The organism is Streptomyces sp. GDS52, assembly GCF_052246875.1.
Lineage (GTDB): Bacteria > Actinomycetota > Actinomycetes > Streptomycetales > Streptomycetaceae > Streptomyces > Streptomyces cathayae.
On sequence record NZ_CM125966.1, the window covers coordinates 5,347,645 to 5,574,170 of the forward strand.

At 71.8% G+C, this 226,526-nt stretch carries 204 protein-coding genes, 4 pseudogenes and 1 riboswitch (2 of these 209 only partly in view); of the genes and pseudogenes, 122 read left to right on the forward strand and 86 right to left on the reverse strand.

Going from position 1 to position 226,526, the window contains the following annotated elements:
* The 3 genes from ACTWJ9_RS24390 to ACTWJ9_RS24400 form a co-directional block, all read left to right on the forward strand.
* Positions 1–599 carry the 3' end of a LuxR C-terminal-related transcriptional regulator gene (locus ACTWJ9_RS24390; RefSeq protein ID WP_443294781.1) on the forward strand. Its footprint begins 2,161 nt before the window's first position, so 599 of the gene's 2,760 nt are visible here — the last part of the coding sequence; its start codon lies beyond the left edge, outside the window; the stop codon is at positions 597–599.
* A gap of 371 nt (positions 600–970) precedes the next feature.
* On the forward strand, positions 971–1,813 hold the full coding sequence (locus ACTWJ9_RS24395) for a PAS domain-containing protein (RefSeq protein ID WP_387037675.1): 843 nt from the start codon (positions 971–973) through the stop codon (positions 1,811–1,813).
* 27 nt (positions 1,814–1,840) lie between these two features.
* Positions 1,841–2,620 carry a response regulator transcription factor gene (locus ACTWJ9_RS24400; protein ID WP_387037673.1) on the forward strand — a complete coding sequence of 260 codons (780 nt, stop codon included), beginning with the start codon at positions 1,841–1,843 and terminating at the stop codon, positions 2,618–2,620.
* 97 nt (positions 2,621–2,717) lie between these two features.
* Here ACTWJ9_RS24400 and ACTWJ9_RS24405 read toward each other — a convergent pair whose 3' ends face one another.
* A complete protein-coding gene (locus ACTWJ9_RS24405; protein WP_279336400.1) occupies positions 2,718–3,173 on the reverse strand; it encodes a VOC family protein in 456 nt (151 codons plus the stop codon).
* A 297-nt stretch (positions 3,174–3,470) separates the two neighbouring features.
* Here ACTWJ9_RS24405 and ACTWJ9_RS24410 point away from each other — a divergent pair, with 297 nt between their 5' ends.
* Positions 3,471–6,473: a bifunctional [glutamine synthetase] adenylyltransferase/[glutamine synthetase]-adenylyl-L-tyrosine phosphorylase gene (locus tag ACTWJ9_RS24410; protein ID WP_443294782.1), complete on the forward strand. Its 3,003-nt coding sequence runs from the start codon at positions 3,471–3,473 to the stop codon at positions 6,471–6,473.
* Here ACTWJ9_RS24410 and ACTWJ9_RS24415 read toward each other — a convergent pair.
* Both ACTWJ9_RS24415 and ACTWJ9_RS24420 read right to left on the reverse strand, forming a co-directional pair.
* A complete protein-coding gene (locus ACTWJ9_RS24415; RefSeq protein ID WP_443294783.1) occupies positions 6,470–7,480 on the reverse strand; it encodes a phosphatase PAP2 family protein in 1,011 nt (336 codons plus the stop codon). The two genes, ACTWJ9_RS24410 and ACTWJ9_RS24415, sit on opposite strands and share 4 nt — an antisense overlap.
* 131 nt (positions 7,481–7,611) lie before the next feature.
* Positions 7,612–8,646: a LacI family DNA-binding transcriptional regulator gene (locus tag ACTWJ9_RS24420; protein ID WP_279336403.1), complete on the reverse strand. Its 1,035-nt coding sequence runs from the start codon at positions 8,644–8,646 to the stop codon at positions 7,612–7,614.
* A 489-nt stretch (positions 8,647–9,135) separates the two neighbouring features.
* Here ACTWJ9_RS24420 and ACTWJ9_RS24425 point away from each other — a divergent pair, with 489 nt between their 5' ends.
* The 4 genes from ACTWJ9_RS24425 to ACTWJ9_RS24440 all read left to right on the forward strand — a co-directional run bounded on the left by ACTWJ9_RS24425 (position 9,136) and on the right by ACTWJ9_RS24440 (position 14,288).
* Positions 9,136–10,407, forward strand: a complete 1,272-nt coding sequence (locus ACTWJ9_RS24425; RefSeq protein ID WP_279336404.1) for an extracellular solute-binding protein — start codon at positions 9,136–9,138, stop codon at positions 10,405–10,407.
* Positions 10,408–10,503: 96 nt separating this feature from the next.
* Positions 10,504–11,508: a carbohydrate ABC transporter permease gene (locus tag ACTWJ9_RS24430; protein ID WP_279336405.1), complete on the forward strand. Its 1,005-nt coding sequence runs from the start codon at positions 10,504–10,506 to the stop codon at positions 11,506–11,508.
* 13 nt (positions 11,509–11,521) lie between these two features.
* Positions 11,522–12,433, forward strand: coding sequence for a sugar ABC transporter permease (locus ACTWJ9_RS24435; protein WP_443294784.1), 912 nt, complete (start codon positions 11,522–11,524; stop codon positions 12,431–12,433).
* A 148-nt stretch (positions 12,434–12,581) separates the two neighbouring features.
* Entirely contained in the window at positions 12,582–14,288 is a 1,707-nt protein-coding gene (locus ACTWJ9_RS24440; RefSeq protein ID WP_443294785.1) for a glycoside hydrolase family 13 protein, read from the forward strand.
* 74 nt (positions 14,289–14,362) lie between these two features.
* On the opposite strand, the gene ACTWJ9_RS24445 is transcribed toward ACTWJ9_RS24440, so the two are convergent.
* Positions 14,363–14,647, reverse strand: a complete 285-nt coding sequence (locus tag ACTWJ9_RS24445; protein WP_279336408.1) for a hypothetical protein — start codon at positions 14,645–14,647, stop codon at positions 14,363–14,365.
* A gap of 118 nt (positions 14,648–14,765) precedes the next feature.
* On the opposite strand from ACTWJ9_RS24445, the gene ACTWJ9_RS24450 reads away from it, so the two are divergent.
* On the forward strand, positions 14,766–15,614 hold the full coding sequence (locus tag ACTWJ9_RS24450; protein WP_443294786.1) for a Scr1 family TA system antitoxin-like transcriptional regulator: 849 nt from the start codon (positions 14,766–14,768) through the stop codon (positions 15,612–15,614).
* Positions 15,590–15,796: a DUF397 domain-containing protein gene (locus tag ACTWJ9_RS24455; RefSeq protein WP_443294787.1), complete on the forward strand. Its 207-nt coding sequence runs from the start codon at positions 15,590–15,592 to the stop codon at positions 15,794–15,796. Before ACTWJ9_RS24450 ends, ACTWJ9_RS24455 begins: the two co-directional genes overlap by 25 nt.
* 86 nt (positions 15,797–15,882) lie before the next feature.
* Here ACTWJ9_RS24455 and ACTWJ9_RS24460 read toward each other — a convergent pair whose 3' ends face one another.
* The 3 genes from ACTWJ9_RS24460 to ACTWJ9_RS24470 all read right to left on the reverse strand — a co-directional run bounded on the left by ACTWJ9_RS24460 (position 15,883) and on the right by ACTWJ9_RS24470 (position 17,693).
* Positions 15,883–16,359, reverse strand: coding sequence for a hypothetical protein (locus ACTWJ9_RS24460; protein ID WP_279336411.1), 477 nt, complete (start codon positions 16,357–16,359; stop codon positions 15,883–15,885).
* A gap of 148 nt (positions 16,360–16,507) precedes the next feature.
* On the reverse strand, positions 16,508–17,110 hold the full coding sequence (locus ACTWJ9_RS24465) for a hypothetical protein (protein WP_279336412.1): 603 nt from the start codon (positions 17,108–17,110) through the stop codon (positions 16,508–16,510).
* Positions 17,111–17,276: 166 nt separating this feature from the next.
* A complete protein-coding gene (locus ACTWJ9_RS24470) occupies positions 17,277–17,693 on the reverse strand; it encodes a hypothetical protein (protein WP_279336413.1) in 417 nt (138 codons plus the stop codon).
* Positions 17,694–18,022: 329 nt separating this feature from the next.
* Here ACTWJ9_RS24470 and ACTWJ9_RS24475 point away from each other — a divergent pair, with 329 nt between their 5' ends.
* The 5 genes from ACTWJ9_RS24475 (at position 18,023) to ACTWJ9_RS24495 (ending at position 27,722) form a co-directional block, all read left to right on the forward strand.
* Complete coding sequence (locus ACTWJ9_RS24475; RefSeq protein WP_279336414.1) at positions 18,023–19,399, forward strand: AAA family ATPase; 1,377 nt, start codon at positions 18,023–18,025, stop codon at positions 19,397–19,399.
* A 44-nt stretch (positions 19,400–19,443) separates the two neighbouring features.
* A complete protein-coding gene (locus tag ACTWJ9_RS24480; protein WP_279336415.1) occupies positions 19,444–20,136 on the forward strand; it encodes an HNH endonuclease in 693 nt (230 codons plus the stop codon).
* A 180-nt stretch (positions 20,137–20,316) separates the two neighbouring features.
* Positions 20,317–21,690: an alpha-amylase gene (locus ACTWJ9_RS24485; protein WP_279336416.1), complete on the forward strand. Its 1,374-nt coding sequence runs from the start codon at positions 20,317–20,319 to the stop codon at positions 21,688–21,690.
* Between the two features lie 204 nt (positions 21,691–21,894).
* Complete coding sequence (gene pulA / locus ACTWJ9_RS24490; protein ID WP_443294788.1) at positions 21,895–27,306, forward strand: pullulanase-type alpha-1,6-glucosidase; 5,412 nt, start codon at positions 21,895–21,897, stop codon at positions 27,304–27,306.
* Between the two features lie 53 nt (positions 27,307–27,359).
* Positions 27,360–27,722 (forward strand): 5-carboxymethyl-2-hydroxymuconate Delta-isomerase, encoded by a 363-nt coding sequence (locus tag ACTWJ9_RS24495; RefSeq protein WP_279336418.1) that lies wholly within the window; start codon positions 27,360–27,362, stop codon positions 27,720–27,722.
* 54 nt (positions 27,723–27,776) lie between these two features.
* Here ACTWJ9_RS24495 and ACTWJ9_RS24500 read toward each other — a convergent pair whose 3' ends face one another.
* Together ACTWJ9_RS24500 and ACTWJ9_RS24505 are read right to left on the reverse strand one after the other, a co-directional pair.
* Positions 27,777–28,472 (reverse strand): TetR/AcrR family transcriptional regulator, encoded by a 696-nt coding sequence (locus ACTWJ9_RS24500; RefSeq protein WP_279336419.1) that lies wholly within the window; start codon positions 28,470–28,472, stop codon positions 27,777–27,779.
* A 64-nt stretch (positions 28,473–28,536) separates the two neighbouring features.
* Positions 28,537–30,516 carry a hypothetical protein gene (locus ACTWJ9_RS24505; protein ID WP_279336420.1) on the reverse strand — a complete coding sequence of 660 codons (1,980 nt, stop codon included), beginning with the start codon at positions 30,514–30,516 and terminating at the stop codon, positions 28,537–28,539.
* A gap of 169 nt (positions 30,517–30,685) precedes the next feature.
* Between ACTWJ9_RS24505 and ACTWJ9_RS24510 the strand changes: the two genes are divergently transcribed.
* Positions 30,686–31,129: a hypothetical protein gene (locus ACTWJ9_RS24510; RefSeq protein WP_279336421.1), complete on the forward strand. Its 444-nt coding sequence runs from the start codon at positions 30,686–30,688 to the stop codon at positions 31,127–31,129.
* A 99-nt stretch (positions 31,130–31,228) separates the two neighbouring features.
* On the opposite strand, the gene ACTWJ9_RS24515 is transcribed toward ACTWJ9_RS24510, so the two are convergent.
* The 6 genes from ACTWJ9_RS24515 to ACTWJ9_RS24540 form a co-directional block, all read right to left on the reverse strand.
* The gene (locus ACTWJ9_RS24515) at positions 31,229–32,794 is read right to left on the reverse strand and encodes a DUF1996 domain-containing protein (protein ID WP_279336422.1); all 1,566 of its coding nucleotides are present in this window, start codon (positions 32,792–32,794) and stop codon (positions 31,229–31,231) included.
* A 347-nt stretch (positions 32,795–33,141) separates the two neighbouring features.
* Positions 33,142–33,795: a response regulator gene (locus ACTWJ9_RS24520; RefSeq protein WP_443294790.1), complete on the reverse strand. Its 654-nt coding sequence runs from the start codon at positions 33,793–33,795 to the stop codon at positions 33,142–33,144.
* Entirely contained in the window at positions 33,780–35,051 is a 1,272-nt protein-coding gene (locus ACTWJ9_RS24525) for a sensor histidine kinase (RefSeq protein ID WP_279336424.1), read from the reverse strand. The genes ACTWJ9_RS24520 and ACTWJ9_RS24525 overlap by 16 nt, the downstream gene beginning before the upstream one ends.
* Before the next feature lie 97 nt (positions 35,052–35,148).
* Positions 35,149–36,168 carry an SDR family oxidoreductase gene (locus tag ACTWJ9_RS24530; RefSeq protein WP_387040524.1) on the reverse strand — a complete coding sequence of 340 codons (1,020 nt, stop codon included), beginning with the start codon at positions 36,166–36,168 and terminating at the stop codon, positions 35,149–35,151.
* Positions 36,169–36,248: 80 nt separating this feature from the next.
* Positions 36,249–36,845, reverse strand: a complete 597-nt coding sequence (locus ACTWJ9_RS24535; RefSeq protein WP_387040530.1) for a winged helix-turn-helix domain-containing protein — start codon at positions 36,843–36,845, stop codon at positions 36,249–36,251.
* A 227-nt stretch (positions 36,846–37,072) separates the two neighbouring features.
* Positions 37,073–37,195, reverse strand: coding sequence for a hypothetical protein (locus tag ACTWJ9_RS24540; RefSeq protein ID WP_279336426.1), 123 nt, complete (start codon positions 37,193–37,195; stop codon positions 37,073–37,075).
* 157 nt (positions 37,196–37,352) lie between these two features.
* Here ACTWJ9_RS24540 and tnpA point away from each other — a divergent pair, with 157 nt between their 5' ends.
* Both tnpA and ACTWJ9_RS24550 read left to right on the forward strand, forming a co-directional pair.
* Positions 37,353–37,787 (forward strand): IS200/IS605 family transposase, encoded by a 435-nt coding sequence (gene tnpA, locus ACTWJ9_RS24545; RefSeq protein WP_387040521.1) that lies wholly within the window; start codon positions 37,353–37,355, stop codon positions 37,785–37,787.
* A complete protein-coding gene (locus ACTWJ9_RS24550; protein ID WP_279336427.1) occupies positions 37,784–38,992 on the forward strand; it encodes an RNA-guided endonuclease InsQ/TnpB family protein in 1,209 nt (402 codons plus the stop codon). Before tnpA ends, ACTWJ9_RS24550 begins: the two co-directional genes overlap by 4 nt.
* 275 nt (positions 38,993–39,267) lie before the next feature.
* Here the strand turns inward: ACTWJ9_RS24550 and ACTWJ9_RS24555 are convergent, their stop codons facing one another.
* Together ACTWJ9_RS24555 and ACTWJ9_RS24560 are read right to left on the reverse strand one after the other, a co-directional pair.
* Positions 39,268–39,963 carry a hypothetical protein gene (locus ACTWJ9_RS24555; protein WP_279336428.1) on the reverse strand — a complete coding sequence of 232 codons (696 nt, stop codon included), beginning with the start codon at positions 39,961–39,963 and terminating at the stop codon, positions 39,268–39,270.
* A gap of 123 nt (positions 39,964–40,086) precedes the next feature.
* The gene (locus ACTWJ9_RS24560; protein WP_279336429.1) at positions 40,087–40,461 is read right to left on the reverse strand and encodes an arsenate reductase family protein; all 375 of its coding nucleotides are present in this window, start codon (positions 40,459–40,461) and stop codon (positions 40,087–40,089) included.
* 240 nt (positions 40,462–40,701) lie between these two features.
* On the opposite strand from ACTWJ9_RS24560, the gene ACTWJ9_RS24565 reads away from it, so the two are divergent.
* Complete coding sequence (locus tag ACTWJ9_RS24565) at positions 40,702–41,016, forward strand: hypothetical protein (protein WP_279336430.1); 315 nt, start codon at positions 40,702–40,704, stop codon at positions 41,014–41,016.
* Here ACTWJ9_RS24565 and ACTWJ9_RS24570 read toward each other — a convergent pair.
* The 3 genes from ACTWJ9_RS24570 to glnA all read right to left on the reverse strand — a co-directional run bounded on the left by ACTWJ9_RS24570 (position 41,013) and on the right by glnA (position 44,353).
* Complete coding sequence (locus tag ACTWJ9_RS24570) at positions 41,013–42,473, reverse strand: hypothetical protein (protein WP_279336431.1); 1,461 nt, start codon at positions 42,471–42,473, stop codon at positions 41,013–41,015. The two genes, ACTWJ9_RS24565 and ACTWJ9_RS24570, sit on opposite strands and share 4 nt — an antisense overlap.
* A gap of 28 nt (positions 42,474–42,501) precedes the next feature.
* Positions 42,502–42,789: an SCO2583/SCO2584 N-terminal domain-containing protein gene (locus ACTWJ9_RS24575; protein ID WP_279336432.1), complete on the reverse strand. Its 288-nt coding sequence runs from the start codon at positions 42,787–42,789 to the stop codon at positions 42,502–42,504.
* Between the two features lie 154 nt (positions 42,790–42,943).
* Entirely contained in the window at positions 42,944–44,353 is a 1,410-nt protein-coding gene (glnA, locus tag ACTWJ9_RS24580) for a type I glutamate--ammonia ligase (protein ID WP_279336433.1), read from the reverse strand.
* A 281-nt stretch (positions 44,354–44,634) separates the two neighbouring features.
* On the opposite strand from glnA, the gene ACTWJ9_RS24585 reads away from it, so the two are divergent.
* Positions 44,635–45,105 carry an RDD family protein gene (locus ACTWJ9_RS24585; RefSeq protein WP_279336434.1) on the forward strand — a complete coding sequence of 157 codons (471 nt, stop codon included), beginning with the start codon at positions 44,635–44,637 and terminating at the stop codon, positions 45,103–45,105.
* Between the two features lie 490 nt (positions 45,106–45,595).
* Here the strand turns inward: ACTWJ9_RS24585 and ACTWJ9_RS24590 are convergent, their stop codons facing one another.
* From ACTWJ9_RS24590 to lipB, 4 genes are all read right to left on the reverse strand, one after another.
* Positions 45,596–46,300, reverse strand: coding sequence for a DUF4191 domain-containing protein (locus tag ACTWJ9_RS24590; protein ID WP_279336435.1), 705 nt, complete (start codon positions 46,298–46,300; stop codon positions 45,596–45,598).
* Positions 46,301–46,400: 100 nt separating this feature from the next.
* Positions 46,401–46,604 carry an SCO2195 family GlnR-regulated protein gene (locus ACTWJ9_RS24595; RefSeq protein ID WP_279336436.1) on the reverse strand — a complete coding sequence of 68 codons (204 nt, stop codon included), beginning with the start codon at positions 46,602–46,604 and terminating at the stop codon, positions 46,401–46,403.
* Between the two features lie 307 nt (positions 46,605–46,911).
* Entirely contained in the window at positions 46,912–47,877 is a 966-nt protein-coding gene (gene lipA, locus ACTWJ9_RS24600) for a lipoyl synthase (protein WP_279336437.1), read from the reverse strand.
* A 127-nt stretch (positions 47,878–48,004) separates the two neighbouring features.
* On the reverse strand, positions 48,005–48,802 hold the full coding sequence (gene lipB, locus ACTWJ9_RS24605) for a lipoyl(octanoyl) transferase LipB (RefSeq protein ID WP_279336438.1): 798 nt from the start codon (positions 48,800–48,802) through the stop codon (positions 48,005–48,007).
* A 351-nt stretch (positions 48,803–49,153) separates the two neighbouring features.
* Between lipB and ACTWJ9_RS24610 the strand changes: the two genes are divergently transcribed.
* Positions 49,154–50,617, forward strand: a complete 1,464-nt coding sequence (locus tag ACTWJ9_RS24610; RefSeq protein ID WP_279336439.1) for a regulator — start codon at positions 49,154–49,156, stop codon at positions 50,615–50,617.
* A gap of 270 nt (positions 50,618–50,887) precedes the next feature.
* Here the strand turns inward: ACTWJ9_RS24610 and ACTWJ9_RS24615 are convergent, their stop codons facing one another.
* Both ACTWJ9_RS24615 and ACTWJ9_RS24620 read right to left on the reverse strand, forming a co-directional pair.
* Positions 50,888–52,282 carry an NAD(P)/FAD-dependent oxidoreductase gene (locus ACTWJ9_RS24615; RefSeq protein WP_279336440.1) on the reverse strand — a complete coding sequence of 465 codons (1,395 nt, stop codon included), beginning with the start codon at positions 52,280–52,282 and terminating at the stop codon, positions 50,888–50,890.
* A gap of 272 nt (positions 52,283–52,554) precedes the next feature.
* Positions 52,555–53,508, reverse strand: a complete 954-nt coding sequence (locus ACTWJ9_RS24620) for a TIGR01777 family oxidoreductase (RefSeq protein ID WP_279336441.1) — start codon at positions 53,506–53,508, stop codon at positions 52,555–52,557.
* Between the two features lie 70 nt (positions 53,509–53,578).
* Between ACTWJ9_RS24620 and ACTWJ9_RS24625 the strand changes: the two genes are divergently transcribed.
* A complete protein-coding gene (locus ACTWJ9_RS24625) occupies positions 53,579–54,070 on the forward strand; it encodes a GNAT family N-acetyltransferase (RefSeq protein ID WP_279336442.1) in 492 nt (163 codons plus the stop codon).
* 25 nt (positions 54,071–54,095) lie between these two features.
* On the opposite strand, the gene ACTWJ9_RS24630 is transcribed toward ACTWJ9_RS24625, so the two are convergent.
* Complete coding sequence (locus ACTWJ9_RS24630) at positions 54,096–55,280, reverse strand: MarP family serine protease (protein WP_279336443.1); 1,185 nt, start codon at positions 55,278–55,280, stop codon at positions 54,096–54,098.
* A 302-nt stretch (positions 55,281–55,582) separates the two neighbouring features.
* Here ACTWJ9_RS24630 and ACTWJ9_RS24635 point away from each other — a divergent pair, with 302 nt between their 5' ends.
* Complete coding sequence (locus ACTWJ9_RS24635) at positions 55,583–56,440, forward strand: peptidoglycan recognition protein family protein (protein WP_387039942.1); 858 nt, start codon at positions 55,583–55,585, stop codon at positions 56,438–56,440.
* Between the two features lie 20 nt (positions 56,441–56,460).
* Here ACTWJ9_RS24635 and ACTWJ9_RS24640 read toward each other — a convergent pair whose 3' ends face one another.
* The 10 genes from ACTWJ9_RS24640 to ACTWJ9_RS24685 form a co-directional block, all read right to left on the reverse strand.
* Positions 56,461–56,979, reverse strand: a complete 519-nt coding sequence (locus ACTWJ9_RS24640; RefSeq protein ID WP_279338087.1) for a DUF4240 domain-containing protein — start codon at positions 56,977–56,979, stop codon at positions 56,461–56,463.
* A 60-nt stretch (positions 56,980–57,039) separates the two neighbouring features.
* Positions 57,040–58,119, reverse strand: a complete 1,080-nt coding sequence (locus tag ACTWJ9_RS24645; RefSeq protein ID WP_443294791.1) for a helix-turn-helix transcriptional regulator — start codon at positions 58,117–58,119, stop codon at positions 57,040–57,042.
* Positions 58,120–58,192: 73 nt separating this feature from the next.
* Positions 58,193–60,895, reverse strand: a complete 2,703-nt coding sequence (gene aceE / locus ACTWJ9_RS24650; protein WP_443294792.1) for a pyruvate dehydrogenase (acetyl-transferring), homodimeric type — start codon at positions 60,893–60,895, stop codon at positions 58,193–58,195.
* 349 nt (positions 60,896–61,244) lie between these two features.
* Complete coding sequence (locus ACTWJ9_RS24655) at positions 61,245–61,634, reverse strand: hypothetical protein (RefSeq protein ID WP_279336447.1); 390 nt, start codon at positions 61,632–61,634, stop codon at positions 61,245–61,247.
* Between the two features lie 151 nt (positions 61,635–61,785).
* On the reverse strand, positions 61,786–61,917 hold the full coding sequence (locus ACTWJ9_RS24660; RefSeq protein WP_279336448.1) for a hypothetical protein: 132 nt from the start codon (positions 61,915–61,917) through the stop codon (positions 61,786–61,788).
* Between the two features lie 57 nt (positions 61,918–61,974).
* A complete protein-coding gene (locus ACTWJ9_RS24665) occupies positions 61,975–66,507 on the reverse strand; it encodes an HAD-IC family P-type ATPase (protein WP_443294793.1) in 4,533 nt (1,510 codons plus the stop codon).
* Positions 66,508–66,872: 365 nt separating this feature from the next.
* Positions 66,873–67,511, reverse strand: coding sequence for a GntR family transcriptional regulator (locus tag ACTWJ9_RS24670; protein WP_279336450.1), 639 nt, complete (start codon positions 67,509–67,511; stop codon positions 66,873–66,875).
* Positions 67,512–67,803: 292 nt separating this feature from the next.
* Entirely contained in the window at positions 67,804–69,579 is a 1,776-nt protein-coding gene (gene sucB / locus ACTWJ9_RS24675; protein ID WP_443294794.1) for a 2-oxoglutarate dehydrogenase, E2 component, dihydrolipoamide succinyltransferase, read from the reverse strand.
* A 60-nt stretch (positions 69,580–69,639) separates the two neighbouring features.
* Positions 69,640–71,028 (reverse strand): dihydrolipoyl dehydrogenase, encoded by a 1,389-nt coding sequence (lpdA, locus tag ACTWJ9_RS24680; protein WP_279336452.1) that lies wholly within the window; start codon positions 71,026–71,028, stop codon positions 69,640–69,642.
* Between the two features lie 427 nt (positions 71,029–71,455).
* Entirely contained in the window at positions 71,456–73,045 is a 1,590-nt protein-coding gene (locus ACTWJ9_RS24685) for a leucyl aminopeptidase (protein ID WP_387039619.1), read from the reverse strand.
* Positions 73,046–73,373: 328 nt separating this feature from the next.
* Between ACTWJ9_RS24685 and ACTWJ9_RS24690 the strand changes: the two are divergent.
* A pseudogene (locus ACTWJ9_RS24690) lies at positions 73,374–74,069 on the forward strand (endo alpha-1,4 polygalactosaminidase); the annotation flags it as partial.
* Between the two features lie 25 nt (positions 74,070–74,094).
* Here the strand turns inward: ACTWJ9_RS24690 and ACTWJ9_RS24695 are convergent.
* Complete coding sequence (locus ACTWJ9_RS24695) at positions 74,095–74,886, reverse strand: adenosylcobinamide-GDP ribazoletransferase (RefSeq protein ID WP_387039617.1); 792 nt, start codon at positions 74,884–74,886, stop codon at positions 74,095–74,097.
* A gap of 60 nt (positions 74,887–74,946) precedes the next feature.
* Here ACTWJ9_RS24695 and ACTWJ9_RS24700 point away from each other — a divergent pair, with 60 nt between their 5' ends.
* The gene (locus ACTWJ9_RS24700; protein WP_279336455.1) at positions 74,947–75,693 is read left to right on the forward strand and encodes a hypothetical protein; all 747 of its coding nucleotides are present in this window, start codon (positions 74,947–74,949) and stop codon (positions 75,691–75,693) included.
* A gap of 128 nt (positions 75,694–75,821) precedes the next feature.
* On the opposite strand, the gene cobT is transcribed toward ACTWJ9_RS24700, so the two are convergent.
* Entirely contained in the window at positions 75,822–76,907 is a 1,086-nt protein-coding gene (gene cobT, locus ACTWJ9_RS24705; protein WP_279336456.1) for a nicotinate-nucleotide--dimethylbenzimidazole phosphoribosyltransferase, read from the reverse strand.
* A 236-nt stretch (positions 76,908–77,143) separates the two neighbouring features.
* Between cobT and ACTWJ9_RS24710 the strand changes: the two genes are divergently transcribed.
* The gene (locus tag ACTWJ9_RS24710) at positions 77,144–78,262 is read left to right on the forward strand and encodes a class I SAM-dependent methyltransferase (protein ID WP_443294795.1); all 1,119 of its coding nucleotides are present in this window, start codon (positions 77,144–77,146) and stop codon (positions 78,260–78,262) included.
* Positions 78,263–78,277: 15 nt separating this feature from the next.
* Here ACTWJ9_RS24710 and ACTWJ9_RS24715 read toward each other — a convergent pair whose 3' ends face one another.
* Positions 78,278–79,477 (reverse strand): bifunctional adenosylcobinamide kinase/adenosylcobinamide-phosphate guanylyltransferase, encoded by a 1,200-nt coding sequence (locus ACTWJ9_RS24715; RefSeq protein ID WP_443294796.1) that lies wholly within the window; start codon positions 79,475–79,477, stop codon positions 78,278–78,280.
* Positions 79,478–79,640: 163 nt separating this feature from the next.
* Here ACTWJ9_RS24715 and ACTWJ9_RS24720 point away from each other — a divergent pair, with 163 nt between their 5' ends.
* A complete protein-coding gene (locus tag ACTWJ9_RS24720; protein WP_109377633.1) occupies positions 79,641–79,865 on the forward strand; it encodes a hypothetical protein in 225 nt (74 codons plus the stop codon).
* Between the two features lie 104 nt (positions 79,866–79,969).
* On the opposite strand, the gene ACTWJ9_RS24725 is transcribed toward ACTWJ9_RS24720, so the two are convergent.
* Both ACTWJ9_RS24725 and ACTWJ9_RS24730 read right to left on the reverse strand, forming a co-directional pair.
* Positions 79,970–80,689, reverse strand: coding sequence for a class I SAM-dependent methyltransferase (locus ACTWJ9_RS24725; RefSeq protein ID WP_443295924.1), 720 nt, complete (start codon positions 80,687–80,689; stop codon positions 79,970–79,972).
* Positions 80,690–80,844: 155 nt separating this feature from the next.
* Positions 80,845–81,480, reverse strand: a complete 636-nt coding sequence (locus ACTWJ9_RS24730; protein ID WP_387039621.1) for a DUF3043 domain-containing protein — start codon at positions 81,478–81,480, stop codon at positions 80,845–80,847.
* A 259-nt stretch (positions 81,481–81,739) separates the two neighbouring features.
* Here ACTWJ9_RS24730 and ACTWJ9_RS24735 point away from each other — a divergent pair, with 259 nt between their 5' ends.
* The 5 genes and pseudogenes from ACTWJ9_RS24735 to ACTWJ9_RS24755 all read left to right on the forward strand — a co-directional run.
* Positions 81,740–82,534 (forward strand): PspA/IM30 family protein, encoded by a 795-nt coding sequence (locus ACTWJ9_RS24735; RefSeq protein WP_279336459.1) that lies wholly within the window; start codon positions 81,740–81,742, stop codon positions 82,532–82,534.
* Positions 82,535–82,593: 59 nt separating this feature from the next.
* Positions 82,594–82,875: a PspA-associated protein PspAA gene (gene pspAA, locus ACTWJ9_RS24740; RefSeq protein WP_279338090.1), complete on the forward strand. Its 282-nt coding sequence runs from the start codon at positions 82,594–82,596 to the stop codon at positions 82,873–82,875.
* A 137-nt stretch (positions 82,876–83,012) separates the two neighbouring features.
* On the forward strand, positions 83,013–84,278 hold the full coding sequence (locus tag ACTWJ9_RS24745; protein WP_279336460.1) for a sensor histidine kinase: 1,266 nt from the start codon (positions 83,013–83,015) through the stop codon (positions 84,276–84,278).
* A 25-nt stretch (positions 84,279–84,303) separates the two neighbouring features.
* Positions 84,304–84,990: a response regulator transcription factor gene (locus ACTWJ9_RS24750; RefSeq protein WP_279336461.1), complete on the forward strand. Its 687-nt coding sequence runs from the start codon at positions 84,304–84,306 to the stop codon at positions 84,988–84,990.
* A 136-nt stretch (positions 84,991–85,126) separates the two neighbouring features.
* Positions 85,127–86,161, forward strand: a pseudogene (locus ACTWJ9_RS24755) (efflux RND transporter permease subunit); the annotation flags it as partial.
* A gap of 64 nt (positions 86,162–86,225) precedes the next feature.
* Here ACTWJ9_RS24755 and ACTWJ9_RS24760 read toward each other — a convergent pair.
* Both ACTWJ9_RS24760 and ACTWJ9_RS24765 read right to left on the reverse strand, forming a co-directional pair.
* Positions 86,226–86,423, reverse strand: coding sequence for a DUF397 domain-containing protein (locus ACTWJ9_RS24760; protein WP_279336462.1), 198 nt, complete (start codon positions 86,421–86,423; stop codon positions 86,226–86,228).
* On the reverse strand, positions 86,402–87,247 hold the full coding sequence (locus ACTWJ9_RS24765; RefSeq protein WP_279336463.1) for a helix-turn-helix domain-containing protein: 846 nt from the start codon (positions 87,245–87,247) through the stop codon (positions 86,402–86,404). The genes ACTWJ9_RS24760 and ACTWJ9_RS24765 overlap by 22 nt, the downstream gene beginning before the upstream one ends.
* A gap of 158 nt (positions 87,248–87,405) precedes the next feature.
* Here ACTWJ9_RS24765 and ACTWJ9_RS24770 point away from each other — a divergent pair, with 158 nt between their 5' ends.
* Positions 87,406–87,705, forward strand: coding sequence for a hypothetical protein (locus ACTWJ9_RS24770; RefSeq protein WP_279336464.1), 300 nt, complete (start codon positions 87,406–87,408; stop codon positions 87,703–87,705).
* 78 nt (positions 87,706–87,783) lie between these two features.
* A complete protein-coding gene (locus ACTWJ9_RS24775; RefSeq protein WP_279336465.1) occupies positions 87,784–87,966 on the forward strand; it encodes a hypothetical protein in 183 nt (60 codons plus the stop codon).
* 163 nt (positions 87,967–88,129) lie between these two features.
* Here ACTWJ9_RS24775 and ACTWJ9_RS24780 read toward each other — a convergent pair whose 3' ends face one another.
* Positions 88,130–88,561 (reverse strand): MarR family winged helix-turn-helix transcriptional regulator, encoded by a 432-nt coding sequence (locus ACTWJ9_RS24780; RefSeq protein WP_279336466.1) that lies wholly within the window; start codon positions 88,559–88,561, stop codon positions 88,130–88,132.
* Positions 88,562–88,748: 187 nt separating this feature from the next.
* Between ACTWJ9_RS24780 and ACTWJ9_RS24785 the strand changes: the two genes are divergently transcribed.
* Together ACTWJ9_RS24785 and ACTWJ9_RS24790 are read left to right on the forward strand one after the other, a co-directional pair.
* Positions 88,749–89,570 carry an SDR family NAD(P)-dependent oxidoreductase gene (locus tag ACTWJ9_RS24785; protein WP_279336467.1) on the forward strand — a complete coding sequence of 274 codons (822 nt, stop codon included), beginning with the start codon at positions 88,749–88,751 and terminating at the stop codon, positions 89,568–89,570.
* Between the two features lie 82 nt (positions 89,571–89,652).
* Positions 89,653–90,882, forward strand: coding sequence for an NADH:flavin oxidoreductase/NADH oxidase family protein (locus ACTWJ9_RS24790; protein WP_279336468.1), 1,230 nt, complete (start codon positions 89,653–89,655; stop codon positions 90,880–90,882).
* A gap of 228 nt (positions 90,883–91,110) precedes the next feature.
* Here ACTWJ9_RS24790 and ACTWJ9_RS24795 read toward each other — a convergent pair whose 3' ends face one another.
* Complete coding sequence (locus ACTWJ9_RS24795; protein WP_279336469.1) at positions 91,111–92,481, reverse strand: MFS transporter; 1,371 nt, start codon at positions 92,479–92,481, stop codon at positions 91,111–91,113.
* Between the two features lie 229 nt (positions 92,482–92,710).
* On the reverse strand, positions 92,711–93,895 hold the full coding sequence (gene nadA / locus ACTWJ9_RS24800; RefSeq protein WP_388701832.1) for a quinolinate synthase NadA: 1,185 nt from the start codon (positions 93,893–93,895) through the stop codon (positions 92,711–92,713).
* Between the two features lie 373 nt (positions 93,896–94,268).
* On the opposite strand from nadA, the gene ACTWJ9_RS24805 reads away from it, so the two are divergent.
* Positions 94,269–94,625, forward strand: coding sequence for a HesB/IscA family protein (locus ACTWJ9_RS24805; RefSeq protein WP_109377461.1), 357 nt, complete (start codon positions 94,269–94,271; stop codon positions 94,623–94,625).
* A 116-nt stretch (positions 94,626–94,741) separates the two neighbouring features.
* Here ACTWJ9_RS24805 and ACTWJ9_RS24810 read toward each other — a convergent pair whose 3' ends face one another.
* Together ACTWJ9_RS24810 and ACTWJ9_RS24815 are read right to left on the reverse strand one after the other, a co-directional pair.
* A complete protein-coding gene (locus ACTWJ9_RS24810; protein ID WP_443294797.1) occupies positions 94,742–97,183 on the reverse strand; it encodes a hypothetical protein in 2,442 nt (813 codons plus the stop codon).
* Positions 97,184–97,361: 178 nt separating this feature from the next.
* Positions 97,362–97,571: a hypothetical protein gene (locus ACTWJ9_RS24815; protein ID WP_279336471.1), complete on the reverse strand. Its 210-nt coding sequence runs from the start codon at positions 97,569–97,571 to the stop codon at positions 97,362–97,364.
* A 131-nt stretch (positions 97,572–97,702) separates the two neighbouring features.
* Between ACTWJ9_RS24815 and ACTWJ9_RS24820 the strand changes: the two genes are divergently transcribed.
* Positions 97,703–98,677, forward strand: coding sequence for a carbohydrate kinase family protein (locus ACTWJ9_RS24820; RefSeq protein WP_279336472.1), 975 nt, complete (start codon positions 97,703–97,705; stop codon positions 98,675–98,677).
* Between the two features lie 38 nt (positions 98,678–98,715).
* Here the strand turns inward: ACTWJ9_RS24820 and ACTWJ9_RS24825 are convergent, their stop codons facing one another.
* Positions 98,716–100,116 carry a cysteine desulfurase/sulfurtransferase TusA family protein gene (locus tag ACTWJ9_RS24825; protein WP_387040346.1) on the reverse strand — a complete coding sequence of 467 codons (1,401 nt, stop codon included), beginning with the start codon at positions 100,114–100,116 and terminating at the stop codon, positions 98,716–98,718.
* 364 nt (positions 100,117–100,480) lie between these two features.
* Between ACTWJ9_RS24825 and ctaC the strand changes: the two genes are divergently transcribed.
* From ctaC to ACTWJ9_RS24845, 4 genes are all read left to right on the forward strand, one after another.
* On the forward strand, positions 100,481–101,473 hold the full coding sequence (gene ctaC, locus ACTWJ9_RS24830) for an aa3-type cytochrome oxidase subunit II (protein WP_384200376.1): 993 nt from the start codon (positions 100,481–100,483) through the stop codon (positions 101,471–101,473).
* The gene (ctaD, locus tag ACTWJ9_RS24835; protein WP_279336474.1) at positions 101,470–103,206 is read left to right on the forward strand and encodes an aa3-type cytochrome oxidase subunit I; all 1,737 of its coding nucleotides are present in this window, start codon (positions 101,470–101,472) and stop codon (positions 103,204–103,206) included. Before ctaC ends, ctaD begins: the two co-directional genes overlap by 4 nt.
* A complete protein-coding gene (locus ACTWJ9_RS24840) occupies positions 103,203–103,601 on the forward strand; it encodes a cytochrome c oxidase subunit 4 (RefSeq protein WP_279336475.1) in 399 nt (132 codons plus the stop codon). Before ctaD ends, ACTWJ9_RS24840 begins: the two co-directional genes overlap by 4 nt.
* A gap of 129 nt (positions 103,602–103,730) precedes the next feature.
* Entirely contained in the window at positions 103,731–104,990 is a 1,260-nt protein-coding gene (locus tag ACTWJ9_RS24845; protein WP_279336476.1) for a L,D-transpeptidase, read from the forward strand.
* A gap of 56 nt (positions 104,991–105,046) precedes the next feature.
* Here the strand turns inward: ACTWJ9_RS24845 and ACTWJ9_RS24850 are convergent, their stop codons facing one another.
* Positions 105,047–105,448: a hypothetical protein gene (locus tag ACTWJ9_RS24850; RefSeq protein ID WP_279336477.1), complete on the reverse strand. Its 402-nt coding sequence runs from the start codon at positions 105,446–105,448 to the stop codon at positions 105,047–105,049.
* Between the two features lie 200 nt (positions 105,449–105,648).
* On the opposite strand from ACTWJ9_RS24850, the gene ctaE reads away from it, so the two are divergent.
* The 6 genes and pseudogenes from ctaE to ACTWJ9_RS24880 form a co-directional block, all read left to right on the forward strand.
* Positions 105,649–106,260 (forward strand): aa3-type cytochrome oxidase subunit III, encoded by a 612-nt coding sequence (gene ctaE, locus ACTWJ9_RS24855; protein ID WP_279336478.1) that lies wholly within the window; start codon positions 105,649–105,651, stop codon positions 106,258–106,260.
* 79 nt (positions 106,261–106,339) lie between these two features.
* On the forward strand, positions 106,340–107,152 hold the full coding sequence (qcrC, locus tag ACTWJ9_RS24860) for a cytochrome bc1 complex diheme cytochrome c subunit (protein ID WP_387040342.1): 813 nt from the start codon (positions 106,340–106,342) through the stop codon (positions 107,150–107,152).
* Complete coding sequence (gene qcrA, locus ACTWJ9_RS24865; RefSeq protein WP_279336480.1) at positions 107,149–108,207, forward strand: cytochrome bc1 complex Rieske iron-sulfur subunit; 1,059 nt, start codon at positions 107,149–107,151, stop codon at positions 108,205–108,207. The genes qcrC and qcrA overlap by 4 nt, the downstream gene beginning before the upstream one ends.
* The gene (gene qcrB / locus ACTWJ9_RS24870) at positions 108,204–109,856 is read left to right on the forward strand and encodes a cytochrome bc1 complex cytochrome b subunit (protein WP_279336481.1); all 1,653 of its coding nucleotides are present in this window, start codon (positions 108,204–108,206) and stop codon (positions 109,854–109,856) included. The genes qcrA and qcrB overlap by 4 nt, the downstream gene beginning before the upstream one ends.
* Before the next feature lie 149 nt (positions 109,857–110,005).
* Positions 110,006–111,070, forward strand: a complete 1,065-nt coding sequence (trpD, locus tag ACTWJ9_RS24875; RefSeq protein WP_279336482.1) for an anthranilate phosphoribosyltransferase — start codon at positions 110,006–110,008, stop codon at positions 111,068–111,070.
* Between the two features lie 159 nt (positions 111,071–111,229).
* A pseudogene (locus tag ACTWJ9_RS24880) lies at positions 111,230–111,743 on the forward strand (aminotransferase class V-fold PLP-dependent enzyme); the annotation flags it as partial.
* 239 nt (positions 111,744–111,982) lie between these two features.
* On the opposite strand, the gene ACTWJ9_RS24885 reads toward ACTWJ9_RS24880, so the two are convergent.
* The gene (locus ACTWJ9_RS24885; protein ID WP_279336483.1) at positions 111,983–112,264 is read right to left on the reverse strand and encodes an Lrp/AsnC family transcriptional regulator; all 282 of its coding nucleotides are present in this window, start codon (positions 112,262–112,264) and stop codon (positions 111,983–111,985) included.
* On the reverse strand, positions 112,261–112,995 hold the full coding sequence (locus tag ACTWJ9_RS24890) for a rhomboid family intramembrane serine protease (protein ID WP_387036980.1): 735 nt from the start codon (positions 112,993–112,995) through the stop codon (positions 112,261–112,263). Before ACTWJ9_RS24890 ends, ACTWJ9_RS24885 begins: the two co-directional genes overlap by 4 nt.
* A 157-nt stretch (positions 112,996–113,152) precedes the next feature.
* Between ACTWJ9_RS24890 and ACTWJ9_RS24895 the strand changes: the two genes are divergently transcribed.
* The 5 genes from ACTWJ9_RS24895 (at position 113,153) to ACTWJ9_RS24915 (ending at position 118,714) form a co-directional block, all read left to right on the forward strand.
* Positions 113,153–113,392, forward strand: coding sequence for a hypothetical protein (locus ACTWJ9_RS24895; RefSeq protein WP_279336485.1), 240 nt, complete (start codon positions 113,153–113,155; stop codon positions 113,390–113,392).
* A gap of 65 nt (positions 113,393–113,457) precedes the next feature.
* Complete coding sequence (locus tag ACTWJ9_RS24900) at positions 113,458–114,807, forward strand: NYN domain-containing protein (RefSeq protein ID WP_279336486.1); 1,350 nt, start codon at positions 113,458–113,460, stop codon at positions 114,805–114,807.
* Between the two features lie 329 nt (positions 114,808–115,136).
* The gene (locus tag ACTWJ9_RS24905) at positions 115,137–116,240 is read left to right on the forward strand and encodes a C40 family peptidase (protein WP_279336487.1); all 1,104 of its coding nucleotides are present in this window, start codon (positions 115,137–115,139) and stop codon (positions 116,238–116,240) included.
* A 224-nt stretch (positions 116,241–116,464) separates the two neighbouring features.
* On the forward strand, positions 116,465–117,490 hold the full coding sequence (locus tag ACTWJ9_RS24910) for a C40 family peptidase (RefSeq protein ID WP_387036974.1): 1,026 nt from the start codon (positions 116,465–116,467) through the stop codon (positions 117,488–117,490).
* 33 nt (positions 117,491–117,523) lie between these two features.
* A complete protein-coding gene (locus ACTWJ9_RS24915; RefSeq protein WP_279336489.1) occupies positions 117,524–118,714 on the forward strand; it encodes a hypothetical protein in 1,191 nt (396 codons plus the stop codon).
* Positions 118,715–118,950: 236 nt separating this feature from the next.
* Here ACTWJ9_RS24915 and ACTWJ9_RS24920 read toward each other — a convergent pair whose 3' ends face one another.
* Entirely contained in the window at positions 118,951–120,180 is a 1,230-nt protein-coding gene (locus ACTWJ9_RS24920; RefSeq protein WP_387036983.1) for a glycosyltransferase 87 family protein, read from the reverse strand.
* Between the two features lie 209 nt (positions 120,181–120,389).
* Here ACTWJ9_RS24920 and ACTWJ9_RS24925 point away from each other — a divergent pair, with 209 nt between their 5' ends.
* Complete coding sequence (locus ACTWJ9_RS24925; RefSeq protein WP_279336491.1) at positions 120,390–121,532, forward strand: glycosyltransferase family 4 protein; 1,143 nt, start codon at positions 120,390–120,392, stop codon at positions 121,530–121,532.
* Between the two features lie 111 nt (positions 121,533–121,643).
* On the opposite strand, the gene ACTWJ9_RS24930 is transcribed toward ACTWJ9_RS24925, so the two are convergent.
* Positions 121,644–123,470 carry an AMP-dependent synthetase/ligase gene (locus ACTWJ9_RS24930; protein WP_387036971.1) on the reverse strand — a complete coding sequence of 609 codons (1,827 nt, stop codon included), beginning with the start codon at positions 123,468–123,470 and terminating at the stop codon, positions 121,644–121,646.
* Between the two features lie 299 nt (positions 123,471–123,769).
* On the opposite strand from ACTWJ9_RS24930, the gene ACTWJ9_RS24935 reads away from it, so the two are divergent.
* From ACTWJ9_RS24935 to ACTWJ9_RS24960, 6 genes are all read left to right on the forward strand, one after another.
* Positions 123,770–124,567 carry a metallophosphoesterase family protein gene (locus ACTWJ9_RS24935; RefSeq protein WP_443294799.1) on the forward strand — a complete coding sequence of 266 codons (798 nt, stop codon included), beginning with the start codon at positions 123,770–123,772 and terminating at the stop codon, positions 124,565–124,567.
* A gap of 191 nt (positions 124,568–124,758) precedes the next feature.
* Entirely contained in the window at positions 124,759–125,235 is a 477-nt protein-coding gene (locus ACTWJ9_RS24940) for an SRPBCC family protein (protein WP_279336494.1), read from the forward strand.
* Between the two features lie 57 nt (positions 125,236–125,292).
* Complete coding sequence (locus tag ACTWJ9_RS24945) at positions 125,293–126,507, forward strand: ArsA family ATPase (RefSeq protein ID WP_279336495.1); 1,215 nt, start codon at positions 125,293–125,295, stop codon at positions 126,505–126,507.
* A 57-nt stretch (positions 126,508–126,564) separates the two neighbouring features.
* Positions 126,565–127,146: a DUF5304 domain-containing protein gene (locus ACTWJ9_RS24950; protein WP_279336496.1), complete on the forward strand. Its 582-nt coding sequence runs from the start codon at positions 126,565–126,567 to the stop codon at positions 127,144–127,146.
* A gap of 101 nt (positions 127,147–127,247) precedes the next feature.
* Entirely contained in the window at positions 127,248–128,201 is a 954-nt protein-coding gene (locus ACTWJ9_RS24955) for an ROK family glucokinase (protein ID WP_279336497.1), read from the forward strand.
* A gap of 207 nt (positions 128,202–128,408) precedes the next feature.
* Entirely contained in the window at positions 128,409–129,167 is a 759-nt protein-coding gene (locus tag ACTWJ9_RS24960) for an endonuclease/exonuclease/phosphatase family protein (protein WP_279336498.1), read from the forward strand.
* A 24-nt stretch (positions 129,168–129,191) separates the two neighbouring features.
* Here the strand turns inward: ACTWJ9_RS24960 and ACTWJ9_RS24965 are convergent, their stop codons facing one another.
* Together ACTWJ9_RS24965 and ACTWJ9_RS24970 are read right to left on the reverse strand one after the other, a co-directional pair.
* Positions 129,192–129,830 (reverse strand): hypothetical protein, encoded by a 639-nt coding sequence (locus ACTWJ9_RS24965; protein WP_279336499.1) that lies wholly within the window; start codon positions 129,828–129,830, stop codon positions 129,192–129,194.
* Positions 129,823–130,620, reverse strand: a complete 798-nt coding sequence (locus tag ACTWJ9_RS24970; protein WP_279336500.1) for an alpha/beta hydrolase — start codon at positions 130,618–130,620, stop codon at positions 129,823–129,825. Before ACTWJ9_RS24970 ends, ACTWJ9_RS24965 begins: the two co-directional genes overlap by 8 nt.
* Positions 130,621–130,846: 226 nt before the next feature.
* Here ACTWJ9_RS24970 and ACTWJ9_RS24975 point away from each other — a divergent pair, with 226 nt between their 5' ends.
* From ACTWJ9_RS24975 to ACTWJ9_RS24990, 4 genes are all read left to right on the forward strand, one after another.
* Positions 130,847–131,647: a lysophospholipid acyltransferase family protein gene (locus ACTWJ9_RS24975; RefSeq protein WP_387036966.1), complete on the forward strand. Its 801-nt coding sequence runs from the start codon at positions 130,847–130,849 to the stop codon at positions 131,645–131,647.
* 36 nt (positions 131,648–131,683) lie between these two features.
* Positions 131,684–132,934 carry a MacS family sensor histidine kinase gene (macS, locus tag ACTWJ9_RS24980; RefSeq protein WP_387036964.1) on the forward strand — a complete coding sequence of 417 codons (1,251 nt, stop codon included), beginning with the start codon at positions 131,684–131,686 and terminating at the stop codon, positions 132,932–132,934.
* Positions 132,931–133,629 (forward strand): response regulator transcription factor, encoded by a 699-nt coding sequence (locus ACTWJ9_RS24985; protein ID WP_279336503.1) that lies wholly within the window; start codon positions 132,931–132,933, stop codon positions 133,627–133,629. Before macS ends, ACTWJ9_RS24985 begins: the two co-directional genes overlap by 4 nt.
* 120 nt (positions 133,630–133,749) lie before the next feature.
* Positions 133,750–134,745, forward strand: a complete 996-nt coding sequence (locus tag ACTWJ9_RS24990; RefSeq protein WP_443294800.1) for a 2-hydroxyacid dehydrogenase — start codon at positions 133,750–133,752, stop codon at positions 134,743–134,745.
* Here the strand turns inward: ACTWJ9_RS24990 and ACTWJ9_RS24995 are convergent.
* Entirely contained in the window at positions 134,697–136,598 is a 1,902-nt protein-coding gene (locus tag ACTWJ9_RS24995) for an anthranilate synthase family protein (RefSeq protein ID WP_443294801.1), read from the reverse strand. The genes ACTWJ9_RS24990 and ACTWJ9_RS24995 overlap by 49 nt on opposite strands.
* Positions 136,599–136,708: 110 nt before the next feature.
* Complete coding sequence (locus tag ACTWJ9_RS25000; RefSeq protein ID WP_361450881.1) at positions 136,709–136,795, reverse strand: trp operon leader peptide; 87 nt, start codon at positions 136,793–136,795, stop codon at positions 136,709–136,711.
* 107 nt (positions 136,796–136,902) lie between these two features.
* Between ACTWJ9_RS25000 and ACTWJ9_RS25005 the strand changes: the two genes are divergently transcribed.
* Positions 136,903–138,255, forward strand: a complete 1,353-nt coding sequence (locus tag ACTWJ9_RS25005) for a class II 3-deoxy-7-phosphoheptulonate synthase (RefSeq protein WP_279336506.1) — start codon at positions 136,903–136,905, stop codon at positions 138,253–138,255.
* Positions 138,256–138,417: 162 nt separating this feature from the next.
* On the forward strand, positions 138,418–138,645 hold the full coding sequence (locus ACTWJ9_RS25010; RefSeq protein WP_279336508.1) for a (2Fe-2S)-binding protein: 228 nt from the start codon (positions 138,418–138,420) through the stop codon (positions 138,643–138,645).
* Between the two features lie 14 nt (positions 138,646–138,659).
* On the opposite strand, the gene bfr is transcribed toward ACTWJ9_RS25010, so the two are convergent.
* Complete coding sequence (gene bfr, locus ACTWJ9_RS25015; protein WP_279336509.1) at positions 138,660–139,178, reverse strand: bacterioferritin; 519 nt, start codon at positions 139,176–139,178, stop codon at positions 138,660–138,662.
* Between the two features lie 184 nt (positions 139,179–139,362).
* On the opposite strand from bfr, the gene ACTWJ9_RS25020 reads away from it, so the two are divergent.
* Positions 139,363–140,010, forward strand: coding sequence for a sulfite oxidase-like oxidoreductase (locus ACTWJ9_RS25020; protein WP_279336510.1), 648 nt, complete (start codon positions 139,363–139,365; stop codon positions 140,008–140,010).
* Between the two features lie 34 nt (positions 140,011–140,044).
* On the opposite strand, the gene ACTWJ9_RS25025 is transcribed toward ACTWJ9_RS25020, so the two are convergent.
* The 5 genes from ACTWJ9_RS25025 to thiO form a co-directional block, all read right to left on the reverse strand.
* The gene (locus ACTWJ9_RS25025; protein ID WP_279336511.1) at positions 140,045–140,950 is read right to left on the reverse strand and encodes a deoxyribonuclease IV; all 906 of its coding nucleotides are present in this window, start codon (positions 140,948–140,950) and stop codon (positions 140,045–140,047) included.
* 49 nt (positions 140,951–140,999) lie between these two features.
* Entirely contained in the window at positions 141,000–142,964 is a 1,965-nt protein-coding gene (pknB, locus tag ACTWJ9_RS25030; RefSeq protein ID WP_279336512.1) for a Stk1 family PASTA domain-containing Ser/Thr kinase, read from the reverse strand.
* A gap of 451 nt (positions 142,965–143,415) precedes the next feature.
* The gene (locus tag ACTWJ9_RS25035) at positions 143,416–144,210 is read right to left on the reverse strand and encodes a thiazole synthase (RefSeq protein WP_279336513.1); all 795 of its coding nucleotides are present in this window, start codon (positions 144,208–144,210) and stop codon (positions 143,416–143,418) included.
* A gap of 2 nt (positions 144,211–144,212) precedes the next feature.
* Positions 144,213–144,449, reverse strand: coding sequence for a sulfur carrier protein ThiS (gene thiS, locus ACTWJ9_RS25040; protein ID WP_279336514.1), 237 nt, complete (start codon positions 144,447–144,449; stop codon positions 144,213–144,215).
* Positions 144,446–145,630: a glycine oxidase ThiO gene (thiO, locus tag ACTWJ9_RS25045; protein WP_443294802.1), complete on the reverse strand. Its 1,185-nt coding sequence runs from the start codon at positions 145,628–145,630 to the stop codon at positions 144,446–144,448. Before thiO ends, thiS begins: the two co-directional genes overlap by 4 nt.
* A riboswitch (TPP riboswitch) is annotated at positions 145,628–145,739 on the reverse strand. Its footprint overlaps the gene before it by 3 nt.
* A gap of 49 nt (positions 145,740–145,788) precedes the next feature.
* Here thiO and ACTWJ9_RS25050 point away from each other — a divergent pair.
* The 6 genes from ACTWJ9_RS25050 to ACTWJ9_RS25075 all read left to right on the forward strand — a co-directional run bounded on the left by ACTWJ9_RS25050 (position 145,789) and on the right by ACTWJ9_RS25075 (position 151,047).
* Positions 145,789–146,151 carry a hypothetical protein gene (locus tag ACTWJ9_RS25050; protein WP_279336516.1) on the forward strand — a complete coding sequence of 121 codons (363 nt, stop codon included), beginning with the start codon at positions 145,789–145,791 and terminating at the stop codon, positions 146,149–146,151.
* A 179-nt stretch (positions 146,152–146,330) separates the two neighbouring features.
* On the forward strand, positions 146,331–147,572 hold the full coding sequence (locus ACTWJ9_RS25055; RefSeq protein ID WP_443294803.1) for an NAD(P)/FAD-dependent oxidoreductase: 1,242 nt from the start codon (positions 146,331–146,333) through the stop codon (positions 147,570–147,572).
* A gap of 120 nt (positions 147,573–147,692) precedes the next feature.
* Positions 147,693–148,058, forward strand: coding sequence for an Rv2175c family DNA-binding protein (locus ACTWJ9_RS25060; protein WP_279336518.1), 366 nt, complete (start codon positions 147,693–147,695; stop codon positions 148,056–148,058).
* Positions 148,059–148,230: 172 nt separating this feature from the next.
* On the forward strand, positions 148,231–148,929 hold the full coding sequence (gene thiE, locus ACTWJ9_RS25065; protein WP_279336519.1) for a thiamine phosphate synthase: 699 nt from the start codon (positions 148,231–148,233) through the stop codon (positions 148,927–148,929).
* Positions 148,930–149,035: 106 nt separating this feature from the next.
* The gene (metF, locus tag ACTWJ9_RS25070) at positions 149,036–149,959 is read left to right on the forward strand and encodes a methylenetetrahydrofolate reductase [NAD(P)H] (protein WP_279336520.1); all 924 of its coding nucleotides are present in this window, start codon (positions 149,036–149,038) and stop codon (positions 149,957–149,959) included.
* Positions 149,960–150,015: 56 nt separating this feature from the next.
* Complete coding sequence (locus tag ACTWJ9_RS25075) at positions 150,016–151,047, forward strand: SCO2102 family sporulation regulator (RefSeq protein WP_279336521.1); 1,032 nt, start codon at positions 150,016–150,018, stop codon at positions 151,045–151,047.
* Between the two features lie 40 nt (positions 151,048–151,087).
* On the opposite strand, the gene ACTWJ9_RS25080 is transcribed toward ACTWJ9_RS25075, so the two are convergent.
* On the reverse strand, positions 151,088–152,608 hold the full coding sequence (locus ACTWJ9_RS25080) for a phytoene desaturase family protein (protein WP_387036948.1): 1,521 nt from the start codon (positions 152,606–152,608) through the stop codon (positions 151,088–151,090).
* A gap of 463 nt (positions 152,609–153,071) precedes the next feature.
* Positions 153,072–153,701: a TetR/AcrR family transcriptional regulator gene (locus ACTWJ9_RS25085; protein ID WP_387036946.1), complete on the reverse strand. Its 630-nt coding sequence runs from the start codon at positions 153,699–153,701 to the stop codon at positions 153,072–153,074.
* A 202-nt stretch (positions 153,702–153,903) separates the two neighbouring features.
* Here ACTWJ9_RS25085 and ACTWJ9_RS25090 point away from each other — a divergent pair, with 202 nt between their 5' ends.
* From ACTWJ9_RS25090 to ACTWJ9_RS25100, 3 genes are all read left to right on the forward strand, one after another.
* A complete protein-coding gene (locus tag ACTWJ9_RS25090; RefSeq protein ID WP_279336524.1) occupies positions 153,904–154,506 on the forward strand; it encodes an SAV_6107 family HEPN domain-containing protein in 603 nt (200 codons plus the stop codon).
* Positions 154,507–154,700: 194 nt separating this feature from the next.
* Positions 154,701–155,471 (forward strand): methyltransferase, encoded by a 771-nt coding sequence (locus ACTWJ9_RS25095; protein ID WP_279336525.1) that lies wholly within the window; start codon positions 154,701–154,703, stop codon positions 155,469–155,471.
* A 292-nt stretch (positions 155,472–155,763) separates the two neighbouring features.
* The gene (locus ACTWJ9_RS25100; RefSeq protein WP_387036943.1) at positions 155,764–156,177 is read left to right on the forward strand and encodes a DUF3040 domain-containing protein; all 414 of its coding nucleotides are present in this window, start codon (positions 155,764–155,766) and stop codon (positions 156,175–156,177) included.
* 228 nt (positions 156,178–156,405) lie between these two features.
* Here the strand turns inward: ACTWJ9_RS25100 and ACTWJ9_RS25105 are convergent, their stop codons facing one another.
* The 4 genes from ACTWJ9_RS25105 to ACTWJ9_RS25120 form a co-directional block, all read right to left on the reverse strand.
* On the reverse strand, positions 156,406–158,811 hold the full coding sequence (locus ACTWJ9_RS25105) for a transglutaminase family protein (RefSeq protein WP_443294805.1): 2,406 nt from the start codon (positions 158,809–158,811) through the stop codon (positions 156,406–156,408).
* Entirely contained in the window at positions 158,808–160,172 is a 1,365-nt protein-coding gene (locus ACTWJ9_RS25110) for a DUF58 domain-containing protein (RefSeq protein ID WP_279336528.1), read from the reverse strand. Before ACTWJ9_RS25110 ends, ACTWJ9_RS25105 begins: the two co-directional genes overlap by 4 nt.
* Positions 160,172–161,248 carry an AAA family ATPase gene (locus tag ACTWJ9_RS25115; protein WP_384210256.1) on the reverse strand — a complete coding sequence of 359 codons (1,077 nt, stop codon included), beginning with the start codon at positions 161,246–161,248 and terminating at the stop codon, positions 160,172–160,174. Before ACTWJ9_RS25115 ends, ACTWJ9_RS25110 begins: the two co-directional genes overlap by 1 nt.
* 255 nt (positions 161,249–161,503) lie before the next feature.
* On the reverse strand, positions 161,504–162,052 hold the full coding sequence (locus ACTWJ9_RS25120) for a beta-class carbonic anhydrase (protein ID WP_279336530.1): 549 nt from the start codon (positions 162,050–162,052) through the stop codon (positions 161,504–161,506).
* Positions 162,053–162,486: 434 nt separating this feature from the next.
* Between ACTWJ9_RS25120 and rsmH the strand changes: the two genes are divergently transcribed.
* The 16 genes from rsmH to ACTWJ9_RS25200 all read left to right on the forward strand — a co-directional run bounded on the left by rsmH (position 162,487) and on the right by ACTWJ9_RS25200 (position 180,636).
* Positions 162,487–163,479 carry a 16S rRNA (cytosine(1402)-N(4))-methyltransferase RsmH gene (gene rsmH / locus ACTWJ9_RS25125; protein WP_279336531.1) on the forward strand — a complete coding sequence of 331 codons (993 nt, stop codon included), beginning with the start codon at positions 162,487–162,489 and terminating at the stop codon, positions 163,477–163,479.
* A gap of 93 nt (positions 163,480–163,572) precedes the next feature.
* Complete coding sequence (locus tag ACTWJ9_RS25130) at positions 163,573–164,085, forward strand: septum formation initiator family protein (RefSeq protein ID WP_279336532.1); 513 nt, start codon at positions 163,573–163,575, stop codon at positions 164,083–164,085.
* On the forward strand, positions 164,082–166,067 hold the full coding sequence (locus tag ACTWJ9_RS25135) for a peptidoglycan D,D-transpeptidase FtsI family protein (protein ID WP_388701805.1): 1,986 nt from the start codon (positions 164,082–164,084) through the stop codon (positions 166,065–166,067). Before ACTWJ9_RS25130 ends, ACTWJ9_RS25135 begins: the two co-directional genes overlap by 4 nt.
* Positions 166,068–166,342: 275 nt before the next feature.
* Positions 166,343–167,863, forward strand: a complete 1,521-nt coding sequence (locus tag ACTWJ9_RS25140) for a UDP-N-acetylmuramoyl-L-alanyl-D-glutamate--2,6-diaminopimelate ligase (protein WP_279336534.1) — start codon at positions 166,343–166,345, stop codon at positions 167,861–167,863.
* 4 nt (positions 167,864–167,867) lie between these two features.
* Positions 167,868–169,298, forward strand: coding sequence for a UDP-N-acetylmuramoyl-tripeptide--D-alanyl-D-alanine ligase (locus ACTWJ9_RS25145; protein WP_279336535.1), 1,431 nt, complete (start codon positions 167,868–167,870; stop codon positions 169,296–169,298).
* Entirely contained in the window at positions 169,298–170,389 is a 1,092-nt protein-coding gene (gene mraY, locus ACTWJ9_RS25150) for a phospho-N-acetylmuramoyl-pentapeptide-transferase (RefSeq protein ID WP_279338093.1), read from the forward strand. The genes ACTWJ9_RS25145 and mraY overlap by 1 nt, the downstream gene beginning before the upstream one ends.
* A complete protein-coding gene (gene murD, locus ACTWJ9_RS25155) occupies positions 170,371–171,798 on the forward strand; it encodes a UDP-N-acetylmuramoyl-L-alanine--D-glutamate ligase (RefSeq protein WP_279336536.1) in 1,428 nt (475 codons plus the stop codon). Before mraY ends, murD begins: the two co-directional genes overlap by 19 nt.
* Before the next feature lie 80 nt (positions 171,799–171,878).
* Positions 171,879–173,231, forward strand: a complete 1,353-nt coding sequence (ftsW, locus tag ACTWJ9_RS25160) for a putative lipid II flippase FtsW (protein ID WP_279336537.1) — start codon at positions 171,879–171,881, stop codon at positions 173,229–173,231.
* A 6-nt stretch (positions 173,232–173,237) separates the two neighbouring features.
* Positions 173,238–174,332: an undecaprenyldiphospho-muramoylpentapeptide beta-N-acetylglucosaminyltransferase gene (gene murG / locus ACTWJ9_RS25165; RefSeq protein WP_279336538.1), complete on the forward strand. Its 1,095-nt coding sequence runs from the start codon at positions 173,238–173,240 to the stop codon at positions 174,330–174,332.
* Positions 174,333–174,480: 148 nt separating this feature from the next.
* A complete protein-coding gene (locus ACTWJ9_RS25170) occupies positions 174,481–175,275 on the forward strand; it encodes a cell division protein FtsQ/DivIB (RefSeq protein ID WP_443294807.1) in 795 nt (264 codons plus the stop codon).
* A 279-nt stretch (positions 175,276–175,554) separates the two neighbouring features.
* Positions 175,555–176,748 carry a cell division protein FtsZ gene (gene ftsZ / locus ACTWJ9_RS25175; protein ID WP_279336540.1) on the forward strand — a complete coding sequence of 398 codons (1,194 nt, stop codon included), beginning with the start codon at positions 175,555–175,557 and terminating at the stop codon, positions 176,746–176,748.
* Complete coding sequence (gene pgeF, locus ACTWJ9_RS25180; RefSeq protein WP_279336541.1) at positions 176,745–177,473, forward strand: peptidoglycan editing factor PgeF; 729 nt, start codon at positions 176,745–176,747, stop codon at positions 177,471–177,473. Before ftsZ ends, pgeF begins: the two co-directional genes overlap by 4 nt.
* Positions 177,474–177,479: 6 nt before the next feature.
* Positions 177,480–178,214 carry a YggS family pyridoxal phosphate-dependent enzyme gene (locus tag ACTWJ9_RS25185; RefSeq protein WP_279336542.1) on the forward strand — a complete coding sequence of 245 codons (735 nt, stop codon included), beginning with the start codon at positions 177,480–177,482 and terminating at the stop codon, positions 178,212–178,214.
* A gap of 127 nt (positions 178,215–178,341) precedes the next feature.
* A complete protein-coding gene (locus tag ACTWJ9_RS25190; RefSeq protein ID WP_279336543.1) occupies positions 178,342–178,983 on the forward strand; it encodes a cell division protein SepF in 642 nt (213 codons plus the stop codon).
* 50 nt (positions 178,984–179,033) lie between these two features.
* Complete coding sequence (locus tag ACTWJ9_RS25195; protein WP_109383520.1) at positions 179,034–179,324, forward strand: YggT family protein; 291 nt, start codon at positions 179,034–179,036, stop codon at positions 179,322–179,324.
* 52 nt (positions 179,325–179,376) lie between these two features.
* Positions 179,377–180,636, forward strand: a complete 1,260-nt coding sequence (locus ACTWJ9_RS25200) for a DivIVA domain-containing protein (protein ID WP_387041530.1) — start codon at positions 179,377–179,379, stop codon at positions 180,634–180,636.
* A gap of 231 nt (positions 180,637–180,867) precedes the next feature.
* Here ACTWJ9_RS25200 and ileS read toward each other — a convergent pair whose 3' ends face one another.
* Positions 180,868–184,044, reverse strand: coding sequence for an isoleucine--tRNA ligase (ileS, locus tag ACTWJ9_RS25205; protein ID WP_279336545.1), 3,177 nt, complete (start codon positions 184,042–184,044; stop codon positions 180,868–180,870).
* A gap of 654 nt (positions 184,045–184,698) precedes the next feature.
* Between ileS and ACTWJ9_RS25210 the strand changes: the two genes are divergently transcribed.
* The 5 genes from ACTWJ9_RS25210 (at position 184,699) to ACTWJ9_RS25230 (ending at position 188,758) form a co-directional block, all read left to right on the forward strand.
* Positions 184,699–185,631, forward strand: a complete 933-nt coding sequence (locus tag ACTWJ9_RS25210; protein ID WP_279336546.1) for a TraR/DksA family transcriptional regulator — start codon at positions 184,699–184,701, stop codon at positions 185,629–185,631.
* Positions 185,632–185,719: 88 nt separating this feature from the next.
* A complete protein-coding gene (gene lspA / locus ACTWJ9_RS25215) occupies positions 185,720–186,355 on the forward strand; it encodes a signal peptidase II (RefSeq protein ID WP_279336547.1) in 636 nt (211 codons plus the stop codon).
* A 55-nt stretch (positions 186,356–186,410) separates the two neighbouring features.
* Positions 186,411–187,355 carry an RluA family pseudouridine synthase gene (locus tag ACTWJ9_RS25220; protein WP_279336548.1) on the forward strand — a complete coding sequence of 315 codons (945 nt, stop codon included), beginning with the start codon at positions 186,411–186,413 and terminating at the stop codon, positions 187,353–187,355.
* A complete protein-coding gene (locus ACTWJ9_RS25225) occupies positions 187,352–187,819 on the forward strand; it encodes a GNAT family N-acetyltransferase (RefSeq protein WP_387037936.1) in 468 nt (155 codons plus the stop codon). The genes ACTWJ9_RS25220 and ACTWJ9_RS25225 overlap by 4 nt, the downstream gene beginning before the upstream one ends.
* Positions 187,820–188,011: 192 nt before the next feature.
* Positions 188,012–188,758: an SDR family NAD(P)-dependent oxidoreductase gene (locus tag ACTWJ9_RS25230; protein WP_443294808.1), complete on the forward strand. Its 747-nt coding sequence runs from the start codon at positions 188,012–188,014 to the stop codon at positions 188,756–188,758.
* A gap of 17 nt (positions 188,759–188,775) precedes the next feature.
* Here ACTWJ9_RS25230 and ACTWJ9_RS25235 read toward each other — a convergent pair whose 3' ends face one another.
* Together ACTWJ9_RS25235 and ACTWJ9_RS25240 are read right to left on the reverse strand one after the other, a co-directional pair.
* Positions 188,776–189,969: a mechanosensitive ion channel family protein gene (locus ACTWJ9_RS25235; RefSeq protein ID WP_443294809.1), complete on the reverse strand. Its 1,194-nt coding sequence runs from the start codon at positions 189,967–189,969 to the stop codon at positions 188,776–188,778.
* A gap of 149 nt (positions 189,970–190,118) precedes the next feature.
* Positions 190,119–191,324: an RNA-guided endonuclease InsQ/TnpB family protein gene (locus ACTWJ9_RS25240; protein WP_443294810.1), complete on the reverse strand. Its 1,206-nt coding sequence runs from the start codon at positions 191,322–191,324 to the stop codon at positions 190,119–190,121.
* A gap of 170 nt (positions 191,325–191,494) precedes the next feature.
* Between ACTWJ9_RS25240 and ACTWJ9_RS25245 the strand changes: the two genes are divergently transcribed.
* Positions 191,495–192,070: a dienelactone hydrolase family protein gene (locus tag ACTWJ9_RS25245; RefSeq protein ID WP_279336553.1), complete on the forward strand. Its 576-nt coding sequence runs from the start codon at positions 191,495–191,497 to the stop codon at positions 192,068–192,070.
* 28 nt (positions 192,071–192,098) lie between these two features.
* Here ACTWJ9_RS25245 and ACTWJ9_RS25250 read toward each other — a convergent pair whose 3' ends face one another.
* The 4 genes from ACTWJ9_RS25250 to ACTWJ9_RS25265 form a co-directional block, all read right to left on the reverse strand.
* Positions 192,099–193,784: an alkaline phosphatase D family protein gene (locus ACTWJ9_RS25250; protein WP_387037942.1), complete on the reverse strand. Its 1,686-nt coding sequence runs from the start codon at positions 193,782–193,784 to the stop codon at positions 192,099–192,101.
* Positions 193,785–193,874: 90 nt separating this feature from the next.
* On the reverse strand, positions 193,875–194,687 hold the full coding sequence (locus ACTWJ9_RS25255) for a thioredoxin domain-containing protein (protein WP_279336555.1): 813 nt from the start codon (positions 194,685–194,687) through the stop codon (positions 193,875–193,877).
* A gap of 155 nt (positions 194,688–194,842) precedes the next feature.
* Positions 194,843–195,544: a hypothetical protein gene (locus ACTWJ9_RS25260; protein ID WP_279336556.1), complete on the reverse strand. Its 702-nt coding sequence runs from the start codon at positions 195,542–195,544 to the stop codon at positions 194,843–194,845.
* Positions 195,545–195,645: 101 nt separating this feature from the next.
* Entirely contained in the window at positions 195,646–196,971 is a 1,326-nt protein-coding gene (locus ACTWJ9_RS25265; protein ID WP_279336557.1) for a DUF2252 domain-containing protein, read from the reverse strand.
* Positions 196,972–197,230: 259 nt separating this feature from the next.
* On the opposite strand from ACTWJ9_RS25265, the gene dnaE reads away from it, so the two are divergent.
* Positions 197,231–200,770: a DNA polymerase III subunit alpha gene (gene dnaE, locus ACTWJ9_RS25270; RefSeq protein ID WP_279336558.1), complete on the forward strand. Its 3,540-nt coding sequence runs from the start codon at positions 197,231–197,233 to the stop codon at positions 200,768–200,770.
* Between the two features lie 155 nt (positions 200,771–200,925).
* On the opposite strand, the gene ACTWJ9_RS25275 is transcribed toward dnaE, so the two are convergent.
* Positions 200,926–201,090: a hypothetical protein gene (locus ACTWJ9_RS25275; RefSeq protein WP_279336559.1), complete on the reverse strand. Its 165-nt coding sequence runs from the start codon at positions 201,088–201,090 to the stop codon at positions 200,926–200,928.
* 222 nt (positions 201,091–201,312) lie between these two features.
* Between ACTWJ9_RS25275 and ACTWJ9_RS25280 the strand changes: the two genes are divergently transcribed.
* The 4 genes from ACTWJ9_RS25280 to ACTWJ9_RS25295 all read left to right on the forward strand — a co-directional run bounded on the left by ACTWJ9_RS25280 (position 201,313) and on the right by ACTWJ9_RS25295 (position 205,463).
* Positions 201,313–202,515 carry an NYN domain-containing protein gene (locus tag ACTWJ9_RS25280; RefSeq protein ID WP_279336560.1) on the forward strand — a complete coding sequence of 401 codons (1,203 nt, stop codon included), beginning with the start codon at positions 201,313–201,315 and terminating at the stop codon, positions 202,513–202,515.
* A 200-nt stretch (positions 202,516–202,715) separates the two neighbouring features.
* Entirely contained in the window at positions 202,716–203,690 is a 975-nt protein-coding gene (locus ACTWJ9_RS25285; protein ID WP_279338095.1) for an ABC transporter ATP-binding protein, read from the forward strand.
* Between the two features lie 134 nt (positions 203,691–203,824).
* Complete coding sequence (locus ACTWJ9_RS25290) at positions 203,825–204,646, forward strand: ABC transporter permease (protein ID WP_279336561.1); 822 nt, start codon at positions 203,825–203,827, stop codon at positions 204,644–204,646.
* A gap of 34 nt (positions 204,647–204,680) precedes the next feature.
* A complete protein-coding gene (locus ACTWJ9_RS25295; RefSeq protein WP_443294812.1) occupies positions 204,681–205,463 on the forward strand; it encodes an AAA family ATPase in 783 nt (260 codons plus the stop codon).
* 171 nt (positions 205,464–205,634) lie between these two features.
* Here ACTWJ9_RS25295 and ybaK read toward each other — a convergent pair whose 3' ends face one another.
* The 4 genes from ybaK to ACTWJ9_RS25315 all read right to left on the reverse strand — a co-directional run bounded on the left by ybaK (position 205,635) and on the right by ACTWJ9_RS25315 (position 209,778).
* Positions 205,635–206,135, reverse strand: a complete 501-nt coding sequence (gene ybaK, locus ACTWJ9_RS25300) for a Cys-tRNA(Pro) deacylase (RefSeq protein ID WP_279336563.1) — start codon at positions 206,133–206,135, stop codon at positions 205,635–205,637.
* A gap of 49 nt (positions 206,136–206,184) precedes the next feature.
* Positions 206,185–206,925: an LON peptidase substrate-binding domain-containing protein gene (locus tag ACTWJ9_RS25305; RefSeq protein ID WP_279336564.1), complete on the reverse strand. Its 741-nt coding sequence runs from the start codon at positions 206,923–206,925 to the stop codon at positions 206,185–206,187.
* Between the two features lie 11 nt (positions 206,926–206,936).
* The gene (locus tag ACTWJ9_RS25310) at positions 206,937–207,998 is read right to left on the reverse strand and encodes a hypothetical protein (protein WP_279336565.1); all 1,062 of its coding nucleotides are present in this window, start codon (positions 207,996–207,998) and stop codon (positions 206,937–206,939) included.
* Between the two features lie 202 nt (positions 207,999–208,200).
* Complete coding sequence (locus tag ACTWJ9_RS25315) at positions 208,201–209,778, reverse strand: oxidoreductase (protein ID WP_279336566.1); 1,578 nt, start codon at positions 209,776–209,778, stop codon at positions 208,201–208,203.
* Between the two features lie 204 nt (positions 209,779–209,982).
* Between ACTWJ9_RS25315 and hisD the strand changes: the two genes are divergently transcribed.
* The 8 genes and pseudogenes from hisD to hisF all read left to right on the forward strand — a co-directional run.
* Positions 209,983–211,332, forward strand: coding sequence for a histidinol dehydrogenase (hisD, locus tag ACTWJ9_RS25320; RefSeq protein WP_279336567.1), 1,350 nt, complete (start codon positions 209,983–209,985; stop codon positions 211,330–211,332).
* Positions 211,329–212,477, forward strand: coding sequence for a histidinol-phosphate transaminase (locus tag ACTWJ9_RS25325; RefSeq protein ID WP_279336568.1), 1,149 nt, complete (start codon positions 211,329–211,331; stop codon positions 212,475–212,477). Before hisD ends, ACTWJ9_RS25325 begins: the two co-directional genes overlap by 4 nt.
* Positions 212,474–213,067 carry an imidazoleglycerol-phosphate dehydratase HisB gene (gene hisB, locus ACTWJ9_RS25330; RefSeq protein WP_279336569.1) on the forward strand — a complete coding sequence of 198 codons (594 nt, stop codon included), beginning with the start codon at positions 212,474–212,476 and terminating at the stop codon, positions 213,065–213,067. Before ACTWJ9_RS25325 ends, hisB begins: the two co-directional genes overlap by 4 nt.
* 2 nt (positions 213,068–213,069) lie before the next feature.
* Positions 213,070–213,228, forward strand: coding sequence for a hypothetical protein (locus tag ACTWJ9_RS25335; RefSeq protein WP_279336570.1), 159 nt, complete (start codon positions 213,070–213,072; stop codon positions 213,226–213,228).
* Positions 213,229–213,230: 2 nt separating this feature from the next.
* Positions 213,231–213,872, forward strand: a complete 642-nt coding sequence (hisH, locus tag ACTWJ9_RS25340) for an imidazole glycerol phosphate synthase subunit HisH (RefSeq protein ID WP_279336571.1) — start codon at positions 213,231–213,233, stop codon at positions 213,870–213,872.
* A 4-nt stretch (positions 213,873–213,876) separates the two neighbouring features.
* Positions 213,877–214,599, forward strand: a complete 723-nt coding sequence (gene priA, locus ACTWJ9_RS25345) for a bifunctional 1-(5-phosphoribosyl)-5-((5-phosphoribosylamino)methylideneamino)imidazole-4-carboxamide isomerase/phosphoribosylanthranilate isomerase PriA (RefSeq protein ID WP_279336572.1) — start codon at positions 213,877–213,879, stop codon at positions 214,597–214,599.
* A gap of 16 nt (positions 214,600–214,615) precedes the next feature.
* Positions 214,616–215,047, forward strand: coding sequence for a Rid family hydrolase (locus tag ACTWJ9_RS25350; RefSeq protein ID WP_279336573.1), 432 nt, complete (start codon positions 214,616–214,618; stop codon positions 215,045–215,047).
* Positions 215,044–215,799: pseudogene (gene hisF / locus ACTWJ9_RS25355) on the forward strand (imidazole glycerol phosphate synthase subunit HisF); the annotation flags it as partial. The gene ACTWJ9_RS25350 and the pseudogene hisF, both read left to right, overlap by 4 nt.
* A gap of 20 nt (positions 215,800–215,819) precedes the next feature.
* Here the strand turns inward: hisF and ACTWJ9_RS25360 are convergent.
* Both ACTWJ9_RS25360 and ACTWJ9_RS25365 read right to left on the reverse strand, forming a co-directional pair.
* Positions 215,820–216,218 (reverse strand): VOC family protein, encoded by a 399-nt coding sequence (locus tag ACTWJ9_RS25360; protein WP_279336575.1) that lies wholly within the window; start codon positions 216,216–216,218, stop codon positions 215,820–215,822.
* Positions 216,219–216,281: 63 nt separating this feature from the next.
* Entirely contained in the window at positions 216,282–216,917 is a 636-nt protein-coding gene (locus tag ACTWJ9_RS25365; protein ID WP_279336576.1) for a TIGR03085 family metal-binding protein, read from the reverse strand.
* Positions 216,918–217,022: 105 nt separating this feature from the next.
* Here ACTWJ9_RS25365 and hisI point away from each other — a divergent pair, with 105 nt between their 5' ends.
* The 11 genes from hisI to lgt all read left to right on the forward strand — a co-directional run bounded on the left by hisI (position 217,023) and on the right by lgt (position 226,167).
* Entirely contained in the window at positions 217,023–217,430 is a 408-nt protein-coding gene (gene hisI, locus ACTWJ9_RS25370) for a phosphoribosyl-AMP cyclohydrolase (RefSeq protein ID WP_279336577.1), read from the forward strand.
* A gap of 11 nt (positions 217,431–217,441) precedes the next feature.
* A complete protein-coding gene (locus ACTWJ9_RS25375) occupies positions 217,442–218,950 on the forward strand; it encodes an anthranilate synthase component I (RefSeq protein WP_384211351.1) in 1,509 nt (502 codons plus the stop codon).
* Positions 218,951–219,012: 62 nt separating this feature from the next.
* On the forward strand, positions 219,013–219,651 hold the full coding sequence (locus tag ACTWJ9_RS25380; protein ID WP_279336579.1) for a TIGR02234 family membrane protein: 639 nt from the start codon (positions 219,013–219,015) through the stop codon (positions 219,649–219,651).
* A 145-nt stretch (positions 219,652–219,796) separates the two neighbouring features.
* Complete coding sequence (locus ACTWJ9_RS25385) at positions 219,797–220,048, forward strand: HGxxPAAW family protein (RefSeq protein WP_279336580.1); 252 nt, start codon at positions 219,797–219,799, stop codon at positions 220,046–220,048.
* Positions 220,049–220,126: 78 nt separating this feature from the next.
* Positions 220,127–220,600, forward strand: coding sequence for a DUF2752 domain-containing protein (locus ACTWJ9_RS25390; RefSeq protein WP_387041499.1), 474 nt, complete (start codon positions 220,127–220,129; stop codon positions 220,598–220,600).
* A gap of 180 nt (positions 220,601–220,780) precedes the next feature.
* The gene (gene trpC / locus ACTWJ9_RS25395; RefSeq protein WP_279336581.1) at positions 220,781–221,590 is read left to right on the forward strand and encodes an indole-3-glycerol phosphate synthase TrpC; all 810 of its coding nucleotides are present in this window, start codon (positions 220,781–220,783) and stop codon (positions 221,588–221,590) included.
* A gap of 22 nt (positions 221,591–221,612) precedes the next feature.
* Entirely contained in the window at positions 221,613–221,864 is a 252-nt protein-coding gene (gene trpM / locus ACTWJ9_RS25400) for a tryptophan biosynthesis modulator TrpM (RefSeq protein ID WP_279336582.1), read from the forward strand.
* A gap of 58 nt (positions 221,865–221,922) precedes the next feature.
* Positions 221,923–223,236: a tryptophan synthase subunit beta gene (gene trpB / locus ACTWJ9_RS25405; protein ID WP_443294813.1), complete on the forward strand. Its 1,314-nt coding sequence runs from the start codon at positions 221,923–221,925 to the stop codon at positions 223,234–223,236.
* Positions 223,233–224,051 carry a tryptophan synthase subunit alpha gene (gene trpA / locus ACTWJ9_RS25410; RefSeq protein WP_279336584.1) on the forward strand — a complete coding sequence of 273 codons (819 nt, stop codon included), beginning with the start codon at positions 223,233–223,235 and terminating at the stop codon, positions 224,049–224,051. Before trpB ends, trpA begins: the two co-directional genes overlap by 4 nt.
* Positions 224,052–224,188: 137 nt before the next feature.
* Positions 224,189–225,004 carry a DsbA family protein gene (locus ACTWJ9_RS25415; protein ID WP_279336585.1) on the forward strand — a complete coding sequence of 272 codons (816 nt, stop codon included), beginning with the start codon at positions 224,189–224,191 and terminating at the stop codon, positions 225,002–225,004.
* A 77-nt stretch (positions 225,005–225,081) separates the two neighbouring features.
* Entirely contained in the window at positions 225,082–226,167 is a 1,086-nt protein-coding gene (gene lgt, locus ACTWJ9_RS25420; RefSeq protein WP_279336586.1) for a prolipoprotein diacylglyceryl transferase, read from the forward strand.
* Between the two features lie 76 nt (positions 226,168–226,243).
* On the opposite strand, the gene ACTWJ9_RS25425 is transcribed toward lgt, so the two are convergent.
* On the reverse strand, positions 226,244–226,526 hold the final stretch of the coding sequence (locus ACTWJ9_RS25425; RefSeq protein WP_279336587.1) for an HpcH/HpaI aldolase/citrate lyase family protein. It continues 560 nt past the right edge of the window; only the last 283 of its 843 coding nucleotides appear in the window; its start codon lies off the right edge, out of view; the stop codon is at positions 226,244–226,246.

Below are 226,526 nucleotides of genomic sequence, written 5' to 3' on the forward strand. Positions count from 1 at the left end.
GCGACCCGGAGGGCGCGCTCCGGCTCCTCGCCCGGGCCTGTGACCGGGCACGGCACTTCGGGGCTCCGGCCGCACTCGGCCGGATCCTGCGCATGTGGGGCACCGTGGTGCGCGGCCGCTACGCGCTGTCCCTGCTGGCCGAGTCCGTCGCCGTGCTCAGGGAGAGCTCCAACCACCTGGAGCTGGGGCGGTCGTTGACGGCGTACGGAAACCGGATGCGGGACGCCGGACGGCCGGGCTCCGACGAGATCCTCGCCGAGGCGGACCGGATCGCCGAGGCGACGGGCGGGGCGGTGCTGCGGCGCTGGATCGCCCCGCAACCGCCGTCCCCGCACGGTGCGCCGCCGTGCGGAGGCGTACCGGTGGCCGGCGGAGTGCTCAGCGAAACCGAGTGGCGGGTCGCCTCCCTGGTGGCCCTGGGCCACACCAACCAGGACACCGCCGAGGCGCTCGGAGTCACCCGGCGGGCCGTGGAGAAGAGCCTCACCAGGCTGTACCACCGGCTGGACGTGGACGGCAGGGCCGGACTGGTTCCGGCGGTGCGCCGCATGGCCGGAAAGGCGGTCTTCGGTTCGGGCGTGCTCGCTGAACGACTGTGATCCGGTAGCCGGGGTGCCGGCGTGGGTAGGGATGCCGGGGCGAGGGCCCGTGTCGGGACCGGTGCCCGGTGACCGGTGCCCGATCGGTGCACCGAACGGGCTACTCGCCGGTAAGCCGGATTGGTCCCGTCCGGCCATGGAAAATGTGGGTGGAAATGCCGGTAATCCGCAGATGGCCAGAGGTGGCCGAGCGGTGTCCGGGGACGTTTCCCACCGCTTCCCGCACCCTGTCACGACGGTCTCTCCGAACCCGCGGGGCGGTGACCACAGTCTTTCACGGGGGTTCCGGATTCCATTGCACGTCAACGCCCGTGCTCCGTAGGCTGGCTCGCAGCCAGTGAAAAATTCGAGAGAGGGAGGGAAAGGCTTACATGGCCCACGCAAAGATCAGCACGGTGGGCGGGCTCCTCCGGATGGCGGAGGCACATGCCGCCCCGCCCGGGAAAAGTCCGTATTCCACCGAAACGGTGCATGAAATAGATTCTTCGCTGTTTGACGCGGAAATCGGAAGCGAGAAGTACCGTGATGCGTTCCTTTCGCTTTTCGAGCGCTCCGGAATCGCTCTCGCCATTCTCGATCTGAATCTGCGGGTGCGTTCCGTCAACAGTCCCGTGATGCCCCGGTGCGCCCAGCGGGCGGACGAACTGCGCGGGCGTGAGTTCGTGGAGTTCCTGCACCCGAGTGTGCGACAGCACGTACTGCATCAGTTCGGCCGGCTCGTGCAGGGACACCGGACTCGTCTCGTCGGACACCCCGTCGTCCTGTCCGTCTACGGCAACACGGTCTCCGGCAGGATCACCGCGTTCCCGGTGACCGACGGCGCGGGCCGGGTCGAGATGATCGTGGTGCAGTTCACGCCGGAGGAAACAGCCGTCGACCGCGAGGCGCACGACGGCTCGCAGGGGAAGCTGGCCCCGCTCAGCGCGAAGGTCCTGGAAGGCGTGGCGGCGGGTGATCCGACCGTACGCCTGGCGGCCAAGCTGTTCCTCAGCCGGCAGGGCATCGAGTACCACGTCGGCATGCTGCTGCGGCAGTTCCAGGTGCCCAACCGGACGGCACTGGCGGCGAAGGCGTACTCGATGGGCATGTTCAGCATCGGCAGCTGGCCGCCGAGGGTGCTCCCCGACCACATCCGCTCGGACCAGCAGGGAGCGGGGAGCGGATGGGGCGAGACGCGCACACGATCACGGCAGCGCCAGACCTCAGGACGCTGAACGCTTCAGAACGTCGAACGTCTCAGAATGCCGAGCACGCCAGAGCCACCCAAGAACGAGGACGATGTGAAACTACTGGTCGTTGAGGCCAACGAACGGGTGTCGGCGGCTCTCGGAGCAGCTCTGGAGGAACAGGGTCTGCAGGCGGTGTGCGCGTCCACCGGCAGGGCCGCGCTCGAATTGCTGGACCGGGCCCGCCCGGACGTCGTCCTGCTCGACCTCGCCCTCCCCGACTGCGACGGCTTCGGGCTGTGCGGCGCGATGCGGGCCGCCAGCACGGTCCCGATCCTGGTGACCACCGCGCGCGGGGACCACCTGTCCTGCGTGCGAGCGCTCGACCTGGGCGCGGACGACCACCTCGTCAAGCCCTACAACCTGGCCGAACTGCTGGCCCGGGCCAGGGCGGTGCTGCGCCGTGGCCGGCTCGCCGAGCCCGCCACCACCGGCTCCGGAACCGCCCCCGCCGCAGCCGTCCCCGACGAGCCCTTCGAGGAACCGCCGACAGACCTGTTGCTGGCCGGGCGCGTACGCGTCGACCTGCGGGAGCGGGCCGTCCTGGTCGACGGTGCCCCGACCGAACTGCCCGACGACGAGTTCGACATCCTGGCCGTGCTGGCCCGGCAGCCGGGCCGGACCCTGCGCGCCGACCAGATCGTCGAGGAGATCCTGCACGCGCACCGGGCGTCGCTGCGCACCGCCCTGCCGACCCGGATCGCCTCGCTGAGGGAACTGCTCGGACCGTCCCGGCTGGTCGAGTCCCCCGAGGACGGGTACTACCGGCTCCCGGTCCCCGAACCGTACGCCTGACCGAACCGGACCGCCGTCGCTCAGCGGCACCGGACACCCGGTGGTGCTCGAGGAGGCCACCGCCGGCGTGCGGCGGCCCTCCCGCGGGGCCTTCGCTCTACTTCCGGCCGTCAGCCCGGTTCGCCAGGCTCGACAGGAGCCGGTGCAGCGGCTCCGCCGCCCGGCGGCGGTACTCCTGGACGGCCCAGCCGTTGCCGTCCGGGTCCTTGAAGTACATGAACGTGGCGCCGTCGTCCGGGGCGTACGCGACCGGCTCGGAGACCTCCAGGCCGCGGGCGGTCAGTTCGGCATGGGCCGCCTTGATGTCGGCGACGCAGAGCTGGAGGCCCTGGTAGGAGCCCGGGGCCGGCGGGGTGTCGCCCGCCATCTCCCAGATGCTGTCGCCCAGCGCGATCGAGCAGCCGGAGCCCGGCGGCGTCAGCTGGACGATGCGCATGCCCGGCATGACCTCCTGGTCGATGTCGACGTGGAAGCCGACCTGGTCCCGGTAGAAGTCCCGGGCCCGGTCGATGTCCCTGACGGGCAGCGGGAGCACTTCGAAGGTCATGTCCATGGGCACAGCTCCTGTGTCGGTCCGGCCTGCGGTGCGGCCTGCGGTCCGGCCGTCCGGTCGGCGTCGGCTTCGGCAGTACGCGAACCGCCACCTCGTCCGGCTGGACGGCTCCCCCTCACCGAAGCCGAAAACGGTGCGCGGCGCCACTGAAAAACAGGACGGCGTGTCCCGGACCGCGGCGGCCCCGCGCGCTCTCCCGGAACGCGTCGCACGCCGTCCCGGGGCCGGGCCCCGAAGGTGCCGATAGGCTCGTCGCCAGTACGACCACCGTGATCCGAGGACCGAGGGAGGCCGGGGATGACGTCGGTGCCGGGACGCAGGAGCAGCACTTTCACACGGCTGCTGCGGCACGGTTTCACCGACCCGTCCGCCGCCGAGCGGCTGCTGGACGGACCCGAGCTGGTGCCCGTGCGCGACGACCCGGTGCTGCTGGACGCGCTCGGCGCGACCGCCGACCCCGATCTCGCGCTGCACGGGCTGGTCCGGCTGCTGGAGGCGCAGGCCACCGCCACCGACCGCCAGGAAGTGCTCGACACGCTGATCGCCGCCAAGCCGCTGCGCGACCGGCTGCTCGGCGTGCTCGGCGCCTCCGAGGCCCTGGCCGACCACCTCGCCCGGCACGCCGGCGACTGGCGGGCACTGGTCACGTACGAGGCGCGGGACCTGCACCCCGGCCTGGCCGAGTTCGAGGACGGCCTCGCCGGCGTCACCGACCCCGTGTCGCTGCGCGTCGCCTACCGGCGCTGCCTGCTGTCCATCGCAGCCCGGGACGTCTGCGGCACCACCGAGGTGTCCGAGACCGCCGCCGAACTCGCCGACCTGGCCACCGCCACCCTGCGGGCCGCCCTCGCGCTCGCCGAGGCCGACGCCCCCGAGGACACCGCCCTGTGCAGGCTCGCGGTGGTCGCGCTCGGCAAGTGCGGCGGACACGAGCTGAACTACGTGTCGGACGTCGACGTCATCTTCGTCGGAGAGGCGGTGGGTGGTGCCGACGAGGACAAGGCCCTGCGCGCCGCGACCCGGCTGGCCTCGCACATGATGCGGATCTGCTCCGAGAACACCGTCGAGGGCACCATCTGGCCCGTCGACGCCAACCTGCGGCCCGAGGGACGCAACGGCCCCCTCGTCCGCACCCTCGCCTCGCACCGCGCCTACTACCAGCGCTGGGCCAAGACCTGGGAGTTCCAGGCGCTGCTCAAGGCCCGCCCGGTGGCCGGCGACCTCGCCCTCGGCGAGGAGTACGTCGACGCCCTCCAGCCGCTGGTGTGGCAGGCCGCCGAGCGGGAGAACTTCGTCGCCGACGTCCAGAAGATGCGCCGCCGGGTCGTCGAGAACATCCCCACCGCCCAGGTCGACCGCCAGCTCAAGCTCGGCCCCGGCGGGCTGCGCGACGTCGAGTTCGCCGTGCAGCTGCTCCAGCTGGTGCACGGCCGCACCGACCCCTCCCTGCGCAGCGGCACCACCCTCGACGCGCTGAAGGCGCTCGCCGCCGGCGGTTACGTCGGCCGCGCCGACACCGCCCAGCTCGACGCCGCCTACCGCTTCCTGCGCTCGCTCGAACACCGCATCCAGCTGTACCGGCTGCGCCGCACCCACCTGGTCCCGGAGGACGAGGCCGACCTGCGCCGCATCGGCCGCTCCCTGGGCATGCGCAACGACCCGGTGACGAGCCTGACCCGCGAGTGGAGGCGGCACGCCGCCGTCGTACGGCGGCTGCACGAGAAGCTGTTCTACCGGCCGCTGCTCGACGCGGTCGCCCAGCTCGCCCCCGGCGAGACCCGGCTCAGCGCGGAGGCGGCCCGCGAGCGGCTGGTCGCCCTCGGCTACGCCGACCCGGCCGCTGCCCTGCGGCACCTGGAGGCGCTGGCGTCCGGCGTGACCCGCAAGGCGGCCATCCAGCGGACCCTGCTGCCGGTGCTGCTCGGCTGGTTCGCCGACTCCGCCGACCCGGACGCCGGCCTGCTCAACTTCCGCAAGGTCTCGGACGCGCTCGGCAAGACCCCCTGGTACCTGCGGCTGCTGCGGGACGAGGGAGCCGCCGCCGAGAACCTGGCCCGGGTGCTGTCCGCCGGACGGCTCGCCCCCGACCTGCTGATGCGCGCCCCCGAGGCGGTGGCCCTGCTCGGCGACGGGGAGGCCGGAGGCCTCAGGCCCCGCTCCCGCGCCCACCTGGAGCAGGAGATCCTCGCCGCGGTCCACCGCGCCGACGGCGCGGACCAGGCGGTCACCGCCGCCCGCGGGGTGCGCCGCCGCGAGCTGTTCCGTACGGCCGCCACCGACATCGTCGGCTCCTACGGCACCGAGTCCCAGCCCGCCGAGGCCGACCAGGGCGCCCTGGTGGACCTGGTCGGCGGCGCCGTGTCCGACCTGACCGCCGCCACCCTCGCCGGGACCCTGCGCGCGGTCGTCCGGGAAGGCTGGGGGGACACCCTCCCCACCCGCTTCGCGATCATCGGCATGGGCCGCTTCGGCGGCCACGAGCTGGGCTACGGCTCCGACGCGGACGTCCTGTTCGTCCACGAACCGCGGGACGGCGCGGACGAGCGGGAGGCGGCCGACGCGGCCGGCAAGGTCGTCGCCGAGATGAGCCGGCTGCTCCAGCTCCCCAGCGCCGACCCGCCCCTGCTCATCGACGCCGACCTGCGTCCGGAGGGCCGGTCCGGGCCGCTGGTGCGCACCCTGAAGTCGTACGAGGCGTACTACCGCCGCTGGTCCCTGGTGTGGGAGCGGCACGCGCTGCTGCGCGCCGAGCACGTCGCCGGCGACGCGGACCTCGGCCGCCGCTTCATCGAGCTGATCGACCCGCTGCGCTACCCGGCCGCCGGGCTCGACGAGGAGGCGGTGCGCGAGGTCCGCCGGCTGAAGGCCCGGATGGAGTCCGAACGGCTGCCGCGCGGCACCGACCCCAAACTGCACGCCAAGCTCGGCCCGGGCGGCCTGTCCGACGTGGAGTGGACCGTGCAGCTGATGCAGATGCGGCACGGCGCGCGGGAGCCCGCGCTGCGTACGACCAGGACCCGGGAGGCGCTGGCCGCCGCCCACGCGGCGGACCTCATCTCCGGGGAGGACGCGGCCACCCTCGACGAGGCGTGGGTGCTGGCCACCGGCGTGCGCAACGCGGTCATGCTGGTCCGCGGGCGGGCCGGCGACACCTTCCCCACCAACCCCCGCGAACTGGCCGCCGTCGGCCGCTACCTCGGCTACGGTCCGGGCCACGCCGGCGACATGCTCGACGTGTACCGGCGCACGACCCGCAGGGCGCGGGGCGTGATGGAGGAGCTGTTCTACGGCGGGTCCTAGGGCCTGTCCGGGGCAGGGGCACGGGAGCCGCCCGGGGCGAGGGCGGAGTCCGGCGTACGGGGGGCCACCACGCCCGCCCTCTCGCTGTCCGGGTCCCTGTCGTCGGGGCTGTCCGGGCCCTCGCCGCCCGCGTCTCCGCCGCCCGGGCCTCCACCGCCCGCGCCGGTGAGGCTCCCGCCGTGGTCCGGCACGAGTCTCGGCAGGGTGTACGGGCGGCCGCCGTACCAGACCGTCGCCAGCGCGTAGCCGAAGGCGAGGCAGAGCAGGCCGCCCACCGCGTCCAGCCAGAAGTGGTTGGCGGTGGCGACGATGACCACCAGCGTGCCCGCCGGATACAGCAGCCCCAGGACCCGCGCCCACGGGACGGCCGCCAGCGCGAAGACGGTCAGCCCGCACCACACCGACCAGCCGATGTGCATCGACGGCATCGCGGCGTACTGGTTGGACATGTTCTTCAGGTCGCCGGAGGCCATCGACCCCCACGTCTCGTGGACCACGACGGTGTCGACGAAACCGCCGCCGTTCATCAGGCGCGGCGGGGCGAGCGGGAACAGGTAGTAGCCGGCCAGGGCGACGGCCGTGGTCGAGAACAGCACCGTCCGGGTCGCCGCGTAACGGCCGGGATGACTACGGTAGAGCCACACCAGGACACCCAGCGTGACCACGAAGTGCAGCGTGGCGTAGTAGTAGTTCATGCCGACCACGAGCCAGGTCACCGAGTTCACCGCGTGGTTGACCGACTGCTCGAAGGCGAGACCGAGCTGCTGTTCCAGGTCCCAGAGCCGGTCCGCGTTGCGCAGCGCCTTGGCCTTCTGCTCCGGCACCGCGTTGCGGACGAGTGAGTACGTCCAGTAACTCACCGCGATCAGCAGGATCTCGAACCACAACCGAGGCCGGCGGGGGGTGCGCAGACGGCGCACGAGCCTCTGCCCCGCCCCGTTTCCGACGGGGTGCGCTGCGGCCCGGTCCTCCCGGCCTTTCAGCGTGGTCACCGTCGTTTCACCCATGGGCACAGAGTCTGCCAGAAAAGCCCCTCCCGCAGATCATCCCCCGGTCGGGCCCGGCCCGCATGTCCTCCCCCGGAGAGCGGCCCACGGGCTCCTCCCGGAGCAGTGCGCACGACGACCTGCCCTCCGCCCTAAGGACGATGCCGGTCCCCAGGGGCCGAAGCGGTCGAACCGCGCACCACCAGCTCCGGCATGAACACGAACTCGCTGTGCGGTGCGGGCGTCCCGCCGATCTCCTCCAGCAGGGTGCGCACCGCGGCCTGGCCCATCGCCGGGACCGGCTTGCGGACCGTGGTCAGCGGCGGGTCGGTGAAGGCGATCAGCGGGGAGTCGTCGAAGCCGACCACCGAGATGTCCTTCGGCACGTCCAGACCGCGCTGCCGCGCCGCCCGTATCGCACCCAGCGCCATCATGTCGCTGGCGCACACCACCGCCGTGCACCCGCGGTCCATCAGCGCGCTGGCGGCGGCCTGACCGCCCTCCAGGGTGTACAGGGAGTGCTGGACCAGCTCCGTCTCCACGGTCCGGGCGTCCAGGCCCACCTGGTCCTGCATGGCGCGGACGAAGCCCTCGATCTTGCGCTGCACGGGCACGAACCGCTTCGGCCCGAGCGCCAGCCCGATGCGGATGTGGCCGAGGGAGGCCAGATGCGTGACCGCGAGCGCCATCGCCGCCCGGTCGTCGGGGGAGATGAACGGCGCCTGCACCTCCGGGGAGAAGCCGTCGACCAGCACGAACGGCACACCCCGGGCGCGCAGCCGCTCATAGCGCTGCATGTCGGCGGTGGTGTCCGCGTGCAGTCCGGAGACGTAGATGATGCCGGCCACCCCCCGGTCCACGAGCATCTCCGTCAGCTCGTCCTCCGTCGACCCGCCCGGGGTCTGGGTGGCGAGCACCGGCGTGTAACCCTGACGGGTCAGCGCCTGCCCGATGACCTGGGCCAGAGCCGGGAATATCGGGTTCTCCAGCTCCGGGGTGATCAGACCCACCAGACCCTCGCTGCGCTGCCGCAGCCGCACCGGGCGTTCGTAGCCCAGGACGTCGAGGGCGGCGAGCACGGACTGGCGGGTGGTGGCGGCGACGCCCGGCTTGCCGTTGAGCACGCGGCTGACGGTCGCCTCGCTCACCCCGGCCTGAGCAGCGATGTCGGCAAGACGTGTGGTCACAGCACCGGACTGTATCGGCCGGCCCACTCGTTGCACACCGGACGGACGCCTGGTGCGCGCCGTCGAACGGCCCGCTGCGGGCTGCTGGGTCATCGCTGTCCCTCTTGTCGTGGCATGTCGTGGCACGCCACGGCATGTCGTGGTCGGCAGGGCGTGATCGGCGTCCGTACCGCAAGGGATGATTCCCCCGACGGAAACGGATGGCAAGTACTTGCAGAGTCTTGCACAACAGTCCGAACCCCGGCCCTGCGACCGGAAACCCGGGGTCGCACGGCGGTCGGGGAGCCACCCGGACCGGGTCAAGGGGAGGTCACGGCGCCATAACTGTCGAGCCTTCTTGCAAAATTTTTCAGCAAGGTCTTTCGGATCGGTTGCATCGCTGTTACGTTCACGTCGCCCGGCGGCCCCATAGGCGCGGCCGGCAGTCGGCAGGGCGGCAGACGGGGCCGCACCCTGCACACCCGGGCTTCACACCCTCAAGGAGTACTCATGCGGCGTGGCATAGCGGCCACCGCGCTGGTGGCGTCCCTCGCCCTCACAGCGACGGCCTGCGGCGGAGACAGCGACAGCGGCGACAAGGCCGACGGCCCGGTCACCATCACCTGGTGGGACACCTCCAACGCGACCAACGAGGCACCGACCTACAAGGCCCTGGCCAAGGAGTTCGAGGCGGCCAACAAGGACATCAAGGTCAACTTCGTCAACGTCCCCTTCGACCAGGCGCAGAACAAGTTCGACACCGCCGCCGGTTCCAAGGGTGCCCCCGACGTGCTGCGCTCCGAGGTCGGCTGGACCCCCGCCTTCGCCAAGAAGGGCTTCTTCCTGCCGCTGGACGGCACCGAGGCGCTGAAGGACCAGGCCGCGTTCAAGCCCAACCTGATCGAGCAGGCCACGTACGAGGACAAGGTCTACGGCGTCCCGTTCGTCACGGACACCCTCGCCTTCGTCTACAACAAGGAACTGTTCGAGAAGGCCGGCGTCGAGGCTCCCAAGACCTGGGACGACCTGAAGAAGGCCGCCGCCACCATCAAGGACAAGACCGGCGTCGACGGCTACTGGGGCTCCACCGCGGGCTACTACGCCCAGTCGTTCCTCTACGGCGAGGGCACCGACATGGTCGACGCCGACGCCAAGAAGATCACCGTGAAGTCGGCCGAGGCCAAGAAGGCCTACGGCACCTGGCTGGAACTCTTCGACGGCAAGGGCCTGCACAAGGCCGACGTCACCGCCGACGCGTACACCCACATCCAGGACGCGTTCATCAACGGCAAGGTCGCCTCGATCATCCAGGGCCCGTGGGAGATCACCAACTTCTACAAGGGCTCCGCCTTCAAGGACAAGGGGAACCTGGGCATCGCCACCGTCCCGGCCGGCTCCACCGGCAAGGCGGGCGCCCCGACCGGCGGCCACAACCTGTCCGTCTACGCCGGGTCCAGCGAGGCGAAGCAGAAGGCCGCGCTGAAGTTCGTCAACTTCATGACCTCGGCCAAGGCGCAGGAGACCATCGCCCTGAAGAACTCCACGCTGCCCACCCGCGACGACGCCTACACCGACGAGGTCAAGGCCGACCCGGGCATCGCCGGCTACCAGACGGTCCTCGAGGCCGCCCAGCCGCGCCCGGCCCTGCCCGAGTACAGCTCGCTGTGGGTTCCGATGGACGACGAGCTGCCCCAGATCGCGGGCGGCAAGAAGTCCCTGGACAAGGGGCTGAACGACGCGGAGCTCGCCATCGTCAAGCTGGTGCCGGACTTCAGCAAGTAACCGCCCGCGTGGCCGCCGGACCCGCTTCCAGGAGGGGAGGGCCCGGCGGCCACCGGCCTGTGCCGAACCCCTTGATCATCCAGAAGGTGCCGAACCATGACAGTCGCCATCGACCGCGCGACCGGCAAACGCCGCGGTGACCGCGCGCCCCGCCCCGGCCCGGTCAGCCGCCTGAAGCACGCCTACCAGAAGCACTGGTACGCCTACGCCATGATCGTGCCCGTGGTCGTCGTGCTCGGCACCATCGTGCTCTACCCCCTGGCCTACGGCTTCTACCTCACCCTCACCGACGCCAACAGCCTCAACTCGGCCCGCACCATCGGCGTCAACGAGATCGAGGCCACCTACAAGTTCATCGGCCTCGACAACTACGCCGACATCCTGTGGGGCGAGACGGCCTACGACCGCTTCTGGTCGCACTTCATCTGGACGATCGTGTGGACGATGGCCTGTGTCGTCCTGCACTACACCATCGGCCTGGGCCTGGCCCTGCTGCTCAACCAGAAGCTGCGCGGCCGCACCTTCTACCGGCTGATCCTGATCCTGCCGTGGGCCGTGCCGACCTTCGTCACCGTCTTCGGCTGGCGGTTCATGCTCGCGGACAGCGGCATCATCAACTCGGGCCTGGAGTCCCTGGGCCTGCCGACACCGCTGTGGCTGGAGGACACCTTCTGGCAGCGGTTCGCCGCGATCATGGTCAACACCTGGTGCGGTGTGCCGTTCATGATGATCTCCCTGCTCGGCGGACTCCAGTCCATCGACGGCGTCCTCTACGAGGCGGCCGAGATGGACGGCGCCAACGCCTGGCAGCGGTTCCGGCACGTCACCCTGCCGGGCCTCAGGTCGGTCAGCTCCACCGTCGTGCTGCTCGGCGTCATCTGGACCTTCAACCAGTTCGCCATCATCTTCCTGCTGTTCGGCAACACCGCCCCGGACGCGCAGATCCTCGTGACCTGGGCCTACCAGCTGGGCTTCGGACAGCAGCCGCGTGACTTCGCACAGTCCGCCGCCTACGGCATGCTGCTCCTGGCCATCCTGATCGTCTTCACCTCCTTCTACCGCCGCTGGCTGAACCGCAATGAGCAGCAGCTCGCGATCTGAGGCAGGAGCCCCCATGAGCACCATCACCGTCAAGACCGAGGCTCCGACGGACCGTCCGGCCGGCGAGAGGACCCCGCCCGTGAAGAGGCGGGGACGAGGGGAACGCGGTCCGCTGGCCATCCTCACCTCGCACGGCATCCTGGCCGTGGCGAGCCTCATCGCGCTGTTCCCGGTCGCCTGGCTGGTCTTCCTGTCCCTCGGCCCGGACAAGGACGACTACCTCCGCCCCAGCGGCATCTGGGGCAAGATGACGCTGGACAACTACGCGTTCGTGCTGCAGGACACGAACTTCTTCCACTGGCTGAAGAGCTCGCTGATCGTCTCGCTCGGCACCACGGTCATCGGCGTCCTCGTCGCCGCCACCACCGGGTACGCCGTGTCCCGGATGCGGTTCCCCGGGTACAAGAAGTTCATGTGGGCCCTCCTGGTCACCCAGATGTTCCCGGTGGCCGTCCTGATGGTCCCGATGTACCAGATCCTGTCCGACCTTCAGCTGATCGACACCTATCTCGGCCTCATCCTCGTCTACTGCTCGACCGCGGTGCCGTACTGTGCCTGGCTGATGAAGGGCTATTTCGACACCATTCCGTTCGAGATCGACGAGGCGGGCCGGGTGGACGGGCTGTCCCCGTTCGGCACGTTCGCCCGGCTGATCCTGCCGCTGGCCAAGCCGGGCCTCGCGGTCGCCGCCTTCTACAGCTTCATCACCGCGTTCGGCGAGGTCGCCTTCGCCACGACGTTCATGCTGGACGACACCCAGTACACGCTCGCCGTCGGTCTGCAGAGCTTCGTCAGCGAGCACGACGCCCAGCGCAATCTCATGGCCGCCACGGCGGTCCTGATCGCGATACCCGTCTCCGCGTTCTTCTACCTCGTGCAGAAGAACCTGGTGACCGGCCTCACCGCGGGCGGCACGAAGGGCTGACCACCACGCCCTTCGTACGAGGACCCCGCGCGCCCCGAGCGCGCGGGTGGCGGCCGCGGCGGCCCGAACCGACCCCGCCGGCCACCGCGGCCGCCTTCTCTCCTCACTCACCGCACCACCCCCACCCCGATGACACGAACAGGAAGACATGAGCCAGCAGCACTCCACCGCCCCGGCACCGACCTCCCCGGACTCCCCGACCGAATCCGCCGCCGTCGCCACCGCCACCAGGCGGCGTGACTGGTGGCGCGACGCGGTGATCTACCAGGTGTACCCGCGCAGCTTCGCCGACAGCAACGGCGACGGCATGGGCGACCTGGAGGGCATCCGCTCCCGCCTGCCGTACCTGCGCGACCTCGGGGTGGACGCCGTGTGGCTCAGCCCCTTCTACGCCTCCCCGCAGGCCGACGCCGGCTACGACGTCGCCGACTACCGTGCCGTCGACCCCATGTTCGGCAACCTGCTCGACGCGGACGCCCTGATCCGGGACGCCCACGAACTGGGCCTGCGGATCATCGTCGACATCGTGCCCAACCACTCCTCCGACCAGCACGAGTGGTTCAAGCGGGCGCTCGCCGAGGGCCCCGGCTCACCGGCCCGGGACCGCTACCACTTCCGGCCCGGCAAGGGCACGAACGGCGAACTGCCGCCCAACGACTGGGAGTCGATCTTCGGCGGCCCGGCCTGGACCCGGGTCACCGAGCCCGACGGCACCCTGGGGGAGTGGTACCTGCACCTCTTCGCCCCGGAGCAGCCCGACTTCAACTGGGAACACCCGGCCGTCGGCGACGAGTTCCGCTCCATCCTCCGCTTCTGGCTGGACATGGGCGTCGACGGCTTCCGCATCGACGTCGCCCACGGCATGGTGAAGGCCGAGGGCCTGCCGGACCTGGGATCGCACGAGCAACTGAAGCTGCTGGGCAACGATGTCATGCCGTTCTTCGACCAGGACGGCGTGCACGACATCTACCGGCAGTGGCGCCTCATCCTCGACGAGTACTCGGGCGAGCGCATCTTCGTCGCGGAGGCCTGGACCCCGACCGTCGAGCGCACCGCCCACTACGTCCGTCCCGACGAACTGCACCAGGCCTTCAACTTCCAGTACCTGGGCACCCACTGGGACGCGGAGGAACTGCGCGAGGTCATCGACCGCACCCTGGACGCCATGCGCCCGGTCGGCGCCCCCGCCACCTGGGTGCTGTCCAACCACGACGTCACCCGGCACGCCACCCGCTTCGGCAACCCGGCCGGCCTCGGCACCCAGCTCCGGCTGCCCGGCGACCGCGAACTGGGCCTGCGCCGGGCCCGCGCGGCGACCCTGCTGATGCTGGCGCTGCCCGGATCGGCGTACGTCTACCAGGGCGAGGAACTGGGCCTGCCGGACGTCGTGGACCTCCCCGACGAGGTGCGCCAGGACCCGGCGTACTTCCGGGGCGCCGGCCAGGACGGTTTCCGCGACGGGTGCCGGGTGCCGATCCCGTGGACCCGCGCCGGTTCCTCGTACGGCTTCGGGTCCGGCGGCAGCTGGCTGCCGCAGCCGGAGGGCTGGGGCGAACTGAGCGTCGAGGCGCAGACCGGGACGGCCGGCTCCACCCTGGAGCTGTACCGCGCCGCACTCGCCGTGCGCCGGGAACAGGCCGACCTGGGCGCGGGCGACACGGTGGAGTGGCTCCCGGCCCCGGAGGGCGTACTCGCCTTCCGCCGCGGGGAGTTCGTGTGCGTCGCGAACACCACCGGCAAGGCGGTGACCACGCCGTCCTACGGCAGGGTCCTGATCACCAACGGCGAGGTGACCGAAACCGGCGACAAGACGAAGGTACCGGCCGACACGACGGTCTGGTTCACCACGGGCTGACGCTCACCGACGGGCCAGGGCCCGCCGCTTCCTCCGGGGAAGCGGCGGGCCCTCGCCACGCATGACGGACACCCTCAAGTCCGCTGCCCGCCCCGCCGGTTCACCTCGCGCACCCTGGCGCTCAGCTCGGCGGTGCGACACCCCTCCCGCAACGCCTCCGCCAGCTTGCGCGCCGTGCCCGGATCGCAGCGTCCGAGATCCACCAGCGGCGGCAGATAGTCACTGGCCAGCGAAACGGTGTCGAGCCCCAACGAGGGCAGGAGCACACCGGCCTCGTCCAGTGCCAGGGAGAGTTCGTTCCTGGCCTCGTCGGCGTCCCGGATCGCGGCCGCACGCCTCGTACGTTCCTGTGGTGCCATGATTGCGGTGCCCTTCCTTCATGATGATCCCGACTCTCCCCACGATCATCGGTACGTGACGCTAAGCTCACTAAGGGTGACGATTTTCGTTGCGCCGGACCGAAAACGGGGACAGGCGATGCCCGCACCGAAGGAGCTCGACCCCTCCGCGTCCCTGCCGGCGCTCTACGGCATGAAGTTGCGCAAGCTCCGCGTCCGCGCCGGGTTCACCCAACGCGGGCTCGGCGACCTGATCCCCGTCGCCCACAGCCGTATCGCCCAGTTCGAACTGGGCAAGGAGACACCACCCGAGGACGTCAACACCAGGCTGGATGAGATTCTGGAGGCCGACGGCGACCTGGTCGACCTGTGGACCCACATCAAGCGGACGCCGATCCCGGACTGGGCACGGAAGTTCGTGACGTACGAGGCCAGGGCGAACGCCATGCACAAGTACACGGCACACAGCGTCCCGGGTCTGCTGCAGACCGAGGCCTACGCACGGGAGGTACTGCGCCATGGACAACCGTGGTGCACGGTGGAGGAGATCGAGGAGAAGGTGACGGCGCGGCTGAGTCGGCAGAGCCTGCTCCGGAAGCCGCAACCGCCGCTGTTGTGGGTGGTGCTCGACGAGTCGGTGATCCGGCGCCCGGTGGAAGGCCCGACCGTCATGCGGGAGCAGTTGGCCTCCGTGCTGGAAGTCGCCCGCACCCCGCGCATCGAGGTGCAGGTGATGCTCTTCGTCGCGGGGGCCCACTCCGCCATGGGCGGCTCGCTCACCCTCCTGTCGTTCGACAACGCGCCGGACGTGGCCTACCTGGAGGCGGGCCACTCGGGTGAGTTGGTGGAAGACCGGGCCATGGTGGCCCGGCACTCCCATCGTTACGCTCTCGTCCATGCCCGAGCCCTGCCACCAGAGGCATCCGCGGCCCTGATCCGGCGGGCCATGAAGGAGTACGAGACATGCGCAGTGCCCGACCCGACCTGACGGCCGCAGTGTGGCGCAAGAGCACGTACAGCGACGGCGGCGGCGACTGCCTGGAACTCGCCGACAACATCCCCGGCACCGTCCCCGTCCGCGACAGCAAGAACCCCACCGGCACGACCCTGCTGCTCGGCACCTCTGCCTGGACCGCCTTCCTCGACGGCATACGGACCAGCGCGCACTGATGTGGGTCACAACAGTGACCGCAGCGCTGAGTCGTGCTCGTCACGCCATCGTGACCAGGATGACTCTTGATCACGACGGACTTGAATCAGCCCTGCCCCTCGGACTGCTCCGCCTGCTTCTCGGTGAGCCCCTCCGAAGCCGCGATACGCGTGGGTCGGGCCCGCCGGTGCAGGACTGCGCCGGCACAGACCAGGGCGACGGCAAGACCCGCCAGCACACAGACGAGAACGTTGATCGACATGGAGACGTGCTCCACTGCGGCGCCGTCGGAGTAGACGCAGGCGTTACGAAGAGGCCAGTGCTCCTGCTCGATACTTGCCAACTCGGCACCTGAGGCGTTCCGGTCTTCGCACACCTCGGGAAACGGCCCTCCCATGGCCACGGAGAACCAGCCGTAGCAGTACACGGCTGCTGCCGAAGAACCGAAGACCAGAACGAGAACGGCACAGAGTCTGGACAGAGACAGGGGCGGGTTGTCCAGCAACAGAAAAACGGTCACGATGCCTGCCGCCGCAGCAGCCAGGCTGATGAGCATCAGCATGCCCATCAGAGCGAATGACATGGTGTCACCTTGTTTTCGTTGACGTAACGGACTGTGGCGCCGCCATCCGACAACAACTCCTCGAATCGCCCCCCGCCGTCGCTGCCACTGCGGCCTGGCACACCCTCATGTCCGCCGGTTGCGTCGGCCAACTCGGCTGTCAGCGGATTCAGGGCTGACGCGCCGCCTCGCGCAGTCGGTCACGCGCAGCCCGCAGCAAGCTCTGCGACCACTCCGCACGGGTGACTCCCTCGGGCAGACTCGTCAACTCGGCGTGGCCGGCGCCCAGCCCGCGGGCGATCGCCTCCACCGCGAAACGCTGCATGAGATCGTCGTTGTACTCACCGCGGCCTTCCTCGGCGAGCTTCAGCAGGGCGCGGAGGAGTTCGGCGTCGAACCCGTCGTGCAGGATCGCTCCCGCCCCCGAGACCGCGGCCACGAACGCGTCGTCACTCAGGTCCCATTCGGGGGAGCCCAGCAACTCGAGGATCTGCTTGGAGTACTTCGCTCCCATTCTCCAGTGCCCCGTGAGTACCTGAACGGCGAGCCCCGAGACCTCGGGGTCCTCGGGGTGGATCAGATAGGTGGCGATCAGCGGCTCGTATGCCGGGCCGCCCGCACGGGCCACCGCGTACAACAGCCAGTAGAGGTCCCGGCCGGCCCGGCCCTCGGAAATGGCCCGGGCGATCTCCTTCACCTCCTGCGACGGGATGGTGCCGTCCTTCGCCCGTGCGATCAGCTGCCGCACATGTGCATCATGCGCCACTGCCATGCTCCACTCACTTGACTCTGGGGGTGAACTGCTCGGAGAAGTCCAGCATTCTGCTGCCCCGCCCCGAGGCGGCGACGAGAAGGTCTCGCACGGCCGCTGGGGGGTCCGCAGCGGCTGTGCGAGATCCGGTGGCCGCCCCAATTACCGGCCAGCGTAGATGCGTGCCTCAGAACCCCGGGGCTGGGAGGAAACCCGGCCACCATGAGGGAACGCCGCTGGGGCAGTCATAGGTGGTGCCACTCCAGAAGAGGGAGAGAGCGCACCAGGAAACGGCGGAGAGAGTCACCGCGAGGGCGAAGAAGTGGAGAAAGGGACGGTTCCCAAGCAGGATGCCCACCGTAACCCAGCCCAACAGTAGGCCCGTCGAGAGGCCCGGGATGAAGAGGAAGAGTAGGAAGCCACTGTTGGCTGCGTTGTTCACTCCCACGTCGCAGGCGTTCCACGCCCTGCCCAGGAGTATGGCCACGAGTACGGCGAGAGCCGGTCCCACCACCGTGCCGAGACATCCATACAGCCGTCGGTCCCCCATGTGCCCCCTCAATTCGTCGTCCGCTCCGGAAAGCATCGGAGCCGCACCGCTCATCACTTTATCCACCCGCTTACGCAATTCCCTGGCCAACGGGGACCGGCTTGACCCTTGGCGGACGGACCGGTCCCGGCGGGAGGCCCGGGCTGCGGTGCCGTCCCCGTCTGCGACAGCAAGAACCCTCACGGGACCAGTCCTGTTCGTTGTCCCCTCCGCCTGGGCCGCGTTCGTCGAAGGCATACGGCACAGCACATCCTGATGCTGGTCCTTCGGATTAGTCGTGCCGTTCGAACGGCTGCCGATGACAAGGCCTGACCTCGTCTAGGCTGACGTGGCGAAACAGCACGGGTATCCGGCAGGCAACGGCGGATCGGGCGGATCGGATCATGTACCTCTCCAGGGTCTACCTGGCCAATATCAAGTCGTTCGACGAGGTGGACCTCGAACTGGTCCGGCCCGATGGTTCGTACGCGGGGTGGACGGTACTGGCCGGCCGTAACGGCTCGGGCAAGACCACATTGCTGCGGGCGATCTCCCTGGCCGTGAGCGGTCCCGCCGCCGCGCGCAGTCTGATGCCGGCATTCGAGAACTGGGTCGCGCACGGTGAACGCAGGGCGCATTCCGAAGTGGAGTTGGCGCACGACCCCGCGTTCGATCGCTTCACACAGGGGCGTCGGCCGTCCAAGGCGTTCTGGTCGGGTCTGCGGTGGGTTCTTCCTCCAGAGACCGGCCATGGGAAGGGGAAGCCCGGCAGAGTGGTGCAACCCTCTCTGGACCCGGTCAACTACACCGGCGCCAAGACGATCACCGCTCAACGCGGCCCCTGGGCCGACAATCCGGAAGGCTGGTTCTGTGCTGCCTACGGCCCCTTCCGGAGGCTTGCCGGAGGCTCGGGAGAGGTGCAGCGGCTCATGACGGCCGCAGGGCCGGTGGCCCGGCAGGCGAGTCTGTTCCACGAGGACGCCTCGCTCGCCGAAGGCGTGACATGGCTCATCGAACAGCATCTGCGGGCGCTTGAGCAGCGGGAGGGAGCCGAGGAGCTGCTGGCCTCCGCGTTGGAGATCCTCGGGGACGACCTGCTGCCCGACGACTGCCGGATCGACGGTGTCGACTCCGAAGGGCTATGGGTGGTGCACCGGGAGCGCCGCTTCCCACTGAAGGAGATGAGCGACGGCTACCGGACCGTCGCCGCCCTCGTCGTGGATCTCCTGAGGCAGATCTACGACGCCTATGGCGAGCTGGACGTGTTCTACGACGAGGAGACCGAGATTCCGATCGCCGACTATCCGGGAGTCGTGATCATCGACGAGGTCGACGCGCACCTGCACGTCTCCTGGCAGAGGCGCATCGGCAGTTGGCTCACTTCGCACTTCCCCCGCATTCAGTTCATCGTCACCACCCACAGCCCGTACATCTGCCAGTCGGCCGATCCGGGAGGTCTCATCCGGCTTCCGGGTGCTCAGGAGGAAGGGCGGGTCGAGAAGGTCTCGCCGGACGTGTACGACAGGGTCGTGTACGGAAGCGGGGACGACGCCGTGCTGTCGTACCTGTTCGGGCTCGACACGCCCTACTCGGAGAAGGCGGAACGGACGCGGAGCGAGCTTGTGGCGCTGGAGATGGGTGTGCTGCGGGGCAGAGCGAGCGATGAACAACGCATGCGTTACCGAGAGTTGAAGCGCAAGCTGGTGAGCTCCCCGGCGACCCGCGTGGACGAGGTAGCCGCGCGGCTGCGTGACCGAGCCGACGACGAGTGGTCGGCGTGATCAGGATTCAGCGAACCGGTCTGCCTCAGCAGACACGTCGGCGTATGACCGCCTACACACAGGAGATAGGCAAGGCCGGGAAACCGGTGGACCGCGCTCGAGGTCTGTGGAAGCACACCACCGTGCGACGTCACGTTCACGCCGTGCTGAGCGCGACCCTGGCCGAGATGGCCCCCGGTGTCGAGCGGTGTATGTACTGCGGCGACAACCAGGGCACCGACATCGACCACTTCGAGCCGCTGAGCCGGGCCCCGCTGCGCACCTTCGACTGGCACAACCACCTGCTCGCCTGCTCCCTCTGCAACAGCCACCAGAAGCGAGAGGCGTTTCCCGTCGACCCCCGAGGACGCCCTCTGCTGATCGACCCCAGCAGCGAGGACCCGGCCGATCACCTCCATCTGGTGCTCGCGGTGGGTGAGTACCTGCCTCTGACACCCAGGGGAGAGGCGACCTGCGAGGTCTTCGGGCTCAACCGCGGAGTGCTGGTACGAGGCCGGCGGAAGGTCTACCGGATCACCCGGTTGTGCATCGAGGAGTGGCTGCGCGCCCACGAGAAGGGGGACGACGAGGGCGTGCGGGAGTGGACGAGCACCGTATGGGAACAGCCGACCGCCGATGTGGTGTACGCGATGTTCCACCAGGCGATGGCCCCCGGAGCAAAGGACGTGTTCGCCGATGACCCCGGGGTGCTGCGACTGCTGACGGATGAGCGGGTGCGGGCGGGGCTGCTCGGCTGATCCCGGACGGACCGGCAGGCCGTCGTGCCGGGATTTCTTGCCGCAACTTCGTGCGGGGTGCTGCCCTTTCGGAGGGTGAAGCTTTAACATCTGCGTCACGCAAGGTTTCTGAAGGTTTCAGCAAGAACCTTCAGAGGCCTTCGCACTCCCCACACCCTTCGATGAAGAAGGACACCCCACATGGCACGCAGAACCCTCGCCGGGGTCGCCGCGCTCGCGGTTGCCTCGGTTGTCATGACCCCGACTGTCGCGCAGGCCGCGCCGCCCGGGAACAAGGACGTCACCGCCGTCCTGTTCGAGTGGAACTTCAACTCGGTCGCCCGCGAGTGTACGAACACCCTCGGCCCCGCCGGGTACGGATACGTCCAGGTCTCCCCGCCCGCCGAGCACATACAGGGCTCGCAGTGGTGGACGTCGTACCAGCCGGTGAGCTACAAGATCGCCGGCCGGCTCGGCGACCGCACCGCGTTCCGGAACATGGTGAACACCTGCCACGCGGCCGGTGTGAAGGTCGTCGCCGACGCCGTCATCAACCACATGTCCGCGGGCAACGGCACCGGGACCGGCGGCTCGGCGTACACCAAGTACAACTATCCGGGCCTGTACTCGTCGAACGACTTCGACACCTGCACCTCGCAGATCACCAACTACCGGGACCGCTGGAACGTCCAGAACTGCGAACTGGTCGGTCTCGCGGACCTCGACACCGGTGAGGAGTACGTACGGGGGAAGATCGCCGGGTACCTCAACGACCTGCTGTCGCTGGGCGTGGACGGCTTCCGGATCGACGCGGCCAAGCACATGCCGGCCGCCGACCTCGCCACCATCAAGTCCCGGCTCTCCCACCCCGGCGTCTACTGGAAGCAGGAGGCCATCTACGGCGCCGGCGAGGCCGTCCAGCCCAGCGAGTACACCGGCACCGGCGACGTCCAGGAGTTCCGCTACGCGTACGACCTCAAGCGGGTCTTCAACAACGAGAACCTCGCCTACCTGAAGAACTACGGCGAGGGCTGGGGCTACATGAACAGCTCCGTCTCCGGCGTCTTCGTCGACAACCACGACACCGAGCGCAACGGCTCCACGCTCAGCTACAAGGACAACGCCAACTACACCCTGGCCAACGTCTTCATGCTGGCCTGGCCCTACGGCGCCCCGGACATCAACTCCGGCTACGAGTTCTCCGACCACGACGCCGGCCCGCCGAACGGCGGTCAGGTGAACGCCTGTTGGCAGAACGGCTGGAAGTGCCAGCACGCCTGGCCGGAGATCAGGTCCATGGTCGCCTTCCGCAACGCCACCCGCGGGCAGGCCGTCACCAACTGGTGGGACAACGGCAACGACGCGATCGCCTTCGGGCGGGGCAACAAGGGCTTCGTGGCCGTCAACCACGAGTCCGGCTCCCTGACGCGTACCTACCAGACGTCCCTTCCGGCGGGCACCTACTGCAACGTCCAGAACAACACGCAGGTGAGCGTGAACGGTTCGGGGCAGCTGACCGCCACCCTGGGCTCGAACACGGCCCTCGCGGTGTACGCGGGCAAGTCCTCCTGCTGAACCCGCGCCGGTCGCACCGCCGTTCACGGGGGCGGCGCGACCGGCGTCCGCATGCAAATCCTTACCGTTACTTTCAAGACCCTTGCTGTAAAGCTTTCAACGGCGATAGCGTCACGCCCGGAGCCCGGTGACATGGCCGAAACAGGCCGCGCCGTGGCGTGGGGTCGGACCCAAACGTGCCGTAATCGCAAGGAGTTCACGCCTGTGATACCCAGCTGGCCCGCGCCCCAGGGGCGCCGCACCGCGCGGGGGAGGCGGGTCGCCGCCGTCACCGTGGCCGCGCTCGCCGTGGCCCTCGTGCAGCCGCTCTCCGCCGGAGCCGCCACACCGCCCAAGCCCCCGTCCGACGCCCGACTGGCGAAGGAGCCCGCGCGGCACGACCTGACCCGGGAGCAGTTCTACTTCGTGCTGCCGGACCGGTTCGCCAACGGTGACACGAGGAACGACCGGGGTGGGCTGACCGGTTCGCGTCTGACCACCGGGTACGACCCCACCGACAAGGGGTTCTACCAGGGCGGTGACCTCAAGGGGCTGACGAAGAAGCTCGACTACATCAAGGGGCTCGGCACCACGTCCATCTGGATGGCGCCGATCTTCAAGAACCAGCCCGTCCAGGGCACCGGCAAGGACGCGAGCGCCGGCTACCACGGGTACTGGATCACCGACTTCACCCAGGTCGACCCGCACTTCGGCACCAACAAGGACCTCGAGACCCTCATCGACAAGGCCCACGCCAAGGGCATGAAGGTCTTCTTCGACGTCATCACCAACCACACCGCCGACGTCGTCGACTACGAGGAGAAGTCCTACGACTACCTCTCCAAGGGCGCCTTCCCCTACCTGACCGAGGACGGGAAGCCCTTCGACGACGCCGACTACGCCGACGGCGCGAAGAAGTTCCCGCGCGTCGACGCCGGTTCCTTCCCGCGCACCCCGGTCGTCCCCGCCGCGAAGAAGAACGTCAAGGTCCCGGCGTGGCTCAACGACCCGACGATGTACCACAACCGGGGCGACTCCACCTTCGCCGGCGAGTCCAGCGAGCACGGCGACTTCTCCGGCCTCGACGACCTGTGGACCGAGCGTCCCGAGGTCGTCGACGGCATGGAGAAGATCTACCAGCGGTGGGTCAAGGACTTCGACATCGACGGCTTCCGGATCGACACCGTGAAGCACGTCAACATGGAGTTCTGGACCCAGTGGGCCACCGCCCTGGACGCCTACGCGGCCAAGAAGGGCCGGGACGACTTCTTCATGTTCGGCGAGGTCTACTCCGCCGACACGGACGTCACCGCCCCGTACGTCACCGAGGGCCGCCTCGACGCCACCCTCGACTTCCCCTTCCAGGAGGCGGCCCGCCAGTACGCCTCCCAGGGCGGCAGCGCGCAGAAACTCGCCTCGGTCTTCGGCGACGACCACAAGTACACGACCGACAAGGCCAACGCCTACGAGCAGGTCACCTTCCTCGGCAACCACGACATGGGCCGCATCGGGACGTTCCTCAAGCAGGACGACCCGAAGGCGTCCGACGCCGAACTGCTGAAGAAGGCCATGCTGGCCAACGAGCTGATGTTCCTCAGCCGCGGCAACCCGGTCGTCTACTACGGCGACGAGCAGGGCTTCACCGGCGCCGGCGGCGACAAGGACGCCCGCCAGACCCTGTTCGCCTCCCGCACCGCCGACTACCTCGACGACGACCTGATCGGCACCGACCGCACCCACGCCGAGGACACCTACGACACCAGGTCCCCGCTCTACCGGCAGATCAGCGCCCTCGCGAAGCTCCGCACGGCCCACCCGGCCCTCACCGACGGCGTCCAGCAGCAGCGGTACGCGGCCGACGGCCCCGGCGTCCACGCCTTCTCCCGCACCGGCACGGGCAAGGACACCACCGAGTACGTCGTCGCCTTCAACAACGCCGAGGAGGCGAGGAAGGCCACCTTCGCCACGAACTCGGCCCGTATGACCTTCCGCGGCATCCACGGCACCGACGCCTCCGTGACCAGCGGCGCCGACCGGAAGATCACCGTCACCGTCCCGGCCGGCTCGGCGATCGTCCTCAAGGCGTCCGGCCCGCTCGCCAAGCCCGTCACCAAGCCCACGGTCACCCTCAAGGCCCCCGAGGCGGGCGCCACCGGCACCGTCGAGCTGACCGCCGACGTCGAGGGCGGACAGCTCAACCGGGTCGTCTTCGCCGCCCAGACCGGCGACGGGAAGTGGCAGACCCTCGGCTCCGCCGACCACGCCCCCCACCAGGTCACCCACACCATCGGCGCGGACGTCCCGGCCGGCACCGCCCTGCGCTACAAGGCCGTGGTGATCGACTCGGCCGGCCGCACCGCGAGCGCGACGGCCGCCTCCACCACCGGCACCCCGCCCGTCGCGGAGCCGCCGTCCACCGCCTCCCGCGACCACGCGATCGTCCACTACCGGCGCGCCGACGGCGACTACGACGACTGGGGCCTGTACGCCTGGGGCGACCTCGCCGAGGGCGAGGCCACCGAATGGCCGGACAGCCACCCCTTCACCGGCCGCGACGCCTACGGCGCCTTCGCCTACGTCAAGCTCAAGCCGGGCGCCTCGGACCTCGGCTTCCTCGTCATCGACAAGGACGGGAACAAGGACGTCTCCACCGACCGCACGATCGACCTCACCAGGACCGGTGAGGTCTGGATCGAGCAGGGCGAGGAGACCGTCACCACCGAACGCCCCGAGTACCCGGCGCAGGACACGACCAAGGCGGTGCTCCACTACCACCGCGCCGACGGGAACTACGACGGCTGGGGCCTGCACACCTGGACCGGTGCCGCGGACCCCACCGACTGGTCGAAACCCCTGGAGCCGGTGAAGACCGATCCCTATGGCGCGGTCTTCGAGGTGCCGCTCACCGAGGGTGCCACCAGCCTCAGCTACATCCTCCACAAGGGCGACGAGAAGGACCTGCCGTCCGACCAGTCGCTCGACCTCACGGCGAACGGCCACGAGGTGTGGCTGGTGAGCGGCCAGGAGAGGTACCTGCTGCCGCAGCCCGCGGGCTCCGCGGCCGCCCTCGACCTGGCCACCTCCAAGGCGGTCTGGATCGACCGGGACACCGTCGTCTGGAACGGCTCCGACGCCGCCGCCTCCACCCAGCTCCTCGCCTCCCGCACCGGCTCGATCAAGGCGCAGGACGGCACGCTCACCGGTGGCGACACGCGCGTGCTCCGGCTGACGAAGGCGGCCCTCACCGACGCCCAGAAGGCGAAGTTCCCGCACCTGAAGGACGACACCGCCTGGGCCGTCGACCCGCGCGACCGGGACCGCGTACGCGAGGCCCTGCGCGGCCAGGTCGTCGCCTCCCAGCGGGCCGCCACCGGCGCCGTGCTCGCCGCGACCGGAGTGCAGACCGCGGGCGTCCTCGACGACCTGTACGCGGCCGGCGCGACCAAGGCACAGCTCGGCCCCGTCTTCCGCGACGGCCGGCCCACGCTCTCCGTGTGGGCGCCGACCGCGCAGCACGTCTCGCTGGAGATCGGCGGCACCACCGCCCGCATGGAGCGCGACGACGCCACCGGCGTCTGGTCCGTCACCGGCCCGAAGTCCTGGAAGGGCAAGCCCTACCGGTACGTCGTGAAGGTGTGGGCGCCCGGCACCCGCGAGATCGTCACCAACAAGGTCACCGACCCGTACTCGCTGGCCCTGACCACCGACTCCCAGCGCAGCCTCGTCGTCGACCTCGGCGACCGCGCTCTCGCCCCCGGGGGCTGGTCGGACCTGGCCAAGCCGAAGGCCGTACCGCTCAAGGACGCCCAGATCCAGGAGCTGCACGTCCGCGACTTCTCCGTCGAGGACCGCACGGCGAAGCAGCCCGGCACCTACCTCGCCTTCACCGACAAGGACAGCGACGGCTCGAAGCACCTGCGGGAGCTGGCGAAGGCCGGCACCTCGTACGTGCACCTGCTGCCCGTGTTCGACATCGCGACCATCCCCGAGAAGAAGTCCGACCAGGCCACCGTCGACTGCGACCTCGCCGCGTACCCGGCCGACTCCGACAAGCAGCAGGAGTGCGTGGCGAAGGCCGCCGCCAAGGACGCCTACAACTGGGGCTACGACCCGTACCACTACACGGTCCCCGAGGGCTCCTACGCCACCGACCCGGAGGGCACGACCCGCACGGTCGAGTTCCGGAAGATGGTCAAGGCGCTCAACGAGGACGGCCTGCGCGTCGTCCTGGACGTCGTCTACAACCACACCGCGGCGAGCGGCCAGGCGGACACCAGCGTCCTGGACCGGATCGTGCCCGGCTACTACCAGCGGCTGCTCGCCGACGGTTCGGTCGCCGACAGCACCTGCTGCGCCAACACCGCGCCCGAGAACGCCATGATGGGCAAGCTCGTCGTGGACTCGGTCGTCACCTGGGCCAAGGAGTACAAGGTCGACGGCTTCCGCTTCGACCTCATGGGCCACCACCCGAAGGCCAACATGCTCGCCGTGCGCAAGGCCCTCGACGCGCTGACCCTCAAGAAGGACGGCGTCGACGGCAAGAAGATCATCCTGTACGGCGAGGGCTGGAACTTCGGCGAGATCGCCGACGACGTCCGCTTCGAGCAGGCCACGCAGCAGAACATGGCCGGAACCGGCATCGCCACCTTCTCCGACCGGGCCCGGGACGCCGTCCGCGGCGGCGGCCCCTTCGACGAGGACCCCGGCGTCCAGGGCTTCGCCTCCGGCCTCCACACCGACCCGAACTCCTCGAAGAGCAACGGCACCGAGGCCGAGCAGAGGGCCCGGCTCCTGCACTACCAGGACCTGATCAAGGTGGGCCTGAGCGGCAACCTCGCCGGGTACCGCTTCACCGACACCGACGGCAAGGAGGTCAAGGGCTCGCAGGTCGACTACAACGGCTCCCCGGCCGGATACGCCGACGCCCCCGGCGACGCCCTCGCCTACGCCGACGCGCACGACAACGAGTCCCTGTTCGACGCGCTCGCCTTCAAGCTGCCGGCCTCCACGAACGCCGACGGCCGGGCGCGCGCACAGGTCCTCGCCATGGCGACGGCCACCCTGTCCCAGGGCCCGGCGCTCTCCCAGGCCGGTACCGACCTGCTGCGCTCCAAGTCCCTGGACCGCAACTCCTACGACAGCGGCGACTGGTTCAACGCCATCCACTGGAACTGCGCCGCGGGCAACGGCTTCGGCCGCGGTCTGCCCCCGGCCGCCGACAACGCCGACAAGTGGCCCCATGCCAAGCCCCTGCTGGGCGCGGTGCAGGTCGGCTGCCCGCAGATCGAGGGCGCCTCGGCCGCCTACCGGGACCTGCTGAGGATCCGGACGACGGAACCGGTCTTCTCCCTCGACACCGCGGAGCAGGTGCAGTCCCGGCTGTCCTTCCCGCTGTCCGGGAAGGACGAGACACCCGGCGTGATCACGATGCGGCTCGGTGACCTGGTCGTGGTGTTCAACGCGACGCCGGAGCAGCGGGAACAGCGCGTCGAGGCCCTCGCCGGCACCGGTTACCGCCTGCACCCGGTGCAGGCCTTGGGATCGGACCCGGTGGTGAAGACCTCGTCCTACGCGGCGAAGACCGGCACCTTCACCGTCCCGGCCCGCACGGTCGCGGTGTTCACCACGGCCGGCTGACGGACGGCGCGGGCTAAGGTGGGCCCTCCGAGCTGCAACTGGAGGGCCCACCGATGCCGCAGATCACCGTCGACTACTCCGATCAGCTGAAGGCCGGCTTCGACTTCGACCGGCGCGCCTTCGCACGGGACCTGCACACCACCGTGGTGGAGATCGCGGCGGCCAGGCCGGCGGCGTGCAAGACCCGGTTCCGCCGGACCGAGGACGTCGTGGTCGGCCCCGACATCGATGGCCACGCCCTGGTGCACGTCCACATCGGACTACTCCCCGGGCGGACCGAGGAGGCCAAGGCCCGGCTCACCGAGGCCGTCCTGGAACTGGTCCGGCAGCACGTGAAGTCCCTCGACGGCACGATGCTGCACGCCTCCGCGGAGGTACGCGAGCTCGACGCTTCGTACCGGAAGTTCGAAGAATAGGGGCGTAGGGGCGTAGAGAAGTAGGGCGTGGGGAAGCAGCAGCCGGGCGGCCGGTCAGGGCGAGGACGCCAGCGCGATCAGCCGGGTGACCAGGTCGGTGAACGGCCCGTCCCCCGGTTCGTCCTTGAGCAGGCCGCGCAGCAACGTGCCCAGCTCCTCGTCGTGCGCCGCGGCCACGGCGGCGAGCGCCGCGAAGTCGTGCACCAGCTGGACCTCCAGCTCGGCCCGCGGTATGCGCCGGCCGTCCAGCCAGATCAGCGCCGTCGACTCGGCGAGCGAGATCCAGGAACGCACCACCAGCTCCAGCCGCGCGGGCGGATCCACCGCGCCCATGTGCGACAGGATCTGTTCGTACGCCCGCTGCCGCACGGAGTCGACCAGTGCGTTGGTGGTCGACGAGCCGACCGCCGGGCCGCCGCGCATCAGGGCGGAGAAACCCGGCCCGTGCTCGTCGACGAAGTCGAAGTACCGGCCCATCACGCGCAGCAGCCGGGCTCCCAGCGGGCCCTCGTGCGGCTCCACGAACCGTGACGCGAGATCGTCCGAGGCACGCCTCAACGCGGCCTCGTAGAGGCTGAGTTTGCCGGGGAAGTAGTGGTAGACCAGCGGGCGCGAGATACCGGCCTTCGAGGCGATCTCGTCGATGGAGACCTCGTCGGGCGAGCGACGGCTGAACAGTTCGAGGGCGACGCCGATCAACTGCTGCCGGCGCTCCTCGACTCCCATTCTGCGGCGTACCCCGGTAGTCATACCCCCAGCCTACCGATCGATTCCGGACTCGAACGGTCCGGACCGGACGGCGGTGATCACCGGGTCAGCCGAGGCCGGTGATCGAGCCCCCGTCCTTCCGGGTGCCCACAAGGTCGGCCTGGGCGCCCCGTTCGGCCTCGACGGTCAGCAGATTGCCCTGTGCGGTGCCCTGGACACCGCCCGTCGCGGTGACGGACGTCGTGCCGCGGCTGCCGGCGGCCAGCAGGTACCAGGTGCCCGCCGGGGACTTCCACAGCACCCCGGCCAGCACCCGCGGCGCACGCGCCCCGCACTGCGGAACGTCCTCGGCCTTGGCCACCGCCGTCCCGGACGGCCTGCCCGGCGTGTGGAACTGCGCCAGCACCCGGCTGCCACCGCCCCGCCAGGTCTCGGCCCGGGTGCACACCCAGTCCGCGGGGCCTCTCGCGCCGTCCGGCAGCGGCTGCTCGGCGAACGCCCACGCGTTCACGCTCCGTACGCCCGCCGAACGCACCGAGACCAGCGAGCACGCGAACGGCGCCCAGGCACGCAGCGTCCCGGCGCCGGACGTCTCACCGGCGGCCCCGGGCCGTCCCGCGGTCAGCCGGGCCGGGACCAGCTCGGCGAGGTCGGTCATCAGCCGGGTGCCGGCCTTGTCGGTCAGCTCCAGCACGTTCCACGAGGTGCACGAACCGGCCCGCAGCGCCGGACTGGCCAGCGGCGAGGTGACCCCGTCGGTGAGCGTGAGGTCCGTCGCGTCGGCGTCGGGCTCGCGCAGGTCCCGGTGACGGGCCTCGCGTACCCAAGGGGCCGCCAGATAGCGGACGTTGCCGTCGACCCGGCTCAGCACCACCGCACTCGCCCCGGCCCGGTCCGCGCCGTCGACCCGGGCGAGGTCGAGGACGGCGCCCCGGGCGCCGCTCTCCGGCTCGGCGTACCTGGCGATGCGCAGACCGTCGTGGAGGATCACCACGCGCGCGCTGTCGACGGTCCCCGCGTACAGCAGCTGGGGCGGTCCGGCCGGGCCGCCGGACGGGGTGCCCGGCGTCGCCGACACCTGGACCCGCTCGCCGGGCCGGGCCCACACGGCGAGGGCGCGGCGCAGCAGGCCCCTGTCACCGGTCAGGTCGCCGCGGGCGGGCCACACGGAGAAGTCGGTGCGCGCGGAGGCCTTCCAGAGGGAGGGGGAGACCCGGGTCAGCTTCGCCGGGTCCAGGGCGGCCTGCGCGGCCGGGTTCCGCGCGTACGGCGGCGCGGCGGCACCGTCCGGCCCCCAGCCGTCACCCGGCAGCCCGAGCAGTGCGCCGCAGACGACGAGCGCGCACCCCGCGGCCAGCGCGACCTTCAGATGCCGCCGGCGGCGCAGCAGATCGGTGGGCCGGGCCTGGAGCGAGCAGGGGTCGAACTCGGGGGAGTCGAGCAGCCGGTACTCGGCCGGCACCCCGTCGGCCTCGCGCAGCGCGGCGGCCGCGTCGGCGACCCCCGCGTCGGTGAGGACCCTGCGTACGTCGTCGTCCGCGAGCCGCTCGAGGCCCCGCAGCACGTAGGCGGCGCGGGCCGGTCCGGACAGGGCGGACAGCCGCTGGTCCAGGGCGAGTTCGTCGGCGCCACCGGACCGCGGGTGCAGCCGCAGCCCCCACACCCGGGGCAGCGGCGGAGACAGCAGCGCCCGCCGGAGCGGCCCGCCCGCCCGCAGCGCCGTACGCACCACCTGCAGCCGGACCAGCGCGTACCCGGGATCGCCGTCCCGCCCGGGGGCGGGGGCGGCCTGCGGGGCCTCGGCGGACTGGATGGCCTCGGGGGACTGGACCGCCTGGACCGTTTGGACCGTCTGGGCGGGGATCACGGGCGCCGCGGTGCGGCCGCGGGGCAGCGCGCGCTGGGCCAGGGCGTGCGCGGTCAGCACCCGCCTGCTCCGGCCCGTACCCGGCGGCAGCAGCAGGTAGGCGAGCCGGACGAGCCGCGGATAGTGCTCGGCGAGCGCGGCCTCGGCCTGTTCGACATCGACGACCGGGCCGTCGGAGGAGGAGTGCGGGGGGCGCTGGGCGGCATGCTGTGACTGCACGCCCAGCAGAACGAGCCAACCGGCCGGTAGGTCACTGGGCCGTTCGGACGGCGTCGACCGATTGGGTGGCGTGCGCGTTGAGTACTGCGCGCGTCAAAGCCGTATCGAAGGCGGAGAGCCCCTTGCCGGGGCTCCGTGCGGCATGTCGCCGGAAGGACCGGAGGAACTCATGAGGCTGTCCCGACCGATGCTCGCGCTGACCGGCGCGGTGGCGGTACTGGCGCTGGCGGGCTGCGGGTCCGGCGGAGCCGAGAGCGAGGTGCCCGCCACGGCCACCGGCAGTCTCGAGCACCTGGCCGCCGAGGTGAAGTGCAAGCCGGACATGCAGACCGACGCCGACACCATCCGTCAGGCCATCTGCAAGAAGGGCAAGGAGCAGTACGTCCTGGCCACCTTCGCCACCGACCGCGGCCAGCGGGAGTGGGTCGACATGGCCAAGGACTACGGCGGCTTCTACCTCGTCGGGCGCAAGTGGGTCGCCGTCGGCGAGGAGAACGTGCTCGACGACCTGCGTGGCCGGCTCGGCGGCGACGTGGAGGAGGGCATCGACCACGCCAACATGGACCACGGAGGCGGTGCGCACGCGTCCGGCCACGCCGGGCACGGAGGCTGAACGACGAGCACACCCGGTGCACACAGGAGGAGGGCCGGTGGCGGGAATCCCGCCACCGGCCCTCCTTTTTCTCAGTGTCTCAGTGGGCGACCGAGGGGACTACGTGCACTTCTTGCCCTTGTTGATGCACTTGACCACCTTGTTCATCAGGCTCTCGTCCATGACGTTGATGAAGTCGTTGTGGTCGGTGATCGGCTTGTGCAGCTGCTCCGGGAAGGAGTCCACGGCGTACGGGTTCTTCACCTGACCGTTCTCGATGGTCGGGGTGGGAACGTCGTACACCAGGCGGACCTGGAGCTGCGGGATGGCCTTGAAGCCGTTGGCGCAGCTGCCGTCCGCCTGGACGAACGCCACGTGGTCACGGTGGTTGGCGCTGTCGGTGTTCTGTCCGTCCCAGCAGCTCTGGAAGTTGGACGTGCGCACGAGCTGACTGCCCTCGGGGCACAGCACGTACTTGTCCGTGGACTGCCGGTCCTCGAAGCCGGTGCAGCTGTACGAGGTGTTGGCGTTCTTGAGGCCGTTGGTGAAGGCCTTGGCGTCACCGGTGATGATGCGCATCAGCTTGGGGATCGCGACGACCTTGCTCCGCTTGTTGCCGACGAACCGGAGCTGGGCCTCCTGGGCCTGGAGGATCCTGCCGACGTTGCCCTCGGCGCCACCGCCCTGGTCGGCCGCGTCGAACTCCTGGGTGCCGTCCTGCACGCGCAGCACCGGCCAGAAGTACGAGGACTTGTCGCCCTGGTTCTGGCAGCTGGTCTCGGCGGCGACCAGGTCGTCGTCGCTGGAGAGCGAGCTGTTGCTCTGGTTGCCGACGTAGTCGTGCATGTGGTGCGCGCCGTTCGCGACACCGGGGGCCACGATGATGTTGTCGCTGTTGTAGATCTTGTTCTCGTTGACGCCGCACTTCGTGGTGAAGCTGCCCTTGGAGCCGGACCTGCCGTTGGCGGCCAGACCGTTCGGGAGGTCGCGCGAGTTCGGCGGGACGTCGTTGATGTCGATGAAGTCCTCGGCGAACGGACCCGCGGCGCCGTTGCCGTTGTCGTTGGGGAGCTGCCCCTCGCCCTGGTCCTGACCGTCGCCCTGGTCCTGACCGTTGTCCTGACCCTGGTCACCGCCCTGGCCGTTGTCCTGGCCGTTGTCCTGACCGTCGCCGTTCTGACCGTCGCCGTTCTGGCCGTCGGTCGGCAGCGGCTGGTCGGCGGGGCGGCCGGAGCAGGGGGCGAGCTCGTCCAGGTTCCCGGGAACCTGGCCGCCCGCACGGCTGATCTCCAGCTTGATCCGGTCGAGGAGCACCTTACGACGGTCCTTGAGCGGACCCAGAATGGCGTTCTGGACGTACTGCGAGTCCCCGGCCTGCGCCTGGCGCGTGGTGGCCAGACGCTGGTAGGCGTCGGTGATCTGCTGGTCCATCGAGGCCAGTTCGCCGTCGACCTCACCGCGGGCCTGGTCCGGCACGTCGGAGAGCTGCTGACCGACGTCCGGGCAGTCGATCGTGGCGATCTGCGCCGCACTCACCTTGGTCCGGCTCTGAGCCTGGTCCGACTCGCCGGCCGAAGCGTAGAAGTTCGCCCAGACCAGCCCGCCCCCACCGAGCGCCAAGGCCGCCGTTCCGGCCACGGCTTTGGCGGCCAACGGCATACGGCGTTTTCTTGTATTGCGTCCCATCATTCTCCTCGCAAGGGGGCTCTCGGCCTTCCCGGTGCTCTGGTGATCTGTGCTGTGCCCCGCAAAGGGGTCGGTTCGGGCTGGACCGCGACCCTCGGGCTGGAAGCCCGCCGCCTCAGCGGTGGGTGGAGTCACGGAACTCCTCTGACCTGGTTGAGGAGCACCCCCTTACGGGCATCGAATCGCCCAGCAGAAGCGGAGCGGCTCCCTTGAGTACGGGAGCCGCTCCGGGGGTGTTCAACCGTCACAGAAATTGATGGGAAGTTCGTACGGCGCTCTGGTTTCAACGCCCTCTGGACCACGAGGAGTTGTTGGTCGTGAACGTCGGGTGAGGGGCGGGCCCGGTTTCACCTTCCCTGGTCGAGATGGGCGAGAACCGCCAGCACGCGACGGTTGTCGTCGTCCGAGACCTCCAGTCCCAGTTTGGTGAAGATGTTCGCGGTGTGCTTGGCGATGGCCCGTTCCGTCACCACCAGCCGGCCGGCGATCGCCGCGTTGGAGCGCCCCTGCGCCATCAGCTCCAGTACCTCCCGTTCCCGGGGCGTCAGCCGCGCCAGCGGCCGGTCGTCACCCGACCGCCGTGCCAGCAACTGCTGGATCACCTGCGGATCCATCGCCGTACCTCCGCCCGCCACCCGCCGTACGGCGTCCACGAACTGCTCCGCGTCGAACACCCGGTCCTTCAACAGATACCCCACCGCACCACTGCCGTCGGCCAGCAGCTCCCGCGCGTACAACTGCTCCACGTGCTGCGACAGCACCAGCACCGGAAGTCCCGGCCTGCGGCGCCGCGCCTCGAGCGCGCACTGCAGCCCCTCGTCGGTGTGCGTCGGCGGCAGCCGTACGTCGACCACGGCCACGTCCGGCTCCGACTCGGCCAGCGCCCGGGCCAGTTCGGGACCGGACTCCACGGCCGCGACGATCTCGAAGTCATGGGCCCGCAGGAGCCGGACCAGTCCGTCGCGCAGCAGAAACAGGTCTTCGGCTAGGACAACTCGCAAGGGATCTCCATGGTGACCATGGTGGGACCGCCCGCGGGGCTGCTGACGGCCAGGACGCCGTCGAATGTACCCAGGCGCCGCTCCACCCCGGTCAGCCCCGAACCGGCCCCGATCACCGCGCCGCCCTTTCCGTTGTCGGTGACGCTCACCCGCAGATGGCCCTCGGCGTGGTGCAGATCGACCCAGATCCGGTCGGCACCCGCGTGCTTCACCGCGTTGGTGAGCACCTCACTGACGGCGAAGTACGCGGCCGACTCCACCGGTGCCTCGGCCCGGCCCGGCAGCTCCACGTTCACCTCGGTGGCCACCGGCAGCCTGAGCGCCAGCGCCCGCACCGCGTCGCCCAGCCCGCGCTCGGCCAGCACCGGCGGATGGATGCCGTGTACCAGCTCCCGCAGTTCCGACAGTGCCTCCACCGAGGACCTGCGGGTCCGCGCGATCAACTCCTTCGCCTGCTCCGGGTCCTTGTCGAGCAGCGCCTCGATGGTCCCCAGATCCATGCCCATCGCGACCAGCCGGGCCTGCGCCCCGTCGTGCAGATCCCGCTCGATGCGCCGCAGTTCGGCCGCGGACGTGTCGACGGCGTCACGCCGCGTCTCGGTCAGCACCCGTACCCGCTCGCTCAGTTCACCCTGGCTGGGGGAGAGGACGGCGCGGGTGAGCCGGTAATGGGCGTTCAGCACCGACGGGGTGACGAAGTGGGCGAGGAAGAGCAGACCGAGGGCCAGTGCGCCGGCGCCGAGCGCGGAGGCCTGGTCGCCGACCGGGACGAAGCCGTACCAGTACGGGTCCGGCATCACCCGCCACAGCCCGGCCGCGAGCGCGAACCCCTCCAGCGGGTACAGCAGCAGCGCGGCCGGCAGCAGCGCGGTGACGACCCCCGCGGTCATGTCGACCAGCAGCCACCACAGTTCCCGCCGGGTCGCCGGATCGCTCAGCATCCCGAACGTGCGCTCCCAGGGGTTGGCGTCCTTGGGCAGCGGGCGGTACGCGGGCGGGATGCGCACCCCGCCCCACTCGGCGGCCAGCACCCGCCGCCAGTTCGCATAGGTGCGTGCCCGGGTCAGCACGTACGGCGTCGTGACGATGCCGATCCCGAGGGGAATCAGCGCGATCGACAGCAGGGTCAGGGTGAAGCACAGCGCTGACAGCGGGAGCGACACCAACGCCAGCCCCAGCCCCCGCAGTGCGGCCTTGGCAAGGCCCTTCGTACGTCTGGTGCCGCTTCTGGTGCCGTTTCTCGTGTCGATGCTCATGCCGTAAGTCTGTCCGGGCACCGATGCCCGGGTCACTGGCCCGAACCCCCGGTCACGGGGTGGTGCTACGTACACCTGGCCGGGCCCACGGCCCGTCCTACGGCTCGCCCCGGCCTCCCTCCGCCGCGAGCACCTTCGCCTCCACCTCCGGGTCGAGCCCCTTGAACGTCCGGTCCGGACGCTGGGGTGCCGTTCCGCCGATGGCCCGCAGCCAGCGCCAGGTGTCGGCCACGGTCTCGGCGACGGGACGGCAGCGCAGCCCCGTGGCGACCGCCCGGGAGACGTCCGCTCGGTGCAGGGCGCCGTGTGCTTCGCTGTCCGGCGGCACCCACACCGGCAGCTGCGTCCACGGTTCGATGCCGGCCTGAAGGATCATCTCCGGTGCGGTCCACCGCAGTTCGGCCGCGCCCCCGGTCACCTCCGCGCACGCCTCCAGCAGCGCGCCGATCGTGGCGTGTCCCTGCGGGCCCAACAGGTTGTACGGGCCGCTCAGTTCCCGCTCGGCCGCCCCGAGGATCCACTCGGCGAGGTCGCGGACGTCGACGTACTGGACGGGCAGGTCACGCGGCCCCGGAGCGAGGACCGGGCCGCCGCGTGCCATCCGGTTCAGCCACCAGGGCAGCCGGCCGACGTTCTCGTACGGCCCGAGAATCAGCCCCGCCCGCACCAGCACCGACCGGTCCGCGCCGAAGGCGTCCACGGCGGCCAGTTCACCGCCCCGCTTGTCCCGCGGGTACTCGGTCTGGTCGGCGTCCGCGCGGGCACCCGCCACCACCGGGGCCTGCTCGGTGTACCCGGCGGGCGCGGGCCAGGCGTACACCGAGCAACTCGACACGTACACGTACCGCCCGGCGCGGCCCCGCAGCAGCCGCGCCGTGTCCCGGACGGCACGCGGGGCGGCCGACCAGGTGTCGACGACGACGTCCCACTCGCCGGCCGCCTCGTCGAGCGCGGCCAACCCGTCGACGGCGGTCCGGTCTCCCAGCAGCGACCGGACGCCCGGCGGCGCCCCGTGCCGCCCCCGGTGGAAGACGGTCACCTCCCAGCCCCGCCCGAGCGCCGCCTCCACGACGGCCCGCCCCGCGAACTCCGTACCGCCCAGCACCAGAAGCCTCATACCGCCCGACTCTGCCGTGTCGGACGGGCCGGGGGAACAGGAATCTGCCGAGGGCAGAGCAGAGCCGGGGCGGGCCGCCCTCAGGGGGCGTACTTGTAGCCGACGCGGCGCACAGTCTGGATCCTGCCCCGGTGCTCGGCGCCCAGCTTGCGGCGCAGCCGGGCGACGTGGACGTCGACGGTGCGGCCGTCGCCCACATGGCCGTAGCCCCACACGGTGGCGACCAGGTGGTCGCGGGTGTGCACCCGGTTCGGGTGTGCCACGAGATGGGCGAGCAGCTCGAACTCCAGGTAGGTGAGGTCGAGTTGCCGTCCGTTCACCTCAGCAGTGCGCCGCATGGTGTCGACGCGGACCGAATCGTCGGCCGCGTCGGCCCCATCGGTTTCGGAGGGCGCGGTGAGGGCGGACGACGGGCCGGCGTCCGGTACCGCCACAGGGAACGGCGGCTGCTGGTCGGCGGGGACCAGCACCAGGTAGCCGACCATGGGCGGGCGCCCGGGCAGGACGGGCAGGGTGTGCTGCGGTGCGGGCAGCCAGGTGGCCCCCGGAGGGAGCAGGTCCGCGACCGTGACGACCTCGTCCGGGGCGACGGCCCGCAGCCCGTGGCGGGGACGGCCGTCGGCCGGGACGGTACGGGGCGCGACGGGGGCGGCGGGTGAGGAGGACGCCGAGGTCACCGAGGTCACGGAGTTCGCGGCGCGCACGGAGTTTGCGGGGGTCGCAGCGTTCGCGAGGTTCACGGGATGCGCAGGATTTGTGGGGGAGAGGGAACGAGTGGTCGCCATGAGGGGTCAGCTCTTTCGCGCGAAGGGTTCGTCGAGAGGACTCGACCGCCACGAGTTCGTGGTCGGGCCGGTCGAGGACGTACGCGGTTCGCGCCGGCGGAAGGCCGGGAGGTACGGCGTCAGAGGGCCGGCGCGGTCGTCGCGCGGCAACACTCGCGGTCGAAGTCGTCGTGCTGACGGGAGGGCCAGAAGGGCTCGAGGTCCTGACGACCTGTCGCGATGAGCTTCCGGGAACCGTCCATGCCCCCATTATGACCTAGCCAGGGGGCGCTCCGCCTTAGCGGGGTGGGGAATGGCTTGTCTGGGCTGCTCCGATCTCAACTGGGTGCAGAAATCAGCATTGTTCGCCTGTACCGTTTTTCTGCCGCACTAGACCTGTCGCGTGTGTATAGTTGTTAAGTGGCCGTGACCAGGAAGGTTCGCCGATTCTCCGGCGGCGTGTACGACCTCGGGCTCCACGTGGTGTGGTGTCCGAAGTACCGCCGTCCGGTCCTGGACGGCCGGGTCGCGGAACGCCTGGACGAGCTGATCCGGGCCAAGGCGGACGAGCGCGACTGGGAGATCATCGCTCTTGAGGTGGTGCCCGACCGCGTACACCTGTTCGTCAAGCACGATGCGAAGTCGTCCGCCTCATACGTAGCCAACCAGTTCAAGGGCTTCACTTCCCGCGTGCTGCGTGAGGAGTTCCCGCACCTGAGGTCGCGGATGCCCACGCTGTGGTCGTCGTCGTACTTCGCAGCCTCGGTAGGCGCGGTATCGGCGGCGACAGTGGCGAGGTACATCGACACCCAGTGGGAACGCCCCCAAAAGAAGCGGGAGGGGGACGGCTCGTGATCCGCGCGTACAAGTTCCTCCTGCGGCCCACGGCCCGTCAGACGGTCGCGCTGGGCGAGATGCTGCGAGATCACTGCTCGCTGTACAACGGGGCCATCCAGGAGCGCCGGGACGCCTACCGGCACACGTCGAAGACGACCGTGCGCTACGGCGACCAGTCCGCGCAGCTCAAGGACATCCGGGCGTTCGACCCCGAGCGCCAGGGCCGCTGGTCGTTCTCCTCCCAGCAGGCCACCCTGCGCCGCCTGGACAAGGCGTTCGCCGCGTTCTTCCAGCGTGTCAAGGCAGGCCAGACACCCGGATACCCCAGGTTCAAGGGCGTCGGGCACTTCGACACCGTGACCTTCCCGAAAGACGGCGACGGCTGCCGATGGGACTCCACCCCGCACGATGCGCAGACCCGCGTCCGCCTCCAGGGCGTCGGCCACGTCCGCGTGCACCAGCACCGTCCCGTCAAGGGCCGGGTCAAGACGATCAGCATCAAGCGGGAAGGAAGGCGCTGGTACGTCGTCCTCTCCTGCGACCAGGTGCCCGCTGAGTCGCTGCCCGCCACGGGCAGCATCATCGGCATCGACATGGGCGTCGAGCACTTCCTGACCACGTCCGACGGCGTGCACATCGCCAGCCCGCGCTTCCTCGGAGCGGTGGCAGACGACCTGGCCGAGGCGCAGCGGCACCTGGCGAGGTTCCCCCAGCGGACCCGCCGACGCACCAAGAAGCACCGGGCCGCCGCCCGGAGGGTCGCCCGGATCCACGCGAAGATCCGCCGGCAGCGCCTGGACCACGCGTACAAGACCGCGCTCGCCCTCGTGGGCGACCACGATGTGATTGCCCACGAGCGGCTCAACACAGCGGGCATGACCCGCGCGCCCAAGCCCAAGCCCGATCCGGAAACCCCCGGCGCGTTTCTGCCCAACGGGTCCGCCGCCAAGGCCGGTCTGAACCGCAGCATCCTCGACGCGGGTTGGGGGGTGTTCCTCGTGATCCTCGCCCACAAGGCTGAAAGCGCCGGTCGGACCGTCATCGCCGTGGACCCCCGCAACACCTCCCGCACCTGCCCCGACTGCGGGCACGTTGCGAAGGAGAACCGCGCCACCCAAGCGAAGTTCGAATGCACGGTGTGCGGGTTCGCAGCGAACGCGGACCACGTCGGCGCGACGAACGTCCTCAACAGGGCCGGGCTGGCCCTCTGCGACGTGGCCTAGCCACGACCGCAGGAAGCCCGCGCGTTTCGCGTGAGTGGAGTCACTGAAGCAGACCGAGGCCCCCAGCAGGAGCCCCGGTTCACCACGTGGACCGTGTGGTGCGGGCTTCTCGCTCCTCCCCGGACGCAGGGAGCCCTCCCCCGCTCTCGACGGCGGTCGAGCGGGGAAGGGCTCCCGTCACACCCCGGGGCGGCGACCCGGGTCGGGGCGGTACCGTGGCACGCCCCGACCCCCGAACTGGGTCCGCGCCCCGGAGGGCTTGTGGTGACCCGGGGTCAGCCCACCTTCTCGATGAGCGCCCGGCGGATCAGGAACTTGCCGGGCTCCCGGACCTGCTCGAAGGCCGCGTCGTTGAGCAGGGCGCAACTGCCGGACACCCCGGTGACCTCCACCGTCGTGGACTTGTTGTTGTCCAGGTTGGTGACCTTCAGCTTGGTCCCGGCCGGGAACTGGTTGCTGGACGCCGCCGGGGCGCCGGCCTCACCGGAGAGGGTGACCGTGGAGCCGTTGCACACCTGCTCGCCGGAGGCCGCCGCGCCGCCGCCCGGGTTCTGCGCGGCGTCGTCGCCACCGCCGGCCTGCTCGCCGCCGGCCTGCTCACCGGGGGCGGGCTGGGCGGGCTGCTCGGGCTGCGCCGGCTGGGAGTCCTGAGCCGACTCCCCCACCGTGCACCCGGACGCCCGCTGCTTGAGCTCGATCTCCGCGATGACCGCTTCGCGGTTGGCGATCCGCGCCTCGGACTGCGCGTCGGGATCGGCCCGTTGGCCCTCGATGAACTTCTGGTTGTTACCGAGCGCCGTGGCGAGACCCTGGCAGACCGTCGAGTCGGCCGCCGACTTGGTGGTGGGGGCCGCCGTCTGGGAGGCGTTCGACGTGGTCGCCATGACGAAGGCACCGCCACCGGCCACCGTCGCGGCGCTCAGCAGCAACGCGAGCTTCTTCTTGGGGCCGAGAGTTCTCCTGCGCGACATGCGCGCCTCCTGAAGCGGGTAGGGGAACGTACGCCGCTATGTACGAGGTGCCGAACGAAGTTACTCAGCGGTCCGGCAGCCTCCTCCAGGTGGCCTGCGTCACACGCCGCTTGCTCTCGGGTGTCAGGCGTCAGGCGTCCGACGGGACAGGGCGTCCCGTACCGCCTCCTCGCTGCGGGCCACGACCGCCGTGCCGTCCTCGGCCGTGATGATCGGGCGCTGGATCAGCCGGGGGTGCTCGGCGAGCGCCGCGATCCAGCGCTCCCGTGAGCCGGCGTCCCGCGGCCATTCCTTGAGCCCGAGTTCCCCGGCGGCCGCCTCCCCGGTGCGGGTGATGTCCCACGGCTCCAGGCCCAGCCGCTCCAGCACCTCACGGATCTCGCCCTGACTCGGCACGTCCTCCAGATAGCGGCGGACGGTGTAGTCGGCACCCTCGGCGTCCAGCAGGGTGAGGGCGCTGCGGCACTTGGAACAGGCCGGATTGATCCAGATCTCCATGCCGCTCACCGTACGCCCCTCCGCTTCCGCCCCTCCGCTGTTCGAATTCCCCATCGCCTCGGGGGCACCTTCCGAACCAGGCGTTCCGCAGCTGGAACACCTCCTCCACCTGGGTGTTCGTCGACCTTCCCAGGACCCCCGGATGTCAGTGCCGGGCAGTAAACTGGAGGCAGTGTTCGAGGGTGTTGCCGGGATCGGCGTGGATCTCGGTGGGCACCCTGACCGCGACAGGAGGATGCCGTGCCCGCTGCCGCACTGAAGCCGAAGCCCCTGCCCACCCAGTCCACCGCGAAGCGTCCCGTCCTGCTCGAAACGCCCTGCGCGCCCGTCGCGAAGCGGCCGCTGCCGCCGGGCCGCCCGCGGGAGTGGTACGTCACGCACAACCGCCGGCTCAAGGCGATGCGTCTCGCCATCGCCCTGCTCGACTCCGGCGTCTACCTGCCCGACCAGGCATCCGACGAGACGATACGCGGCACGGCGGAACTGATCGGCATACACCCGCCGTCCCGCACGACCTGCCACATGGTCCGCTCCCTCATGCGCCACAACCGCTAGCCGCCAGGACCGACGGGCGGGGTCTGTCTTCGGGAGGGCAGCCCCGCCTCCCCCATGCGCCGCTTCAGCGCGTCCCCGCTGAACAGATGGCCGGCCCGGTCGAGCAGTTCGCCCACCTCCGGGTCCCCGGGGCGCCTGCCGGCGGTCGGATGCCAGTGCTGCACCGACTGTCCGGCCCACATCCGCAGTGTGTCGTCCGGATCCTCCAGCAGGGCGACCGCCGCCCGCAGCCCGACGACCCCGCCCCGGGCATAGAGCAGCCGGAACGCGGCGACTCGGACATGCCGGGGGTGCCCGATATCGAGGAACCCCATCAGACGGTCGGCGGGGAGCGCGCCGGAGAAGGGAAGCAGGGAGGTGGCCGCTTCCCGCACCACACCGGACGCGGGGTCGTCGAGCAGCGGCAACAACCGCTCCGTGTCGCTCACGTCGAGGATGCGCAGCCCGGCCACCGCCCGGGCCCGTACGCCCGGTGCCGGGTGGGCGAGCAGGGGCCACAGCAGGTCCGCGTCGGCGCGCTGTCCGCACTCCGCCAGGCCGACGGCCGCGCCGGGCGGCATCGCCGGGTCCGCCGGGTCCGCGCACCGTTCGCGGTACCAGGGCAGTGGATCCGTCCCGTGCCGGCGTACGACGTACCGCGCGCAGGCCCGCACGACCGCGGACCGGTCGGCGAGGAACTCCACTGCTCGCTCGGACCGCCCGGCCCGCCTCAGCGCGGTGACGCCGGCCGACCGCGCCCGCGGGTTGCGCGCGCCCAGCAGCGGCTCCAGCACGTCGTCCCAGCCGCCCCGTCCGGAGCCGGTGCTTGCGGCGGCCAGGGCGGCGTCGGCGCAGAGGGCCTGGACGACCGCGTCGTCGTCCCGGGCGGCGTGGCGGGCCAGCTCACCGGGGGAGAGGAGGCCCCCTTCGACGGCCGCCCGGAAGGCGAACCGGCGCAAAAGACGGTCGGGGTGGGTGCGCAGGGGCAGCAGCAGCTCGCGCGGAGCCCGGCGGAGCGCGGCGTCGAGCAGTCCGAGACCGAAGTTCCCGCGCTCGCGGCGGGCGACCCGCAGAACCAGCGGGGCGAGGGAGGCGACCGTCCGGGCACTCACCTCCCCGGCGAGGGCCTCGCCCAGCAGCTGACGGGCCCGTTCGCGCACGGGCCCGGCCCAGTCGGCGGCACGCACGACGAGCAGGGGCAGCAGTGCGGGGTGCTCCGCGACCCCGGCCAGCGCACGCTCACGTATCCGCCCGTCGGGATGGCACAACGCCAGAGCCAGCCACGACTCTTCCGGCAGTTCCAGGGCCAGCGCATCCGGCAGTGGCGCGGGCCGGTACCACGCCGACGCGCGCACACCCTCGTCCAGCGAGATCCAGGCACTCCCACTCGGGTCGGCGATGTCCAGCACCTCACCGAGGGCGGCCCCCCGGGCCAGGCGCACCGCCGCCGTCTCCCCGCCGATGACGGCCTTGTTCATGCCGTGCATCCCGTGCATCCCGTGCTGATCAGTACGGGCGGAAGTTGATGTAACCAAGGAAAACGATCACTGCGGCGACGCAGCCGAGGACCACGGCCGTGGACACCCAGGACGACGAGCCCCGGGGCGACGCTCCTCGGAGCGACGACCGCCGGGAGCCCCGGTGCTCCGGCTCGCCGCGGAACGGGACCGGGCCAGGCGGGTCGTCCTTCCAGCGCGCGGCGAGCATCCGGGCACGGGCCGAGGGCTCCTTGTGCTCGGCCCCGTCCGCCCACTTGATGTCGAACTCGCGCTCCTCGTCGTCCCTTTCGGGCATCCCCGTGAACCTCTCTCGAACAGCAGTGTCAGTTTCCCATCATCCCTCTCCGAGCCCGCCGAGGAAAGCACGTTCCGGACATGCGGGACGCCCCTGCTCCCGGAAGCACGGAAACAGGGGCGCCGAACGGCTGTGACGCGTGCGCGTCAGTGCATCACACGTCGAAGTACAGTTCGAACTCGTGCGGGTGCGGGCGGAGGGCCAGGGGGGCGATCTCGGTGGTGCGCTTCAGGTCGATCCAGGTCTCGATCAGGTCGGACGTGAAGACGTCGCCCTGGAGGAGGAACTCGTGGTCGGCCTCGAGGCGGTCGAGGACGGCGGTGAGGGAGGTCGGGACCTGGGCCACGTTGGCGTGCTCCTCGGGAGCCAGCTCGTAGAGGTCCTTGTCGATCGGCTCGGCCGGCTCGATCTTGTTCTTGATGCCGTCCAGGCCCGCGAGCAGCAGGGCCGAGAACGCCAGGTAGGGGTTGCCGGAGGCGTCCGGGGCGCGGAACTCGACGCGCTTGGCCTTCGGGTTCGAGCCGGTGATCGGGATACGCATCGCGGCGGAACGGTTGCGCTGCGAGTACACCAGGTTCACCGGGGCCTCGAAGCCCGGCACCAGGCGGTGGTACGAGTTCACCGTCGGGTTGGTGAAGGCGAGCAGCGACGGGGCGTGCCTGAGGATGCCGCCGATGTAGTAGCGGGCCATGTCCGACAGGCCGGCGTAGCCCTGCTCGTCGTAGAACAGCGGTTCGCCACCCGCCCACAGCGACTGGTGGACGTGCATGCCCGAGCCGTTGTCACCGAAGATCGGCTTCGGCATGAAGGTCGCGGTCTTGCCGTTGCGCCAGGCGACGTTCTTCACGATGTACTTGAAGAGCTGCAGGTCGTCGGCGGCGGCGAGCAGGGTGTTGAACTTGTAGTTGATCTCGGCCTGGCCGGCGGTGCCCACCTCGTGGTGCTGGCGCTCGACCTTCAGGCCGGACCGGGCCAGCTCCAGCGAGATCTCGGCGCGCAGGTCGGCGAAGTGGTCGACCGGCGGGACCGGGAAGTAGCCGCCCTTGTAGCGGACCTTGTAACCGCGGTTGTCCTCCAGCGCGCCGGTGTTCCAGGCGCCCGCCTCGGAGTCGATGTGGTAGAAGGACTCGTTCTCGGACGTCTTGAAGCGCACGCTGTCGAAGACGTAGAACTCGGCCTCGGGGCCGAAGAACGCGGTGTCCGCGATGCCGGTGGAGGCCAGGTACGCCTCGGCCTTCCGGGCCACGTTGCGCGGGTCGCGGGAGTACTGCTCGCCCGTGATCGGGTCGTGGATGAAGAAGTTGATGTTCAGCGTCTTGTCGCGGCGGAACGCGTCGAGCCTCGCGGTCGAGAGGTCCGCGCGCAGCGACATGTCGGACTCGTGGATGGCCTGGAAACCACGGATCGAGGATCCGTCGAAGGCCAGCTCCTCATCCGGGTCGAACGCTTCGGCGGGCACCGTGACGTGCTGCATCACACCCGGGAGGTCGCAGAAGCGGACGTCGATGAACTTGACGTCCTCGTCCGCGATGTACTTCTTGGCCTCGTCGGCGTTCTGGAACATCCAGCTCCTCCTACTCCCGACCGTCCCGCCGGGGTGGTAGATCGTTCGTGCGGCCGGTGCAGGTGGCCCGCGCTGTGGTCGACCCTAGGGACGGGGCATTTCTCCGGCGTGACCCATTTGTTTCGCACAAGTTAACCGGCACATCCCTCACGGTAGTCCGGACAGGCGCCGCCGTCGCGCCCTGTCCCGCACCTCGTCCCGCGCCTCGTCCCGCGCCCGGACGGCCTCCGGTCCGTACCCCGCTGTCCCCCGGCCGTATTCGGGCGCAGTACCGTGTAGGGGTGGACAACAGGCAGGTAATCGGTTCGTGGCTCTCCGGGCCGCGCGCGGCCCTGGAAGAGGCCGGCGCCGACTTCGGATACCGGGGTGAGCAGCTCGGGCTGCCGGAGACCGGGCCGGGCTCCATCGCCCGCCCGGGCCGGAGGCTGGGCGCCCTGGCCGTCGACTGGGGCCTGTGCGCGCTGGTCGCCTCCGGCCTGATCACCAACGGCTTCAACGGGCAGACGACCAGCAACTGGACGCTGCTGGTGTTCTTCGTGCTGAGCGTTCTCACCGTCGGCACGGTCGGGTTCACTCCCGGCAAGCGTCTGTTCGGCCTGCGCGTCGTCGCCGTGGACAGCGGCCGGGTGCAGCCGCTGCGCGGCCTGGTCCGCTCCGCGCTGCTCTGCCTCGCGATCCCCGCCCTGGTCTGGGACGGCGACGGCCGCGGCCTGCACGACCGACTGGCCCGCACGGTCGAGGTCCGGATCTGAGCCGGACCCGAAGGGTTCGAGGGGTAGGTAACTGCTCGCCGGGGAGTGCGCACGGGGTCGCGTTAGCTCGATCGTGTGATGGTTCGTTCGTGAGCTTGTGGTGTCCTGGGCCGACTGGGCTAGCGTGAGCGTGCGATCTGGGACGCCGGGTGTGGCGTCAGCGTGCGGGGCCCCTGCTCCACCGGAGTGATGGTTCGGGGCCTCCCCGTCGCCTCTGGCCACACCCATATGGCCAGGTCGTGAGGGAACCGGCCTCCCGGGCCCGGACCACGCACAGGATGCGTGTCGCCGCCCCGGGGTCGAGTACGCCGGGGACCAGTGCGCCCAAGACCGTTCGGGGCGTGCGACCGAGTGGGCTCGCTCCTGCTCAGTCTTCAGGAACGGTTCGGAGGGACGGCGACGGCAGAACGACGGACAGGACCGCCGTACATGAGGAGGGGCGCCCGGAAGCATTCCGGGTGCCCCTCCTCATGCACCGTGTACGACGTCCTCAGCGGGACTTCGGGCCACCGCCCTTCGGGAGCTTCATGCCCTTGGGCATGGGGCCCTTCGGGATCGGCATGTTGCTCATCAGGTCGCCCAGCGCGCGCAGCCGGTCGTTGGTCGCGGTGACCTGCGGGCCGGTGAGGACACGGGGCAGCTTGAGCATGGTCGTGCGCAGCTTCTTCAGCTCGACCTGGCCCTCGCCCGTGCCCACGATCATGTCGTGCACCGGGACGTCCGCGACGATGCGGTACATCCGCTTCTTCTCGGCGGCGAGCAGGCTCTTCACCCGGTTCGGGTTGCCCTCGGCGATCAGCACGATGCCGGCCTTGCCGACCGCGCGGTGCACCACGTCCTGGTTGCGGTTCATCGCGACCGCGGGAGTCGTCGACCAGCCCCGGCCGACGTTGTCCAGCACGGCCGCGGCGGCGCCCGGCTGTCCCTCCATCTGTCCGAAGGCCGCCCGCTCGGCCCTGCGCCCGAACACGATCGCCGTCGCGAGGAAGGCGAGCAGGAAGCCCAGGATGCCGAGATAAACGGGGTGACCGATCAGGAAGCCGATCGCGAGGAAGACACCGAAGGTGACGATCCCGATAGCCGCGAGTACAAGGCCGATCTTCTTGTCGACCCTGCGGGTCATCTTGTAAGTCAGAGCGATCTGTTTCAGTCGCCCGGGGTTCGCAGCGTCCGCTGCGGTTTCCTTCCTCGCCATGCCACGAAGTCTACGTGTCCCCGGAAGCGAGGACGACGGCAGTGCCTCCGGAGGATCGGAGACCTCGGAGACCTCGGGGGGGACCGGAGGGATCGGAGACTCAGAGACCGGTGACGGTCGGGGACTGGTCGAGTACGCGCTCCGCCTCCACCCGGTCCTTGGCGCGGCGGCGGTCCTCCAGGACGGAGGTCCAGGCGTTGCGACGGGCGGTGCGCTGGCCGCTGCTCATCAGCAGCGACTCGACGGCGCGCAGCGCGGTGCCGAAGGACGGGATGGCGGTGGCGCGGACCGGCGCGGCCTGCATCGTGGAGGTCCTCCTTCGAAGCGTCTTCGGGTGCGGGTGCGACTGCGAGTACGACAGTGGGCGCGGCTGTGAGCGCGGGTGCACGTGCCGTGATTCCAGGGTCACTGATTGGTGTTACCAGGACGTGACCCCCCGGTCAAACGCACATGAAGCCCCGGTTCGCGCCCTGCGGACGCCGACGCGGTCCCGGCGTACGCCCTCATCTGCGAGGACGGCCGGGACCGCGTCGTCTCGGCCATTACTGGCCGGTAGTTTCTTGTGCGTGAGTTCACACGCGTGCCGTACGGCACGCGGCGGGAACGCCGGGTCAGACGGCCTGGGCGGCGATGTACGTACCGCGCTTCTCGACCGCCATCCGGTAGAGGCGGCCGGCCCGGTACGAGGAGCGGACCAGCGGGCCGGACATCACACCGGAGAAGCCGATCTGCTCGGCCTCCTCCTTCAGCTCCACGAACTCGTGCGGCTTCACCCAGCGCTCGACGGGGTGGTGCCGCACCGACGGGCGCAGGTACTGCGTGATGGTGACCAGCTCGCAGCCGGCGTCGTGCAGCTGCCGGAGCGCGTCGCTGATCTCCTCGCGGGTCTCGCCCATGCCGAGGATCAGGTTCGACTTGGTGACCAGTCCGTAGTCCCGGGCGGCGGTGATGACCTTCAGGGAGCGGTCGTAGCGGAAGCCGGGGCGGATCCGCTTGAAGATGCGGGGCACCGTCTCGACGTTGTGCGCGAACACCTCGGGGCGGGAGGAGAAGACCTCCTCCAGCTGCTCGGGGACCGCGTTGAAGTCGGGGGCCAGCAGCTCGACCTTGGTGCGGCCGTCCGCGCGTTCGGCGGTCTGCGCGTGGATCTGGCGCACGGTCTCGGCGTACAGCCAGGCGCCGCCGTCCTCCAGGTCGTCGCGGGCGACGCCGGTGATGGTGGCGTAGTTCAGGTCCATGGTGACCACGGACTCGCCCACGCGGCGCGGCTCGTCACGGTCGAGCGCCTCGGGCTTGCCGGTGTCGATCTGGCAGAAGTCACAGCGCCGGGTGCACTGGTCGCCGCCGATGAGGAAGGTCGCCTCGCGGTCCTCCCAGCACTCGTAGATGTTCGGGCAGCCGGCTTCCTGGCAGACCGTGTGCAGGCCCTCGCTCTTGACGAGGTTCTGCATCTTCGTGTACTCGGGCCCCATTTTCGCCCGGGTCTTGATCCACTCGGGCTTGCGCTCGATCGGGGTCTGGCTGTTGCGGACCTCCAGGCGCAGCATCTTGCGTCCGTCCGGTGCGACTGCGGACACGTCGGCTCCCTAGCTTCGATTCTTCGGCGTACACCAGGGTACGCCCGTGTTTGACGGGCCTGACGGTCAGGCCAACCTCCGAGACCCGGGGCCCATTCCCGCCGCGGCGGGAACGGCGACCGCCGGGTCAGGCGGTGGCGCGGGCGGTCTCCCGCGGCTTGAGGTCGGCGTGCTCCAGGATGTCGCGCAGATGCCGCTCCACCACGGGGAGCACCTCCTCGATCGTGATGTCGCGGCCCAGTTCGCTCGCGAGGGAGGCGACGCCCGCGTCGCGGATGCCGCAGGGGATGATCCGGTCGAACCACTTGTTGTCGGGCTGCACGTTGAGCGAGAAGCCGTGCATCGTGACGCCCTTGGCCACCCGGATGCCGATCGCGGCGAGCTTGCGGTCCTCGCGCCGCTGACCGGCGTTGGAGGGGGCGTACTGGGGGCCGTTCAGCCGCGGGTCGAACTCCTCGTCGTGCAGGCGGGGGTCGAAGTCCAGGGAGAGCCCGCCGAGCGCCGGGCGCTGCTCGACCGGGTCGCCGAGCACCCACACACCGCTGCGTCCCTCGATGCGGGTGGTCTCCACACCGAACTCCGCGCAGGTGCGGATCAGGGCCTCCTCCAGGCGCCGGACGTGGGCGACCACGTCCACCGGGCGGGGCAGCTTCTGGATCGGGTAGCCCACCAGCTGGCCGGGACCGTGCCAGGTGATCTTGCCACCGCGGTCCACGTCGATGACCGGGGTGCCGTCGAGGGGGCGCTCACTGTCCTGGGTGCGCCGGCCGGCCGTGTAGACCGGGGGGTGCTCCAGCAGGATGACGGTGTCGGGCGCCTCGTCGGCGAACCGTGCCGCGTGCACCCGGCGCTGCTCGTCCCAGGCCACCTGGTAGTCGACGGCCTCGGCCCCGAAGCCCATTCGGACGAACCGCAACTCACTCACGGCGAGTGCCTCCCGGAAGGTAGTAAGGCAGAACAAGGGTGGAACGCGGTAAGGCACGAAAGGTGCCCAAGCCACTGTACGACCGTACGACCGGCTTTCCTTTCGGCGGCGGTTCCGGGGAGGTCCCCGGGGGGCGGCTCCGGTGGTAGTTCCGGCGCGCGTCCGGCGCCCGTGCCGACTGCTGTCCGTCAGCCTCGGGGGAAATTCTCACACGATCGGATGAATGCGGATCGAAATATGCCACCAGGCGTTTACTCTCCGCTACATTCGCGCCGTCCAGAAGGCCATCAGGGCTGCTCACAGGTGATCCGGGCATCAACGTTCGCCGGAAGGCAGGAGACCGCACCACAGATGACGGAACGACCCGCGCAGCGCACGCCCAACCGTCAGCTCGCCGCGCTCATCGCAGAAGCGGGGTTCTCCAACGCGGGACTGGCCCGCCGCGTGGACCAGCTCGGTCTCGAGCACGGGCTCGACCTGAGATACGACAAGACCTCCGTCACCCGCTGGCTGCGCGGGCAGCAGCCCAGGGGGACCACACCCGCGCTGATCGCCGAGGTCTTCACCCGGCGCCTCGGCCGCCGGCTCACCGCCCAGGACCTCGGCCTGGACGCCTGCGCCCCCGTCTACGCGGGCCTGGAGTTCGCCGCCTCCCCGGAGGAGGCCGTCGACATCGTCAGCGGGCTGTGGCGCAAGGACTCCGGCAGCCACGCCGAGCTGCGCAAGATCGCCTTCACCTCGGCCGGGCTCGTCGTGCCCAGCCGGGACTGGCTCATCGGCCGCGCCGACGAGAAGGTGGCCCGCCTCGAGCCGCCGGTCCGCGTCCCCGCCCAGGCCCGCCCGGTCGGCCGCCCGACCACCGGGCTGCCCGAGTTCGGCACCCGCCGCCGGACGGCCGAGCGCGGCCCCGGCCAGCGGGTCACCGGCGGCGACATCGCCGCGCTGCGCTCGGTCGGCGAGCTGTTCCGCACCCTCGACGACGCCTACGGCGGCGGCCACGCCCGCCAGGCCCTGGTGCGCTACCTGGAGCACGAGTGCGAGCCGATACTGCGCGGCACCTACGGCGAGCAGACCGGCCGCCGCCTGTTCGCCGCCGTCGCCGACCTGACCCGGCTGGCCGGCTGGACGTCGTACGACATCGGCGCGCACGGACTCGCCCAGCGCTACTTCGTGCAGGCGCTCCGCCTCGCACAGGCCGCCGCGGACCGGACCTACGGCGCGTATGTGCTGGTCACCATGAGCCGGCAGGCGGTCTACCTCGGCCACGGGCGGGAGGCGGTGCAGCTCGCGCGAGTGGCCCAGCAGGGCGCGGGCAACTCCGCCCCGCCCGCGGTGCAGGCCCTGCTGCACGCGGTCGAGGCACGCGGGCACGGTGTGCTCGGCGAGGTGCGGGCCTGCACCGCGGCCCTGGTGCGCGCCGAACGCGCCCTGGAGAACGCCCGGCCCGGCGACGAGGTCCCGCACTGGGTGCGGTTCTTCGACGAGGCCCAGCTCGCCGACGAGTTCGGCCACTGCCACCGTGACCTCCAGCAGTTCCGCGCCGCGGCCCAGCACGCGGAGCGCTCGCTGCAGCTGCGCGCCCCCGGCTACGCCCGCAGCCGGCTGTTCTGCCGGGTCGTCCTCGCCACCGCACGCCTCGGCCTCGGCGAACTCGACCAGGCCTGCCTGCTCGCCGCCGAGGCGGCCGGCCAGGCGTCCGAGATGCGCTCGGTACGGGCCGTGGAGTACGTCCGGGACTTCGAACGCAGACTGGAGCCCTACCGCGACACGGCACCGGTACGCGTCTACCGCGACAGGATCGCGGCGTACTGCTGAGTCACGACGGCTGAGTCATCGTGGCCGAACCACCGCGGCTGAACCGCTGCGGTTGAGGCGCCGTGGTTGAACCGCCGTGTTGAGGCGCTGCGGTTGAACTGCCGTGGTTGAGGCGCTGCGGTTGAACCGCCGCGGTCGAACCACCGCGGCTGAGCCGCCGTGGTCGAGGCATCGCGGCCGGACCGGCGTGGTGGTGTGTGGTTGGGGCCACCGCGCCCCTCCGGGAGTGGTCACCGGAGGGGCGCGGGGCGGCTGAGGGGGAGCGGCCGGTCAGGCCGCCCGGACCGTGGTCAGGGGGTCCGCCCTGTGCATCGGACGGCCCGCGCCGAGGTCCGTGAGGATCGCGGCCGAGGCGCGGCGGCCCGAGTGCAGGGCGCCCTGCACGGTGCTGGTGTCCCGGTGGTCGCCGCACACGTACAGACCCGCCAGCAGCCGTACCGGCCGCCGCAGATCGTGCGGCGGCCGCATGGACGGGACGGCGTCGGCGGTGTGATACACCCCGAGCGTCTCCCAGCGAGCCGTCGACGTGCCGTACAGCCGGGCCAGGTGCATGCGCACACCGGTGTCGATCTGGGCGCCGGGCGGGCCCAGGACCGTGGACGAGACCAGCGCGCGGTCGGCCGGGGCCCGGGACGGGTCGACCCGGCTGACCACCGCCGTGTGCGCCACCGGTCCGCCCCGGTCGGCGTCCAGGAGCAGCGAGGCGCCGGTCTCCGGGGGCTCGTCGGTGGCGTGGTGCACCACCGTCACCGGGTGGAAGTCCGGCACCCGCAGTCCCGGCAGCAGCTGGGCCGCGGCCCGCGCGTCCGTCGCGATCAGCACCGCGCGGCAGCGGAACTCGCCGTGCTCGGCGGTGGTCACCGAGGTCGTGGAGACGGAGGTGACCCGGACGCCCGTGTGCACCGTCCCCGGCGGCAGCCCCCGCGCCAGCAGTTCCGGCAGCGCCTCCGCGCCGCCCTCCGGCACACACAGCCGCCCGGCCGCGAAGGCGCGCAGCGCGAGATCCGCGCACCGGCTCGACGTGGTGAGGTCCGGGTCGCACAGCAGGGCGGCGAGCAGCGGACGGAGGAAGCCGTCGACGGTGCGGGCCGGCAGGCCCCGGGCGGTGAGGGCCTCGGCGGCGGTCGATTCGGGCCGGGCCAGCAGCCGTTCCACCGGAGTGCCGGCCAGCCGGGTGAACGCGGAGCCCAGGCGGGCCTGGTCGACGGCCGTACCCAGCGGGGCGCCGGTCCGGCTCCGGGGCGTGGACACCTGCCGCCCGGGAACGGCCGCCGGCCTCCTGGGCACGGCCCCCACCCGGGGGGCGCTCGCAAGGGCGCGCACCGCGTGAAGTGCGCCCCTCGCGCCCCTCGCACCGGTCGGTACGCCGGCCCGGTGGTGGTGTCCGCCGCTGTGCAGCAGGACGCCGGGTGCGAACGGGCGCAGGGCCAGCCCGTCCCGGTCGGCGGCCGGCCGCAGTTCGGGATACGCGGTGGACAGTAACTGCCCGATTCTGTCGAGCCGGAAGCCGTCGACCTTGTCGGTCGCCATCCGGCCGCCCACGGTATGGGCGGCCTCAAGGATCACGGTGGTGACTCCAGCGCTGGTCAGGCGTCGTGCCGCGGAGAGACCGGCGACCCCGGCTCCCACGACGACGACGTCCGCCTGGTACGTGGGCTCAAGCACGTGCCCCTCCTCGAGGTTGCGCGGACGCTGGAGACGTGATGCCCCCAACAGGCCCCAGGAATACCCGAGTTCTGGTCGAGGTTAGGTCCGTGACGGATCGCCTGGCGTCGCGCACCGCCAGGGGCACGGGCGCACGGCGGTCGCACGCACACGCCGGGCGGCCACCGCACGGCCCCCAGGGGGCGCACCGGCTTCGGCCACCGGCCCTCCACGCCCCCGGCCGCCCGCCCCTCGAGGTGGGAGGGCCGTGGTTCAGGGGTGCTGACGGGGGGTCACAGGGCCGCGCGGATCGCGCCGTCGATCTCCGGGAAGGCGAAACGGAACCCCGACTCCAGCAGCCGGGCCGGCAGCACCCGGGCGCTGCCCAGCACATCCCCGGCCATCTCGCCGAGCACGGTCCGCACCACCGGCGCGGGCACCGCGAACACCGCCGGCCGGTGCAGCACGCGCGCCATCGCCCCGGTGATCTCACGGTTGGTCACCGGATGCGGCGCGGTCAGGTTGAACGGCCCCGACAGCCCGTCGGTGTCGAGGAGATGGCGCAGGGCGGCCACCTCGTCGTGCAGCGCGACGAACGACCAGTACTGGCGCCCGTCGCCCAGCCGCCCGCCCAGCCCGGCCCGGAACAAAGGGAAGAGCCGGGCCCACGCCCCGCCCTCGCGGGCCACCACGAGACCGGTCCGGGCGAACGCCGTCCGCACGCCCGCCTCCCGCGCCGGCGCCGCCGCGGCCTCCCACTCGACGCACAGCTCCGGCAGGAAGCCCGAACCCGCCGGCGCGCTCTCGTCGACGGTCCGCTCACCGGTCTCGCCGTAGTAGCCGATCGCACTGCCGTTGACGAACACCCCGGGCCGTACGTCCGGTGCGAGCCCGGCGAGGGCCTCGGCGAGCGCCGCCGTGCCCCGCACCCGGCCGGCGCGGATCCGCTCCTTGTACGCGGGCGTCCAGCGCCGGTCGCCCACCCCGGCACCGGCGAGATTGACCACGGCGTCGCACCCGGCGAGACCGGTCGCGTCCACGGTGCCGCGCTCCGGGTCCCACCGGACCTCGTCCGCCGCGCGCGGCTCGGCCCGCACCAGGCGCACCACCGTGTGCCCGTCGGCGGTCAGGGACCGTACGAGCGCGCCGCCGATGAGACCGGACGCGCCGGCCACCGCGATGCGGGAAGACCCGGAAGACCGGGAGGATCCGGAGGATGCAGAGGATGCAGAGGAGGCGGAACTCATGCCGCCCATCCTGCCCGCAGCCCGGACGGCACCGCGGGCGCACCGCGCGGGCGGTCGTAAAGTGACCCTCATGCCTGAACCGTCGATACGCGTCGCCCGCCCCGCCGACGAGGGGGAACTGGCTCTGCTGGACCGGGAGACCTGGTCGGTCCTGCACGCCGTCACCCCGCCGCCGCAGCCGCCGTACGACTCCTTCTTCAGCGAGCGGTCCGGCCCCCGCGACCACCTCGTCGCCGAGCACGCGGGCCGCGTCGTCGGCTACGTGCGCCTCGGCTTCCCCACGGAACTGCCCTCGAACGCGCACGTCCAGCAGATCCGCGGCCTCGCCGTCGCCGAAGCGGCCCGTGGCGCGGGCGTGGGCCGGGCCCTGGTGCGGGCGGCCGTCCGGGAGGCCCGGGAGCGCGGCGCGCGCCGCATCACCCTGCGCGTCCTCGGCCACAACTCCGCCGCCCGCGCCCTCTACGCGTCCGAGGGCTTCGTCGTCGAGGGCGTCCAGCCGGAGGAGTTCTGCCTCGACGGCACCTACGTCGACGACGTGCTGATGGGGCGGTCCCTGCGCTGACCTCCGGCCCCGCCCGGGCGTGGTCCTACGACGTCGTCGGGTCGCCCGTGTCCACCGGCGCCGTGGCGTTCGCCGCGCGCCGCGCCTCGTCGGCGACCTCGTCCGCCGTCAGGACGTAGCCGGTCTCCGTGTCCGAGGTGGAACGGGCGAACACCACGCCGTACACCCGGCCGTCGGTGGTCAGCAGCGGGCCGCCGGAGTTGCCGGGGCGCACGAGGGAACGGATCGAGTAGATCTCGCGGACGACCGCCCGGTCGCCGTAGATGTTCTGGCCCTTCGCCTGCACCCGGCCCGCGACCGTCGCCGCCCGCAGGTCCAGATCGCCGTCCTGCGGATAGCCCGCGACGACCGCCGGGTCGCCGCGGCCGGCGTCGTCGTCGAACGGGAGGACGGGAGCCCGCAGTTCGGGGACGTACAGCACGGCCACGTCCTTCTGCGGGTCGAACAGCACCACCCGGGCCTCGTACGCCCGCCCGACGCCGCCGACCCGCACGGTCGGCCGGTCGATCCCGGCCACCACATGGGCGTTGGTCATCACGCGCTCCGTCGCGTACACGAAGCCGCTGCCCTCGCGGCCCTGGAGGCCCGCGACGCCCTCGACCTTCACCGTGCTCCGCTGGGCGGCCCGGGTGGCGGCCGCGGTGACACTGTCGCCGGAGGGCTCGGCGACCTCGGCGGTCGACTCGTTCTCGAACGGGTTGAAGACCTGTGGGAAGCCCGCCTCGGTCAGCTCCGAGGTGGCCCGCGAGAACCAGGCCGGCGTGGTGTCCGGCATCACCTCGTTGACCGCGCCGAGCAGCCGCGAGTCGCGGATCGCGGAGGTGACCAGCGGGGACGAGGAGGCGCCCAGCACGGACGCGACCACCCAGGCCACGATCAGCACGGCCACCGAGTTGGCCGCGGCGCCGCCGATCCCGTCCGCCACCCGCAGCGGCCCCCGGTCCAGCTCCCGCCGCAACCGCAGCGCCAGCCGGCCGGCCAGCTCGTGGCCCACCGCGGCCGGCAGCAGCACCGTGAACACGGCCGTCACCGTCGCCGTGGTCGTTCCCGGGTCCACCGAACCCAGCACCCAGGGCAGAATCCACACGCCGACGACCGCACCGCCCACGAAACCGGCCAGCGAGACACAGCCGGCCAGCAGGCCGCGCCGGTAGCCGGACGCCGCGTAGGCCAGGACGAACAGCAGCAGCAGAAGGTCGAGCAGGTCCACGCACACCGCCTTTCTCTCGGGCCCCCTCATACATACGTGCATACGTGGGGGAGGGGCCCAGTGATCAGCCACGCGCGCGGGACCGTCGACCACACGGAAGCGGTCACGCGCGTGCACTCGGAAGAACGCGGCGGACCAGGGAGATGGTTCCACCGGTCGGCACAGCACACGTCGCGGGCGGGGTGGATCCGGCCGACAGTGAAACCATGCGTGTCCTCAGGAGGCCGAGGGGAGCATGGCGGCGCCCTGCTTCCCGGATGTCCCACGCCCCGGGCCTCACGGGCCTGCCCAGAGGCGTCAAGGTGCTGCTCGGCTGTCTGCCGGGCATCGCCGCGGCCGTCGCGCTGGTGCTGTGCGCGTACGGCGTCGAACGGGCCGCGGAGACCTCGGCCGTCCCCGCCCCCAGCCGTGAGGCGGCCGCGTACACGGCGCCCAGGCCGCCCATCGTGTCCAGAGCGGCCTGGACGGCCGGCACCACCCACGAGCAGCCGCCCCCGCGCTACGACGACGAGGTCGTCGCCGTCTTCATCCACCACACCGACTCGCCCAACGACTACGACTGCGCCGAGGCCCCGGCCGGCATCCGCAACGTCTACGAGGGCCAGACCGCCGGCCGGGACTGGGACGACATCGGCTACAACTTCGTCGTCGACCGCTGCGGGACCATCTACGAGGGCCGCGCGGGCGGGACCGGCCGGCCCGTCACCGGTGCTCACACCCAGGGCTTCAACCACCGCACCGCGGGGATCGCCGCCCTCGGCACCTTCACCGCCGGGGTGCCGGTGCCGCCCGCGATGGAGCGCGCGATCGCGGAGCTGGCAGCCTGGAAGCTCGGCCTGTCCGGCACCGACCCGCGCTCCGACGTCCGGCTGGTCTCCAGCAACGGCGCCAGCCGGTACGCGGCGGGCAGCACGGCCGTGCTGCCCGCCCTCGCGGGCCACAGCGACGGCTACATGACCAGCTGCCCGGGCGCCGCCCTGCAGGCCCGCCTTCCGGCGATCAGGCAACGGGCCGCGGAACTGCAGGGCCGCCGGCCGGGCGCCCGGCCGCAGGAGGACAGCCGGATCGCGGGGTCCTCCGGGCAACGGGACGAGGGACGGCGCGGGCAACAGGGAGGGGAACAGCAGGGGGAGCAGAGCGGGGAGCAGCACGGAGAATAGCGCGGGGAGCAGCACGGGGGTCAGGACCGGAACCGTTCCCAGAGCCGGGGGTAGCGTTCGGCGAGCCGGGAATCGTTCTCGAAGTCGACCGGAGTGCCCTCGGGTTCCGCGGGGGCCGGCGGGAGGTCCAGGTCGGGCGCCACCGTGCCGGTGAGCTGCTCGTACGCCTCGTCCGCCGCGTAGCCGAGGTCCTCGGCGTCGCCGTCGACCTCCTCGTCGAACTCCTTCAGCAGGCCGGCCAGGGCGTCCGGATCGTGCAGCGCGCCCTCGAAGACCTCACGGCCCTGGCCGATCAGCCAGCACCGGAAGAAGTCGAAGGCGTCGTCGCTCGCCCCGTCCAGCAGCACCCAGGCGGCGCCCCACAGGTCCCAGCGGTAGGCGCGGTGATAGCGGGACTCGAAGTGCCGGGAGAAGTCCAGGACCGACTCCGGGTCCAGCCGCGCGAGCCGTTCCACCAGCAGGTCGGCCTGCTCCTCCGGGTCGCCCCCGGCGTCCTCGCGGGCGGTGTCGACCAGCTCCCAGAACTCCGTCTCGTCCATCACGCGTCAAGCATCGGCCCTGGGACCGGGGGGCGCACCCCGGAGTGTCACCCGGATCGCTCAGGGGCGGGGGACAGGGCCGGGGCCGGTGCCGGCGTCGGGGGCGCCCCTTTCGTACAGCCGGGCCAGCCGTACGGCCTGGGCGGCGAACCGCTCCCGCAACGACGCGGGCGCCAGCACCTCCACCTCGGGCCCCAGCGCCGTCAGCTGGGTGTGGGCGACCTCCTCGGACTCCACCGGCAGGGTCACCGTCACCCACCCGTCGCCGTCCCCTCCGCGCTCCCCGGCCGCCTCGGCCGCCTCGGCCAGTGCCTCCCGTGCGGCCGCCGCGGCCGACGCCTCCACGGAGTGCGGCAGTACGCGCACCCCCTCGGGCGACAGCCGCACCACCACCTGGGTCCGCAGGATCGAGCGGGCGAACTGCTCCGCCCGCTCCTCCCAGAACGCGGGCAGCTCGAACTCCCGGTCGCGTTCGAAGCGTGCGGGGCGCGCCGGGTCGACCGGGCCGACCGGTTCCACCGCGGTGAACCGGTCGACGCGGTACACCCGGAACGTCTCGTGCCCCGGCACCCGCGCGCACAGGTACCAGACGCCCGCCTTGAGCACGAGCCCGTAGGGCTCCAGCTCCCGCACGACCTCCCGCCGGTGCTCCCCCGCCCCGCGCAGATAGCGGGCGGTGACCCGGCGGTCGTCCCACACCGCGTCCGCCACGGCCGGCAGCAGCTCGGGCGTCACCGGTTCACGGAACCAGCCCGGGGCGTCCAGATGGAAGCGCTGCGCGGCCGTCTGCGACGCGTCCCGCAGGGAGGGCAGCAGCGCCGCCGACACCTTCAGCCGGGCCGCGGAGGCCGCGTCCTCGAGCCCCATCTCCCGCAGCGCCCCCGGCACCCCGGACAGGAACAGCGCCTCCGCCTCGCCCCGGGCCAGCCCGGTCAGCCGGGTGCGGTAACCGCCGACCAGCCGGTAGCCCCCGGCCCGCCCCCGGTCCGCGTACACCGGCACCCCGGCCTCGGACAGCGCCTGCGCGTCCCGGGTGACCGTCCGCTCCGACACCTCCAGCTCCCGCGCGAGTTCGGCGGCGGTCATGGACGGCCGGGACTGGAGCAGCAGAACCATCTTGATCAGCCGGGCAGCGCGCATACGGCCCATCATGCAGCAGGAGGCCCCCGCCGCAGCGGGGGCCTCCTGCCTCACATCGATGACGTCCGGGTGCCTACAGGCCGTACTTCTCGCGCGCTTCCTTCACGGCCGTCACCTGCACCTCGCCGCGCCGGGCGAGCTGCGCCAGGGCCGCGACGACGATGGACTCGGCGTCGACACCGAAGTGGCGGCGGGCCGCCTCGCGGGTCTCCGACAGGCCGAAACCGTCGGTGCCCAGCGAGGTGTAGTCCTGCTCGACCCACTGCGCGATCTGGTCGGGAACCTGGCGCATGTAGTCCGAGACCGCCAGCACCGGACCCTCGGCGCCCTGGAGCGCCTGCCGGACGAACGGCACCCGCTCCTCGCCGCGCAGCAGCGCCTCGTCCGCCTCCAGGGCGTCCCGGCGCAGCTCGGTCCACGACGTCGCCGACCACACGTCGGCCGCCACGCCCCACTCCTCGGCGAGCAACTGCTGCGCCTTCAGCGCCCAGTGGATCGCCGTACCGGAGCCGAGCAGCTGGATCCGCGGGGCGTTGACGGGCGCCGTCAGCCCCGCCGACTCCGCCGTGTTGAAGCGGTACAGGCCCTTGAGGATGCCCTCGTCGACCCCGGCACCGGCCGGCTTGGCGGGCTGCCGCAGCGGCTCGTTGTAGACCGTCAGGTAGTAGAAGACGTCCTGGTCCTCGTCCGGGGCGGCCGCGCCGTACATCCGGCGCAGACCCTCCTTGACGATGGCGGCGATCTCGTAGGCGAACGCCGGGTCGTACGTCAGCGCGGCCGGGTTGGTCGCGGCGATGACCGGGGAGTGGCCGTCGGCGTGCTGGAGGCCCTCACCGGTGAGCGTGGTGCGGCCGGCGGTGGCGCCGACGAGGAAGCCGCGGCCGAGCTGGTCGCCGAGCTGCCACATCTGGTCGGCCGTGCGCTGCCAGCCGAACATCGAGTAGTAGATGTAGAACGGGATCACCGGCTCGCCGTGCGTCGCGTACGACGTCGAGGCGGCGATGAACTCGGCCATGGAACCGGCCTCGGTGATCCCCTCGTTGAGGATCTGGCCGTTCTTGGCCTCCTTGTAGTACATCAGCTGGTCGCGGTCGACCGGCTCGTACGTCTGGCCCTTGGGCGAGTAGATGCCGAGCGACGGGAAGAGCGACTCCATGCCGAAGGTGCGCGCCTCGTCGGGGACGATCGGCACCCAGCGCCTGCCGGTCTCCTTGTCGCGGACCAGGTCCTTGACCAGGCGGACGAACGCCATGGTGGTCGCCACGTTCTGCGAGCCCGACCCCTTGTCGAAGGCGCTGAACGCCTTGTCGGCCGGGGCCGGCAGCGGTGCGACGGGGTGGACGCGGCGGGCCGGGGCCGGACCGCCGAGAGCGGCGCGGCGCTCCTGGAGGTAGCGGACCTCGGGGGAGTCGGCACCCGGGTGGCCGTAGGGGACCTCGCCGTCGACGAAGTCGCTGTCCCTGATGGGCAGGCCGAGACGGTCGCGCATCGCCTTGAACTCGTCCACCGACAGCTTCTTCATCTGGTGGTTGGCGTTCTTCGACGCGAAGCCCTCGCCGAGGGTGTGGCCCTTGACGGTCTGGGCCAGGATCACGGTCGGCGCGCCCTTGTGGGCGAGCGCGGCACGGTAGGCGGCGTAGACCTTGCGGGGCTCGTGGCCGCCGCGCGAGAGGTGGAAGCACTCGAGGATCTTGTCGTCGCTCAGCAGCTTCGCCATCTCGACGAGCGCCGGGTCCTTGCCGAAGAAGTCCTCGCGGATGTAGGTCGCGTCGCGGGTCTGGTACGTCTGGACCTGTGCGTCGGGCACCTCGCGCAGGCGGCGGACGAGCGCGCCGGTGGTGTCCAGCTGGAGCAGCTCGTCCCAGGCGGTGCCCCACAGGCTCTTGACCACGTTCCAGCCGGAGCCGCGGAACAGGGCCTCCAGCTCCTGCACGATCTTGAAGTTGGCGCGGACCGGACCGTCGAGGCGCTGCAGGTTGCAGTTGATGACGAAGGTCAGGTTGTCCAGGCCCTCGCGGGAGGCGAGCGTCAGGGCGGCGGTGGACTCCGGCTCGTCCATCTCGCCGTCGCCGAGGAACGCCCACACGTGGGAGTTCGTCAGGTCCTTGATGCCGCGGCTGGTCAGATAGCGGTTGAACCGCGCCTGGTAGACCGCGGAGATCGGGCCGAGGCCCATCGACACCGTGGGGAACTCCCACAGCCAGGGCAGACGCCGCGGGTGCGGGTACGAGGGGAGGCCGTCGCCGCCCGCCTCACGGCGGAAGTTGTCCAGGTGCCGCTCGCCGAGCCGGCCGTCGAGGAAGGCGCGGGCGTAGATGCCGGGGGAGGCGTGGCCCTGGATGTAGAGCTGGTCGCCGGAGCCGTCGGCCTCCTTGCCGCGGAAGAAGTGGTTGAAGCCCGTCTCGTAGAGCCAGGCCGCGGAGGCGAAGGTGGCGATGTGGCCGCCGACGCCGTACTTGCTGCCGCGGGTCACCATCGCGGCCGCGTTCCAGCGGTTCCACGCGGTGATGCGGGACTCCATCGCCTCGTCGCCGTCCACCGCGGGCTCGGCGGAGGTGGGGATGGTGTTGATGTGGTCGGTCTCGAGGAGCTTCGGCAGTGCGACGCCGGCCTCCTCGGCGCGCTCCAGCGTACGGCGCATCAGGTACGCGGCACGGTGCGGCCCTGCGGCCTTGGTGACGGCGTCGAGGGAGGCCCGCCACTCGGCGGTCTCCTCGGGGTCGCGGTCCGGGAGCTGATCCAGCTCGCTCGGCTGGATGGCCTTGGAGTCGGTCATGTCGCCGCCTTCCTCAGTCGAAGGGGGTTCCCTCATCGGTAAGGGTTCGGGGGTGCCCTTGGTCTATGGCAGGACAGGGCTGGGGCTCTGGTGGAGACCCCGCTGGCGACAATAACCCGCTGATCGATGATCGATCAAAGGTAGTGGGCCGAAAAAGTCTCGATATCAAGAAATTGGCATCCTGTGCCGGGGAATCAGGCACGCGGTGCCGCGTTTTGCCTGCTCATCCGAGGGGTGGACGGTCGGTCCGAGCGAGGTGCGGGCCGGCCCGGACGCGCTGAACGCGGGTGGGGCCGAGCGCCCTGGGCTCATCCCGGCGTTCGGCCCCGTCGAGGTCCGGGTGGGACCGTCATGCGGTCGCCTGCTGCGGTGGCGCCGCGGTCTCCGTCCGCTCGGTGTGTCCGTGTCCCTGGTGCTGCCGTGCCGCCTGCTCGCGGGTGATCACCTCGGTGGCGGCGCCGACGGCGACCGCGACCGGCCAGCCGATGGCTCCGGCGACGGTCATGCCGCCGAGGATGCCGTAGAGGGCCAGCTTGCGGGGCGAGGGGAGCAGGGAGGTGGCCTTGGGCGCGGGTACGGCCCTGCGGGCGTGGGAGAACTTGTCCCCCGGGGTCACGTAGGGGATCGGAATCCGGGCGGTGCGCAGGTGCAGCAGCTTGCCGTCCGTCCGCTTCTCCTCCGGGTGTTCCGCCGGGGCCTGCTGTTGCGGTGGCTGGGTCTGTGCTTCTGGGGAAGTCATCTCCGTCCTCTCCTGCCGTGAGGCGTGAGTGGCGAGGGGTCCTCCTGCCCGCGTTCCATCAATGCACGCGAATAAACCCGTCCGAACGGACAATCCGGGCAAGCTGGTTCGGGTGATGCGGTTCGGGTGATGCGGTTCGGGAGGGGGCCGCTCAGGCGTGTGCGGCCGCCGGGTGCCCGCCCGCGCCGAAGGCCTTCCAGAACTGGACGGCCAGCCGGACCACTGCGGCCTCGAGCAGGGCGACCGCCACCTGGGTCAGGATCGTGGTGAGGATGTGCGGCATGGTCCGCCGCCTTTCGTGTGTGTCGTGCCGGGTACGACTCCTTTGTCGGCCCTGATGTCATCCAGCAGGCTGCACCCAGGTGTTCTGCAGGTGAACTTTCCTCAGCGCTCCGGCGGCGCCCCGCACCGCGAGGGGCACCAGCACCGACCCCGCCGCCGACGCCAGCGCGATCGTCCAGGCCGCGGGGCCCAGGGGCCGGCTGCCGAAGAAGTGGCTGAGCCCCGGCACGCTCACCACCACGCCCAGCACCACCAGGGACCCCACCGCGGCCACGGCCACCACCGGGTCGCGGCCCGCGTCCTGGAGCGTCTGGAACAGCTGGGAGGCCACCAGGGCGACCAGGGAGACCGTGTCGGCACGCCCCCGGGTGCCGGTGACCCGGGCGACGGTCCAGGCGGCCGTGGCCGCCGCCGTGGTGACGGCGGCACGCAGCCGGAGGTGACGGATCAGGGCCGTGCCGAGCGAGGCCTCCGGGCCCTCCGCGAGCAGCCGGTCGGGGTGGTCGGTGGGCGGCCGGGCGGCGATGGCCATGGCGGGCAGCATGTCCGTGAGCAGGTTGACCAGGAGCAGCTGACGGGCGTTGAGCGCGCTGCGCCCGGTGAACAGCGTGGTCGCCAGCGTGAAGGCGATCTCCCCCAGATTGCCGCCGAGCAGGATGCCCAGCGCCCTGCGCACCGAGCCCCACATGGCCCGGCCCTCGACGAAGGCGTCGACGATGGTCTCGATCCGGTCGTCGGTGACGACCACGTCGGCGGCGGCGCGGGCCGCCGGCGTGGCCCGGGAGCCGAGGGCGATGCCGACGTCGGCGATCCGGATGGCGGGCGCGTCGTTGGCGCCGTCGCCCGTGACGGCGACGGTACGTCCGGCCGAACGCAGCGCGGTGACGATACGGACCTTGTGCGCCGGGGTGACCCGGGCGAACACCGTGATGTCCGGCAGCGTCCCGGCGAGCGCCGCGTCGTCGAGGGCGTCCAGCTCCGCCCCGGTCATCAGGCGCGGCTCCTCCCCGGGCCGCAGCTCCCTGGCGATCGCGGCGGCCGTGCTGGGGTGGTCGCCGGTGAGCATGACGATGCGCACCCCGGCCCGCGCCAGCCGGTCCACGCTCTGCGCGGCGGTGGGCCGCACCGGGTCCGCGAGGCCCAGCAGGCCCAGCAGGCACAGCCCGTCGACCGCCTGGTCGCCGAGGTCCCCCGGGCCGGCGGGGGTGTTGTCGTCCTGCGGCGCACCCGCGGGCAGGACCCGCTCGGCGACCGCGAGCACCCTCAGGCCGCGCCGGGCCAGCCGGTCGACCTCCGCCTCCGTCCGCGCGCGCAGCCGCTCGTCGAACGGCTCGGTGGCGCCGCCTCGGCGGGCCCGGTCGCAGCGGGCCAGGACGACTTCCGGCGCGCCCTTGACCACGATCCGCGCCTCGCCGTCGGACCGCCCCAGCACGGCGTGGTAGCCGCGACCCGGCTCGAACGGCAGCTCGGCCAGCCGCTCCCAGACGTCCGTACCGAGCCCGGCGGCCCGGGCCGGGGCGGCGCCGAGCGACTCGGCCCCGCCGGCGATGGCCCGGTCGGTGGGGTGGGCGAGCGTCGCGGCCGCGCCCGGCGGACCGGCCAGGGCGGCCGTGGCGACGATCCGGCGCAGCGCCGGGGTGAGCCGGTCGAGCTCCGCGCACCGCAGGCCGTCGGAGACCTGCTGGAGGCTGATCCGGCCCTCGGTGAGCGTGCCGGTCTTGTCGAAGCACAGCACGTCGGTGCGGCCCAGCGCCTCGATGGTGGAGGCGCTGCGGACCAGGGTGTCGCGTGCGGACAGCCGGCGGGCCGCGGCCAGCTCCGCGACCGTGGCGACGAACGGCAGCCCCTCCGGTACGGCCGCCACGCACAGGCTGACCGCGGACCCCAGGGCGGCCCCCAACGGCCGTCTGCGCAGCAGGTCGACGGCGAAGAGGACCGCTCCCGCGGCGACGGACAGCGGCAGGAACCACCGGCCCAGCCCCTTCAGCCGCCGTTCCACCCCGCTCTCCGGCGGTGTGCCCTCGGGGCCCGCCTCGGCCGCGCTGCCGGCCTCGGTGGCGGTTCCGGTGGCGACGACCACGCCCAGCGCGTGGCCGGCCGCCACCGTCGTGCCCTCGTAGAGCATCGAGGTGCGGTCCGCGACCGCCCGGGCCGCGGTCGGCGCCGCGCTCTTGACGACGGGCAGCGACTCGCCGGTGAGGCTGGACTCGTCCACCTCCAGCCCCTGCGCCCGCACCACCCGGCAGTCCGCCGGGACCGAGTCCCCGGCCCGCAGCTCGATCAGGTCCCCCCGCACCAGGTGCTCGCCGGCCGTCTCCACCGGCTCCGCCCGGCCGGGGCGGCGCACCCGCACCCGCACCGAGGTGGCCTCGACCAGTCGCTCGGCCGCGCTGTCGGCCTGCTGCCGCTGCACCCCGCCGACCAGCGCGTCCACACCGAGCACCCCGCCGATCAGCACGGCGTCCAGCACGGAGCCGAGCGCCGCCGAGACACCGCCGCCGATCGCCAGGACGGGCGTGAGCGGATTGGCCAGCTCCTCCACGACCCGGCCGACCAGGGTGCCGGCTTTTTCGGTGCGGTCACGGCCCTCGAACTGCCCGCGCCGGGCGGCCTCGGCCTCGTCCAGTCCCTGGGGCGAGGTGCCGACCCGGGACATCACCTGGCGCACCGCCATGGCGTGCCAGGGGGTGCGCCCGGCGGCCGCCGGGGCCGGGCGTCCGTGCAGCCGCCACCCCGCCCAGAAGCCCGCGGCGACCGAGGCGATGCCCACCCCGTCGGTCACCAGACGGGCCCGCGCCCAGGCCCCCGGGCGGGGCACGAGCAGGGCGAGGGCCGAGCCCGCCACCGCACCGGCACCCTCCAGCCGGACGCACAGGCGGCCGATCCGCCGGGCCTCCGGCAGGGCGGTCAGCAGCAGGTGGACGACATCGGGCGGGGCGGCGACATCGGCGTCCCACGGCACGTGCCGCAGGACGCCGTCGACCGGCCCGATGCCCAGGTCCGCGCGGGCCAGGGCACGCCGGGTCCGTGCCGAGACCACCGCGACCCCGTGCCCCTCCGCCTGGAGGGAACGCACCAGGGCGGCGGTACGCCGGTGTCCGGTGGGCGCGGCCTCCTCGAGCCCGAACCGGAGGTGCAGCCCGGGCGGTCCGCCCACCAGCCGCACCTCACCGCACGCCCGGGCAGCGCGCACCAAGTGGTGGGCGAGCGGGTGCAGTTGGGGGGCCAGCGCGGCCACGGCCACCGGGGTGCCCGCCCGCAGGACGAGCACGAGCCGAGCGCCCTCCTCGACCCACCGCCGGGCCCGCGCGGCCATCTCCGCGACGGCCGTCTCCGCGAGGAAGAAGCCGCCGAGGGTGTCCTCGGAGCCGGCCTCCGGGCCGGGGAGCGGCCGTAGCTCCCAGCCGTCCCGCCGCTTCGGCGCCAGGGAGCCGGCGCCGTGCCGGCGGCGCCTTCCGGCCGGACCGTCCGGCTCGATCAGCTCGTGGATCCGTACGTGGATCTCGTCGTCGTCCGGGCCGTCGCCGTCCGCCGGGCTGTCGTCGTCCGGGCCGCCGTCCGTCGGGCCGTCAGCGGTCGGGCCGTCAGCGGTCGGCCCGGCGCCTCCCGGCCGGCTGCCGGGCGGTGGCAGGCGCAGTACGCCCTCGATCGTCCAGTCGTGGTCGGCCAGCAGACGGGCGTCGAGGACCACCGTGTCGATCCGGTCCAGGCGGCGCAGCGCCTCCGGCCGCAGCACCAGTGCCCCCCGCCCGGAAAGGGCCCGGTCCACCGCGCAGGCGAACGCCTCCCGCCCGAACCGGGGGCCGCGCGGTGTCCCCGCGATCAGCAGCGACAGCGCACGGTCCTGGTTGAACGTGCCGACCGACGTCAGAGCGTAGGCCGCGAGCCCCACCGGCGCCGCCACATTGGCGTACCGCTCGCCCGGTCCCGGCGGCAGCGGCGCCGGGCGCTCGTGAACCGGCACCGCGTCGTGGCGGTACGTCCCCTCGCGCACGCCCAGCCTGCGCGCCCAGTCCGCCCACGCCCCGCGGCACGCCTGCACCTCCGCGTACCGGGCGGCGGCCAGCGTGGTGGTCACCGCGAGGCCCAGCGGCCGGAAGGACAGGGTGCTCGCCAGCAGGTTCGCCACGGTGAAGCCGCGTTCCGTGGCGCTCTCGCCGATCCGGCGGGCGATGCCGTCGCGCAGCAGTGGCATGGACTCCGCGAACTGGATCACCGACATCACCGCCGGGTGCAGCCCCGGCAGCCTGAGCACGTCGCCGACCGACGCCACCCCCACGGCCACCAGGCCGGTGCCGAGCCGGACGGCCGCGCCGACCCGCGCCCGCGCGGCCCCGGGGTAGCCGACCGGGCGCCGCCCCCGGTCCGTCGCCCCGGTCCGCGGAACCTCCCCGTCAGCGGTGTCGGCGGCCGCGACGAGGTCGGCGACGGCTGTGAGGTCGGTCTCCGGCCCGCAGCCCACGTACACGCACCCCAGCGTGCCGTTCACCTCCGCGCGGCTCACCCCCGGTACCCGGCGCAGGGTGGCCTCCAGCCCGCGCGCCGCCGCTGCCGTACCGGGCCGCCCCAGTCGCCGGACCGTGATCTGCACGCCTCCCGAGGTTCGCCAGAGGCCGGGCGCACGCGACTGCGACGCCGGCCCGGCCGACGTGAGCGCCCCCGGGACGGCGGCCAGACCCCGTGCGAGGGACCGCGCCGCCGACGCCGCCGCGGTCACGGCACCGCGCGTCAAGGACAGGACGGACCCGGCGGACCCGGCGGACTCCGGGACCACGGAGGACAGCTGTGGCGGGATCACACGGCCTCCACCACCGGCCGACGGGGGCGTTGGTCACCGCCCTGGGAAACGACACGGTTCCCACCAGTATCGGTACGTTCCGCACGCTTCGCCCGGCGCGGCGGGACGCGATGGACCGGACGGACGGTACCGGGACCGGAACGGGCGGGGACGGGAGATCAGGCGGGGGCGTCGGCGGCGTGCGGCGCGCAGCCCAGCACATGCTCCTTCACCAGGCGGCCGATGTCCGGATCCTGCCGCCGGAACGCCGCGACCAGCTCCTCGTGCTCCTCGGCGTAGGACTGCTGGACCGTACCCAGCCAGCGGATGGACAGGGCCGTGAAGACCTCGATGCCCAGGCCCTCCCAGGTGTGCAGCAGCACCGAGTTGCCGGCCGCGCGGACCAGCTCACGGTGGAAGGCGACCGTGTGCCGCACCTGGGCCGTGCCGTCGGCCGTGCGGTCGGCCTCGTACAGCGCGGCGACATGCGGCTCCAGCGCCGAGCAGTCCTGAGCCAGCCGCTCCGCCGCCAGCTCCGCGGCGATCGCCTCGAGACCCGCCCGTACGGGGTAGCTCTCCTCCAGGTCGGCGGCCGAGAGGTTCCGCACCCGTACGCCTTTGTTGGGCGCCGACTCGATCAGCCGCAGCGACTCCAGCTCGCGCAGCGCCTCCCGCACCGGTGTCTGGCTGACCTCCAGCTCGGTCGCGATCCGCCGCTCCACGATCCGCTCGCCCGGCTGCCAGCGCCCGCTGATGATCCCTTCCAGGATGTGCTCGCGGATCTGTTCGCGCAGCGAGTGGACGACGGGCGCGGTCATGAGTGCTCCTTGGACAGGGCTCGTGAATCCGGGGCAGCCGTCCGAAAGGCCCCGTCGAGGGGCGGCGGACGGACGACGGACAGGACCCTTGAGGTCGATTGGCCCTTAGACAATACGGCTGACACACCTTCCCGGAGGGGCGCACGGGGCGCTTTCGCCCAGGTGAGACGAGGCTTACACAGCGCATACGGCGCGGCTCACGCCGTGCCCACGACAGTGCCCCCGCCCGGGAGCCTGGGAAGCTCCGGACGGGGGCACCGGTGACCGGGATCAGCGGCCGTGGATCACAGGGTCACAGGCCGAGCTCGACCTCGAACTCGCCCGCCTCCAGGATCGCCTTGACCGAGTTCAGGTAACGGGCCGCGTCGGCACCGTCCACCAGACGGTGGTCGTAGGAGAGGGTCAGGTAGGTCATGTCACGGACGCCGATGACCGTGCCCTCCTCCGTCTCGATGACGGCCGGACGCTTGACCGTGGCACCGATGCCGAGGATCGCGACCTGGCCCGGAGGCACGATGATCGTGTCGAACAGCGCGCCGCGCGAACCGGTGTTGCTGATCGTGAAGGTCCCGCCGGACAGCTCGTCCGGAGTGATCTTGCTGGCCCGGACCTTGCCCGCCAGGTCGGCCGTGGCCTTGGAGATACCGGCGATGTTGAGGTCACCGGCGTTCTTGATGACCGGGGTCATCAGGCCCTTCTCGGAGTCCACCGCGATACCGATGTGCTCGGTGTCGAAGTACGTGATGGTCCCCTCGGCCTCGTTGATCCGGGCGTTGACGGCCGGGTGGGCCTTCAGCGCCTGGGCGGCGGCCTTGACGAAGAACGGCATCGGGGAGAGCTTGACGCCCTCACGGGCCGCGAACGACTCCTTGGCCCGCGCCCGCAGCTTCATCAGCCGGGTGACGTCGACCTCGACGACCGAGGACAGCTGCGCCTGCTCACGCAGCGCCTTGACCATGTTGTCGCCGATGACCTTGCGGATCCGCGGCATCTTCACGGTCTGGCCGCGCAGCGGCGAGGCCTCGAGGACCGGGGTCCGCCTGGCCGCGGCCGGAGCGGCGGCCGGAGCCGCGGCGGGGGCGGCCTTCGCGGCCTCGGCGGCGGCGACGACGTCCTGCTTGCGGATACGGCCACCGACGCCGGTGCCCTTGACGGTGGACAGGTCGACGCCGTGCTCGGCGGCGAGCTTGCGCACCAGCGGGGTCACGTAGGCGCCCTCGTCGGTCGGCCGCGCGGCGGCCGGAACGGCAGCCGGGGCGGCCGGAGCCGGGGCGGGGGCCGGGGCAGCCGGGGCCGGAGCGGCCTGCGGGGCAGGAGCCGGGGCCGGAGCGGGAGCCGGGGCGGCCGGCGCGGCCTGCTGCGGGGCCGGGGCGGGCTCGGGCTGCGCCGGGGCGGCCGGAGCCGCCGGTGCCGGAGCGGCCTGCGGGGCGGCACCCGGAGCGCCGATGACGGCGAGCTTCGCGCCCACCTCGGCGGTCTCGTCCTCGGCGACCGTGATCTCCAGCAGCACGCCGGAGGCCGGAGCGGGGATCTCGGTGTCGACCTTGTCGGTGGAGACCTCGAGCAGCGGCTCGTCGGCCTCGACGCTGTCGCCGACCGACTTCAGCCAGCGGGTGACGGTGCCCTCGGTGACGGACTCGCCGAGCGCGGGCAGGACCACGTCCGTGCCCTCGGCGGAGCCGCCGCCGACGGCGGCCTCGGCGGTGGGAGCGGGCGCCGGGGCGGCCTGCTCGGTGGAGGGGGCCGCGGCGGCCGGCGCGGGAGCCGGCTCGGGCGCCGGGGCGGCGGGCTGCTCGGCGGCCGGGGCCGGAGCCTCGGCGGGGGCGCCGCTGCCGTCGTCGATCAGGGCCAGCTCGGCACCGACCTCGACGGTCTCGTCCTCGGCGACCTTGATGGAGGACAGCACGCCGGAGGCCGGAGCGGGGATCTCGGTGTCGACCTTGTCGGTGGAGACCTCGAGCAGCGGCTCGTCGGCCTCGACGCGCTCGCCCTCGGCCTTCAGCCACCGGGTGACAGTGCCCTCGGTGACGCTCTCACCGAGCGCCGGAAGGGTTACGGAAACCGCCATGGTTTCGGTTGCTCCTTAGATGTGCGGAAGTCTGTGTCGTCGTGCCCGTGACCGAAGGCGTCAGTCGTGGGAGTGGAGGGGCTTGCCCGCGAGGGCCAGGTGAGCCTCGCCGAGCGCCTCGTTCTGCGTCGGGTGGGCGTGGATCAGCTGCGCGACCTCGGCCGGCAGCGCCTCCCAGTTGTAGATCAGCTGAGCTTCGCCGACCTGCTCGCCCATACGGTCACCGACCATGTGGACGCCGACCACGGCACCGTCCTTGACCTGGACGAGCTTGATCTCGCCGGCGGTCTTGAGGATCTTGCTCTTGCCGTTGCCCGCCAGGTTGTACTTCAGGGCGACGACCTTGTCCGCACCGTAGATCTCCTTGGCCTTGGCCTCGGTGATACCGACGGAGGCGACCTCCGGGTGGCAGTACGTCACCCGCGGCACGCCGTCGTAGTCGACCGGGACGGCCTTCAGACCGGCCAGCCGCTCCGCCACCAGGATGCCCTCGGCGAAGCCGACGTGCGCGAGCTGGAGCGTCGGGACGAGGTCGCCGACGGCGGAGATCGTCGGGATGTTGGTCCGCATGTACTCGTCGACGAGGACGTAGCCGCGGTCCATGGCGACCCCGGCCTCCTCGTAGCCCAGGCCCTGCGAGACCGGGCCGCGGCCGATGGCGACGAGGAGGACCTCGGCCTCGAACTCCTTGCCGTCGGCGAGGGTGACCTTGACGCCGTCCTGGGTGTACTCGGCCTTCTGGAAGAAGGTGCCCAGGTTGAACTTGATGCCCCGCTTGCGGAAGGCACGCTCCAGCAGCTTCGAGCTGTTCTCGTCCTCGACCGGGACGAGGTGCTTGAGGCCCTCGACGATCGTGACGTCGGTGCCGAAGGACTTCCACACGGAGGCGAACTCGACGCCGATGACGCCGCCGCCCAGCACGATCGCGGACTTCGGCACGCGGTCCATGACGAGGGCGTGGTCCGAGGAGATGATCCGGTTGCCGTCGATGTCCAGGCCCGGCAGCGACTTCGGCACGGAGCCGGTCGCCAGCAGGACGTGGCGGCCCTGGATCCGCTGACCGTTCACATCGACGGAGGTCGGCGACGACAGTCGGCCCTCACCCTCGATGTAGGTCACCTTGCGCGAGGCGACCAGACCCTGCAGGCCCTTGTACAGGCCCGAGATCACGTCGTCCTTGTACTTGTTGACGGCCGCCATGTCGATGCCCTCGAAGGTGGCCTTCACACCGAACTGCTCGCTCTCGCGGGCCTGGTCGGCGATCTCGCCCGCGTGCAGCAGGGCCTTGGTGGGAATGCAGCCGTTGTGCAGGCAGGTACCGCCGACCTTGTCCTTCTCGATCAGGGCGACGTCCAGGCCCAGCTGCGCCCCGCGCAGCGCCGCGGCGTAACCACCGCTGCCACCGCCGAGGATCACTAGGTCGAAAACAGTGCTGGCGTCGTTCGCCACGTCACGTCCTCCATGCATGTGCGCCACGCCGGTCTCCAGTGACCGGTCGGCGGCTGGTGTCCGGCCGCTTTTGCCTTCGGCCCTTCGGTGGGGCCCTGTCCTGCCGAGCCCTATCCTCGCACTTGTCCGAGCCGAACGAGACGTGGGGCAGGGGTGTGACACGTCCCACGTTCGAACGTCCGCCCGTCACACGCGTGAGGACTTCCGGGACCGCATGCCCCGGAACCCGCGGCGGAACCTGCCCCGGAACCCGCGGCGGAACCTGCCCCGGAACCCGCGGCGGAACCTGCCCCGGAACCCGCGGCGGAACCTGCCCCGGAACCCGCGGCGGATCCGGCGCCGGATCCGCATGCGCGCCGGCCGCCGGCGGGGCCCCGTCCCACCCGGGTACGGGGCCCCGCCGGCGACCGGTCGCCGACCGAGTGGCTCAGCCCAGGTCGCCGGCCGCCGTCTGCTCCGCGAGGCGGACCAGCGTCCGTACCGCCGAGCCCGTACCGCCCTTGGGCGTGTATCCGAAGGGGCTGCCCTCGTTGAAGGCCGGACCGGCGATGTCGAGGTGGGCCCAGGTGATGCCCTCGCCGACGAACTCGCGCAGGAAGAGCCCGGCGACGAGCCCGCCGCCCATCCGCTCGCCCATGTTCGCGATGTCGGCCGTGGCGGAGTCCATGCCCTTGCGCAGGTGCTCCGGCAGCGGCATCGGCCAGGCGGGCTCGCCGACCTCCTCGGCGGCCTCGTGCACCGCCGCGCGGAAGGCGTCGTCGTTGGCCATGATCCCGAACGTGCGGTTGCCCAGCGCCAGCATCATCGCGCCGGTCAGGGTCGCGACGTCCACGATCGCGTCCGGCTTCTCCTCCGAGGCCGCCCACAGCGCGTCGGCGAGGACGAGCCGGCCCTCGGCGTCGGTGTTGAGTACCTCCACCGTCTTGCCGCTGTACATGCGCAGCACGTCACCCGGGCGGGTGGCGGAACCGGAGGGCATGTTCTCGGCCAGGGCCAGCCAGCCGGTGATGTTGACCTCGAGACCGAGGCGGGCGGCGGCGACGACCGCGGCGAACACGGCGGCGGCACCGCTCATGTCGCACTTCATCGTCTCGTTGTGCCCGGCCGGCTTCAGCGAGATGCCGCCCGAGTCGTAGGTGATGCCCTTGCCGACGAAGGCGAGGTGCTTCTTCGCCTTGGCGGAGGTGTACGACAGCTTCACCAGCCGCGGACCCGACGCCGAGCCGGCGCCGACGCCGAGGATGCCGCCGTGGCCGTCCTTGGCCAGTGCCTTCTCGTCGAGCACCTGCACCTTGATGCCGTGTTCCTTGGCCGCGGCCTGGGCGACGGCGGCGAACGCCTCGGGGTCGAGGTCGTTGGGAGGGGTGTTGATCAGGTCGCGGGCCCGGTTGAGCTCCTCGGACACCGTGACGGCACGCTCCACGGCCGCCTTGTACGTCTTGTCGCGGGACTTGTCGCAGAGCAGCACGGCCTCGGCGAGGGGCGCCTTCGCGTCCTTCTTCTTGCCCTTGCCGCCCTTGTCCTTGTTCTTGGGGTCCTTGGGGTTCTTGGGGTCGTCGTTCTTGGGGACGTTCTTGTAGGCGTCGAAGGAGTAGGCGCCGAGCAGGACGCCCTCGGCGACCGCGCCGGCGTCGGCCTCGTCCGTCAGGGGGAGGGCGAACGCGGCCTTCCTGGACCCGGCGAGGGCGCGGGCGGCCACACCGGCCGCCTTGCGCAGTGCCTCGGGGTCGGGCGCGGCGTCCTTCTCGGGCTGGGTGCCCAGACCCACCGCGACCAGGAGCGGCGTCTTGAAGCCGGCCGGCGCGGGGAGCTTCGTCACCTCACCCTCGGCGCCGGACGCGCCGAGGGTCTCCAGGATGCCGGTGAGCCTGCCGTCGTAAGCCTTGTCGACGGCTTCAGCGCCCGGTGCGACGACCAGGCCCCCGGCCTCGGACGCAGTGCCCTTGGCGACACCGATCACGATCGCGTCGGCCTTCAGACCGGGGGTCGCGGCGGTGCTGAGAGTGAGAGCAGTCACGGTGGTGAATTCTCGCTTCCGATGTGAAGTTGCTGTGGCCGAAAAGTGTGGGTCGGCCGGGCCCGGTGCCGGCCCTGACGACGACCTGGCGGTACGGTCTCGTCGGGGCCTGCCCCGGTACGGCGCACACTGCGGACGAGCCTACGCGCGTCTGTGCGTGCGCTCCCTCGCGCGGTCTTCACCGTTCGGTGACGTGACGGACACCTTCCGGGCCCCGCCCCCCGGAGACCACCCGGTGAGACGCGCGTGAGACGACCCGCAGGACGGCGCGGAAGCCTGCTCGCCGCCGTGTGGACACTGGTTCCCCCGCTGCCCGCGGCCTGCACGGCCACCCCGGCCCGGCACTGGCTGGCAGTGGCGGCCCGGCGGGCGTCCGGACACCTCCGTCGACGTCCCGGTCCACGGCATCGACGGCTTCGACCACTCCGGGGACACGGTCGCGGCGCTGCACCGCGACGGCCGGAAGGTCATCTGCTACCTGGCCACGAGCGTATGGGAGGACTTCCGCCCCGACGCCGGCGACTTCCCCGCCGCGGTGCTCGGCCGGGGCAACGGCTGGAAGGGCGAACGTCGGCTCGACATCCGGCGTACCGGCCTCCTGGAGCCGATCATGGCCCAGCGGTTCGACAGGTGCCGCGACAAGGACTTCGACGCGGCGGAGCCGGACAACCCGGACAACAGGGACGGTTGACGCAACCGCGCCGGGTTCCCGCTCACCGCCGCCGACCAGCTCCGCTACGACCGTCTGGTCGCCCGGCTGGCCCACGAACGCGGCCTGGCCGTCGGCCTGAAGGACGACCTCGACCGGATCCCGCAGCTGGTCGGCGACTTCGACTTCGCGGTCAACGGGCAGTGCGCCCGGTACGGCGAGTGCGCGCGGCTCACCCCGTTCGCCGAGGAGGACAAGGCCGTCTTCCGCGTCGAGTGCGAGCTGCCCGCCGACCGGTTCTGCGCCGACTCCCGGCGGCTGAGGCTGAGTTCGCCGCTCAAGAAGTACGAACCAGGGCTTTGGCGCCGCGCCTGCTGGGGCCGGTGCGGGCTTTGTCTCCTCAGCCCAGTACCGCGACGACGAGCGCGGTCGTCGCCGCGGTCTCCGCGAGCGAGCCGAACACGTCGCCGGTGACCCCGCCGAAGCGGCGGACGCAGTGCCGCAGGAGCAGCTCCGCGGCCGCGACGGACAGCAGTACCGCGAGAACGGCACGGACGGCACCGTCCACCCCGAGCAGGGCGCCCCCGGCGGCGGCCGCCCCGGCCACCGCGAGGGCGACGCCCGCCGCACCCGCCGGCGGGACGACCCCGGCGACGGCGGCCCCCAGCCCCCCGGGCCGGGCGGGCGGCACCCCGGCACGCGCGGCGAGGGTGAGGACGAGCCGGGCCGTGACCGCCGCGACCACGGCGGCGAGCGCGCCCCGGGCCCAGGAGTGGCCGTACGCCTGGGCCAGCGCCGCCACCTGCGCCAGCAGTACGAGGACGAGGGTGAGCACGCCGAACGGCCCGATGTCCGACTGCTTCATGATCCGCAGCGCGTCCTCGGCCGGCTTTCCGCTGCCGAGCCCGTCCGCGACGTCGGCGAGCCCGTCGAGATGCAGCCCGCGGGTGAGTGCGGCGGGCACGGCGACGGTGGCGACGGCGGCGAGCGGCGCGCCCGCCCCGAGGAACAGCAGCAGCAGTCCGCAGGCTGCGGCCACGACGCCGACCGCCAGCCCGGCCAGCGGGGCGCACAGCATGCCGCCGCGTGCGGCAGGACGGTCCCAGCGGGTCACCTCGACGGGGAACACGGTGAAGGTGCCGAAGGCGAAGCGGAGGCCGTCGGCCAGGGAGGTCGGGAAGGGCGCGGGCACCGGCGCAGATTACCCGGCGGTCGGCAGGGCGCCCCCGGCGGCCGTGGATAAAGTGCGCTTATGGGACATTGGTTGCAGCGGAACATCGTCGAACCGGGCAAGCTGCCGCTGCTCCTCGCCCTCACCGCCTTCGTCCTCACCTTCCTGGTCACCCGGGCCGTCACCCGGCTGATCCGGGCCGGCAAGGGCCCCTTCGGCAACGTCGAGGCGGGCGGTGTGCACATCCACCACGTCGTACCCGGCGTGATCCTCACCGTCGTCGGCGGCTTCGGCGCGGTGGCGAGCGGACGGCACGGCTTCGGTGCGGCGCTCGGCGCGGTCGTCTTCGGCATCGGCGCCGGCCTGGTCCTGGACGAGTTCGCGCTGATCCTGCACCTCCAGGACGTCTACTGGACGGAGGCCGGCCGCCAGAGCGTCGAGGTGGTCGTCATCACCGCGTCCCTGGTCGGACTGCTGCTGGCCGGGTTCTCGCCGTTCGGCGTCGACGACGTCACCCAGGGCGAACTCCAGGGCCGTGCGAGCGTCGCCCTGGACGTGGCGCTCAACTTCCTCTTCTCGCTGATCGCCCTGAGCAAGGGCAAGGCCAGGATCGCCGTCTTCGGCGTGATCGTGCCCGTCGTCGCCCTGATCGGCGCGCTGCGCCTGGCCCGTCCCGGCTCCCCGTGGGCCAGACGCTTCTACCGGCGCCGGCACCGTGCCCGCGCCAGGGCCCTCCTGCGGGCCTACCACCACGACCGCCGCTGGTCCGGCCCCCGCAGGGCCTTCGAGGACTGGCTCGGCGGCACCCCGGACCCACCCCGCCCCTGACCAGGGGCGCGGGGAACTGCGCGAGCAACCACCCACCGGCCCGCACCTCGGGGTCGAAGGGGCAGCGCCCCTTGAGGACGGGAAGGGAAGGGGCGGCGGGGGCGAGGAAAAGGGGCGGACGCCCCCGGTCACTCGGGCTTTTTCGGCTCCCCGGGCTCTCCGGGCTTTTCCGGCCTCTCCGGAAGCTCCGCCGCCAGCGCCGCAGCCGCCTGCACCAGGGGAAGGGCCAGCAGGCCACCCGCACCCTCGCCCACGGTGACCCCGTGGGTGAGGAGCGGCTCCAGCGCCATCCGGTCCAGCGCCTTCGCCTGCCCCGGCTCCCCGCTGTCGTGCGCGGCCAGCCACCAGTCCGGCGCCCGGAACGCGATCCGCTGGCCCACCAGCGCGCACGCCGCCGTCACGACGCCGTCGAGCACGACCGGCATCTTCCGCACGGCGGCCTGCAGCAGGAAGCCCGTCATCGCGGTGAGATCGGCTCCGCCCACCGCCGCCAGCAGCCGCAACTGGTCGCCGAGCACGGGCCGGGCCCGCCGCAGCGCGTCGCGGATCGCCGCGCACTTGCGCATCCAGGCCAGATCGTCGATGGCCAGCCCGCCGCGCCCGGTGACCACGGACGCGTCCGTCCCGCACAGCGCGCCCACCAGCACGCCCGCCGCCGTGGTGCCGCCCACGCTCACATCGCCGAGCACCACCAGGTCCGTACCGGAGTCGGCCTCCTCGTCGGCCACCGCGACCCCGGCCCGGAACGCCGCCTCGGCCTCCTCGAGGGTCAGCGCGTCCTCGATGTCGACGCGTCCGCTCCCGCGCCGCACCCTGTGCCGTACGACGTCCTCGGGCAGGGTCTTCGGATCGCAGTCCAGGGCCATGTCGACCACCCGCACCGGCACCCCGAGCCGCCGGGCCAGCACGGAGACCGGACGGCCGCCCTCCAGCACCTCGCGCACCAGCTCCCCGGCGCTGCCCGCCGCCCGCGCCGAGACGCCCAGTTCGGCGATCTTGTGGTCACCGGCGAAGAGGACGACCCGCGGCCGTTCGACCGGCCGCACCGGCACCGCGGACTGCGCGGCGGCCAGCCACTCGCCCAGTTCGTCGAGGCGGCCCAGCGACCCGGGCGGTACGACCCGGCGCTCGCGGTACGCCTCCGCGTCACGGCGCACCCCGCCGTCCGGACGCTCGATCAGATCGGTGAAGTCGTCGAGATTAAGCGAGCTCATTCGCCGAACAGTACCGGCCCTGGTCGAACACCACGGAGTCCCAGGCATCGTCGTCGACTTCCCGCCCGCCGGGTGACGCCACCCCGACGTCGTTACGCCTCGGACGGCCATCCGGTCCGTAACGTTTTGCCATGGAATGTCATCCGCACGTGCCGACGTTCCGCTCGCCCGCCCCTGCGTCCCCCCGCCCCCCGTCCGCCCGCCCGTCCACTCGCCCGACCCACCGGGAGCCGCCCATGTCCGTGCCCGACGCACCCATCGCCTCCCCGTCGGCCGCCGTGTCCGGCGCCGGCGCCGTTGTCGTACCCGCCCAGCAGGCCTCCGCGCGGGTGCACGAGCCGCGCCGCGCCGACTGCCCCTGGTGCGGCTCGGCACGGCTGCGCAACCGGCTGCGCACCGGCGACCTGCGGCGGCACCGGCCGGGCCGGTTCACCGTCGACGCCTGCCGGGACTGCGGGCACACCTTCCAGAACCCCCGCCTCACCGCAGAGGGCCTCGCCTTCCACCGGCGGGTGCTGCGCGGAGCCCCCCGGGACGCCGCCACCGACGCCGTCCTCGCGCTGCGCGACGCCCCGCGCCGCCGCCGCGCCACGGCCCGCACGATGCTGCGCTTCGGCGAACCGGAGAGCTGGCTGGACGTCGGCACCGGCCACGCCCGCTTCCCGGACACCGCGCGGGAGTTCTTCCCGTACACCGCGTTCGACGGCACCGACCTCACCCCGCGCGCCGAACGCGCCCGCGCCCTCGGCCGGATCGAGGAGGCCCACATCGGCCCGCTGACGTCCCCACGGCTGCGGGCCCGGGTGGCGGGCCGCTACGACGTGGTCAGCATGCTGTACCACCTCGGGCACACCACCGACCCGAGGGCGGAACTCCACGCCGCCCTCGACGCCCTGCGCCCCGGCGGCCATCTGCTCATCGAGACCCTGGACCCCCGCAGCGCGTTCGCCGCCCTGTTCGGCCGGTGGTGGCTCTCCTACGACCAGCCGCGCCGACTGCACCTGCTCCCGCCGCGCAACCTCCGCGCCGAACTGGAGCGGCTCGGCTGCGAGATCGTCACCACCAGGTCCGGAGCCCCTTTCGGATCCGGCTCCAGGCACCGCGCGGTGCACGTTCCGTACGACCTGGCCGGTGCCACCGCGCTGGCCCTCTCCCAGGCCCTGCCCGCCCCGGACGCCCCCTGGCGCGCCATCCCGCCGACCCCGTTCCAGCGGCACGCGCGCACCGTCCTGCTGCGCGCGGGCGCCCCGGTGGTGGCCGCCGCGGCGCTCACGGACCTCGCGCTGGCCCCGCTGCTGCGGCACACCCCGTTCGCCAACGCGTACCGGATCATCGCGAGGAAGCCGACCGGCTGACCCGGCCCGCCCCGCTCACCCCTTCAGCATCAGCGCCTGCCCCGCCACCACCAGCAGCACCTGCTCGCACTCCTGCGCGAACGCCGCGTTCAGCCGCCCGAGTTCGTCCCGGTAACGGCGGCCGGACGCGGTGGCGGGCACGATGCCCGAGCCCACCTCGTTGGAGACCGCGACCACGGTCCGCCGGGTCGCGCGCACCGCGTCCGTCAGCTCACGCACCCGCTCCCTGAGGGCCCGTTCCCCTCCGTCGGCCCACTCGGCGTCGTCCCACGCCCCGACGGAGTCCATCGCGTCCGTCAGCCACAGCGACAGACAGTCCACCAGCAGCGGCGGCCCGTCGCCCTTCAGCAGCGGCACCAGATCACAGGTCTCGACGGTCCGCCACGACCCGGGCCGCCGCTCCTGATGGGCCGACACCCGGGCCGCCCACTCGGTGTCCCCGTTGCGGGACCCGCCGGTCGCCACGTACAGCACCTCCGGGAGCGTCTCCAGTCGGCGCTCGGCCTCCAGCGACTTGCCCGACCGGGCCCCTCCCAGCACCAGCGTCCGCCGCGGCAGATCGGGTACGTCCTCGTAGGCGCCCACCTCCAGCGTGGTCCCGTCCGGCACGGCGCGCGCCCCGGCCGCCGCGAGCCGACGGCGCGCCTCCGCGCCGGGCGGCACGTCGTGGTCCAGGTGCACGGCGACGACGTCCGTCGTCGGCCCGACCGCGCCCACCGCCCGCAACCGCGCCAGCGCGTCCGGGCGCCCCACGACGTCCAGCAGCACCATGGCGTACGGTTCGGCCGGCTCCTCGAGACCGGCCGGCGCCGCGCCCGGCGGCAGATACAGCAGCCGCTGACCCTCCGGTCCGGTCACCGCGTACCCGGTGCCCGGCGAGTCCAGCGCCACCGCCCGCACCCGGTGGCCCGTCAGCAGTGCAAGCTCCCGTCCGTCCGGCACCCGGCCGGGCTGCGGCAGACCGGCCGGCACCTCGACCGCGGGCCCGTCGTGCGGATGGGAGAGCAGCACCTGGCGCACACCGCCGAGCGAGTGCCCCGCGCGGGCCGCCGCGAACGCCACGCCCGGCATGAGGTCGAGCAGCAGCGAGCCGTCCACCAGCAGCGCGGTCGCCGCGCGCGCATGCGGGCCGGCGGCGGACGCGCAGGCGGCGCAGGGACAGTCGGGGCGGGGCAGTCCCGCCGGGGCACCGGTACCGAGCAGAGTGAGTTCCACGGACCCGATTTTCACCCGTCCCCACGGCTCCTGCGCGCCCGACCGGGCAACCACCCCACATGATCCACCGCACGGCCCCCGCGTCCTGCCCTAGTCTCTTGCAAGGAGCCGGACCGAGATCCGGCCCCTGTTGTGCAGTGTGCTGAGACCCACGGAGGCGTACATGGCGGCATGGACGTGGCGGTTCGAGAAGGCCGACGGGACGCAGGTCGAGCCCGCGGTGCAGCCGGAGGAGTTCACCACGCAGGGGGACGCCGAGTCCTGGATCGGGGAGAACTGGAAGGCCCTGCTGGAGGGCGGTGCCGACCAGGTGCGGCTGCTGGAGGACACCACGGAGATCTACGGGCCGATGAGCCTCCACGCGGACCAGGCGAGCACCGAGGCCTGAGAGCCGGGTTCACGGGCGAGGGCCCCGGCCCTCGCCCCCTCCGGGGCCGGCCGCGTCCTCTGGGCTCGTCTGCGTTCGTCTGGGCTCGTCTGCCCGCGCCCGCGTCAGCCCCGTACGCCGCACAGGTGCAGCAGCGCCGCCACCCCGCGGTAGGGGTCCGTCCGCCCGGCCCGCTCCTCGACCTCCAGGAGGGTCGCCAGGTCGTCCGGGACGCCGGGGGCGCGCGTGCCGTCGTCCGCCGCCGTGTCCGTGAAGACCCGCACGCCGTACCAGGTGTGCAGCGGAGCCCCGAGCCCGGCGAGTGTCGCCGTCAGCTTCTGCAGCCGGTCGGCCCGTATCTCGAGCCCCGACTCCTCGTCCACGTGGCAGGTCGCGTCGAACGCGGTCAGCGCGCCGGCCCAGTCGCCGCGCAGGCCGGACCGCATCGCGGGCGCGTCACCGTTGCGCACCAGCAGCGACAGCAGTCCGCCGGGGGCGAGCATCCGGGCCAGCCCCGCCACCAGCGGGTCCGGCTCCGTCACGTGCATGAGCACGCCGTGGCAGAGCACCACGTCGAAGCTGCCCGGCAGGAAGTGCACACCGGTGTCCCGGCCGTCGCCCTCGACGACCCGCACCCGTTCCCGGATGCCTTCGGGCTCCCGGGCGAGCGCCGCACGCGCGGCGGCGAGCAGCTCCGGATCCCGCTCGAGACCGGTCACCGAGTGACCGGCCCGCGCCAGCCGCAGCGCCTGCGAGCCCCGGCCCATGCCGACGTCGAGCACGCGCAGCCGCCGCCCGACCGGGAACCGCCCCGCTATCTGCTCGTCCAGCTGACGGGCCGCCAGCTCCAGCCGTACGACCTCCCGCAGGCCACCGGGCTCGCCCGGCCCGCCCGGCCCGCCGGTCCCGACCGGCGAGGCCGGCGCGGGCACCACGGACTGCGCCGGACGCACCGCCGGGCCCGCCGAGGGCGCCCGGCCCTCGGCGAACGGCAGGGTGCTCAGGGCTGCTCTCCGCGCTTGACCTGGGGCTTGGGCAGCCGCAGCCGGCGCATCTGGAGCGAACGCATCAGGGCGTAGGCGACGGCACCGCGCCGGTTGTCGGTGGGGAAGCGCTCGGCCAGCCGCTTCTTCAGCCGGAAGCCGGTCACGATGGAGTCGAGCACGATCGTCACGATCACGAGCAGCCACAGCAGCAGCGCGATGTTCTGCAACTGGGGGACCCGGACCATGCTCAGCACCAGGATGATCACGGCCATCGGCAGGAAGTACTCCGCGATGTGGAACCGCGAGTCGACGAAGTCGCGCGCGAAGCGGCGCACCGGCCCCTTGTCACGAGCGGGCAGGTAGCGCTCGTCGCCGCTGGCCAGCGCCTGGCGCTGACGCTCCATCGCGGCCCGGCGCTCGTCTCGCTGCCGTTTGCTCGCCTCCTTGCGCGTCATCGACGTGTTGGCCACGCTGCGACGCTGGGTCTGGGCCACGCTGCGCTTGGGCGTGGGACGGCCCTTGGGGGCCTCCGGGTGGCGGGTCTGCTTGGAGTCGGTCACCGCCGCCTTGTCGGCGTGGGCCTTCTCTTCCTTGGCACGGCTACGGAACACAAAACCCAAGGGTACGGGGTATCCGGGGTTGGACCCCAGTCCCGGGGGGAACGATCCGGCAACACCAGTCGTCTGTAGAAGGACAGGCAGAGGGGACGTTGTGCACGTCTTGGGGTGTGTTGTCCCGTCCGCCCCGGGGTTCACCTACTCCCTGGGCCGGATCGGGCGGCCGCTCAGTCGTCCTTGGGGATGAGCGCATCCGTCCCCGAACAGTGCGGTAATGGATGCAGGGCCCGTACTGTGGGTTCTGTCGCAGAGCTGTGAGCCGGAGTCCGTCAGAAGGGGGCGCGCGAAGCCCATGAGCGGTGTCATGAAGCGTATGGGGATGATCTTCCGCGCGAAGGCGAACAAGGCCCTTGACCGGGCCGAGGATCCGCGCGAGACCCTCGATTACTCGTACCAGAAGCAGCTGGAGCTGCTCCAGAAGGTCCGGCGCGGTGTCGCCGACGTGGCGACCAGCCGCAAGCGTCTGGAGCTCCAGCTCAACCAGCTCCAGTCCCAGTCGGGCAAGCTGGAGGACCAGGGGCGCAAGGCGCTCGCGCTGGGCCGGGAGGACCTGGCCCGCGAGGCGCTCTCCCGCCGTGCCGCCCTCCAGCAGCAGGTGACCGATCTGGAGACGCAGCACGCCACGCTCCAGGGCGAGGAGGAGAAGCTCACCCTCGCGGCCCAGCGGCTGCAGGCCAAGGTCGACGCCTTCCGCACGAAGAAGGAGACCATCAAGGCCACGTACACGGCGGCCCAGGCGCAGACCCGGATCGGCGAGGCATTCTCCGGCATCTCCGAGGAGATGGGCGACGTCGGGCTGGCGATCCAGCGCGCCGAGGACAAGACCGCCCAGCTCCAGGCGCGGGCCGGCGCCATCGACGAACTGCTCGCCTCCGGCGCCCTGGACGACCAGTCCGGCATGCACAAGGACGACATCCAGGCCGAGCTGGACCGGCTCTCGGGTGGTACGGATGTGGAGCTGGAGCTGCAGCGCATGAAGGCCGAGCTGGCGGGAGGCCCCTCCGCCGGGCAGCAGGCCATCGAGGGCGGCGACGAGCAGTCCCGGGCCCAGCAGCCGCAGGACACCCCGCGGTTCGACAAGCAGTGACCGCCGCACGGGAAGCCGTGCCGACGACCGAGGTCCTCGCCGGGACCCAGGAGGCCGACATGATCGTACGGGTCATGGGGGAGGGGCAGGTGGCTCTGGCAGAGAGCCACCTCGCCGAGTTGAACAAACTGGACGAGGAACTCCTCACCGAGATGGAGACCGGTGACGGCCCCGGTTTCCGCCGCACCCTCACCGCCCTGCTCTCCAGGGTCCACGAGCTCGGCGAACCGCTGCCGGACGAGGCGCTGGAACCCTCCGACCTCATCCTGCCCGCCCCGGACGCCACCATCGAGGAGGTCCGGGAACTGCTCAGCGAGGACGGGCTGATCCCGGGCCCGTGAACCGCAGGTCCGTGAACCGCAGGCCCGGGAAACCCGGGCCTGCCGGGTCCTCCCACGGGCGGTCCACGACCGGCCCGCGCACCGGGTGCCGCACCGGACCTCACGGCGGCACCGCGGACGCCGTACGGTGAACGGTCGTGAGCACCCTCCAGCGCGCCCGGTGCCGGCTGCGCGCCCATCCCTTCGCCCTGGACGCCGCCCTGGCCGCGGGCGTCCTGGTGTGCATGGTGGCGGGATCCTTCGTGGACCCGCACGGCCCGCACGGCGTCACCTGGGAGCTGCGCACCCCCGACCCGCTCAGCCTGACCCTCATGACCCTCGGCGCCGCCGCGCTGGTCCTCCGGCGCCGGGCACCCCGCACGGTCCTCGCCCTCACCGGCGCCGCCTCCGTGGCCGAGTCCGTCACCGGCGACCCCCGCGCCCCGGTCGCGATGTGCGTGGTCGTCGCGCTCTACACCGTCGCCTCCACCACCGACCGCCCCACCACCTGGCGGGTCGGCCTGCTCACCATGACCGTCCTCACCGGCGCCGCCATGATCGCCGGCCCGCTGCCGTGGTACGCCCAGGAGAACCTAGGGCTCTTCGCCTGGACCGGGATCGGCGCCACCGCCGGGGACGCCGTCCGCAGTCACCGCGCCTTCGTCCAGGCCATCCGGGAACGCGCCGAGCGGGCCGAACGCACCCGTGAGGAGGAGGCCCGCCGCCGGGTCGCCGAGGAACGGCTGCGCATCGCCCGCGACCTGCACGACGTGGTCGCCCACCACATCGCCCTGGTCAACGTCCAGGCCGGGGTCGCCGCCCACGTCATGGACAAGCGGCCCGACCAGGCCAAGGAGGCCCTCGCCCACGTCCGGGAGGCCAGCCGCTCGGCGCTGGGCGAACTGCGCGCCACCGTCGGCCTGCTGCGTCAGTCCGACGACCCCGAGGCACCCACCGAACCCACCTCCGGCCTGGACCGCCTCGACGAACTCGCCGGGACCTTCCGCAGCGCCGGCCTGCGGGTCCTGGTCGCCCGCGAGGACCAGGGTCCCGCGCTGCCCGCCGCCGTCGACCTGGCCGCCTACCGGGTCATCCAGGAGGCCCTCACCAACGTCCAGAAGCACGCCGGCGGCGAGGCGAAGGCGGAGGTCAGCGTCGTCAGGGTGGGGCCCCGCATCGAGATCACCGTCCTCGACGACGGCACCGGCGACGACGGGCACGGCGACGGCGGCCACGGTGACGGCGGACAGGGCGACGGACAGGGCGACGGGCACGGCGGCGGGCACGGCCTGCTCGGCATGCGGGAACGCGTCACCGCCCTGCGCGGCACCCTCACCACCGGCCCCCGCTTCGGCGGCGGGTTCCGCGTCCATGCGATCCTGCCCCTCGAGCCCGGCACGTCCACAGCCCAGGACGGCCCGTGACCAGCGCCCCCCGGGGGGAATCCGTATGACGATCCGAGTCCTGCTCGCCGACGACCAGGCGCTGCTGCGCAGTGCGTTCCGCGTCCTCGTCGACTCCGAGCCGGACATGGAGGTGGTGGGCGAGGCGTCCGACGGCGCCGAGGCGGTCCGCCTCGCCCGTGAACGGCGCGCCGACGTCGTCCTCATGGACATCCGGATGCCCGGCACCGACGGCCTCGCGGCCACCCGGCTGATCAGCGCCGACCCCGAACTCGACGGGGTCCACGTGGTCATCCTGACGACCTTCGAGGTCGACGACTACGTGGTGCGGTCGCTGCGGGCCGGCGCCTCCGGCTTCCTCGGCAAGGGCTCCGAACCCGGGGAACTGCTGAACGCCATCCGGATCGCCGCCGAGGGGGAGGCACTGCTGTCCCCGGCCGCCACCAAGGGCCTGATCGCCCGCTTCCTCGCCCAGGGGGGCACCGCCGACGACGCCGACCGCGACCCGGCCCGCGCGCAGCGGCTCGACTCGCTGACCGGGCGGGAGCGCGAGGTGCTGGTCCTGGTCGCCGGCGGCCACTCGAACGACGAGATCGCCGAACGCCTGGAGGTCAGCCCGCTGACCGTGAAGACCCACGTCAACCGGGCCATGGCCAAGCTCGGCGCCCGCGACCGGGCCCAGCTGGTGGTGACCGCCTACGAGTCGGGGCTGGTCCGCCCGAGGGTGGAGTGAACGCCACCGCGCGTACTGCGGGGGGAGTAGCCGCCGCCCGAGGAACAGGACCTCGGGCCTACGGATCGGTCCCCGCCGATGCCCCAGTGTGGAGAACGGACGCCCCTTGGCGCCCGCCCCTGCCCCCTCCAGGTGCCTCTCCTCGCTGGACGACGTCACCGACGTCACCAGCGACCTGTCGCAGAGCGTGCCGCGCATCTCGGTCAAGGCCGACTCCGGTGCCGCCGCGGCCGGTTTCGACGACCAGACGCTCGGTGCGGCCGTCGCCCAGGCGGTACGGGGCACCCCGGCCGCCAGGGTGGTGCTGGACGACACCGAGCGGGACGTCGTCATCCGCTCGGACCGGCCGGCCACCACCCTGGCCGAACTGAAGAAGCTGCCGCTCGGTCCGGTGAAGCTGGGTGACATCGCCACCGTCGAGCTGGTGGACGGCCCGGTCTCCATGACCCGGATCGACGGCCAGCGCTCGGCCACCGTCACCGCCCGGCCGATCGGAGACAACACCGGCGCGGTCAGCGCGGAACTCCAGGCCGAGATCAACGCGCTGAAGCTCCCGGCGGGCGCGACGGCCGAGATCGGCGGCGTGACCGCCGACCAGGACGATGCCTTCGGCAACCTGCTCCTGGCGATGCTGGCCGCGATCGCGATCGTCTTCATGCTGCTGGTCGGTACCTTCCGGTCGCTCGCCCAGCCGCTGATCCTGCTGGTCTCCATCCCGTTCGCGGCGACCGGCGCGCTCGGCCTGCTGCTCGTCACCGGCACCCCGATGGGCGTCCCGGCGATGATCGGCATGTTGATGCTGATCGGCATCGTGGTGACCAACGCGATCGTGCTGATCGACCTGATCAACCAGTACCGCGACCGCGGCCACGGCATCGTCGAGGCCGTGATCGAGGGCGGCCGCCACCGGCTGCGCCCGATCCTGATGACGGCCCTGGCGACGATCTTCGCCCTGCTCCCGATGGCGCTCGGCGTCACCGGCGAAGGCGGCTTCATCGCCCAGCCGCTCGCGGTGGTGGTCATCGGCGGGCTGATCACGTCGACCCTGCTCACCCTGCTCCTGGTCCCGACCCTCTACGCCATGCTGGAACTCCGCAAGGAGCGGCGCGCGAAGAAGGGCGTAGCCGTGGAGCCGGAGGCGTCTGAGGAGCCGGAACCGGCCCAGGCCTGACACCCCGTCCGCACGCAGAAGGGGCGCCCCGTGAAGCCATCACGGGGCGCCCCTTCGTACGTGCCTACGCTTTCAGCGAGTTGACGAAGACGTCCCAGGCGGTGGCTGGGACGACGATCACGGGGCCGCGGGGGGTCTTGCTGTCGCGTACGGGGACAGTGCCGGGGAAGTCCTCGGAGATCTCGACACAATTACCCCCGTTCGCGTTGCTGTAGCTGCTCCGACGCCAAGTGGTGGAGTTCAGCTCGGGGGTGTGCTGCATGGTTTGTAGTCCTCCATTGCCTCTCGAATCGGCTCCGCCGAGGCGGCTGGCGAGAGGGCCTTGGCGCGGAGAACTTCGTACCGCCGTCGCCACTTCTTCGCCGAGTCCCGATCCTCGTAGAGGTGTCCGACCTCGATGCCCTCTTCATAGGCCACGGTGGAGCCGTTGGGAAGGGTCAGCAGGGTCAGCGAGGCGCCCATCAGGTAGTACGGGCCGGCGTTGAAGGGCATCACCTGGACCTTGCTGTCGGGAGTATCCACCTGCGCGAGCAGCAAGGCCAGTTGTTTGTACGTGCACTCCCTACTGCCCATCTGCCGCCGGAGCACGGACTCATCGATGATCGCCCAGCGCAGTGGGGACTGCACGGAGTTGAGCCGGTCCTTGCGGGACATACGTGCGTTGACGAGTTCCTCCGCCTTCTCCTGGGAGAGTTCTTCCTGGAGGCCGAGCTGGGCTTGGGCGTACTCCTTGGTCTGCAACAACCCAGGAATCACTTGTGGTTCGTAGTTCTCGATGACCTCCGCCTGCGCCTCGAAGTCCATGAACCGGCGGTACTGGTCCGGATGCGCCTCGCGCTTGGCCAGCTCGTACAGCCCGTGGAAGTGCCGGTCCGTGCCGAACGCGGCGTCCAGCCGGTCCGGCAGGTCCGGCGGCGGCATCAGCTCCGCCGTCTCGATGCGGGCCAGCGTGCTCTTGCTGGAGTTGAGGATGTCCGCGAGCTGGAGCAACGACAGCCGGGCGGCCTCGCGATGACGACGCTGTTCGGCGCCGAAGTAGTGGCGGGCGGACAGATAGGGGGTCAGGGTCTGCGGCTTGAACGTCATCGGCTGCCTCTCTGGCTGATCGTCTCGTTCTCCACGCTGGGACGCGGCGCTCCTGGTGCGAACTGGCCCCGCAGCGCGACGATGACGACACAGAAAGTAACGAAGGCGGATCCGGCTCCGCAGCGAAACGGCCGGATCTCACCGGAGGGAGCGACAGGATGATCCGCGACGCACGGGACGGCGCGCCCCTACGGCTGCTGCCGTGGACGACACCGGAGGGCGCCCCCTGCTACCTGAGCACGGACGACCCGCGCAGCCGACTCTCCTGCCTGGCCGACGAGTTGGAGGCCGACCTGCTCGACTCGGCCGAGACGGTCCTGGCCCATGCCAAGCCGCTGCTCGTCGACGAGCGCACGGGGGGGCGGGAGTTGCGCTTCGCGGGCACCCGCCTCGCCGAAGCCCTCACGGACGCACTCCGCATCGCGACAAGCCGAGGAGCCCGCCTGCCGGAGCTGTGAACGGGTTGGTCCGCGCTGCCGTCCGGTGGCTCGGAGGCGTCCGCTCCGTGGTCCGTCCCGGGCGGGCAGGGCTCGGGCATGGGCAGCGCGACCGAACTCGCCGCTGGCGGTCACGCTCTGGACGTGGTGGCCGCGTACGGCGAGGGTGCGGCGGGTCTGACCGCTGTGTTCGCCGAGCGTGATGCTGACGACGGGGGCCTGGCCGAGGGGACGTCGGCCGTGGCGTGGTGCGCCAGGGCGGTTCGGCGGCGTCGACCGTGACGGCTTTCTGTGCCCTGCTGCCGCCCGGGTAGGTGATGTCGGCGCCGCCCTTGCCGAGGACCTCGTAGGTCACCGCGGCGGTGGGGCTGGGGTCGTTGCGTTCGGTGGACTCGTCCTTGCCGGTGCTGAACGATGGTTGCTACGTCGTGAAGTGTGCCGAATCTCAGGCCGGACCTGCGGTCGGTTCGAGCGCTTTTCCCATGAGGCTCACCAGGCTGAGCAGGTCGTCGGTGTCAAGCCGGGCGAAGGGGCTCAGGGCCAGTGTTGCCTCGATCACCGCGGACCGTACCCGCCGGCCGTTTTCCGTGAGCGCCACGACGCGAGAACGGCGGTCGGCGGGGTCGGCGGAACGTTCGACGAGTCCCCGATCGGTGAGCTGATTCATGACGAAGCTGAGGTTGGGTGCGTTGCAGTACAGCCGACCGGCCAATTCCTTCATCGAGGGCGGTGCCTCGGTCGGTTCGATCGCCCAGAGTGCCTGAGCAGTTGCGTGTGTCAGACCGTGCTCAGCCAGGACGGCGTCGATCCGGTCGCTGGTCTGCATGAAGATCTCGTGGTTTGCCACCACCGCTGCCTCAAGGGAACTTCGGGTCATGGTCTCATCCTAGCCTTTTCACTTCGAGTCTCGAAGTGTTATTTTGATTCGAGACTCGAAGTATCTGCCCTCCCTCCCGCTGTGGACACGAGGCGTCGTCGGAGCGGGACGCTCCCCGGTCCCGTCTCCCCGAGACCTGTCCGCTCGGACGCGGCCCGGCGCCCAGCCGAACAGGAAGCACTCACGCATGCACGACTACACGAACACCACCGCCGTGGTCACCGGCGCTTCGAAGGGGCTGGGGGAGGCTTACGCACTGGAACTCGCCTCCCGAGGCGCACACCTCATCCTTGTCGCCCGCTCGGCCGACGCACTCCACACCCTTGCCGGGCAGATCCGGAAGGTGTACTCCGTCCGCGTCGATGTGATCGCCGCGGACCTGTCGGACCGGCGGCCCCCACAGACGGTGGTCGACGCCATCGAGGAACTCGGCCTGGACGTAGACCTCCTGGTCAACAACGCCGGGATGGGGTCGGTGGGGCCCTTCCTCGACCGCCCCCTCGAACCCAACCTTCAGTCCGTCGACGTGAACGTCACCGCACTGATCGGCCTGGCCCACCCCCTGGGCACCGGCATGGTCGAACGCGGCTGCGGCGGCATCGTCAACGTCGCCTCCACCGCCGCGTTCCAGCCCATGCCGTACCAGGCCAGTTACGCCGCCACCAAGGCATTCGTGCTCTCGTTCACCGAGGCGCTCGCCGAGGAGGCCCGCAATACCGGCGTACGCGTGATGGCGGCCCACCCGGGAGCCACCGACACAGGATTCTTCGACCGTACGACCGCGTCCATGGACCCGAAGACCACGGACACCCCAGCCGGCGTCGCTGCCAAAACACTCGACGACTTCGCACGCGGCCGGTCCGTCTCCTTCCCCGGACGCACCTCCAACCGCGCCGGAACCTGGGCGTCGCGCCTGCTTCCCCGGACCACAGTCGCCCGCATCACCGGCAACCTCAACCGCAAGGCCGGATACGACGACGTCAGCGACCTCGACCCCGCCACTTCGTGACGCCAGAACCTGCGGCACAAGACGAACAACCGCACCGACAGCCCTACCGAGGCCGCCCGGAGCCGATGCCATGGGAGAAGAGATGACCACACTGAACGAGCCGCTGCACCTGAGCAACGGTGCTCCGCTGCCCAACAGGATCGCGAAGGCCGCGATGGAAGAGTTGCTCGCAGCGCCAGGGCAGCTGCCAGGTGACGAACTCCTCACGCTCTACCGCCGTTGGGCCGCGGGAGGTGCCGGGCTCCTGATCACCGGACACGTCATGATCGACCGCAGAGCGGTCGCCCAGCCCGGCGACGTCGTCCTGGAACAGGACACGCCGCTGGAGCCGTTCCAGCGCTGGGCGGCGGCCGGTAAACCGGCAGGCGGGCAGATCTGGATGCAGATCAACCACCCCGGGCGCGTCATCCCGAAAGATCTCGCCGCCACCACCCGGGCCCCCTCTGCGGTGCCGATCGACGTCGGCGGCTTGTCCAGCATGTACCCGATACCCCAGCCGATGACCGCGCAGGAGATCGATGAGACGGTGGCTCGCTTCGCCGTGACCGCGCAGCGGGCCCAACAGGCCGGCTTCGACGGAGTCGAGATCCACGCCGCCCACGGCTATCTCCTCTCCCAGTTCCTCTCGCCCCTGGTGAACCGGCGCGACGACCGCTGGGGCGGCAGCCTGCACAACCGCGCCCGCCTGCTGCTCGATGTCGTGGGCGCGGTCCGCGAGCGCGTCGGCACGGGCTTCGCAGTGGGAGTGAAACTGAACTCGGCGGACTTCCAGCGCGGCGGATTCGACACCGGCGACGCACGTGACGTGATCAAGATGCTCGCCGATGTGGGGACCGACCTGGTCGAGTTGTCCGGCGGCAGCATCGAGAGCCTGGCCACGGCGGGCTCCCCCGCGGACGGCCGCACCCTTGCCCGCGAGGCGTACTTCCTTGAACTCGCCGAGCAGCTCGTCGCCACCTCGCCGCTGCCACTGCTGCTGACCGGAGGGATCCGGCGACGCGCCGTCGCCCAACAGGTGATCGACTCCGGAGTCGCCATGGCAGGCGTAGCCACGGCGCTGGCAATCGACCCCACTCTGCCAAGGCAGTGGCTTGCCGGTGGCGATGCGCAGGTCCGCCCGCCCCGCACCCGCTTCCGCAACAAAACGCTGGCAGCCGCAGCCGTCCAGGCTGTCACGTCGCGGCAGCTCGCCCGCCTCGGTGCGGGCAAGCCGTCGAAGAAACGCTACTCTCCGGCCGTCGCCCTCCTCCTCGAACGACTCGTCCGGGCCCGGCGCCGACGCAGTTATCTGAAATGGCATACGGCCGCCTGAAGCCGTGCCGGATCGAGCCGGCCTGAACTGCTGCCGATCGACCTGTGGCCGTCCGGCTGGTCGTCGACCTCGGAGGCGGTGCAGCGTTACGGAATGCCAGCCGCGCCGCTGGGGGTGGTGTCCGAGTTGAGGGTGTCGCTCAGGGGCGCCGGAAGCCCCGGAGATCGGGTCCTCCGGCACCCCTGGCGTCGGGGGAGGGCGGCCGGGCTGCGGGGTTCGTGGCAGCCGTCAGGCGTTGAGTTCCTCGAGTGTTCTGCCCTTGGTCTCCACCGCGAAGCAGGCGACGATCGCGCCCACCGCGGCGACGCCCGCCAGTTGGACGAAGATGACGTCGAGGCTTGCTCCGGAGGCGATGATCGCGCCGACCGTGATCGGGCCGAGGATCACACCGAGGCGGTTCCACACACCGCCGAACGCGGCGCCCTTGGCGCGGTTGCGCGTCGGGTACAGCTCCGGTGAGTAGAGGTAGAGCGAGGCGTTGATGACGAAGATGAAGAAGGTGGCGCAGGAGGCGAAGAGCGCGACCTGGCCGCCGGAGGTGGCGCCGGCCACCGCGAGCGCGGCCAGCGCGGCCGCGGTGCCGAGCAGTGCGGTGAGCAGCAGCGGCTTGCGGCCGATGCGGTCGACCACCAGCGCGGCGATCACTGTGCCCAGCAGGCCGGTGGCGTTGCTGATCAGGGAGTAGGTCAGCGCGGTGGTGAGGTCCAGCCCGAACTGCTTGGTGTAGAGCGACGGCAGCCAGGTGATGATGCCGTGGTTCACGTAGTAGGCCGTGAACCACAGGGTCGACAGGATGACGGTGCGCCGCAGATAGCGGCCCTGGAAGATCTCGCGCAGGCGGCCGCGGGACTCCTCGGCCGGGATGTCCGGGGAGGGCCGGGGCAGCGGCTCCTCGACCGAGGCCCGGACCTCGGCCTCGATCCTGGTGATGACCTCCTCGGCTTCCTCCAGGCGTCCCTGGGAGGCCAGCCAGCGGGGCGACTCGGGCACCTTGCGGACCAGGAGCAGCGCCAGCAGCACCGGCAGGCCGCCGATCAGGAACATCGCCTGCCAGCCGAGGCGGGGGACGACCCAGACGGCGGTCAGGGAGGCCACCGAGAGACCGGCGGGGAAGATCAACTCGTAGAGCAGCACCAGCTTGCCGCGGTTGTCGGAGCGAGCGATCTCGTTGATGTAGGTGGCGGCGATGGGCACCACGCCGCCGATGCCTATGCCCTGGACGAAGCGGAAGCCGGCGAACATCCCGATGTCGGCCGAGCCGGCCACCAGGATGCTGGCGAGGCCGGTGATCAGCACGCCGAGGGCGACGGTGCGCACCCGGCCGATCCTGTCGCCGAGCCAGCCGGCGCCGAACGCGCCGAACAGCATGCCGACCGAGGCGGCGGTGACGGCGAAGGTCGCCTGACCGGTGGTCAGATTCCACTGCTCGGTCAGGACGGGCAGCGCGGAGGCGGCGAGCAGGAGGTCGAACCCCTCGAAGAAGGTGACGGCGCCGATCAGGAAGCGGACCTTGACGTGCCACCGCGAGTGCGGCAGCCGTTCGAGTCTCGCGGCGACGGAGCTTAAACCCGGGTTTTGTTCTGTGGCCACGGTCGACATGGGAATCCTTCTGCGCGCAGTGCGGGAGCCGGCGGAGTTGCCGTGCCCCCGGGAGGCGTTGTCCGAGTGGCTGACAACTTAGCGCTCGGCCTCGACGCGTCAGCGGGGTCCGGCCGCATCGGCGGAAGGCCCCGGAGGTTCCGGGCAGGGGCCCGGTACGGGTGTCCTGCGGGGGATCTCCGGGGCCTTCGCGCGGGGGAGTTCTTTGTAGCTGTGAGGGACGGTCCGGTTACGGGAGGGCCAGCATGCGTTCCAGGGCCAGCTTGGCGTACTCCTCGGTCTCCTTGTCCACCTCGATGCGGTTGACCAGGTTGCCCTCGGCGAGGGACTCCAGGGCCCAGACCAGGTGGGGGAGGTCGATGCGGTTCATGGTGGAGCAGAAGCAGACTGCCTTGTCGAGGAAGACGACCTCCTTGCCCTCGGGGGCGAAACGGTTCGCCAGGCGGCGGACCAGGTTCAGCTCCGTGCCGATGGCCCACTTGGAGCCGGCCGGGGCCGCCTCCAGCGCCTTGATGATGTACTCGGTCGACCCGACGTAATCCGCCGCGGCCACGACCTCGTGCCGGCACTCGGGGTGGACCAGGACGTTGACGCCCGGGATGCGCTCGCGCACGTCGTTGACCGAGTCCAGGCTGAAGCGGCCGTGCACCGAGCAGTGGCCCCGCCACAGGATCATCTTCGCGGCCCGCAGCTCGTCCGCCGTCAGCCCGCCGTTCGGCTTGTGCGGGTTGTAGACGACGCAGTCCTCCAGGGACATCCCCATGTCCCGCACCGCGGTGTTGCGGCCGAGGTGCTGGTCCGGGAGGAAGAGGACCTGCTCCCCCTGCTCGAAGGCCCAGTCGAGGGCGCGCTTGGCGTTGGAGGAGGTGCAGATGGTGCCGCCGTGCCTGCCGGTGAAGGCCTTGATGTCGGCGGAGGAGTTCATGTAGGAGACGGGCACGACCCGGTCGGCTATGCCGGCCTCGGTCAGCACGTCCCAGCACTCCGCGACCTGCTCGGCGGTGGCCATGTCCGCCATGGAGCAGCCGGCCGCGAGGTCAGGCAGGACGACCTTCTGGTCGTCGCCGGTGAGGATGTCGGCGGACTCGGCCATGAAGTGCACGCCGCAGAACACGATGTACTCGGCCTGCGGGCGCGCGGCGGCCTCCCGCGCCAGCTTGAACGAGTCGCCCGTGACGTCGGCGAACTGGATGACCTCGTCGCGCTGGTAGTGGTGGCCGAGCACGAAGACCTTGTCGCCGAGCTTCTCCTTGGCGGCGCGGGCGCGTTCCACCAGGTCCGGGTCGGACGGCGAGGGCAGGTCGCCGGGACACTCCACACCGCGCTCGCTCCTCGGGTCGGCCTCTCGGCCGAGGAGCAGCAGGGCGAGGGGCGTCGGCTGTACGTCGAGCTCCTGGGTCTGGGCGGTGGTCACGACACGCACCCTTTCTGTTCTGCGGCTCGCCAGGCCCGTTCGGCACGGACCCGGCGGGACAAGCGGGACACCGGTTCGACGACTTCTCGTCGAATTGACACTATCTATCATATCCGGTTCACGTCACTTTGACGACGGCGATAGCGTCCATGTGACGTGAATCCCGGTGCCCCGCCGTTCATTCCCGGCGCCCCGCCGGGAACGGTCCGGAACGATTCCGAAGGGGGCCGCATGGACCGTTTTCCGCCCGCCGGGGCGTGTGCGAGCATGAAGGCGGAGCCGAGAGAACAAGTTCCCGGCCCGGAATGAATCCGCGGCCCCGCCGGTTGCAACCGTCGGCAAGCAGTCTCCGTACAACCCGGGAGAGATGTAGATGTCCGTATCGGACGAGACCACCACCGCCACCGACGGCATCATCGTGACCGACGCCGCCGCGGCGAAGGTCAAGGCGCTGCTCGACCAGGAAGGCCGTGACGACCTCGCCCTGCGCGTCGCCGTCCAGCCCGGCGGCTGCTCCGGCCTGCGCTACCAGCTCTTCTTCGACGAGCGTTCCCTCGACGGCGACGTGGAGAAGGACTTCGACGGGGTGAAGGTCGTCACCGACCGGATGAGTGCCCCGTACCTGGGCGGCGCCACCATCGACTTCGTCGACACCATCGAGAAGCAGGGCTTCACCATCGACAACCCGAACGCCACCGGCTCCTGCGCCTGCGGCGACTCCTTCAGCTGAACCGGACCCTTCCCACCCGGGACCCCTCCCGGACGGAATGGCGCGGCACCTGACGAAGGCGGCGGCCCCTTGTGACGGGGCCGCCGCCTTCGTGCTGTCCGGACCTGCTCAGCGCCTCATCGCGTCCTGCCGGAGGAGGGTGCCGTGGGCAGCCGCGCGCCGTCCTTGTACAGCGGCACCGGCTCGCCGTCGGCGTCCACCACCTCACGGGTGCCCAGCGGTGCGTCGAGCCGTACCGTCTGCTGGTACTGCTTGGCGATCAGGATGCACACCTTGCCCGGCCAGGGCGTCTCCGTCACGGTGACGGTGACCCGGTCCCCGCGCTCGCTCGCCGTCGCCTCGTAGTCGGCGCACACCCCGCCCGTGAAGGTCACCGTCAGCTCGCTGCCCTCGACGGTGTAGCCCTCGACCCCGACCTCGCGCGGGGACGGCGCCGAGGTCGGCTCGTCACCGTCACCCGGCTCGGTGGGCCGCCCGGTGCCGGACTCCCCGGGCCGCGCCCCGGAGGTGAGGTACTCGGGTTCGACCGCCGGGTAGGTCACCGTGCCGCCGTCCTGCGAGGCCGTCGGGCGCGTCTCGAACAGCCAGGACGGTACGAGCGCCTGACGGCCGTCCACCGAGTGCGCGGCCAGCCCGAACACCGCCTCGTCGACGGTGACCGTGTCCGTGGCCGGCAGGGTCGTCGCCGTGACACACGGCTCCGACTGCTCCTGCTGCTCGCCCCCCAGCGGTACGGGAGTGGCGCAGCCGCCGATCTCCGCACGGTCGCCGGAGCCCGGCGCCGTGTTCATCAGCTCCAGCGCCTTCTCGGCGCTCACCACGGGGTACGTGTCGCCCTTCACCGGCGTCGACAGCCTGCCGCTGCCGCCGACCACCTCGCCTCCGGCGCCGACGACCACACCGGTGGTCCAGCCGTGCGTCGGCAGCCCGCCGACCTCGGGTTCCGCGTTCACCACCCGCTTGACGCCCATGACCTGGCCCGCGTCGAGCTTCGCGTCGTCCTGGCCGAGTGCCTTCAGCACGGGCGCGGCGGCCTTCCGCGCGGCCTCCTCGGTGACCGCCGGGGCGTCGTCGGCGTCGGCCGGGGGCGTCCGGCAGGTCTCGCCCTTGCAGTCGTCGGTGCCCGGCGCGTACCGGCTGAACGTCCAGGTGCCGGGGGCGTTGCGGTCCACCCGCAGGGTGGGCCCGCTGCCGTCCTTGCCGCCGATCCGCCAGGAGTCGCCCTCCGCCACCGGCTTGCCGTCGACGTCGAGCGCCTTCGCCAGGACGGCCACCTGTGCCTCGGTGATCTGCCCCCGGGCGCGGTAGACCGGCGCCGAGTCGGGGCCCTCGGGGAGGGCGCCGTCGGCGCGGTAGGCGGCGCCGTACGGGTTGGGCTCACCGGGCGCGATGCCGTGCGGTCCGCCCTCGGCGTAGGCGTCGAGGGTGAGCGGCGGGGGAGTGGCCTCCCCGGTGGCCCCCGGAACCGTACTGTCGCCCGGCCCGCCGACGGCACCGGCGGCGAGGTAGGCTCCGCCGCCCCCGACCAGCAGCACGGCCGCGGCCACCGACGCGACCAGCACCGGCGACCGCCGCCGTCCGGCTCCGCCGCGGTCTCCGTCACGATCGGCGCCACTCCCGGACTCCGGGCGGACGGCCGCCTGCGGGGCGTCGGCCTGCGGGGTGTCGGCCTGGGGGGCGGCAGGCTCAGAGCCTGCTGCGTCACCCTCCGGGACCTCGGCCCCGCCGCCCACGGCTGCCGGCTGCCCGTCCCGGTCCGGAGGGGTCTCACCGGGTTCCCTCCCGGATGCCTCGCGCTCGCCTTCCGGGGCCTTCGTGTCCTCGGGTTCCGGAGTCTGCGGTTCGGTGGCGCCGGCCCGCGTGGCACCGGCTTTCGCGTCGCTGGTCTGCGGGGTCTCGGTCTGCGGGGTCTCGGTCTGCGGGGTCTCGGTCTGTGGGGCCTCGCCCTGATCCTGGTCGGCCGTCGAGGGTTCGTTCTTCGGGGTCCGGTCCTCGTTGCCGCCCGCCTCCGCGGCTGTGGTTTCCGGTGCCGGGTTGTCCGTGTCGTCCACCGAGGGTGCCTCGGGCTCGCCTTCCGGGAGCTTGGTGCCCTCGGGCACCGGAGCCCCGGTCTCCGAGACCTTGCCCTCCGGGTCATCGGTCTTCGCGACCGCGGCCTCCGGCGCCGGAATCTTCGTGTCGTCCGCCGACGGCGTTCCCGGCTCGCCTTCCGGGGCCTTTGCGTCCTCGGGCTCCAGCGGTCCGGTGGCGTCGGTCTGCGCGTCGCCGTTCTCCGGGCCCTCGCCGCCGTCGGCCCGAGCGGCGGCGGCTTCCCCTGCCGGGGTGGTCTCCGGGCCGTCCGCCGAGGGCTCCGGCGCCTTCCCGGCGTCGGCCTCGGCACCGGCTTCGACGGCGTCTCCGGGCGTGGCGGAGCCGGATGCGGGGGTTCGGTCCGGGGCCTGCTGCTCCGGGGCGTCCTTCGTCGGGCCGTCGGCCGAAGCGGAAGCGCCCCCGGTGTCGCGCGCGCTGCCGGAGGCCCTCGCCTCGGCGTCGTCGTTGTCGGGCCGCTCGGTGTTCACCGCATCGCTCCTTCGGCTGCACAGCTGTCCCTGAAGAGACGTCCCGGTCGCACCGGGACTGCTGGTGGGTCGTATCCCGTATCCCCTTTACGGAGGACGGCGATGGGACGCAGCGGGGGAGCGCACGGTTCCCGTCCGGTTTCCCGGGAACCGTGAGCCGGGCCTACGAAGGCCCGGCTCAGTCGCCGTAATCCGACATGGCGTCCAGCAGCCGGGCCGAGGAGGACGGCACGGACACGCCGTGGATCAGGGACGGAGGCACCGGCCGGGTGTCGCCGTGATCCGGCGCCGTCCAGCGGGAGGCCATCCGGGCGCAGTCGCCGCGCAGCGACTCCAGGTCGCCTTCGAGATCGGCCTGTGTGGGGACGTGCACCTCGAGGTTCGTCATAGCGGCACCGTATGCATGTCGAAGGTCACGAAGAAAGATCTACTATCGGGTAGTTTTGTCGGCTTCAAGTGGACGGCTGGTACCCGGTAGCGTGGGGTGTCAATCCCCCCTCCCTCAGGAGAGTCCACGCCGTGCGCATCGCAGTCACCGGCTCCATCGCCACCGACCACCTCATGACGTTCCCCGGGCGCTTCTCCGACCAGCTCGTCGCGGACCAGTTGCACACGGTCTCGCTGTCCTTCCTGGTCGACCAGCTCGACGTGCGCCGGGGCGGCGTGGGCGCGAACATCGCCTTCGGCATGGGCCAGCTCGGCACCCGGCCGATCCTCGTCGGTGCCGCGGGCCCCGACTTCGACGAGTACCGGGCCTGGCTGGACCGGCACGGCGTCGACACCGCGTCCGTCCGCATCTCGGAGACGCTGCACACCGCCCGCTTCGTGTGCACCACGGACGCCGAGCACAACCAGATCGGCTCCTTCTACACGGGCGCGATGAGCGAGGCCCGGCTGATCGAGCTGAAGACCGTCGCCGACCGGGTGGGCGGCCTCGACCTGGTCTCCATCGGCGCCGACGACCCGGAGGCCATGCTCCGGCACACCGAGGAGTGCCGCTCGCGCGGCATCCCGTTCGCCGCCGACTTCTCCCAGCAGATCGCCCGGATGAACGGGGAGGAGATCCGCATACTGCTGGACGGGGCGACCTACCTCTTCTCCAACGAGTACGAGAAGGGGCTCATCGAGACCAAGACGGGCTGGACCGACGCCGAGATCCTCGCCAGGGTCGGCCACCGCGTCACCACCCTCGGCGCCCGGGGCGTACGCATCGAACGCGCCGGTGAGGACCCCGTCGAGGTCGGCTGCGCCCAGGAGGAGCGCAAGACGGACCCGACCGGCGTGGGCGACGCCTTCCGTGCCGGGTTCCTGTCCGGGCTGGCCTGGGGCGTCTCCCTGGAGCGCGCCGCGCAGATCGGCTGCATGCTCGCCACCCTGGTCATCGAGACCGTCGGCACCCAGGAGTACCAGCTGCGCCGCGCCCACTTCATGGAGCGCTTCGCGCAGGCCTACGGCGACGAGCCCGCGGCCGAGGTGCGCAAGCACCTGGCCTGACGCCCCGACGGGCTCCCCGCCCCGCAGCAGGCGCCCGCTCAGGAGAGCCGGCGGACCAGATAGGCCGAGCCGTGGTCCGCCGGCTCCTCGCCCAGGTACTCCTGTCCGCGCATCTCGCACCACGCCGGGATGTCCAGCCGGGCCGCCTCGTCGTCCGCGAGGACCCGGACCGTGCCGCCCACCGGCACGTCGCCGATGACCTTGGCCAGCTCGATCACCGGGATCGGGCAGCGCCGGCCCAGCGCGTCCACCACCAGGACACCGCTCCCCCCGACGGTGTGCTCGGCGGCTCCCGCCGCTCCCGCCGCCACCGGAGCCCCCAGCTTCTCCCGCACCTCCGCCACCACCCGGGGCAGGACGGTCAGGAACCGCTCGACCTCCCCGGCCTCCGTCCCCGGCGGCAGCGACACCCGGACGTTGCCCTCGCTGAGCACCCCCATCGCCCGCAGCACATGGCTCGGGGTGAGCGTGCTGCTCGTGCACGAGGAACCGGACGACACGGAGAAGCCCGCGCGGTCCAGCTCGTGCAGCACCGTCTCCCCGTCGACGAAGAGACACGAGAAGGTGACGATCCCCGGCAGCCGCCGCTGCGGATCGCCGACCACCTCCACGTCCGGCACCGAGGCCGGCACCCGCGTCCGGATCCGCTCCGTCAGATCCCGCAGCCGGGCCGCCTCCGCGGCCGCCTCGGCGCGCACCGCCCGCAGCGACGCCGCCGCGGCCACCACCGCCGGGATGTTCTCGAACCCGGCCGCCCGCCCCGACTCCCGCTCGTCCGACGGCCCCTGGGGAGCGAACCGCACCCCCTTGCGCACCACGAGCAGCCCGACCCCCGGCGGGCCGCCCCACTTGTGGGCGCTCGCGGTGAGCAGCGACCAGCCACCCGCCACCGGCCCCCACCCCAGCGACTGGGCCGCGTCCACCAGCAGCGGTACGCCGGCCGCCCGGCACGCCTCGGCCACCTCGGCCACCGGCTGCACGGTCCCCACCTCGTGGTTGGCCGACTGGAGACAGGCCAGCGCGGTGTCCGGCCGCAGGGCCTTCGCGTACGCCGCGGGATCCACGGCACCGGTACGGTCCACCGCGACCTCGGTGACCGAACCGCCTCCGGCCTCGTGCGCTTCCGCCGTGTGGAGGACCGACGAGTGTTCGACCGCGGACACGATCAGGTGCGATCCGACGCGTCGCCGCCCGGCCAGCGCCCCCTCGATCCCGGCGTGCACCGCCCGCGTGCCGGACGGGGTGAACACCAGCTCGTCCGGGCGGCATTCCACCGCCTCGGCGGCCGCCTCGCGCGCCGCGTCCAGCAGCAGCCGGGCCCGCCTGCCCTCCCGGTACAGCCGTGCGGGATCCGCCCACCCCTCGTCCAGTGCTGCCAGCAGGGCCTGGCGGCCGACGGGATGGAGCGGGGCGGCGGACGCGGCGTCAAAGTAGGCCATACGGCAACGTTAAGGCGTGGCCCGGCCGCCGAGCGGCGAGGGGGCCGTCCCCCTCGACGGCCCCGCTGCGGGGAGGGGTGGACGGCCGGTCCCCTGATACCCACCGAGCCCTCACCGCACACCCGCCCGACTGCCGAATCCCCCGTGCGAGCGGTACTTTCGGGAGAGAGGGTGCCCCCTTTCCCGCCCTTCGGGGGGACGGGCGGCGCGTATGCCCCCCTCCCCGCGACCCTCCGGAAGGCGTCGGCTAGGGTTTGGTCCGCATAAACATCCAAACCCCTGCCCGACGCAGGGCGGCGACCGACCGGTGAGAAGGACAGGCCGCAGCCGTACAGCGCGGGCGAGACTCTCGGGAAGGCGCTACGTGAGTCCCAACGGCTCCGACCTCCCCCACGGCCTGAAGGGCGTGGGTGGTACCCCCAAGCCGCGGCGCCCGATGCGGCGGAAGCTGCTGCAGGCATTGACCGCGGGCCTGGTCCTGGCGACCGCCACCGGTTGCACATGGGAGGACTTCCCTCGCCTTGGTATGCCCACCCCCACCTCAGAACAGGCGGAGCGAATCCTCTCCCTGTGGCAGGGGTCGTGGGCGGCCGCGCTCGCCATCGGCGGGCTCGTGTGGGGCCTGATCCTGTGGAGTGTTTTCTTCCACCGGCGCAGCCGCACCAAGGTCGAGGTACCTCCGCAGACCCGGTACAACATGCCCATCGAGGCGCTGTACACCGTGGTTCCGCTCATCATCGTGTCGGTCTTCTTCTACTTCACCGCCCGGGACGAGTCCGAGCTGATGAAGCTCGAGGCGAAGCCCGACGTGACCGTCAACGTCGTCGGCTTCCAGTGGAGCTGGTGCTTCAACTACATCGAGAACGTCGAGGGTTCCTCGGGCGACGCGAAGACCTCCAAGGAACTCGACGCGATCCCGGACCGCTACAAGGAGGCCTTCCCGGCCGACGCCGGCGGTGTCAACGACTGCGGTACCCCCTCCACGCGGAACCCGCAGACGAACAACCCCGGCCCCACCCTGTGGCTGCCCGAGGGCAAGCGGGTCCGGTTCGTCCTGACCTCGCGGGACGTCATCCACTCCTTCTGGGTGGTGCCGTTCCTGATGAAGCAGGACGTCATCCCGGGCCACACCAACGCCTTCGAGGTCGTCCCCAACCGTGAGGGCACCTTCCTCGGCAAGTGCGCCGAGCTCTGCGGTGTCGACCACGCCCGGATGCTGTTCAACGTGAAGGTCGTCTCCCCCGAGCGCTACGAGGCGCACCTCAAGGAGCTCGCGGAGAAGGGGCAGACCGGTTACGTTCCCGCCGGCATCGCGCAGACGAGCCACGAGAAGAACCGGGAGACGAGCAAGCTGTGAGCATCCTCAACGAATCCCAGGGTGCCGCGACAGCTGTGGCCTCCTATGAGAACGAGCTGCCGGTCCGGCGCAAGCAGCCCGGCAACATCGTGGTCAAGTGGCTGACGACCACGGACCACAAGACGATCGGCACCATGTACCTGGTGACGTCGTTCGCGTTCTTCTGCATCGGCGGCATCCTCGCGCTGGTGATGCGCGCGGAACTCGCCCGGCCCGGACTGCAGATCATGTCGAACGAGCAGTTCAACCAGGCGTTCACGATGCACGGCACGATCATGCTGCTGATGTTCGCGACGCCGCTGTTCGTCGGCTTCGCGAACTGGATCATGCCGCTGCAGATCGGCGCGCCCGATGTGGCGTTCCCGCGGCTGAACATGTTCGCCTACTGGCTCTACCTGTTCGGCTCGCTGATCGCGATCGGCGGTTTCCTCACCCCGGACGGGGCCGCCAGCTTCGGCTGGACCGGCTACGCCCCGCTCTCGGACGCGGTCCGCTCGGTGGGTGCCGGCTCCGACATGTGGATCATGGGTCTGACCCTCCAGGGCTTCGGCACCATCCTGGGCTCGGTCAACTTCATCACCACGATCATCTGCATGCGCGCTCCGGGCATGACGATGTTCCGTCTGCCGATCTTCACCTGGAACGTGCTGCTGACCGGTGTCCTGGTCCTGCTCGCCTTCCCGGTGCTGGCCGCCGCGCTGTTCGCGCTCGAGTACGACCGGAAGTTCGGCGCGCACATCTTCGACGCCACCAACGGCGGGGCGCTGCTGTGGCAGCACCTGTTCTGGTTCTTCGGCCACCCCGAGGTGTACATCATCGCGCTGCCGTTCTTCGGCATCGTGAGTGAGATCGTGCCGGTCTTCTCCCGCAAGCCGATCTTCGGCTACATGGGTCTGGTCGGCGCGACCATCGCCATCGCGGGTCTGTCGGTGACGGTGTGGGCGCACCACATGTACGCCACCGGCGGGGTGCTGCTGCCGTTCTTCTCCTTCATGACCTTCCTGATCGCCATTCCCACCGGGGTGAAGTTCTTCAACTGGGTCGGCACCATGTGGAAGGGGTCGCTGAGCTTCGAGACGCCGATGCTCTGGTCCATCGGCTTCCTGGTGACCTTCCTGTTCGGCGGTCTGACCGGTGTCATCCTGGCCTCGCCGCCGCTGGACTTCCACGTCACCGACTCGTACTTCGTGGTGGCGCACTTCCACTACGTGGTGTTCGGCACCGTCGTCTTCGCGATGTTCGCCGGCTTCCACTTCTGGTGGCCGAAGTTCACCGGCAAGATGCTCGACGAACGGCTCGGCAAGATCACCTTCTGGACGCTGTTCATCGGCTTCCACGGCACCTTCCTGATCCAGCACTGGCTGGGCGCCGAGGGCATGCCGCGCCGGTACTCGGACTACCTGGCGGCCGACGGCTTCACCGCGCTGAACACGGTCTCCACGATCGCCTCGTTCCTGCTCGGCATGTCGCTGCTGCCGTTCTTCTACAACATTTGGAAGACGGCCAAGTACGGCGAGAAGATCGAGGTCGACGACCCGTGGGGCTACGGCCGCTCCCTGGAGTGGGCCACCTCGTGCCCGCCGCCGCGGCACAACTTCCTCACCCTGCCCCGGATCCGCTCCGAATCCCCGGCCTTCGACCTGCACCACCCGGAGATCGCCGCCCTCGACCAGCTCGAGAACGCCGATCACGGTGAGAAGGCCCTCTCCGGTGGCAAGGAGGCCGGCAAGTGAAGATCCAGGGCAAGATGTTCATGTGGCTGAGCCTCTTCCTGCTCGTCGTGGCGATCGTCTACGGTGTGTGGTCGAAGGAGCCGGCCGGCACCACGGCCCTCTTCCTGGCCTTTGGCCTGAGCATCATGGTCGGCTTCTACCTGGGCTTCACCGCCCGGCGGGTCGACGTGGGCGCGCAGGACAACAAGGAGGCGGACGTCGCCGACGACGCCGGCGAGGTCGGGTTCTTCAGCCCGCACAGCTGGCAGCCGCTCGGTCTGGGGCTCGGCGCCGCCGTCGGCTTCCTGGCCATCGCCGTCGGCTGGTGGCTGATGTACTTCGCGCTGCCGCTGATCCTGCTCAGCATCCTGGGCTGGGTCCTCGAGTACTACCACGGTGAGAACCGCACCCAGTAGCACATGCCGCGCACCGCAGGGCCCGGACACTCCGCAAGGAGCGTCCGGGCCCTGCGTCTGCCACGTCCTATGTCACTCGTTCGAGTCTTCCGGCGCGCCGGACTTGACGAGGCTTCCTAGCGTGAGGCCATGAGACGTGATCCGCACCACCGCACCGTCGTCGGCCGCACACTGCTGGTGATCGCCCTGGGTGCGGGCGTCGCCGGTTGCTCCGCCGTCGGCGACCCGCTGTCCGCCGAGCCCTACGACGCGGCGGACCAGATATCCTTCAGCGGCCCCACCGCCGAGGGCGGGACGGCCGACCCGGACACGCCCCTGGAGGTCGTCGCCGAGGACTCCGACGGACGTATCACCGACGTCACGGCCGTGGACACCAAGGGCCGCCACATGGCGGGCGAACTCGCCGCCGACGGCAGCCGCTGGCACAGCACCTCCCCGCTCGTCGCCGGCGCGAGCTACACGATCCGGGTGAGCACCGAGAGCGCGGACGGGGCGCCCGGCCGCAAGGTCCTCGCCCTCACCACCGGCAAGCCCGCCAGCAAGAGCCTGGGCGTCGCCTTCGGCCCCGAGGCGGGCACCTACGGCGTCGGTCAGCCGCTCACCGCCGAACTGACCGAACCGGTCAAGGACCCCGCGCAGCGCGCCGTCGTGGAGCGCGGCCTGAAGGTGTCCTCCACGCCCTCGGCGGGGGGCGCCTGGCACTGGGTGGACGACAAGAAGCTCCACTTCCGCCCGAAGGACTACTGGCCCGAGAACGCCACCGTCCGGGTGCGCAGCACCCTGGAGGGCGTCAGGATCAACGACCGCCTCCGGGGCGGCCGGAGCGAACCGCTGACGATCAGGACCGGCGACCGCCTCGTGGCCGTCACCGACGTCGCGGCGCACCGGCTGACGGTCTACAAGGGCGACAAGCAGATCAGAACGATCCCCGTCACCGCCGGAAAACCCGGGTTCGAGACACGCAACGGCATCAAGGTGGTCCTCGGCAAGGAGCGCACCGTGCAGATGCGCAGCAGCTCCATCGGCATAGCCGAGGGCTCCGCCGAGTCCTACGACATGCCCGTCCACTTCGCCGCCCGGGTGACCTGGAGCGGCGAGTACGTGCACGCCGCCCCCTGGTCCGTCGGCTCCCAGGGGTACGCCAACGTCAGCCACGGCTGCGTCGGGATGAGCACCGGTGAGGCCGAATGGTTCTACGACACCGTCCGTAAGGGTGACCTGATCACGGTCGTCAACTCGAAGGGCGCCGACATGGAGCCGTTCGGCAACGGCTTCGGCGACTGGAACCTCGACTGGACCGACTGGCGCGCGGGCAGCGCCCTGACGGGCGGCGCCGCGGCGGGCTCCGCCCCGGAGGAGACGGCACGCCTGCGCCCGCAGCCGGCCTGACCTCGAACGACAGGCCGGGAGCCACCGCGGGCGCCGAGCCGGTGCGGACCGTGCGGTCAGACGTTCAGGGCGCTCTTCTGCCGCAGCAGGGAGGCGAGGGCCGAGGCGAACTCCACCGGCTCCACCGGCAGCGTCACAGCCGCCTCCGCACGGCTCCAGGTGGCCAGCCAGGCGTCCTGGGGACGGCCGATGAGCAGCAGCACCGGCGGGCACTCGAAGATCTCGTCCTTGATCTGCCGGCACAGGCCCATGCCGCCCATGGGCGTGGCCTCGCCGTCCAGGACGCAGACGTCGATGCCGCCCCGCTCCAGCTCCTCGAGGACGGCCGGGGCGGTCGCGCACTCCAGGAACTCCACGACGGGCACGTCCGGGGCGGGCCGCCGGCCGGTGGCGAGCCGCACCTGCTCCCGGGTGTTGGCGTTGTCGCTGTAGACCAGCACCGTGGCGGTCGCCTGCATTGTTCCTCCACGCTTCTGAGGGGGCTCGGCATCGGCGGTACCGCGCGTGCCGATGGCGCGGATGCTACCCCTTCCGGCAGGTTGTCAACACTGGTTCGGACGTCACTTCGATGGGCCATCCGGGCACTACAGGAGGGGCGAACACACCGAACGGCACCCCCCGGGGTGAGGGCGGGATAAGCGACCGACATAATGTCGGCGTGGCGACAGCAACGACAGTAGACACCGGGCACGCGCTCCCGTCGGTCAACCGACCGAACCTCACCAGCGTCGGAACCATCATCTGGCTGAGTTCCGAGCTGATGTTCTTCGCGGCCCTCTTCGCGATGTACTTCACCCTGCGATCGGTGACCGGACCCGACTTCTGGTCGGAGAAGGCCGACACCCTGAACTTCCCGTTCTCGGCGACGAACACCACGGTCCTGGTGCTTTCCTCCCTCACCTGCCAGCTCGGCGTGTTCGCAGCCGAGCGCGGTGACGTGAAGAAGCTCCGGACGTGGTTCATCGTCACGTTCATCATGGGATCGGTCTTCATCGGCGGTCAGGTCCTGGAATACACCGAGTTGGTCAAGCACTACGGTCTGACCATCTCCTCCGACCCGTACGGCTCGGTCTTCTATCTGACCACCGGCTTCCACGGCCTGCACGTTCTGGGCGGCCTGTTCGCCTTCCTGCTGGTCCTCGGCCGGACCTACGCGGCTCGGAGGTTCACTCATGACCAGGCGACGGCGGCCATCGTCGTGTCCTACTACTGGCATTTCGTCGATGTCGTCTGGATCGGCCTCTTCGCCACGATCTACATGATCAAGTAGGCGGGCTCGAATCCGCGCGCTCGAAGAGCGCACTCATCCAGAAGCATCGACGCAGAAGATCCTGACACCGGGGTAATCCGTGAAAAAGCTCTCCGCACGACGACGCCACCCGTTGGCGGCGCTCGTCGTTCTGCTCCTCGCGCTGGCATGCACCGGGGGGCTGTACGCCGTGTTCGCACCCGCGAGCAAGGCGCAGGCCGACGAAACCGCCCAGTCCCTCGCCATCGAGGAGGGCAAGAAGCTCTACGCCGTCGGCTGCGCCAGCTGCCACGGCACCGGCGGTCAGGGCACCACCGACGGCCCCAGCCTGGTGGGCGTGGGTGCTGCGGCCGTCGACTTCCAGGTGGCCACCGGCCGGATGCCGGCCGCCACCTCGCAGAGCGCGCAGCTCCCGCGAAAGAAGGCCGTCTACAACCAGGCCGAGATCGACCAGCTGGCGGCGTACATCGCCTCCCTGGGCGCCGGCCCGGCCATTCCCACCGAGGAGCAGTACGGCCCCGAGGGCGCCGACATCGCCAAGGGCGGTGAGCTGTTCCGCAACAACTGCGCGCAGTGCCACAACTTCACCGGCCAGGGCGGTGCGCTCACGCACGGCAAGTACGCCCCGAACCTCGAGGACGTGGACCCCAAGCACATCTACGAGGCCATGGTGACCGGCCCGCAGAACATGCCCTCCTTCCCCGACGGTTCGCTGTCGGAGCAGAACAAGAAGGACGTCATCGCCTACGTGAACGCGGTCAACGGCAAGGAGACCTCGAGCCCCGGCGGTCTGACGCTCGGCGGGCTCGGCCCGGTGTCCGAGGGTCTGTTCGCGTGGATCTTCGGACTCGGCGGGCTGATCGTGACCGCCGTCTGGGTCGCCGCTCGGACCGCAAAGGCCAGGAAGTCATGAGTAGCCAAGAGACCCCCGACGAGAAGCTGCCCGCAGAGCAGGGCAGCGCGCACGGCGCGGTCCGCGTCGCGGACGAGAGGAACCCGTTCGCCGACCCCGGGCTGCCTCCGCACGAGCCCCGGATCCAGGACATCGACGAGCGGGCCGCCAAGCGGTCCGAGCGTACGGTCGCCCTCCTGTTCACGCTGTCGATGCTGGCCACCGTCGGCTTCATCGCCTCGTTCGTGGCGATCCCGATCGACAAGTCCGTCTACATCTTCCCGCTCGGTCAGATCGGCGCGATGAACTTCGCGCTCGGTACGACCCTCGGTGTCGCCCTGTTCGCCATCGGCGCCGGCGCGGTCCACTGGGCCCGCACGCTGATGTCGGACCACGAGCTCACCGACGAGCGGCACCCGATCGCGGCCCCGCCCGAGGTCCGCGAGCAGGTCATGGAGGACTTCCGTCAGGGCGCCAAGGAGTCGGTGATCGGACGGCGCAAGCTGATCCGCAACACGATGTTCGGCGCGCTCGCCCTGTTCCCGCTCTCCGGAGTGGTGCTGCTGCGTGACCTCGGGCCGCTGCCCGAGGACAAGCTGCGCCACACCCTGTGGGCCAAGGGCAAGCTGCTCATCAACATGAACACGAACGAGCCGATGCGGCCGTCCGACATCGCCGTGGGCTCGCTGACCTTCGCCAAGCCCGAGGGCCTGGAGGAGGACGAGCACGGGTTCATGAACGAGATCGCCAAGGCCGCCCTGATGCTCGTCCGCATCCAGCCGGACAACATCAAGGACAAGCAGTCGCTCGAGTGGTCGCACCAGGGTATTCTGGCGTACTCGAAAATCTGTACCCATGTCGGTTGCCCGATCTCCCTGTACGAGCAGCAGACGCACCACGCCCTGTGCCCCTGCCACCAGTCCACCTTCGACCTCGCCGACGGAGCCCGGGTCATCTTCGGTCCCGCCGGACACGCCCTGCCGCAGCTGCGCATCGGTGTGAACGACGAGGGCTACCTCGAAGCGCTCGGCGACTTCGACGAGCCCGTCGGTCCTTCATTCTGGGAGCGCGGATGAGTACCACGACCAGCAGCACGAACCCATCGGGCGCGGGTCGCTCCCGTGGGAAGGCGCCGGCCGGCGAACGGGTCGCCGACTGGGCGGACAGCCGGCTGGGGATCTACTCCCTGGCCAAGGCCAACATGCGCAAGATCTTCCCGGACCACTGGTCGTTCATGCTGGGTGAGGTCTGCCTCTACAGCTTCATCATCATCATCCTCACGGGTGTGTATCTGACGCTGTTCTTCCACCCGTCGATGAACGAGGTGGTGTACCACGGCAGCTACGTCCCGATGCAGGGACAGCTGATGAGTGAGGCCTACAAGTCGACGCTGGACATCAGCTTCGACGTCCGTGGCGGTCTGCTGATCCGGCAGATCCACCACTGGGCCGCGCTGATCTTCGTGGCCGGCATGTTCGTGCACATGATGCGCGTGTTCTTCACCGGTGCCTTCCGCAAGCCGCGTGAGGTCAACTGGGTGTTCGGCTTCCTGCTGCTCGTCCTGGGCATGTTCACCGGGTTCACCGGCTACTCGCTCCCGGACGACCTGCTCTCCGGCACCGGTATCCGCTTCACGCAGGGCGCGATCCTGTCCGTGCCGATCGTCGGCACGTACATCTCGATGTTCCTCTTCGGCGGGGAGTTCCCGGGGGACGACTTCATCGCCCGGTTCTACTCGATCCACATCCTGCTGCTGCCGGGCATCATGCTCGGCCTCGTGGTGGCGCACCTGATCCTGGTCTTCTACCACAAGCACACGCAGTTCGCGGGCCCCGGCAAGAGCAACAAGAACGTCGTGGGCATGCCGCTCCTGCCGGTGTACATCGCCAAGGCCGGAGGCTTCTTCTTCCTGGTCTTCGGTGTGCTGTGCGTCGTCTCGGCGGTCGCGACGATCAACCCGGTCTGGAACATCGGCCCCTACCGGCCGGACATGGTCTCCACCGGAGCCCAGCCCGACTGGTACATGGGCTTCTCCGAGGGCCTGGTCCGTGTGATGCCGGGCTGGGAGATCAACTTCTGGGGTCACACGCTCGCCCTGGGCGTGTTCATCCCGCTGACGGTCTTCGGGCTGGTCCTGGTGTCCATCGCGGTCTACCCGTTCATCGAGTCCTGGGTCACCGGGGACAAGCGCGAGCACCACATCCTGGACCGCCCGCGCAACGCCCCGACGCGCACCGCCTTCGGCGTCGCGTGGATCACCCTGTACTTCATCTCCCTCGTCGGCGGTGGCAACGACCTGTGGGCCACCCACTTCAACCTGTCGATCAACGCGATCACCTGGTTCGTCCGCATCGGGTTCTTCGCCGGGCCCGTGGTGGCGTTCATCATCACCAAGCGGATCTGCCTCGGCCTGCAGCGCCGGGACAGGGACAAGGTGCTGCACGGCCGCGAGTCGGGCATCATCAAGCGCCTGCCGCACGGTGAGTTCATCGAGGTCCACGAGCCGCTCAGCCAGGAGCAGCTGCACACCCTCACGGCGCACGAGCAGTACAAGCCGGTCGAGATCGGCCCGCTGGTCGACGAGAACGGCGTCGAGCGCAAGGTGAAGCCGACCGAGAAGCTGCGCGCCAAGCTCAGCAAGGGGTACTACGGCGAGGGATCCCAGATCACGAAGCCGACCGTCGAGGAGTACAAGGAGATCACGAGCGGCCACGGCCACCACTGATCACCTGAGACCCGTACGACACCCACGTCGCCACACGACGGCGAAGGGCCCCCGTCCGCAGACCGGACGGGGGCCCTTCGCCGTGCTCCGGGCTGGATAAGGTGGGGGCGAAACCCCCTTTACCCCTGTCTATGACCCAGGAGCGGCAGATGAGCGCTGTGACCCCCGCAGGAGGCAGTACCGCGGCGGACCGCTCCTGGCCCGTCCTGCTGAACGGACTGCTGGACGGACACGACCTGTCCGCCGACGACACCGCCTGGGCGATGGACCTGATCATGCGCGGTGAGGCCACCGACGCGCAGATCGCCGGGTTCGCCGTGTCCCTGCGGGCCAAGGGCGAGACGGTCGACGAGATCGTCGGCTGCGTCCGGGCGATGTACGAGCACGCCGTCGCGATCGAGGTGCCGGGGGAGACCGTCGACATCGTCGGCACCGGCGGCGACGGCGCCAAGACGGTGAACATCTCCACGATGTCCTCGATCGTCATCGCGGGCACCGGCGCGAAGGTCGTCAAGCACGGGAGCCGGGCCGCCTCCTCCGCATCCGGCGCCTCCGACGTCCTGGAGAAGCTCGGCGTCAACCTGGAGCTGACCCCGCAGCGGGTCGCCGAGGTCGCGGAGGAGGCCGGGATCACCTTCTGCTTCGCGGTGAAGTTCCACCCGGCGCTGCGCCATGTGGCCGCCGCGCGAGGACAGCTGGGCATCCGTACGGTGTTCAACTTCCTGGGCCCGCTGGCCAACCCGGCCCGGGTCCGGGCCCAGGCCGTCGGGGTCGCCGACCCGAGGATGGCGCCGATCATGGCCGGTGTGTTCGCCGACCGCGGCCACTCTTCGCTGGTGTTCCGCGGTGACGACGGCCTCGACGAGCTGACGACCACCGGCACCTCGCGGGTGTGGGTGGTCCGGGACGGCAAGGTGACCGAGGAGCACTTCGACCCGCGGGACGTCGGCATCGAGCCCGTGCCGCTGGAGGCGCTGCGCGGCGCCGACGCCTCGTACAACGCCGAGGTCGCCCGGCGGCTGCTGGACGGCGAGCGGGGCCCGGTGCGGGACGCGGTGCTGCTGAACTCGGCGGCGGCGCTGGTGGCGCTGAAGCCGGGCACCGGGACCCTGGAGGAGCAGATCCGGGCGAAGATGGCCGAGGCCGCCGAGTCCATCGACTCGGGAGCCGCCAAGCGGGTCCTGGAGCACTGGGTGGCGGCCAGCAACGCGTGAACCGCGGCGGCCGGCCCCGCCCGGCCGCCGCGACGGCGGTTCCCGCGTCCCCCTCCTCGACGCCCCGGACAGCCCGGAGCAGGCCGTACGGCCCCTGGAAGCCGGCCCTCGTCGACCGTGAGCCCCACAGGCCCGGGCCCTGGGAGGACGGATTCGACGGACGTCCGGTGGCACGACGGCACGGCCCGGTACGAGGCGGGCCCGCTCGGCGAGGCCGGGGTGGGCCGACGCGCCGGACGCCCGCGGGGAGCGGCTGATCCGCACGGTCCGGGACGGGCCGGCCGACGTGCCCGAGGTGCGGTTCCTGTCCCTGTCCGGGGACGCCGCGCCGCGCGTCGGCGTGCTCTCCCTCGTCGTCGGCCGGCACAGCTCCCGCTCCGCCGCGGGCCCTGTCCGCCGAGTACGGCATCGGCGTGCGGGACGGGCTGTTCCGCGCCCACCCGCTGCCGCGTGCCCTGCTCGGCGGCGCCCCGCGGACCCCGGGCGAGTGCGGTGCCCCGGGGCGGCGTCCGGCGAGAGGCCCTTCGACGCGATCCGGGTCAGCTTCGGGGCGGGCACCCCGGACGAACAGGTGGAGCGCTTCGTCCGCGCCGTCGGGGAACCAGTGCGGGACGGCGCCCGGTGGAGCTACCGCACGGTCGACGGCCGCTGCGTGCCGGACACGTCCGCCTGAGCCGGGCCGCCCGGGGCCGCGGGCCGGAGGGCGGCGGAGGCGGGACCGGGCCGGCCGGGCTGTCGGAGAGTGCGAAACCGGTCGCGGCGACACCCGCCGGGATCAGCACGACGGCGGCCGGGGCCGCCGTCCGGCGGGTGAGGAGCACGGACCCGATGCCGCGCACCCGCCCGGACCGCGCGGATGAGCCGGAGATGAAGAGTTCTTCGCCTCCGGCTCATCCGGCCGCGGTGGCCGTCTCAGCTGTCCAGGCCGATCGCGAACGCGGCCTCCAGGTCGTGCTGCGAGTACGCGCGGAACGCCACGTGCGTGTCGGTCCCCTCCACGCCCGGGATCTTGCTGATCCGGCCCGGGATGACCTCCGCCAGGTCCTCGTGCTGCTTGACCCGCACCATGGCGATCAGGTCGTAGGTGCCGGTGACGGAGAAGACCTCGCTGACGCTGTCCAGCGCGGCGATCTGCTCCGCGATCTCGGGGATCCGGTCCACGCTGGTCTTGATGAGGACGATCGCGGTGATCACGGCTGGTTCTCTCCCTCGGGGGCCGGAGCTGGGGCGGCTCTCACTGTAGTCGCCCCCTGGAAACGCGCCCACGCGCAGCAGAAGCCCAGCCCGAAGCCCACCAGGTGCGCCAGATACGCCACCCCGGGGCCGTCGGAGGCGGGCAGCGCCGCCAGCCACTGCAGCACCGCCCAGAAAGGCAGCACGACCCACGCCGGGAAGCGCACCGGCAGGAAGAACAGGAACGGCAGCAGACTGGTCACCCGTGCCCGGGGGAACAGGAAGAGAAACGCGCCGAGGACCGCCGAGATCGCTCCCGAGGCCCCCACCACGGACTGCTCGGAGTCCAGGTGGACGGCGGCGTACCCGAGCAGGGCCAGGTAGCCGCAGCCGACGTAGAACAGGAGGAACTGCAGGCGGCCCATCCGCGCCTCGGCCATCGTCCCGAAGACGTGGAGGAAGAGCATGTTGCCGAGCAGATGCACCCAGCCGCCGTGGACGAACAGGGCCGTGACGGGGGTGAGAGCGGCACCCGGGGAGCCTTCGAACAGTTCTGCGGGGATCACGCCCCAGTGACGGAAGTAGCTCCGCTGCGCGGCCGGCAGCTCCTCCCCGGACCCGTACCCCGGATCGAGCCCCGAGGCCGGGCCCATGAGGAAGACCGCGCAGCACAGGACGATGAGGGAGTGGGTCACCGGTGCCGACGGGCGCCTCAGCGCTCTGGCGGCCGATGTCCCCCAGTCACGGATCATGGACACAGAGCATGACGTAAGGGGACGCAACCGTGCAGACCGCCTCGCCGCCGTGGACGGGCGGGCGGCGAGGACCCGCCAGGCCGTAGGGTTACGTGCCACACGCGCCGGGGTGCCCGGCGCGTCACGGACACTGGAAGAAAGGCGAAGAGCCACGATGACGGTCCCTCAGCCGACTGCCTCGACGCGGTGGCGCTGCACCCTCTGCGGCAACCTCACCCGGTTCGACGTGACCCGCTCGTCCAAGGTCGTCGAGTACGTCCACCTCGACCTGGCGGGGGAGCCGAAGATCGAGGAGCGCGAGGTCCTCGGTGAGACGATCGAGTCGGTGCGGTGCCGCTGGTGCAACGCCGTGGACCAGGTGGAACTCGTCGACAGGCCGGGTGCCGGCTCCTGAGTGGAGCGGGCCCCGCTCGGAAGACCCCGTACGCGGGGTCGCGCACAGGCATTGGGGTGTGACGGATGGTGGAGACCGCGGGCGGGGAGCCGGAGGACGGTGCCGCTGAGGTACTCGACCGTCCGCTGCCCGACGGCGTGCGCCGCCGGGTCGTCCAGATCGTCTCCGACGGCTTCGGCGGACTGACGGTCACCGAGCTGCCCGCCCAGCTCAGGCAGTACGCCCGGTTCACCCCGAGCCGGCGCGCCAAGTTCGCCGGCAACGCCATGGCCGCCGCGCTGGAGAGCGAACCACTGTTCCGCCAGCGCATCGCGGAGCGGCTGAAAGAGGCCCAGCCGGAACTGTCCGGCGCCCTCGAGGCGGGCTCCCCGCCCCCGGCCGCCGACCCGCTGGACGTGGCGGCCGCGGCCTATGTCATGCGGCCGCCCGGCTGGGTGAAGCTGGTGACCGCCGCGGGCGAGGAGGCCCAGCGGGCCGACGCCGAGCGCGCCGACGAGGAGAACCGGGCCGAGGTGGAGCGGCTGCGCGCCGAACTCGCCCGGGCCCGTGAGCACGCCAGGTCCGAGACCGAGCGGCTGCGCGGAGACCTGGACTCGGCCAGGAAAGAAGCGGACTCCCTGCACCGCAAGCTGCGGTCCGCGCTCAGTGACGTCAAGCGCGGCGCGGCCGCGCTGCGCAAACTGCAGGGGGAGCTGGACGCCGTCCGCGCCGACGGGCAGGCACAGGTGTCCGCCACCGAGAGCGAGAGCCGGCGGCTCAAGGCGCGCCTCGGCGAGTCGGAGGCCGCCCTGGAGGCCGCCCGCCGGGCCGCCCGGGAGGGCCGCAGCGTCGAGGACATGCGGGTGCGGCTGCTCCTGGACACCGTGCTGGACGCCGCGCAGGGGCTCCGGCGCGAGCTCGCGCTGCCCCCCGTGTCCGTCCGGCCCGCCGAGACCGTGGACGCCGTCGAGCCGGGGCGCATGTCCCCCAAGGACATCGCGGCCCGGGCGCTGTCCGAGGACGACCCGGCCGTCCTCGACCAGCTGCTGGCGCTGCCACAGGCGCATCTCGTCGTCGACGGCTACAACGTCACCAAGACCGGCTATCCCCAGATGCCGCTGGAGAAGCAGCGCCTGCGGGTGCTCGGCCAGCTCGCCCAGCTCGCCGCCCAGACCGGCGCCGAGGTGACCTGCGTCTTCGACGGGGCCGAACTGGCCGCTCCCGTCCTGCTGGCGCCGCCGCGCGGGGTGCGGGTGCTGTTCTCCAAGCCCGGCGTCACCGCGGACGAGCTGATCCGCCAGCTGGTCCGGGCCGAGCCGCCGGGGCGGCCGGTCATCGTCGTCTCCACCGACCGCGAGGTCGCCGACGGAGTCGCCCGCGCGGGCGCCCGCCCGGTCGCGTCGGCGGTCCTGCTGAAGCGCTTCTCCCGGGCGTAGGGCACAGGGCGCGGGCCCGGTGGCGACGGAGGCGCGGTACGTCCCATCCGGAACGTAAGCCCCAACCGCAACGTACCTGCCGATTGACCGAATTGGCTCGGTATTCACGCAACGTAGCGTCAGGCCGATATCACCGCACGTGAGTTGAAGGCAAAGAAACGTACTGTGACATAGATTTCGTGCCCGAGGATTTGAACTGATCACAAGAGAATCACTAGGGTCAGGCCTCGAACCTCCGCTCGGGTGATCGTTCACATGGGGTGGCGACGGCGGAGGTCCCGCCCACCGGCGTGTCGGTAGGCGGCTGGAGGAAGAAGGAGCTCGCCTCCGTGGCGTCCCACCGTCGTCCCAAGCAGCCGAACCGGGCACGTGTCACTGTGCTCACCACCGCTGCCGCAGCTGCCGTCGTCCTGAGTTCGCAGGCCGCCAACGCGGCTCCCAGCGAAAATCCGAGCAAGGGCGAGGTGAAGGCCAAGGTCGACAAGCTCTACCAGCAGGCGGAGCAGGCCACCGAGAAGTACAACGGGGCCAAGGAGAAGCAGGAGAAGCTCCAGAAGGAGATCTCCACCATCCAGGACAACGTCGCCAAGGGCCAGCAGGAGCTCAACGAGCTGCGCGACGGCCTCGGTTCGATGGCCAGCGCCCAGTACCGCAGCGGCGGCATCGACCCCGCGCTCCAGCTCTTCCTCTCCGCCGACCCGGACGACTACCTCGACAAGGCGTCCACCCTCGACCAGCTCAGCACCCAGCAGGTCGACGCGCTGAAGAAGATCCAGGAGAAGCAGCGCGAGCTCGCCCAGCAGCGCTCCGAGGCCTCCGGCAAGCTCAAGGACCTCGACTCCACCCGCACCGAACTGGGCAAGAAGAAGAAGGAAGTCCAGGGCAAGCTGGGCGCCGCGCAGAAGCTGCTCAACAGCCTGACCGCGGAGGAGAAGGCACAGCTCGCCGAGGAGGAGGCCCGCGCCACCCGCGCCAGCGAGCGGGAGGTCCTCAAGGCTTCCGGTTCGGGTTCCGGTTCCGGTTCCGACGCGGGCACCGCCGCCGGCACCGGCAGCTCCGCCCCGGTCTCCAACGGCTCCGGCCGCGCCGGCGCCGCTTTCGCCGCCGCCCAGAGCAAGCTCGGCACCCCTTACGTCTACGGCGCCACCGGCCCGTCCTCCTTCGACTGCTCGGGCCTCACCTCCTGGGCGTACGCCCAGGCCGGCGTCGGCCTCCCGCGCACCTCCGAGTCGCAGACCGGCGCGGGCACCAGGATCTACTCGGCCAGCCAGCTCCAGGTCGGCGACCTGGTCTTCTTCTTCAACGACCTGCACCACGTGGGTCTTTACGCGGGCAACGGCCAGATCATCCACGCCCCGCGCAGCGGCACCGTCGTCCGCTACGAGTCGATGAACACCATCGGCGGCCCGTTCATGTTCGGCGTCCGCGTCTAGGAGCGGCCCAAGACGCCTCGTCACTCCTGTCGGCCGCGGCAGGGGCGCGTGCCTCCGTTCGGGGGAATCGCGGCCCCGCCGTCCGACTCCACGCCCCGCCTGTGACCTGCGGTCAGAGGCGGGGCGTCACTGTGCGTGGTCACCCGGGTCATTGGTCGGCCGCCCGCACCGGGGTTACTGTCTGCCGCGTTTCCCTGTCCGCCAGCGGAAGGAGCGCGGTCCCCGTGGGGTCCCATCGACGCCTTGCACCCTCCCCCGGTCTCGACCGGGGCACCACCGTCGCCGTAGGTCTCCTGTCCGCGGCGGCAGCCGCCCTGGGCACCGTACCGGCGACGGCCGTCCCGCACGACGATCCGACGGCCGACGTGGACCGCCTCTACGAGGAGGCCGAGCGGGCGACCGAGGCGTACCACCGGGCCGACTCCCGCGCGGGCACCCTGCGGGGGCGGATCAACACCGTCCAGGACGAGATCGCCCGGCAGCAGGAGCGTGTCAACACCCTGCGGGAAGCGCTCGGTTCGCTGGCCGGCGCGCAGTACCGCTCCGGCGGGCTCGACCCCTCCCTCACCCTGCTCCTCTCCGACGACCCGGAGGACTACCTCGAGCGGGCCTCGGTGCTCGACCGGCTCACCGCCCGCCAGGCCGGACGGCTGAAGGAACTCCAGAAGGCCGGGCGCTCCCTGGACCAGAACCGCGCGAAGGCGTCCGACAAGCTGAAAGAACTGGAGCGGAGCCGCAGGGCGGCCGCCGCCCACAAGAAGACCGTGAAGCGCAAACTCGCCGAGGCCCGGCGGCTGCTCGACGCGCTCCCCGAGGCCGAACGCGCCGCCTACGAGCGGGCTGCCCGATCCGGCGGATCCGGCCTCTTGGGACTGCCCGGCCCGGTCGGCGCCGCGGCTGCCTCCGGCCGCGCGGCCGCCGCGGTGGCCGCCGCCCACTCCGCCCTCGGCTCGCCCTACGTCTGGGGCGCCAACGGGCCCTCCGGCTTCGACTGCTCCGGTCTGATGCAATGGTCGTACGCGCAGGCCGGGGTGGCCCTGCCCCGCACCTCGCAGGCCCAGCGGCACGCCGGCCGGCAGGTTCCGCTCTCCCAGGCCCGGCCCGGCGACCTGGTGCTCTACCGGTCCGACGCCAGCCATGTCGGGATGTACGCGGGCAACGGTCAGGTGATCCACGCGCCCTACCCCGGTGCCCCCGTGCGCTACGACCCGGTCGGGATGATGCCGGTCTCGTCCGTCACCAGGGTCTGACCGGAGCTGCCCGGCGCCCGTACCCTCACAAGGGTGGCTGGTCGAAGGCGGGTGTCGGGTGCGCCGGTGACGGCGCTGTGTCTGCTGCTCGTCTCCCTGGTCGGCTGCGGAGGCCGGCCGGCCGTCGACGGCGCCCACGCCGAGGTGCAGGCACTGCTCGACCGGCGGGCCGGGGCCGTCCTCGGCCACGACGCCGCCGCCTACGCCCGTACCGGCACCCGGGCCGGGTACGACAGCCTGCGTGAGGTGCCGCTGGCCGACTGGACCTACCGCGTGACCGCGGTGCGCCGCACGGGGGACAGCGCCACCGTCGACGCCGACCTCGGCTACCGCGTCGCGGGCTACGACCGGGCCCCGGTCACCACCGCCCGCACCCTGCGCCTGACCCGGCACGACGACGGCCGGTGGTCCGTCGACTCCGACCGGCCCGCCGGGAAGACCGGCCGGCAGCTCTGGGACCAGGGCGCGGTGCGTGCCGTGCACGGGGAACGGAGCCTGGTGCTCGGTGTGGGGCAGCCCGACGGGAAACTGCGCGACTACGCCGAACTGGCCGACCGCGCGGTGCCGTCGGTGTCGGACGCGTGGGGCCCGCGCTGGGAGCGGCGCGTCGTGGTCCTGGTCCCGGGCTCCCTGGAGGAGATGGCGGGGCTGCTGGGTTCGCCCGCCTCCTCCTACCGGGGGATCGCGGCCGTCACCACCGGCGAGACCGGCGCCGGCGCCACGTCACCCGCGGACCGGGTCATCGTCAACCCGGACGCCTTCGGAGTGCTCGGCGACTCGGGCCGGCAGGTCGTGGTCACCCACGAGACCGCCCACGTCGCCACCCGCGCCCACACCACCGCCTCGACCCCGCTGTGGCTGTCCGAGGGCTTCGCCGACTGGGTCGGCTACCGGGACGGCGACCGCCTCCCGGCCGACGCGGCACCGGAACTCGCCCGTGCGGTGAGGTACGGGGAGGTCCCCTCCGGGCTGCCGGACGACGGCGACTTCGGCTTCTCCGGCGACACCGACGGCCTCGCCCGCGCCTACGAGAGCGGCTGGATGGCCTGCCGCCTCATCGCGGAGCGCTGGGGCGAGGAACGCCTCGGCGCGTTCTACCGTGCCGTGGGCGCGCACGCGCGGCGGGACGGCGCGGTCGAGGACGCGATGCACCGGGTCCTCGGCACCACACCGGAGGCCTTCACCGTCGCCTGGCAGGACTACCTGCGCGAGCAACTCCACTGACCCGGCCGGGGCGTTCGCCGCACCGGGAGACTGCACCGGAGTCGGGAGGAGACCGGTCGGGAAGAGATCGGTCGGGAGGGGCCGGTCGGGAGGGGACCCGCCGTGGGGCACCGGTCAGGGGGAGACCCGTCGGGAGGGGTCGGTCAGGTGACCCGGCCGGGGCGTTCGCCGCACCGGGAGACCGGGCCGGAGTCGGGAGGAGAGCCGTCGGGAGGGGAGCCGTCGGGAGGGAACGGTCAGGAGGAGACCGGTGCTTTCGTGGGGCTTCGGGGGTGGTCTGCGAGGTCCGCGGGCGGGAGCGACCGGGGGACCGTCGCGCGCCACAGGGTGCGGGCGGCGAGGAGGGTGGCGGCCACCAGCAGGCCGTTGCGGAGGAACAGCAGGGCGATGCCGAGCGGGTCACTGGCCACGACGTGCGCGAACCACAGCGGGAACTCCAGCACCGTCACGAACGACGCGACCAGCACCAGGGCCACCGGCAGCCGCATCCGGCTCCCGCGGTGGCACAGGCAGACCGCGGCGAGCCCGACCAGCCACACCATGTACTGCGGGCTGATCACCCGGCTGGTGGTGGTGAACATCAGCACGGCCACGAACGCGGCGTCGGCGAGGGTGTGCGGCTCGAAGCGGGTGGCCAGCAGCCGCCACAGCACCAGCCAGGCCAGGGCCGCCCCGGTCAGCACCATGGCGCCCGTGCTCACCCAGGTCACGTACGGGCCGAGGAACTCCACCGAGCCGTAGTTGAGCAGCACCCGGCCGTCCCAGCCGTAGTGCCGGGCGACATGGAAGACCAGCGCGCCCAGCGACTCCACCTCCGTGCCCCGGTCGCGCTGAAAGTCCAGGAAGGCGAACGCGCCCGGCATGGACACCGCGAACGCGCCCGCCACCGCGACACCGGTCACCGCCGCCGACACCCACGCGGAACGCCGGCGGACACCGAGCAGCAGCATCGCCGGCCACACCTTCAGCAACGCGCCGAAGGCCGCCAGCACCCCCAGCAGCCGGGGACGCCGGGCGCCGGCCAGCAGCGCGGCCACCGCCACCGCGGTCACCATCACGTCGTAGCGGGCGTACACCGTCGGCCCGAGCAGCGGCACGCCCGCCACCCACACCCAGGCGCCGCGACGGCTCAGACCCGGCCGGCCGCCCGCGTACAGCAGCAGTGCCAGGGTGGCCAGGTCGGCGAGGAGCACCAGGACGAAGAACGCCGTGGCGTACTCCAAAAACGGCAGTAAGCCGGGGGAGAGGATCGCCAGCGCCGCCGCGGGCGGGTACTGCCAGGTCACGTCGTCCAGCGGGAACGTTCCGGTGCGCAGGACCTCGTACCAGCCCCGGTAGATCCCGGACACGTCGCTGGTGACGTCCGGGCCGGGGAAGACGACCACCTTCAGGACCCACAGCAGCAGGACGGTCCTCGTCAGCCCCCAGAGCGCGAGCAGCCGAGCCGGGGACCCGCGCGAGCCCATCGTGTCCACGTGATTCCTGCCCGTCGGTGTGCGGTCCTGGGGGGCCATGATGTCGCGGACCCCGGTGTGCGTGCCACAGCGGCCCGCCGGAACCCGGAGCCGCCCGGCCCCCGGCCCCCGGCCCCCGGCCCCCCGGTCTCCGGCCCCCCGGTCTCCGGCCCCCGGCCGGTTCGGTACCGGGTGCCGGCGGTTCGGTAGGGTCGGCGACGATGCACAAGACCCTGATCGTGACCAACGACTTCCCGCCCCGGCCCGGCGGCATCCAGGCGTTCCTGCACAACATGGCGCTGCGGCTCGACCCCGAGCGCCTCGTCGTCCACGCCTCCACCTGGAAGCGCACCCGGGAGGGCGCCCTGGCGACGGCCGCCTTCGACGCCGAGCAGCCCTTCACCGTCGTACGCGCCCGTACGCCGATGCTGCTGCCGACCCCGCAGGCGACCCGGCGGGCCGTCGCCCTGCTGCGCGAACACGGGTGCACCTCGGTGTGGTTCGGGGCGGCGGCGCCGCTCGGGCTGATGGCACCGGCGCTGCGCCGGGCGGGCGCCGAGCGGATCGTGGCCACCACCCACGGCCACGAGGCGGGCTGGGCCCAGCTCCCCGCCGCCCGGCAACTGCTGCGCCGGATCGGCGAGTCCACGGACACGATCACCTACCTCGGCGAGTACACGCGCTCGCGGATCGCCGGCGCGCTCACGCCCGGGGCGGCCTCGCGGATGGTGCGACTGCCGCCCGGGGTCGACGAGAAGACCTTCCACCCCGGCTCCGGCGGCGACGAAGTCCGGGCCCGGCTCGGCCTGACCGACCGCCCGGTGGTCGTCTGCGTCTCCCGGCTGGTGCCGCGCAAGGGGCAGGACACACTGATCCGCGCCATGCCCGCGATCCTGGCCGCCGAGCCGGACGCCGTGCTGCTGATCGTCGGCGGCGGGCCCTACGAGAAGGACCTGCGCCGGCTCGCCCAGGACACCGGGGTGGCCGGCTCCGTCCGCTTCACCGGCGCCGTGCCCTGGTCCGAACTGCCCGCCCACTACGGCGCCGGGGACGTCTTCGCGATGCCCTGCCGCACCCGGCGCGGCGGACTGGACGTGGAGGGGCTCGGCATCGTCTACCTGGAGGCCTCCGCGACCGGTCTGCCCGTCGTCGCCGGCGACTCGGGCGGCGCCCCCGACGCGGTCCTCGACGGCGAGACCGGCTGGGTCGTCCGGGGCGACACCCCCGCCGAGTCCGCCGACCGCATCATCACCCTCCTCGCCGACCCCGGACTCCGCCGCAGGATGGGCGAGCGGGGCCGGGCCTGGGTCGAGGAGAAATGGCGCTGGGACCTGCTGGCGGACCAACTGAAAACCCTGCTCTGAACCCGACTCGGCCCCTCCGGCGTCTGAGGAGCGGGGGGCCGGGGCAGAGCCCCCGGGGAAGAGAAGGGGCGGCGGGGGCGAAGAACAGCGTTCCCGGCCAGGACGGACGCCCTACTTCGTGTAGAGCGCCTCGATCTCGTGCGCGTAGTCCTTCGCCACCACGTTCCGCTTCAGCTTCAACGACGGAGTCAAGTGCCCCGACTCCTCCGTGAACTGAGCCGGCAGCACCCGGAACTTCCGCACCGACTCCGCCTTGGAGACCGCCGCGTTCCCGTCGTCGATCGCCGTCTGGATCGCGGCGATCAGATCGGGGTCCTCGCTCAGCGCCGCCGCCGTGACCCCCTCCGGCTTGCCGTGCTCCGCCGCCCAGCGGACCAGGAACTCCTCGTCGACGGTGACCAGCGCGCCCACGAACGGCCGCCCGTCGCCGACCACCATGCACTCCGCGACCAGCGCGTGCGCGCGGATACGGTCCTCGATCACGGCCGGCGCCACGTTCTTGCCGCCTGCGGTCACCAGGATCTCCTTCTTGCGCCCGGTGATGCTCAGGTACCCGTCCTCGTCGAGGGTGCCGATGTCGCCGGTGTGGAACCAGCCGTCGGCCAGCGCCTCCTCCGTCGCGCCCGGATTGTTCCAGTACTCCTTGAACAGGTGCTCGCCGTGCAGCAGCACCTCGCCGTCGTCGGCTATCCGGACCACCGAGCCGGGCAGCGGCTGTCCGACCGTGCCGATCTTCGGCCGGTCCCAGGGGTTGAACGTGGTGGCCGCACAGGACTCGGTGAGCCCGTACCCCTCCAGCACCGTGAAGCCGATGCCGCGGAAGAAGTGGCCGAGGCGCTCGCCCAGCGGCGCGCCGCCGGAGATGGCGGCCTCGCCGCGTCCGCCGAGCACCGCGCGCAGCTTGCCGTACACGAGCCGGTCGAAGACCTTGTGCTTGAGCCGCAGACCGAGGGACGGGCCCGACGGCGTGTCCAGCGCCTTGCTGTACGCGATGGCGGTGTCCGCCGCCTGGTCGAAGATCCGGCCCTTGCCGTCGGCCTGCGCCTTGGCCCGCGCCGAGTTGTAGACCTTCTCGAAGACCCGCGGCACACCCAGGATCAGCGTCGGCCGGAACGCGGCCAGTTCGTCGGTGAGCTGCTTGATGTCCGGGACGCAGCCCAGCTTGATCGGCGCCATCATCGGCGCGATCTGCACCAGCCGGCCGAAGACGTGCGCGAGCGGGAGGAAGAGCAGCACCGAGCACTCACCGGTGCGGAACAGCGGGCGCAGCCGCTCCACGATGTTGCCGCACTCGGCGAAGAAGCTGCGGTGGGTGAGCACACAGCCCTTGGGGCGGCCGGTGGTGCCGGAGGTGTAGACGATGGTCGCCGGGTCGTCGGCCCTGGCCACGGAGCTGCGCTCCTCGACCGTCTCGTCGGTGACGTCCCGGCCGAGCCGTCCCAGCTCAGCGATCGCACCGCCGGCGAGTGCGCCGTCGGCGAGAGCGCCGCCCTCGATCCGCCACACGTGCTTCAGCGCGGGCAGCCGGTCGCGCAGCGACTCCACCATGGCCGCGTGGCCGTCGCTCTCCACCACACAGGCGGTGGCGCCGGAGTCGCTGAGGATCCAGGCCACCTGCTCCGGTGAACTGGTCTCGTACACCGGCACGGTGACCGCGCCGGCGCTCCAGATCGCGAAGTCCAGCAGGGTCCACTCGTAGCGGGTGCGGGACATCAGCCCCACCCGGTCGCCGGGCCGGACACCGGAGGCGATGAGCCCCTTGGCGGCAGCCCGCACCTCGTCGAGGAAGGCGGTCGCCGTCACGTCCTGCCACACGCCGCCGACCTTGCGGGCGATGACGGCGACATCGGGATGCTGCGCGGCGTTTCTGCGGACGATGTCGGTCAGATTGCCGTCCGCGGGGACCTCGTACAAAGCGGGAAGGCTGAACTCGCGCAAGACTGCTGCTCCTCTTAGGGCGCCGGCGCCACGACGTTGTGCGCTGCGGCGGCGGTGCGGTCCAAGGCTCGGTCGAGTGCTCGAGGATTCAGCTGTTGAAAACCCGAGCACGAGTGGACGGCCCGGACGTTACCCGCCGGTATGGATGCTACGACAGGGGGTCCCGGTGAGATGTTCGCTGCGTCACACAGCTGGGTGCTCCATCGCGCACACTATTCCACTGCTTCCCCGCCGAGCCAGTTACCGCAGGTCCGCGCACCACTGTTCACGCGGGACGGACACGCCTACCCTTGATCGCCATGGCTTCCACACCAGACGGGGACCGGCGCACGCGCGTCCATGTGGTCAGCGACGTGCACGGCAACGCCCGTGACCTGGCCCGCGCCGGCGACGGCGCGGACGCCCTGATCTGCCTGGGCGACCTGGTGCTCTTCCTCGACTACGCCGACCACTCCCGCGGCATCTTCCCCGACCTGTTCGGCGTGGAGAACGCCGACCGGATCGTGGAACTGCGCACCGCCCGCCGCTTCGAGGAGGCGCGCGCGTTCCAGTCCCGGCTGTGGGCGGGCATCGGCGAGGACCGCGCCGGGGCGATCGAGACGGCGGTGCGCAAGCAGTACGCCGAACTGTTCGCCGCCTTCCCCGCACCCACGTACGCCACCTACGGCAATGTCGACATACCGGCCCTGTGGCAGGAGTACGCGGGCCCCGGCACCACCGTCCTCGACGGCGGACGGGTGGAGATCGGCGGCCGGACCTTCGGCTTCGTCGGCGGCGGACTGCGTACGCCCATGAGAACGCCGTACGAGATCGGCGACGAGGAGTACGCGGCGAAGATCGAGGCCGTCGGCGAGGTCGACGTGCTGTGCACGCACATCCCGCCGGAGGTCCTGGAGCTGGTGTACGACACCGTCGCACGCCGTTTCGAGCGCGGCAGCCGGGCCCTGCTGGACGCCATCCACCGCACCAGGCCGCGGTACGCGCTGTTCGGCCATGTGCACCAGCCGCTGGTCCGGCGCATGCGGATCGGGGCCACCGAATGTGTGAACGTGGGGCACTTCGCGGCCGGCGGCCGGCCCTGGGCCCTCGAGTGGTGAGGACCTCCGACGAGTCGCGGCCGGACGAGTCGCGTCCGGACGAGTCGCGGTCGGATGAGTCGCGGTCGGATGAGTCGCGGTCGGATGAGGGGCGCCGGCCGGGTGCGCGATAGCCTTCCGCTGCACGTGCGTGCGCGGGGGCCGCGCACGGCGATCCGAACTACCGGCCCGCACCTGGAGGAGCCACGGCGATGGCGGAACACACCAGCTCGAGCATCACGATCGAGGCGGCACCGGCCGATGTCATGGAGGTGATCGCCGACTTCGCCCGCTACCCGGACTGGACCGGTGAGGTGAAGGAGGCCGAGGTCCTCTCCTCCGACGACCGGGGCCGGGCCGAGCAGGTGCGCCTCGTCATGGACGCCGGCGCGATCAAGGACGACCAGACCCTCGCGTACACCTGGACCGGTGAGCACGAGGTCTCCTGGACGCTGGTGAAGTCCCAGATGCTGCGCTCCCTGGACGGCTCCTACCTCCTGACGCCGGCCGGCACGGGCACCGAGGTCACCTACCGGCTCACCGTCGACGTCAAGATCCCGATGCTCGGCATGATCAAGCGCAAGGCCGAGAAGGTCATCATCGACCGGGCCCTGGCGGGACTGAAGAAGCGGGTGGAGACGGGCGAGGAGCCCGCCGCCGGCTCCGGCGGGAAGCCGGCCGCGGAGTAGCACCGGCCGGGAGGCGGCGGCGCCGGTCGGGCACGGTCCCGGGTACCGTTCACCCTCATGCGTACCCTCCTGATCACGGGCCCCGGCGGCAACGGACGTACCACCGTCGCGGCGGCCACCGCGCTCGCCGCCGCCCGCTCAGGCGCCCGCGTCCTGGTGCTGGGCACCGACCGGGTGGACACGCTGGGCGCCGCACTGGGGACGCCCGTGGGCGCCGAGCCCGTCGAGGTCGAGCAGGGACTCACCGCCCGGCGGGTCGACGCCGGTACGGACTTCCGCGCCGACCTGGCCGCCCTCCAGGACCGGGCCGCCACGGTGCTCGACCTGCTCGGCGCGTCCCGGCTCGACCCCGAGGACCTCGGCCCGCTGCCCGGTGCCGAGGAGCTCTCCGTGCTGCGCGCCCTGCGGGACGCGGCGCTGTCACAGGCGTACGACCTGCTCGTCGTCGATCTCCCGCCCACCCCGCAGGCCCTCGCCCTCCTCGCCCTCCCCGAGGACCTCCGCCGCTGCCTGCGCCGCCTGCTCCCGCCGGAACGCCAGGCCGCCCGCGCCCTGCGCCCGGTGCTCGGCCGCCTCGCCGGGGTCCCGATGCCCGCGGAGTGGCTGTACGGGACGGCCGCCCGCTGGGACACCGAACTGGCCGCGGTCGAGGCCGTCCTCGCCGACCGGGGCACCGCCGTACGGCTGGTCGCCGAGCCCGGACCGGCCGGCGCCGACGCGGTACGCGCCGCGGGCCTGGGCCTCGCCCTGCGCGGACTGCGCACCGACGCGCTGGTCGCCGGGCGCCTCCTGCCCGAGGACGTCGAGGACGGTCGGCTCGCCGGCCTGGTCGCCCAGCAGCGCAAGACCCTGGACGAGTGGCGCGAGACGTACGACGTCCACCCGGTCGCCCACCTGGGACGCGACCCGCGGGGCCCGGACGATCTCGCCGCGCTCGCCGTACCCGGCATGCCGGCCGCCGAGGGGGCGCCCGCCCGGGTCGAGTGGCCCGTCACCGGTCCCGCCCACTCCCGGCTCCCCTCGAGCGAGGAGTCCTCCACCGCCGACGACGGCGTACTGGTCTGGCACATCCCCCTGCCCGGCGCCCGGCGCGAGGAACTGGACCTGATCCGGCGCGGCGACGAACTCGCCGTCACCGCCGGGCCGTTCCGGCGGACCGTCCCGCTGCCCTCCGCGCTGCGCCGCTGCACCGTGGACGGCGCGGCCCTGCGCGAGGGCGAGCTGCGCATCCGGTTCCGGCCGGATCCGCAGCTGTGGCCGCGCACCCCGTGAAGCCGCCACGGCCGTTCGGGTAACGTCGGAGGGGCCCACCGTAGTCAGGAGTCCCTCATGAGCGATCAGCTCCCCCCGCCCGATGCCGCCGGGGACGAACCCGTGGACGACGTACGCGCAGTGGAGGACGACGTACGCGCTGTGAACGAGGCGCGCACCGCCTTTGACGCGGACGCCTGGGCGACGGCGTGCGCCGAGGACCTCGAGGCGGAGAAGGTCCGCCGCCGCGCCCGGTACGGACCGCCGCCCGGCTCGGCTGCCGAGGAACTGCGCAAGCTCGTCGACGCGGTCGCCGAGAAGTTCGACCAGCTCACCGGAGGCCTCCAGGGCCCCCTGTTCGGCGCGGTCGCCGGGCCGGCCGCGCAGCAGATGGTGCGCCAGGTCGTCCAGCAGGCCAAGGCGGCCGTGGAACCGGTCGTCGAACGCAACCCGGACGTCTTCGACCACCTCACCGCCGCGGGCAACGAACTGCTCGCCGCCTACCGCTCCGCGGTCCAGGGTCAGGAACACCGCTGGACGACCGGAGACACCCGCGCCTGGGACCCCGACGAGGCCCGGGACGAGGGCGGCAAGGGCGACCCGGGCCGGGACCGGGGCGACGAGCCGGGCCCCGGCGGGGAACGCATCGACCTGGACTGACGGCCCGAAGCCGGTGGCCGGTCCCGTCGGTGCCGGGAACCCGGCGGCAGTGCCTCGGGTACCGTGGGCGGTAGCGGGGCTCGACCGGAACTGAGGGATTCATGGGACTCACCATCGGCGTCGACATCGGCGGCACCAAGATCGCGGCCGGCGTGGTCGACGAGGACGGCAACATCCTCTCGGTCCACAAGGTGCCGACCCCGGGTACGCCCGAGGGCATCGTGGACGCGATCGCCTCCGCGGTGGAGGGGGCACGCGCGGGCCACGAGATCGTCGGCGTGGGCATCGGTGCGGCCGGATACGTCAACCGCCAGCGCTCGACGGTGTACTTCGCCCCCAACATCTACTGGCGCAACGAGCCGCTCAAGGAGAAGGTCGAGGCCCGCACGGGTCTTCCCGTCGTGGTGGAGAACGACGCCAACGCCGCAGCCTGGGGCGAGTACAAGTTCGGTGCCGGCAAGGGCCACCGCAACGTCATCTGCATCACGCTCGGCACCGGTCTGGGCGGTGGCGTCATCATCGGCAACAAGCTGCGCCGGGGCCACTTCGGCGTGGCCGCCGAGTTCGGGCACATCCGGATGGTGCCGGACGGCCTGCTGTGCGGCTGCGGTTCGCAGGGCTGCTGGGAGCAGTACGCCTCCGGCCGCGCCCTCGTCCGGTACGCCACCCAGCGCGCCAACGCGACCCCCGAGAACGCGGAGACGCTGCTCTCCCTGGGGGACGGCACCCCCGAGGGCATCGAGGGCAAGCATGTCTCCATGGCCGCCCGCCAGGGCGACCCGGTGGCCGTCGACTCCTACCGCGAGCTGGCCCGCTGGGTCGGCGCGGGCCTCGCGGACCTGGCCTCCCTCTTCGACCCGTCCGCGTTCATCGTCGGCGGCGGTCTCTCCGAGGAGGGCGAGCTGGTCCTCGACCCGATCCGCAAGTCCTACAAGCGCTGGCTGGTCGGCGGCAACTGGCGCCCGGTGGCCGAGGTCCGCGCCGCCGAACTCGGCAACAAGGCCGGCCTGGTGGGCGCAGCCGACCTGGCCCGCCAGCCCGACCCGATCATGTGACCACCTCTCGTCACACGCACGACGGCGCCCGCCCGCTCCCCTCGGGGGACGGCGGGCGCTGCCGTTTCCGCGCCGTACGTACGACGGCCGCAGGCTGCACAGGACGGTCCGCGGTGCGCGGGCTCCGCGTCCGCGTGATACGGCTTCCTCGAGCGCGTGCGGCGCTGACCCGCTCACGTCGTGCGGGGTCGGCGTATCTTGATCCCCATGGCGACGACTCCGCTGCTGCCCGACTCCCGTACCGAGCCGGACGGTTCGGCCGTGGTCCGGGTGCTGAGCTACAACATCCGTTCGATGCGGGACGACACCGGTGCGCTCGCCCGGGTGATCACCGCCTGCGCGCCCGATCTGGTGCTGCTTCAGGAGGCGCCGCGGTTCTTCCGGTGGCGCAAGAAGCTGGCGCGGCTCGCCTCCGCCTCCGGACTGGTCACGCTGTCCGGAGGTGCCACGGCCGCCGGGCCCGCCGTCCTGTGCTCCCTGCGGACGACCGTCGAGCGCACCGAGGACGTGCTGCTGCCGCTCACCCCGGGGCTGCACCGGCGCGGCTTCGCCACCGCCGTCGTACGGTTCGGGGGCGCCCGGCTCGGGGTGCTGAGCTGTCATCTGTCGCTGGCGGAGGACGAGCGGTACGAGCAGGGCGGCATGCTCCTGAACCGGCTCGCCGGGATGGGCGTGGAGCACGCGGTCGCGGGCGGTGACGTCAACGAGCGGCCGGACGGCCGCACCTTCCGGCGGCTGGGCGAATCCCTCACGGACTGCTGGGCGGCCGCGCCCTGGGGCGGTGAGTACACCTCGACGCCCACCGAACCGCATCAGCGCATCGACGCCCTGTTCGCCACGGAGGGCGTCGAGGTCCTGGGCTGCGGCGTCCCGCTCGGCCGGCCCGGGGTGAGCGGGGCCGACCTGAGGGCGGCCACCGACCACCTGCCGGTGCTGGCCGCCCTCAGAGTGCCGGCGGCCGCGTAGACCGCGTGGGCGAGGGGCCCGCTCTCAGACCACCGCGCCGCGGCCGGGATCGTCGTCCTCGTCGTCGGTGCGCATCCGCATCACCAGGGTGGCGAAGCCGCCCAGGAAGCCGCCGATGCAGAGCGTGGTCAGCCACCAGGTCATCTCCCAGCCGAGCAGGATCGCCAGCAGGAGCAGCACCGGGCCGCCCAGCACCCCCAGCCAGGCGAGCTTGGAGGCGAGGTCGGACTCGGGCAGCGGCGGCGGCTCCGGCGGTACGAAGTGGCCCTCGTCGCCGTCGTCGAAGTCGTCCTCGGAAGGCTCGGACACGCTGTAGTCGCGCGGGCCCACACCCGGCGCGAAGGCGATGGAACCGCCCAGCGGCTTGGCCGGCTTCTCCCCGGTCTTCGCCGGGGCCTCGGCCTGCGCCGACCCCTCGTCATTGGTCTCGGGCTCCAGCAACGCCAGATCCTCGACCGACTTGAACGGCTTGGCGCCCGCCGGGTCCGGCGGCTCGTCCCCGTACCCGGCGACGATCGCCGCCCACGCGGCGTCCTCGTCGAAGGGGACGGCCTGTTCCTCCGGACCCTCCGGACCCCGGCCGTCACGGCCTCCGCCGACCTCGCGCGCCTCCCGGTCCTCACGCCCTTCGCGGTCCTCGCGGTCCGAGTCGTGCTCAGCCACCTGTGGTCGTCCCTTCCTTGCCGAGACCGGGCTCGTCGACGGAGCCGGGTGCGAGCCGGCCGATGAACGCGGTGCTCTCCTGGAAGATCCGCTCCGCGTCGTAGTCCAACGTCGCCACGTGGTAGCTCTGTTCCAGCAGGATCTCCGTCACGTCGAGGGAGGAGACCCGGCCGAGGATCCGGGCCGAGTCCGCGGGCGGCACCACATGGTCCTGCGGGCTGCGCAGCAGCAGCAGCGGCTGGGTGACCTGGGGCAGTTCGCCGTCGAGCAGCCGCAGGAAGGTGCGCAGGGAGTGGGCCGCGTGCAGCGGTACCCGGTCGTACCCCAGTTCCGTGACCGACGGGTCCGCGATGTCGCTCGCGATCCCCTTCGTCGTGGGGATCAGATGGCGGGCCACGGGGAGCGCGTGCGCGCTCAGTCCGTGCACCTTGTTCGCCGGGTTGACGACCATGACGCCGCTCACCGCGTCGCCGTGCCGCGCGGCCAGCCGCAGGGCGAGCGCTCCGCCCATGGACAGGCCGGCCACGAACACCCGCGCGCACCGGTCCCGCAGCAGCCGCACCTCGCGGTCCACCTCCGCGTACCAGTCCTGCCAGCCGGTCACCCGCAGGTCCTGCCAGCGGGTGCCGTGCCCGGGGAGCAGGGGCAGCGAGACGGTCAGGCCGTGCTCGGCGAAATGCTCCGCCCAGGGACGCAGCGACTGCGGCGAACCGGTGAAGCCGTGGCAGAGGAGGACTGCGGTCTCCCCGCCCTCATGGCGATACGGCTCGGCTCCGGTCAGGAGCGGCACCTTGGCCTCCCGGTCTGAAAGTCGTAAGAGTCGTAGGAGTCGTGCAGCAGTCGTACAGAGGGGCTGTACGCCATGACGGTCAGGACACGGGTGTCATGGGGCGCGCCCGCACACGAGTTGCAGGACCTTCACCGTACGCGACCGCACTGACACCGACCAGGGCCGTCGGAGCCATTGACGGTGCTCCGGGATATGGTCTGACCCACACACACAGGAAGGCACTCGGTTGTTGTACGGCGCGACGAAGTTCACCGTCGGAGGGTCGCTGAAGCTCGCCTTCAGGCCCTGGGTGGACGGCCTGGGGAACGTACCCGCCGACGGCCCGGCCATTCTGGCCAGCAACCACCTGTCGTTCTCCGACTCCTTCTTCCTGCCGGCCGTGCTCCACCGCAAGGTCACCTTCATCGCCAAGGCCGAGTACTTCACCAGCCCGGGTGTCAAAGGCCGGCTCACGGCCGCCTTCTTCAAAGGTGTGGGCCAGCTCCCGGTCGACCGCTCCGGCGCGCGCGGCGCGGGCGAGGCGGCGGTCAGGAGCGGTATAGGGGTCATCGAGCGCGGCGAGCTGTTCGGCATCTACCCCGAGGGCACGCGTTCGCCCGACGGGCGTCTCTACCGGGGCAAGCCCGGCGGTCTGGCGCGCGTGGCGCTGGCCACCGGCGCGCCCGTGATACCCGTCGCCATGATCGACACGGAGAAGGTCCAGCCGCCCGGGAAGATCGTCCCGAAGCTGATCCGGCCGGGCATCCGCATAGGCAGGCCGTTGGACTTCAGCCGCTACCACGGCATGGAACACGACCGTTTCGTGCTCCGTGCGGTGACCGACGAGGTCATGTACGAAATCATGAAGCTCTCCGGCCAGGAGTACGTCGACATCTACGCGACCGTCATGAAGCGGCAGCTCGCGGACGCGGCCAAGGCCGACAAGGAAGCGGAGAAGGCGGAGAAGGAAGCGGAGAAGACGGAGAAGGCGGGGAAGAAGGCGCAGCGGGACGAGACCGCCGAGCAGCGACGGTCCGATCCCCAGTAGTCCGTCAGCGGGTCCGGGGCGGGAGTGGGGGAACACATGCCCAGGGGCGGGAACGTCATGAGGATGTCGGTCGAGCAGCCGCTGTGGCGCGCGCTCACCGGCTACCGGATCCTCGCCATGGTCTACGCGGTCGGCCTGTTCGCCACCGCCTACGACGAGTTCGAGCGTCCCTGGCTCGCCGTGGCCTACTTCGCCGTACTGGCCGTGTGGACCCTGGGCACCCTGCCCCGGATCGCCAACGCCGCCCGCTGCACCAAGCCCTTCCTCACCGCCGACCTGACCGTCGCGCTCGTCGGCATCCTGCTCACCCCCGTCGCCGACGCCCACGAGCGGGTCCAGGCGGGCGGCCCGACCATGCCCTCGATCTGGACCGCCGGCTCGGTGCTCGCCTTCGCGATCAAGGGCGGCTGGCGCTGGGCGGCCCTCGCCTCCAGCCTGGTCGCCGTCGCCAACCTGGTCGAGCGCGGCAGTCCCGCCCGCGACACCGTGCACAACGTGATCCTCGTCTGGGTCGCCTCCATCGCCATCGGCTACGTCGTCGAGGTCGCCCGCGCCTCCGAGCGCACCCTCGCCCGCGCCCTGGAGATCGAGGCCGCGACGAGGGAGCGGGAGCGGCTCGCGCGGGACATCCACGACGGCGTGCTCCAGGTGCTCGCGATGGTGCAGCGGCGCGGCGCGGTGATCGGCGGCGAGGCGGCCGAACTGGGCCGGATGGCCGGCGAGCAGGAGGTGGCGCTGCGCACCCTGGTCTCCGGCGGCCTGGTGCCCGTCCCCAGGGCCCCGCGAGAGGCCGTGCGCGCCGTGGGCGACACCGCCGGTGCGGCAGGGAGCGGCCCGGAGAGCGGAACCGGGGACGGCCCCGTCGACCTGCGTGCCCTGCTCGCCCCGTACGCCGGTGCCCTGGTCAACCTCGCCGAACCCGGGGCGCCGGTGCCGCTCGCGCCGTCCGCCGCACGGGAGGTCGCCGCCGCCGTCGGGGCGGCCCTGGACAACGTACGCAAGCACGTCGGGCCGAACGCCCGGGCCTGGATCCTGGTCGAGGACGAACCGGACGAGGTGATCGTCACCGTCCGCGACGACGGGCCCGGCATCGCCGAGGGCCGGCTCGCCCAGGCCGAGGGCGAGGGACGGCTCGGGGTGGCCCTGTCGATCCGCGGACGGCTGCGCGACCTCGGCGGCAGCGCGGAACTGATCTCGGTGCCGGGCCAGGGCACGGAGGTCGAACTGAAGGTGCCCAAGGACACGAAGGAAGCGGACGACCCGCGGGGGAAGGCGGAGCAGCGATGACGGACACGACAGCCGGACGGGAAGCCGGACGGGGCCCGGTCAAGGTGATGGTGGTCGACGACCACCCCATGTGGCGCGACGCCGTCGCCCGCGACCTGTCCGAGTCCGGCTTCGAGGTGGTCGCCACCGCAGGTGACGGCGACCAGGCCGTGCGCCGCGCCAGGGCCGCCACCCCCGACGTCCTCGTCCTCGACCTGAACCTGCCCGGCAAGCCGGGTGTCCAGGTCTGCAAGGAGGTCCTCGCCGCGCACCCCGCCCTGCGCGTGCTGGTGCTCTCGGCGAGCGGTGAGCACGCCGACGTCCTGGAAGCGGTGAAGTCGGGCGCCACCGGCTATCTGCTGAAGTCGGCCTCGACCCAGGAACTCCAGGACGCGGTGCGCCGTACGGCGGCCGGTGACCCGGTGTTCACCCCGGGCCTGGCCGGGCTGGTCCTCGGCGAGTACCGCCGTCTGGCCTCCGACCCGGCACCCGCCCCGGAGAGCGGCGGAACCAAGGCGCCCCGGCTGACCGACCGGGAGACCGAGGTGCTGCGCCTGGTCGCCAAGGGCCTCAGCTACAAGCAGATCGCCGAACGGCTCGTCATCTCCCACCGCACGGTGCAGAACCACGTCCAGAACACCCTCGGCAAGCTCCAGCTGCACAACCGCGTGGAACTCGTCCGCTACGCCATAGAACGCGGCCTCGACGACGAGTAGGACCCGTCCGGACCCGGCCGCACCCCTCGTCAGCCCCGCATATTCGCATCTTCACATATTCATGTACTCGCATGTTCACGCATGAGGCGCCAAGCCCGGCACGACCCCCGGAGGGACCCTGTGGAAATCCTCGCGTTCGGTGTGCAGTCCGACGAGAAGCCCATGATCGAACGGGCCTTCCAGGGCCACCACGAGGTACATGTCCTGGACGTCTTCCTCGACGAGGACACCGCCCTCATCGCGGCCGGCCACGAGGTGATCTCCACCAGCGTCAACTGCGACCTCGGCGCAGGGGTCCTGGAGAACCTGGCGGCCGGCGGCACCCGGATGATCGCCCAGCGGTCCACCGGCTTCAACAACGTCGACCTGAAGACGGCCGAGCGGCTCGGCCTGACGGTCGCCCGGGTGTCGTACTACTCGCCCCACTCGGTCGCCGAGTTCGCCTGGACCCTCGCCATGGCGGTCAACCGCCGTGTCGTCCGTGCCTCCATCCGCACCCGCGACTTCGACTTCCGCCTCGACGGCCTGATGGGCCGCGACATGCACGGCCGCACCGCCGGCGTCCTCGGCACCGGCAAGATCGGCGAGGCGTTCGCCCGGATCGCGCACGGCTTCGGCATGCGGCTGCTCGGCTGGGACGTCGTCGAGAACCCCGCCTGCCGGGAGCTCGGCATGACCTACGTCCCCAAGGAGCAACTGCTCGCCGAGTCCGACCTGGTCAGCCTGCACGTCCCGCTGCTGCCGGAGACCCTCCACCTGATCGACGGAGCCGCCCTGCGGACGATGCGGGACGACGCGATCCTGGTGAACTCCAGCCGCGGCGGACTCGTCGACACCGCCGCCCTCGTCGCCGAACTGCGCGCGGGCCGCTTCACCGGCGTCGGACTGGACGTGTACGAGGCGGAGGCGGGCCTGTTCTTCCTCGACAAGTCCCTGGAGGCCGTCGAGGACGACACCCTGGCCCGCCTCGTCACCTTCCCCAACGTCCTGGTGACGTCCCACCAGGCGTACTACACCGTGGACGCCGTCAGCCAGATCATCGAGACCACGGTGAACAACGTCCTCGACTACACCGAGGGCCGACGCTCGGAGAACGTCCTGGTACCGCGGAGCTGACCCATCAGCTCCGCGACGAGCGCCGCGCCGTTCAGGGTGAGCACCGACTCGGGATGGAACTGGAGCGAGGCGAAGCCCGGCCCGCGCAGGGCGTGCACCTCGCCGTCGGCCGCGCGGCTCACCTCGATGCCGTGCGCGGCCAGTTCCGCGGCCGCCTCGTCGTCGCACCGGGCGACGAAGCTGTTGTAGAAGCCGACCGTCTCCGGCCGCCCGAACAGGTCGATCCCGGTCTGCACCCCCTGGTACGGCACCTCCTTGCGGACCGTGTCGAGACCCAGCTCGGCCGCGATCAGCTCGTGGCCGAGGCAGACGCCGAGGACGCCGTGCCGGTGGTCCCTGATCACCGCGGCGGTCAGGCCGCGCAGGAACCGCATCTTCGCGTCGGCCGTGTCGGACGGGTCACCGGGGCCGGGCCCCAGCACCACGGGCCCCTCGTGCGCGAGCACCGTCTCCCGCAGCCCCGGTTCGTCGTACCGCCGGACGGTGACCGTGAGCCCCGAGGAGCGCAGCACGTGCGCGAGCATCGCCGTGAAGGTGTCCTCCCCGTCGACGACCAGGGCGTGCGCCGCCGGCCCCGCCGGCAAGGCCGACGGCTCCCGCATCCGCAGCCAGAACGGGGCCAGGGAGGCCCGCCGCCCGTCCAGTGCCGCCCGCACCCGCGGATCGTCGGCCAGCCGGGGCCGTACGGACTCCGCGCGCGGCCGTCCCGGGCGCACCCCCAGCGCGGCCAGCACCCCGGCCGCCTTCGCATGGGTCTCGGCGACCTCGCCCGCCGGGTCCGAGCCCCGCACCAGCGTGGCGCCGACCGGCACCCGCAGCCGCCCCGCCGCGTCGATGTCGGCGGTGCGGATGAGGATGGGGGAGTCGAGGCTCTGCGCCCCACCGGCGTCCCGACCGAGCAAGGCCAGCGCCCCCGCGTAGTACCCGCGTCCGGCGGGCTCGTACCGCCGGATCACCCGGCAGGCGTTCTGCACCGGCGACCCGGTGACGGTCGCGGCGAACATGGTCTCCTTCAGCACCTCCCGCACATCCAGCGAGGACCGGCCGCGCAGCTCGTACTCGGTGTGGGCGAGATGCGCCATCTCCTTCAGCCGGGGCCCGACCACGACCCCGCCCATGTCGCCGACGGCGCACATCATCTTGAGCTCCTCGTCGACGACCATCGACAGCTCCTCGATCTCCTTGCCGTCGGCGAGGAAGTCCAGCAGGTGCTCGGGGGTCGGTCCCCCGGCCGGGTAGCGGTAGGTGCCGCTGATCGGGTTCATCACGACGGTCCCGCCGGACGCCCGCACATGCACCTCGGGGCTGGCCCCGACCAGCGTCCGCCCTCCCGCCTCCCGCCCGGTGTGCACCACGAACGTCCAGTACGCGCCCCGCTCGCCCTCCAGCAGCCGCCGGAACAGGGCCAGCGCGTCGGCCCGCCCGAACCCGGGGATCTCCCCCTCGTAGGTCCGCCGGATCACGAAGTTGGCGCCCTCGCCCCGCCCGATCTCCTCCCGCAGCACCCGCCCGACGATCTCCGCGTACGCGTCGTCGTCGACGTCGAAGCCGCCGTCCGTCACCCGGACGTCGTGCGCGGGCAGCTGTTCCAGGGCGGTGGTGAGCGGGATCTCGTGGCGCTCCTCGGGAGTCAGCGCCAGCAGCGGGGTGCCGTCGTCGCGCACGTCGAAACCGCGCTCCCGGATCTGCCGGAAGGGGATGAGCGCCAGCCCCTCGTCGGGCAGGTCGGCCAGCCGCTCACGGGGGCTGACGGGGCCGAGCAGCAGCTCCACCACGGTGTCGTCGCGGCCGGGGGTGCGGCGGCGCAGCAGGGCGAACGGGCGGGGATCGTCCAGCAGGTCGAGCAGGTTCATCGGTCGTGGTCCCTCGGTGACGGAGGGCCGGCCGGGGCGCCGCGGGGCCCGCGAACGCCGAAGGCCGCCCCTCGGGCGGCCTTCGCGGAGTCGTGTGTACGCGCGATGATTCAGTGGGCCGCCGGAGAAGCGGTCCACCACCAGTTCCGGGCGGAAGGGTTCTGAACCGAACCGTTCCGGGTCGAAAGCGCGAACATGCGACGCACCTTAGCGCATGTCCCTCGCGTGTCCACTGAGAGTTTTTCCTGTCTCACTTGCTGGGCACAGGCCCGGAAGGCGCCATCCCACCCCGTAATGTTGAGGCGTGACCGTGAACGCTAAGACCAGCCCGAGTGCTGGCAACACCTGGCGAGAACTGCCCGCGGCGCAGCAGCCCGAGTACCCCGACACCGAGGCTCTGCGCGCAGTGATCGCGGACCTCGAGTCGTATCCGCCGCTCGTCTTCGCGGGCGAGTGTGACCAGCTGCGCGCCCGGATGGCGGCCGTCGCCAAGGGAGAGGCGTTCCTTCTCCAGGGCGGCGACTGCGCGGAGTCCTTCGACGCGGTGTCCGCCGACCACATCAGGGCCAAGCTCAAGACACTGCTCCAGATGGGCGCCGTACTGACGTACGCCGCGTCCGTGCCCGTCGTGAAGGTGGGCCGGATCGCCGGCCAGTACTCCAAGCCGCGCTCCAAGTCGACCGAGACCCGCGACGGCGTGACCCTGCCCACCTACCGCGGCGACTCCGTCAACGGCTTCGACTTCACCGAAGAGGCCCGCGTCCCGGACCCCGAGCGGCTGAAGCGGATGTACAACGCCTCGGCCTCCACGCTGAACCTGGTGCGCGCCTTCACCACCGGCGGCTACGCCGACCTGCGCCAGGTGCACGCCTGGAACCAGGACTTCGTGAAGTCGTCCCCGTCCGGCCAGCGCTACGAGCAGCTCGCCCGCGAGATCGACCAGGCGCTGAACTTCATGCAGGCCTGCGGGGTCGAGCCGGAGGAGTTCAAGACCGTCGAGTTCTTCTCCTCGCACGAGGCGCTGCTGCTGGACTACGAGTCGGCGCTGACCCGCGTCGACTCGCGCACCGGACAGCTGTACGACGTCTCCGCGCACATGGTGTGGATCGGTGAGCGCACCCGGCAGCTGGACCACGCGCACATCGAGTTCGCCTCGAAGATCCGCAACCCGATCGGCATCAAGCTCGGCCCGACCACCACGGCCGAGGAGGCGCTGCAGTACATCGAGCGGCTCGACCCCGAGCGCGAGCCGGGCCGGCTGACCTTCATCGTCCGGATGGGCGCGGACAAGATCCGCGACAAGCTGCCCGAGCTGGTCGACAAGGTCACCGCCTCCGGTGCCACCGTCGCCTGGGTGACCGACCCGATGCACGGCAACACCTTCGAGGCGGCCTCCGGGCACAAGACCCGCCGCTTCGACGACGTGCTCGACGAGGTGAAGGGCTTCTTCGAGGTCCACAAGGAGCTCGGCACCCACCCGGGCGGTATCCATGTGGAACTCACCGGTGACGACGTCACCGAGTGCGTGGGCGGCGGCGACGAGATCTTCGTCGACGATCTGCACCAGCGCTACGAGACCGCCTGCGACCCCCGGCTGAACCGCAGCCAGTCGCTGGACCTGGCGTTCCTCGTCGCCGAGATGTACCGGGACCAGTAACACCGCTCACCTGCCGAAACGGCGAGGGGTGGGGCACGGATCACACAGGATCGGTGCCCCACCCCACTTTTTTGTCCCCCGAACGACAGGTAAGGTTAGGTTTGCCTCACCGATCAGGGGTCGGTACGGCGCGACCCAGCACTACTTCGGGAGGTGGACCGCGTGTTCGTCTGCAGCTGCTTCGGAGTGACCGAGGAGCAGGTGAGGAGCCATGCGGACGCCGGGGCCTGCACCCCCCGGCAGATCGCCTCCGCCTGCAAGGCGGGCACCGACTGCGGCGGCTGCGTGCGACGCATCCAAGCGCTGCTCGGGCGTGGCGCCTGCCCCCGCCGGCAGTCGGACGGCCAGGGCCGTCCGTCCCTCACGGCGGAGCTCCCCGAGGCCGCGTAGGCCGCCCGGACGTCCTAGCGGGTCGAGAACCCGCTCGTCCCCGGGCCCGAGGGGTCCGGCTGCGACTGCTCGATCACCGTCGACAGGTACAGCGCCTCGCCCAGCTTCTCGATGAGCTCCAGCTGGGTGTCCAGGTAGTCGATGTGGTGCTCCTCGTCGGCGAGGATCGCCTCGAAGATGTTGGCGGACGTGATGTCGTTCTTGTTGCGCATGACCTCCACGCCGCGGCGCAGGCGGTCGATGGCCTCGACCTCGATCTTCCGGTCGGCCTGGAACATCTCCGTCACCGTCTGCCCGACCTGGACGTGGAAGAGCCGCTGGTAGTTGGGCAGGCCGTCGAGCAGCAGGATGCGGTCGGTGAGGACCTCCGCGTGCCGCATCTCGTCGAAGGACTCGGCGCGCGTGTACTCGGCGAGCTTGGTCCAGCCTTTGTGGTCCTGCAGCTTCGAGTGCAGGAAGTACTGGTTGATCGCGGTCAGCTCGGCGGTCAGCTGCTCGTTGAGGAATTCGATGACCTCGGGGTCGCCCTGCATCGCAGCGGCTCCTTCCACACGGATGAACGGGCCAGATGCGCCGCATGATTCCACCGGCCGAGAAGATCGTCCAGTAAGTACATGCTTACCCGGTAAGAGCCTTGTCGGCAGTATGTGATGGGTATTGTCCGACTTCATGGGGCCCCGGTCCGATGCGTCACACCGGGTCTGTCAGGATGGAAGCATGGGTCAGCCGGCGGAACGCGAATCGGGGGAGCGCACAGCAGAGGAAGCGGCGCGGTTCGAGCTTCCGCCGGGGCAGCGGCTGCAGAAGGGCTGGCCGGTCACGCACTACGGGCCCGTCCCCAGGTTCCGGCCCGAGCGCTGGGAGTTCAGGGTGTTCGGCGCCACCGCCGACGGCGGCACGCACTGCTGGAACCACGAGGAGTTCACGTCCCTGCCGTACCACAGCGTCGTGGCCGACCTGCACTGCGTCACGAAGTTCAGCATGCTCGGCGCCGAATGGGGCGGGATCCCGGCCCGTACCCTCCTGGAACTCGCCCCGCCCGCGCCCGGCGTCACCCATGTGATGGCCTGGGCCGAGTACGGATACAGCGCCAACCTCCGGCTGGCGGACTTCTCGTCCGAGCAGGCGCTCTTCGCCACCCACAAGGACGGCGAACTGCTGACCGCCGAGCACGGGTTCCCGCTCCGCCTGATCCTCCCCCACCTCTACGCCTGGAAGGGACCGAAGTGGGTCCGCGGCGTGGAGTACATGACCGCCGACCGCCGCGGCTTCTGGGAGGAGCGCGGCTATCACAACGTCGGCGACCCCTGGAGAGAGCAGCGCTACTCCTACCAGGAGGAGCCCGGGGACGGCCCCGAACTCTGACCGGGGCCGGGCCCGCGGGCCCCTGATCCGCGGGTCAGGAACCCTGATCCGCGGGTCGGGAACCCTGATCCCGGAGTTTCTTCAGACGCTCCACGTCCGCCGCGTGCCCCTCCTTGCCGCCGGGGGTCTCGATGATCAGGGGCACCCCCTCGGTCGCCGGGTGCGCCATCAGCGCGCGGAACGGTTCCTCGCCTATGTGGCCTGCGCCGATGTTCGCGTGACGGTCCTTGTGCGCGCCGACCACATCCATGGAGTCGTTGGCGTGGATGAGCTTCAGCCGGCCCTCGCCGACCGTGTCCACCAGCAGATCCAGTGTCCGGCGCATCCCGCTCGGCCCGGTCAGGTCGTGGCCGGCCGCGAAGACATGGCAGGTGTCCAGGCAGACACCCAGCTTCGGATGGGCGTCCAGCACCTCGAAGTACGGACCGAAGTCCCGGACCAGCGAGCACAGGGAGGCGCCCTGGCCGGCCGTCGACTCCAGCAGCAGGAACGGGTCGTCGTCATGGGTGAGCTCGTCGAGCAGCGGCAGCAGGTACTCCCGTACCTGCCGCAGCGCCACCGACCGCTCCCGTCCGCCGGTCGCGCTGCCGGTGTGCACCACCACACCCAGCGCCCCGATCTCGCGCCCGCGCCGCAGCGAGTGGCGCAGCGACCCGACGGACCGTTCGACGGTCGCCTCGGTGTGGGACCCGAAGTTGATCAGATACGGGGCGTGCACGTACGCCGGGATCGACCCGGCCGCACACGCCTCGCGGAACGCCGCGTCCTGCTTCGGGTCGCCGGTCGGCGTCGCCCAGCCGCGCGGGTTGGCGACGAAGACCTGCACGGCCTCCGCGCGCAGCTCACGGGCGTAGGACAGGCCGACGGAATGCAGACCGCCGGCCACCGGGACATGGCCGCCGACCGGGTTGCGGGCAGGGCCGGACAGGTGACTCTTCACCCTTCCAGGGTGTCATGCCCCGGGCCGCCGAAGCCGCCGAGCCCCTCCGTCAGCGGATCGTGAGGGTGATCGTCGAGCCCTTGGGCGCGGTGTCCCCGCCGGACACGGACTGCGCCTTGACGGTGTCGCCGAACAGACCGAGCAGCCCGCGGTCCTCCTTGACCCGGAACCCGGCACCCTCCAGCTTCCCGGTGGCCTCGTCCACACTGTCGCCGACCACGTCCGGGACCGCCACCATCTCGGGTCCCTTGGACAGCGTCAGCGTCACGCCGTCCCCCTCGGCGGCCTCACGGCCGGCCTCCGGGCTCTGCAGGGCCACCCGGCCCGCGTCGTGCTCGGAGGTGACCCGCTCGGCGGCGATGCTCACCTTCAGACCGGCCTTCTCCAGCGCGGCGCGCGCGTCGTCCAGGTCCTGGCCGACCACCTCGGGGACGTCCACCGGGCTGCCCTTGCTGACGGTGAGCGCCACCGCCGAGCCCGCACGGACCTTCGTGCCCTTGCCCGGCCCGGTGGAGACCACGAAGCCCTTGGCCACGTCCTCGCTGAACTCCTGGGTGACCATGCCCGGCTCCAGACCCGCGTCCTTCAGCACGGACCGCGCCTTGTCCAGCCGGTAGCCGTCGACATCGGGCACCCGCACGGTCTGCGGCCCCTTGGAGAGGGTGAGCGAGACCGAGTCGCTGCCGCGGATACGGGCGCCCGCCTTCGGATCCGTGCTGATCACCGTGCCCCGCTCCACGGTGTCGCTGTACGCCTCCTCGACCCGGCCGACGCCCAGCCCGGCGTCCGCCAGCCGCTCCCGGGCCTCCTTCTCGGTCTTCGCCAGCAGCGGCGGGACCTTGGTGAACTGGCCGGAGTTGATGTACCACACGCCCGCCCCGGCGCCCAGCACCAGCAGCACGGCGACGACGATCGCCATCGGTCCGCGCCGCAGCAGCGGACCGCGCAGCGACACACCGCGCCGCGGCGGCAGCGCCGGGGACTGGAGCCGACTGGTGTGGCGGTGCTCGTCGACGGGCAGCGGGCGGGATGGGGGTCCCCCCGCTCGAGCGAAGCCGAGAGTGGGGGACGTGAGCGCGCGCGGGATGACGCTCGTACGGTTCTCGGCGCCCCGGACGGTCTGGTCCTCCGAGGTCAGCGCCTGCGGCGGCACCGCGTCCAGCTGCCCGTCGTCGAGTCCGCCGCGCGCCTCGCGGACCTGCGCGAGGAGCGCCACCGCGTCGTACGGGCGGACCTCCGGGTTGCGCGCGGTCGCCGAAGCGACCAGTTCGTCCAGCGCGTACGCCATACCGGGGACGGCGGCCGACGGCGGCGGCACGTCGTCGTGCAGATGCTTGTAGAGCACGATCGCGGGGGAGTCGCCGTCGTGCGGCTTCTCACCGGTCAGCATCTCGTACAGCAGGATGCCGCACGCGTACACGTCCACGCGGGGGTCGGCGCTACCGCTCTCGACCTGCTCCGGCGCCAGGTAGGAGACCGTGCCCAGCACGGTGCCGGTGGTGTTCGTCACCGTGTCCACGGCCCGGACCAGCCCGAAGTCGGCGACCTTGACCCGGCCGTCGTCCCCTATCAGCACGTTCTCCGGCTTCATGTCCCGGTGCACGAACCCGGCCCGGTGCGCGGCGCCGAGCGCGGCCAGCATCGGCTCCAGGATGTCCAGAGCGGCCCGCGGCTGCAGCGCACCGCGCTCGCGCAGCACGTCCCGCAGGGTGCAGCCGGCGATGTACTCCATCGCCAGGTAGACGTACGCCCCGTCGGTGCCCTGGTCGAAGACCTGGACCACGTTCGGATGGGCCAACCGGGCCACCGACTTCGCCTCGCGGATGAACCGCTCGACGAAGGAGCCGTCGGCGGCGAGCGCCGGGTGCATCACCTTGAGCGCGAGCACGCGGTCCAGACGGGTGTCCACGGCCCGGTAGACCGTGGCCATCCCGCCGACCGCGATACGCGCCTCGACGCGGTACCGGCCGTCGAGCAACTGCCCGACCAGAGGGTCCTGAAGGGTCGTGTCCACGCTGGGAGTCTACGAGGAGCCACCGACGGCGCCGACCGGATCGGTTCGGAACGGTCCCGGATCGGGGCACGACTGCAGCCGACCTGTGACGCACCCCACGAAGGAACCTCCCCACGCCCGCCGGCCTCCCACCCCCCCGTGGCCGTCGACGCGATTCGGTCTTACGCCCGCCGGCCTCACCGGCTCCCGCGACCGTCGGTGCGATTCGGCCCTATGTCCGTCGGTCTCACCGGCTCCCGCGGTCGTCGGTGCGATTCGGTCTTGCGACCGCCGGCTTCACCCGTGTCTGCGGCCGTCGACGCGATTCGGTCTTGCGGCCGTCGGTGGGGCTCGGTGCCTGCGGTTGCCGCCGTCAGCAGCAGCCGCGGCCGCCGGTGGCGCTCGGCCCCGCGGGGAGCCTCCACCTCTCGGCCGACTGGAAACGGAGTGGTGCGCGGGTGGGAGAACACCCTCAGAACGCCGGCCGCTCCGGATCCAGCACGGCCAGCCCCTCCGCGGGAGAGGACGCCTCGGCGAAGTGCCGCCGCGGAATCCGCCCTGCCCGCCGGGCCAGCCGCCCCGCCTCGACCGCGCTCCGCATGGCGGCGGCCATCAGCACCGGCTCCTGCGCCCGCGTCACCGCCGAGGCGAGCATCACCCCCGCGCACCCCAGTTCCATCGCCAGCGCCGCGTCCGACGCCGTACCGGCACCCGCGTCCAGGATCACCGGTACGCGCGCGTGCTGCGTGATCAGCTCGAAGTTGTGCGGGTTGCGGATGCCGAGCCCCGACCCGATCGGCGACCCGAGCGGCATGACCGCCGCACAGCCCACGTCCTCCAGCTTCCGCGCCAGCACCGGATCGTCGTTGGTGTAGGGCAGCACCGTGAACCCGTCGTCGACCAGGGTCTCGGCCGCCTCCAGCAGTTCGACGGGGTCCGGCAGCAGGGTGCGCTCGTCGGCGATGACCTCCAGCTTGACCAGGTCGGTGCCGAGCGCCTCCCGCGCGAGACGGGCGGTGAGCACCGCCTCCCCGGCGGTGAAACAGCCGGCCGTGTTCGGCAGCACCCGGATGCCCAGCCTGTCCAGCACCGAGAGCACCGAGCCGTGCACCGAGGGGTTCACCCGCCGCATCGCGACGGTCGTCAGCTCGGTCCCGGACGCCACCAGCGCCCGCTCCAGCACCTCGAGGCTGGGCGCCCCGCCGGTGCCCATGATCAGACGGGACGTGAAGGACGTACCGCCGAGGACGAACGGATCGTCGGCCATGATCAGCCTCCCTGCACCGCGGTCAGGACTTCCACCCGGTCCCCCTCGGCGAGGGGCGTGAGCGGCCACTGCGCGCGCGGGACGACCGTTTCGTTGAGGGCGGCGGCCACCCCGGAGTGCGCCTCGGTGAGCGTGCCGACCAGCGCGTCGAGCGCCGTACCGGGAGCCACCTCGCGCGGCTCCCCGTTGAGCGTGACCGGGACCGTGACGGTGACCGGGGTGTGCGCAGGAGTGTTCATGCGGGCTGCTCCGTGAGGACGGCGGCGGTCGCGGTGAACCGCCGGGGGGTGAAGGGGCGGGCCTGTGCCGGGAGTTCACCGGTGGCCAGGAACTCCGCCAGGACGTCGCCGGTGACCGGAGTGAGCAGCACGCCGTTGCGGTGGTGCCCGGTCGCCAGGACCAGCCCCTCGAGCCCGGACGGGCCGAGCAGGGGCGCGTTGTTGGGGGTGCCGGGGCGCAGCCCGGCCCGGGTCTCGGTGAGGGGAAGCTCGGTGATGCCGGGGACCAGTTCGTGGGCGTCGCGCAGCAGCTCGTACACCCCGCCCGCGGTGACGGTGGTGTCCCAGCCCTGCTCCTCGCTGGTCGCCCCGATCACCAGTTCCCCGCTCTCGCGCGGGACCAGATACACCTGGCTGCCCCGCACCACCGCCCGCACCGTCCGGCTCAGGAACGGACCGAACCGGTCGGGCATCGCCAGCCGGAGCACCTGCCCCTTCACGGGACGCACGGGAGGCAGCAGTTCCGCGGGGATGCCCGCGAGCCGACCGCTGAGGCTGCCGCCGGCCAGCACCACCTGCCCGGCGGCCAGCCGGGTGCCGTCGGCGGTGACCACGCCCGTGGCCCGCTCCCCGGAGACGGTGAGCCGGTCGGCCCACGCACGGTGCAGGACCACCCCCGCCCGCTCGCAGGCGGTCACCAGCGCCGCCGCCAGCCGCCGGGGGTCGATCTGGTGGTCGCCGTCCACCCGCAGCCCGCCGCGCACACCGGGGGCGAGCATCGGTTCCAGGCGTCGGCACTCCCGCCCCGACAGCCACTGCGCGTCGAGCCCCGACTGCTGCTGCAGGGCGTGCAGTTCGCGCAGATGGGCGCGGTCGTCGGCGTCCAGCGCGACCGCGAGCGTGCCGCACCGGCGGTAGCCGAGGTCGTGGCCGGTGGCCTCGGTGAGCTCGGCCGCGAAGCCGGGGTAGCGGAGCGCGGAGGCGAGGTTCAGGCGGAGCAGGGTCTGCTCGCCGTAGTGCAGTTCCGTGACGGCGGCCAGCATTCCGGCGGCCACCTGGGCGGCACCGCCGCCCGGCTCGGGGTCCAGCACGGTCGTGGCCAGCCCGCGCTGCGCGGCCCGCCAGGCCGTGACCAGACCGATGACGCCGCCCCCGACGACGAGGACGTCGGGGGAGCGCTGCGAGGTGTGTGTGGGTGACATGGGCGTCCAGCCCCTCCCTTCGCCGGCATGACCCGGATCAGGTTCATACGGTCGGAGGCCGCCAGCCTCCCTCTCAGCCCGGTGCGCCCGGGCTCCCGCGAATGTCTTACGTTGGCCACCCTAGCCCTCGGAACAACGAACGTGTAGGGAGCCCGCGCATGGCCGCTTCGCTCGACGGTCTCGTCCTCGCCCCCGTCGCCGACCAGGCGCCGGGCCAGGTCGGCACCCGCACCCGGTTCACGTACCACGAGCAGGACGGCGGGATCTGGGCCGAGTACGCGGGCGGTGACGTCGCCCGCGGGTACCTGGTGGGCACCCGTGAGGGGGACCGGCTGGACTTCCGGTACGTGCAGCTCAAGCAGGACGGCGGCACGTCCTCGGGGCACTGCGTGTCGACGGTCGTGGAGCTGCCCGACGGGCGGGTGCGGCTGGAGGAGGCCTGGCAGTGGGAGTCGCAGCCGGGCAGCGGGACCAGTGTCGTGGAGCAGCTCACGGGTCCCGCAGGCCGACCGGCTGACTGACCGATGGTCAGGTGTCTGTGACTCCGCTCCCTCTCCCGAAGGAAGGGTGTTTCCCACCCGAGGGTTGCGGTCCAGCCCGAACCGATCCCTTGCGGGACACCAGAAACGTACATTAGGGATTCGATTCCCCCACCGGCTGAAGCCGGTGGTTCCCTCGAAAGAGGTCCGGTGGTGATCAGGTGAGCGAGCAGATGCAGCAACGGGGACCGTCCGAGCCGCGGCGCGTGGTGGTGACGGGGGCCGGAATGGCCGGCGTGCAGACCGCCGTCGCCCTCCGGGAGCAGGGATTCACCGGCACCGTGACGCTGATCGGTGCCGAACCCCACCAGCCGTACGACCGGCCCCCCCTGTCCAAGGCGGTGCTGCTCGGCAAGGCGGAGAACTCCGCCTTCGACGTCGACTTCGAGGCGCTCGGCATCGAACTGCGGCTCGGCTGCGAGGTGCTCGGACTGCGCCCCGCCGACCACGAACTGGACACGGAGGCCGGGCCGGTCCCCTACGACGTCCTGGTCGTCGCGACCGGTGCCGAACCGGTCCGGCTGCCGGGCGCGGACGGGGTCCCGGGCGTCCATCTGCTGCGCACCCTGGACGACGTCGAACGGCTGCGGCCGGTGCTCGCGGACCGCCAGGACATCGTGGTCGTCGGCGCCGGCTGGATCGGTGCGGAGTTCGCCACGGCGGCGCGCGAGGCGGGCTGCGCGGTCACCGTCGTGGAGGCGGCCGACCGGCCGCTGGCCGAGGCGCTGCCCGCCCAGGCGGCCGCCCCGATGACCGCCTGGTACGGCGACGCGGGGGTGGTGCTGCACACCCGCGCGCGCGTGGAGCGCGTCGAGCCCGGCGCGGTGGTGCTGGACGACGGCTCGCGACTGCCCGCGGGCGCCGTCGTCGTCGGGATCGGGGCCCGCCCCGCCACCGCCTGGCTGGCCGGATCCGGGGTCGAGCTCGGCGAGCGCGGTGACGTGGTCGCCGACCCGCACCTGATGACCTCCGTGCCGGACGTGTACGCGGTCGGCGACTGCGCGTCCTTCCCCTCGGGGCGGTACGGCGAACGCCTGCTGGTGCACCACTGGGACAACGCCCTGCAGGGCCCGCGCACGGTCGCGGCGAACATCCTCGGGGCGGCCACCGGCGAACCTCCGGCGGTGTACGACCCGGTGCCGTACTTCTGGTCCGAGCAGTTCGGCCGCTTCGTCCAGTACGCCGGGCACCACGCGGACGCCGACCGGACGGTGTGGCGCGGGGACGCCGACGGGCCGGCCTGGACGGTCTGCTGGCTCCGGGAGTCCCGGCTGGTGGCGCTGCTCGCGGTGGGCCGCCCCCGCGACCTGGCCCAGGGGCGCCGGCTGATCGAGGCGGGGACGGTGCTGGACGCGGAGTTGCTGGCCGACTCGGAGCGGCCGCTGAAGTCGGCGAAGGGGTGAACCCCGGCCCCCGGGGGAGGGCCGTCCGGCCGACACGTCCGTGCGCGGCGATCCGCCGGACGGACCCCGGGCGGAGGGGCTCGGCTTCCGACTGTCAGTGCCAGATGGCACGCTTGTCCCGTGACCGAGATTGACGCAAAGATCGATGCTCTCGTCCCCGCCTGGCTCACCCTGCCCGACATCGCCGAGATGCTCGGTGTCGAGGTGACGCGCGTCCGGCAGCTGGTCAAGGAGGGCCAGCTCATCGCCGTACGCCGAGGTGAGAACCGCGCACTGCAGGTCCCCGCCGCCTTCATCGACGAGGACAAGGTCGTCAAGGGCCTCACCGGCACCCTGACGCTCCTGCGGGACGACGGTTTCACGGACGAAGAGATGCTGGAATGGCTTTTCACCGCCGACGAGAGCCTGCCGGGCACGCCCGCGCAGGCGCTGAGCGAGAACCGCGGCACGGAGGTGAAGCGCCGCGCCCAGGCGCTCGCCGTCTGAGCCCGCGACGAAACACCCGGACCCTGACCCCCCGGACCCGTATCGGGGCGGGGAGCCGCGTCCGGTTGTGAACCGCCGCCCGGCGCCGCTGTCCCAGGGCGCCGGGCCGCGCTCCACCCGGCCCCGGGTTCGCCCCGGTCCGGCCGACACCGACACACGGGGGGACACCCGCATGCCAGTCACCACCGCAGGCACCACCGCGCGTACCGCCGCAGGCACCACCGCGCGCGCCCGGCTCTCCGACGCCCTGGTCTATCTCTGCACCGACGCCCGCAAGCGGCAGGGCGATCTCGCGGAGTTCCTGGACGCGGTCCTGGCCGGCGGTGTCGACATCGTGCAGCTGAGGGACAAGGGCATGGAGGCCGGCGAGGAGCTGGAGCACCTGGCGGTCCTCGCGGACGCCTGCGCCCGGCACGGCAAGCTGCTCGCGGTGAACGACCGCGCGGACGTCGCCCACGCCGCCGGCGCCGGCGTACTGCACCTCGGCCAGGGCGACCTTCCCGTCCCCGCGGCCCGAGCCGTCCTGGGCGAGGACGTCCTGATCGGCCGCTCCACGCACGCCGAGTCCGAGGCGGCCGCGGCGGCCGTGCAGGAGGGCGTGGACTACTTCTGCACCGGCCCCTGCTGGCCCACCCCCACCAAGCCCGGCCGCCACGCCCCCGGCCTCGGCCTGGTCCGGTACGCCGCAGCCCTCGGCACCGACCGCCCCTGGTTCGCCATCGGCGGCATCGACCTCGGCAACCTCGACGAGGTGCTGGAGGCCGGCGCCCGCCGGGTCGTCGTCGTACGGGCCGTCACCGAGGCGGACGACCCGGGCGCGGCGGCGTCCGAGTTCGCGAAGCGGCTGCGCGCGGCGTCCGGCGCCCGGTGACCGAGTTCGTCTCAGGTTTGTCCGAAGGGTGGACAAGAAAGCCGTGAATCGGGCAAATAACCCTCATTCGGTTGGGGTGGCGCTGGCCCCTGGCTAACCTGCCGGTATGGCCCTCGGAACCGCATCGACCAGGACTGACCGCGCACGCACCGTGCGCGACATGCTCGCCGCCGGAAAGACGACGTACTCGTTCGAGTTCTCGGCGCCGAAGACCCCCAAGGGCCAACGGAACCTCTGGAGTGCGTTGCGCAGGGTCGAGGCGGTCGCCCCGGACTTCGTCTCCGTCACCTACGGTGCCGGGGGCTCCACCCGCGCGGGCACGGTCCACGAGACCGAGCAGATCGTCGCGGACACCACCCTCACCCCGGTCGCCCACCTCACCGCGGTCAACCACTCCGTCGCCGAACTGCGCAACATCATCGGCCAGTACGCCGACGCCGGGATCCGCAACATGCTCGCCGTGCGGGGCGACCCGCCCGGCGACCCGATGGCCGACTGGATCCCGCATCCGCAGGGGCTGACCTATGCCGCCGAACTCGTCCGGCTCATCAAGGAGTCGGGTGACTTCTGCGTCGGCGTCGCCGCCTTCCCGGAGATGCACCCGAGGTCGGCCGAGTGGGACACGGACGTCGCGCACTTCGTCGACAAGTGCCGGGCGGGCGCCGACTACGCGATCACCCAGATGTTCTTCCACCCCGAGTCGTACCTGCGCCTGCGTGACCGGGTCGACGCGGCGGGTTGCGACACGCCGGTGATTCCAGAGGTCATGCCGGTGACCAGTGTGAAGATGCTGGAGAGGTTGCCGCAGCTCAGTAACGCGTCGTTCCCGGATGCCCTGAAAGAGCGGATCCTCACAGCGGCGGACGATCCGGCGGCGGTACGCTCCATTGGCATCGAGTTCGCCACGGAGTTCTGCGCGCGGCTGCTGGCCGAAGGAGTGCCCGGACTGCACTTCATCACGCTCAACAACTCCACGGCGACGCTGGAAATCTACGAAAACCTGGGCCTGCACCACCCGCTGCGGGCCTAGACCGGTCGCACCGGTGTACGACACACTGCGTAGCGGCCGCTGGGAGAGGGGCGTACATGGGCTGGACGGTCCTCTACATCGCGTTCGGTGTGGTCGCGTTGTGGCTGCTCGGCGAGGTGTTGCTGCAGTACAAGGCACGCCTGCGCTGGCGGCTGCTCGCCTTCGCCGGCTTCCTGGGCGTCGTGCTCGGTGTGCTGATCCAGACCGTCCTCGTCATCGGACTGGGCGCCGTGGCCTTCGCGATCGGCCAGACCTACGTCACCCTGTCGTTCCGCCGCGGCTTCGCGGCAGGCTGGGCGGTCAACGCCCCGGCGCTGGCCGCCGTCAAGGGCGGCCGGGGTGACCGCGCGCGGCAGGAACCGACCCTGGAGGTCTCCGGCCTGGAGGCCACCGGCGACGGCCACGGCGGCGGGGACGGCTACGGGGACGAGGCCGCCGCCTACCGCACCGACCGGAACACCTACGCCGCGGACGACTACGACCGCGACGACGTGTTCACGCCGACGCGCACCGAGCAGCCGACGGCCGCCGAGACCACCGCCGTCTACGAGCCGCAGCCCATGCCCGACGACACCGGCTCGTACGGCGTCTACGGCGACAACGGCGGTAACGGTGACAACGGCGGCAACGGGTACGGCACCCCGGCCCAGGACCAGTACGCGGCGACCGCGCAGAGCCCCGACCAGGGTTACGCCACCGACCAGAACTACGCCTACGACTACTCCGGTTACGGTCAGCAGCAGGCCGCCTACGACAGCACGGGCCAACAGCAGCAGTACGCCGCCTACTCCGACCCGTACATCGGCAACTCGAACTACGGCGACGCCTCGTACGGCACCGGTTACGCCGACCCGCAGCAGTACGGCCAGCAGGGCTACGGCCAGGACCAGTACGGGGGCGGCGCCTACGGCGGCGAGACCCCGGCCGGCGGCCTGTGGGTCCCGCAGCAGCGCAACGCCGACGACCTGTACGGCGGTGAACTCCCGCAGGAGCAGCCGTACCCGTACCAGGGCGAGGACCAGACGGGCCAGACGGGCCAGGCGCCGGGGAACGGCAACGGGTACGACGAGCAGCAGTACCGTTACTGATCCGCCCGGATCCGCTCACATCCAGAAGCGTCCCCGTCGTTCACTGGGAACCGCGGAACTCCGGCCCCTCCACGATCAGGCCGGCGACCAGCGCGCCCGACATCCCGGCGTGCGGCAGCCCCCCGCCGGGGTGCGACCAGCCGCCGACCGTGAACAGCCCCGGTACGCGCGTGCCGTTGGACGGGTGGAGCAGCCGCCCGCCCGCCGCGGCGAGCGCCGGTACGGGCACCGCTCCGCCCTCCGCGCCCGTCGCCTCCGCGATGTCGGCCGGGGTGCGCACCTCGTGCCGGAGCAGCCGGTCGCGCAGTCCGGGCACCGCCCGCTCGGCGGCGGTGATCATGCGCTGTGCGTGCTCCTCCAGGCCCGGCCCGGCGCCCTGGGGCACCACCGAGGTGAGGGTGACCGCCTCATGGGCGTCGTCGGGGACCAGCGCCGGGTCGTCGGGCCGCAGGACCGTGACCGTGGGGTGCGCGGGCAGGCCCGCCGGGGAACCGGTCAGGGAATCCAGCTCGGCCTCCCGGTCCTCCGTGTGCACGACCGTCCGGTGCGGTGTCCCCTCCGGACGCCCCCCGCGCAGCGCCAGCAGCACCGTCAGACGGCTCGCCGCCCCGGTCCTGCCCGGCACCTCGCCGTCACCCCGCACCCGGCTCCCCCGGGTCAGCCGGTCCAGCACCGCGGGCGTCACCCCGGCGACCACGTGGTCCGCCTCGGCCACCGCTCTCCCCCCGGAGGCGGGGGAGGTGCCCTCGGCGAACTCCACGCCCGCCACCCGGCCGTCCTTCTCCAGCAGGCCGGTGACCTCGGCGCCGAAGCGGAACTCCACCCTGCGGGCCACACACCGCTCGTACACCGCGCGGGCCAGCTCCCGCATGCCGCCGCGGACGTACCAGGTGCCGAAGGCGTGCTCCATGTACGGCAGCACCGCCGCGCTCGCCGGGGCGGACCGGGGGTCGAGGCCGTGCTCGAGCGCGTAACTCCCCAGCAGGGAGACCAGCCGGGGATCGCGCAGCTCCCAGGCGCCGACCTCGGCGAGCGTGCCCGCGGTGCGCGTGCGCAGCAGCTTCCGGTGAGGGACGGCCGGGTAGGGCTCGCGGTCGGCGAGCACCCGCCAGTCGGGCCACAGCGGCTCCTCCAGGAGCGGTCTGCGGGTCCTGGCCCAGGCCTCGCGGGCGCGCACCAGGAAGTCGCCCCAACGCTGTCCGGCAGCGGGACCGAGGGCCTCCTGCAGGGCAAGGACGGCACCCGCGCGGGACGCGTTCGGCAGCGAGACACGCGTGCCGTCCGCGAACACATGGTGGGACGACGGGTCGACCTGGACCAGGTCGACGCAGGCGTCCAACGGCTCCTTGCCGGTCTTGACGAACAGATCGCGGTAGACCGCGGGCAGCGGGAGCAGTCCGGGGCCGGTGTCGAACGCGAAGCCGTCCCGCTCCAGCCGGCGCAGCGCGCCGCCGTACGTGTCCGTCCGCTCGTACACCGCCACCCGGTGGCCCGCGACGGCCAGCCGGGCAGCGGCCGCCATCGCGCCCATCCCGGCGCCGATCACCGCAATCCGTGCCATGCCAGGGACTTTATCCGCCCCCACCGACACCCCGGTCCCGAGTACCGGCACCCCCGCTCCGGTGACCAGCCGGCGACACGGCGTGGTGGGGGTGGGTGCGCAGGGCTGAGTACCCGTACCTAGTCCCCGAGATGAGTACGCGCGCGGATGGGCCAGGACCTGCGGAAACGAGAAAGTGGAGAGCACGGAGAGGGGAACGGCTCCGCAACCGGCGACACGGGGCGCCGGAGACGGACCGGCCCGCGATCCGCTCCTTCCACCGGCGCCGTCGGTGGGAGCGAGGCACGGGGGTCCCGGGGGGACGACCGCAACGGGGGTCCTGCGGGGGGACGTACAGGGGAACCACGGGGGAGCAGGAAGGTGCCGGTCCGGCAGTGGCTCGCGGGGGACGCAGCCACCGCCGGACCGGCGTCTTCGTGCGCGCCGGGGTACACGACCGGGTGGCTCCGCCCGGCCGGTCGGCTCAGTGGCGGCCGCCCACGCGTCCCTGCAGCAGCCGGGACAGCGCCGCGTGCACCTCGTCCAGGGAGCGCCCCGGCTGGAAGGACTGCCAGTCCAGCGCGGCCACCAGCACCATGCCGACCAGCGCCGCCGCCGTCAGCGGAACGTCGGTCTCCGCGCTGAACTCGCCGCTCTCCACGCCCTCGCGCAGCACGTCCTCGACGACCGCCACGGCCTGCTGCCGGACCACCAGCAGCGTGGACTGCCAGGCCCGGTTGGTGCGCCACAGTTCGGCCACGTACAACTGGGTGAAGGCCGGATAGCGGTCGATGAAGACGAGCCCCGCGCGGATCATCGCGTCCAGGGCGTCGCCCCTGCCGCCGCCCCGGAGGGCCGTCCGGTCGGCCGCCTCCCGCAGCGAGGCGGCGAGGAGCCCGACCCCGTGCCGCAGCAACTCCTCGAAGAGAACCGACTTGCTCGCGAAGTTGTAGTAGACCGTGCCCTTCGCGACCCCTGCCCGCTCGGCGATCTCGTCCACCGTGGTGGCGGAGAAGCCCTGTTCGGCGATGAGGGTGACGGCCGCCTCGTAGAGCTTCTGCCGGGTGGCCTCGCGGCGGGTACTGCCGCCCGACGTGGTGCTGCTGCGTTCCATGGCCCTGATTGTCACAGGGCCGCCGCCCCGCCCCTCCACAGGCTCGGCCCAGGAGGCGGCCGACCCGGGATCGAACTGTCGAGCGACGTACAACCCGGTGAAACCCCAGGTCGGAACGGATTGTCAGTGCCATACCGCACGATGAGCACATACGGCACCCGGTAGCAGGGGATGCCGTCACGAAGACGACAGGAGGTTCGTCATGGCCCACTCCTCCGCAGCCGCCGCCCGCCGGCGCCGCGCCACCGGCCCTGCCCCCTCACTGACCGGCCCGGCGGACGACGTCCACCCCGTGCTGCGCCGTGCCACCGCCCCGCCCGCCGCCCTCGGCCTGCTCGCCCAGGCCCGTGCCGGACTCGACGAGGCCACCGTCCTCGACACACCCAACGAGCGCTATGCGACGGCCCACCTCGCCGCCCTGCGCACCGCCGCCGCCGTGCTCGCCGCGCGGGGGCGGCCCGAGACCTCGCCCCGGGCCCGGAGCAGGATCCGCAGCGCCTGGGAGGTGCTCCCCGAGATCGCGCCCGAACTCACCGAGTGGAGCGCCCTGTTCGCTTCGGGCGCCCGGCGCCGCGCGCGGGCCGAGGCGGGCATCCGGGACGCGGCGAGCGGCCGGGACGCCGACGATCTGATACGGGACGTGGCGATGTTCCTGCGCCTGGTGGAGCGGATGCTCGTCCTCCAGCCGGTCCTCCCGCAGCCCCGTACCGACGCGGAGCGCCCGCACCACACCGCCCGCGCCGCCCACCCCGACGGCCACGACCCCGGTGGCGGCGCGGACCGGGACATGCCCGACACCGGCTGACCCGCGCGGGCGCACCGGCGCCCGCCACCGCGGGGCGGCCCGGGGCGCCGCCCCGCGGTGGCCGGGGAGCGTGCCGCAGGCAATAGGGTGGAAGGCGCCTGAAGCCTCCGCCGTCCTCCGTACGTCCGGGCAGGGGAGGCAGCCCGATCGCTCCGCCGTGAATGAGGCGGTGCCGCGCCGAGGAGTCAACTGCCGTGTCGGACACCCTGCGCCCCCGCGCCGCTCTCCGTACCGCCGTGGTCTGGGAGGTCCTTCAGGACGCCCTGCGAGGCCGGGCCGAGGCGACCGGACGGCCGGCGCTGGACGTCCTCGACACCGGCGGCGGCAGCGGCAACTTCGCGGTGCCCCTGGCCCGTCTCGGCCACCGGGTCACCGTCGTCGACCCCAGTCCCGACGCGCTGTTCGCCCTGGAACGCCGTGCCGTCGAGGAGGAGGTCGCCGACCGGGTCAAGGGCGTCCAGGGCGACGTGCACGGCCTCTTCGACGTGGCCGAGCGCGGCGGATACGACGTGGTGCTGTGCCACGGCGTCCTGGAGTACGTCGACGACCCGGCCGAGGGCGTGCGCAACACGGTGGCGGCCCTGCGCCCCGGAGGGGTCCTCAGCCTGCTCGCCGCCGGCCTCGGCGGCGCCGTGCTCGCCCGCGCCCTCGCCGGTCACTTCAAGGAGGCCCGGCAGGCGCTCGATGACCCGAACGGCCGATGGGGCACGGGCGATCCCGTACCGCGCCGCTTCACCGTCGACCAGCTCACCGGTCTGGTCGAGGACGCGGGGCTGCGGGTCGGCGCCGTGCACGGGGTGCGGGTCTTCGCGGATCTCGTTCCCGGCGTGCTCGTGGACACCGAGCCCGGGGCCCTGGACGCACTGCTGAAGCTGGAGGCCGCGGCGGCGGAACTCGACGCCTTCCACTCCGTGGCCACCCAACTCCATGTGCTCGGTGAGGCGCGGGGGACCACCGGGACCTGAGTGATCTTCTGTGACGCGTCGCTGATCAGCGACGCGTCCGTCGGCCCGCCGGTGCATGGAGTGGGCCACAGGCCCCCCGAATGGCGGCGGGGCACCGTATGATCGAGGGAGACCGACCGGCATGACGGCTCGGCCATCGGGGAATGAGAAGTCTCGAGCGGCCCGGGACGCGCATGGCGGGTTTCGGTCGGCCAGTTGGCGCAGAGGGGCGGGTTTCACGGGGTCGAAACCCCGCCTATCCTGAAGGGACCCCCCGGGTCGCCCCGGCGACTTGCACGATGAGGAGGACGCCGTGCCGCTCTCGGAGCACGAGCAGCGCATGCTCGAGCAAATGGAGCGAGCGCTGTACGCCGAAGATCCCAAGTTCGCGTCGGCGCTCGAGGGAAGTGGCCTGCGTACGTACACCCGTCGGCGGGTCTACCAGGCGGTCGCGGGCTTCCTCGTAGGTATTGCGCTCCTCATGGCCGGAATGGTCGCCCAGCAGGTCTGGCTCAGTGTGGTGGGCTTCCTCGTCATGCTGGGCTGTGCGGTCCTCGCCGTGACGGGCTGGCGCAAAGCCCCCAAGCCCGGTGAGCAGCCCGTCGGAGCCGTGGGCTCCACGGGTCCGCCGCAGTCCGGCCGTCAGAGCAGGCAGCGACGCTCCGTGATGAACCGCATAGAGGAGCGCTGGCAGCGCCGCCGCGACGAACAGGGCGGCGGGCAGTAGCTCCCGCACCCGGCTCCCGCAGACAGTTCCAGGACACCTGAAGACCGAGAGCACGGATCAGGGGGTGGCCACCGGACCGGTGGCCACCCCCTGATCCGTGTCCGCACCGGGACTCGGAGGCGGGGGCCGCACCACTCCACCCGGCCCCCGCCTCACCCCGCCTGCCTCACTCCCGCTTCACCCCTGCCGCCGCGAGGGCTCCCGCAAGAGCTCCCGCGGCGGCTTCCGTCAGGTGGGCCGCCGCCCGGTGGGCCGCCGCCCGGTGGGCCGCCACGTCGGCCGCAGCGCGAGGGCGCGTTCCCGGACGCCGGCCCACCGGGCCGACACCGACCACACCACCCGCACCGTGGAACGCGGGGCGAACAGCGCGCGCAGCCACGTGCCACGGCCGACCACGGACCGCAGACCGGCCGTCACCCGGCGCACGTCGTCCGCCGACCCCGCCGCGGGGCGCGGCCGCGGCGCGTAGAGGACCTGCTCCACGGCGTCCGCCACCCGGTGCGCCGCGGCCGCGGCATCCGGGTCGAGCCGGCCGAGCCGGACGATCCGGGCCGCCGCCTTGCGCGGGGTCAGCGACTCGTCTGGGGAGATGCCGAAGTCCCACGCGGTGTCGGTCAGCTCGTCCCAGACGGCCAGGACGTGCGCGGCCGCGTCCGCCTCCGAACGGCCGTGCGCGCCCAGGCGCACCGCCCGGATCCGCAGCCGCCACGCCATCGGCGCCAGCGGCAGCACCAGGACGGCGAGACCCGCCAGCGCCCACGCCAGCACCGCGTACCACCGGGGACCGTCACCGTCCGTGGGCAGCGCCGCCGACGGTGCCTCGCTCTCGCAGCCACCGTCCAGCCTCCGCTGCTCCAGCGTGCAGCCTTCGCGCGAGGACGGGGCGGCCGAGGGCTCCGAGGACGCGGCCTCGGACGGCCGGGCCGGGTCGGGCACCGCGCTGTCCGAGGTGTCCGGCACGGTGTAGGAGGGTGTCGAACCGCGGGTGGGGGTCGGCTCGAAGCGGGTCCAGCCCACGCCCTCGAAGTACAGCTCCGGCCAGGCGTGCGCGTCCCGCAGTCCCACCGACACCGAACCGTCCGCCTGCGGGGTGCCGGGCGCGAAACCCACCGCGACCCGGGCGGGTATGTCCAGCGACCGGGCCATCGAGGCCATGGCGAAGGAGAAGTGGACGCAGAAGCCCTCCTTGTCCCTCAGGAAGCGGGCGATCGCCTGCGAGCCGCTGCCGACGGCGACCTCGGTGTCGTACGTGAAGCCGCCGGTCGAGGCGAAGTACTCCTGGAGCTCGACCGCCCGGTCGTAGTCGTTCGTCGCCTCCTCGGTGACCTGGCGGGCGATCCGGGACACCAGCGCGGGCAGCGAGTCCGGCAGCTCGGTGTAGTCCCGCTTCAGGGCGGCCGGCGGCGCCGACGCGCCGGCCAGCTGCTCCGCCGTGGGCCGCACGTCGAGACTGCGCACGCCGTACGTCAGCCCCTGGGTGTTCTGGCCGTGGTCGCCGACCAGCGTCATCCCGACGGGCTCGTAGCGCCAGTTTCCCCTGATGTCCACGCCGCTCGGCGGGTACGGCATCGGCAGCCAGTCCTGCCCGTACCAGTCGGCGGTCGAGACCGTCGTGGCGATCTCCGCGCGCTCGACGTCCTGGCCGAGACCGGCCGGAGCCGGGAAGCCGCCGCCGGGCACGGTGGTGATGGACCGCTTGGACGGCTTCCAGGTGGTGCCGTCGAAGTCGTCCAGGGAGACGATCCGCAGATACAGGTCCGAGACGTCCTCCATCTCGGTGCGCACGGACATGACCTGGCGGTCCTCGTCCGCGTTCAACGAGTCGCGCAGCGACACCAGCGGGTTCACCGCGGAGATCGTGCCGCCCCCGCCGGAGCCCGAGCCGGAGCCCGAACCCGCCGGGTCCAGCAGGCCGCCGTTCATCGTGGGCAGGGCGAGCGGCACCACCAGGGCGATGCCCACCGCCAGCAGCCCGATCCGCCGTCCGGTGCGTACCGGGGCCCAGGCCCCGGTCGACTCGGTGGCGGGGCCCCGCGCCGCCCCGCCGAAGACCCGTCCCCACCGGGAGAGCCGGTCACGCCCCTCCACGAGGAGCAGCGTCAGATAACCGACCGCCGCCAGCAGGAACCACAGCCAATCGTTGCCGCCGTCGGACAGCCCCGCGGCCACCGAGTACAGCGCGAGCAGGGGAAGCCCGGCCGGGGCCGCGCTGCGGAAGGTCACCGCGAGGGTGTCCACCAGCAGCCCGATCACCAGGACCCCGCCGACCAGCATCAGCCGGATGCCGTCGGACAACGGCGCCGGTATCGCGTAACGGCCGACGTCGGTACCGCCCTGTCCGAGCAGCTCGGCGAAGAAGCGGAAGGCGTCAGGCCCCGGAACCAGGCCGGCGAACGCGTGCTCACGCGCGAACACCAGGGTCAGCAGCACGAGCGCCACCAGCGCCTGCACGGCCACGGTCAGCGGGCGGGCCAGCGGCACCCGCCGGGCCAGTGCGCCCGCACCGGACTGCACAGACAGGAGAAAGGCCGCCTGCACGATCCAGGAAGCCGGCCTGACCAGAGGCAGCAGCGCGCACGCGGCCAGCAGCGTGGCCGCCCACGAGGCCAGCGTCAGCCGTAGTCGTCCGCTCACCCTGCTCCCTCCCCACCGCGCGCCGTCACCAGACCGAACCGCTCCCGGCCGGCCAGCTGCCACTGATCCTCCAGGGAGGCGCCCCGCGGCACGCTCACGGCCGTCCAGCCCGCTTCGCGCAGCATCCGCAGCCGCTCCCCGCCCCCGTCCAACGGGCCGGAGACGTCCGACGGTTCCCGCAGCCAGGTCCCGCTGTCCAGCACGAAGGCGACGGCGCCCCCGCTGCGTTGCCGCATCCGGGCGAGCACCGACGTCTGCTCCTCGTCGAGATCGCCGAGGAAGGCCACCAGCAGCCCCTCGTTCCCACCGCGGACCATGTCGTACGCCCGGGACAGGCCCGCCCCGTCGGAGTGGCCGACCACGGCGAGGGCGTCCATCATCAGCCCGGCCGCGTCCGCCGACTCCTGGCTCGCGCCCGCGAACCCGTCGGAGCCCTCGCCCGGCACCGCATCGCCGGTGTCGGTCAGCAGCCGCACCGAGAAGCCCCGCTCCAGCATGTGCACCAGGACGGAGGCCGCACCCGACACCGCCCACTCGAACGCCGCGTCGGGCCCCGCGCCGTCGTAGGCGACGGCGCGGGTGTCCAGCAGCACCGTGCAGCGGGCCCGCTGCGGCTGCTCCTCGCGGCGCACCATCAGCTCGCCGTAGCGCGCGGTGGAACGCCAGTGCACCCGGCGCAGATCGTCGCCGTAGCGGTAGCCGCGCGGGATCACGTCGTCCTCGCCGGCCAGCGCCAGCGAACGCTGCCGTCCGTCGCCGTACCCCTTGGCCTCACCGCTCAGCCGCACCGGCGGCAGCGGCTCCACGCGCGGGATCACCGTCAGCGTGTCGTAGGTCGAGAAGGACCGGGTCAGCTCGCACATCCCGAACGGGTCGGACAGCCGCAGCTGCAGCGGGCCGAGCGGGTAGCGGCCGCGCAGGTCGGAGCGGACCCGGTAGGACACCTCGCGACGACCGCCCGCCTCCACCCGGTCCAGCACGAACCGGGGGCGCGGCCCGAGCACGTAGGGCACCCGGTCCTGGAGCATCAGCAGACCCGTGGGCATGCGGGAGACGTTTTCCATCCGCAGGTGCACCCGCGCCTCGGAGCCGGCGGGCACCCGGGCGGGGGACAGCCGGCGGCTGCCCGCGACCCGGTAGCGGGTGCGGTGGAGCACGCCCGCGCACATCAGCGGCAGCACCGCCAGCAGCAGACCGACCCGCAGCAGATCGCTCTGCCCGAGCACGTAGGCGCAGACCACGGCGGCCGCACCGGCGGCCAGGAAGGAGCGCCCGCGGGTGGTCAGCCCGGCCAGAGCCGTGCGCAGGCCACCCCTGTCACCGCGGGCGCCCTCCGCGCGGGCGGATCCCGCGGTACTCATCACAGCCTCCGCGGCTGGTGCCGGCCGTACCGCAGGCCGACCCGGCCCAGGCCGATGCCGGCCTGCTGCGGAGCGGCATCGGCGGGTACCGGGGTGTGCTGCAGGATCTCCTGGACCACCTGCTCCGCGGTGCGGCGGTTGAGCTGGGCCTGGGCGGTGGGCAGCAGCCGGTGCGCCAGCACGGCCGCGGCGAGCGCCTGCACGTCGTCCGGCAGGGCGTAATCCCGGCCGTTCAGCGCCGCCGACGCCTTCGCCGCGCGCAGCAGGTGCAGTGTCGCGCGTGGCGAGGCACCGAGTCTGAGGTCGGGGTGCGTGCGGGTGGAGGAGACCAGCTCCACCACGTACCGGCGTATCGGCTCGGCGACATGGACGGCGCGCACCGTCTCGATCAGCTTCAGGATCTCGTGTGCGTGGGCCACCGGCTGGAGGTCCTCCAGCGGGGAGAGCCCGCCGTGCACGTCCAGCATCTGCAGCTCGGCCTCCGCGCTCGGGTAGCCGACCGAGACCCGGGCCATGAACCGGTCGCGCTGGGCCTCCGGCAGCGGATAGGTGCCCTCCATCTCGACCGGGTTCTGCGTCGCCACCACCATGAAGGGGCTGGGCAGTTCGTAGGTCCTGCCGTCGATGGTGACCTGGCGCTCCTCCATCGACTCCAGGAGCGCGGACTGCGTCTTCGGCGACGCGCGGTTGATCTCGTCACCGATCACCACCTGCGCGAAGATGGCGCCCGGCTTGAACTCGAAGTCCTGCTGCTGCTGGTCCCAGATGGACACGCCGGTGATGTCCGACGGCAGCAGGTCCGGTGTGAACTGGATACGCCGCACCGAGCAGTCGATGGACCGCGCCAGCGCCTTGGCCAGCATCGTCTTGCCGACTCCCGGAACGTCCTCGATGAGCAGATGTCCCTCGGCGAGCAGCACGGTCAGCGAGAGCTGCACGACCTCGGGCTTGCCCTCGATCACGCTCTCCACCGAATCCCGCACCCGCTCGATCACGGCGGTCAGGTCATCCCCCACGCTGGGCTGCGCTCGCGTGGGGGAACCCCCAAGGCTCGCTCGATCGTCATAGGTCGGCACCCGGCCCTCCTCGGCCTTTCCCCTTGCTCCCGAGGAACAAGGGCCCCAAATGTCCGGGCCGGCACCTTGCTGTGCGGCCCGGCTCACCCCGAATCACGGACACCGCGCGGGAAAAGTTCCGCGCGGTACCACTCCCGCATTCTTGCCGCCGTTACCGATTCGTGTCACTCGCCTGTGGACAACCGGCGGCGATATGTCAGGCCGTGCGACCTTCGTGGAGCCGGGGACCGGTCACCCTCGGGGCGGGGCAGCAGGTCAGACGGGGTCGATCTCGCGCAGCAGGCCGGTCTTCACGTCGAAGACGAATCCGCGCACGTCGTCGGTGTGCAGCAGGAACGGCGAGGTGCGCACCCGCTGCATCGACTGCCGTACGTCCTGGTCGACGTCACGGAAGGACTCCACGGCCCAGGCCGGACGCTGACCGACCTCCATCTCCAGTTCGTGCCGGAACTCCTCGGTGATGGCCTCCAGGCCGCAGTTGGTGTGGTGGATGAGCACCACGCTGCGGGTGCCCAGCGCGCGCTGGCTGATGGTCAGCGACCGGATCACGTCGTCGGTGACCACACCACCCGCGTTGCGGACGGTGTGGCAGTCACCGAGCTCGAGGCCGAGCGCGGCGTGCAGGTCGAGCCGGGCGTCCATGCAGGCCACCACGGCCACGCGCAGAACGGGGCGGGCGTCCATCCCGGGATCGATGAAGGCGCCGGCGTACTGTCCGTTGGCGTCGACCAGCCGGTCGGTGACCGTGCCGTGGCCGACCGTCGCACTTCCGGAGCTCGCGGGAACCGATGCAGAAGTCGTCATAGCCATGACGTTACTGGCCACGTGCTCTCCGGTCCTGCTGTGAGACAGGACAAAGAACGCCATCATGCTTTGGAGTGAGATGACCCACAAGGGGGGCGTGATCCTCCTCGTACGGGTGGTTTCCCCCGACGCGGGGTGTCGTCCGGCCGAGGGCCGCGCCGCACAGGCCGGTTGATTGACCGGGCGAAACCGTGGACTAAAGTGACGCGGAGCGGGAGGCGAGACTCTCCCTGCTGCACTGATTTCCCCCGGAGACCCGGGCAGCGTCCCGGAGATCCCCCGCGTGCGCTGCGCGTACGTACGGCTCGGCCTCCTCCCGTTCCCGGCCGGCTGACGCCTCCGGCGCCGGCAGGCCGCCCCGTCCACACCGGGGGAGGGGCGGGGACCCGGCGGTGCGTCACGGCCGCGCCGGACCTTGAGAGGGCCCAGATCCAATGGGGCGCGAAGCGTTTGCGAACACGGGCGGGCAGAGTCGGCACGTTCCGGTGATGCTCCAGCGGTGCCTGGACCTGCTGGCGCCCGCCCTGGAACAGCCGGGAGCGGTGGTCGTCGACTGCACCCTCGGTCTCGGCGGCCACAGCGAGGCCCTGCTGACGCGGTTCCCCGAGGTGAGGCTGGTCGCCCTGGACCGGGACAAGGAGGCCCTGCGCCTGTCCCGCGAGCGGCTCGCCCCGTTCGGCGAGCGCGCCACCCTGGTGCACGCCGTCTACGACGAACTCCCCGAGGTGCTCGACCGGCTCGGTATCGCGCGCGTGCAGGGCGTCCTGTTCGACCTGGGCGTGTCCTCCATGCAGCTCGACGAGGCCGACCGGGGCTTCGCCTACGCCCAGGACGCCCCGCTCGACATGCGCATGGACCAGACGGCCGGCGTCAGCGCCGCCGAGGTCCTCAACACCTACCCGCCCGGTGAACTCGTCCGCATCCTGCGCGCCTACGGCGAGGAGAAGCAGGCCAAGCGGATCGTGGCCGCGGTGGTGCGCGAGCGGGAGAAGGAGCCGTTCACCACCAGCGCACGCCTGGTCGAGCTGATCCGGGACGCGCTTCCGCAGGCCGCCAAACGCACCGGTGGCAATCCGGCGAAGCGCACCTTCCAGGCGCTGCGGATCGAGGTCAACGGCGAACTCTCCGTACTGGAGCGGGCCGTCCCGGCCGCGGTGAAGGCGCTCGACGTCGGCGGCCGGATCGCCGTGCTGTCGTACCACTCCCTGGAGGACCGGCTGGTCAAGCAGGTGCTCGCGGCGGGTGCCGCCACCACCGCGCCTCCCGGACTGCCGGTCGTCCCCGAGCGCTACCAGCCCCGGCTCAAGCTGCTGACACGCGGTGCCGAACTTCCCACCGAGGAGGAGATCGCCGAGAACCGGCGTGCCGCACCCGCACGGCTGCGAGGTGCCCAGCGGATCAGGGAGCACCTTGAACGAGACGTGTGAGGCGAAGGGGCGCGTGAGGCGGTCACGGCACGTGAGCCCGGCGCCGTACGGGACATGCGGGTACGGAAGGCAGGCGAACCCAGGGGAGCGTGAGTGAGCAGGAAACCCGAACTGCCCGAGCTGAAGGGGAGGGCGGCCCGTCTCGCGGGGCTCCTCCCCACGGGACGGGCCCAGGCCGCCCGCACCCCCTTCGTGCTGCTCGTCGTCCTTCTCCTGGGCGGTGGCCTGATCGGGCTCCTGGTGCTGAACTCGGCCCTCAGCGAGGGAGCGTTCGAACTCGACGACCTCAAGCGGGAGACGAAGAGCCTCACCGATGAGGAACAGGCCCTGCAGCGGGACATCGACGCCCACTCCGCTCCCGACGCCCTGCAGCGCCGCGCACGCGAACTCGGCATGGTGCCCGGCGGCGACCCCGTCTTCCTGAGCCCCGACGGCAAGGTCAAGGGCGCCCCCGCCCCGGCCTCCGCCGCCCGCGCCCCCCTGGTGATCCCTCCCGAGGCACTGGCCACCGCGACGGCCCCGCCCCCCTACGCGGTACCGAGTATCGCAGCCGTTCTCCCGACCTCCGCGGTCACGCCCACGCCCGCATCGACTCCCGGCAGGTGACGGAAGTGGCCGACGACACCGGAAACACCGCCGGGCAACCGCCGCGCCGTCGCGTGCCCGGACCCGCCGGTCCCGCCCGCCCGGGCGCCCGGCAGCGCCCCGGACCCGGCCACCGCCCGGCCCGCCGCCCCGCTCCGCCCCGCCCGGCGGCCCCGAAGGCCCTCCGGCTGGGCAGCCCGCGCCCCCGCCTGCGCCTGGTCGGCCTGGCCCTGACCCTCGTCCTGAGCGTCTTCGTCGTACGCCTGCTCCAGGTGCAGGCCGTCGAGGCCGACACCTATGCGGCGAAGGCCGGGCAGAACCTCCAGGTCGGCCAGGTGCTGGACGCCGAGCGCGGCGAGATCACCGACCGCAACGGTGTCGCCCTGGCGACCAGCGAGGACGCCTACGACATCACCGCCGACCCCACGATGTTCGCCCCCGACCAGCTGGAGATCCCCGACGGCCCAGAACAGGCCGCCGTCCTCCTCGCCCCGATCCTCGGCCAGGACCAGGACAAGCTGGTCGAGAAGCTGCGGCCGGACAACAAGGCCCTGCGCTACGTCAAACTCGCGAGCCGCCAGACCCCGCAGGTCTGGAAGCAGATCAAGGACCTGAAGACCGCGCTGGCGAAGAAGGCGAAGACCGACACGTCCTCCGCCAACGTCCTCGCGGGCGTCCTGTCCGTGCCCACCAGCAAGCGGGTCTACCCGAACAACGAACTCGCCGCCGGGATACTGGGCTGGGTCAACGCCGAGGGCAAGGGTGGCGGCGGCATCGAACTCCAGCTGGACAAGCGGCTCGCCGGTGAGGACGGCAGCATCCGCTTCGTCCAGTCCGGCGGCCGTCTGGTGCCGACCGCGGGGTCCAGCGAGACACCGGCCGTGCCCGGCAGCGACGTCGAGCTCACCATCGACCGCGACATCCAGTGGGCCGCGCAGAACGCCATCAGCGAGCAGGTCGAGAAGTCCGCGGCCGACCGCGGCTACGTCATCGTCCAGGACACCCGCACCGGTGAGGTCCTCGCCCTGGCCAACGCGCCCGGGTTCGATCCGGGCGACCTCTCCGAGGCCGATCCGGCGGCGCTCGGCAACGCGGCCCTCCAGGACGCCTTCGAGCCCGGTTCCACCGCCAAGGTCATGTCGATGGCGGCCGTGCTGGAGGAGGGGGCGGCCACCCCGCAGACGCACGTCGTCGTGCCCAACCGGCTGCACCGCGGCGACCGGCTGTTCAAGGACGACGTCGACCACCCGACCTGGTACCTGACGCTCAACGGGGTGCTCGCCAAGTCCAGCAACATCGGCACCATCCTGGCCACCGGCCAGCTCGGCAAGACCCAGGCCCAGGCCAACAAGGTCCTCTACGACTACCTGCGCAAGTTCGGCCTCGGCGACCACACCGGACTGGGCTTCCCCGGCGAGACCAAGGGCATCCTCGCCCCGCCCGGCGCCTGGTCGACCTCGCAGCAGTACACGATTCCTTTCGGTCAGGGCGTGTCCGTCAACGCCATGCAGGCCGCGTCCGTCTACTCGACCATCGCCAACGGCGGCGTACGCATCGAGCCCACGCTCGTACGCGGCACCAAGGGACCCGACCAACGCTTCACCCCCGCCCCGGAGCCCGAGAAGTCACGGGTGGTCAGCGAGAAGACGGCGAAGACCCTCGCCCGGATGCTGGAGTCGGTCGTGGACGACGAGGAGGGCACCGGAACCAAGGCGCGCATCCCCGGCTACCGGGTCGCGGGGAAGACGGGTACGGCCAACCGCGTGGATCCGGCCACCGGCAAGTACCACGGCTACACCTCCTCCTTCGCCGGGTTCGCACCCGCGGACCAGCCCCGGATCACCGTCTACTGCGCCATCCAGAACGCCACCGAGGGCAGTTACTTCGGCGGCCAGATCTGCGGACCCGTCTACAAGAAGGTCATGGAGTTCGCCCTCAAGACCCTCCAGGTGCCGCCGACCGGCGCCGAACCGGCCAACCTCCCGGTCACCTTCACACGCTGACCGGCCGCGAACCCCTCGCGTCCGGCCGGCACGGAACCACCCAGGAACAGCCCGTGACAACGATCACCCCCGATCCCGGGAACCGGGACACCCCCCGCCGAGGACCGGACCCCTCGTTCCCGCCACCTGCCCCATCACCCCCACCACCCGCCCCGTCGCCCCCACCGGACGGGGCCGCAGGCGAGCCCCGCTTTGGCTCCGCGGCGGGTACGCCCGGTACGCTCACCGCCGTGCCACACGCTGATCAGTCGCAAACCACTCAGAAGGGCCAACCCGTGACATTTCCCGGGCCGCCCCGGCCGGCGCGGGTCTCCGCCACACCTCTCGCGGAACTCGCCGGTCAACTGGGTGTCACCGCACCGTCCCGGACCGCCGACGTCACGGGCATCACCCATGACTCGCGCGCCGTACGTCCCGGCGACCTGTACGCCGCCCTCCCCGGTGCCCGCGCGCACGGCGCCGACTTCGTCACCCAGGCTGCGGGCCTCGGCGCGGTCGCCGTGCTCACCGACCCGAGCGGTGCCGAACGCGTCGCCGCGGCCGGACTGCCCGCGCTGGTGGTCGACGACCCCCGCGGGGAGATGGGCGAACTGGCGGCCACGATCTACGGCCACCCGGGCCGCGACCTGCTCCAGATCGGCATCACCGGCACCTCCGGCAAGACCACCACCGCCTATCTCGTCGAGGGGGGCCTCAGGTCCGTGCACAGCACGGGACTCATCGGCACCGTCGAGATGCGCGTGGGTGACGAGCGCATCAAGTCCGAGCGCACCACGCCGGAAGCCACCGACCTCCAGGCCCTGTTCGCCGTCATGCGCGAACGCGGGGTCGACGCGGTCGCCATGGAGGTCTCCAGCCACGCCCTGGTGCTGGGCCGGGTGGACGCCTGTGTCTTCGACATCGCCGTCTTCACCAACCTCAGCCCGGAGCACATGGAGTTCCACTCCGGCATGGAGGACTACTTCGCGGCCAAGGCGCGCCTGTTCACCCCGCAGCGCAGCCGGCTCGCGGTGGTCAACGCCGACGACGAGTACGGCCGCCGCCTCACCAAGGAGGCCGGCGTCCCCGTCATCACCTACTCCGCGGAGGGACACCCCGACGCCGACTGGCGCGCCGCGGACGTCGAGGTCGGCCCGACCGACTCGACGTTCACCGTGATCGGGCCCGAGAACGAGCGGATCACCGCCCGGTCGCCGCTGCCGGGCCCGTTCAACGTGGCCAACACCCTCGCCGCGATCGTCGCCCTCGCCGCCGCCGGACTCGACCCGCAGGCCGCCGCCGACGGTGTCGCCGCCGTCCCCGGTGTGCCCGGCCGGCTGGAGCGGGTGGACGAGGGCCAGCCGTACCTCGCGGTGGTCGACTACGCCCACAAGACCGACGCCGTCGAGTCGGTGCTGCGCGCCCTGCGCAGGGTCACCGAGGGCCAGGTGCACGTGGTGCTCGGCTGCGGCGGCGACCGGGACGTCACCAAGCGCGAGCCGATGGGCGCCGCGGCGGCCCGGCTCGCCGACACCGCCGTACTGACCTCAGACAACCCCCGCTCCGAGGACCCCCTCGCCATCCTCGCCGCCATGCTCCAGGGCGCGGCCTCCGTGCCCGCCCACGAGCGTGGCGAGGTGCAGGTCTTCGAGGACCGGGCCGCGGCGATCGCCGCCGCCGTCGCCCGCGCACAGCCCGGCGACGCCGTGCTGGTCGCGGGCAAGGGCCACGAGCAGGGACAGGACATCGCCGGGGTGGTGCGTCCCTTCGACGACCGCCAGGTGCTCCGCGAAGCTATCCAGCAGACCCAGGGATGAACTTGTGATCGCCCTCTCCCTCGCCGAGATCGCCGAAGTCGTCGGCGGGCAGACGTACGACATACCGGATCCGTCCGTCCAGGTCACCGGAGGTGTCGTCCGGGACTCGCGGGAAGCGGGTCCCGGCAGCCTCTTCGTCGCCTTCGTCGGCGAACACGTGGACGGCCACGACTTCGCGGCCGCGGTCGTCGAGGCGGGCGCGGCCGCCGTGCTCGGCTCCCGCCCCGTGGGCGTGCCCGCGATCGTCGTCGACGACGTCCAGAGAGCGCTGGGCGCCCTCGCCCGGCACGTCGTGCAGCGCCTCGGCGCGACCCTCGTCGCGCTCACCGGCTCGTCCGGCAAGACCAGCACCAAGGACCTCATCGCGCAGGTGCTGCGGCGCAAGGCGCCCACCGTCTTCACCCCCGGATCCCTCAACAACGAGATCGGGCTGCCGCTGACCGCGCTCACCGCTACCGAGGAGACGAAGTTCCTCGTGCTGGAGATGGGTGCCCGCGGGATCGGCCACATCCGCTACCTCACCGACCTGACGCCCCCGAAGGTCGGTCTGGTCCTCAACGTCGGCACCTCCCACATCGGCGAGTTCGGCGGCCGGGCGCAGATCGCCCAGGCCAAGGGCGAGATGGTGGAGGCCCTGCCGCCGGCCGAGGAGGGCGGCACCGCGATCCTCAACGCGGACGACCCGCTCGTACGCGCCATGGCGTCCCGTACGAAGGCGAAGGTGCTCCTTTTCGGAGAGACCGACGAAGCGGACGTTCGGGCCGAGAACGTGCGACTCACGGACAGCGGACAGCCCTCGTTCAGGCTTCACACACCCTCCGGTGCAAGCGATGTGACCATGCGCCTGTACGGTGAGCATCACGTGTCGAACGCGCTCGCCGCGGCCGCCGTCGCCCACGAGTTGGGCATGTCCGCAGAAGAGATTGCACTCGCGCTCTCCGAGGCGGGCTCCCTCTCCCGCTGGCGGATGGAGGTCACCGAGCGCCCGGACGGCGTGACGGTCGTCAACGACGCCTACAACGCGAACCCCGAGTCCATGCGAGCCGCCCTGCGCGCGCTCGCGGCCATGGGCAAAGCCTCACAGGCGAAGGGGGGTCGTACGTGGGCGGTGCTCGGCAAGATGGCCGAGCTCGGGGACGAGGCGCTCGCCGAGCACGACGCGGTCGGACGGCTCGCCGTCCGGCTCAACGTCAGCAAGCTCGTCGCGGTCGGGGGCAGGGAAGCCGCCTGGCTGCAACTGGGCGCATATAACGAGGGTTCGTGGGGTGAGGAGTCGGTGCACGTGTCCGACGCACAGGCGGCTGTCGACCTGTTGCGCAGTGAATTGCGCCAGGGAGACGTCGTTCTCGTGAAGGCGTCCCGTTCGGTCGGTCTCGAGAGCGTGGCGCAGGCGCTGCTCGCGACCGGTACCGAGGGTGAGGTCGTCACCCGATGATGAAGCAGATCCTGTTCGCAGGAGTCATTGGTCTCTTCCTGACGCTGGTCGGCACTCCGCTGCTGATCAAGCTGCTCGCACGCAAGGGGTACGGGCAGTACATCCGCGACGACGGCCCGCGCGAGCACGCCAGCAAGCGCGGTACGCCGACGATGGGCGGTATCGCCTTCATCCTGGCGACGGTCGCCGCGTACTTCCTGGCGAAACTGGTCACCGGCTACGTGGACCCGAAGGCCGACGCGGCGCCGACCTTCTCGGGTCTGCTGGTGCTCGGCCTGATGGTGGGCATGGGCCTGGTCGGCTTCCTGGACGACTACATCAAGATCGTCAAGCGGCGTTCGCTGGGCCTGCGGGCCAAAGCGAAGATGTCCGGCCAGCTGATCGTCGGTATCACCTTCGCCGTACTCGCCCTGCAGTTCGCGGACAACCGGGGCAACACCCCGGCGTCCACCAAGCTCTCGTTCATCACCGACTTCGGCTGGACCATCGGCCCGGTGCTGTTCGTCATCTGGGCGTTGTTCATGATCCTCGCGATGTCGAACGGCGTGAACCTGACGGACGGTCTGGACGGTCTGGCCACCGGCGCCTCCGTCCTGGTCTTCGGCGCCTACACCTTCATCGGCGTCTGGCAGTTCCAGGAGTCCTGCGCCAATGCGACGACCCTGACCAACCCGGGTGCCTGTTACGAGGTGAGAGACCCCCTCGACCTCGCGGTGGTCGCCTCCGCGCTGATGGGCTCCTGCCTCGGCTTCCTGTGGTGGAACACCTCGCCGGCCAAGATCTTCATGGGTGACACCGGTTCGCTCGCGCTCGGCGGCGTCCTCGCGGGTCTCGCGATCTGCTCCCGCACCGAGCTGCTGGTCGCCATCCTGGGCGGACTGTTCGTCCTCATCACCATGTCGGTGGTCATCCAGGTCGGCTCCTTCAAGCTCACCGGGAAGCGCGTCTTCCGCATGGCGCCACTCCAGCACCACTTCGAACTCAAGGGGTGGTCCGAAGTCCTTGTGGTGGTCCGCTTCTGGATCATCCAGGGCATCTGTGTGATCGTCGGACTCGGCATCTTCTACGCGGGATGGGCAGCGGACAAGTGACCGACTGGCAGGGCAAGCACGTCACCGTGGCCGGGCTCGGAGTCTCCGGTGTCCCGGCGGCGAAGGTGCTGCACGGACTCGGCGCGCGGGTCACCGTCGTCAACGACGGCGACGACCCACGCGCCCGCGAGCAGGCCGCCGAACTGGAGGCGCTCGGCATCGCCGTGCGCCTCGGTGACGGCGCGACCCTGCCCGACGGCACCGAACTGATCGTCACCGCCCCCGGCTGGAAGCCGGACAAGCCGCTGTTCGCGGCGGCGGACGAGGCCGGGGTGCCGGTGTGGGGCGACGTCGAACTCGCCTGGCGGCTCAGGAAGCCCGACGCGGCACCCTGGCTCGCGGTCACCGGCACCAACGGCAAGACCACCACCGTCCAGATGCTCGCGTCGATCCTCCGCGCCGCGGGCCTGCGGACGGCCGCCGTCGGCAACATCGGCGTCTCCCTGCTCGACGTCGTCACCGGCGAGGAAGAGTACGACGTGCTCGCCGTGGAGCTGTCCAGCTACCAGCTCCACTGGGCGCCCTCCCTGCGCGCCCACTCGGCGACGGTGCTGAACCTCGCCCCCGACCACCTCGACTGGCACGGCTCCATGGAGGCGTACGCCGCCGACAAGGGCCGTGTCTACGAGGGCAATCGGATCGCCTGCGTCTACAACGCCGACGCCACCGACAAGCCGTCCACCGAGGACCTGGTCCGCGCGGCCGACGTCGAAGAGGGCTGCCGCGCCGTCGGCTTCACCCTCGGTACCCCCGGCCCCTCCCAACTCGGTGTCGTGGAGGGCATCCTGGTCGACCGCGCCTTCGTCGAGGACCGGTACAGCAGCGCCCAGGAACTCGCCGAGGTCACCGACGTCGACCCGCCCGCCCCGCACAACATCGCCAACGCCCTTGCCGCGGCCGCCCTCGCGCGCGCCTTCGGGGTGCCGGCGGCGGCCGTACGGGACGGGCTGCGGGCCTTCACCCCGGACGCCCACCGCGTCGCGCACGTCGCCGACGTGGACGGGGTCGCCTATGTCGACGACTCCAAGGCGACCAACACCCATGCGGCACAGGCGTCGTTGGCGGCCTACGAGTCGATCGTGTGGATCGCCGGCGGACTCGCCAAGGGCGCCACCTTCGACGAACTGGTCGCGGGGGCGGCGAAGCGGCTCCGCGGCGCCGTCCTGATCGGCCGGGACCGCGAGCTGATCCGCGAAGCCCTGGCGCGACACGCCCCGGAGGTACCCGTGGTCGACCTCGACCGGACCGACACTGGGGCGATGCTCCAGGCTGTCCAGGAGGCGAAGCGGCTCGCACGGCCCGGCGACACGGTGCTGCTGGCCCCGGCCTGCGCATCGATGGACATGTTCGCCGACTACAACAGGCGCGGTGAGGCGTTCGCACAGGCGGTGCGCGAACTCGGTGCCTGACCCGGCCGCCTGCGCCGGGCGACCCTGGGAGGGACCTGTGGGACCGTCGAGGCACCGTGGGGCGCACAGCGGAGGCCGCCATGTCCACTAGCCGCACCGGGCGGCCGCCCGCGCGACGGGCGCCCCGCCCGCCCGCCGTGCCCCGGCCGGTCCGCCGGAACACCGTCCGCGCCCTCGGCACACGGGCGCGCAGGGCCTGGGACCGGCCGCTGACCGCCTACTACGTGATCCTCGGCGGCAGCGCGCTGATCATCGTGCTCGGCCTGGTGATGGTCTACTCGGCCTCCCAGATCACCGCGCTGCAGAACTCGCTGCCGGGCTCGTACTTCTTCCGCAAGCAGCTCCTGGCCGCCGGCATCGGGACGGTGCTGCTGCTCGCGGCCGCCCGGATGCCCGTGAAACTGCACCGGGCGCTGGCCTACCCCCTCCTCGCGGGCTCCGTCTTCCTGATGATCCTGGTGCAGGTGCCGGGGATAGGGATGGCGGTCAACGGCAACCAGAACTGGATCGACCTCGGCGGCTCCTTCCAACTCCAGCCCAGTGAGTTCGGCAAGCTCGCCCTGGTGCTGTGGGGCGCCGACCTGCTCGCCCGCAAGCAGGACAGACGGCTGCTGGCCCAGTGGAAGCACCTGCTGGTGCCGCTCGTACCGGTCGCCTTCATGCTGCTCGGACTGATCATGCTGGGCGGCGACATGGGCACGGCGATCATCCTGACGGCGATCCTGTTCGGCCTGCTCTGGCTGACGGGAGCGCCCACCCGGTTGTTCGCCGGGGTGCTGGCGGTCGCCGTGCTGATCGGCGCGTTCCTCATCTGGAGCAGCCCGAACCGCATGGCCCGGCTCTCCTGCCTCGGCGCCACCGAACCCCAGGCGGGTCCCGTCGACTGCTGGCAGGCGGTGCACGGGATCTACGCCCTCGCCTCCGGCGGGATCTTCGGTTCCGGACTGGGCGCGAGTGTGGAGAAATGGGGCCAACTACCGGAAGCCCACACCGACTTCATCTTCGCCGTCACCGGTGAGGAACTGGGCCTGGCGGGGACGCTGTCGGTACTCGCCCTGTTCGCGGCTCTAGGCTATGCGGGTATCCGCGTGGCCGGACGCACGGAGGACCCCTTCGTGAGGTATGCCGCGGGAGGCGTGACCACCTGGATCACGGCGCAGGCCGTGATCAACATCGGTGCGGTCCTCGGACTGCTGCCGATCGCCGGTGTCCCGCTCCCGCTGTTCTCCTACGGGGGGTCCGCCCTGTTGCCGACCATGTTCGCCATCGGGCTGCTGATCGCCTTCGCGCGTGACGAGCCCGCTGCGCGGGCGGCGCTTGCGATGCGGCAACCTCGCTTTGGTAGAAAGCGGGCCGGGGGTTCTCAGCAGCCCCGGAGATGGAACACGATGCGACGGCGCGCCACGGCGGCACGTTCGTCCGGAGAGCGGTGAATTTCGGTGCATGTCGTACTCGCCGGCGGAGGAACCGCGGGCCACATCGAGCCCGCGCTCGCCCTCGCGGATGCCCTGCGCAGGCATGATCCGACCGTGGGCATCACGGCCCTGGGCACGGAACGCGGTCTCGAGACACGCCTGGTACCCGAGCGCGGGTACGAACTGGCGCTGATCCCCGCCGTACCGCTGCCGCGCAAGCCCACCCCGGAGCTGATCACCGTCCCGGGCCGGCTGCGCGGCACCATCAAGGCGACGGAGCAGATCCTGGAACGCACCAAGGCGGACGCCGTGGTCGGCTTCGGCGGCTACGTCGCCCTGCCGGGCTACCTCGCCGCCAAGCGGCTCGGGGTGCCGATCATCGTCCACGAGGCCAACGCCCGCCCCGGCCTGGCCAACAAGATCGGCTCCCGGTACGCGGCCCAGGTCGCCGTCTCCACCCCGGACAGCAAGTTGCGCGACGCCCGCTACATCGGGATCCCGCTGCGCCGCTCCGTGGCCACCCTGGACCGGGCCGCCATGCGCCCCGAGGCCCGCGCCGCGTTCGGGCTCGACCCCAACCTGCCCACGCTGCTGGTCTCCGGCGGCTCGCAGGGCGCCCGCCGGCTGAACGAGGTCGTCCAGCAGGTCGCGCCGTGGCTGCAGCAGGCCGGGATCCAGATCCTGCACGCGGTCGGCCCGAAGAACGAACTGCCCCAGGTGCAGCAGATGCCGGGAATGCCCCCCTACATCCCGGTAAGTTACCTGGACCGGATGGATCTGGCGTACGCCGCGGCCGACATGATGCTCTGCCGCGCGGGCGCGATGACCGTCGCCGAACTCTCCGCCGTCGGACTCCCGGCCGCCTACGTTCCGCTGCCGATCGGCAACGGCGAGCAGCGGCTGAACGCCCAGCCGGTGGTCAAGGCCGGCGGCGGTCTGCTGGTCGACGACGCGGAGCTGACGCCGGAGTGGGTGCGGCAGACCGTGCTGCCGGTGCTGTCCGACCCGCACCAGCTGTACGAGATGTCCCGCGCCGCCGCCGAGTTCGGCCGCCGGGACGCCGACGACCTGCTCGTCGGCATGGTGTACGAGGCGATCGCCGCCCGTGCGCGGCAGTAGAGCCTGACCGGCGGATCGGGCCGCAGGAGACCGGCGCGCCTCGTCGGCGCGGGCGCGGCGGCCCCCGGGTCTGCGGCATGATCCGCCGGGTAGGTGCTGAACAGGCCCTGGACGCGTAGGTGAACGCGGATGACGGGAGGCAGGATTCGTGGCCGGAACGACGACCGCCGAGCGCGGTGGACGCCAGCGGGAGTCGTCCGGCCCGCCGCCCGTCAGGCGCTTGAGGCGGCGGCACCTTCGTCTGATCATCATCCTGGCGATCGCCCTGGTGTTCCTCGGGAGCGGGGCGTTCTGGCTGCTGTACGGCTCCGATCTGGCCAGGGCGGAGCGGGTCTCCGTGTCCGGGACCCGTGTGCTGACTCCCGGGCAGGTGCGCGAGGTCGCCGCCGTTCCCCTCGGGGGCCCGCTGGCCATGGTGGACACCGAGACGATCGCATCGCGGCTCCGCCGGGAGATGCCCCGGATCGCGGCAGTTGACGTGGTTCGTTCCTGGCCGCACGAAATCGGATTGAAAGTCACCGAGCGCACCCCGGTTCTTCTGATGGAAAAGGGCGGGGAGTTCGTCGAGATCGATGCCGAGGGTGTCCGGTACGCCACGGTTTCGAAGGCCCCCCGAGGTGTTCCCCGGCTGGAATTGACCGTCCGCCGAAGCGGCACCACGGCCGCGAGTCTGCGCCGCTTCGGCGAGGAGCGGCTGGTGCGGGAGGCGGTCCGGATCGTCCGTGACGTCCCGGACTCCGTCGCCCGGGTCACCCGGAGCGTCAACGTCCGTACCCACGACGACATCTCGCTGAAGCTGACGGACGGCAGGGAGGTCGTCTGGGGGAGCGCGGAGAAGGGTGCCGCGAAGGGGCGCACCCTCACCGCTCTGCTGAAAGTGGCGCCGGACGCACGGCACTTCGACGTGAGTGTTCCCACCGCCCCCGCGTCATCGGGGGGTTGACGTTCATCAGTGCAGGTCAACCCCCTGGTTGGGCGGTGCCACGGCTGATCACATAGGGTGAAAAGAAAAACGGGAGGTTCGGCGTGTTCGTTGAACGCGCGCCGCTTGTCGACCTAGTGTCCTGTTCAGAAGACTCCAGAGAACAGACACACTGGTAACCCTAAACTTCAACGTTAGGGTTCGGGTCGGTGATACGGACCGTCCCCATCGGCATCAGTCGTCGGACCGCGGCAAGGCCGTGAGACGGCGACACGTAACTCGAGGCGAGAGGCCTTCGACGTGGCAGCACCGCAGAACTACCTCGCAGTCATCAAAGTCATCGGTGTCGGCGGCGGTGGTGTCAATGCCATCAACCGGATGATCGAGGTCGGTCTCAAGGGCGTCGAGTTCATCGCCATCAACACCGACGCGCAAGCCCTGTTGATGAGCGACGCCGACGTCAAGCTCGACGTCGGCCGGGAACTCACCCGCGGACTCGGCGCCGGAGCCAACCCGGCCGTCGGCCGCAAGGCGGCCGAGGACCACCGCGAGGAGATCGAGGAGGTCCTCAAGGGGGCCGACATGGTCTTCGTGACGGCCGGTGAGGGCGGCGGCACCGGCACCGGCGGGGCCCCCGTCGTGGCCAACATCGCCCGCTCGCTGGGCGCTCTCACCATCGGCGTGGTCACCCGCCCGTTCACCTTCGAGGGCCGGCGCCGCGCCAACCAGGCGGAGGACGGCATCGCCGAGCTCCGTGAAGAGGTCGACACCCTCATCGTCATCCCCAACGACCGGCTGCTGTCCATCTCGGACCGCCAGGTCTCGGTCCTGGACGCCTTCAAGTCGGCGGACCAGGTCCTGCTCTCCGGTGTCCAGGGCATCACCGACCTCATCACCACGCCCGGCCTGATCAACCTCGACTTCGCCGACGTCAAGTCGGTCATGTCCGAGGCCGGTTCGGCCCTCATGGGCATCGGCTCGGCCCGCGGCGACGACCGCGCGGTGGCGGCGGCCGAGATGGCGATCTCCTCGCCGCTGCTGGAAGCCTCCATCGACGGCGCCCGGGGCGTGCTGCTCTCCATCTCCGGCGGCTCCGACCTCGGCCTGTTCGAGATCAACGAGGCCGCCCAGCTGGTCAGCGAGGCCGCCCACCCGGAGGCCAACATCATCTTCGGCGCGGTCATCGACGACGCCCTGGGCGACGAGGTCCGGGTCACCGTGATCGCGGCCGGCTTCGACGGCGGCCAGCCGCCGGCGAAGCGGGACAACGTCCTCGGCTCGTCCTCGGCCAAGCGCGAGGAGCCCGCTCCCGCGCGGCAGCCCGAGAGCCGGCCGTCCTTCGGCTCGCTCGGCAGCGTCACGCCCCGGGAGGAGCCGGCGCCGGCCCCCGAGCCGGTCAGTGACATCCCGGTGGCCCAGCCGCCGGTCCAGCCGACGAGGGCGTACTCGGACAGCGCGGCCGAGGAGCTGGACGTCCCGGACTTCCTCAAGTGATAGGACAGCGCGAGAGCGTGCGCGGCGCGCACTTCGCCTTCACCGACCGGTGGGGCGGGGTGAGCGCCGCTCCGTATGCGGAGCTCAACCTCGGCGGAGCGGTCGGCGACGATCCCGACGCCGTACGCGTCAACCGCGAACTGGCCGCGAAGTCCCTCGGCCTCGATCCGGCCCGGGTGGTGTGGATGAACCAGGTGCACGGCGCCGACACCGAGGTGGTCGACGCGCCGTGGGGCGACCGTCCGGTCCCCGGGGCCGACGCGGTCGTCACCGCGCGACGGGGTCTCGCCCTGGCCGTGCTCACCGCCGACTGTGTGCCGGTGCTGCTCGCCGACCCCGTCGCCGGCGTGGCCGCGGCGGCCCACGCGGGACGGCCCGGACTGGTCGCGGGGGTGGTTCCCGCCGCCGTGCGGGCCATGACCGGACTCGGTGCCGACCCGGCCCGGATCGTCGCCCGCACCGGGCCCGCCGTCTGCGGACGGTGCTACGAGGTGCCGGAGGCGATGCGCGCCGACGTGGCCGCCGTCGAACCGGCGGCGCACGCCGAGACGAGCTGGGGGACACCGGCGGTCGATGTGGACGGGGGCGTACACGCCCAGCTCGAACGGCTCGGGGTGCGCGACCGGGAGCGGTCGCAGGTGTGCACCCGGGAGTCGGACGATCACTTCTCGTACCGGCGCGACCGCTCCACCGGGCGGCTCGCCGGCTATGTGTGGCTGGACTGATGGGGCATGACGGAACGACGTAGGGACGAACTCGCCGCGAACCTCGCGGATGTGGAGCGACGGATCGCCGCCGCGTGCGCGGCCGCCGGACGCGGGCGCGCCGAGGTGACCCTGATCGTGGTCACCAAGACCTTTCCCGCCGGTGATGTGCGGATCCTGTCGGAACTCGGCGTACGCCATGTCGCCGAGAACCGTGACCAGGAGGCCGCCCCCAAGGCAGCCGAATGCTCGGATCTTCCCCTTTCCTGGCATTTCGTCGGACAGCTTCAGACCAATAAGGTGCGATCCGTGGTCGGTTACGCGGATTTCGTGCAGTCCGTCGACCGTGCCCGTCTTGTCACGGCCCTCGCCAGGGAAGCCGTACGGGCCGGACGTGAACTCGGCTGTCTCGTCCAGGTCGCGCTCGACGCCGACGAGTCCGCGGCGGGCGGGGGCCGGGGGGAGCGCGGCGGCGTCGCGCCGGGCGCCGTCGCGGAGTTGGCCGATCTGATCGCCGGGTCCGAAGGGCTGCGGCTGGACGGGCTGATGACCGTCGCCCCGCTCACCGGGGAGTACGCCGGGCGGCAACAGGCGGCGTTCGAGCGTTTGATGGATTTGTCGACCGACCTGCGCACGGCTCATCCGGCTGCGAACATGGTTTCCGCGGGGATGAGTACGGATCTCGAACAGGCCGTTGCGGCCGGAGCGACACATGTGCGCGTCGGCAGTGCGGTACTCGGAGTCCGCCCCGGGCTCGGGTAACGTCGCCAGGAAGTCGGACCACAGTAGAAAATATGGTCATTGCCGCTGATGGGCGGACTTGAGGACCTTGTGGATCGCGGGCACTTGGCGGTCGTCAGCGGATCCACCACAGAGGAGGACTCGGAGCATGGCCGGCGCGATGCGCAAGATGGCGGTCTACCTCGGCCTCGTGGAGGACGATGGGTACGACGGCCGCGGATTTGATCCAGACGACGACTTCGAGCCCGAACTCGACCCGGAGCCCGAGCGGGACCACCGGCGGCACGAGCCGTCGCACCAGTTGCACGGGGCGCATCAGCTCCAGAGGGACGAAGAGGTGCGGGTGGCGCAACCGCCCCCGCCCCGTGAACCGGTTGCCCGGGCCGCTTCGCTTCCCGCTGAATCGGCACGCCCGGCGCGCATCGCGCCCGTGGCATCCATCACACAAGAACGCGCGAACCTGGAGAAGAACGCACCGGTGATCATGCCCAAGGTCGTGTCGGAACGAGAGCCTTACCGGATCACCACGCTTCACCCGCGGACCTACAACGAGGCCCGTACCATCGGGGAACACTTCCGTGAGGGCACTCCGGTGATCATGAATCTCACGGAGATGGATGACACGGACGCGAAGCGACTTGTCGACTTTGCGGCCGGTCTGGTGTTTGGTCTTCACGGCAGCATCGAGCGGGTGACGCAGAAGGTGTTCCTGCTGTCTCCTGCTAACGTCGATGTCACGGCGGAGGACAAGGCCCGTATCGCAGAGGGCGGGTTCTTCAACCAGAGCTGAGACGCAGGACCGGACAGAAGCAGGACACAGGGGAGAGGGACCGACAGACCATGAGCGTGTTCGCGCAGGTGATCTACATCGCGCTGATGGTGTTTCTCATCGTGCTCATCTTCCGTCTGGTCATGGACTACGTCTTCCAGTTCGCCCGCTCGTGGCAACCCGGCAAGGCGATGGTGGTCGTCCTGGAGGCCACCTACACTGTCACCGATCCACCGCTCAAGCTCCTGCGGCGGTTCATCCCGCCGCTGCGTCTCGGGGGCGTGGCGCTCGACCTGTCCTTCTTCGTACTGATGATCATTGTCTACATCCTGATCTCCCTCGTGGGCAGTGCGCTGAGGTGACTGTGGACGACATGGGCCTGCCGACTGCCGATGACTACGTTGAGGTGAAGAGATGCCGTTGACCCCCGAGGACGTGCGGAACAAGCAGTTCACGACCGTCCGCCTCCGAGAAGGCTATGACGAGGACGAGGTCGATGCCTTCCTCGACGAGGTCGAAGCCGAACTGACGCGCCTGCTCCGAGAGAACGAGGACCTGCGCGCCAAACTGGCCGCGGCCACGCGTGCTGCTGCCCAGAACCAGCAGAACATGCGCAAACCCCCTGAACCGCAGGACCAGCAGCAGGGGCAGCAGGGACCGCCTCCCCAGGGCATGCCCCAGCAGGGCATGCGAGGTCCCGGCGGACCGGTGCCCGCCGGCATATCGGGCCCGCCGCAGCAGCAGATGGGTGGCCCCATGGGTGGTCCGCCCCAGCTGCCGAGCGGTGCGCCGCAACTGCCCGCCGGCCCCGGTGGACAGGGCGGTCCGCAGGGTCCCGGCCCGATGGGCCAGGGTCCCATGGGTCAGGGTCCCGGGCCGATGGGCCAGGGCGGTCCGATGCAGGGGCAGATGGGTCCCGGCGGTCCGATGCAGGGACAGATGCAGGGGCAGATGGGTCCCGGCGGTCCGATGCAGGGACAGATGCAGGGACAGATGGGTCCCGGCGGCCCGATGGGCGGCCCCGGCGGCCCCATGGGCGGTCCTCCCGGCCTCCCCGGTCAGCAGCAGGGCGGTCCCGGTGGCGACAGCGCGGCCCGCGTGCTCTCGCTGGCCCAGCAGACCGCCGACCAGGCGATCGCCGAGGCCCGTTCCGAGGCCAACAAGATCGTCGGTGAGGCGCGTTCCCGTGCCGAGGGTCTCGAGCGGGACGCCCGCGCCAAGGCGGACGCCCTGGAGCGGGACGCGCAGGAGAAGCACCGCGTCGCGATGGGCTCCCTGGAGTCCGCCCGCGCCACGCTGGAGCGCAAGGTCGAGGACCTGCGCGGCTTCGAGCGCGAGTACCGCACGCGGCTGAAGTCCTACCTGGAGTCGCAGCTGCGTCAGCTGGAGACCCAGGCGGACGACTCGCTCGCCCCGCCGCGTCAGCCGGCCGCCCCGTCGCTGCCGCCGTCCCCGGCGCCCTCGATGGCTCCGGCCGGTGCACCGTCCTACGGCGGCAGCCAGCCGATGGGCGGCGGTCCGGGCGCCCAGCCCGGTCCGTCCTACGGCAGCCAGCAGCAGATGCAGCCGGCGATGACCCAGCCCATGGCGCCGGTGCGCCCGCAGGGGCCGTCGCCGATGGGTCAGGCCCCCTCGCCGATGCGCGGGTTCCTGATCGACGAGGACGACAACTGACGGCCTCACGGCCATGAGTACGGCCTGACGGCCGGCAGCGTTCAGGGCGGGGCCCCGGGTCGGACGACCCGGGGCCCCGCCCTTTCGTCCTGCGCGTTCGGGCCCTGCGCGGCGGTTGTGCGAGGCCCGGGGGCAGTTGTCCGGCGGACACAGTGCCGAGGGCCCGGGCCCGCCGAACTCTCTCGGCGGGCCCGGGCCCTCGGGGGTGCCGGGCGGGTGCCCGGGGTGTGCCTAGGCCTTGCGCAGCCGGAACGTCAGGGACAGGCCCTCGTCGGTGAACGCCTGACCGTAGGAGTCGTCCGCCTCGCCCTGGGCGAAGTCCGTGGCCAGGACCTCTTCGGCGATCAGAGCGGAGTGCTCGGTCAGGGCCGCGACGATGGCGGCCTCCGTGGCCGTCCAGCGCAGAGCGATCCGGTCGGCCACGTCGAGGCCGCTGTTCTTGCGGGCCTCCTGGATCAGCCGGATCGCGTCCCGGGCCAGGCCCGCGCGGCGCAGCTCCTCGGTGATCTCCAGGTCCAGCGCGACCGTGGCACCCGCGTCGGACGCCACCGACCAGCCCTCACGCGGGGTTTCCGTGACGATCACCTCGTCCGGGGAGAGGGTGATCGTCTCACCGTCGACCTCCACCGAGGCGGTGCCCTCGCGCAGCGCCAGGGAGAGCGCGGCGGCGTCCGCGTCCGCGACGGCCCGGGCCACGTCCTGGACCCGCTTGCCGAACCGCTTGCCCAGCGCGCGGAAGTTGGCCTTCGCCGTCGTGTCCACCAGCGAGCCGCCCACCTCGGACAGCGACGCCAGGGACTCGACGTTCAGTTCCTCGGTGATCTGCGTGTGCAGCTCGGGGTGGAGGGCGCCGAAGCCGCTCGCCGCGATCAGGGCGCGCCTCAGCGGCTGGCGGGTCTTGACCCCCGACTCCGCGCGGGTGGCCCGTCCCAGCTCCACCAGGCGGCGCACCAGCACCATCTGGGTGGACAGCTCCGGGTCGATCGCCGTCAGGTCCGCCTCGGGCCAGGAGGACAGGTGGACCGATTCCGGGGCGTCCGGGACGACCGGCACGATCAGGTCCTGCCAGACCCGCTCGGTGATGAACGGGGTCAGCGGGGCCATCAGCCTGGTGACCGTCTCCACGACCTCGTGCAGGGTGCGCAGCGCGGCCTTGTCGCCCTGCCAGAAGCGGCGCCGGGAGCGGCGGACGTACCAGTTGGACAGGTCGTCGACGAATGCGGACAGCAGCTTGCCGGCGCGCTGGGTGTCGAAGCCCTCCAGCGCCCGGGTCACCTGGTCGGTGAGCGCGTGCAGTTCGGAGAGCAGCCAGCGGTCCAGCAGCGGACGGTCGGCGGGCGCCGGGTCGGCCCCGGAGGGGGCCCAGCCGGAGGTGCGCGCGTATAGCGCCTGGAAGGCGACCGTGTTCCAGTACGTCAGGAGCGTCTTGCGGACGACCTCCTGGATGGCGCCGTGCCCCACCCGGCGGGCCGCCCACGGGGAGCCGCCGGCCGCCATGAACCAGCGGACCGCGTCCGCGCCGTGCCGGTCCATCAGCGGGATCGGCTGCAGGATGTTGCCCAGGTGCTTGGACATCTTGCGGCCGTCCTCGGCGAGGATGTGGCCGAGGCAGACGACGTTCTCGTAACTCGACTTGTCGAAGACCAGCGTGCCGACGGCCATCAACGTGTAGAACCAGCCGCGGGTCTGGTCGATGGCCTCGCAGATGAACTGCGCCGGGTAGCGGGCCTCGAACAGTTCCTTGTTCTTGTACGGGTAGCCCCACTGCGCGAACGGCATCGAACCCGAGTCGTACCAGGCGTCGATGACCTCCGGCACGCGCGTGGCGGTCTTCGCGCAGCCGTCCTGCGGGCAGGCGAAGGTGACCTCGTCGATGTACGGGCGGTGCGGGTCGAGGCCCGACTGGTCGGTGCCGGTCAGCCCGGTCAGCTCGGTGAGCGAGCCGACACAGGTGAGGTGGTTGTCCTCGCAGCGCCAGATCGGCAGCGGGGTGCCCCAGTAGCGGTTGCGGGACAGCGCCCAGTCGATGTTGTTGTTCAGCCAGTCGCCGTACCGGCCGTGCTTGACCGAGTCCGGGAACCAGTTGGTGTTCTCGTTCTCCTCGAGCAGCCGGTCCTTGACGGCCGTGGTCCGGATGTACCAGGACGGCTGCGCGTAGTACAGCAGCGCGGTGTGGCAGCGCCAGCAGTGCGGGTAGCTGTGCTCGTACGGGGTGTGCCGGAAGAGCAGGCCGCGGCGGTCCAGGTCCTCGGTCAGCTTCTCGTCGGCCTTCTTGAAGAAGACGCCGCCGACCAGCGGGACGTCCTCCTCGAAGGTGCCGTCGGGCCGGACCGGGTTCACCACCGGCAGACCGTAGGCGCGGCAGACCTTGAGGTCGTCCTCACCGAAGGCGGGGGACTGGTGGACCAGACCCGTGCCGTCCTCGGTGGTGACGTAGTCGGCGTTCACCACGTAGTGCGCCGACTCGGAGCTGTGCCCGCCGGTTCCCTCGCTCGCGCTCGGGAACTCGACGAGTTCGAAGGGGCGCCGGTACGTCCAGCGCTCCATCTCGGCGCCGGTGAAGGTCTGCCCGGTGGTCTGCCAGCCCTCGCCGAGGGCCCCCGCGACCAGCGGCTCGGCGACGACCAGCTTCTCCTCGCCGTCGGTGGCGACGACGTAGGTCACCTCGGGGTGCGCGGCGACCGCGGTGTTGGAGACCAGGGTCCAGGGTGTGGTCGTCCACACCAGGAGCGCGGCCTCGCCGGCCAGCGGGCCGGAGGTGAGCGGGAAGCGGACGTAGACGGACGGGTCGACGACCGTCTCGTAGCCCTGCGCCAGCTCGTGGTCGGACAGGCCGGTGCCGCAGCGCGGGCACCAGGGGGCGACACGGTGGTCCTGGGCCAGCAGACCCTTGTTGAAGATCTCCTTCAGCGACCACCAGACGGACTCGATGTACTCCGGGTCCATGGTGCGGTAGGGGTCGTTGAGGTCCGCCCAGTAGCCCATCCGGGTCGTGAGCTCTTCGAAGGCGTCGGTGTGGCGGGTCACCGACTCGCGGCACCTGGCGTTGAACTCGGCGATGCCGTACGCCTCGATGTCCTGCTTGCCGGAGAAGCCGAGCTCCTTCTCCACCGCGAGCTCCACCGGGAGACCATGGCAGTCCCAGCCGGCCTTGCGGCCCACGTGGTAGCCCTGCATGGTCCGGAAGCGGGGGAAGACGTCCTTGAAGACGCGTGCTTCGATGTGGTGGGCACCCGGCATGCCGTTGGCGGTGGGCGGGCCCTCGTAGAACACCCACTCGGGGCGGCCCTCGGACTGCTCGAGGCTCTTGGCGAAGATCTTCTGTTCCCGCCAGAAGTCGAGCACGGCGTGCTCGAGGGCGGGCAGGTCGACCTGGGCTGGCACCTGTCGGTACGTCGGCGTTGTCATCAGCGGGCTTCCTCCGGCGGACTTGCTGCCTTCCGTCCGGAGGGACGAGAGCTGTGTCGATCCCTGCGCCGCCGTCGGCGCGCTCCCGCGGTACCACCCTCCTTGGCCCCCCGGTGCGTCGTGTGCTCCGGTGAGCCCCCTCATTGGGGTCGCGATGCCGGTTCTACTCGCCCGGGCGGGCCTGTGGGCCGGGCCCACGGTCCAGGACTTTCCTCCGGCGGCTCCGGGGTGATCTTCACGTCGGGCTCGCCCCCGGGCTCACACCGTCCCCGGGTCGCTCTGGGCTGCGTACGCCGCTACTCGTCCCCATCCACGCTTCTCGCTGCGCCCAGTGTACGGCGCGGAGGCGACAGCGGCCGACCGGTTTGTCGCACAGACGGTCGACGGAGCGGCACGCGCGCCGTGGAGGCCCCGTGGAGGCCCCCCATGGGGTGACATACGCCCGAATGGAGTGGCACAGGCGTTCGGATGTGTGGACGTCCGGCTTGATGGCATACCCGGCGGGGAGCTGGGCACAACGCATGCAGGTCCGCCGCGCGGCGTCGGCGGGGCGGGCGAATCGGACGGTGCGCCCCGTTGCCGCGGGGTCCGGGCCGATTTATCGTCCCAGCACGATTCGCGTGCAAGATCACGGTATGTGAAGGGGCCGCGGCCATGGTGGCGAAGAAGACCGCCGACGAGAAGTCGGCGCCCAGCAGGGCCGCGCCCGTTTCCGGCGGCGGAGCCGAGGGGGAGGGCGGGAGGAGGAGCGCGGAGGAGGGCGGGAAGGCGGCGGCCGCGAAGGGAGCGGCCGCGCGGAAGGCGGCTGCGAAGACGGCGGCCGAGAAGAAGACGGCGGGAAAGGCCGCGAAGGGAACGGCGGCGAAGAAGGCGGCCGGGAAGAAGGCGGTCTCCGCGGCGGCGGCCGACGGCTCGGGCGGGGAAACGGCCGGAGCGGGGGCCGGCGTCGGGCGGGCCGGTGCTTCGCGGGGCGTCGGGGAGCGGGCCGGCCGGGGCGCCGCACACGAGGGCACCACCAGGACCAGCGGGGGCACACAGGACATGGCCGGGCGCGGCACGGCCACTGACGCGGGCGCGGCCGAGGCCGCGACGCAGACGGGAGCGACCACGGTGGGTGCTAAGAAGACTCCTGGTACGGCGACGACGGCGAAGACCGCCGTACCCAAGGCGCGGATCGCGGCGGTGGAGCCCGGCGATCTCGCGGTGCGCCCGGGCGAGGATCCCTGGACACTGAAGGAGGTCGAGGACGCACGGGTCGAACTGATGACCGAAGTGCTGCGACTGCGCGAGGAGATCAGCTCGTCCGAGCGGTCGCTGGCCGGCCTGATGCGGGACTCCGGTGACGGCGCGGGCGACGACCAGGCCGACACCGGTACGAAGAACATCACGCGGGAGCACGAACTGGCGCTCGCCGCCAACGCGCGCGAGATGCTCACCCAGTACGAGCACGCCATGCAGCGCCTGGACGCCGGCACCTACGGCCTGTGCGAGAACTGCGGCGACCCCATCGGGAAGGCCCGTATGCAGGCCTTCCCCCGGGCCACGCTGTGCGTCGAGTGCAAGCAGAAGCAGGAGCGACGCTACTGATCACCTCCACATGCCTCCTGAGCACGAGGGCCGCACGGAGTGTGTCGTACCCTCGTCCTCAGTCAGGTACCTAGGTTGAGGGACTCACGTGGCAGAGGCGGAGCGCATCATCGGTACGCCGGAGATCCCGGACGCGGACCGGGACGGACAGGACCGTGCCGAGCACGACCGGGCCGAGGAGACCCGGGCCGATGCCCGGACCGATGCCCAGGAGGCAGCGGAGGCCGGGACATCCCGCGGCAAGCGGCGGGTGGCCGTGCTGTTCGCCGTCGCCGCCGTCGCCTACGCCCTCGATCTGATCAGCAAGATGATCGTGGTCGCCGAGCTGGAACACCACGAGCCCATCGAGATCATCGGGGACTGGCTGAGGTTCGAGGCCATCCGCAACGCGGGCGCGGCCTTCGGTTTCGGCGAGGCCTTCACCGTGATCTTCACGGTGATCGCGGCGACGGTGATCGTGGTGATCGTCCGGCTCGCCCGCAAGCTGTACAGCCTGCCCTGGGCGATCGCGCTGGGGCTGCTGCTCGGCGGTGCCCTCGGCAACCTCACGGACAGGATCTTCCGCTCCCCGGGCGTCTTCCGGGGCGCGGTCGTGGACTTCATCGCGCCCAAGCACTTCGCCGTCTTCAACCTGGCGGACTCGGCGATCGTCTGCGGCGGCATCCTGATCGTCCTGCTGTCCTTCCGGGGCCTCGACCCGGACGGAACCGTCCACAAGGACTGACCGGCCCGCTGAACGCGCGTACGGGGTTGTCCGAGCGGTCCGGCATACTCGACGGGTGAGCACCATTCCCGAGATCCGTACCCTGCCCGTGCCCGACGGCCTGGAGGGCGAGCGCGTCGACGCCGCCATCTCCCGCATGCTCGGCTTCTCCCGGACCAAGGCGGCCGAGCTCGCCGCCGCGGGAAAGGTCACGGTCGACGGATCGGTGGTCGGCAAGTCGGAGCGGGTCAGCGGCGGCGCCTGGCTCGAGGTGGAGATGCCGCAGGCGCCCGCGCCGGTCCAGGTGGTCGCCGAGCCCGTCGAGGGCATGGAGATCGTGCACGACGACGACGACGTGGTCGTCATCGTCAAGCCGGTCGGGGTCGCCGCCCACCCCTCGCCCGGCTGGACCGGACCGACCGTGATCGGCGGTCTCGCCGCCGCCGGGTACCGCATCTCGACCTCCGGCGCCGCCGAGCGCCAGGGCATCGTGCACCGCCTGGACGTCGGCACCTCCGGTCTCATGGTGGTCGCCAAGTCCGAGTACGCGTACACCTCGCTGAAGCGCCAGTTCAAGGAGCGCACGGTCGACAAGCGCTACCACACGCTGGTCCAGGGCCACCCCGACCCGACCAGCGGCACCATCGACGCGCCCATCGGCCGCCATCCGCACCACGACTACAAGTGGGCGGTCATCGCCGAGGGCAAGCCCTCTGTCACGCACTACGACCTCGTCGAGGCCTTCCGCGCCGCCTCCCTCCTCGACGTCAAGCTGGAGACCGGCCGCACGCACCAGATCCGCGTCCACATGGCCGCCCACCGGCACCCCTGCGTGGGCGACCTGACGTACGGCGCCGATCCCACGCTCGCCAAGCGGCTCCGCCTGACCCGCCAGTGGCTGCACGCCGTGGGGCTCGGCTTCGAGCACCCCGGGGACGGCCGGTGGGCGGAGTTCACCAGCGACTACCCCGAGGACCTGCAGCAGGCGCTGGACCAGGTCCGGGAGGAGACGTACGCGTGAGCACCCCGTACGTGGTCCGCGAGGCGGTGGGGCCCGGCGACCGGGAGGCGTGCTTCGCGGTGCGCAAGGAGGTCTTCGTCGCCGAGCAGGGCGTGCCGGAGGACCTCGAGTACGACGCGTACGACTCCGGTGCCGTGCACGTGCTGGCACTCGGCGAGGACGGCACGGCGCTCGGCACCGGGCGTCTGCTGCACGGCGAGGCCGCCGCCGCGAAGAACGGCGGGGACGCGTCGACCGGCGCTCTGGGGCGGCTCGCGGTGACCCGCCGGGCGCGCGGGCTCGGCGTCGGGGCGGCGCTGGTGCGGGGCATCGAGGAGGCGGCCCGCACGCGCGGACTCACCGCCGTCGACCTGCACGCGCAGACCCATGCCCTGGGGTTCTACGAGCGGCTGGGATACGAGGCGTACGGGCCGGAGTTCCCGGACGCGGGCATGCCGCACCGGGCCATGCGGCGCGTTCTGTAACCGGGGCGTCGAACGGTCTGCCGAGGGCAGGGGCGCGGTCGCCCTCGTCCGGCTGCCGGCGACCTGGCCGACGAAGCGGCTGGGAGCGGAGGCCGACCCCGAAGCGGTGGACCGGGTGCCGCGACATCCGGATGTGCGGAGCGTGCGGTGAGTTCGTCCTCCGGCGCGGCCTTCTGTTCGTAGGGTCGGGGTATGACGCGAAACGTGGTGATCAGCGGGGGCGGTACGGGGATCGGGCTGGCGGCGGCACAGATGTTCGCCGGGGACGGGGACCGGGTGCTGCTGCTCGGGCGGCGCGGGGACGTGCTGGAGCGGGCCGGGGCCGGGGTGCCGGGGGCGTCGGTGTACGCCGCCGACCTCGCCGACCCGGTGGCCGTGCGCGGTGCCAGCGGCTTCGTGGGCCGGGAGTTCGGGGCCGTCGACGTGCTGATCCACAGCGCCGGGGGCAACGGCCTCCTCGAGCCACCTGCCGGCGGCGACGACCCGCTCGACGCCGTCGCCCGCCACTGGACGGTCAACTTCCGGCTCAACCTGCTGACCGCCGTCCTGCTCACGGAGGCCCTGAAGGACCGGCTCGCCGAACCCGGCGGGCGGCTGCTGTTCCTGAGCTCCATCGCCGCCTACCGGGGGTCCGGGCAGCTCGCGTACGCGGCGGCCAAGGCCGGACTGCACCCGTACGCCCACGACCTCGCCCGGAAGCTGGGGCCGCACGGCATCACGGTCAACGTGGTCGCGCCCGGCTACGTCGAGGACACCGCCTTCTTCGGCGACGGCCTCGACGACGAGCGGCGGGCCCGGCTGATCGCCGAGACGTCCGACGGCCGGGCCGGGAGGCCCGGGGACGTGGCCGCCACCCTGCACTGGCTGGCCTCCCCGGGCGCCGCACACATCACCTCCCAGATCATCCAGGTCAACGGCGGAGCGGAACGCGGTCACTGAGACGCCGTCAGCGTTTGTCAGCGTTTGTTGGTGTTGGCCGTGCTTGATGTGTTCGCCGTGCTCGCCGGGCTTACGGGCGTTTCCCGCTTCCCGGCGGTCTCGTGCGGGCCGCGGGCCGCCGGTACGGTGCCGGAGGAGCGACGGTGGCCGCCGAACTCCGGTGCCGGGCCCGGCGGAAGTTCCGCGGCGGCCGTGCTGACCCGGGGCAGGGCGTAGGGGTGCTCCTCGGTCAGCCAGCGGATCATCTGCTCGCGGACCGTGACCCGTACCGTCCAGATGTCGTCCGCGTCCCTGGCCGTCACCAGGGCCCGCACCTGCATGGTGGTGGGCGTGCTGTCCGTCACGGTCAGGTTGTAGGCGCGGCCGTCCCAGGCCGGGCACTCCCGCAGGATGTCGCGGAGCCTGTCACGCATCGCCTCCAGCGGGGCCGAGTGGTCCAGGTGCCAGAGGACGGTGCCGGTCATCTGCGGTGTGCCGCGCGACCAGTTCTCGAACGGCTTGGACGTGAAGTACGACACCGGCATGGTGATCCGGCGCTCGTCCCAGGTGCGCACGGTCAGGAAGGTCAGGGTGATCTCCTCGACCGTGCCCCACTCGCCGTCCACCACGACCGTGTCGCCGATGCGCACCATGTCGCCGAAGGCGATCTGCAGTCCGGCGAACAGGTTGCCGAGCGTGGACTGGGCGGCGACACCGGCGACGATGCCGAGGACACCGGCCGAGGCCAGCAGCGAGGCGCCGGCCGTGCGCATCGTGGGGAAGGTCAGCAGCATCGCGGCCGCCGCCACCACCCCGACGACGGCCGAGACCACCCGCCTGATCAGCGTCACCTGGGTGCGCACCCGGCGGACCCTGGCCGGGGCGCGTTCGCGGTGCACGTTGGCGTACCGGGTGTACGAGGTCTCGACGACGGCCGCCGCGATCCGGATCGCCATCCAGGCGACCGATCCGATCATCACCAGCGTCAGGATCCGCCCGATGCCTTCCCGGTGGGCCTCGAACAGCCGGGCCTGGTCGTACGTCCCTCTCAGCAGGGCCGCGCAGATCAGCAGCTGGTAGGGGATGCGGGCGCGGCGGAGCAGCTCCCACATCGGGGTCTCGGGATGCCGTTCGTCGGCCTTGCGCAGCAGTCGGTCGGTGGCCCAGCCGAGCACCAGGGTGAGCACGACCGAACCGCCGACCACGATCAATGGGCGGAGCACGTCTTCCATGCCCTCGAACGTAACCGGCCTCGCGCGGAGTGAACATGTGAGGTTCGCGCCGTCGTGGGTACGGCCCCCCGGCCCCTGGCCCGGTCGGCACACCCGGCTGGCACCATGGGCGTCTTGACATCTTCCCCCTCCCGAAGGGAGGGGGATTCCTACGGCTCGCGCCGTGGGGTTTTCTGCTTCGTCGCCGACCGCCCGCCCGGAGTTCTCCGTTGAGGTCTTACACCGGCTCCACAGACCGACACGGCCAGCCCGGCCGCCAGAAGGTTCTCCGCCGCGTTCACATCCCGGTCGTGGACCGTGCCGCAGCCGTCGCACGTCCAGGTACGGACGCTCAGAGGCATCTTCTTTTGCAAGGTGCCGCAGGCGGAGCACAGCCTGGAGGAGGGGAAGAAGCGGTCGACCGCGATCACTTCCCGCCCGTACCAGGTGGCCTTGTACTCCAGCATGGAGCGGAACTCGCTCCAGCTCGCGTCCGAGATGGCCCGGGCGAGCGTGTGGTTCTTGACCATGTTGCGCACGGTCAGGTCCTCGATCACGAGCGTTTGGTTTTCACGCACGAGCCGAGTGGTCAGCTTGTGCAGGCTGTCTCGCCTGCGGTCGGTGATCCGGGCGTAGATCTTGGCGACCCTGATCCGGGCCTTGCGCCGGTTGGCTCCGTCGCCCCTGGCCTTTTTCGCGAGGTTTTGCTGGGCCTTGGCAAGACGGGTACGGTCGCGGCGCTCGTGCCTCGGGTTGGCGATCTTCTCGCCGGTGGAGAGGGTCAGCAGGTGATCCAGACCGACGTCGACGCCGACCGCCGTATCGGCGGCGGGCAGCGGTTTCACTCCCGGGTCCTCGCACAGCAGCGACACGAACCAGCGCCCTGCCGCGTCCTGCGACACGGTCACCGTGGAGGGCGTCGCCCCCTCGGGGAGCGGACGGGACCACACGAGGTCCAGCGGGTCGGCCATCTTCGCCAGCGTCAGCGTCCCCTCGCGGAAGCGGAAACCGCTGGTGGTGTACTCGGCGGACTTGCGGGACTTCTTCCGGCTCTTGAAGCGGGGGTACCTGGACCGCTTGCCGAAGAAATGGGTGAACGCCGCCTGCAGGTGGCGCAGGCTCTGCTGCAACGGCACGGAGGAGACTTCGGAGAGGTAGGCGAGTTCCTCGGTCTTCTTCCACGCGGTCAGCATCGCCGAGGTGGCGTTGTAGTTGACCCGCTCCTGCCGCGCCCATGCCTCGGTACGGGCGGTGAGGGCGAGGTTGTAGACCTTGCGCACGCAGCCGAATGTGCGCGACAGCTCAGCTGCCTGCGCCTCGGTTGGATGGAAGCGGTACTTGAAGGCCCGCTTCACGCACGTTTCGGTCACGCTCACAAACTAGCGTTATGGTGCCTTACCGCCAAACGTGCGGGTCAGAGCACCGGCATCCGCCCTGGGAGCGGATGCCGGCGTCTTTGTCCTGCTCCGCAGGGATCCGTTTCTCCCCCGCAAGCGGGGGCACCCCCACTCCGCCCCGAACGGCGGAGCATCCACGGAGGAACCTGATGAACATCATGCTGTTTCACTCGACCTACGGCCTTCGGCCCGCGGTGTCCCAAGCCGCGGACCGGCTGCGCGGCGCCGGACACGAGGTGTGGACGCCCGACCTCTTCGAGGGCCGTACGTTCGACACGGTCGAGGAGGGCATGGCCCACCAGGAGTCGATCGGCAGGGACGAGTTGCTGAGACGGGCCGTCCTCGCCGCCGCGCCCTACTCGGAGCGGGGGCTGGTGTACGCCGGCTTCTCCTTCGGCGCCTCGGTCGCCCAGACGCTGGCCCTCGGCGACGGCAGGGCGCGCGGGCTGCTGCTTCTGCACGGCACCTCGGACATCGCGGCCAACGCCCAGGTGGACGACCTGCCGGTGCAGCTGCACGTCGCCGAGCCGGACCCGTTCGAGACCGACGACTGGCTGAGCGCCTGGTACCTGCAGATGGGCCGCGCCGGAGCCGACGTCGAGGTGTACCGGTACGCCGGGGCCGGCCACATCTACACCGACCCCGACCTGCCGGACCACGACGAGGAGGCCGCCGAGGCCACCTGGCGGGTGGCGCTCGGCTTCCTCGACTCGCTGGAGGACTGATCCGGGGACGTCAGACCGGTCCGGGGCGTCAGACCGGGGTGTGGACGCGCTCGACCCGCTGCGTGCCGCTGCGGGTCCGGTACGAGCGGGCCCACGCGGAGGTGGCGGCCGGGTCGGTGCGGCCGGACAGCACGTAGTAGTCCATCTGCGTCCGCTCGGCGGTGACGTCCAGCACGCCGTAGCCGTGGCGGTCGGTGTCGACCCAGTGGACATGCCGGTTGGTGGCCCTGATCAGCGGTGAGGCGACCGTGGAGACGGTGCCCTCGGCAACCTTGACGATGTCGTCGAGGTTGTCGGAGGTGACCGAGGTGACGACGAACTCGGTGGCCGCCGACGGGGACAGCGGATAGGTGCCCGCGTTCACCGGTACGTCGTTGGCCCACGCCATGTGGATGTCGCCGGTGAGGAAGACCGTGTTGCCGATCGCGTTCGTCCGCAGATGGGTGAGGAGTTCGCGGCGGTCGTCGGTGTAGCCGTCCCACTGGTCGGTGTTGAGGGCGAGGCCCTCCTGCGGCAGGTCCAGCAGCTCGGCGAGCGGCTTCAGCAGACTGGCCGGGAGCGCGCCGAGGGCGAGCGGCGAGATCATCACCGAGGTGCCGACCAGCCGCCAGGCGGTGTCGGACGACGACAGTCCCGCCTTGAGCCAGTCGAGTTGGGCGCGGCCGGTGAGCGTGCGGTCCGGGTCGTCGACCTCGCCGTCGCCGAGTGCGGCCTGCTGGGAGCGGAAGGAACGCAGGTCCAGCAGCGAGAGGTCGGCGAGCTTGCCGAAGCGCAGTCGGCGGTAGGTGGTGCCGGCCAGCGCGGGGCGCACCGGCATCCACTCGAAGTAGGCCTGCTGGGCGGCGGCCTGACGGGCGGCCCAGGCGCCCTCCGCACCCTCGGTGTGGTTCTCGGCGCCGCCCGACCAGGCGTCGTTGGCGAACTCGTGGTCGTCCCAGATCGCCACGACCGGCGCCTTGGCGTGCAGTGCCTGGAGGTCGGGGTCGGTCTTGTACGTCGCGTGCCGGACGCGGTAGTCGGCGAGGGTGACGATCTCGTGGGCGGGCGCGTGCGGGCGGACGGTCCTGCCGCGGGTGCCGTACTCGCCGGTGCCGTACTCGTAGATGTAGTCACCGAGGTGCAGCCAGGCGTCCAGGTCGCCGCGGGCCGCGAGATGGCGGTACGCCGAGAAGTGCCCGGCCTCCCAGTTGGCGCAGGAGACCACGCCGAAGCGCAGACCGGTCACCGCGGCGTCGGCGGCCGGGGCGGTGCGGGTACGGGCGACGGGGGAGTCGGTGCCGCCGGCGGAGAAGCGGAACCAGTAGTCGGTGGCCGGCCTGAGGCCGCGGATGTCGGCCTTGACGGTGTGGTCGGAGGCGGCGGTGGCGCGGGTCGAGCCCCTCGCGACGACCGTGCTGAACGCCTTGTCCAGGGCGACGGTCCAGCCGACCTCGGTGTCCGGGCCGAGTCCGGAGCCGGGTATCGCCTCCGGCGTCGGCGTCACCCGCGTCCATAGCAGGACGCCGTCCGGCAGCGGGTCGCCGGAGGCCAGCCCGTGCAGGAAGGCGGGGGCCTGGGCGGTGGCGGCGCGGGCGGCCGGCGCGGCGGCGAGCGGCCCCGCCAGGACCGCGCCGGCGGCAGCCGCCTTGACGACCGTACGGCGGCGCGGAGCAAGGGAGTCGGAGTCCGCGACGGCGGAGAAGGTGCTCTCGGATGATCTGTGTCGACTGGTCACAGCCGATCAGGTTACTGACAGGTACGCGCGAGAGCGGGCGAACTCACAAAAGTTCGCCCGCTCTTCGGCGCGGGGTCGGCCGGCCGGGGGTCAGGCCTTGAGGGCCTTGTCGATCGCCGCGGTGAACTCGGGGGCCGTCATGGGCGCGTTCTGCCCGTCCGCCCCGGTGAGCTTCTTGCCGTCCATCATCAGCGTCGGGGTGCCCTTGACGTCGCTGTCGTCGAACTTCTTGGACATCTCCAGCGCCCACCTGTCGTAGGTGCCGTTCTCCACGGCCGTCTGGAACTTCTTGTTGTCCTTCAGTTCCTCGACGGAGTTCGCCACCTTGATCAGGTAGGAGTCGTCCTTGAACGTGTCCTGGCTCTCCGCGGGGTGGAACTCGGCCGAGTAGAGCGCGGCCTTGTAGGCGAGGAACGCCTCGGGGCTGACGTTCAGCGCGGCGCCCATGGCGCTCAGGGCGTTCTTGGAGCCCTCGCCGGTCAGGTTGCGGTCCAGGAACGAGGCGCCGATGAACTGGACCTTGTACTTGCCGTCCGCGACGTCCTTCTGGATCGTCTCACCGACGCCCTGCTCGAACGTGGCGCAGATCGGGCAGCGCGGGTCCTCGTACAGCTCCAGGGTCTTCTTCGCGTCGGCCTTGCCGACGACGACGGTCGTGCCGTTCTCGCCGCTGCTGTTGGCCGGCTTGACGAGCTTGGCGTCCTCCGCGGCCTCCCACGCGCTGGGCTGGTTGGCCTGGACGATGAGGTAGCCGGCGCCGCCGGCTATCGCCAGGACGCCGACGATCGAGCCGGCGACGATGAGCTGACGCTTGACCTTGGCCTTCTTGGCCTCGCGCTCGCGCTCGACGCGCAGACGCTCACGGGCCGCCGTCTTCGCCGACTGGCTGTTCCGTTTGCTCATGGTGATGCTCTCCACGGGGGACGCGCACAGTGTTGTGCGGGATGTGTACGGGGGGACTGCAGATGCTCGGACTCGGGCCGCCGACGCCGGGGCGGAGGGTCGCCTCAGCCTCAGCCTCAGACGCCTCAGCCTCGGACGCCTCAGCCTCAGACGCCTCAGGCGAAGGCGGCGGAGCGCGGCGGTCCGCGTCGTCCCAGGGAGTGCACGAGGAACCGGTCCACGGCCGTGGTGGTCCGGAGGGCCGGGCGATGCGGCCGACGGGCCTTCGGGGCCCGGTGCACGGTCACCGCGGCGACCGCCAGCAGCAGCGGCCGGAACGTGTTCGCCGCCATCGCGCCCAGCAACTGGGCCAGCGCGCGCTCGCCGCGGTACAGCCAGGCGGCGGCCAGCAGGCCGACGCCGATGTGCGCGCCGAGCAGCAGCCAGGCGGTGGCGGGACCGGCCTGGGCGAACAGGCCCACGAACCGGTCACCGCCGTCGGCCGCGGTGCCGGCCACCCGGGCCAGCGGGGTGCCCACACTGCCGCCGTCGCCGCACAGGAGGTCGAGGCCGACCGAGCGCAGCGGGCCCGCGACCGGGCCGCCCATCCGTCCGTAACAGAGGTGCTGCCCGGTGGTGAACACGGTGTCGGCGGCGAGCTCCAGCGGGATCAGCAGGGCGGCGATCCGCCCGAAGGAGCCCTCCCGGCCCGCGAGCGCGTAGGCCAGGACGAACACGGCGGCGGCGATCACCGCCACCGTGTTCAGCGGCAGCGGGGCCCCGGACAGCAGCACGTGCGACGCGGCGCTGAGGGTCACGACCATGGTCGTGAACAGCGCCGCGCGCACGGCTCTGAGCGGGGCTCCGGGTATGTCCATGATGGGAACGAGTGTGTCACGTGCTCCGGTAAGGGATCCCTAAAGGGGTCCTGTGGACTGTGTCTCCCCGGCGGGCTGTGCCTCCCCGGGCGGGAGGAAGGTCACAGGCCCGGGATCCTGCCGTTGCGGAACAGGTCCAGGAAGATCTGGTGGTCACGGCGCGCGCGTGCGCCGTAGGTGTGCGCGAAATCGACCAGCAGGGGCTCCAGCCCGTCCTCGTCGGCCGCGATCGCCGCGTCGATGGCGCGCTCGGTGGAGAACGGCACCAGGGACTCGCCGGAGGTGTCGTCCGCGGCCGCGTGCATCGTGGCCGTGGCCCGGCCGAGGTCGGCGACGACCTGGGCCATCTCCTCCGGCTCGTCGATGTCGCCCCAGTCCAGGTCCACGGCGTACGGCGAGACCTCGGCGACCAGCTGCCCCGCGCCGTCCAGCTCGGTCCAGCCCAGCCACGGGTCGGCGTGCGCCTGCAGGGCGCGCTGGGAGATCACCGTGCGGTGGCCCTCGTGCCGGAAGTAGTCCCGGATCGCCTGATCGGTGATGTGCCGGGAGACGGCCGGGGTCTGGGCCTGCTTGATGTAGATCACGACGTCGTTCTCCAGGGCGTCGCTGTGCCCCTCCAGCAGGATGTTGTACGACGGCAGCCCGGCCGAGCCGATGCCGATGCCGCGGCGGCCCACGACGTCCTTCACCCGGTAGGAGTCCGGGCGGGCCAGCGAGGCGTCCGGCAGCGTCTCCAGGTAGCCGTCGAAGGCGGCGAGGACCTTGTAGCGGGTGGCGGCGTCGAGCTCGACCGCGCCGCCGCCGGAGGCGAAGCGGCGCTCGAAGTCACGGATGACGGTCATCGAGTCCAGCAGCCCGAAACGGGTCAGCGAACGGGCGTCGCGCAGCGCGTCGAGCAGCGGCCCCTGCGCGGTGTCCAGCGTGAACGGCGGCACCTCGTCGCTCTTCGCCCCGGTCGCCAGCGCGTGGACGCGCTCCCGGTACGCGGCCGTGTAGATCCGCACCAGCTCGGTGATCTGCTCGTCGCTGAGCGCCTTCGCGTACCCGATCAGCGCCATGGAGGCGGCGAAGCGCTTGAGGTCCCAGGTGAAGGGGCCGACGTAGGCCTCGTCGAAGTCGTTGACGTTGAAGACCAGGCGGCCGTTGGAGTCCATGTACGTGCCGAAGTTCTCCGCGTGCAGATCGCCGTGGATCCACACCCGGGACGTCCGTTCGTCCAGGTACGGTCCGCCCCGCTTCTCCGCGTTCTGATCATGGTAGAAGAGGCACGCCGTGCCCCGGTAGAACGCGAACGCCGAGGCCGCCATCTTCCGGAACTTCACGCGGAACGCGGCCGGGTCGGCGGCCAGGAGTTCGCCGAAGGCGGTGTCGAGAACGGCGAGGATCTCCTCGCCGCGGTGCTCGTCGTCGAGCTGCGGGACCGACATCGCTGAGTGCCTCCTGGTGCGGGACGTCCGGGAACGGCTGATCCGTCCCCTGCCTAACGCGCGGCGCGTCACGGGAGTGCCCGCGCCACTCGCCAGAAGGTACGACGGCGGAGCCTGTAGGTGTCAGTGCCGGAGCATAGACTTCGACGTTGATTACCGGAGAGCCCACCTGCCCGTCACTCACTGCCCACCCGTCACCCGACCACCGCCCCTCAACGAGGCGCTCCGCGCCACAGCAATCATCCTTGGAGGCCGTACCGTGCCGAAGTCGCCCTTCACGCACCTGCACGTCCACACCCAGTACTCGCTGCTGGACGGTGCCGCGCGGCTGACGGACATGTTCAACGCCTGCAACGAGATGGGCATGAGCCACATCGCCATGTCCGACCACGGCAACCTGCACGGCGCGTACGACTTCTTCCACAGTGCGCAGAAGGCCGGAGTCACCCCGATCATCGGGATCGAGGCGTATGTCGCGCCCGAGTCGCGGCGCACCAAGCGCAAGGTCCAGTGGGGCCAGCCGCACCAGAAGCGGGACGACGTCTCCGGTTCCGGCGGTTACACCCACAAGACCATCTGGGCGGTCGACAGCACGGGCCTGCACAACCTCTTCCGGCTCTCCTCCGACGCGTACGCCGAGGGCTGGCTGCAGAAGTGGCCCCGGATGGACAAGGAAAGCATCGCCCAGTGGTCCACCGGGCTCGTCGCCTCCACCGGCTGCCCCTCCGGTGAGGTCCAGACCCGGCTGCGCCTCGGCCACTTCGACGAGGCGGTCAAGGCGGCCGCCGAGTACCAGGACATCTTCGGCAAGGACCGGTACTTCCTGGAGCTGATGGACCACGGCATCGACATCGAGCACCGGGTCCGCGACGGCCTCCTGGAGATCGGCAAGAAGCTCGGCATCCCGCCCCTGGTCACCAACGACTCGCACTACACGTACGCGCACGAGGCGACCGCCCACGACGCGCTGCTGTGCATCCAGACCGGCAAGAACCTCTCCGACCCCGACCGCTTCAGGTTCGACGGCACCGGCTACTACCTCAAGTCCACCGAGGAGATGTACGCCATCGACTCCTCGGACGCCTGGCAGCAGGGCTGCGACAACACCAGGCTGATCGCCGAGATGGTCGACACCACGGGCATGTTCGAGAAGCGCGACCTGATGCCCAAGTTCGACATTCCGGAGGGGTACACCGAGGTCAGCTGGTTCCGCGAGGAGACCCTGCGCGGCATGCACCGCCGCTTCCCGGGCGGCATCCCGGACGACCGCATGAAGCAGGTCGAGTACGAGATGGACACCATCATCTCGATGGGCTTCCCCGGGTACTTCCTCGTCGTCGCCGACTTCATCATGTGGGCCAAGAAGCAGGGCATCGCGGTCGGCCCCGGCCGTGGCTCCGCCGCCGGCTCGATCGTCGCCTACGCCCTCGGCATCACCGACCTCGACCCGATCCCGCACGGCCTGATCTTCGAGCGGTTCCTCAACCCCGAGCGCGTCTCCATGCCCGACGTCGACATCGACTTCGACGAGCGCAGGCGCGTCGAGGTGATCCGGTACGTGACGGAGAAGTACGGCGCCGACAAGGTCGCCATGATCGGCACCTACGGCAAGATCAAGGCGAAGAACGCCATCAAGGACTCCGCGCGCGTGCTGGGCTACCCGTACGCCATGGGCGACCGGCTCACCAAGGCCATGCCCGCCGACGTCCTGGGCAAGGGCATCGACCTCGACGGCATCACCAACCCCTCGCACCCGCGGTACAACGAAGCGGGCGAGATCCGGTCGATGTACGAGAACGAGCCGGACGTGAAGAAGGTCATCGACACCGCCAAGGGCGTCGAGGGCCTGGTCCGGCAGATGGGCGTGCACGCGGCCGGCGTGATCATGTCCAGCGAGCCGATCGTCGACCACGCCCCGCTCTGGACGCGGCACACCGACGGCGTGACCATCACACAGTGGGACTACCCCCAGTGCGAGTCGCTCGGGCTCCTGAAGATGGACTTCCTGGGCCTGCGCAACCTCACCATCATGGACGACGCCATCAAGATGGTGAAGGCCAACAAGGGTATCGACCTGGAGATGCTCGCCCTCCCGCTGGACGACCCCAAGACCTTCGAACTGCTCTGCCGCGGTGACACCCTCGGCGTCTTCCAGTTCGACGGCGGCCCGATGCGCTCGCTGCTCCGCCAGATGCAGCCCGACAACTTCGAGGACATCTCCGCCGTCTCGGCCCTCTACCGGCCGGGCCCGATGGGCATGAACTCGCACATCAACTACGCGGAGCGCAAGAACGGCCGCCAGGAGATCACACCGATCCACAAGGAACTGGAGGAGCCGCTCCAGGAGGTGCTGTCGGTCACCTACGGCCTGATTGTCTACCAGGAGCAGGTGCAGAAGGCCGCCCAGATCATCGCGGGCTACTCGCTCGGCGAGGCCGACATCCTCCGCCGCGTGATGGGCAAGAAGAAGCCCGAGGAACTGGCGAAGAACTTCGTCCTCTTCCAGGCGGGCGCCCGTAAGAACAACTACAGCGACGAGGCGATCCAGGCCCTGTGGGACGTGCTGGTCCCCTTCGCCGGCTACGCGTTCAACAAGGCCCACTCCGCCGCGTACGGCCTGGTGTCGTACTGGACCGGGTACCTCAAGGCGAACTACCCGGCCGAGTACATGGCCGCGCTGCTCACCTCGGTCAAGGACGACAAGGACAAGTCGGCCGTCTACCTCAACGAGTGCCGTCGCATGGGCATCAAGGTGCTCCCGCCGAACGTCAACGAGTCCGAGTCGAACTTCGCCGCGCAGGGCGACGAGGTGATCCTCTTCGGCCTCTCCGCGGTCCGCAACGTCGGCACCAACGTCGTCGAGTCGATCATCAAGAGCCGCAAGGCCAAGGGGAAGTACGCCTCCTTCCCGGACTACCTCGACAAGGTCGAGGCGGTCGTCTGCAACAAGCGGACCACGGAGTCGCTGATCAAGGCGGGCGCCTTCGACTCCATGGGGCACACCCGCAAGGGCCTCACCGCCCACTACGAGCCGATGATCGACAACGTGGTCGCGGTCAAGCGCAAGGAGGCCGAGGGACAGTTCGACCTCTTCGGAGGCATGGGCGAGCAGGAGACCAGCGAGCCCGGCTTCGGCCTCGACATCACCTTCACCGACGACGAGTGGGACAAGACCTACCTGCTCGCGCAGGAGCGGGAGATGCTCGGCCTGTACGTCTCCGACCACCCGCTCTTCGGACTGGAGCACGTCCTGTCCGACAAGGCCGACGCGGGCATCTCCCAGCTCACCGGCGGTGACTTCGGCGACGGCGCGGTGGTCACCATCGGCGGCATCATCTCGGGCCTCCAGCGTAAGATGACCAAGCAGGGCAACGCCTGGGCGATCGCCACCGTGGAGGACCTCGCCGGTTCCCTCGAGTGCATGTTCTTCCCCGCGACCTACCAGCTCGTCTCGACCCAACTCGTCGAGGACGCCGTGGTGTTCGTCAAGGGCAGGCTCGACAAGCGCGAGGACGTGCCGCGCCTGGTCGCCATGGAACTCCAGGTGCCCGACCTGTCCAACGCGGGCACCAACGCGCCCGTCGTGCTCACCATCCCGGCCACCAGGGTCACCCCGCCGATGGTCAGCCGCCTCGGCGAGATCCTCGGCCACCACAAGGGCGACAGCGAGGTCCGCATCAGGCTCCAGGGGCCGACGAAGACGACGGTGCTGCGCCTGGACCGGCACCGGGTCAAGCCGGACCCCGCCCTGTTCGGCGACCTCAAGGTCCTCCTCGGCCCGTCCTGCCTGGCGGGCTAGTAGCCCGAGGGGCCCCGAGGGACGGTGCGCGCCGGGTCCGGTCGGCCGGCGTGGGGGAAGAGACGCCCACGACGTAAGAGGGGGTGCGCCCGGTGACGGGCGCACCCCTCTGCAGGTACCGTGCGCGGGGCGCTCAACGGCGCCTCACGCAGGTGTCAGTTGTGGCCGAAGCGCTTCTGCCGGCCCTTGCGGGCGACGTCGCCGGGAGTGATCTGCGGGCCGTGCTGCTCGGTCTGCGGCTCCGCAGCGGCCGGCTGTGTCGCCTGCTGGGAGCGCCCGGTCGGCTGCTGCTTCCGTTCACGGTTCTTGTTCTTGGCCATGGTGATGCCTCCTGTGGGGGATCTAGGGGCCAGGGCCGGGACCAGACTCACATAGCCGAATGATGGTCGCATGTCGGACAATTACCGTGTGTGACAGGGTGAGTGGGCGAAGGAAGTGTGGAAACGCCACGCCGAAGATCGAGTTCGGGCCGTTAACCCCGGCACGGTCGGGCAGACTCGAAGCAAGCCCGAAGCAAACCTCCCGGAAAGAGGGTGGATCGCGTGGACCGCTGCATCGTCCTGGTGGACGCCGGGTATCTGCTGGGGGCCGCCGCCAGTCTCCTCGCCGGGGAGCCCTCGCGGTCCCGCATCACCGTCGATCACGCCGCCCTCATCCAGGGGCTGCGCGACCGTGCCGAGTCCGACACGAGTCAGCCCCTGCTGCGGATCTACTGGTTCGACGGCGCCCCCGACCGCGTGCCGCAGCCCGAGCACCGCCGGCTGCGGGTGATGCCCAGGGTGACCGTCCGGCTCGGAGCCCTCACGCGCAGTGACGGCCGTTGGGCGCAGAAGGGCGTGGACGCCGCCATGCACGCCGAGTTGACCGAGCTGGCCCGCAACCGCGCCTGTTCCGACATCGTCCTGGTCACCGGCGACGGCGACCTGCTGCCCGGCATGATGGCGGCCAAGGAGCACGGTGTCGCCGTCCACCTGTGGGCCGTACAGGCCGCCGACGGCGACTACAACCAGTCCGAGGACCTGGTCGCCGAGGCCGACGAACGCCGGGTGCTGGACCGTGCGTGGATCACCAAGGCGGTGCGGGCCAAGGACTTCTCCGGGGTGTGCGCCCCGCCGCCCCCCGCCCGTCCCGACATCGCGGCGATCCTCTCCGCCCCGCTGCCGGAGTCCGCGCCGGCCGCCGAGCAGGCCGAGCAGGAACCCCCGCACCCGGGCGGCGCCGGACACAACGGCACCGGCGAGCGGTCGCCCGCCACCAAGGGCGTACCCACCCCCAAGGACCTGGCGGCCCTCCGCGGCCCCAGTGCCCCGCACCCCCAGCAGCCGCAGTCCGCCACCCTGCGCTGGTCCTCCGACAAGGGCTGGGTCGACCGGTCCGTCACCGAGCCCGCCGACGCCGCCTCGTTGCCGACGCTCGCCCAGCTGACCTCCGCGGAGCAGCGATGGGCCGACCGTGAGGAGGACATCACCACGGTCGGCGGAGACCCCTTCGAGGTGGGACAGGTCTTCGCCCGCCGCTGGGTGGACCGGCTCGGGGACCAGAGCGGCATCCAGAAACTGTCCGCCATGTACCCCCGCATCCCGCACCGCGTCGACGGCGAGCTGCTGCGCTACGCCGCCCGCTTCGGCCTGCTCGCCCACAAGGACGACCAGATCGACGAACGCGACCGGTACGCCATCCGCGCGGGCTTCTGGCGCGAGCTGGACCTGCGCACGGGAACGGAGCGCGCCGCGGCCGCGGAGTGACCGAGGGCCCGCCCGGTGCCCGTGCCACCGTGCGGGGACGGAGCTTCGCGGCGGGTTCGGCGGGTACGACGGGTCTGTTGTTCCGCCGGTGTTTTTGGGGCGGTCGGCCGACCCGGGAGCGGAACCGGGCCGCGGACCCCGTAGTCTCGTTCCTTGTGAGCACGCGCGCGGTACACGCATTCCGGCACGATGGCGACATCGTGTGCGCGGTGCGCGGGCTGACCAAGACGTATCCGGCGGCCCGCGGACGCCGCGGGGTCCCGGCGACCCCCGAGGTCCGGGCCACCGACGACGTGACGCTCGACGTCCGGCGCGGTGAGATCTTCGGACTGCTCGGGCCGAACGGGGCCGGCAAGTCCACCCTGGTGCGACAGCTCACCGGTCTGATGCGGCCCGACCACGGCAGCGTGCGGATCCTCGGCCACGACATCGTGCGCCACCCCGAGCGCGCCGCGCGGATCCTCGCCTACCTCGGGCAGGAGTCCACCGCGCTCGACGAGCTGACGGTCTCCCTCGCCGTCGAGACCACCGCGCGCCTGCGCGGCCTCGACGTGAAGCGGGCTCGTGCGGACCGCGACGCCGTCCTCGACGAACTGGAACTCACCCCGATCGCCGGACGCCCCCTGAAGAAGCTGTCCGGCGGTCAGCGCCGGCTGGCCTGCTTCGCCACCGCGCTGGTGGGGGAGCGGCCGCTGCTGGTGCTCGACGAACCCACCTCCGGGATGGACCCGGTGGCGCGGCGCGCCGTGTGGTCCGCCGTCGACCGGCGCCGGGGCGAGCACGGCACCACCGTGCTGCTGGTCACCCACAACGTCATCGAGGCCGAGACCGTCCTCGACCGGGTCGCCGTCCTGGACCGGGGCCGGGTGATCGCCTGTGACAGCCCGGCCGGGCTGAAGGAGCGGGTCGCGGGCGAGGTGCGGGTCGACCTGGTGTGGCGCGAGGCGGCCCCGCTGCACGTGCCCGAGGTGGCCGCGCTCGTGGACCGCGCCGTCGCGTCGGGCCGCCGCTGGACGCTGCGGCTCGGACCCGAGGAGGCCCGTACGGTCGTCGCCACCGTCACCGGCGGCGCCGCCTTCGCCGCGCTGGACGACTTCACGCTCGCCACGCCCAGTCTGGAGGACGTGTACCTGGCGCTGGGCGGTGCCGTGCGGCAGGGACTGGTGAAGGCGTGAGCGACGGCGGGGCGCCGAGCGCACCGGGCGCCGTGTCCGTACGGAACAGGACGACTGCCGGAGTGGATGCGAGTGGATCTCCGGCCGAACCTCCGAGGGAACCTCCGTCGGAATGGGAAGGGGAGCAGCGCGACGTGAGTGTCGTACCCGCCGATGTCCTGCCGGGCGGCGCCCCGGCCGCGGAGGAGGCCGCGCCGGAGCCGGCCGTACTCGGACCGCGGGCGCGGCTGTGGCCCGCACTGGCGGCCGTGTACCGGGCGCAGCTGTCCCGGGCGCGGGTGGCGCGGATCCCGCTGCTGTTCGTGGCGACCTTCCAGTCCGTCGGGATCATGATCCTGATGCGCGGGGTCGTGGACGGCGGCGGTGAGGCGCGGGCGGTGGTCGCTGGATCGTCCGTCCTGGTCGTCGCCTTCGTCGCGCTCAACCTGCTCGCGCAGTACTTCGGACAGCTGCGGGCCGGCGGCGGCCTCGACCACTACGCGACCCTGCCCGTCCCGCCGGCGGCGGTGGTGCTGGGGGCCGCCGGCGCCTACGCCTCGTTCACCGTGCCGGGGACCGTGGTGACCGCGGCCTTCGGGTGCGTGCTCTTCGGGCTGCCGCTGACGCATCTGTGGGTGCTGGCCGCGGTGATCCCGCTCTCGGGAGCTGCGCTCGCCGGGCTGGGGGCCGCGCTGGGGCTGCTCGCGCCGCGGGCCGAGTTGGCCACGCTCCTCGGCCAGCTGGGCATGTCGGCGGCACTGCTGCTGGGCGTGCTGCCGGCGGAGCGGATGCCGGAGGCGGTACGCCTGGTCCGGGACCTGCTGCCGTCGACGTACGGCGTCGAGGCCCTCGCACGGACCTTCGCGCCGCATCCCGACTGGGCCCTGGTCCTGGGCGACCTCGCGGTGTGCGGGGTGGTCGGTGTGCTCTCGCTGGCCGTGGCGACCTGGGCGTACCGCAGGGCCGCTGTCCGGTGACGCGCCGCGCAGCCGGGCCTGGCACGATGTCAGGGTGAGCGCACCTCTGACACCACCACCGCCTCCGCACGGCCGTTCTCCGCACGGCGGGTGGCAGCCCCCGTCCGCCGGCCAGGTGGCCGCCGCCTCCGCGGACGGGTCCGCCGGTCACGGCCGTACCGGACACGCCGGATTCGCCGTGCCCGCCGGATTCGCCGGGCACGGTGGCCAGGGTGACCACGCCGGCTACGGCTGGTACGAACAGGACGGCCCCGGGATGAGGACGGAACTGCGCGAGGCCGCCGTGACCGCGGTGGCGGTGGCGCTCGGCGGGGTGCTGCTCGGCGTGCTGTGGTGGTGGCTGGCGCCACGCGTGCCGCTGACGGGCGATGTCGTGGGCGACAACTGGGTCGTCTACCTCAAGGACACCGAGGGCGAGCAGGCCATCGGGGTGGACGGGACGTTCACGCTGCTCGCCCTGGGGCTCGGTGCGGTGAGCGCGCTCGCCGTGTTCCTCGTGCGGCGGCGCGGGGGCGTGCCGCTGGTGGTGGCGCTCGGGGTCGGCGGGCTGCTCGGCTCGTTGCTGGCGTGGCGGCTCGGGGTGTGGCTCGGGCCCGCGCAGGACGTCGTCGCCCACGCGAAGCAGGTGGGCGCAGGGGTGACCTTCGAGGCGCCGCTGAAGCTGAGCGCCAAAGGAGCGCTGCTGGCCTGGCCGTTCGCCGGGCTGGTCGTCCACCTGGGCCTGACCGCGCTCTTCGGCCCCCGCGACCCCGACCCCTTCCCGCCGGCGGACCTCTCCGTACCGCAGCGGCCGGACGGCGGGGCCCCGGGAGCGTAGCTCCCCGGCGGGGCGGGGCGTGCGGGGGCCCGGTTCAGGCGGGACCGCCTGCCGTGGTTCGCGCGGCCCTTCCTGGTGCGCCACTTGCGTTTGCGGGTCCTCCCCGACAAGCCCCGACAAGTCCCGACGTGCCTCTTCTCATCAGCGGAAGAAGCGGGGCCCGTCGAGGGTTCAGACACGCCCGATCGGGGCGAGCACCGCCGCGGTCAGCTCGGCCAGGTCGCCCGGGGCGAGCTCGACCTCCAGGCCGCGGCGGCCGGCCGAGACACAGATCGTCTCGTGCAGGCCGGCCGATTCGTCCAGCACCGTCCGGAGCCTCTTGCGCTGGCCCAGGGGCGAGATGCCGCCGCGGACGTAGCCCGTGGTGCGTTCCGCGAGGGCGGGGTCGGCCATCGCGGCACGCTTGCCGCCCACCGCCGCCGCCAGGCCCTTCAGGTCCAGCTGCCCCGCCACCGGGACCACCGCCACCGTCAGCACGCCGTCGACGTCCGCCACCAGCGTCTTGAAGACGCGGTCCGGGGAGACGCCCATCGCCTCGGCCGCCTCCTCGCCGTAGGACGGGTGCGCCGGGTCGTGGTCGTAGGAGTGGACCGTGAACGGCACCCCGGCCGCGGTGAGCGCCACCGTCGCGGGCGTTCCGCCCGGCTGCTGCTTCTTGGACTTCCTGGCCATTCCCGCCCCTGCCGCCGCTGCCGCTGTCCTTGCCGCTGTTCCTGCCGCCTCAGTTGAGATTCGTCGGTCCGCGGGTCAGGTCGGACGCGGGCAACGACGGCAGGTGGCGGATGACGGCCGTCTCCGTGCGAAGGAGCCGCAGCTCGTCGCGGAGCCGGGACGCGGTGTCCGGTGCCTGGAGCAGACGCTGCTTGGTCGGCGTGTCGAGCATCATCGCGGCGGCGACCAGGTACGACACCACCCCCGGCTCGTCCGGCAGTTCCGCGCCGGTCGTCAGCGACCGTTCCCGCGCCCCCGCCAGCCGCTTCTGGTACTGGCGGAACGCCCGCAGCACCCCCTCCGCGAGCGCCCCCGCCTCCTCGCCGGGCTCCTCGGCCAGCGGTTCCAGCTCGGCCGTCAGGAACGGTCCGGAAGCGTCGACCGACAGGAGGCGCATCCGGGTCGTCCCCGTCGCCAGCACCTCGAAGGTGCCGTCGGACCGCTCCCGGATCGTGGCCGCGTCGGCCACACAGCCCACCTTGTGGAAGGCCCGCAGCGGGTCCGGTCCGAAGCCCGCCGCCGGGCCCTGTTCGGGCACGGACGTGGGGTCCGGCATGCCGGGGGCGCTCGGGGCGAGCTCGTGGCCGTCGCGGATCGCCACGACGACGAACCGGCGCGGCTCGTCCTCGGGGGTCTTCAGAAGCTCGCGCATCATGGCGCGATAGCGCTCCTCGAAGACGTTGAGCGGAAGCACGAGCCCCGGGAACAGTACCGAGTTCAGGGGGAAGAGCGGGAGCCGGACGGTGGTCACGACGCAAAAGCCTAATGGTCGCCGAAGCGGAACCGACCGCCACGTTCACTCCGTGGATGGTCGAAGCCCGTGGCGAAGGCGGCGGCGGGACCGGCGGCCACCGCCGCGTACACGCTCCGGCGCACCTCCAGGAACCGGCCGAGGGGATCGTCCGTGTCCCGGTCCCAGGGCGAGGAGGTGGCGTACGGGCCGGTGAGACGCAGTTGCTCCAGGGCCTTCGGCCGTTGCTCCAGGCGCAGGAGGACGTAGACCAGCAGGTTGCGCAGCTCGGCCGGCCGGGGGTGGGCCGCCGGAAGCCGGGCGGACAGGGACGCGGCGCGGTCGGCCGCCGCTTCGAGCCGGGCGCGCGGCACCTCGGGACCGCAGCCGTCGGTGAGGTAACCGAAGGCCGCCCACAGCGGCAGCGCCTGCGTGAGCGAGCCCTCCGGAGCGTCCTGCGCGGCCTGGTCGGCGAAGTCGAAGCACTCGTGGTGCGCACCGTGCCAGGAGGAGGCCAGGTAGCGCAGGGCCGCCACATGGCAGCCGTAGTGGTGCGGGGCGCGGCGGACCGCCGCCTTCCACAGTTCCTGGAAGTACCGGTGCCCGGCGTGTGCGCCGCGGGCGTGGTCCAGGGCGAGCCGCCACGGCACGGGGTCGCGGTGGTCGGCCCGGGCGGCTGCCGTGATCAGCGGGCTCACCTCGCGCAGCGCCTCGGCGCGGGCCGGTGAGTCCCAGGCGCGGTGCACCGCCCGCTGGGCGTCCACGAGCAGCACGTCGGGGTTGTGCGGCTCGAGGGCGCGCCAGGTGTCCAGCCACTCGGGGCGCGAGCGCGCGAAGGCCGCGAGCTTTCGCACCTTCCGGTCGCGGTGCTCCCAGGCCCCGCTGTGCCGTGTGGCGGCGAGCAGCTCGGCGGCGGGTGCGGGGTCGCCGGCGGCTGCCCCGACCAGTGCCGGACCCAGTCCCTCGTCGGGTGCGTCGAGGAGTACCTCCTCGTCGGCGGGCAGCACGGGGACGAGGGGCGAGGCGGTGCCCGTCTTTCCTCGCACCTGGGACGCACGGGTGAACGTATGCAGCAGAGCCATGGTGTCGACCATTGAAAGACCGCAGGTCACAGCAGCGCCAGACCCTTCACTGAAGTCGCGGAAAGTTGTACGCCGACTGGTCAAGGCCGGGTAAAAAGCCCCGGGTTTCTCGGGGCTGCCGGGGCCGCGGGGAGGGCTGCCGGAACCGGTCCGGGCAGGACCGGTCGGAAGCGGTCGGAAGCGGCCGGAGGTGTTCGGAGGCAGTCAGGGGCGGTCAGAGGCGGCGCAAGGTCCGGGTGGCCCCCGCCGCCACCGTCGTGGCGAGGATCCAGCCCAGCAGGATGAACGCCGCCGCGAGCCACTGCCAGCCGCCGCGCAGCTGCCAGAACCCCACCTGGCCCAGGTCGATCACCGGCAGCAGCAGGTCCAGGACGAACAGGGAGGGATTCCACGCCGGATGCTCGCCGTCCTTGATGGGCGGATGGTGCGTGTGCGCGAACGCCAGTGAGCCGCCCGCCCACAGCACCGCCATCCACACCGCGGCCCGCCCCGGCCGGTAGCCGTAGGCGACCGTCCAGTCCTGCGCGTAACCCCACAGCTTGGCCGCCACCGGCAGGCTCTCGCGGCGCCTGCGCTGCTTGGCGAGCAGCACCTCCCGGGCGTCCTCGTCCTCGCCGCCCGCCCGCAGCACGGCGGCCAGCCGCTCGTACGGCTCCGGGGTGTACTCGGCGCTCGCCGCGGCCACCCACTCCAGCCGCTCCGCCAGCGAGAACGGCCCGCGCGGCACGAGGGTCTCGTAGGCGAAGCCGCCCATGTGCAGCCGACCGGGCCCCGGCCAGCTGTCCGCCCGGTCCACCAGGTTGACCACCCGCGCTCCCGACAGCGTCACCCGCCCGCGGGCCGGCCGCTCCCCGAGGAACCGCAGCTCCGGCGTCTGCACCCGGCGCAGCGACAGCTCCTGGTCGTCAGTCAGGGTGAACCGGGCCCGCTCGAGGTCGACCGCGTCCCCGAACCGCCCGTCGTCCAGCCGCACCCCGCCCCGGCACTCGAACCGCTGTATCCGCGTCCCGCGGGCCGGTGTCATCCCGCTCCTCGCCTGGGAACCGACCCCGGCGGGCGTCAGGTACAGCGACCGCTCGACGGTCAGCTGGGGCGCGTTCAGCGCGAGCCGGGCGGACGGATTGTCCAGCAGGGCCCCGCGCAGACTCAGCGAGACACCTATCTGCGCGGTCCGCAGGCTCAGCTCGCCGTGCGACTCCAGCAACTCGGCCTGGAGGTCCTGGCCGACGGTCATGCCGTCCGCGGAGATCGAGCGGCCGCTGCGGTCGCGGTGCACGACCGCCTGGTTGAGCAGCAGATCCGTACCGATCTGGGCGTCGGTCAGCCGTATGCCGCCCGGGAACCGGCAGCGCGGCAGATGCAGATCGCCCTCCGTCTGCAGCCGGGCCGCCTCCAGCCGCGGCACCGAGCAGTCCACCAGCCGCATCGTCGTGAACCGGGCCTCCGGCAGCAGCACGTCCCGCTCGAAGCGGCAGTCGCGCATCTCGACGTACGGCGCCACCGTGCCGCCCGCCAGGTCCAGCACACCGCTGATCCGCACTCCGACCAGCTTCAGCGAGGAGACCCGGCCGGCCAGCGGGGGCGGCCCGTCCAGCAGGAGCCAGCACACGACGCGGGCCCGCACGGTCCGCTCGGGCCCCCACGGGTGCCCTCCGTGCGGATCGTCGACGACCGTGTCCCCGCTGCTCAGGTCGTACACGCCGCCGTTGCGGAAGGCCTGCCACATGCCCGCCTCCACGGCGGTCAGGTCGTCCGGCGGCTCCCCGGCGCGCGGCTCCGCGCCCTCGGTCACGTCTTTCCTCCCCGTCCCACTACTTCCTCGGAATACTTGCGAGTTCGTCTCTTCGTACAACGGTTCATGCCCACTGGGTGACCTGTCGAACACATAAAGTGAGGAAGCTCTTCCCGGTGTGCACGGTGCGTCACCGCGGGGAGTCCGTATCAGCCACTGAAACGCTCGCACGGCGTTCAGTACGGGTCTGAGAGAATTGACCACGTGATCTCTCGAATCGATCTGCGCGGCGACGCCCTCCCCGAGGGCCCCGCCCTGCGCGACCTGCTGCCCCGAGCCGACTTCGACGTCGCGGCCGCCCTGGAGAAGGTGCGGCCCATCTGCGAGGACGTGCATCATCGGGGCGACGCGGCGCTGATCGACTTCGCCGAGCGCTTCGACGGCGTGAAGCTGGACCAGGTGCGGGTCCCGGCCGCCGCCGTCGGGCGCGCGCTGGAGGAGCTCGACCCGGCCGTGCGCGCGGCCCTGGAGGAGTCCATCCGCCGCGCCCGCCTCGTCCACCGCGCGCAGCGCCGCACCACCCACACCACTCAGGTCGTGCCCGGCGGCACGGTCACCGAGAAGTGGGTGCCCGTCGACCGCGTGGGCCTGTACGCGCCCGGCGGCCGGTCCGTCTACCCGTCCTCCGTGATCATGAACGTCGTCCCGGCCCAGGAGGCCGGCGTCGAGTCGATCGCGCTGGCCTCGCCGGCCCAGAAGGAGTTCGGCGGCCTGCCGCACCCGACGATCCTCGCCGCGTGCGCGCTGCTCGGTGTCGACGAGGTGTACGCGGCCGGCGGCGCCACCGCCGTCGCGATGTTCGCCCACGGCACCGAGTCCTGCCCGCCCGCCCCCATGGTCACCGGCCCCGGCAACATCTGGGTCGCCGCCGCCAAGCGCTACTTCACCGGCAAGATCGGCATCGACGCCGAGGCCGGCCCGACCGAGATCGCGATCCTCGCCGACGCCACGGCCGACCCGGTGCACATCGCCTCCGACCTGATCAGCCAGGCCGAGCACGACCCGCTGGCCGCCGCCGTCCTGGTCACCGACTCCGCGGACCTCGCGGACGCGGTGGAGAGGGAACTGGAGCCGCAGGTCAAGGCCACCAAGCACATCGAGGACCGGATCGTCCCGGCCCTGTCCGGCCGGCAGTCCGCGATCGTGCTGGTCGACGGCCTCGACGAGGGCCTGCGCGTGGTCGACGCCTACGGCGCCGAGCACCTGGAGATCCAGACCGCCGACGCCGCCGCGCTCGCCGACCGGGTGCGCAACGCCGGCGCGATCTTCGTCGGCCCCTGGTCCCCGGTCTCGCTCGGCGACTACGCGGCCGGCTCCAACCACGTCCTGCCCACCGGCGGCTGCGCCTGCCACTCCTCGGGCCTGTCCGTCCAGTCCTTCCTGCGCGGCATCCACATCGTCGACTACACCAAGGACGCGCTGGCCGACGTCGCGCACCACGTGGTGACGCTGGCCGAGGCGGAGGACCTGCCCGCGCACGGCGCGGCGATCAAGGCGAGGTTCGTCGGAGACGAACAGATGGCGCGTGGCTGGAAGGTGCCCGAGAGCAAGTGAACGACACGAACGTCACCATCGACGACCTCCCCGTACGGGACGAGCTGCGCGGCAAGTCCCCCTACGGCGCGCCCCAGCTGGACGTCCCCGTACGGCTGAACACCAACGAGAACCCCTACCCGCTGCCCGAGCCGCTGGTCGAGCGGATCACCGAGCGGGTCCGCGAGGCCGCCCGGCACCTCAACCGCTACCCCGACCGGGACGCGGTCGAGCTGCGCACCAGGCTGGCCGAGTACCTGACGAAGACCGGCTCGCACCCCGTCGGCGTCCACAACGTCTGGGCGGCCAACGGCTCCAACGAGGTCATCCAGCAACTGCTGCAGACCTTCGGCGGGCCCGGCCGCAGGGCGATCGGCTTCGAGCCGTCGTACTCGATGCACGGACTCATCGCGCGCGGCACCGGCACCGAATGGATCTCCGGCCCCCGGGGCGACGACTTCACCGTCGACGTGCCCGCAGCCGCGAAGGTGATCGCCGAGCACCGCCCGGACGTCGTCTTCGTCACCACCCCCAACAACCCCACCGGCAACGCGGTCCCGGCCGAGACGGTCCTCGCGCTGTACGAGGCCGCCCAGGCGGCCAAGCCGTCGATCCTGGTCGTGGACGAGGCGTACGTCGAGTTCAGCCACGGCGACTCACTGCTGCCGCTGCTCGAGGGACGCCCGAACCTCGTCGTCTCCCGCACCATGTCGAAGGCGTTCGGCGCGGCCGGCCTGCGCCTCGGCTACCTCGCCGCGCATCCGGCGGTCGTGGACGCCGTGCAGCTCGTCCGGCTGCCCTACCACCTGTCGGCGATCACCCAGGCGACCGCGCTGGCCGCCCTGGAGCACGCCGACACGCTGCTGAAGTACGTTGAGCAGTTGAAGCGGGAGCGGGACCGGCTGGTCACCGAACTGCGTGACCTCGGCTACGACGTGACCGCGTCCGACGCGAACTTCGTCCAGTTCGGCACGTTCGCGGACGCCCACGTGGTCTGGCAGAAGATCCTCGACCGGGGCGTCCTGGTCCGGGACAACGGCGTACCGGGACGGCTGCGGGTCACCGCGGGCACCCCGGCCGAGAACGACGCGTTCCTCGACGCGGTCCGTGAATTGGTCAGTTACGTGGGGGCCACCCCCACACCCCCTAAGGAGCAGAGCACATGAGCCGCGTAGGACGCGTGCAGCGGACGACGAAGGAGACGTCGGTCCTCGTCGAGATCGACCTCGACGGCACCGGAAAGACGGAGATCTCCACCGGGGTCGGCTTCTACGACCACATGCTCGACCAGATCGGCCGGCACGGTCTGTTCGACCTGACCGTGAAGACCGAGGGAGACCTGCACATCGACTCCCACCACACCATCGAGGACACCTCCCTCGCCCTCGGTGCCGCCTTCAAGCAGGCGCTCGGCGACAAGGTGGGCATCTACCGCTTCGGCAACTGCACGGTCCCCCTGGACGAGTCCCTCGCCCAGGTCACCGTCGACCTGTCCGGCCGCCCCTACCTCGTGCACACCGAGCCCGAGAAGATGGCGCCGATGATCGGCGAGTACGACACCACGATGACCCGGCACATCCTGGAGTCCTTCGTCGCCCAGGCCCAGGTCGCCCTGCACGTGCACGTGCCGTACGGGCGCAACGCGCACCACATCGTGGAGTGCCAGTTCAAGGCACTGGCCCGGGCCCTGCGGTACGCGTCCGAACGCGACCCCCGCGCGGCGGGCATCCTGCCCTCCACGAAGGGCGCCCTGTAGGCATGAACGGCCTGTCCACCGCACTGATCGTCGTTGGTCTGTTCCTCGTCGGCGGTGTCGTCTCGTTCAGCAAGCAGAAGCTGCCCAAGGGGGTGATCGCGGTGCTCGGCATCGGCGCCGCGATGTGCCTGGCCGCGGGCATCCTCCGGCTGGAGGTGTGACCGTGAGCGCCACCAAGCGGGTCGTGGTCTTCGACTACGGCTTCGGCAACGTCCGCTCCGCCGAACGCGCCCTCGCGCGCGCGGGCGCCGACGTGGAGATCACCCGCGACTTCGACACGGCGATGAACGCCGACGGCCTGCTCGTCCCCGGCGTCGGCGCCTTCGCCGCCTGCATGAAGGGACTCAGGGAGGCCAGAGGCGACTGGATCATCGACCGCCGGCTGTCCGGCGGCCGCCCCGTGATGGGCATCTGCGTCGGCATGCAGATCCTGTTCGCCCGGGGCATCGAGCACGGCGTCGAGACCGAGGGCATGGACGAGTGGCCCGGCTCGGTCGAGCCGCTGCGGGCCGACATCGTGCCCCACATGGGCTGGAACACCGTGGACGTGCCGGCCGGCTCCGAGCTGTTCGCCGGTCTGGACGCGGACACCCGCTTCTACTTCGTGCACTCCTACGCCGTCCACGACTGGACCCTCCCGGCGGACAACCCGGTGATGCGGGCGCCGACGGTCACCTGGTCCACGCACGGCAAGCCGTTCGTCGCCGCGGTGGAGAACGGCGCCCTGTGGGCGACGCAGTTCCACCCCGAGAAGTCCGGCGACGCCGGCGCCCAGCTCCTCACCAACTGGATCGGAACCCTGTAGCGACATGGCCAAGCTCGAACTCCTCCCCGCCGTCGACGTCCGCGACGGCCAGGCCGTCCGCCTCGTGCACGGCGAGTCCGGCACCGAGACCTCCTACGGATCCCCCCTGGAGGCCGCGCTCGCCTGGCAGCGCTCGGGCGCCGAGTGGCTGCACCTGGTCGACCTGGACGCCGCGTTCGGCACTGGCGACAACCGCGAGCTGATCGCCGAGGTCGCCCGCGCCATGGACATCAAGGTGGAACTCTCCGGCGGCATCCGCGACGACGCCTCCCTGGCCGCCGCCCTGGCCACCGGCTGCACCCGCGTGAACCTCGGCACCGCCGCCCTGGAGACCCCCGAATGGGTCGCCAAGGTCATCGCCGAACACGGCGACCAGATCGCCGTCGGCCTCGACGTGCGCGGCACCACCCTCCGCGGACGCGGCTGGACCCGGGACGGCGGCGACCTCTACGAGACGCTGGAGCGCCTCAACCAGGAGGGCTGCGCGCGGTACGTCGTCACCGACATCGCCAAGGACGGCACCCTCCAGGGCCCGAACCTGGAGCTGCTGAAGAACGTCTGCGCCGCCACCGACCGCCCCGTGGTGGCCTCCGGCGGCGTGTCCTCGCTGGACGACCTGCGGGCCATCGCCGAACTCGTCCCGCTCGGCGTCGAGGGCGCCATCGTGGGCAAGGCCCTGTACGCGAAGGCGTTCACCCTGGAAGAGGCCCTGGAGGCCACCTCGTGAAGAAGGACGCGGTGCGATGACGGCCGAAGCCGTCCGGCGCGTGCGGGACGGGAGCCCCTGGGAGGACTCCTTCGGCTGCGCACGCGCCGTCGCGGCGGGCGACCGCGTCCTGGTGGGCGGCACCACCGCGTTCAAGGGCGACGTACTGTACGGGGAGGGCGACCCGTACGAACAGGCCAGGGTCGCCTTCGGCACCGCCCTGGAGGCGATCGCCGAGTTCGGGCTCGGCGCCGACGCCGTGATCCGCACGCGCGTGTACCTCGCGCACTCGCGGGACATCGACGCGGTGGGCCGCGCCCACAAAGAGCTGTTCGACCCGGTGCGCCCGGTGACCAGCCTCCTGGTGGTGGAGGGCTTCATGGACTCGCGCGTACTGGTGTCGGTCGAAGTGGAAGCGTTCCGAGGACACCAGAGACACTCGGCGGACATAGAGGAGCACGGTTCATGACCCTGGCGGTCCGAGTCATCCCCTGCCTGGACGTGGACGGCGGCCGGGTCGTCAAGGGCGTCAACTTCCAGAACCTGCGCGACGCGGGCGACCCCGTCGAGATGGCCAAGGTGTACGACACCGAGGGCGCCGACGAACTGACGTTCCTGGACATCACCGCCTCGTCGGGCAACCGGGAGACGACCTACGACGTGGTGCGCCGCACCGCCGAGCAGGTGTTCATCCCGCTGACCGTGGGCGGCGGCGTCCGCACCGTCGAGGACGTGGACAAGCTGCTGCGGGCGGGCGCCGACAAGGTCGGCGTCAACACCGCGGCGATCGCCCGTCCGGACCTCATCCGGGAGATCGCCGAGCGTTTCGGCCGTCAGGTCCTCGTCCTGTCGGTCGACGCCCGCCGCACCGGGTCCGGCGAGTCCGGTGAGTCCGGCGTCTCCTTCGAGGTCACCACGCACGGCGGCCGCCGCGGTACCGGCATCGACGCCGTGGAGTGGGCGCACCGGGCCGCGGAGCTGGGCGCGGGCGAGATCCTGCTCAACTCCATGGACGCGGACGGCACCAAGGACGGCTACGACCTGGAGATGATCGCCGCCGTCCGCAAGCACGTCACCGTCCCGGTGATCGCCTCGGGCGGCGCCGGCCGGCTCGCCGACTTCCCACCCGCGGTCGACGCGGGCGCCGACGCGGTGCTCGCCGCCTCGGTGTTCCACTTCGGCGACCTGCGCATCGGCCAGGTGAAGCAGACCCTGCGGGGGCGGCGCATGCGCGCCGACGCTCAGCCTTTGGGCTGGGAGAGCTGGACCAGGTTGCCCACCGTGTCGTCCAGGAGGGCGGTGACCACCGGGCCCTGTTCCTGCGGCTCCTGCACGAAGATGACGCCCTCGCCGCGCAGCCGCTCGTACTCCGCGCGGAGATCCGTCACGGAGAACACCATGGCGGGCAGGCCCGCCTCACGCACCGCCCTGCGGTACGGCTCCGCGATGGGCCCCTGGCCGGGCTCCAGCAGCAGCTCCAGGTCCCGCTGGGCGCCCTCGGGAGCCCCGACCGTGATGAACAGTGTGCCGTCACCCAGGTCCATCCGGGTACGGGTCTCGAAGCCGAGCACATCGGTGTAGAACGTGTGCGCCTTCGCGACATCGTCGACGTACACGCTGGTCATGGCGACCTTGATCATGGGACTTCTTCTTCCGATCTCTCAGGTGCCTCAGATCCGTCGGATCTCCGGGGGAACGAGGTCTCAGATCCCGAGCTGCCTGGACTCGTTCAGCTTCGTGATCGCGTCCGGGTCGCCCTCCAGCTCGACCTCGGCGACGCCGTGCCGCCCGTAGGCGAACAGCACCAGCTCCGACGGCTCGCCGGTCACCGTGACCACGGGCGTGCCGCGGTGGGCCACCGCGGTCTGCCCGTCCGGACGGCGCAGCACCAGGCCGGTGGGCACGCCGCGGCCCAGCAGCCGGGCGCTGCGCTCCAGCCGGGACCACAGGGCGTCCTGGAACACCGGGTCCAGCTCCCGCGGAGTCCAGTCGGGCTGGGCGCGGCGCAGGTCCTCCGTGTGGACGTAGAACTCGACGATGTTCGACAGCTCGTCGACCTGCTTGAGGTTGAAGGGCGAGAAACGCGGCGGGCCGGTACGGATCAGCTGGATCAGCTCCTCGTACGGCTTGGCGGTGAACTCCGCCATCACCCGCTCCAGACGCGGTGCGAGCTGCTTGACCAGGATGCCGCCGGCGGCATCGGGGCGGCGCTCGCGCACCACCACGTGTGCGGCGAGGTCACGGGCGCGCCAGCCCTCGCAGAGAGTGGGGGCCTCGGGGCCCGCCGTCTCCAGCAGATCGGCCAGGAGAAGTCGTTCACGCTTGGCATGGGTCGACATGTGGTCAGCCTACGGTGACCCGCCCGGTCCGCCCACCCGCCCCGCCCCTTTCCAGTCGGTGGACGGGACCCGGGCGCACCCGCCTCACGCGGCACAATGGTTCCCATGACCAGCACGCCCCGGCCCGGCCGCCTAGACCCGCAGATCGCCGCACGGCTCAAGCGCAGCCCCGACGGCCTCCTGCCCGCCATCGCCCAGCAGTACGACACCCGGGAGGTGCTGATGCTGGGCTGGATGGACGACGAGGCGCTGCACCGCACGCTGACCACCGGCCGCTGCACCTACTGGTCGCGCAGCCGCCAGGAGTACTGGGTCAAGGGGGACACCTCCGGACACGTCCAGCACGTGAAGTCCGTCGCCCTGGACTGCGACGCCGACACCCTCCTGGTCAGGGTCGACCAGGTCGGCGCCGCCTGCCACACCGGCGCCCGCACCTGCTTCGACGCCGACGTGCTGCTCACCGACACCCGCCCGGACGGCGCCGGTGCCGGCGTGCCCGTCCCCGGTCAGTAAGGTCGGCCGGCATGGACCTCGAGACGTTCCGCAAGCTCGCCGCCGACCGCCGGGTCGTCCCGGTCACCCGCAAGCTCCTCGCCGACGGCGACACCCCCGTCGGCCTCTACCGCAAGCTCGCCGCCGAGCGCCCCGGCACCTTCCTGCTCGAGTCCGCGGAGAACGGCAGGTCCTGGTCCCGGTACTCCTTCGTCGGCGTCCGCAGCGCCGCCACCCTCACCGAGCGCGCCGGACAGGCGCACTGGGAGGGCACCCCGCCCGTCGGAGTGCCGGCCGAGGGCGACCCGCTCGACGCGCTGCGCGCCACGCTCGAGACCCTGCACACCCCGCGCGACCTCGCCCACGACCTCGGCCTGCCGCCCTTCACCGGCGGCATGGTCGGCTACCTCGGCTACGACATCGTGCGCAGGCTGGAGAAGATCGGCCCCGGCGAGCGGGACGACCTGCGACTGCCCGAACTGACCATGCTGCTCACCAGCGACCTCGCCGTCATGGACCACTGGGAGGGCGCCGTCTGGCTGATCGCCAACGCGATCAACCACAACGACCTGGACACCGGCGTCGACGAGGCCCACGCCGACGCCGTGGCCCGCCTGGACGCCATGGAGGCCGACCTCACCCGCGCGGTGGCCCAGCCCCCGGCCGTCCTCCCGCCCTCCGAGCTCCCCGACCACACCGCGCTGTGGGGCGGCCCCGACTTCCGCGCGGCCGTCGAGGACATCAAGGAACGCATCCGCGCGGGCGAGGCCTTCCAGGTCGTGCCCTCCCAGCGGTTCGAGACCCCGTGCACGGCCAGTGCCCTGGACGTCTACCGGGTGCTGCGGGCCACCAACCCCTCGCCCTACATGTACCTGTTCCGTTTCCCCCACGGGGACGGCGAGGCCTTCGACGTGGTCGGCTCGTCCCCCGAAGCACTCGTGAAGGTCGACGACGGGCAGGCGATGGTCCACCCCATCGCCGGCACCCGGCCCCGCGGCGCCACCCCGCAGGAGGACCAGGCCCTCGCGGAGGAACTGCTCGCCGACCCCAAGGAGCGCGCCGAGCACCTCATGCTCGTCGACCTGGGCCGCAACGACCTCGGACGGGTCTGCGAGCCCGGCTCCGTCGAGGTCGTCGACTTCATGTCCGTCGAGCGGTACTCGCACGTCATGCACATCGTCTCGACGGTCACCGGCCGGGTCGCGGACGGCCGTTCCGCCTTCGACGTGCTCACCGCCTGCTTCCCGGCCGGCACCCTCTCCGGCGCGCCCAAGCCCCGGGCCATGCAGATCATCGACGAACTCGAGCCGTCCCGGCGCGGGCTGTACGGCGGCTGCGTCGGCTATCTGGACTTCGCGGGCGACTCCGACACCGCCATCGCGATCCGCACCGCGCTGCTGCGCGGGGGCACCGCGTACGTCCAGGCAGGCGCCGGAATCGTCGCCGACTCCGACCCGGTGGCCGAGGACGTCGAGTGCCGCAACAAGGCGGCCGCGGTGCTGCGCGCCGTGCACACGGCGAACCGGCTGGGCACGGTGTGAGACGGTGCGCGGCGGACCCGGGACGAGCCCCGGGTGACGGCCAGCGCACGGGTCACGCGATAGTGGAGTACGTGACTGCTGTACCTCCCCCTCGTTCTGAGGCCGCCGGTCCCGCCCGCGCCGGCCGCCTCAGTCTCGCCGTCGCCCTGCTGTGCGGGGCCCTGGGCGCGGCCGTGACCCTGCTCGCCACCCGGCAGCAGTGGTCCCAGGGCACCGCCACGGTGGCCGGCGGCGCCTTCCCCCTGACCGCCAACGGCAGTGACGTCACCGGCGTCCCCGCTTCCCTCGCCGTGGTGGGTCTGGCCGCGCTGGTCGCCGTCTTCGCCGTCCGGCGGACCGGCCGCCTCGCCGTCGCCGCGCTGCTCGCCCTGTCCGGCGCGGGCATCGTCACGGCCGCCCTGCTCGGCGCCTCCGACAGCTCCGCGCTCGACGACAAGGCCGCCGAGGTCTCCGGCGACACCTCCGCCACGGTGGCGGCCCTCAGCCACACGGCCTGGCCCTACGTCGCGGCCGTGGGCGGACTGCTGCTCCTGCTGGCCGGCGCGCTCGCCCTGCGCCACGGCAGGCTGTGGCCCGCGATGTCCGGCCGCTACGAGCGCGGCGACGCCGCCCGGCCACGCCGCGCGGCCGCCGTCGATCCCGACCGGCCCGAGGAACTGTGGAAGGCCCTCGACCGCGGGGAGGACCCGACCGGGACCTGAACCGGGCCGCACCGCGGCCCGGCCGCGTGCCGGAGGACGGGCGCGCCGCGCGGAGGAGCACCCCCGCTGACGGCACGCGCGCGGGTGCGGGACAATGAGTCCGAGCGTCCTGCTCAGACAAGTACACAGCAACGAGGAGCAAGCAATGGCGGGCAGCAGCCACGGTCACACCCCGGCCGCCTGGACCGGTGTCATCATCGCCTTCATCGGTTTCTGCGTCGCGAGCCTGTTCATGGTGGTGAGCTCGCCGGTCGGCTTCTGGGCGGGCATCGGCATCGCGCTGCTCGGCGGGGCCGTCGGCGGGATCATGAGCAAGATGGGTATGGGCAAGCCGCAGCACGTCCACCCCCTGAACCAGGCCGGCGGCGACCGCGAGCCGGTCCGCGCCGAGAGCTGAACGCCGGGAGCACTCCGGAACAGGGGCGGTCGGCACACGGGTGCCGTGACCGTCCCTGCCCCGTGTGCGCGGGGCACAATGCTCCCTGTGAACGCCGTCAGCCCCCACACGCCCGGCACGCCCGGCACCACCCCCCGCGTGCCCCGAGCGCCTCGCGGCAGGGCCGCACGCCTGGCCCTGCCCGCCGGGGCGCTCGCCGCCGTCGCCGGAGCCTTCGCCTACGTCGGAGCGGTGGACCCCAACGAACCCGGCCACTACCCCGCCTGCCCGCTGCTGCGCCTCACCGGCCTGTACTGCCCCGGCTGCGGCGGGCTGCGCAGCGCCCACGCCGTCGTCCACGGCGACCTCCTGGCGGCCCTCCAGGCCAACGCGCCCGCCGTCCTCGGCTACGCGGCCCTCGCCGTGCTCTGGACCGTATGGGTGGCCCGCGCGGCGCGCGGCAAGCCCCTGCGCATCGACCCCCCCTCCGCGCTCCTGTGGTCCCTGGGGGCGCTGGTGCTGGTCTTCACGGTGGTCCGGAACCTGCCGTTCGGCGGCTGGCTGCACCCTTGATCAACGGCTGGACGTCCAGCCAGTGGGACCGCCGCCCTGCGGATGCGAGGGGTATGCCCCACTACGGATACCATCGCAATGACCACCGGTTTCGTCCGGCGACCCGACCGTGAGGGCGGGGACACCCCGGGACGGAAACGAACGCACTGAAGACGGACCGTCTGGAAGGGGGCCTCTCGCGTGAGTGTGCTCGACGAGATCATCGACGGAGTCCGTGCCGACCTCGCGGAGCGTCAGGCGCGGGTGAGCCTCGACGAGCTCAAGGAGCGCGTGGCCAAGGCTCCCGCGGCCAAGGACGGCGTGGCCGCCCTGCGGGGCGAGGGCGTCAAGGTGATCTGCGAGGTCAAGCGCTCCAGCCCGTCCAAGGGCGCGCTCGCCGCGATCGCCGACCCGGCCGGACTCGCCGCCGACTACGAGGCGGGCGGCGCGGCCGTCATCTCCGTCCTCACCGAACAGCGCCGCTTCGGCGGCTCGCTGGCCGACCTGGAGGCGGTCCGCGCGCGTGTGGACATCCCCGTCCTGCGCAAGGACTTCATCGTCACCTCGTACCAGCTCTGGGAGGCGCGGGCGCACGGCGCCGACCTCGCGCTGCTCATCGTCGCCGCCCTCGACCAGCCGGCCCTGGAGTCGCTGATCGAGCGCGCCGAGTCCATCGGACTCACCCCGCTCGTCGAGGCGCACGACGAGGAGGAGGCCGAGCGCGCGATCGACGCGGGCGCCAAGGTCATCGGCATCAACGCGCGCAACCTCAAGACCCTCGAGGTCGACCGCGGCACCTTCGAGCGGATCGCCCCCGAGCTCCCGGACCACCTCGTCAAGGTCGCCGAGTCCGGCGTCCGAGGCCCGCACGACCTGATCGCCTACGCCAACGCCGGCGCCGACGCCGTCCTGGTCGGCGAGTCCCTGGTCACCGGCCGCGACCCGAAGACGGCGGTCGCCGACCTGGTGGCGGCGGGCGAGCACCCGGCGCTGCGGCACGGCCGCAGCTGACGCCCCGGTAGGCTTGCACCCGATGCCACTCCCGATCACCCTGACCGCCAGGGACCCGTACGCGCGCCTCGCCCGTGGCTGCCGCCCGCGCGGCTGCCGCGCGCCCGCGCGCCGGGTCCACGGGCGCCGGGTCCGGTACGTGATCGGGGACGAGCCGGGACAGGTCAACGGCATGCGATGGCAGCGCCCCTTCCAGGGGCGCGGGACCGTGTCCGAACACGTGCGGCTGCGGCGCGCGGACGCGACGAGCCGCCCACGGCCCGCAGGGGCCTGACACTCCCGCCCCCACGGCGATCAGTGACCGAGAACAACGCTCACCGTGAGGTTTCCGCATGTCCAGCCAGTTCTTCATCCCCGACCCGGAGGGTCGCACCCCCAGCGCCGAAGGCTACTTCGGAGCGTTCGGCGGCAAGTTCATCCCGGAGGCGCTCGTCGCCGCCGTGGACGAGGTCGCCGTCGAGTACGACAAGGCCAAGACCGACCCCGAGTTCGCCCGCGAACTCGACGACCTGCTGATGAACTACACCGGCCGCCCGAGCGCCCTCACCGAGGTGCCGCGCTTCGCCGAACACGCCGGTGGCGCCCGGGTCTTCCTCAAGCGAGAGGACCTCAACCACACCGGCTCCCACAAGATCAACAACGTGCTGGGCCAGGCGCTGCTCACCCGGCGCATGGGCAAGACCCGGGTCATCGCCGAGACCGGCGCCGGCCAGCACGGCGTCGCAACCGCCACCGCCTGCGCCCTGTTCGGCCTCGACTGCACCGTCTACATGGGCGAGATCGACACCCGGCGCCAGGCCCTCAACGTGGCCCGGATGCGCATGCTCGGCGCCGAGGTCATCGCCGTGAAGTCCGGCAGCCGCACCCTCAAGGACGCCATCAACGAGGCGTTCCGCGACTGGGTCGCCAACGTCGACACCACGCACTACCTCTTCGGCACCGTCGCCGGACCCCACCCCTTCCCCGGCCTGGTGCGCGACTTCCACCGCGTCATCGGCGTCGAGACCCGCCGTCAGCTCCTGGAGCGCGCCGGACGGCTGCCCGACGCCGCCGTCGCCTGCGTCGGCGGCGGCTCCAACGCCATCGGACTCTTCCACGCCTTCATCCCGGACGCCTCGGTACGGCTGATCGGCTGCGAACCGGCGGGCCGCGGCATCGAGAGCGGCGAGCACGCGGCCACCCTCACCGCGGGCGAGCCCGGCATCCTGCACGGCTCGCGCTCCTACGTCCTCCAGGACGACGAGGGCCAGATCACCGAGCCGTACTCCATCTCGGCCGGGCTCGACTACCCGGGCATCGGACCCGAGCACGCCTACCTCAAGGACTCCGGCCGCGGCGAGTACCGCGCGGTCACCGACGACGCCGCCATGCAGGCGCTGCGGCTGCTGTCACGCACCGAGGGCATCATCCCGGCGATCGAGAGCGCCCACGCGCTGGCCGGTGCCCTGGAGGTCGGCAGGGAGCTCGGCCGGGACGGGCTGATCGTGGTCAACCTGTCCGGCCGGGGCGACAAGGACATGGACACCGCCGCCCGCTACTTCGGGCTGTACGACACGGACCCCGCCGCCACCACCGCCACCACGGACGGGACCGTCGCCGCCGACGCGGACGCCGTCGCCGCCGAGATCGAGAGGGACGCCAAGTGAGCGGGAACGTACAGCTGCTGAGCGACACCCTCGCCACGGCCAGGTCCGAGGGCCGGGCCGCCCTCATCGCCTACCTCCCGGCCGGGTTCCCGACCGTCGACGGCGGCATCGACGCCGTCAAGGCCGTCATCGACGGCGGCGCCGACGTCGTGGAGGTGGGCCTGCCGCACAGCGACCCCGTCCTCGACGGGCCCGTCATCCAGACCGCCGACGACATCGCCCTGCGCGGCGGCGTCCGGATCGCCGACGCGCTGCGCACGGTCCGGGAGGCGCACCGGGCCACCGGGAAGCCGATCCTCGTCATGACGTACTGGAACCCCGTCGACCGCTACGGCGTCGAGCGGTTCGCCGCCGAACTCGCCGAGGCGGGCGGTGCCGGGTGCATCCTGCCCGACCTGCCCGTCCAGGAGTCGGCGCTGTGGCGGGAACACGCCGACAAGCACGGGCTCGCCACCGTCTTCGTCGTCGCGCCCAGCAGCAAGGACGAGCGGCTCGCCGAGATCACCGCGGCGGGCAGCGGCTTCGTCTACGCGGCGTCCCTCATGGGGGTCACCGGCACCCGCGAGTCGGTCGGCACGCAGGCCGAGGACCTCGTGGCACGCGCCCGGGCGAGCCGCGCCGACCTGCCGGTGTGCGTCGGGATCGGCGTCTCCGACGCGGCCCAGGCCGCCGAGGTCGCCCGCTTCGCCGACGGTGTGATCGTCGGCTCCGCCTTCGTCAAGCGGATGCTGGACGCCCCCGACCCGGCCGCCGGGGTCCAGGCGGTGCGGGAGCTGGCCGGTGAACTCGCCAAGGGCGTCCGCGGACAGGTGTGACCACGCCCCTCCCGGGCCGGACACCATGGGCGGCCGGCCGCCCGAGGGCCGTCAGCAGATAGTCATACGGGTCCCTCGTACGGGTGGACCTGGGACCGGGGAGGCGCGGTGCGCCTCCCCGGTTCGTTCTGCGGGGTGTGAGCGAGAAGAATCGTGAGGGAAAGCGCACCGCCCGGGAGCGGCTGGCGGTCGAGCGCGAGAAGCAGAAGACGGTGGACAGGCGCCGCCGCACCCTGATCGTGGGTGCGAGCGTGGTCTGTGTCCTGGCGCTCGCGGCAGTGATCGGAGTCGTCGCGGCCAACGCCGGAAAGGACGACGGGAGTGAAGAGGCCGGCCCGGTGGTGGCGCCCTCGGGGGCCCTCGGCAAGGACAGCCTCGCCATCCCGGTCGGCAAGGAGAACGCCAAGTCCACGCTCACCGTGTGGGAGGACTTCCGCTGCCCCGCCTGCAAGTCCTTCGAGCTGGCGTACCGCCCGACCCTGCACGAGCTGACCGAGTCCGGCCAGCTGAAGATCGAGTACCACCTGGTCACGCTCATCGACGGCAACATGGGCGGCACCGGCTCCCGCAACTCCGCCAACGCGGCCGCCTGCGCCCAGGACGTCGGCAAGTTCACCGAGTACCACGACGTGCTGTTCGACAACCAGCCCCAGGAGACGGACGACGCCTTCGCCGACAAGGGCAAGCTCCTCGAGCTGGCGGGCAAGGTGGACGGTCTCGACACGCCCGCCTTCCGCAGCTGCGTGGAGGACGGTACGCACAACAGCTGGGTCGGAAAGTCCCAGGAGGCCTTCCAGAAGGGCCGTTTCCCGGGCACCCCGACCGTCCTGCTCGGTGACAAGAACATCTACCAGGACCGGACGATGACGCCGGCGAAGCTGAAGGAGATGGTCCAGAAGGCCGATCAGGGGGAGAAGGCCGACCAGGGCCAGAAGACCGATCAGGGGCGGTAGGTGCGCCCTCCCGTTATGGAGCCGTAGCCGGGCCGCCCGACGTGGGACCGGTCCGGCACGGTAGCGTCGACCCTGCCATGGAACTTGCCTATATTCCCAGCCCGTCGAGCGGGGTGCTGTACCTGGGCCCCGTCCCGCTGCGCGGCTATGCCTTCAGTATCCTCGTCGGCCTCTTCGTCGCCCTCTGGATCGTCGACCGCCGGTGGGTGGCCCGCGGTGGTCAGAAGGGCACCGCCTGGGACATCGCGTTCTGGGCCATCCCGTTCGGTCTGGTCGGTGGTCGTCTCTACCACGTCATCACCGATTACCAGCTCTACTTCGGCGAGGGCCGCGACTGGGTCGACGCCTTCAAGATCTGGGAGGGCGGCCTGGGCATCTGGGGAGCCGTCGCCCTGGGCGCCCTGGGCGCCTGGATCGGCTGCCGTCGCCGGGGCATCGCCCTGCCGCCGTACGCCGACGCCGTGGCCCCCGGGCTGGCGCTGGCGCAGGCGATCGGACGCTGGGGCAACTGGTTCAACCAGGAGCTCTACGGGCGGGAGACGGATCTTCCCTGGGCCCTGCACATCACGTCCACGGAGGGCGGCCGGGTACCGGGGTACTACCACCCGACGTTCCTGTACGAGTCGCTGTGGTGCGTCGGTGTCGCCCTGCTGGTCATCTGGGCGGACCGCCGCTTCAAGCTCGGGCACGGGCGGGCGTTCGCGCTGTACGTCGCGGCGTACTGCGCGGGCCGGTTCTGGATCGAGTACATGCGCGTCGACGAGGCCCACGACATCCTGGGCCTGCGGTTGAACAACTGGACCGCGATGATCGTCTTCGTGCTCGCGGTGGTCTACATCGTGGTGTCGGCGAAGAAGCGGCCGGGACGCGAGGACGTGGTGGAACCGGGCGCGGCTGCCGCCTTTGACGGTGCGGCCGACGCCTCCGGCGGGACCGGGACCGGGGAGAAGGGCAAGGCGGACTCCCCGGAGGCGAAGGGCGACGCCGAGCCGACGGAGGACACCGAGGCGGGCGGGGACGCCAAGGCCGAGGAAGCCGCCAAGAACGCCAAGAACGCCAAGAGCGCCAAGGGCAAGGAAGACGCCGAGGCCGGGGACGATGCCGAGGCGGATTCCGGGGGCGCCCGCTCCAAGGACGGGGCCGGGTCGGCGAAGAAGAGCTGACGGCCTGCCGGCCTTCTGTGACAACGACGCCGTGGGGCGCCCGGGACCTCCGGGCGCCCCACGGCGTGTGTGGCCCTCAGGTCCGGCGGGCCAGGGACAGGACGCACCGGGCGGCCGTCACCACCGCCGCGTCGATGAAGCAGCCGTCGGGAAGGGCCTGGGCGCCCCGTTCGCCGACCGCCGCCTTGACGATCCGCTCCGCCTGCTCGACCTCCTGCTCCGTCGGCAGATAGGCGCGCTCGATGACCGGCAGCTGCCGGGGGTGGATGGCGGCGCGGCCCAGGAAGCCCAGGTCGCGGCCGCGGACGCAGGAGGCGAGCAGGCCGTCCAGGTCGCGGGTGTCCGGGTGGACGGACTGG

What these genes read in the sequence shown, in the direction of transcription:
- thiS (WP_279336514.1), bottom strand. Translation starts at nt 144,449, where the DNA reads ATGAACACTCCTGCGCACACCCCGGTCACCGTCACGGTCCCGGTCACG.
- ACTWJ9_RS24940 (WP_279336494.1), top strand. Translation starts at nt 124,759, where the DNA reads ATGGCGGAACACACCAGCTCGAGCATCACGATCGAGGCGGCACCGGCC.
- ACTWJ9_RS25335 (WP_279336570.1), top strand. Translation starts at nt 213,070, where the DNA reads ATGAACGGCCTGTCCACCGCACTGATCGTCGTTGGTCTGTTCCTCGTC.
- ACTWJ9_RS25210 (WP_279336546.1), top strand. Translation starts at nt 184,699, where the DNA reads ATGGTGGCGAAGAAGACCGCCGACGAGAAGTCGGCGCCCAGCAGGGCC.
- ACTWJ9_RS24425 (WP_279336404.1), top strand. Translation starts at nt 9,136, where the DNA reads ATGCGGCGTGGCATAGCGGCCACCGCGCTGGTGGCGTCCCTCGCCCTC.
- ACTWJ9_RS24430 (WP_279336405.1), top strand. Translation starts at nt 10,504, where the DNA reads ATGACAGTCGCCATCGACCGCGCGACCGGCAAACGCCGCGGTGACCGC.
- ACTWJ9_RS24460 (WP_279336411.1), bottom strand. Translation starts at nt 16,359, where the DNA reads ATGTCATTCGCTCTGATGGGCATGCTGATGCTCATCAGCCTGGCTGCT.
- ACTWJ9_RS24570 (WP_279336431.1), bottom strand. Translation starts at nt 42,473, where the DNA reads ATGAACAAGGCCGTCATCGGCGGGGAGACGGCGGCGGTGCGCCTGGCC.
- ACTWJ9_RS24485 (WP_279336416.1), top strand. Translation starts at nt 20,317, where the DNA reads ATGGCACGCAGAACCCTCGCCGGGGTCGCCGCGCTCGCGGTTGCCTCG.
- ACTWJ9_RS25110 (WP_279336528.1), bottom strand. Translation starts at nt 160,172, where the DNA reads ATGAGTACCGCGGGATCCGCCCGCGCGGAGGGCGCCCGCGGTGACAGG.
- ACTWJ9_RS24890 (WP_387036980.1), bottom strand. Translation starts at nt 112,995, where the DNA reads ATGATCCGTGACTGGGGGACATCGGCCGCCAGAGCGCTGAGGCGCCCG.
- ileS (WP_279336545.1), bottom strand. Translation starts at nt 184,044, where the DNA reads ATGACAACGCCGACGTACCGACAGGTGCCAGCCCAGGTCGACCTGCCC.
- ACTWJ9_RS24510 (WP_279336421.1), top strand. Translation starts at nt 30,686, where the DNA reads ATGAGGCTGTCCCGACCGATGCTCGCGCTGACCGGCGCGGTGGCGGTA.
- ACTWJ9_RS24710 (WP_443294795.1), top strand. Translation starts at nt 77,144, where the DNA reads ATGTCCGTGCCCGACGCACCCATCGCCTCCCCGTCGGCCGCCGTGTCC.
- ACTWJ9_RS24825 (WP_387040346.1), bottom strand. Translation starts at nt 100,116, where the DNA reads ATGGCCTACTTTGACGCCGCGTCCGCCGCCCCGCTCCATCCCGTCGGC.
- hisI (WP_279336577.1), top strand. Translation starts at nt 217,023, where the DNA reads ATGACCAGCACGCCCCGGCCCGGCCGCCTAGACCCGCAGATCGCCGCA.
- ACTWJ9_RS25255 (WP_279336555.1), bottom strand. Translation starts at nt 194,687, where the DNA reads ATGAGCAAACGGAACAGCCAGTCGGCGAAGACGGCGGCCCGTGAGCGT.
- ACTWJ9_RS24590 (WP_279336435.1), bottom strand. Translation starts at nt 46,300, where the DNA reads ATGGCGAGGAAGGAAACCGCAGCGGACGCTGCGAACCCCGGGCGACTG.
- ACTWJ9_RS24500 (WP_279336419.1), bottom strand. Translation starts at nt 28,472, where the DNA reads ATGACTACCGGGGTACGCCGCAGAATGGGAGTCGAGGAGCGCCGGCAG.
- lgt (WP_279336586.1), top strand. Translation starts at nt 225,082, where the DNA reads ATGGAACTTGCCTATATTCCCAGCCCGTCGAGCGGGGTGCTGTACCTG.
- ACTWJ9_RS25265 (WP_279336557.1), bottom strand. Translation starts at nt 196,971, where the DNA reads ATGTCGGTCCCGCAGCTCGACGACGAGCACCGCGGCGAGGAGATCCTC.
- ACTWJ9_RS24645 (WP_443294791.1), bottom strand. Translation starts at nt 58,119, where the DNA reads ATGCGCGCTGCCCGGCTGATCAAGATGGTTCTGCTGCTCCAGTCCCGG.
- qcrA (WP_279336480.1), top strand. Translation starts at nt 107,149, where the DNA reads ATGAGTAGCCAAGAGACCCCCGACGAGAAGCTGCCCGCAGAGCAGGGC.
- ACTWJ9_RS24700 (WP_279336455.1), top strand. Translation starts at nt 74,947, where the DNA reads ATGGGACATTGGTTGCAGCGGAACATCGTCGAACCGGGCAAGCTGCCG.
- priA (WP_279336572.1), top strand. Translation starts at nt 213,877, where the DNA reads ATGGCCAAGCTCGAACTCCTCCCCGCCGTCGACGTCCGCGACGGCCAG.
- ACTWJ9_RS24780 (WP_279336466.1), bottom strand. Translation starts at nt 88,561, where the DNA reads ATGACCCGAAGTTCCCTTGAGGCAGCGGTGGTGGCAAACCACGAGATC.
- ACTWJ9_RS24625 (WP_279336442.1), top strand. Translation starts at nt 53,579, where the DNA reads ATGCCTGAACCGTCGATACGCGTCGCCCGCCCCGCCGACGAGGGGGAA.
- ACTWJ9_RS24995 (WP_443294801.1), bottom strand. Translation starts at nt 136,598, where the DNA reads ATGAACCTGCTCGACCTGCTGGACGATCCCCGCCCGTTCGCCCTGCTG.
- ACTWJ9_RS25365 (WP_279336576.1), bottom strand. Translation starts at nt 216,917, where the DNA reads ATGTCGACCCATGCCAAGCGTGAACGACTTCTCCTGGCCGATCTGCTG.
- ACTWJ9_RS25360 (WP_279336575.1), bottom strand. Translation starts at nt 216,218, where the DNA reads ATGATCAAGGTCGCCATGACCAGCGTGTACGTCGACGATGTCGCGAAG.
- thiE (WP_279336519.1), top strand. Translation starts at nt 148,231, where the DNA reads ATGCCAGTCACCACCGCAGGCACCACCGCGCGTACCGCCGCAGGCACC.
- ACTWJ9_RS24610 (WP_279336439.1), top strand. Translation starts at nt 49,154, where the DNA reads ATGACGGAACGACCCGCGCAGCGCACGCCCAACCGTCAGCTCGCCGCG.
- ACTWJ9_RS24720 (WP_109377633.1), top strand. Translation starts at nt 79,641, where the DNA reads ATGGCGGCATGGACGTGGCGGTTCGAGAAGGCCGACGGGACGCAGGTC.
- ACTWJ9_RS25375 (WP_384211351.1), top strand. Translation starts at nt 217,442, where the DNA reads ATGGACCTCGAGACGTTCCGCAAGCTCGCCGCCGACCGCCGGGTCGTC.
- ACTWJ9_RS25190 (WP_279336543.1), top strand. Translation starts at nt 178,342, where the DNA reads ATGGCCGGCGCGATGCGCAAGATGGCGGTCTACCTCGGCCTCGTGGAG.
- cobT (WP_279336456.1), bottom strand. Translation starts at nt 76,907, where the DNA reads ATGAGCTCGCTTAATCTCGACGACTTCACCGATCTGATCGAGCGTCCG.
- ACTWJ9_RS25390 (WP_387041499.1), top strand. Translation starts at nt 220,127, where the DNA reads ATGCTCCCTGTGAACGCCGTCAGCCCCCACACGCCCGGCACGCCCGGC.
- ACTWJ9_RS24735 (WP_279336459.1), top strand. Translation starts at nt 81,740, where the DNA reads ATGAGCGGTGTCATGAAGCGTATGGGGATGATCTTCCGCGCGAAGGCG.
- ACTWJ9_RS24805 (WP_109377461.1), top strand. Translation starts at nt 94,269, where the DNA reads ATGTCCGTATCGGACGAGACCACCACCGCCACCGACGGCATCATCGTG.
- murD (WP_279336536.1), top strand. Translation starts at nt 170,371, where the DNA reads ATGGGCAGCGGACAAGTGACCGACTGGCAGGGCAAGCACGTCACCGTG.
- ACTWJ9_RS24395 (WP_387037675.1), top strand. Translation starts at nt 971, where the DNA reads ATGGCCCACGCAAAGATCAGCACGGTGGGCGGGCTCCTCCGGATGGCG.
- qcrB (WP_279336481.1), top strand. Translation starts at nt 108,204, where the DNA reads ATGAGTACCACGACCAGCAGCACGAACCCATCGGGCGCGGGTCGCTCC.
- ybaK (WP_279336563.1), bottom strand. Translation starts at nt 206,135, where the DNA reads ATGGCCAGGAAGTCCAAGAAGCAGCAGCCGGGCGGAACGCCCGCGACG.
- ACTWJ9_RS25050 (WP_279336516.1), top strand. Translation starts at nt 145,789, where the DNA reads ATGGCCGCTTCGCTCGACGGTCTCGTCCTCGCCCCCGTCGCCGACCAG.
- mraY (WP_279338093.1), top strand. Translation starts at nt 169,298, where the DNA reads ATGAAGCAGATCCTGTTCGCAGGAGTCATTGGTCTCTTCCTGACGCTG.
- ACTWJ9_RS25185 (WP_279336542.1), top strand. Translation starts at nt 177,480, where the DNA reads ATGACGGAACGACGTAGGGACGAACTCGCCGCGAACCTCGCGGATGTG.
- pspAA (WP_279338090.1), top strand. Translation starts at nt 82,594, where the DNA reads ATGATCGTACGGGTCATGGGGGAGGGGCAGGTGGCTCTGGCAGAGAGC.
- ACTWJ9_RS25350 (WP_279336573.1), top strand. Translation starts at nt 214,616, where the DNA reads ATGACGGCCGAAGCCGTCCGGCGCGTGCGGGACGGGAGCCCCTGGGAG.
- ACTWJ9_RS24790 (WP_279336468.1), top strand. Translation starts at nt 89,653, where the DNA reads ATGACCACACTGAACGAGCCGCTGCACCTGAGCAACGGTGCTCCGCTG.
- ACTWJ9_RS25245 (WP_279336553.1), top strand. Translation starts at nt 191,495, where the DNA reads ATGAACATCATGCTGTTTCACTCGACCTACGGCCTTCGGCCCGCGGTG.
- ACTWJ9_RS24530 (WP_387040524.1), bottom strand. Translation starts at nt 36,168, where the DNA reads ATGAGGCTTCTGGTGCTGGGCGGTACGGAGTTCGCGGGGCGGGCCGTC.
- ACTWJ9_RS25085 (WP_387036946.1), bottom strand. Translation starts at nt 153,701, where the DNA reads ATGGAACGCAGCAGCACCACGTCGGGCGGCAGTACCCGCCGCGAGGCC.
- ACTWJ9_RS24660 (WP_279336448.1), bottom strand. Translation starts at nt 61,917, where the DNA reads ATGCCGCACATCCTCACCACGATCCTGACCCAGGTGGCGGTCGCCCTG.
- ACTWJ9_RS24900 (WP_279336486.1), top strand. Translation starts at nt 113,458, where the DNA reads ATGGTGGAGACCGCGGGCGGGGAGCCGGAGGACGGTGCCGCTGAGGTA.
- ACTWJ9_RS24475 (WP_279336414.1), top strand. Translation starts at nt 18,023, where the DNA reads ATGTACCTCTCCAGGGTCTACCTGGCCAATATCAAGTCGTTCGACGAG.
- metF (WP_279336520.1), top strand. Translation starts at nt 149,036, where the DNA reads ATGGCCCTCGGAACCGCATCGACCAGGACTGACCGCGCACGCACCGTG.
- ACTWJ9_RS24575 (WP_279336432.1), bottom strand. Translation starts at nt 42,789, where the DNA reads ATGCCCGAAAGGGACGACGAGGAGCGCGAGTTCGACATCAAGTGGGCG.
- ACTWJ9_RS24960 (WP_279336498.1), top strand. Translation starts at nt 128,409, where the DNA reads ATGGCGACGACTCCGCTGCTGCCCGACTCCCGTACCGAGCCGGACGGT.
- ACTWJ9_RS24410 (WP_443294782.1), top strand. Translation starts at nt 3,471, where the DNA reads ATGACGTCGGTGCCGGGACGCAGGAGCAGCACTTTCACACGGCTGCTG.
- ACTWJ9_RS25000 (WP_361450881.1), bottom strand. Translation starts at nt 136,795, where the DNA reads ATGTTCGCGCTTTCGACCCGGAACGGTTCGGTTCAGAACCCTTCCGCC.
- ACTWJ9_RS24455 (WP_443294787.1), top strand. Translation starts at nt 15,590, where the DNA reads ATGCGCAGTGCCCGACCCGACCTGACGGCCGCAGTGTGGCGCAAGAGC.
- ACTWJ9_RS25090 (WP_279336524.1), top strand. Translation starts at nt 153,904, where the DNA reads ATGGCCCACTCCTCCGCAGCCGCCGCCCGCCGGCGCCGCGCCACCGGC.
- trpD (WP_279336482.1), top strand. Translation starts at nt 110,006, where the DNA reads ATGAGCGCTGTGACCCCCGCAGGAGGCAGTACCGCGGCGGACCGCTCC.
- ACTWJ9_RS24595 (WP_279336436.1), bottom strand. Translation starts at nt 46,604, where the DNA reads ATGCAGGCCGCGCCGGTCCGCGCCACCGCCATCCCGTCCTTCGGCACC.
- ACTWJ9_RS24795 (WP_279336469.1), bottom strand. Translation starts at nt 92,481, where the DNA reads ATGTCGACCGTGGCCACAGAACAAAACCCGGGTTTAAGCTCCGTCGCC.
- ACTWJ9_RS24945 (WP_279336495.1), top strand. Translation starts at nt 125,293, where the DNA reads ATGCGTACCCTCCTGATCACGGGCCCCGGCGGCAACGGACGTACCACC.
- ftsW (WP_279336537.1), top strand. Translation starts at nt 171,879, where the DNA reads ATGTCCACTAGCCGCACCGGGCGGCCGCCCGCGCGACGGGCGCCCCGC.
- ACTWJ9_RS24955 (WP_279336497.1), top strand. Translation starts at nt 127,248, where the DNA reads ATGGGACTCACCATCGGCGTCGACATCGGCGGCACCAAGATCGCGGCC.
- ACTWJ9_RS24750 (WP_279336461.1), top strand. Translation starts at nt 84,304, where the DNA reads ATGACGATCCGAGTCCTGCTCGCCGACGACCAGGCGCTGCTGCGCAGT.
- ACTWJ9_RS24620 (WP_279336441.1), bottom strand. Translation starts at nt 53,508, where the DNA reads ATGAGTTCCGCCTCCTCTGCATCCTCTGCATCCTCCGGATCCTCCCGG.
- ACTWJ9_RS24445 (WP_279336408.1), bottom strand. Translation starts at nt 14,647, where the DNA reads ATGGCACCACAGGAACGTACGAGGCGTGCGGCCGCGATCCGGGACGCC.
- thiO (WP_443294802.1), bottom strand. Translation starts at nt 145,630, where the DNA reads ATGTCACCCACACACACCTCGCAGCGCTCCCCCGACGTCCTCGTCGTC.
- ACTWJ9_RS24770 (WP_279336464.1), top strand. Translation starts at nt 87,406, where the DNA reads ATGATCCGCGACGCACGGGACGGCGCGCCCCTACGGCTGCTGCCGTGG.
- ACTWJ9_RS25080 (WP_387036948.1), bottom strand. Translation starts at nt 152,608, where the DNA reads ATGGCACGGATTGCGGTGATCGGCGCCGGGATGGGCGCGATGGCGGCC.
- ACTWJ9_RS24405 (WP_279336400.1), bottom strand. Translation starts at nt 3,173, where the DNA reads ATGGACATGACCTTCGAAGTGCTCCCGCTGCCCGTCAGGGACATCGAC.
- ACTWJ9_RS24440 (WP_443294785.1), top strand. Translation starts at nt 12,582, where the DNA reads ATGAGCCAGCAGCACTCCACCGCCCCGGCACCGACCTCCCCGGACTCC.
- ACTWJ9_RS24760 (WP_279336462.1), bottom strand. Translation starts at nt 86,423, where the DNA reads ATGCAGCACACCCCCGAGCTGAACTCCACCACTTGGCGTCGGAGCAGC.
- ACTWJ9_RS25075 (WP_279336521.1), top strand. Translation starts at nt 150,016, where the DNA reads ATGGGCTGGACGGTCCTCTACATCGCGTTCGGTGTGGTCGCGTTGTGG.
- ACTWJ9_RS25385 (WP_279336580.1), top strand. Translation starts at nt 219,797, where the DNA reads ATGGCGGGCAGCAGCCACGGTCACACCCCGGCCGCCTGGACCGGTGTC.
- ACTWJ9_RS24640 (WP_279338087.1), bottom strand. Translation starts at nt 56,979, where the DNA reads ATGGACGAGACGGAGTTCTGGGAGCTGGTCGACACCGCCCGCGAGGAC.
- ACTWJ9_RS24895 (WP_279336485.1), top strand. Translation starts at nt 113,153, where the DNA reads ATGACGGTCCCTCAGCCGACTGCCTCGACGCGGTGGCGCTGCACCCTC.
- ACTWJ9_RS25260 (WP_279336556.1), bottom strand. Translation starts at nt 195,544, where the DNA reads ATGGACATACCCGGAGCCCCGCTCAGAGCCGTGCGCGCGGCGCTGTTC.
- ACTWJ9_RS24655 (WP_279336447.1), bottom strand. Translation starts at nt 61,634, where the DNA reads ATGACTTCCCCAGAAGCACAGACCCAGCCACCGCAACAGCAGGCCCCG.
- trpM (WP_279336582.1), top strand. Translation starts at nt 221,613, where the DNA reads ATGCCACTCCCGATCACCCTGACCGCCAGGGACCCGTACGCGCGCCTC.
- rsmH (WP_279336531.1), top strand. Translation starts at nt 162,487, where the DNA reads ATGGGGCGCGAAGCGTTTGCGAACACGGGCGGGCAGAGTCGGCACGTT.
- ACTWJ9_RS24525 (WP_279336424.1), bottom strand. Translation starts at nt 35,051, where the DNA reads ATGAGCATCGACACGAGAAACGGCACCAGAAGCGGCACCAGACGTACG.
- ACTWJ9_RS24765 (WP_279336463.1), bottom strand. Translation starts at nt 87,247, where the DNA reads ATGACGTTCAAGCCGCAGACCCTGACCCCCTATCTGTCCGCCCGCCAC.
- ACTWJ9_RS24775 (WP_279336465.1), top strand. Translation starts at nt 87,784, where the DNA reads ATGGGCAGCGCGACCGAACTCGCCGCTGGCGGTCACGCTCTGGACGTG.
- ACTWJ9_RS24845 (WP_279336476.1), top strand. Translation starts at nt 103,731, where the DNA reads ATGAGACGTGATCCGCACCACCGCACCGTCGTCGGCCGCACACTGCTG.
- ACTWJ9_RS24415 (WP_443294783.1), bottom strand. Translation starts at nt 7,480, where the DNA reads ATGGGTGAAACGACGGTGACCACGCTGAAAGGCCGGGAGGACCGGGCC.
- ACTWJ9_RS25275 (WP_279336559.1), bottom strand. Translation starts at nt 201,090, where the DNA reads ATGGCCAAGAACAAGAACCGTGAACGGAAGCAGCAGCCGACCGGGCGC.
- ACTWJ9_RS25035 (WP_279336513.1), bottom strand. Translation starts at nt 144,210, where the DNA reads ATGGCCGACGATCCGTTCGTCCTCGGCGGTACGTCCTTCACGTCCCGT.
- ACTWJ9_RS24785 (WP_279336467.1), top strand. Translation starts at nt 88,749, where the DNA reads ATGCACGACTACACGAACACCACCGCCGTGGTCACCGGCGCTTCGAAG.
- ACTWJ9_RS24985 (WP_279336503.1), top strand. Translation starts at nt 132,931, where the DNA reads ATGACGGACACGACAGCCGGACGGGAAGCCGGACGGGGCCCGGTCAAG.
- ACTWJ9_RS24920 (WP_387036983.1), bottom strand. Translation starts at nt 120,180, where the DNA reads ATGGGCTCGCGCGGGTCCCCGGCTCGGCTGCTCGCGCTCTGGGGGCTG.
- ACTWJ9_RS24925 (WP_279336491.1), top strand. Translation starts at nt 120,390, where the DNA reads ATGCACAAGACCCTGATCGTGACCAACGACTTCCCGCCCCGGCCCGGC.
- ACTWJ9_RS24670 (WP_279336450.1), bottom strand. Translation starts at nt 67,511, where the DNA reads ATGACCGCGCCCGTCGTCCACTCGCTGCGCGAACAGATCCGCGAGCAC.
- macS (WP_387036964.1), top strand. Translation starts at nt 131,684, where the DNA reads ATGCCCAGGGGCGGGAACGTCATGAGGATGTCGGTCGAGCAGCCGCTG.
- ACTWJ9_RS24555 (WP_279336428.1), bottom strand. Translation starts at nt 39,963, where the DNA reads ATGTCGCGCAGGAGAACTCTCGGCCCCAAGAAGAAGCTCGCGTTGCTG.
- ACTWJ9_RS24435 (WP_443294784.1), top strand. Translation starts at nt 11,522, where the DNA reads ATGAGCACCATCACCGTCAAGACCGAGGCTCCGACGGACCGTCCGGCC.
- ACTWJ9_RS24450 (WP_443294786.1), top strand. Translation starts at nt 14,766, where the DNA reads ATGCCCGCACCGAAGGAGCTCGACCCCTCCGCGTCCCTGCCGGCGCTC.
- ACTWJ9_RS25200 (WP_387041530.1), top strand. Translation starts at nt 179,377, where the DNA reads ATGCCGTTGACCCCCGAGGACGTGCGGAACAAGCAGTTCACGACCGTC.
- ACTWJ9_RS25120 (WP_279336530.1), bottom strand. Translation starts at nt 162,052, where the DNA reads ATGACGACTTCTGCATCGGTTCCCGCGAGCTCCGGAAGTGCGACGGTC.
- ACTWJ9_RS24480 (WP_279336415.1), top strand. Translation starts at nt 19,444, where the DNA reads ATGACCGCCTACACACAGGAGATAGGCAAGGCCGGGAAACCGGTGGAC.
- ACTWJ9_RS24465 (WP_279336412.1), bottom strand. Translation starts at nt 17,110, where the DNA reads ATGGCAGTGGCGCATGATGCACATGTGCGGCAGCTGATCGCACGGGCG.
- sucB (WP_443294794.1), bottom strand. Translation starts at nt 69,579, where the DNA reads ATGGCGGTTTCCGTAACCCTTCCGGCGCTCGGTGAGAGCGTCACCGAG.
- ACTWJ9_RS24850 (WP_279336477.1), bottom strand. Translation starts at nt 105,448, where the DNA reads ATGCAGGCGACCGCCACGGTGCTGGTCTACAGCGACAACGCCAACACC.
- ACTWJ9_RS25195 (WP_109383520.1), top strand. Translation starts at nt 179,034, where the DNA reads ATGAGCGTGTTCGCGCAGGTGATCTACATCGCGCTGATGGTGTTTCTC.
- hisB (WP_279336569.1), top strand. Translation starts at nt 212,474, where the DNA reads ATGAGCCGCGTAGGACGCGTGCAGCGGACGACGAAGGAGACGTCGGTC.
- ACTWJ9_RS25310 (WP_279336565.1), bottom strand. Translation starts at nt 207,998, where the DNA reads ATGGTCGACACCATGGCTCTGCTGCATACGTTCACCCGTGCGTCCCAG.
- ACTWJ9_RS24950 (WP_279336496.1), top strand. Translation starts at nt 126,565, where the DNA reads ATGAGCGATCAGCTCCCCCCGCCCGATGCCGCCGGGGACGAACCCGTG.
- ACTWJ9_RS24540 (WP_279336426.1), bottom strand. Translation starts at nt 37,195, where the DNA reads ATGGACGGTTCCCGGAAGCTCATCGCGACAGGTCGTCAGGACCTCGAG.
- ACTWJ9_RS24935 (WP_443294799.1), top strand. Translation starts at nt 123,770, where the DNA reads ATGGCTTCCACACCAGACGGGGACCGGCGCACGCGCGTCCATGTGGTC.
- ACTWJ9_RS25235 (WP_443294809.1), bottom strand. Translation starts at nt 189,969, where the DNA reads ATGGAAGACGTGCTCCGCCCATTGATCGTGGTCGGCGGTTCGGTCGTG.
- bfr (WP_279336509.1), bottom strand. Translation starts at nt 139,178, where the DNA reads ATGCAGGGCGACCCCGAGGTCATCGAATTCCTCAACGAGCAGCTGACC.
- ACTWJ9_RS24515 (WP_279336422.1), bottom strand. Translation starts at nt 32,794, where the DNA reads ATGGGACGCAATACAAGAAAACGCCGTATGCCGTTGGCCGCCAAAGCC.
- ACTWJ9_RS25020 (WP_279336510.1), top strand. Translation starts at nt 139,363, where the DNA reads ATGGGTCAGCCGGCGGAACGCGAATCGGGGGAGCGCACAGCAGAGGAA.
- glnA (WP_279336433.1), bottom strand. Translation starts at nt 44,353, where the DNA reads ATGTTCCAGAACGCCGACGAGGCCAAGAAGTACATCGCGGACGAGGAC.
- ACTWJ9_RS24560 (WP_279336429.1), bottom strand. Translation starts at nt 40,461, where the DNA reads ATGGAGATCTGGATCAATCCGGCCTGTTCCAAGTGCCGCAGCGCCCTC.
- ACTWJ9_RS24470 (WP_279336413.1), bottom strand. Translation starts at nt 17,693, where the DNA reads ATGAGCGGTGCGGCTCCGATGCTTTCCGGAGCGGACGACGAATTGAGG.
- ACTWJ9_RS24400 (WP_387037673.1), top strand. Translation starts at nt 1,841, where the DNA reads ATGCCGAGCACGCCAGAGCCACCCAAGAACGAGGACGATGTGAAACTA.
- aceE (WP_443294792.1), bottom strand. Translation starts at nt 60,895, where the DNA reads ATGACCGACTCCAAGGCCATCCAGCCGAGCGAGCTGGATCAGCTCCCG.
- ACTWJ9_RS24495 (WP_279336418.1), top strand. Translation starts at nt 27,360, where the DNA reads ATGCCGCAGATCACCGTCGACTACTCCGATCAGCTGAAGGCCGGCTTC.
- ACTWJ9_RS24815 (WP_279336471.1), bottom strand. Translation starts at nt 97,571, where the DNA reads ATGACGAACCTCGAGGTGCACGTCCCCACACAGGCCGATCTCGAAGGC.
- ACTWJ9_RS25230 (WP_443294808.1), top strand. Translation starts at nt 188,012, where the DNA reads ATGACGCGAAACGTGGTGATCAGCGGGGGCGGTACGGGGATCGGGCTG.
- trpB (WP_443294813.1), top strand. Translation starts at nt 221,923, where the DNA reads ATGTCCAGCCAGTTCTTCATCCCCGACCCGGAGGGTCGCACCCCCAGC.